This window comes from Leucobacter holotrichiae, from assembly GCF_055791005.1.
Map to the genome: position 1 here is coordinate 1 of NZ_JBVUAC010000004.1, position 230686 is coordinate 230686.

Here is a 230686-nt window from a genome sequence, read left to right on the forward strand (position 1 = left end):
GATACCGTTCTCGAGCTCAGCGCCTGACCCCATCACCACGAAGGACCAACCGTTACACCACCACCCGGGACTTGACCCACGGGGAGCTCGATATGCGTACCCCGATCGAGGTCGAGCAGGCCTACTATGCTGAGGCCGAGGAACTTCTGTCACCGACAGGTTGACAGGAAAACCGGTCGGAACTCAAACCAGGCCAATTCATATAGCTCCAGGTGAGGCCCCAGTGGAAAAGTTCTGGTCTAAACCTGGAATTTGACACCGGACGCCCTTCCAGGGCCCTTAAAACGTATGGGCCCTGAGATTTCATGATTGGGCCCACGAAGGGTGTTTCACGAAATGTGAGGCCCCGAGTTCACGAAATACAGAAGCGGGTCGGATTTCTACGGAGATCCGGCCCGCTTCGTCGTCTGCGGCGGTGCTGCGGGGTTCGGGGGCTGCGGGTTCCCGGTTCCGGGAAGCGGCGGGATCCCGGCTCGGGATCGCCCTCTCCGTGCACCTCACCACGGCGCACCTCCGCGCACCGATCGGCGCTGCAGCACCTCTTTCCGCGCTATCGGGGTGCTTGAAGCTCGATCGGTGCATCAGGTCGATAGGCCGACCTCCCCGAACGGTCTACGGTGGGAGGTGCGCCATGAAATCTACTGACCGGGGGATCGAAGCAGATGCGTACCACTGCCGTTTCACGTGCGAAGGCTCGGACCGCCGCGATCGCGGTTCCCGCTCTCCTGCTGCTGGGCATCGGGTTGACCGCCTGCGGTGATGCGCCGGGAGCAGAGCCGACACCGACTGCGAAGCCGACGGAACAGGCAGAGCAGGCAGCCGCCGCCACGGAGGTCATCGAGCTCGCCCCGTTCACCGAGGACGGAGAGCTCGCCGAGGGCTGGAGCCTCGACGAGTCGGCGCTCACCGGCGGTGGATCCGTCTCCGCAGAGTTCTGCGATACCTCCGAGCACGGCGCGGGTGAGAACACGGTCTCCTGCGGACCGACCGCCGACGCGACCTCCGCCTGCTGGCTCACCGAGCGTTCGACACAGATCGCCTGCCTGGACGAAGCCGCACCGGAGGAGCAGACGCTCCGGCTGATCCCGTTGAGCGGCCCGGCGCCGACCGGGACCGCGGCGGCCGAGGAGCCGATCCCGCTGTGGCTCGAACTCGAAGACGGGTCGGTGTTCGTCTCGGTGAACGGCGGTGCGTTCTCACCCCCGGAGGGCTACCTGGTGGCGTACACGCGCGTGTCCGGCCCCGGGGACGATTTCGAGGAGGTCGTCGTGCCCGACGACGACTCCGCACCCGTGATTGACAAGAGCGAGGATCAGTGGAGCGTCACCGTCGGCGTCGACGGCGAAGAGGGCGTGGAGACCCGCCAGGTGGAGCGCGCCTGGCTGCTCGCCGGCCGCACCGCCCCTGAGCCGGACGCGAGCGGCGTCGAGATCGTGAACGGCGACTGGTGCGATGCGCCGCAGAGCCAGAACGGCGACGGCTGCCTCACCATCGCGCTGCCGAACTACACGATCCACGCCACCGGGCAGACCTGGCCCTTCGTGCACGTCACCGACCCGAATCCTGACGGCACGATCGGTCTCGACGTGGAGGGGGCACCGTTCGGGATCTACTACCCGGCCGGGGTCCCGATCCCCGCCGAGATGCTGATGGGCACCGCCGACATGCCCGACCAGGAGCGCATCTACAGCGGCCAGAGCGGCACGATGCTGATCCGCGGCTGAACCCGTCGGAACGGCCGGTGATGACCATGAGGGGCTCACCTTGCGCGGTATCGGGCCGCTCCCGTGGCGGTTCTCCGCTCCATCCCAGCTGTTCACCGAGATCCACCGGAGGCTCGCCCCGTGACGAAGTGTTCCGGGCGATCGGTCCTGCTCATCCCGGTTCCGAAGCCGCGGATCGTCTGCCTAAGCTGGCGGGGTAGGAGCCGGGGAGAGGGGTGCGCCGATGAGTCAGGATCAGCTTTCGCTGTTCGAGGCGGACGACTCTGCGCGTCCGCTCGCGGATCGGCTGCGGCCGGGCACCTTGGATGAGGTCGTCGGGCAGGAGCACCTGCTCGGCGAGGAGGGGCCGATCGGGCGTATGGTCGCCGAGCAGCGGCTCGTATCGATGATCCTGTGGGGGCCGCCCGGGTGCGGGAAGACCACGATCGCCAGACTCCTCGCCGAGCGCACGAACCTCGTCTTCGAGTCCGTGTCTGCGACGTTCTCCGGCGTTGCCGACCTGCGCAAGGTGTTCGGCGCGGCCCAGAAGCGACGCGAGATCGGGCAGGGCACGCTGCTGTTCGTCGACGAGATCCACCGCTTCAACCGCGCTCAGCAGGATTCATTCCTGCCGTATGTCGAGGACGGCACGATCGTGCTGGTCGGGGCGACGACCGAGAACCCGAGCTTCGAACTCAACGGGGCGCTGCTCTCACGCTGCCAGGTGTTCGTGCTCAGGCGGCTCGACGATGACGCTCTCGGCACGCTCATCGATCGGGCGGAGCGCGCGATAGGGCGGCCTCTGCCGCTCGAGGCGGAAGCACGGCACGCGCTGATGGCGATGGCCGACGGTGACGGACGTTACTTGCTCAACCTCGTCGAGCAGTTGCAGACGGTGCACGAAACGCTCGACGTAGCGGGCCTCGCTCGGCTGGTGCAGCAGCGCGCCCCGCTCTACGACAAGTCGCAGGAGGGGCACTACAATCTCATCTCGGCGCTGCACAAGTCGATGCGGGGCTCGGATCCCGATGCCGCTCTGTACTGGCTGGCGCGCATGCTCGATGGCGGCGAGGATCCCCTTTACATCGTCCGTCGCCTTGTCAGGTTCGCGAACGAGGACATCGCCATCGCGGATCCCCAGGCCGTGCACCAGGCGCTCGCTGCGTGGGACGTGTATGAGCGTCTCGGTTCGCCCGAAGGGGAGCTCGCGATCGCGCAAGCCGTCGTCTATCTCGCGACCGCACCGAAGTCGATCAGCGTGTACCGGGGCTTCAACGCGGCGCGGAAGCTCGCGAAGCGGACCGGATCCCTCATGCCCCCGCCGCACATCTTGAACGCTCCCACGAAGCTCATGAAGAACCTCGGCTACGGGAAGGGCTACCAGTACGATCCCGACACCGAGGACGGCTTCTCCGGCGCCGATTACTTCCCCGAAAGCATGGAGCGCGAATGCCTCTACCGCCCGACGGGCAACGGCTACGAGCAGTGGGTCGGCGAGCAGGTCGCCGAGTGGGATCGGCTGCGGAGACGGAAGCGGGATCGGCGCGCAGGCGCCGAGGGCGGAGAATGACGAACCCGAGCTCCGTCGATCAGGGCACGGGCGCGAGCGGCGCCACCCGCTCGGTGTGCACGTCGTTGATGTGCCTTCGCAGCGTCTCGGCGAACCGCGCGGGGTCGGCGGCCTGCAGGGCATCGACGAGTTCCCGGTGCTCATCGAGGATGAGCTGGCACTGCTCGAGCAGCTTCGGGCCCAGCTTGAACAGCATGTAGCGCTGTCGGTCGGCGAGCCGGTCGCTGAGTTCGAGCAGCACCTGGTTGCCGCAGACCTCCACGAACGAGCGGTGGAACGCCGTGGTCAGGTCGACGAAGCCGCGCACGTCTCGCGCCTCGAGCGCGGTCTGCTGCTCGGTGATCTGCTGGGCGAGCTTCTCGGCGAGGGCCTCGATCTGGGAGCTGTCCGCCCGCTGCACCGCGGCTGATTCCAGGATGTAGCGGGTGTCGGAGAGGTCAGAGATGGCGCGATCGCTGAGCCCCTTCACGAGAGCGCCGCGCTTCGGGTAGATCGTGATCCACTGCTCGTCCTGAAGCCTGACCAGCGCCGAGCGGATGGGAGTGCGGCTCATCGAGAGCTCCGCGGCGAGGCCGGACTCGCCGAGCATCTCCCCGGTCTCGTAGCGCCCCTCGATGATTCCGTCGCGGATGTGCTCGTAGGCGCGGATGGCGGCGGATCCCTGTTCTTGCATCATGCTGCGGGCACCTCGTTCGGTCGGGGCGGGCGTGGGTACAACTAGTATCCATGTTGGATCGGCTAAAGATTGCTGAGCGATTGCCCATCAACTGTGGGATTCCGCTTGTATCCTAGATGGATGGCTGCTCCATCCTCCTCGACTGTCTCCCTGCAGAAGTACCGTCGCTTGAGGGTCGCCACCCTTCTGCTCCTGGCGGTGTCCGTGTTCCTGGGCATCGCTCTGTTCGCCCAGTCGACCGAGCAGGGCCCGGGGGCGTCGGGCGCGCCCGCCGAGACCTCGGCGCCGTCAGCGGAGCAGAGCGGGCCGGACGAGGCGAGCTACGTGCGCGCCGATCCTGAGGATCCGATGGCGCTCGGCGACCCGGATGCGCCGGTCGTGCTCAGCGAGTGGACGGATATGCGCTGCCCCTTCTGCGCCGTGTTCAATCGGGATACGCTGCCGGCGATCGTCGAGGAGTACGTCGACTCCGGGAAGGTGCGCATCGAGATCAACGACGTCGCCTACTTCGGCGACGAGTCGGCCGATGCCGCGATCGCCGCCCGCGCCGCCGGCAACCAGGGCGGGTACGCCGAGTATCTGGAGGTGCTCTACGCGGCCGCACCGGAGGAGGGCCACCCGGACATGCCGCGTGAGAAGCTGATCGGCTTCGCGAAGACGGCGGGGATCGCGGATCTCGCGCAGTTCGAGAGGGATCTCGACGATCCCGAGCTGCGGCGGGCCGTCGAGGCGAGCACGGCGCAGGCGCAGCAGCTGGGGGTCAGCGGAGTGCCGTTCTTCGTCGCCGATGGGCAGGCCTTGTCAGGAGCACAGCCGGTCGAGGCCTTCCGCGAGTTCCTCGACGGGGCGCTCGCCGACGCGCAGAAGTAGCGAGACCTCGTGAACATCGGTCTGCTCGGTGCGCTGCTCGGCGGCGTGCTCACGCTGCTGAGTCCCTGCTCGGTGATGCTGCTGCCGGCGTTCTTCTCGTACGCGTTCACCACGCCTCGGCAGGTCGTCTCACGTACCGGCGTCTTCTATCTCGGCCTCATCACAACGCTGGTGCCGCTCGGCATGCTCGCGGGCACCCTCGGCGCGTTCATCAACGCGCACCGCTTCGTGTTCGTCACGGTCGCCTCGATCGTGGTGATCGTGCTCGGCGCGATCATGCTGCTGAACCTGCCGTTCCTCCGCCTGCGCGGTGCTTCCGGGCTCGACGGCACCTCCGGATTGTCGGTGTACGCGCTCGGCACGGTCTACGGGCTCGCCGGCGTCTGCGCGGGGCCGCTGCTCGGCGCCGTGCTCACCTACGCGGCGATGGGCGGTAACGCGGTCTACGGCGGCCTCGTGCTGCTGGTCTTCGCCGCGGGGATGGCGCTGCCACTGCTGATCCTCGCGCTGCTCTGGGGCAGGATCCCGGCGGTGAAGAAGCTGGTGCGGCCGCGGGAGATCAGGATCGGGCCGTGGCGCAACACCTGGACGGGGGTGATCGGCGGTGCGCTGACCATCGCGATCGGCGTCTTCCTGCTGGTCACCAGAGGCACGACCTCGCTCGGCGGGGTGCTCGGCGCCACCGACCAGGCGCGACTCGAGGCATCGGTGCTCGGGGCGACGGGGAGTGTCTCGGACCTGTGGGTGCTGCTCGGGGCTGTGGTCGTCAGCGGGGCGGCATTGATACTCGTCCGCTTCGGCAAGCGGCGCGCGTAGCGATCGGCGCGGGATCCGGTTCAATGGATATATGCCCGTATCTCTCGTCCTGCTCGCGGATACCCACCTGCCGAAGCGCGCGAAGGCGTTGCCCGACCCCGTGTGGGATGCGGTCGAGGCAGCCGACGTCGTCATCCATGCGGGCGACTGGGTGGACGAGGCGACCCTCGACGCGCTCGAGCAGCGCTCGCGCCGACTGATCGCCGTCTTCGGCAACAATGACGGTCCTGGGCTGCGGGCGCGACTGCCCGAGATCGCGACCGCGGAGATCGAGGGGATCCGCCTCGCCGTCGTGCACGAGACCGGTGCCGCGCAGGGGCGCGAGAAGCGCATGGATGAGCGGTTCGCGGAGTTCGACGTGCTCGTGTTCGGGCACAGCCACATCCCGTGGGACACGACGACGCCGAGCGGGCTGCGGCTGCTCAACCCGGGCTCCCCGACTGATCGGCGCCGGCAGCCGGTCTGCACCTTCATGACCGCCATTGCGGATGCGGGAGCGCTCCGAGACGTCGAACTCGTGCCGGTCGTGCGCACCTGAGGGCCGTATCAGACGGGTTTGCGCGAGTTATCCACAGATTCTCGGAATCCGTCTCCCGGCCCCGCCGCCCTGCCTACACTGAGTGCATCGCATCGCATCGCATCGCATCCGATCGCATCGCGCCGATCGCCGAGAGGGGTTCCATCGTGGTCGCAGTCATCACCACCATCGTCAGCGCTGCCACGCTGCTCGGAGCGCTCGCGGCGGGGTTCGGGTGGATGATCACGCACTTCGACCGGCGACTCGATCGGGTGGAGACGGGGCTCGGGGATCGGATCGATCGAATGGGTGAGCGACTGTCGTCGCGGCTTGACCGGGTGGGTAAGCGCGTCGGCGGTGTTGCAGGTGAGGTGACCGATCTGAAGGTCGCCGTCGCCCGCTTGGAGGGCCCCTCGCGGCCGCCTCTGCAACTGACGCGCTAGCCGCATCCCTGAAGAGGCTCGCGGGGGCGATACAGGATTCGTACCTCGAGCGGTTCGCGCACTGCCACGGCTGCGGCCCCGCCAATCCGCACGGCATGCGGTTCAGGAGCTATCTCGAGGGCGATGAGGCCATGCTCAGGTTCACACCTCCGCCGGAGTACAGTGCCCAGGCATGTCTACGGCGGGCTGCTCGTCTCGTTGCTGGATTGCCACGGGGCGGCGGCGGCCTCCGGCTTCGCGCATCGCGCGCGGAGGCGCGAAGTGGGCGACGGGGGCGAACCGCTGCGCTTCGTCACGGGCACTCTCACGGTGGTGTACCGGCGGCCGACGCCGATGGGCGTCGAACTGCCCGCTCTGGGCCAGCATCAGAACTCCGGTGATTCGCACGAGGCCGGTAAGCATCAGCCTTCAGCCCCCGTTTCCCGTGAATCGCCGGAGTCATGACAACGAACCTCATGCAGGGCCACACCGGTGGGAATCACGTGTGGGTTCGTGTGTTCCTGTCGGTCCCGCCGATGTAGACCTCTCGCACCGTTGTAGACCTCTCGCACCGTGCGAGAGGTCTACAACGGTGCCGAAGGTCTACAGTGGCGCAGACTTACAGCGACGAGCGGGATCTGATGGCAGCGCAGCCGGCCGCTCGGCATCCGGAACCGAGCCTGCTCCTGTGCTTCTCAATGAGTTCTTATGCTTCGAAGCGGCGGATGATAAACAGGATCAGCGGGACGAGTACGACCATCGCGAGGATCGAGAGCGTCGCGAAGCTGCTGACCGCGAGCAGCGGACCGGCCGCGAAGGCAGCGACCGCGCCGCACAGGTTCGCGAGCGCGTCCACACCACCCTGCGACGAGGCTCGTACCTCCGCCGAGACGGTCGACGCGAACAGGGCGGATCCGGCGACGTTGACGAACGACCACCCGATCCCGAGCAGGATCAGCGAGGCGATGATCCAGCCGGTCTCGTCGGCCCAGACGGCGCCGAATACCAGCGACAGCAGGAAGACCCCGATGCCGGCCCAGATCGAGAAGCGGTGCCCATAGCGGTCGGTGATCCAGCCGACGACGGGGGCGAGTGCGTACATGCCGAGGATGTGCAGGCTGATCGTGATGCCGACGAGGTTCACCGTGCCGCCCTGATGCACCATGTGCACGGGTGTCATCGTCATGATCGAGACCATGACGATCTGCGCGGTGAGGATCGCGATGACGGCGATCCGCGCCGGCCGGTTCGTGCGGATCTCTGCGAAGATCGGCGCGAAACGGCCGCCCTTGCGCTTCGCGACAGGGCCTTGAGCGTCGCCGTTCGCCTCGTTGAACAGGAGCAGGGGATCGGGGCGCAGGATCAGGAATACGACGAGCCCGGCGAGAGCGAGGCAAATACCCGCGATGAGGAAGGCGCTCGCGTACACGGTCAGTCCGGTCGCATCCCCGATGATGGCGCCCGGCGCTCCCAGATTCGGGCCCAGCACGGATCCGATGGTGCCCACCCAGACGATGAGGGCGAGAGATCGGGCCTTGCGCCTCGGCTCGGCGAGATCGGTGGCGGCGAAGCGCGATTGCAGGCTGACGGCTGATCCCGAGCCGATGAGCAGCAGGCCGATGAACAGGGGCACCACCAGATCCCACTGCGCCGCGGGGACGAGGACCACCGCGCCCGCGGCGGCGATCCACCAGCCGGTGGCGAGCGCGAATCGGCGGCCTCTGCGCGCGGCCAGGTTGCCGAGCGGCAGGCCGAGCAGGGCGGCGCCGAGGGTGCTCGCGGTGCGGGCGAGGCCGGCCCAGGCCTCGTTCTGCGTGACCTCACCCGCCAGCAGCACGCCGATCGAGGGGGCCACGCCGACGCCGACCGTGCCGACGATCTGGGAGATCACGAGCACGATCATCGTGCGCCGCTGCACGCGGGCGAGGCGGGCGTCGTGGTCGGTGGCCCGAGGGGGAGTGGCGGTGGAGGGTTCCATGAGTGCTTTCTCTGCGCCGGTGCAGCGCATGTGGAATCGAACGTCATCAAGGGGCGAGAAGCCGCGAGACCCATCTAGGATACAAGAAGAATCCCAGGGGAGAAGAGCGCTGAATGCCGTGCGCGACGCGGTGCCGCCCCCGCCCGCTCAGCGGGGCTTCGGCACCAGCATCTCTGTCAGCTGCGGGTCGTCGTCGCCCCAGGGCGCGATCCCCAGGCGTCGGGCCGCTTCCGGGGGAGCGCCGTGCAGGGCCTCGTATGCGGCGAGCGACTCGGGGCTGTCGTGCGTCACTCGGAGATACTTGCCCGACCAGCCGTCGAGCTCGCCGCGGTGGATCGCGAGCACCAGCTCGGTCGTGCGCTCGACCGGGGTGAACTCGGTGCGGTTCGCGTGCAGCTGCATCGACGTGCTCATCGCGGTCTTCACCGTGCCGGGCGAAACCGCGAAGCTGCGGAGACCGAGTGCGAAGCCGGCCTCGTGCAGGTGGCCGACGTTGCGGATCATGGCGGCCTTGCTCGAGGTGTAGGCCGAGGCCTTCGCCCAGTCCCGGGCGCCGGCGCCGGAGACCAGTTCGACCACCCGGCCTCCGCCCTGCTCGAGCATCAGAGGGATGGTCGCCCGGGAAACATGGAACGAGCCGATGAGGTTCGTCTCGATCACCTCTCGCCACTCGTGCGCGTCGGCCTGCCACAGCGGCACCTCGGTGTCGATGCGCCCGGCGTTGTTCACGAGCAGGCTGATCGGTGCGTTCAGCTCGGCGGTCAGCTCCGCGACCGCCGCCTGCACGGCCGCATCATCGGTCACGTCGACCGAGCGATGCGCCGCGCGGCCTCCTGCCTCGACGATCTCATCCGCGACCCGTGCGAGGCCCTCACCGCCTCGGGCGATCAACCCGACCGCGACGCCGCTCGCAGCGAGTGTTCGCGCGATCGCCTCGCCGATTCCACGGGACGCACCGGTGATGATTGCCGCAGTCGTTCGGGTCATGCTGCCAGCCTAGCGACGGTGCTGGTGGGGTGAGGAGTGCCCGGATGCTGATGTCCGCGCGGTGTCGACGGTGTCGCCGACCCCGCACGGAACCGGCTGAATCGGGATAGTGTTCTCTCACGGTCTGTCTCCACATGCCTCGCCCGTGGCGGGGAATGCCCGAGAGCGGCCGCCTGACGAGCGCGATCCTGCCAGGAGGTGCGATGCCTGAGCGGCACGAGCGTCGGCGACGCCGGCACCGCATTCGTGCCGCGCTCGCCGCAGCGATGTGCGCGCTCGTGTTGCTCACCGGGTGCATGACGGGCGACGGCGTTGCGAGCGCGTTCAGGCAGGAGTTCTCGGCCGATCCTGCGATCGAGAGCCTCGACCTCTCCAGCGCCGACAACATGCCGTTCACCGGTGGCGTCGGCGGCACGGTGATCCTGCGCGACGGGGCGAGCGACGAGCAAGTGCGCGACGTCTCAGGGCGCATCGTCGAGTTCGCCGCAGGAGAGGCCGACCGCCGCGGGGAGGCGCGGGTCCGTATCGATATCGAGGTCGGTGAATGGCGGATCCCGGTGCTCACCGAGACTGAGACGAACGAGGCGGTCCTCGATCTCGCGCTCGCGCAGCGAGCCGATGCCGCATCGGTCTCGGGGGACATCGGATCGCAGGATCACCGCAGTGACGTCACCCACGTCGCGCTGCACGCGGTGGACGCGCCGAGCGCCTTCGCCCTCTTCGGGGAGACCGCGGGCCGCTTCTCGGAGAGGGGGCTGGAGCCCGCCATCACGGTCGCAGCCGAGTCGGCGTCGGAGGGGTCGGTGGAACTGTCGGGTCGGCCGGGTCCGTGGCTGGAGCGGGCGCAACACGCGTACGACGGGCTGCGAGCGGAGGTCGCTCTGACGTCGTTCCGCGCGGAGCAGGACGCGTTCACCGTCACGGTCGGCAGCGAGCGGGACGCCCCGGAGGCGGCATCGATCGCGCGCGCTGCGCTCGGGGTGCCGGGCATCGAGGTGTTTGTGGAAAGCAACATCGTCACGCTCTTCCCGGGTGCGACCGGCGACACCGTCAGGTCGATCCTCGCCGACATGGGCGACGAGCGCATGGAGACCATCGATACCGTGTGGACCGACGACCGCACGGCGGCCTTCCACCTGAAATCGGTGGTCGATGCCGAGGAACTCGCGGGGGTGCTGGCCGAGGATCCGCGCGCCGCGATGCTCGAGACGATCACAGTGTCGAGCGGTCGGCCCGATGAGCCGACGCTCGAACTGGAGGAGACGCCCTCGCGCCTGGCCGACTCGATGCGTCCGATGGCGGATCTGCTCGCCCGGGACGGAGTGGAGGCCGTGCGCCGGTCAGCCGGATACTCGATCGAACTCGTGGTGGCCGACGATGTCGCCGATGACGATCTCGGGGCGTACGCGCCGGGTGTGAAGGATCTCGCGGAGCCCGGTGAACGGCTCTGCGTCGAACAGGGCGATGGTGCCTTCTGTCTGGTCGCAGCGCCGAGGATCGACGCTGACGACGCCGGGCCTCGAGCCGCGAAGCAGGGAAGGGCCTTCATCGAGAGCTGGAACAGCGCCCCCTGAGCGCGGCGGAGCGACGAGACGTGTGAGAACTCGTGCGCGCCACTGCGTGGCGAGGGGGAGGCGGCCCGGATCGGCGTTGCGGGACGGCCCCGCCCCGGGGCCCCGCGAACGCCGATCCGGTCGGCCGAATCGCTCAACCGGTTTGCTCAGAGGATCCGCTCAGCCGCGAATGCTCGCTCAGCAGCCGTGCGAGCATTCGCGGCTGCTCACCGCTCGGCTCCTTCGACCCCGGCCGCGGCGCGCTTCCGCTTCCAAGCCATGAACGCGAGCAGTCCCCCGGCTGCGCCGAGAAGCGACGCCGCGGTACCGGCGAGGGGCAGCAGCCCCTCTCCGCCGGTCATCGCGAGCGGAGTCTCGTGCTGTTCCCGCTGCTTCGAGCCCTCCTTCGGAGCATCCTCCTGCGAAGTCTCCCTCGGTTGTTCCGCGGCGGGCTCAGGGGTCGGCGCGGTCTTCTCGGTCACCTCACCGGGAACTGGATCGATCCCCGGTACTTGCAGGGTGGCGATGTTGTGCACCTCGCCGGCCTTCTCATCGGCCTCGGTGATGATGTGCTCGAAGTCGCCGATGCATGAGACCTGTTCTCCTGCCGGAAGCGGTTCGGCGAGGCACTCCTGCCCCTCGAGTCCGAGGAGCTCGTCGGCGAGCATGATGGACTCCTCGGTCGTGTTGCCGGTGTTCTTCGCGGTGATGCCGTAGACGATCGTGTCGCCGGCGTTGCCGCGCGCGCCGTCCTGGTTGGTGTCCTGCACCTCGGCGACGGTCTTGATCGTCTCGAGGCCGGGCTTCACCACCGGCACCGAGGCGTCGGCAGCGCACACCGAGCCCGTCGTGTCGCCGGCGAAGCAGGTGTTCACGCCCGTGTTGGTGGCCTCGTTCCTCAGGAGCTCCGCGCTCTTCTCCGTGACCCTCACCTCCACCGTGCGGGTGGAGGTCTCGCCGCCGGCGAGGTCGACCGCGGGCCACACGATCCGGCGTCCGTCCGCCCGTGCCAGGTCGGAGACCGACACCACCTCCACGCCGTCGGGCAGAATGTCGGTCGTCACGACGCCGATCGCCGCCCGCGAGGCCTCCTCATTCGTCGTCACGATCTCATAGCTGGCCGTGTCGCCGGCCATGAGGCGTGACGTGTCCGAGGTCACCTCCTTGGTGATGCTCGTACGCGCGGGGCGGAGCACTCCGTCGGCGGCCCCGTCGAGCTTCGCCGACCGGATCGTCGACCGATACACGCTGTCGCGATTCGCATCGGTGTTCTCGGGGAGGTTGTTGAAGGTGTCCACGGGCGTATCGCCCATCGCTTCCACCTTGTGGGCGAAGTGATACTGAGCAGACGGCTTGCCCACGACGTAGCCGGCGGAGAGACGAACGCCGACGGCGCCCTCGGGCACTTGCACCCCGGCAGGGAGCGTGAGCACGACGCGCTTGCTGCTCACCCGCTTCGCGACCGCGGTGCCGGTCACGCCCGGGGCAGCGGTGCTCATGAGGAGGCCTGCGGAGTCGATGAAGCGGTAGCTCCACCGATAGTCGGCGTTCACCACGGCATCGCGCTCACGCGATTCGACCGTGAACTTCACGGTCCCCGGGTCGAGCGGTCCCTTGGCCCTGCCCTGCGGGGAATACTGCACCATCGCGGTCACGCTGATCTCATTGCCCGAGGCGATTCCGGTGCTCAGCAGCATCCCGGTCGCGTTGGGGAGCTGCTGCTGCATCGTGTGCGAGCTTCCCGGGCCGAGCAGCTGCCCGTTCGGGGCGATGAGGTTCAGCACCTGCGAGTTTACGGCTTCGAAGAGGTGTTCGCCGCGCACGGTCACGGTGAACGTGCCCGTCACGTCCTGCAGACGGTCCACACCGTCCGCGAGCGAGACCGTCAAGCGCGAGGCGGTCGCCGACGCGGTGGCGATCAGCGTGCCGTCTGGTGTGCGGATCTCGAGATCCTTGAAGCTGCGGAACGCGAACCCGTTGTCGAGGCCGAGCTCGATCGTCTCTCCCGCTCTTGCGGCCGCCGGAACCCTCAGCGCGCCGCCGACGATGATGACGCCCTCGGTGACGTGCAGTTCGCCGTCCGGGGTGAGGTTCTGCTCGGATGCGGTGATATCGGTGAAGATCCGCGCGAAATCTCTCACTACGGGTGCCGCTTCGGGTGCCGCTTCGGGTGTCGCTGCGGGTGCGGATTCGAGCGCTGGTTCGGGCACCGCTGAGGGCGCCGTGGGAGGGGCGGTAATCGATGGGTGGGGCGCTGCCGGAGCGTCCGCGACGGCGTGCGCGGTCGTGGGGGCGAGCCACATGACCGCGAGCACTGAGAGCGTGCCCGCAGCGGCCTGCCGCCCGAACGCTCTGCGTTTCATCTGCTGGTCGAAGGTATTCATGAAGAGGGTCATCCCTTGGTCGTTGATCGGCCCGGCGATCGCCGGTCACCCCATCCTGAGGGGGTGGAAGACCCGAGAATCGGCGAAACAGTAGATCAGTGGATAAGTCGCGCGGGTGCATGAAAAGCCCGTGATTGTGAGCGAAGTTCGAGGAGACAAGCCCTCCACCGCGTCCGCAACATCGAGTCGGCCTGAAAATGTCGAGACGGCCCACGATTCGCGTGAATTGCAGGCTGCCTCGACAGGAAGGGGCCGTCTCGGCGGGAAGGGGCGGCCTCGGCAGGAAGGGGCTGCCTCGGCGGGAAGGGGCTGCCTCGCCAGAAAGGGACTGTCTCGACCGCGACCGGCGCCCCTACCGCCCCCCGCAACCGGCGCCCCTACCGCGGAGACAGCCACCGGCGTACGGTGGAGGTATGGTCGCGAAGCCGAGATCGGGACTCGCCGCCGTGATCCTCGGGGCCTCACTGGCCCTCGGGATCCCGCTGGTGCTGATGGGCTGCGCCGCTCCCGCTGAGGGGCCGACCGAGGATCCCGCCCCCACAGGCTCCATCGAGTCGACGGAACCGTCTGAGAGCACGCCGCCGAAGACGACAGCACCGCAGCCCGACCCCACCGAGCCCCCGGTCGCGATCCCGGGCTGCGAGGACCTGGCCCCCCTCGAGACGGTCCGCGAGCAGTTTCCGGGCGCGCCCGATATCGAGACGTTCCACGACTCGCAGGAGATCCAGGACAAGGCGAGGGAGCTCGCCTTCGGTCCCGCTGCCATCGCAGCGCTCGACGGGGCCGAGCAGATGCGGCACTGCGCATGGGGCATCCCCGCGAGCGACGGCATCAGCCGACTGTACGTCGCCGAGCTGACCGCCGACGCGCGCGATGCCCTGATCGCGGAGCTCGACAGCTCGGTGTTCGTGCGGTCGGAGGAGGAGGGCTGGATCCGCTACTCCGACTTCTCCGAGGGAGGGGTCGCCCCGATGCACCGCAGCTACTTCTTCAAGGATCGCATCTGGATCGCCGAGATATCGAGTGCTCCCGAGCCCACGCTCGCTCGCGAGGCGCTACGGCACTTCTGACGGAGCCTCTCCCGCGGCGCCTCTCCTGCAGCCCACCCTCCGGCCGTACCTCCGCTCAGCGCAGGATCGCGCTCGCCGCAGCCCTCGCCACCACGGTGTCGCGGGCCGCGATGACCGCCGACGCGGCCTCGCGGCACTGCTCGAGGGTCACCGTCCTCAGCTGCGCGGCGACAGCGGGGATCGCACGCGCCGACATCGACAGGCTCGTCGCGCCGGCGCCGACGAGCACGGCCGCGAGCAGAGGGTCGGCCGCTGCCTCGCCGCACACGCCCACGCCGCCGCCGACCGCGGCCCCCGCGGCTCCGGCCCGCGCAATGAGCTCGATCACAGCCGGCTGCCACGGGTCGCCCAGCGCTGCGAGCGAGCCCAGCAGCCGGTCCGCGGCCATCGTGTACTGGGTGAGATCATTGGTGCCGAGGCTCACGAAGTCGATCACCTCGAAGAGGCGGTCGGCGAGCAGCGCGGCCGAGGGGGTCTCGATCATCACGCCGACGCGCTCGAGGCCTCGGGCGCGCGCCCGCTCGGCGAAGTCCTCCGCTTCCGCGACGGTGGCCACCATGGGCGCCATCACCGCGACCTCGGCTCGCTCCTGCTCGGCGGCGGCAGCGATCGCTTCGAGCTGGCGATCGAGCAGCTCGGGCACGACCCACGAGGTGCGCAGGCCCCGTACTCCGAGCGCGGGGTTCTCCTCCTCGCCGGTCGGCACGAACGCGAGCGGTTTGTCGGAGCCGGCATCGAGCGTGCGCACCACGACCCGCTTGCCGGGGAAGGCCGCGAACACGCCGCGGTAGGCCGCGATCTGCTCATCCACGCTCGGCTCCTCGGTGCGGCCCAGGAAGCAGAACTCGGTGCGGAAGAGGCCCACGCCCTCCGCGTTCGCCCGGGCGCCCTCCTCGGCGTCGGCGGCCTTGCCGACGTTCGCGAGCAGGGGCACGCGGTGGCCGTCGGAGGTGCGGCCCTCCCCGTCGAACGGAGCGATCTCGGCGCGCTCGGCAAGGGAGGCGGTGAGCTCGGGCGAGGGATCCCACACGAGTTCTCCCGTCGAACCGTCGACGAGCAGGGTGTCGCCCTGCGGGTCGCTCCAGGCGTCGCGGGCCGCGACGACGGCGGGGATGCCGTGCCCGCGCGCGAGGATCGCGGTGTGCGAGGTGGGGCCACCCTCCTCGGTGACGAGCGCGAGGCAGAGCTCGGGATCGAGCACCGCCGTGTCCGCGGGGGCGAGATCGTGGGCGACGAGCACGTAGGGATCGTCGGTGTCGGGGAGTCCCGGCTGCTGCTGGCCGGTGAGCGCGGCCACGATGCGGGCGCGCACGTCGGAGATGTCGGCGGCGCGCTCGGCCGTGCGCCCCCCGGCGGCGCGGAGGGCCTCGGCGGCGGCGCTGAAGGCGTCCCAGACGGCTCGTGCGGCCGGGGATCCGGATCGGATCCGCTCGCGGGCCGCCTCCCTGAGATCCTCGTCCGTGGCGATCGCGGCCCCCGCCTCGAGGATCGCGCGCCCCTCCTCGCCCGCGCGCTCGGCGCGCTTCCGCAGTGCGGCTGCGACGGCGTCGGCGGACTCCGCGACTCGCGCGGCTTCGTGCTGCCGGTCCGCGGCGGCGGTCGCCGGGCCCTCGGGCGGCTCGGCCACCGGACCGGGCATGAGCACCACGCGCCCCGCGACGCGGCCGGCGCTCACGCCGATCGGCGCTCCGCCGGGGGCTGTCCCGCCTGCGGTGCGGTGTGCAGCGCGGCCGTCGGTGCGGCCTGCAGGGCGCGGGGGAGCGGCAGTGGCGGGGGCATCGGAGGCGGCGGGAGGTGCGGGATCGGGCGTTGCCGCATCGACTGATCCGGGATCGCCTGTTCCGGCACCACCAGGGGCGGGATCCGTCGGCTCGCCGAACCCGTCGGCGAAGAGGGCGGTGAGCTCGTCGAGCAGCGCCCGCGCGTCGGCGCCCTCGGCGGTGAGCCGCAGGGTCTCGCCCTGGCTGACGCCGAGCGCGAGAAGCGCGGTAGGCCCGCTCACGCGCACCGGATCCGATCCCGGTCGGGCGACCCGCAGCAGCGCGTCGCGGCCCGCGAGTGCACCGATCACGAGCGCCGCGGGGCGCGCGTGCAGGCCGTCGCGGTTCAGCACCTCGACCTCCGCCTCGACCCTCTTCTCCTCGGCGCCTGCGAGGGTCCCCGTTGCGCCCCCGCTATCGGCCGGGGCGTGTCCGGAACCCGGATCCGCGTCCTCCTCGACCAGGTGCGAGCTCTTCGCCGCGAGCGCGCCCCGTGCCTCGGCCTCGACGGCATCGAGCGACGCCCCCGAGGCCGCGGTCACGACCGCCGCCAGCAGCCCTTCCACGATCGGCGCGCTCGTGAGGCGCACGGGGGCCTCACCGACGTCGGCGAACTCGAGCGCCATCTCGGCGCTGAGCACGGCCGATCCGAGGTCCATGAGCACGAGCACGCCCCCGCCCTCGGCAGCGGCCTCGCCGATCGCCTCGGCCACGCGCATCGCATCGGTGCCGGTGCCGCCGTCGGCGGTGCCGGCCGCGAGCACGACCCGCGGAGGATCCGACGGGGTCATCTCGAGCGCCAGCGCGACCGCTGCCTCCGCGAGCGGCGCGCTGTGCGAGACGACGACGATTCCGACGCGATTCGTCATGCTGGACCTCCGATGGGTGTTCCGATGGTGGCCGAGATACGGATCTCGCACGCGGATAACTGCGACGGCCTGCGAAATTCGTATCTCGGAGATGGATGACGCGCGGGCAACCCGGCGCGGGGTGGAAGCGCGGGCAAGCCGGCGCGGGATGGAAGCGCGGGCAACGAGGCGCGGGTGACGGCGAGGTGGCGAGGCAGGTACCGCAGATCGCCGACGGGCCGCTCAGGCCGCCGCGGCCAGAGCCTCGAAGAGCAGCGCGGTCGACGCGCTGCCCGGGTCGATGTGCCCTGCCGACCGGTCGCCGAGGTAGCTCGCCCTGCCCTTGCGCGCGACGAGCGGCTCGGTGGCGTCGCGTCCCTCGGCGGCCGCCGCGCTCGCCGCCTTCAGCGCGTCTGCGAGCGATCCGGATCCCGCCGCCGCGTCGTAGGCGTCGAGCGCGGGGAGCAGGGCGTCGATCATGGTCTTGTCGCCAGGCTCGGCCTTGCCGCGCTGCAGGATTCCCTCGTAGCCCGCCCGCAGCGCCGCGCCCAGGCCCGCGGCGTCCAGCTCCGTGACGGCGCCGGCTTTCGCTCCCATGCGCAGGAAGAAGGTGCCGTAGAGGGGTCCGCTCGCGCCGCCGACCGACGAGACGAGCGTCATGCCCGTCGTCTTGAGCAGGGCGTCGACGGTGGCCGCGGGATCCTGCCCGATCTTCTCGACCACGGCACCCATGCCGCGAGCCATATTGGCGCCGTGATCGGCGTCGCCGATCGCGGAGTCGAGTTCGGTGAGATACTCGCGCTGCTCGGCGGCCCGCTCGGCGAAGCCGGTGAGCCAGCGGGTGAGGGCGTCGATGGTGATGGTGTCGGTCATGATGCCTTTCGGTGGTGCGAGCGGTCGGAGAACGGAGTGTCGGGGCGCGGATCGCGAATGGCGGCCGCGACCTGGATCAGGATCCGGTCCCGTGTCGAGACGCGGCCCGCGGCCGGCTCTACGCCAGCCAGCGCAGCCCGGGCGTGCGCACCGGCGCATCCCAGAGGCGCAGGATCTCGTCGTCGGCCGAGAGCAGCGTGACCGAGCAGCCGGCCATGTCGAGAGAGGTGATGTAGTCGCCCACGAGGGTGCGGGCCACGGTCACGCCGGCACGGTCGAGCAGCTCGGCCACCTCGCCGTACATGAGGTGCAGCTCGCTGAGCGGGGTGCCGCCCATGCCGTTGAGCATCACGATGACGGGCTCGCCGGTGAAGTCGCGGTCGGCGAGGATCGGCTCGACCAGCTGCGCCGCGATCTCGGACGCGGGGGCGAGCGGCACGCGCTTGCGCCCGGGCTCGCCGTGGATGCCGACGCCCATCTCGATCTCGTTCTCGGGGAGGTCGAAGGTCGGCTTGCCCGCCGCGGGTACGGTGCAACTGGTGAGCGCCATGCCCATCGACCGCCCCCGCTCGTTGAGTTTCTCGGCGAGAGCGGTGACCGCTGCGAGATCCTGCCCCTCCTCGGCCGCCGCCCCCACGATCTTCTCCATGAGCACGGTCAGCCCTACGCCGCGGCGACCGGCGGTGTACAGCGAATCCTGCACCGCGACGTCGTCGGCGACGATCACCGTCGCGACCTCCACCCCGGTCTCGGCAGCGGCGATCTCCGCGGCCATCTCGAAGTTCATCACGTCGCCCGTGTAGTTCTTCACGATGTGCAGCACTCCCGCGCCGCGGTCCGCGCCCTTCGTCGCCGCGACCACCTGGTCGGGAGTGGGGGAGGTGAACATCTCGCCCGCGCAGGCCGCATCGAGCATGCCGAGGCCCACGAAGCCGCCGTGCAGGGGCTCGTGGCCCGATCCGCCGCCCGAGAGCAGTGCGACCTTGCCCTGCTCCTTCGGCTCGCTGCGATAGATCACGCGGTTCTCGTGGTCGACGGCGAGTTCCGGGTGAGCCCGGTCCAGGCCCCTGAGCGCGTCGGCGAGCACATCCGCCGGATCATTGATGAGCTTCTTCATGACTGCGACCTCCACGTCGGGTTCGAGCTGATCGCGGCGGATGCTGCGAGCGTCCGTGAACGTCTCGCGCGCGGGGTTCCGTCGACACTGCCGATACTCGTGGATACGGCGGGGCCTGTCAATGGCGGGGCCGGCCGGGGCTCCCGACGCGAGCCGGGTGAAATCGGGCGCGAAGCCGCCGGTTCGGCTTCCGCGAGGTGCCGCGACCCGATACAAATGTCGAAGGGCCGTGCGGCCTGACGAGAGGACACGAACATGGCCGGATCCGGCGCTCTGCACATCACCGGGCGCTTCGTGCGCACCGACCTCGCCTGCATCGCGGAGGAGCCGGGAGCCGCGGCCGATCCCGCATCCGCCCCCGAGGCCATGCTCGTCGAGAACGGCCGCATCACGGCGGTCGGATCGCGCGACGAGGTTCCCGCGCCCGTCGGCGCCCGTCGTATCGACCTCGGCGAGGGGTGGGCGGTCCCGGGCCTCATCGAGCCCCATGGTCACCCCTCCGAGGCCGCCCAGCTGCTCGGCGACGGCGTGATCGACATCAGGCCCGTCACGCTCGGCAGCGCCGATGCGGTGTGGAGCAGCATCAGGGCTGCGCTCGCCGCCGGCCCCGCGCGGGTGCTCGCCAACGGCTGGGATCCGCTGCTGCAGCGCGGCCTCACCCCGCCCGATCGTGCAGAACTCGACGCGGTCGCGGGCGACACCCCGCTCGTCATCGTGCACAACTCGCTGCACTCCGCCTACTTCAACACGGCCGCGGCGCGCGAGGCGGGCATCGACCGCGGCACTCCCGACCCGGCGGGTGCTTCGTTCGGTCGCGACGCGGCGGGCGAACTGAGTGGCGTCGCCTACGAGGCCGCTGCGGTGATGAGGATCGCCGGCCCGGTCATGGCCGCCGCCCGGGCGCGGCTTCCGCAGCGCATGGCCGAGCACCTCGCCGACGTGCGTCGGCGAGGCATCACCACCGTCGCAGACCTCACCTGGACCTCCGAGCTCGGCCCGCTCTACGCCGGGCTGCGCGAGGCCGGCAGCCTGCCCGTGCGGGTGCGCGGCTACGAGATGTCGCGCCCCGGTGCGACCGCGACCGCCCCGCTCGAGAACGGCGACGCCTGGGTGCGGCAGACCGGCATCAAGGTGTGGAGCGACGGATCGCCGTGGGTGGGCAACATCGCCACCTCCTTCCCGTACCTCGACAACCCCGTCACCCGCGGCATCGGACTCGAGCCCGGCCACATCGGGCGGGCGAACTACACGACCGAGCAGCTCATCGAGATCGGATCGCAGTACGCGGGCGACGGGTGGCAGCTCGCGTGCCACTCGCACGGCGATGTCGCCATCGACAGTACGCTCGACGCCTACGAGGAACTGATCCGTCGGCTCGAACTGCGCGACCACCGCTTCCGCGTGGAGCACTGCGGGCTCATGACCCCGGCCCAGTTCCGCCGCGCGGCCTCGCTCGGCGTGACGGTCAGCCTCTTCGTCGACCACATCACCTATTGGGGCGACGTGCTGGTCGACGACCTGTTCGGGGAACGCGGATCGGCCTGGGCCGACGCGGGGGCGGCTTTCGCGGCGGGGCACCGCGCCACCTTCCACAACGACGGCACGGTGACGCCGTACGAGCCGCTGCGCAACATGGCCGTGGCGGAGACCCGCATCTCGCGCACGGGCAGACGCCTCGGCGGGGGCACGGGCGTGACCCGCCTCGACGCCCTGCGCGCCCACACCTCGAACGCCGCCTGGCAGCTGCGCAGCGAGCACGAGATCGGCGCGCTCGCGCCCGGGCTGCGCGCCGACTTCGCGGTGCTCGACGTGGATCCGCGCACGGCCGATCCAGAAGCGCTCGCCGAAGCCCGAGTGCTCGCGACAGCGGTCGACGGCCATCTGGGGTAGCGGCCGTCGGATCGCTAGAGCAGGCCGATCTGCCGCGCCCGTCCCAGCGCGTCGGCGCGGGACGACACCCGCAGCTTGCGGTAGATGCTGCGCGTCTGCGACTTGATCGTGTTCACGGAGACGTGGAGGGCATTCGCGATCTCCTCGTTCGACGCCTGGGTCGCCAATTCGAGGAGCACCAGCGTCTCCCGCTTGGAGAGCTTCTCGAAGGTTTCCGCCTCGGTCTCGAACGGCGTGCCGACGGGCTCGATCCAGATCTCCTCGGGCACGAGTGTGCGCAGCACCCGCAGATCCACCGCGGGCACCCACGAGAGCGGCAGCCGGTTGCGGGTGCGATCGAGGGTGTACAAGGCTTGCTCCACGAGCGTGCCCGCGTACCCGGCCTCGCCGAGCCTGGCGTGCGCCGCAGCGCTCAGCAGCAGGTGCTGAGCCTGATGCGAGGGGAAGAGATCGTGGGTGCGGATCCTGTCGAGCAGCGCGGCGGCCTCCTGCGGCTGCGCCGAGAGCAGCGCGAGTCGAGCCCGCGCGAGCAGGGTGACGGGAGCCTCGCCGCGATGGGTCAGCACGGTGCGGGCGCGCGGCAGATCCCCGGCCGCCATCAGCAGATCGGCGTGCAGCGTGCGCAGCTCCTCGGCCCAGCCCGAGCTCAGTGGGAACGAGCTCAGGGAATCGCGGGTCGCCTCCAGCTCTTCGAGACCCCGCGCGGCCTCGCCGCTGAGCAGCCTCACGACCCCTCGCGTCCAGGTGATCGTGGACCACTGCTCGAACTCCTCGAGCCGCTTCGCGACCGGCTGCAGAGTCTCGAGCGCCGTGCCGCCGTCTCCGCGGTTCAGAGCGGTGAGCGCGCTCGAGAGATGCCATCCGACGGCGTAGAGCGACCCCTCCCAGCACTTCCAAGGTGATGTGCAGACCATCGCGATCTCGCGCTCGGCGCCCACCATGTCGCCGGTGTAGGCGCGGGTGAACGAGAGTATCGAGTGCGTGTGGAACGGGCGGCCGGGGTGCGGATCCCCCTCCATCCCCTGAGCGAGTTCGAGCACGCGTGGGATCCGGTGGGCGAGCAGCGCCGTGATCACCAGCTGCAGGGTGCCGGCGTAGAGCCAGGGCTCGGCCGAGAGGTCCTTCGCCCTCGCGACGAGCCGTACGAATTCCTCGCCGGCGCGTGCGGCCTCGTCGTAGTTGCGGCTCACCCGCATGCCACCGAATCTGGCCAGCGCTGCGAACAGCTCTTCGGCGCTGCCCGCGGGGATCGGCCGTCGTGAGAGTTCGGTGAGGCCGATGCGCAGGAGCTGCCGGATGTGCTGAGTGGGAACGATCGCGCTCTCGCTGAGCGCGATCGAGAGGGCTAGCGGCAGTTCGCCGTTGCGCTGGAGACGCTCGGTGGGAAGCGGGTTCAGCAGCGCGATGAGCTCTGCCGAGCGGAACTGGCTGAGCTCGGAGAAGTAGCGCGCGAAGTGGGGGAAGACCAGGCCGTCCATTTCCCCTTCGATGAGCATCCCGAGCGTCTCGATGGGGTCTGCGAGGTCGCGCAGATGCTCGTAGGCGATGCGGCGCACCTCGGTGACGCGTTCGGCACCCAGCTCCTGCACCGCCCGTTGCCTGAGGGCCGAGATGATGAGGGCGTGCATGAGGAAGACGGGCCGGCCGCGGCGGATCGCGACGCGTCCGAGCCCCCGATCCTCCAGGGCCTCGACTAGCCTCCAACCCTGGTCAGTGGGGTCTAACCGGCGTGCGAGGGGCTCGTCGATCTCGGGGCACAGGGAGATGGCGAGTGCAAGCGCTTCCTTCGCAGGGTCGTCGAAGCGCGGCGTGAAATCGGTGAGCACCGATGCGATGCCGCGCTCGACCTCGTCGAGCTCGGGCCTGCGGGAGCCGTCAGCCGAGAGCCCCTCCATCACCGAGAGCGAGAGCCGCACGGCGAGGGAGTGGCCGCGGGTCATGCGCTCGAGCACCGTGAGTTCGCCCTTCGTGGCCGGATACGGCAGGGCGGAGGCGAGCTGCGCGAGTTCGTCGCTCGTGAACGCGAGCTCTGCGGAATCGATGACGGTGGTGTCGATGGCGGTCGAGGTCAGCGGCGCCTCGAACCGTGTGCGGTGTCTGGTCGAGGCGATGATGCGCAGCGGTGACGCGATGCGCATGAGGGAGACGAGCTGATCCTGCAGCGCATCCTCGGCCAGGTGGAGATCATCGAGCACGAGCACCACCTGGGATTCGGTGCGCAGCACCGTCGAGGCCAGTACGGCGGGAGCGTCATCGGGGGAGATGAAGCCGCTGAGGTAGCCGTCGAAGATGCGCTGAAACACCTCCGGGGCCGCGGCTCTGAGTGCTGCGAAGGTGCGCAGCCAGAAGCCGCGGGCGTCGATGATGCCCTCGTCGAGCGTCACCCAGGCGACCGCGGTATCGCGGTGCTCTCGAGCCCATCGCGCGATGAGCGCCGTCTTGCCCGCGCCTCCCTCGGCGTGCACCACCACGACGCGGCCGCCGTTCTCGATCTGCGAGAGCAGTCGCTCCCGTCGCAGTTGACCCGGGACATCGACCGGTACTGCAGCATCGGGTCGGGGGTCGCCAAGCACAGCGTGATTCCCTTTCGCGCCAGGGTATCTGAGGCGAAGCGCCCCCGCGCTTCGACCTCTGGACACCGCTCACTTCCTGTCGGCTCCCCCGATAGACAGCTTAACCCGAATGTTACATCAGTGTTTTATCGTCGGGTCCCGCGGAAAGACGCGGCGGAGATGAGCGCTCCAGCCCGGCTCTGGAGCCGCCTAGAGACCCTGTGATCCGCTCGATACATCGGGGCAGTACACTCGGATCGAGTTCGAACGCCGGGCACCCCTCGGCCATCCGTCATTTGGAGGAATCGATGAAGATTCGCTATGCAGTTCCCGCCATCGCCGCGGCTGCTCTGCTCACGCTCACGGGCTGCGTCAACAACGCCGAGTCTGAGGGCGGTGGTCAAGGCGGGGGAAGTACCTCGGCCCCGGCAGACATCGCCCCCGACCAGGCGGCCGTCGATCTGCTGCCCGACGAGCTCAAGGACTCGGGCGTGTTGCGCATCGGCACCGACGCCGAGTACCCGCCGAACGAGTACAAGGACGCCGACGGCAACCCCACCGGATGGGGCGTCGAGCTCGCGGAGGCCGTCTCGGCCAAGCTCGGCCTCGATCCCGAGTGGGAGATCCTCGGCTTCGACAGCATCATCCCGCGTATCCAGGAGGGGGCCCTCGACATGGGCTCGTCGTCCTTCACCGACACCCTCGAGCGTCAGAAGTCCGTCGACTTCGTCAACTTCCTGAACGCGGGCACGCAGTGGGCGGCGCCCGTCGGGTCGGACGTGAACCCCGATGACGCCTGCGGGTTGACGATCGCGGTGCAGGCCACGACCGTGCAGGACACCGAGGAGCTGCCGGCGAAGTCGAAGGCCTGCACGGACGCGGGCAAGGACGCGATCGAGATCCTGCGCTTCGACGGCCAGCCCGAGGCGACGCAGGCCGTGGTCGACGGCCGCGCCGACGCCTTCTCGGCCGACCTGCCGGTGACCGGCGACGCGGTGGCCAAGCTCTCGGATCAGCTCGAGACCGTCGGCGACGTCTTCGACGCGGCGCCATACGGCTTCGCGACGCAGAAGGACAGCGACACCACGAAGGCCGTGCAGGCCGCGCTGCAGTCGCTCATCGACGACGGCACGTACCTCGAGATCCTGACCGACGCGGGCATCGAAGCGGGCGCGCTGACCGAGGCCACGATCAACGCCGGCTCCGCCTGATCCTCGTCATGAACATGCAGAATTCCGACGGTTCCGTCTCCGGGGGGACCCGCGTGACGGAACCCGAGCAGATCCAGGCGATACGCCTGAGGCACCCGTGGCGCAGCGTGTTCGCGGTGGTGCTCGTGCTGATCGCTGCGCTGTTCCTGTACGACACCGCGTTCAACCGACCCGTCTACAACTGGGCCGAGGTCGGCAAGTACCTCTTCGACGAGCGCATCGTCATCGGTGCCGGGTACACGCTGCAGCTCACCGTCTACTCGATGATCATCGCCATCGTGCTCGGTGTCGCGATGGCGGTCATGCGCCAGTCGCCGAATCCCGTCGTGAGGTCCGTCGCGTGGGTGTACCTGTGGCTGTTCCGCGGCACCCCGGTGTACGTGCAGCTCACGTTCTGGGGTCTCATGCCGGTCATCTACAAGACGATCGAGCTCGGGATCCCCTTCACCGAGGCCGTCACCTCGTTCACGACGAAGGATCTGCTGAACTACTTCACGCTGGCAGTGATCGGCCTCGCGCTCAACGAGGCGGCGTACATGGCCGAGATCGTACGCGCCGGGCTGCTCTCGGTCGACAAGGGGCAGGACGAGGCCGCGACCGCACTCGGGCTCGGCTGGTGGCACACCATGAGCCGTGTGGTGCTGCCGCAAGCGATGCGCGTGATCATCCCGCCGACCGGCAACGAGGTCATCTCGATGCTGAAGACCACCTCGCTCGTCACGGCCGTGCCCTTCACGCTCGACCTGTACGGCCGCGCCAAGGACATCTCGGCCGTGACCTACCAGCCGGTGCCCATGCTCATCGTGGCGTCCATCTGGTACCTCGCGGTGACGTCGATCCTGATGGTGGGCCAGTACTACCTCGAGCGGCACTTCGCGAAGGGTGTCGCCCAGCGACCCGACGTGATGAAGCCGACGGTCGAGACCGCGGCGATCGGCGTCGTGGGTGAGACCGGAGGCCGGGACGGCGCCGACGCGAAACCCACGTACCCGAGTGCGGGCGGCGGCGAGAACATCGTGCCTCCGCACAATCGTCCAGGAGGTGGCGCATGAGCGCGCACGCGACCGGTACGCCCATGGTGAAGGCGGAGGCCGTCTCGAAGTCGTACGGCTCGAACCTCGTGCTGAAGTCCATCTCCCTGGAGGTGCAGCGCGGCGAGGTACTGTGCCTCGTGGGGCCGTCGGGATCGGGCAAGTCGACGTTCCTCAGGTGCATCAATCACCTCGAGACCGTCAACGCGGGCCGGCTCTCGGTCGACGGCGAACTCGTCGGGTACCGCCAGAAGGGCGACAAGCTCTACGAGATGCACCCGCGCGAGGCCGCGGAGCAGCGCCGCGACATCGGCATGGTGTTCCAGCGCTTCAACCTCTTCCCGCACCTGACCGCGCTCGAGAACGTGATGCTGGCGCCGACCCTGCTGAAGAAGGGCGGCAAGACCGCGCTCAAGGCACGAGCGATGGAGCTGCTGGCCCGCGTGGGTCTCGCCGAGAGACACGATTACTACCCGGCGCACCTATCGGGCGGCCAGCAGCAGCGGGTAGCGATCGCTCGCGCGCTGGCCATGGAGCCGAAGCTGATGCTCTTCGACGAGCCGACCTCGGCGCTCGACCCCGAGCTCGTGGGTGAGGTGCTCGACGTGATGAAGGGGCTCGCCGAGAGCGGGATGACCATGATCGTGGTGACCCACGAGATGGGCTTCGCCCGCGAGGTCGCCGACCAGCTCGTCTTCATGGACGGCGGCGTGGTCGTGGAGTCGGGCGATCCCGTCGAGGTGCTCAGCAACCCGCAGCGGGAGCGCACGAAGGCGTTCCTCTCGAAGGTGCTGTAGGGGGACGCCGCCCTTCGTCGGCCCTTCGCGCGCAGATCTGCCGTCGAGCACACGGATTCCGGCGTTTCCATGTGTTCGACGGCAGATCTGTGCGCCGGGGTGAGGCGTGCTCGGGCGCTGCTGGCACCCAGTGCTGGCTCACGCGTGCGCTGCTGGCGCCCCAGAGCTGGGGAGCTGCAGCGCATTCAGTGCGCTTTTGGCCAACTCCTGATGCGCCCGGCGCTAATCCTCGCGGCCTCTCCCGCACCAGACTCTCTTCCAAGGATGTCGTCCCGGACGAGGGGCAGAGGAGGAGAGGAGTGCCATGCCGGAAATCGGAACAGATCGGAATCGAGCGACCGTGTTCACGGATACGCAGGTCGTCACGATGGATCCGAGCGACTCGGTGCACGAGTCGCTCGTGATGCGCGACGGGCGAGTGGTGGCCACAGGCTCCGAGGATGAGATGCGCAGCCTCGCGGGCTCCGACGCGGAGCGGGTCTCCCTCGACGGACGCACCATCATGCCGGGCATCGTCGACACCCACCCGCACCTGCTGAGCTGGGCGGCGTTCAAGCACTCGGTCGTCGACCTGTTCGACTGCCGTGACTGGAATGACATCGTGGAGCGGATCCGCGAGGCTGCGGCGAAGACGCCGAAGGGGGAGTGGATCCGGTGCTCGCCCATCGGCGAGCCCCACTACTTCCTGCGCCGCTCATGGCGGGACCTCTCCGAGGGTGAACTGCCGACGCGAGAGATCCTCGACTCCGCAGCTCCGGATCACCCGGTGTGGATCCAGGCGTGGGCCCCGGTGAACCCGAACACGACGGTGTTCAACACCCGCGGGCTCTGGAACATCCAGGTCTCCCGCAACACCCCCGACCAGGTGGGGCGGGTGTTCATCGAGAAGGACGCAGCCGGAGAACCGACGGGCCGTTTCTCAGGTGCCGTGAACAACTACTACAACAATGAGCCCTGGTGGGACTCCGTACTCGCTCGGATTGCCTTGATCACAGGCGAGGATTTCGTGGAGGGCGTCATCGAGGGCATGCGAGCAGCCAACTCCTTCGGGGTGACCAGCATCTTCGAGGGGCACATGATGGACTTCGGCACGATCGACGTGTACCGGATGCACCGGGCTGCGGGATCCCTCACCCTCCGCGTGCTGTGCACCCCCGACGGCGAACCGCACGGTCTCGCAGACTCGGTTGCGCTGAGCGAGGACGAACTGCTCGAGCGGCTTGCCAAGCTCTACGACCTGCAGGAGCTCACCGACGACTACTTCAGAGTGGAGGGCCTCCTTGCGACCCGCGGCGGTCCACTCGGCCCTGGGCCGCAGATCTTCGATCGCAACTACCGGAACGCCTACGGCGCATGGACGAACGGTCTCGAGTGGCTGCCCGAATGGAAGGGCCAGCTGATGATCGACTTCGCGGCCGAACGCAAGATGCGTCTCAACGTGATCTCGGTGGCGGATCGCGAGCACGACACGACGCTGCGCCAGATCCTCGAGGCCGAGAAGAAATACGGATCCACCGCAGATCAGAACTATATTCTGCAGCATGCCTACACGCTCAGTGAGGAGCACGGTCGCAGATTCCGGGATCAGGGCTTCGACATCACCACTTCGATGTCCTTCTCCTACTTCAAACAGCAGACCTACTGGGAGCGCATGGGGTCGAAGGTGCTGCGCGACCTGATTCCGCTGCGCCGAGAGATCGACCTCGGCTTCGACGTGGCGTGCGGATCAGACTGGGGGCCCGAGAACATCTGGGAGCACATGGCTTTCGGTGAGACCCACGAGGGCGTCTTCGGCACCTCCAACGCGGGGCCGGCTCAGAACATCTCGCGGCTCGAATCGATCGCCACCTGGACGCGCAACGGCGCCAAGGTGATGCGGTGGAAGGGAATCGGATCGCTGCAGGCGGGCTCTCATGCGGATCTCATCGTGGTGGATCGGGATCCCTTGACCTGCAGCAACGAACAGCTCAAGGAGACGCAGGTCGACCTCACGCTTCTCGGCGGGCGTACGGTGCACAGCAATGGCACTGTGTCTGCGGGGTGAGGCGCCGCAGGCTCGCCTCAGCCGGTGGGACTCCGAGCTCTATCGCCCCTGGCGGGCCCGCGCCCGCCACTGTGAGGGGCTCTCACCGAAGGCTCGACGGAATGAACGGGAGAAAGCCGCCTGGTCGGTGAGGCCCCACGAGCTCGCGATGACGCCGATACCGCGGTGTTCCTGAGCCGGGTCCCCCAGGTCTTCCCGTACGCGAGAAAGACGGCGCTCGCGAACCCACGCGGCCATCGAGGCGCCGTAGTGCTGAAAGATCGCCTGCGCGTAGCGCAGGGACACGTGGTTCGAGCGGGCCACGGACGCGGGAGTCAGCTCGGGGTCGCCGAGGTTCTCCGAGATGTGATCGGTGAGGCGGCGGAACAGTGCCAGTGAAGGCTGGTCCTGCTGGGGAACGGTCGCGTCGATCTCTGCGATGAGCCGGGTCGAGACCACCTCGACGAGGTTTCGCATGGCTCGGTGCCCGAATGGGCCGCGCAGGGCCTCCTCATCGTGGGCCAGTGCCTCGACGAACCCGGTGAGGCACTGGCCGAAGGGGCCATCGGCGCGGATCGGCGAAGCGGCGAGGCGCTGCATCGACCGGGGCGGGGCGTCGATGAGCGCCTGGGGCAGGATCAGCATGTACACCTCGAAGTCGCCCGGATGCAGCCAGGAGTAAGGGGTGCCGGAGCGGGCGATGGTGAGGTCGCCGGGGCTGAGCACGGCGTGCGAATCACCCTGCTGGAACTCGCTGCGCCCGGCGAGCTGGAAGACCATGACGTAGTTCGGTTCGGCAGTGTGCCTGATGTGCTCCGCGGTGCGCTTGACCGCGTGCTTGCGGGTCGACGCCCTGATGCGGTGCGTACTGACCCGGTCGAGAACGGTGCGCGAGAGGCTGGCCGTGAACGACCGGTCGGCGGTCGGCATGCCGATGTGGTGAAACTCGGGCTTCGAACCCCAGATGAGGTTCTGCCAGGACCGGATGTCTTCGGCGGTGCCGTTGATCTCGTCGAATAGCAGCTCGGGCACAGTGTCACCTCCGTGTGAAGCAGACCCGCTGATCCGGCAATCCTAGAGGGAAGCGCAATGGAAGGTTTGGCCTGGAGCGCACGGATCTGCCGTCAAGCACACGGATTCCGGCGTATCCATGTGCTCGACGGCAGATCTGTGTACCGGGGCACGCGAAAGATCGAGTGAGCGCTCCGGAGGCCCGGAGGCCTTACGAGTTGACGCCGAGATCCCGTTTGATCTTGGTGGTCGATACACCCTCGGTGCGGTCGAGGTAGACGACCTCGCAGTAGGGGCGCAGGATCTCGAAGCGCTCGTCGCCCTCCCAGTCGCCGCCCATCACGACCGCATCGATCTCGTACTTCTGCACGTCGCGGATCTTCTGGTCCCACGACTCCTCGGGAATGACGAGGTCGACGTAGCGCACGGCCTCGAGCATGTTCTTGCGGGTCTCGAAGTCGTGGTAGGTCTTCTTGCCCTTGCCCGCGTTGAACTCCTCGGTCGAGGCCGCCACCACGAGGTAGTCGCCGAGATCGCGCGCCCGCTTGAGGAGTCGGATGTGCCCCCAGTGCAGGAGGTCGAAGGTGCCGTAGGTCAGGATACGCTTCATTTTTCTATCCTAAGCCGCATCGCCCGCGTACCCTGGAGGAAAGGGCGGCTCGCCGGGCGGCCCGGAGACGAGGGAGGTCACGATGCAGAACGACAAGGATCGACGCGTTCCGGATCACGAGTCGGATCCCGCCCGCAACGATGAGCTCGGCCACGAGTGGACCGACGAGGGCGGCGCCTCGCACCTCGGCCCGGCCACCCACATCGAGTCGGGGCACGCGCACTCAGACGAAGAGGAGTGACGGCCTCTGCCGGCGCCCCGCGGCGACGAGGTGTCCCGCGCCTGTGCGCACGATGTGACCTCGCCTGAGCCGGGCATCGGCGGCGGCCCGCGGCCTTCGCGCCCTGCGAGGCCGGCCGCGGTTTATCCGCGCGCCGACGCCCTCGACGCCGTCACGCCGAACCCGAGTTCGCACGCGGCCGCCAGCATGAGCAGCGCGAGGATCGCCGACCACTCGAGGCCCGCCTGCGAGAGCAGGCCGAGCAGCAGGGGGCCGGCGGCGGCGAAGGCGTAGCCGATGCCCTGGCTGACGGCCGAGAAACTCGCGGTCTGCGCGGCACTCGGGGCCGTGAACACGATGAGCGCGATCCCGAGCCCGAATGCCGCGCTCTGCGCGATCCCGAGCACCGCGACCATCACCGGCGCGAGCGGGAGCGGCCCGAACGCGAGCCCGGCGAGGCCGATCGCCGAGAGGATCGCGACCCCGGTGATCAGTCCGGTGCGCAGGCGCGGGCGCGAGGCAAGCGTCGGCGCGAGGAGCGAAGCCGGGAGGCCGGCCACGCTCAGGCCGACGGCGAGGATCAGGATCCCGGCGGCGACCCCCTGGCGACGGTCAGGGGCGGTGCGGCGGTCGGCCGAAGCGGGCTGTTCGAGTCGTCGAGTCATCGGCAAGCGACCGGGCGGCCGTCACGGAGGACTCGCAGGGGTGCGGGCCGATCCGCGACGAGTTGCGCCACGCTCTCGGCTGCGAACTCGAGGCGGGTGCCGCTCTCCCGGGTCCACTCGGCGATCTCGGGCAGCCCCAGCATCTCCCCGCCGTCGATCGACGCGATGCGGAAAGCCCGCTCGAGCTCGGCATCGGTCAGCGCTCCGGTGCGGTAGGCGAGCAGGTGCGCTCGGTCGACCATGCTCCCGGTGCCGAAGGGGCTCCAGGCGTCGCGCACCCCGTCGGACCCGGCGACGACGCGCACCCCGTGCTGCTCCAGCAGGTCGAGGTCGGGCACCGGATCGGGGCCGAGAGCGCAGGTCGCGATCCAGATGCCCGCCTCTGCGACGAGATTGAGCGTCTCCTGGAGGGAGGGGAGCGTCGTATCGCACAGGGCGAAGGCGTGTCCGATGGTGACGCGGCCCTGCCTGCCGCCCGCGAGAGTGCGGCGGGCGATCTCGCGGATCTGCGCCAGCCCGTCCTCGCCGCCGTCGTGCAGGTGGATGTCGAGGTCGCGCCCCGCACGATCCGCGAGACCGAAGACGGCGTCGAGGTGACCGTGGAGGTCTCCCTCGATCCCGCCGGGATCGATCCCGCCCACGAGATCCGCCCCCGAATCGAGCGCGGCGGCCATCGCCTCGAGCGTGCCCGGATTCGTGAGGAGACCGAACTGCGGGAACGCCACGATCTGCACGGTCAGGTCGGGCAGCCGCTCGGCGGCGGCCCGCACCCCCTCGACATTCCCCGTGCCGAGCTCCGACGACACGTCGACGTGCGCGCGCATAGCGAGCGTGCCCTGCTCGAGCGCGCGCGAGAGCAGCGCGTGGGCGCGGTCCTCGACGCTCGTCTCGTACCCTGCCTGCGTCGCGCGATCGTTCTCGATCAGCGCGGAGAGCGTCGCGGCCGGTCGCCGCGAGATCCACGGGAGACCCCAGGAGCTCTTGTCGGGGTGGATGTGCCCGTCGACGAACCCGGGGGTGCGCAGCACCGGCGAGGAGGGTGTTTCGGGCATGGAGGAGCCTTTCGTCGAGCTGAACAGTACCGCTAATGGAGGGCCGTTGGCGACTGCCGACGGGCGACGCGACGCTCTGCGGGCCGCTCATTCGCGGGGTGCGGCCGCCCTCCGTTCTCGTCCGGTCCTTCGGGCTAGCTTGGTGCAGCATCTCTCTGGCGGAGGGCGCTCAACTGCGCCCAGGCGATGAGCAGGGAGCGGTGGTCGCCATCGGGGATACCGAGCCGCTCTCGCACCTTGCGGATGCGGTAGCGGACCGTCTGCTCGTGTACCTGGAGACGGGCGGCGGCCCGGGAGAAGCTGCACGCCTCTTCCAGCCAGCACTGAAGGGTCTCCACGAGAGGAGAGATCGCGGAGTCGGACTCGAGCAGCTGGCGCACCGCCGGCAGGATCAGCCTGTTGTCGAGCTCGAGCTGCGAGAGGCAGGCGGTGAAGAAGAGCTGCGGGCGCAGCCGGGGCACTGTCCCGATGCGCTCGCCGGCGGCAGCGGCGAGCGAGGCGAGGCGCCGGGCCTCGTCGTTGGCGTCGGGCAGACCAGTGGCCAACGGGTGGGGGTCGCTGAGACCGATGGTGAGATTGTCGCGCGTCGTCTCATCGACCTCGGAGATCGCCGAGATCACCCACTCCCGCACGGTTTCAACCTGAGCAGTGGGGCAGAGCGCGGTGATCTCACCGCCGTCGGAGATCAGCACGAGATCGGGCACGTAGGTCGCCAGATACCGGCCGAGCGCGGTCCGGGCCTCCGCGGCGTGCACCGATGAACTCTGCGTATGCGCCACCGCACAATAGAGCAGTACGCCCTCGCTCGTGCCTGTGGGATCCACGGTCTCCCGGTCCCCGGGCTGTGCGGCACCGGTGAGCATCCTCCTGACAGCGGACTCGCGTCGCGCGCCCTCGCGCATGCTCGACTGCCACTCACCGAGCATCGCGTCGGCGGCGAGATTCGCGGCCTGCAGCAGTACTTGCTCCTGCTCCGACGACAGCGGATGGCGATCGGGGTCCTCACCGTTAGGATCGAGCACCCAGATTGTTCCGAGCGGGATCGCTCCGGCGCGGATCGCGATGGCCGCGCGGGGGAGGAAAGACCGGTAGCGTTCGAAGCGGACGATCCCGTCGGCGGCCAGAACCTCCCTGTAGCGGCGCTCATTGACGGGTGCATCCCCCGCGCGACGGAAGAGGATGCCGGTGGTGCGCAACTCATCGATGGCTTGATCGAGCACCGAAGAGTGGGCCAGGATATCCCGTTGGTGGTTCTCGATCGCGACCGAGCCGCCGAAGGCTCGGGCGACCGTGTTGGCGATCGCGAACAGCTTGTCTCCAGTCGAAGGCGCGAGAGCGAGGGAGCGAGCGTTCTCTCCCAGCAGTCTCGTGATCAGGGAATCGAACTCGCGCCAGTTCACCTCCGGTGCGAGGACGACGGCGATGAGACCTGCCTCGCGCACGAGGTGCTCGAACAGAGCAGAGGCCGAACCCTCCCGAGGCACCTCGACGCCACTCTTAAAGGCGACTCCGACACATCCTTTCTGGGCTGCGGCTCGCAGGGCTCGGAGCAGTTCCTCGGGGCGCATGGCATCAGCGGAGACGATGCTCAGCAGGGTTCCCTCCCCGCCGGCCTCGCCGCTGCGGGCGTCGTAGATCTCGAGCGCCTGGATGAGGGGATCGTCGGTGCCGGCGGGCGCGTCGACCTGCACGAGGTCGCTTCCGAGGTGCTGCTCGAGGGCGCTGAGCCGCACTCCGAAGCGCGGTTGCCATGCCGCATCCCGGGAGGGGGTGCCGCCACCCCCAGGCGAGCGGACCTTGGAATCTGATAATCGCATGATCAAAATTTATCGGATCCGACAAAATATAGCGATGATTCGCCTCATAGCCTGGTGAGCGTTCCCAGTTCCCGTTCGACGACGAAGACGTGGAGGTCGCCGCGATGACGCCGCACACCCTGCCAGCGCACCTTGCACGGGTGCTCCCGATCCACAGCTCCGTCGGGCGGGACGGCGAGCTCGTCGTCGGAGGCTGCTCGGTCCCGGAGCTGGCCCGAGAGTTCGGCACACCCCTCTACGCGATCGACGAGCAGGGGCTGCGCGATATGATGCGCCGGTACCAGGAAGGGCTGTCGAGCCGGTGGGCGCGTTCCCGCGTCTGCTTCGCCTCGAAGTCCCTGCCCTGCGTCGCGGCCTACGCCGTCGCCCAGCAGGAGGGCCTGCTCGTCGACGTGGTGGGCGAGGGAGAGCTGCGGCTAGCGCTCGCGGCAGGCGTCGAACCCGGCCGTCTCGTGCTGCACGGCAACGCCAAGAGTCGTGCAGAGCTTCAGCTCGCCAAGAACGTCGGCGTGGGACTCGTCGTAGTGGACAATCTCACCGACGTCGAAGTGCTGAGCGAGCTCGAGGGCGGGGTTCAGGACGTGCTGATCCGAGTGCTGCCCGAAATCGATGCGAACACCCACCCGTCGATCGCCACAGGAGGCCGGGGATCGAAGTTCGGCCTCACCGTCGTGCAGACGCGGGACATGGTCGAGTGGTTGCAGGATCACCCTCGCATCCGCTTGCGGGGCGTGCACGTGCATATCGGCTCGCAGATCCTCGAGACGGAACCATTCGCCGAGGCGCTGAAGATCATCGCGGATCTCGGAGACTTCGATATCTACAACGTCGGGGGTGGTCTCGGCGTGAACTACTCCGAGGAGGACGATGCTCCGACGGTCGAGGAGTATCTGGACGCTATCGTCGCTGCCGCACGCGAGGCGCTTCCCGCAACGGCCGAGCTGCTCATCGAACCGGGAAGATCTCTGGTCGCGCGCAGCGGCGTGACCCTCTACGGTGTGCGCAACGTGAAGCACTCCAACAGCACGTTCGTCGCAGTCGACGGTGGTATGTCGGATCAGATGAATATCGCGCTCACCGATGAGCGATTCACGGCGGTGATCGCGGAACGGGCGGCCGAAGCCCCCGATACGATCGCTCAGGTGGTCGGACGCCAGTGCGAGTCGGGCGACCTGCTCGTCGATCGCGCGCCGCTACCGGCGCCATGTCGCGGAGACACCGTCGCGATCGCGGGCACCGGTGCCTACGGCTTCACCTTCGTGAACAACTACAACGGAGCCCTGCACCCCCCGATGGTGTTCTGCCTGAAAGGGAACGCCAGCCTGGTGGTGCGCGGCCAGAGCTACGAAGAACTGATCGCGGCCCACGAGCCTGCTCTCGAATGGAGGAGACTGCGGAGCAGCACGAGCGATTCCGGAAAAGGGGACTTGAGAAACCCTCGCCACAGCACCCTCGAGTAACTCACGGCGAGACATGGATGTCTCGCGTAACGAAAGGAACGAAAACATGAGAATGACACGGATCACTCGCGCTCTGACTATTCTGGCCGCTGGGGCTCTCGTCCTCACGGCGTGCAGCGGTGACGGGGGCGACGCCACCTCAAGCGATACCACCGGGGCGGACGGGGCTGAGGTCGTACCGGGCGGCCTGCCGCTCACCGCGACTGCGCAGTTCGACGTCGACACGGATGAGGCGGCTGCAGAACTGTTGCCTGACGACGTGATCGATCGCGGGGCGATCCGCATCGCCATGGGTGTGCCGTACCCGCCATTCGTCGAATACAACGACAACGACGAACTCGTCGGGGTTGATGTGGATATGGCGATCGCGCTCAGCCAGGCGCTCGACATCGACGTCGAGGTCAATCATCAGCCGTTCGAATCGGTGATCCCGTCGTTGCAGTCCGATCGCCACGATCTGATCATGATGGGCATGAACGACTCCAAGGAGCGTCAGCAGACCTTGAACTTCATCGAGGAGATCAGGGCGGGCTTCGCCATCGTCGTGGCCAAGGGCAACCCCGAGGGCATCAACACCCTCACCGATCTCTGCGGCCACAGCGCTTCGACGCAGAAGTCGACGCTGCAAGCCGAGCTGCTGCAGGAGCTGTCGGAGCAGTGCATCGCAGACGGCAAGGGCGGTATCGATGTGCAGGCGCTGCCCGTGGCGCAGGACTCGCAGACGGCACTGCGCGCGGGGCGCGCGCAGGCCTACATCGTGGATGCGCCGGTCGCCGCCTTCACCGCCGCGACAGCGGGTGATGGCGAGCACTTCGAGATGATCGAGGATCCGCAGAACCCGCAGGGTTTCAATCCTGTCTACAGCGGATTCGGCCTGCTGAAGGAGCGGACCGAACTCACGGACGCGCTGCAGGCGGCGATGCAGAGTCTCATGGACGAGGGGGTCTATCAGACCATCCTCGATGAGCACGGCCTGGGCTCGCTCGCGCTCGACGAGGCGCTCGTGAACGCGGCCGATGAGTAAGAAGACGAGTAAGGAAAGCACATGGCACCCCCTGCACCGAGCAGAGAGTTCGACAACGCGGTACGGCCGCTGCGGCGCCCCGGACGGTGGATCGGTGCCGCGTTCCTCATAGTCCTGCTGGTGGCGTTCGTGCAGGCGATCGCCACCAACAAGAACATCGATTTTCCCACCATCGGCGAGTTCCTCTTCAATCCCAGGATCCTGTCGGGCGTGCAGCTCACCCTCGTGATCACTGTGATCTCGATGACGTGCGCCGCGCTGCTCGCCGTCATCATCGCCGCGATGCGCATGTCGGGCAATCCGGTGCTCGTGGCGTTCGCGGCGGTCTACGTCTGGGCCTTCCGAGGAACCCCGCTCCTCGTGCAGATCGTGATCTGGGGATACTTCGGCCTGATCTTCGACAAGATCACGATCGGCATTCCCTTCACCGACATCGTCTTCTTCCAGGCCGATACGAATACGCTCATCACCGCACTGGTCGCCGGCATCATCGCGCTCACGCTCAATGAGGCGGCCTATTCGTCGGAGATCGTGAGATCGGGCATGCTCTCGGTCGATGAGGGGCAGAGAGAGGCCGCGGCGTCACTGGGCATGAGCCCCGCCTACTGTTTCCTGAAGATCCTGCTGCCCCAGGCGATGCGCGTGATCATCCCGCCGATGGGCAATCAGCTCATCTCGATGATCAAGAATACGTCGCTGCTCTCGCTGATCGCGGTGCTCGAGCTCTACACGCAGGCGACGCAGATCTCGGCCCAGAATCTGCGTCAGGTCGAGCTGCTCATCGTCGTGAGCATCTGGTATCTCGCGATCGTCTCCCTCCTGTCGGTTCCGCAGCACTATCTCGAGCGGCACTTCGGTCGGGGGAGTACGAAGAACCAGCCGCAGACTCTCCTGCAGAAAGCGCGCGAGTACACCGGGAGCATTCAGGTGCAGCGCGAGCACAAGCGCAAGCGAAAGGCCCAGAACCATGTCTGATCCGCTGTTTCCGCCCGGCCCCGCCGATGCGACGGAAGTCGGAGCCCCGCGCTCGACGAGCGCGCTCGACGACACCGCGCTCGTGCAGCTGCGCGGCGTGCGCAAACGCTTCGGCAACCTCGAAGTGTTGAAGGGCATCGACATGGATGTGCGGCACGGGGAGGTGACGTGTCTTCTCGGTCCCTCGGGGTCCGGCAAGTCGACGCTGTTGCGCTGCATCAACCACCTCGAGACCATCAACGGCGGCCGCATCATCGTCGACGGCGACCTCGTCGGGTATCGGGAGCGGCACGGCGAACTGCACGAGCTGCACCCGCGTGACGTCGCGAAGCAGCGTCGGAAGATCGGTATGGTGTTTCAGAGGTTCAACCTGTTCCCGCACAAGACCGCTCTCGAGAACATCATGGAGGCTCCGATCGGTGTGGCGAGGCGGCCACGCAGCGAGGTACGCTCCGAGGCGCTCGCCCTGCTCGACCAGGTCGGCTTGCAGGAGTGGGCGAATCACTACCCGGCCCAGCTGTCGGGCGGGCAGCAGCAGCGCGTAGCGATCGCGCGAGCGCTCGCGATGAAGCCCAAGATCATGCTGTTCGACGAGCCGACCTCCGCGCTCGACCCCGAGCTCGTCGGTGACGTACTTGCCGTGATGCGGGATCTCGCCCGCAACGGCACCACCATGGTGGTCGTCACCCACGAGATCGGGTTCGCGCGGAGCGCTGCGGACACCGTGGTGTTCATGGACGAGGGTGTCGTGGAGGAGTCCGGCTCGCCCGAGCAAGTGTTCGACGACCCGCGTAGCGGGAGAACGCAAGCCTTCTTGAGGAGCGTGCTGTAGGGGAGCGGGTGGCGAGGGCGCCGTATGCTGAGGGCATGAGCGAGTACCGGCACGTGGTGCGCAAGTGGGTCAAGCCCGAGGATCTCAACCAGCACGGAGCGCTGTTCGGCGGGCGCCTGCTGCAGTGGCTCGACGAGGAGGCCGCGATCGTCGCCGTGACGCAGCTCGGCACCATCGACGTCGTGACCCGCCACATGTCGGCCATCGACTTCTCTGCCCGGGCCGACCGCGGCGACCTGCTCGAGCTCGAGTACCGCGTCGAGGCCTTCGGGCGCACGTCGATCACGCTGAGCTGCCGGGTCGAGAACGCGGTGACCGGCCAGGAGGTGCTGACGCTGGATCGCATCGTGTTTGTCGCGGTCGATGCCGACGGGAGCGCGGTCGCCCATGGACGCACCGAGACGACCGAGGGCACGGAACGGTTGCGGGAGCCGACCGTCGTGTGACGCGCGAAAAGGAGGAGCGATGTCTCGTGTGCTGATCGCGTGCGACAAGTTCAAGGGTTCCGCGACTGCTGCTGAGGTGGCCTCCGCACTCGGGCGGGGCATTCTTTCGGAGCAGCCCGAGGCGGTCGTCGACGAGTTGCCGGTGGCGGACGGGGGAGACGGGACGGTCGACGCTGCGCTCGCCTCTTCAACTTTCGAGGAGCGCCGTTGCGCGGTGACCGGTCCGTACGGTGAGGGCCGTGAGGCTCGTTTCGCCTTCGATTCCGAGGCGCGCACCGCGGTGATCGAAACGGCAGAGGCCTGCGGGTTACGACTGGTCGATCCCGAGGCGCTGCGCTCCCGTTCCCTCGATGCCGTCTCTGCGACGAGCGCGGGTGTCGGTGAGCTGATCGTTGCTGCGCTCGACTCGGGAGCCCGCCGCATCGTGCTCGGCCTGGGCGGCAGCGCCACCTCCGACGGCGGTTCGGGCATGCTGGCAGCGCTCGGCGCGCGCATCCGCGATGCCACTGGTGCCCCGGTGGGGCCGGGCGGATCCGGTGCCGCACTCGCCGCGAGCATCGACACCGCGGCACTCGATCCGCGCCTGCGCGACACCGAGATCCTCATCGCCTCAGACGTCACCAACCCGCTGTGCGGCCCCGACGGTGCCGCGGGCGTCTACGGCCCGCAGAAGGGTGTGCCGCCCGCGCGCATCGTCGAGCTCGACGCCGGTCTCGCACGCTTCGGAGCGCTCGTCGAGCGCTCGCTCGACACCGCTCCCGGTGCCTGGACCGAGCACCCCGGGGCCGGCGCGGCGGGCGGGCTCGGGTTCGCGGCGCTCGCGGTGCTCGGCGGCAAGATGCGCCCCGGCATCGACCTCGTGCTCGACCTGCTGCACTTCGACAGGGCCGTTGCCGGCGCGGATCTCGTCATCACAGGAGAGGGGCGCCTCGACACGCAGACCCTCAGCGGCAAGGCTCCGGCAGGCGTCGCCGCCCGCGCGCAGGGCACCCCCGTGGTGATCGTGTGCGGATCCAGCGCCCTCCCGCGCGAGCGGGCGCTCGCGGCGGGCTTCCGCGAAGTGTTCGAGCTGGTCGGGATCGAGCCCGACGTCGATCGATGCATACAGGCCCCTGTGACCGTGCTCGAGCGCGTCGGACGCATGATCGGCGCGCGTCTTCCCGAGCTCGTTTCTCCGGGCGGCTGACCTCAGGGGCCACCGCTCATCCGGCCGGCGCCAGATCGTAGGTGATCCAGGGTGTTTGCTGCGCGAGCCGGTCGTAGAGACTGCGCGCGGTCGTGTTGCTCTCGTGGGTGATCCAGCGCACCACGGAGACTCCCTCGTCGCGCGCGATCTCGGCCAGGCGATGCAGGATCGCGGATCCGGCTCCCGTGCCCCGCGCCTCGGGTGCGGTGAAGAGATCATCGAGGTAGATGCCCTGCTCGCCGATGACGGGTCGCGCGAAGCTGCGGAAGTGCCCGATCCCGACCACCCTGCCGTGGACCTCGGCGACGAGCCCGCGAGTGCCGTGGGCCGGGTCCATGAGCCAGCCCCACACGGTGTCGATCACCGCCGGATCGTGATCCTTCTCGTAGAAGTCGCGGTACCCGCGGAAGAGCACGGCCCACGCCTCTCGATCGCCCTCGGCGACCGGACGCACGACCACCGCGTGGCCGTCCCCGCTCACGACAGCTTCTCCACCTCGACGAAGACCACGTCGCTCTCGGCACCGCGGTTCTCGATGCGGTGCTCCGCCCCCGACGGGCGCGTGTAGCTGCGGCCCGCGACCAGCTCGGCGACGATCTCGCTGCCGTCGGCGTTCGTGACGTGCATCGTATCGGTCACGAGCGGCACCACCACGTACTCGTACTCGTGCCTGTGCATCGGGATCGCCCCGCCCGGTTCGATGGTCCACTTCGTGACGCGGAAGTGCTCGTTCTCGAGCTGTACTTCGCTGTGCGATCCGCTGCTCATGATCCTCCTCGATGCGTGACGGGCCCGGTCGGCGCCTTCCCTCCCAGCATAGGCCGGGTGGGCTCTTCCCGGTCCCGTCGTGGAGTTCGAATCCGGCGCGCGGGAACGGGGGCCTTCAGCGGGCGGGGGCTTCGGGGATTCGGCCCCCTTGCAGCTCGGCCCGGCGGCCGATGATCTCGGGGTACAGCGCGAGGATGAGATTCGCCAGCGCGAATGGCGACCCCAGCGACTCGCCGATCGCCTCCTCGAGGCGCCCGATGCGGTAGCGCACGGTGTTGGGGTGCAGGAAGAGCGCCTCTGCTGTGTCGGCGACGTTCTGGCCGGCCGCGAGATAGGTGGTGAGGGTGTCGCGCAGCTGTTGCGAGCCGAGCGATGCGAGGGTGCGGTCGATCCGTTCCTGAAGCTGCCGCGGATCGACGTGCGAGAGCAGCCAGGTGGAGAGGTCGATGCGATCGATCAGCACGGGGCCGAGCTCCTGCGGGATCTCGGCCGCCGCCGCCCACTGCCGCGCGATGCCGAGCGCCGTCTCCGCCTCGCGGACGCACTCGGGGAGGTTCGAGAGGGATGACGACGGCGCCGAGGAGCCGGTGAGGAACTGGTGCGAGACGGCGGCGAGCCACTTCTCGCTGGCCGTCGAGGCGGGCAGGATCGCGGCGACGGTGGCGGGCGCGTCCATGTCGACGCGGCGCAGCATGATGAGCAGCGGCAGATCGTCGGAGCGCGCTCGGGAGAGCAGCTGGTCGATGTGCGTCTCCGACGCGGAGGACTCGTCGAGCGGGGCGAGCTCGATGGCTCGCACGCTCGCGTAGGTCGGGAAGCGGAACTGGGCGAGTCGGCTCCAGAAGCGGTGCTCGCGCGCCGGCAGGACCCCGTCGTGGAGTGCTGCGATGAGCTGCTCGTTGTCGCGGCGGTCCCGCTGGGTGGCGCCGTACCGGATGCCGTGCACAGCCCCGAGCAGGCGCTCCGAGGTGTCGAGCAGCAGCTCTCCGATCTGATCCAGGGTCTCGGGCCCGCGGCTGGCGATCGCGATCACGTGCACGCCGTCGCGCAGAGCGACCCGTCGCGTTCGCACGTGCCAGCGGCCGATCTCGATGCTGAGCTCGCGCTGGTTGGTGGCGGACACCTCGTTCCAGATGAGCTGCACGGGGGCCTCGCCCGTGCTCGCGACCACGGAGCCCTCGAAGTCGTAGATGATCGCGGTGCCGTGGCAGAGCGTGCTCATGCGGGAGGCGAGCGAGCGCACGGGGTCGGTCGAGGAGACGGCGGAGAGCAGGGCGTGGGTGAGGTCGAGGGTGGTGCGGAGGCGGTGGAGCTCGGTGTCGGCGTGCGAATCGGGGTGCATGCGGATCATCCCTCTCTTCGGCGGGTGCGCTCGTGCTGACCGCACTGATCCGGTCGATCCCGCTCGCTCATTGTGCGAAGGGGAGGTTTGCGGCGTGCGGAAACGACAATTTTTGTGAATTTTACAATGGACACGCTGCAAACCTTCGCATTCTCCAGTGACCCTCGACGAGATGCGCACGAAGGTTGAGGCATCCGGAAGTCAACGATGAATCCAGGAGGACTCATGAGCAGTATTCGCGTCGCGGTAGACGTGGGAGGCACATTCACCGACGTCTGCATCTTCGATGACGACACCCAGCGGATGCGGGTGACGAAGGTGCCATCGACACCGGCGGATCCCATGATCGCGGTGATGAACGGCGTGGATCGGGGCGAGATCGATCTGAACGAGGTCGCGCTCTTCTCGCACGGCACCACGGTTGCCACCAACGCACTCATCACACGGAACTTTCCCGCCGCCGCCCTCGTCACCACGCGCGGCTTCCGCGACGTGCTCGAGATCCGCGACGGCACCAAGGACGACCTCTGGGACGCCTACAACGACGTCTCCGAGCCCTACATCCGCCGCCGTGACCGCTTCGAGGTGAGCGAGCGCATCGACTACCACGGCAACACGATCACCCCTCTCGACGAGGCGGAGGCCCGTCGGCTGGCCGAGCTGCTGCAGCGCCGCGGCGTGAAGACGATCGCGGTCTGCTTCCTCAACTCCTACGCGAACGCCGCGCACGAGACCCGTATGCGCGAGATCCTCGAGGAGGTCATCCCCGACGCCACGGTCTCGACCTCGGCCGAGGTGCTGCCCGAGATCTTCGAATACCCGCGGTTCAACACCGCCGTCGCCAATGCCGTGCTGGCCCCGCTCGTGTCGGGTTACGTGAACCGCCTCGCGGGCCGGCTGCGCGACGGCGGCTACCGCGGTGACCTACTGCTGCTCCACTCGGGCGGCGGATCGATGACGCCGCGGCTCGTCGAGAAGTTCCCGGTCCGGCTCGCCGCATCCGGGATCGCGGCAGGCGCCATCTCCGCCAAGCACATCGCCCAGCAGTGCGGCTACGACAACGCGGTGAGCCTCGACATGGGCGGCACCTCCACCGACATCGCCCTCGTCGCCGACGGCGAACTGCGCGTCTCGCAGGAGTGGCAGGTCGAGTACGGTCACCCCATCATCTTCCCCTCCATCGAGGTGCTCACCATCGGCGCCGGCGGCGGATCCCTCGCCCACATCGACATCGCCGGCTCGCTGCGCAACGGCCCGCAGTCGGCGGGGGCGGACCCCGGGCCGGCCTGCTACGGCACCGGGGGAGACCAGCCCACCAACACCGACGCGAACGTCGTGCTTGGCAGGCTCGGCACATCGCTCGCCGGCGGCGTGAAAGAGCTCGACCGTTCGCTCTCCGAGGAGGCGATCCGCCGCGTCATCGCCGAGCCCCTCGGCATGGGGGTCGAGGAGGCCGCTCAGGCCATCGTCTCGGTCGCGAACGCCAACATGGCCGACGCCGTGCGTCTCGTCTCGATCCGCCGCGGCTACGACCCGCGCGACTTCGCACTGCTGGCCTTCGGCGGTGCCGGCGCTCTGCACGGTGCCGACGTCGCGCGCGAGCTCGGGATCCCGACCGTCGTGGTACCGCCGAACCCCGGGGTCACCTCGGCCATGGGCTGCCTGCTCGTCGACATCCAGCACGACTTCGCGCAGATGTACACCGGCCTCGCATCCGGTGCCGACGAGGACGGCATCGAGCAGGCGTTCATCACCCTCGAGACCGAGGCCACCGCCCGCCTGCGTCACGAGGGCGTCGCGGAGGAGAACGCGGTCCTGCAGCGTAAGATCTCGATGCGCTACCAGGGGCAGTGGCGCTCGCTCCAGGTGCCCATGGGGTCCGGCCCCGGCGCGCTCGAGCAGGCGGTCCGAACCTTCCACGAGCAGTACGAGCGCGAGTTCGCGTTCCGTCAGGACGACGCCCCCGTCGAGGTGTACCAACTGCATCTCGGGGCCGTCGGCAAGATCCCGAAGCCCTCGTTCCGCCCGGCGGATCCCGTGCCGCAGGCGCCCGGGGAGCCCGCCGAGCGCCGCCGCGTCTACTTCGGCGTCACCGGCTGGCTCGACACCCCGGTCTACGACCGCGACGCGCTCGCCGCAGGCACAGCCTTCGAAGGCCCCGCGATCATCAACCAGCTCGACTCGACCACGGTCGTGCCCCCATACACTCGCGCCGAGATCGACGAGTGGCTCAACATCCGTATCCACCTGGAGGAGATCCACTGATGAGTGACACCACCGCGCTCGCCCCGGCAATCGGGCGGCAGACCGAACTCGACCCGGTGACGTTCGAGGTGCTCAAGAACGCCTTCGCCACCAGCGTCGACCTCATGAGCGAGCAGATCCTGCGGACCTGCTACTCCTTCGTCATCTACTCCCGGGACTTCTCGTCGGCGCTGTGCGACGCCAGCGGCAACACCGTCATGCAGGGCTCCGGCGACATCGCGGTGCACGTCGGCACGCTCCACTTCCAGGCCAAGGCCGTCATCGAGGAGTTCGGCGACGATATCCACCCCGGTGACGTCTTCGCCATCAACGACCCGTACCGGGGCGGCACCCACTTCAACGATGTCTCGTTCGTGCGACCCGTCTTCTCCGAGGGGCGCATCATCGCCTTCGCGCAGAACAAGGGGCACTGGGCCGACATCGGCGGCAAGGTGCCCGGCTCGTTCGACGTCTCGGCGTCCGAGCACTTCGGCGAGGGGCTGCGCATCACCCCGATCCGGGTCTGGTCGAAGGGTGTCTTCCTGCACGACGTGGCTCAGCTGCTCGTCGCGAACACCCGGGCGCCGGAGCAGGCGCTCGGCGACCTGCACGCCCAGTCCGAGGCGACGGCTGTCTGTGAGCGCGAGGTGCTGCGGCTCGTGGACCGATACGGCACCGCGACCGTGGAGCTGGCGATGCAGGAGACGCAGGACTACGTCGAGCGCACGGTGCGCCGCCGTCTCGCCGATCTGCCGCAGGGCACCTGGGAGACGGTCGACTACCTCGACCTCGACCCCGGCAAACCCGAGGGCCTCGTGCCCGTCAAGATCCGCATGACGCTCGACGGCGAGGGCATCCACTACAACCTCGTGGGCAGCGCGGACGTGGTCGACACGTTCCTCAATTCGGGCTATGGCACGACGTTCTCGGCCATCTACGCGGGCACCAAGACCTTCTTCCCCGACGTGCCGCTCAACTCCGGCTTCTACGCCGCGGTGACGGCCGACATCGGCCCCGAGGGCACGGTGGTGAACGCCGGCTGGCCGTATGCCGTGACGGGCTTCTGCTCGGGACCGTACGAGAAGCTCATGAACGGCATCTTCGAGATCTGGTCGCAGCTCATGCCCGAGCGGGCCATGGCCTGCGCCTTCAATCTCGAGTACCTGCTCGTCGGTGGTCGCGACGCTCGCAGCGAGAGCAAGCCGTACTTCATGTGGTACGACTGGATGGCCGGCGGCTGGGGCGGCCGCTCGTCGAAGGACGGCTCCAGCGCGACCGCGCCCGTGTTCGGCGTCGGCCTCGCGGTGCAGGCGTGCGAGGGGCAGGAGCGGCTCACTCCCGTGCTCACCACCATGCACCGGATCGGCACCGACTCGGGAGGGCCGGGCCGCTTCCGCGGCGGCTGCGGTGTGGAGAAGGGCGGCACGCTCACCGATGCCGACGCCTCGGTGATGAGCTACTGCTGCGATCGCGCCCGCTCGATCACCTGGGGGATCGAGGGTGGTCTGCCCTCGATCCCGCATGGCGTGTGGCTCAACCGCGGCACCGAGAACGAGCGCTTCCTCGGGTCGATCTTCTCCTCGGTCCCGGTGCAGCCGGGTGACACCTTCTACCGGCCCTCGGCGGGCGGCGGCGGCTTCGGCGACCCGCTCGAGCGGACGCCGGAGGAGGTGCTCGAGGACGTCATCGACGATTACGTCTCGGTCGAGCGGGCGGCCGAGGACTACGGCGTGGTCATCGTGCCGATCGATCCCGAGCTCGACCGCTACGAGATCGACCGCGAGGCCACGCTCACCAAGCGTGCCTGGATCCGGCAGAACCGCTCGGCCTGGCTCGAATCCGATCCGCACGAGGTCGCCGAGCGCTACCGCGCGGGCGAACTCGACCTGCTCGACGTGATCCGACGGCACGGCGTCATCCTCGACTGGGGGACCGGTGAGCTGTTCGAGGAGACGACGCGACAGCACCGCGAGCAGATGATCCGCCGTTCCGCGGAGCGCTGGAGCTGATTTCGCGGAGGTTCTCCGGGTGATCGCCCGGACGCCGGGGCGAGGTGGGCCTCGCCCCGGCCCCGCCGGCCCGCACGGGGCGGAGCTGGTCCGACCGGTGCTGACGACGATGCGGTCCGGCTGAGCAGGTTTATGCATACGACAGAGAAGTCGCTGCTTTTTCCGGCTCTTGCACAGTACTGATCAGCGGCATCCTGACAAAAAATGAGATGTCGGCGCGCTCGACCGCCGCACCGACCCGGCTTCGCAACGGTTCAGGCCGAGGCGGATTCTCCCCTTTCCGCTGTCGTACCCGGGCTCGCGCCTCCGCGCGAGTCCGACCGATCGGCAGCCCACCCGAGATACCAATGGAGGTATGATCGTGACCCTCAATCTGACCGGGAGCAACGACGACGTCGAAGCGACCGACGCCCTCGCGCGAGCAGGCGACGATGAAGACCAGATGAGCCGCGGATCGCTCGCGATGGCCTGGTACGGCGTCGCCAGCGCATTCTTCTTCGTCTACATCGGCGCGGCCATGGCCGCGGCCTACGGCACCGTGAACGCCATCATCGGCATCGTGCTGACCATCCTCTGCTACGGCGCCATCAACGCCGTGCTGTCGCGCTACGCCATCAACAACCGCACCACGGTGGCGCAGTTCTCGCGCACCATCCTCGGAACCGCCGGCTCCTCGATCGCGACGATCATCTTCGCGCTCGTCGCGATCTACTACGCCGTCTTCGAGGGGTCGATCGTGGCCTACGCCTTCATGGCCGCCTTCGGCGGTGAGATGTGGATGTGGAGCCTGATCGTCGTCGTCTACTCGACGCCCCTCATCATCGGCGGCGTCCGCCGCTTCCTCGACAAGCTGAACGGCTGGTTGATGCCGCTCTACTTCTTCGGGCTCGTCGCCGCGGTCATCTGGGCCGGCGCCGTCTACGGGTTCGGAGACGCCTGGCTCACCCACGCCCCCGAGGTGCCGCTGCCGTTCGCGCAGGGAGGACCCGGGTGGCTCGCGACCTTCGCCGGCTACATGGGCGTGTGGATCATGATGATGTTCACCATGGACTACGCCGCGCTGGGCAAGCGCAAGGACGTGAAGTTCCACCAGCGCTTCACCTTCGGTCCGCTGTTCTACGTGCTCGCCTACGGCTTCTCGGCCTTCGTCGGCATCTTCCTCACCTTCACCATCCCCGGCCTCGAGGTCTCCGAGACCGGTATCGCCGGGGGCATGGTGTCGCTCATGGGCATCCTCGGCCTCATCGTGATCATCGCCTCGCAGACCCGCATCAACACGGCGAACTACTATCTCGGCGCCGCGAACCTCAAGGCCTTCGGCGAGCGGGTGCTGCGGCTCCGCCTGCCGAACATCGTGTGGGTGATCGTGTCATCGCTGATCATCTTCCTGCTGATGCTGCTGCCCATCGTGCAGTACCTGCTGCTCGCGCTCGCCTGGCAGGGCGTGCTCGTGACGGCCTGGGTGGCGATCGCCCTGACGCACGTGCTCCTCGACCGCGGGCGCAACCAGGAGCACTCGGCGATCGACGACAAGCACTACCGCGCTTTCAACAGCAACGGTCTGATCGCCTGGACGATCGCGACCGTCATCGGCCTCGTCATGCTGCAGCTCGGGTCGATCGCCCCCGGGCTCGCGGGCGTCGGCTCCACCTGGGGTCCGATCCTCACCGCGGTGTCCGCCGGAGTGATCTACGCCGTCTTCTGGAAGACGCACCCGACCAGCCGCACCGGCCTCATCAGAGTGGTCGCCCAGCGGTAGCGTATTCACTCGCGATGACCAGTCGGCCCGGGCTCGCTTCGGCGAGCCCGGGCCGCGGTCGCGCGGGAGGGGGGATCGTGCGGATCAGTAGGGTTCGAGCTCGACGAGGCGCAGAGCCATGAGGCAGGTGGCCTTGCCGTCGAGTGTGTCGAGGGAGATGCCCAGGATCTGCTCCATCCGGCGCAGCCGGTAGCCGAGCGAGTTGCGATGGATGAACAGCTCCTCGCATGTGCGGGAGGGCTGCGCGTCGTTGCGCAGCCAAGCGCGCAGCGTGGGCAGCAGCTCGGTGCTGCGCTGCTCGTCGTGCTCGATGAGCGGCGCCAGGAATCGGTGGGCGGATTCGCGGGCCCCGCGTCCCGCCGCGGCCGCGACCACGGCGCTCAGCCCGAGGGTCGGCGCGACGACCGGTTTCTCGGCGTGCCGCACGAGGTCGAGGGCGTGCACCAGAGAGATGCGGAGTTCATCGATGGTGTGCGCGGGATCACGGAACACGAGCGGCAGATCCGATCGCACGTCGAGCAGATGCGCCCTGGCCTCGGTGATCCCGTCCCGGGGGAACTGCATGAGCGCGATGAGCCGATCGTCGATCTCGGCCACCCGCACGTCGTGGAAGGCGTCGTGCAGAGCGAGGCGGAGCTGCCAGGTCGCGGCGGCGTGCTCGCCGCCGAGGTCCGCGACGAGGAGCGCCGTGTCGGCGCCGCGGCTGAGCCCGAGTTCATGGAACGCTCCGGCGACGTCGTTGCGGGTCGCCTCCGACCATGACACGCAGCGGTTGACAAAGCGCAGCATATCCCGCTGGCTGCTCGCGTCGACGGTGATCGAGCGGTTGAGCTGCATGGCGAGGATCGAGGTGACCGGCGCGAGCAGCGGTTCGAACTCGCTCGAGGGGCGGAGGAGGCGCACCGCGAGCTGGCATGGATCGCGCAGCCCCATCGGCAGGGCGAGATTGAAGACGTCGGGCTGCGCGTTGCGGGAGGGACCGACGCGCCAGGTCGCGGTGGCCGGATACTGCGCGATGATCGAGCCGAAGGCGTCGTAGACGGCGACCGGCAGCTCGAGCACGGAGTGGATCGCGGCGAGCAGTGTCGAGATCTCGGCGCCCTGGCCCGCGAGCCTGGCGCACTCGTCGGCGAGGCGCCACCCCCGATCGGTGAGGGCGATGCGCTCAGCCTGCAGCATGTACTCGACGTGCTGGTTGATCTTGAACAGCGGCACTGTGGTCGGCACCTCGAGCAGGGGCACGTCGTGGCGCGCGCACGCCTCGATGAGCCCCTTCGGCAGCTCGCGATGGGCGACGCCCACCGCGAAGGCGAGCGCCGAGACCGGCACGCGGGTGAGGCGTTCCACGTACCCGTCCCAGATGCTCGGTTCGGTGAAGTTCATGCCGATGCCCGACGTGAGCACGAGCACGTTCGGCTCGAGATAGGGAGTGGGATCGAGATGCTCCGCGGGAGCGCACCGGGCGATCTCGCGGCCGAGGCGCTTCATGCTCGACGGAGTCTCGAGCCGCAGTTGGAGCGACTGCTCCGCGAGGAGGTCGGTGACGCGCATGCGAGGCCTTTCGCGTATGCACAAATCTGGTGAGAAGCTTCTTGCATTTGCATAATAACGCTCGTGTGCCGCTCCGCGTAGCTTTGTGGCCATGACAGCACAACGTAGTGATGCGATCTCAGTCAACTCCGATATGGGCGAGGCTTTCGGCCTCCACACGTTCGGCAACGACCCAGAGCTGATGAAGCTCATCGACGTGGCGAATGTGGCCTGCGGCTTCCACTCCGGAGATCCGGGCGCCATGGAGACCACCGTCGCACTCGCCCATGAGCGCGGCGTGCGCGTCGGCGCGCACCCGGGGCTGCCCGATCTGGTGGGCTTCGGCCGCCGTGAGATGAAGCTGACCCAGCAGGAAGTCGAGGACCTCGTCCGCTACCAGGTCGGCGCTCTCAGCGGCTTCCTCAAGAAGTACGACCTGCCCCTCAACCACATCAAGCCGCACGGCTCCCTCTACGGCATGCTCGCCCGAGACGAGGAACTGATGCTCGGCGCCGTGCAGGTGGCTCGGGACTACGGTGTGCCGGTCTTCGGCATCGCCGGTTCCGCCCACCAGCGCGTCGCGGAGCGGGAGGGCGTGGATTTCGTCGGTGAGCTCTACGTCGATCTCGACTACAACTCCGAGGGCGGCCTCATCATCCTGCGTCAGCCGCACGCGACCGATCCCGCCAAGGCGGCCGAGAAGGCCCGCCGCGCCCTCGACGACGGCGTCATGGTCGCGGTCGATGGAACCGAGCTGCCCATCGAGTTCGGCAGTATCTGCGTGCACTCCGACACCCCCAACGCCGTCGAGGTCACCGCCGCGGTGCGCGCGGTCGTCGACCGCTGAGCGATCCACATCTCCACATCCCCTCAACCCCTATCTCGAGAGCGAACAACACACATGAGCACACAGGTCATCGCACCGATTCCCGGCATCTTCTATCGCCGCCCCGCGCCCGACAAGGCGCCATTCGTCGAGGTCGGAGACACCGTCGAGGTCGGGCAGACCATCGGAGTCATCGAGATCATGAAGCAGTTCACCGAGGTGCGCTCCGAGGTCGCCGGGGCCATCCAGTCGTTCGAGGTCGACGACAACGGGATGGTCGGCCCCGGAGACGTCATAGCCACGATCGAATAGCCCCTCCGGGATTACCAGGACGCAAAGGAGCGCCATAGTGAAGAAACTGCTGATCGCCAATCGAGGCGAAATCGCGGTGCGCGTCATTCGCGCCGCCCGCGAGATGGGCATCGCCACCGTGGCGGTGGTGAGCGAGGCCGACCGAGGTTCGAACGCGGAGCGCCTCGCCGACGAGTCGGTGGTCATCGGCCCCGCACCGGCCGGCCTGAGCTATCTCAATCACGACGCCGTGCTCGCCGCGGCGGCCGAGACGGGAGCCGACGCGATACACCCCGGCTACGGCTTCCTCTCGGAGAACGCCGACTTCGCCCGCAAGGTCATCGACGCGGGCCTCACCTGGGTGGGCCCCGACCCCGACACCATCGTGCTGATGGGCGACAAGTCGCGCGCTCGTCAGGCCGCGATCGAGGCGGGCGTCCCCGTGCTCGCGGGCTCTGAGGGAGTGCTCGACGTCTCCGGCGACATCGAGGCCATCGCCGACGGCATCGGCTACCCGCTCGTGGTGAAGGCCTCGGCCGGCGGCGGCGGACGCGGCATCCGCCGCATCAACTCGCGCGAGGAGGTGCGCGGCACCGTCGAGGTCGCGCAGGCCGAGGCGCAGGCGGCGTTCAACTCGAACGAGGTCTACTTCGAGCGCTTCGTCACACGCGCCCGTCACGTCGAGGTGCAGGTCTTCGGCGACGGCGAGACCTGGGTGCACCTGGGAGATCGCGACTGCTCGATGCAGCGCCGCCAGCAGAAGGTCATCGAGGAGGCGCCCGCACCGGGCCTGCCCGACGAGCTGCGGCAGCGGATGCGTGACACCTCGGTCGAGCTCGCGCGCCAGTCGAACTACACCGGCGCCGGCACCGTCGAGTTCTTGTACGACCCGGATCGCCAGGAGATCGCCTTCATCGAGATGAACACGCGTCTGCAGGTCGAGCACCCGATCAGCGAGGCCATCACCGGAATCGACCTCGTGCGGGAGCAGCTGCGCGTCGCCTCGGGTGAGAAGCTCGGCTACACGCAGCAGGACATCGAGTTCGACGGCCACGCCTTCGAGTTCCGCATCAACGCGGAAGACCCCGACAACAGCTTCATGCCGAGCCCCGGGCGTATCGAAACCCTCGAGCTCTCGGGCGGGCCCGGCGTGCGGGCGGACTTCGGCTTCTCGACCGGCCAGACCGTTATGCCCTTCTACGACTCGCTGCTCGGCAAGCTCATCGTGTGGGACACGGATCGCGAGCGGGCGCTCGCCCGCGCCGCGCGAGCGCTCGAGGAGGTCGAGATCGCGGGAATCAAGAGCACCGTGCCGCTCATGCGGCGCCTCGTCGCACTCGAGGACTTCTCGGCGGCGCAGCATTACACCACCTATATCGAGTCAGTCCCCGGCCTGTTGGGAGAATCAGCATGACCCTGCCCGACCACGCACGCTACACCTGGGGCGGTGACGAGTTTCTGCTCGTCGAGATCGCTCCGGACATGTCGCTCGAGGCGAACTTCGTCTCGAACTCGATCGCGATGGACCTCGAGCAGCGCGCGCTGCCCGGCATCGTCGACATCTGCCCGGCGAACGCCTCGCTGCTGATCCGCTTCGATCCCGACGAACTCGCGCACACCGAACTCGAACGGACGGTGCGCGAGCTCGAAGCCGAGGTGCGCAAGGCCTCCGGCGGCCTGCTCGAGACCCGCATCGTCGAGGTGCCCGTATGGTACGACGATCCCTACACCCGCGAGACCGGGCAGCGCTTCCGCGAGGGCTACCACCAGGACCCGAGCGGCACGGACCTCGACTACGCGGCGGCGGTGAACGGCCTCGCCGACGCGCAGGAGTTCATCCGCCGCCACCACGAGCGGCCCTGGCTGGTCTCGATGGTGGGCTTCGTGGCGGGCCTCCCGTTCCTCTTCCAGCTCGCGCCGCAGGAGGAGCAACTGGAGGTGCCGAAGTACCTGAGTCCCCGTACCGACACCCCGCCCCTCACCGTCGGCATCGGCGGCTGCTTCACCGCGCACTACTCGGTGCGCGGCGCCGGGGGCTACCAGATGCTCGGCATCGCCCCCGCCCCGATCTACGACCCCGAGCAGAAGCTCGCCGATTTCGCCGACTTCTCGGTGCTGTTCAAGACGGGCGACATCGTGAAGTACCGTCCCATCGACGAGGCCGAGTACCGCGAGATCCAGGCGCAGGTCGAGGCCGGCACCTACCGCTACAAACAGGCTCCCGTTACCTTCTCGCTCTCCGAGGCCCTCGCCGATCTCGAAGGCCACAACCGCTCACTTCTGGAGGCTCTCGATGTCGCTTGAGATCATCACCCCCGGCCTCGCGACCACGGTGCAGGATCGCGGGCGCTTCGGCTACTATCGATTCGGCTTCCCCCAGGGCGGCTCGATGGACCAGTACTCCGCCGCGCTCGCCAACCGCCTCGTCGGAAACACGCGGGACGATGCCGTGCTGGAGTGCACCTACCTCGGGCCCAAGCTCAGCACCGATGCGCCCGCCGTGGTCGCGGTGACGGGCGCGCCCGTCGACGTGCTGATCAACGGCGAGCCCGCCGAGCAGAACGCCCGCCTCGAACTGCGGGCCGGCGACGAGCTCTCCTTCGGAGTCATCCGCGGCGGCACCAAGTTCTTCATCTCCGTCGCGGGAGGGATCGACGTGCCCGTGGCGCTCGGCTCGCGTTCGACGTACCCGATCGGCAGGATCGGCGGGGTGGAGGGCCGCGCGCTCGCCGCCGGCGACACGCTGCCGGTGGGCACCGCGCACGAGGAGACGCTGCCCCGCCTCGACCGCGTGCCCGACGACCTGCTGCCGAGCTACGAGAAGGAGATGGAGGTGCGCGTCATGATGGGCCTCTACGATCACAAGCTCACCGAGCAGGGGCTGCGCAACCTCACAGAGGCGGAGTGGACCCTGACGCCGGTCGCAGACCGCATGGGCCTGCGGTTCGACGGCCCCGGCGTCGCCTGGAAGGACGAGCCCCAGCCGTTCGGCGCCGGTCAGGATCCGTCGAACATCACTGACGCAGGGTACCCCGTGGGCTCGATCCAGATCCCCGGCGGCACGCAGCCGATCGTGCTCCACTACGACGCTGTCTCCGGGGGCGGTTACGCGCAGGCCTGCACGGTCATCAGCGCGGACATGGATCTCTTCGCCCGCATGTCGCCGGGCACGAAGGTGCGCTTCGTGCCGGTCTCGATGGAGGAGGCGCTCGAGGCCCGCGCGGAGCGCCGTGCCCGCCTTGATCGCGTCTGGTCGTAGGAAGGAACCCCATGCCACTCGTCACCGTCAAGATGTTCGAGCACCGTCTGCAGCAGGACCCGCAGCTCGCCGAACGCCTCGCCCTCGCGATCGACGAAGTCGTCGCGCAGCACTGCACCGGCGCCGACGGGAAGCGGCCCGATACCTGGGTCACCGTCGAGGGCGTGCCGCGTGAGCAGTGGACGTTCAACGGCGAGACCCGCTGAGTCGAGACCGTCGCCCCGGGATGCGTCGTCTTCGGGATGTTCGGGGTGTTGCCGGCGGGCGGAGAAGGGTGTGAAGAGCTCAGCATAGGTGGCAGCTTCGCCGCGGGCGCGGCTAGTGTGGGCGGATGAGCGATCGATCGATGGGCGGGCTGCCGACGCGCATTCTCATCGCGGAGTTCGACTCCGTCGCTCAAGCCGCACGTTACGCCGAGAACGGGGCGGAGGCGGCCACCGCCGATCTCACGGGGATGCTGCGCATCGGCCGGCTCGTCGCCGAGACCGTGCTCGTGACCGATGCGATGCTGCTCGACGGCGAGTACTTCATGAGGCTCGGCCCCGAGGGTGTGCTGCGCGAGCTGGGCGCCGGTGACGGGAGGTTCCCGCTCACCGTCACCGGGCCCGCTGAGACGCTCGCGGCCGGGCTGGAGTTCCGCAGGCGCAACGCCGGCTTCGCGTGGTCCCTCATCGGCGTGAACCGCGGCGAGGCGGTGCCGTCCGCGGTCGAGGCCCGCTGGGAGGACTGGCTGGGGTTCGTGGATCGCGGGCTCATCCGATACGAGCAGCAGCCCCCGGGATTCACCATGCCCGCGTTCGGGGAGCTGCCGCCGCTCTCCGCGGGCGGCGAGGCGGCGCAGACCGGGCAGACGGCACCGGCGGCACGGCCTGGGCAGCCTGGGTCGGCACAGGCTGCGGGGCTCGCCTCCTCGCTACGCAACGTCGTGAGGCGCAGCGAGGCGTTCGAGATCATCGAGAAGGCCGGCTTGCATCCCCGGGATCAGGATCGCCTGCGCGCGTGGTGGAACGCGAGGTATCTCCGGGCGATCGCCGACCAGGCGGGGGCCGACTGGTTGAGCTTCGAGGCCGCCGGCCCGCTGCAGCATTCCGTCCGCAGGAGCGATCGGCGGATCCGCCTCCCCAGGCGCTTGCTCGAGTGGGCCCGGGAGGCCAACCCCGCGAGCATCGCCCTCGCCTGGGACACCACGTCGAAGCAGCGCGAGCGATTGCGCCGCAGGTCGAGCTGGGCGTCGATGCGGGATCTCGCATACCAGGCGACGCAGATCGCGTCGGCGCGCACCCGCAGAGGGGTGCTGCGCGATTCCGTGCTGCGGCTCCTCGTGGCGGCGGTCGCGGTCGTGCTCGCGGTGCCGGGGTTCGAGGCGGTCGCGCTCGAGAACCCGCTCACCTGGATCGTGTTCGCCGGCGTCATCGTGACGACCGTGCCCTTCGACTCGCTGCTCGCGCTCGCGGGCCTGCTCGTGCCCGATCCGCGGGCGGAGCTCATCCTGCATCGGAGAGGAATGGCGTCATGAACGATGGAGCCGAGTTCGCACCCGTCTACGAGGCCGGGGAGGGGCTGCCGGTGCGCTTGGAGGCCGCCCCCCGCGAGGACCCCAGCGGACGACCGTATCTGCACCACCGCCTGGTGGTCGCCGATGGCCGACCGGGCGCCGTGGTCGTCGCGGTGCGATCGAGGGAGCACGAGGGCACGCTCGAGGTGCTGCTCGTGCGCAGTCGACGCCACGCCGTGGGGCAGGAGCTGTGGGAGCTGCCTCGCGGGTCGGGGGAGCCCGAGGACGCGGTGGATCGGGATCGCCCCGCCGATCCTGATCCGGTTCGCGGTTCGGATCCGGATCCTCATCGCGCCGCCGATCCTGCCGCCGATCCCGCGTCCGGTCCCGTCGACGCCGCGGGTCTCCGCGCCGGCCTGCGCGCCGGCCTCCGCGAGCTCGCCGAGGAGACAGGATTCACCGCTGCCCGCTCCGAGCTGCTGGGCAGCTACGTGGTCGACTCCACGGTGTTCCCGCAGCGGGTCTGCGCCGTGCTGTGCGAGATCGACGCCTCGCGAGAACCGGGCGACGTCGACGGCGAAGTCGAGGAGTCGCGCTGGTTCAGCCGCGACGAGGTCGTCGGGATGATCCGCTCGGGAGCGATCGCCGACGCGCACTCGCTGTCGGCCCTCCTGCTGTGGATCCTCCCCGGCATCCCTCCCCGGTCCTGACCCGGCCGGTCGCCATCCCGGAATCGGGGCCCCTGCGGCACCTTCAGGGCTCCGGAGACGCGGCAAGCGCCCCCGATTTCACCTCGAAGCGACGCGAAATGCGCCATGATGAGGGTGTGTGCCTCATCATGGCGCCCGACTGACTGTAAGGAGTTCCCATGACTTCGCCCGAAACCAAGCTGCTCCACCGCGCCGGCGACGGCGTCCGCACCGCTTTCGGCGTGGGCGGGCTCATCGCGATCGTGCTCGGCCTGCTCATCATCTTCTTCCCCGGCAAGACCGGCGCCGTCGCCATGCAGATCATCGCAGCGGTGATGGCCGCCTATGCGCTGGTGGTCGGTGTGGTCTACATCGGGTCCTCGATCTTCAGCCGAGCACTCGGGGGCTGGGCGCGCACCGGCCACATCCTGCTCGGCGTGCTGTACGTCATCGGCGGCATCGTGATGATGGTGAACCTGGGCGCCGCTGCCGCGGTGCTCGCCGTCTTCCTCTCGGTCACCGTCGGGGTGCTGTGGCTGCTCGAGGGCGTCATGGCGTTCACCGTGGTGGGGCAGAGCGGTAACAAGGCCTGGACCGTCATCTACGGCATCATCAGTGTGCTCGCCGGCCTCACGCTCGTGTTCTCGCCGCTGCTCGGTGCGGTCACGCTGTGGCTGCTGCTCGGCATCTCCATGCTGGCGATGGGCATCGTGCAGGTGGTGCGCGCGTTCAAGATCGGCTCCGCGGCGTAGGGGCTGGCGGTCGCAGCGCGCAGGCAGCTGTGGATGGCAGCTGCGTTCCCGCGTGTCAGCGCATCTGCTCGAGCTGAGCGGCGGTGACCGGGTCATCGCCGCTCGCCAGCGCGACGTACTTGCGGAGCACGACGAGCGATGCGCCCGCCTTGTCGAACTCGGCGGCTACGAATCGGTCGGTGCTGATGAGCGCGAGCGCCTCTCGCGCCGGCATGATGGCGCCCTTGATCTCGCTCCGGCGTTCCGCCGGGGCGACCGCGCGCAGCTCGGCCATCGAGGTGAAGAGCGGCAGCACCAGCTGGCCCTTGGTCGAGCGGATGGTGCGCACCCGCGGGCCCTTCTTCTTCGATGAGGTGCCCGTCACGTCGGCCACGAGATAGCCCTCGCGCAACGAGTTCAGGAACGCCGCGAGGTGCTCGTAATCAGGCTGCTCCTGCAGCGCCCGCAGCGCGGCGCGCACGGCCTCGTTCGCGTAGTCGGGGTGCACCTCGTCAGGGATCAGAGCCTCCGCCGCTTCCGCCGTACCGTTTGCGCTTGGATCTGCGTCGGCGTCCGGTGCGGGCTGCTGCGGGTTCTCGGCCATGCCTCTACCCTATCGGCGGCTTTTGCCGCCCCTTCACTCCTCGCCGACGCCCCGAGCCGCGAGCGCCTCGCCCGTCGACTGCGCGTGCGCGACGGTCCGCAGCGCGAAGGGCACGAGCAGCGCGCGCACGCTGCGCTCGAGACCCCGGGCCTGGGCCGCCGCGCGGGTCTCCCGAGCGATGCCGAGGATGTTCGGGATCGCGGTGATGACGAGCGAGACCGCGAGTGCGACGCGATCCGGGTCCACCCGCAGCGGGCGGAGCGGTTCGAGCGCCCGAGCGACGGTGTCGAGCATGTCGGCGACGGCCGTGCTCGCGGTCACGGCGCTCGCGGCGAGGATCAGGGCGAGCAGATCGCCCACCACCTCGAACCCGCGCGGCCAGCCGTGCAGCAGCCAGTCGGGTGAGCGCAGCACGGTCGTGAAGGGCTCCGAGGTCGCGGTCGAGACCTCGTTCACCGTCGCGAAGAGGAACAGCGGGATCGCGATGAACGCGAAACCCCGGGCGACGCGCCACAGGTGCCGCCCGCGCAGACCCGAGAGGACGGCGAGCGCGACGGCGATCCCGAGCCACACCGCGGTGATCGGCACGCCGCGCGTCCACGTCACCGCGACCGCGAAGCAGACGAGTCCCACCAGCTTCGCCCCCGAGGGCAGCCGGTGCAGCGGCCCGCGCCGGGGCAGGTAGGCGCCGAGCGGCGACCAGCCGCTCATGCGACGCTCGCCCGGTAGTGCGCGACGGCTTCGGCCGGGGCGCCGTCGAAGACGACGCGTCCGCCGGAAACGACGAGCGTGCGGTCGGCGCGCTGCGCGAGGTCGAGGTCGTGGGTGACGACCACCACCTGCTGCGGCAGCGACATGAGCAGCTCGCCGATGAGGCGGCTGTTGCGCAGGTCGAGCAGGGTCGTGGGCTCGTCGGCGACGAGGATCGCCGGGTCGGTCGCCAGTACCGCTGCGATCGCGAGCAGCTGCTTCTGACCCCCGGACAGGGTGTGCACGCTGCGCTCGGCGAGGTGCGCGATCCCGAACCGTTCGAGCACGGCGAGTGCCGCGGCTGTGCGCTCGCGTTTGGCGCGGTGAGTGCGGCGCAGCGAGAGCGCCACGTCTTCGATGGCCGTGGGCATGATGAGTTGCGCCGAGGGGTCGGTGAAGACGAACCCGACCGCGCGTCGCACGGCGGGGCCGTCGTGTCGGGTGTCGAGCGGGTGTGCTGCGGCATCGGCGCCCGGGGAGCCGGCGCCCGCGGAGCCGTCGCCCGGGGAGCTTGAGACGCCGGAGACGCCGTACCCCGGCGCGATCAGCACCTCGCCCGAGGTGGGCTCGACCAGCCCGTTGAGCAGCCGGGCGAGGGTCGACTTGCCGGATCCGTTGCCTCCGACGATCGAGATGCGCCGTTCTCGCAGCACGAGCGAGGTCGGCTGCAGGATGGTCGTCTCACCCTCGGACGTGGGCGCGGTAACGGCGGCGCTGCGGAGTTCGATCACTCGGAAGATCCTATGGGGGTCGGAGCGGCAGCCGAAGGGGCGGGGCCCGGCTCAGCGTCGCACGGGCAGCAGCGCGGGGAAGGCGCGGTGCACCGCGGTCGCCACGATTGCGGCGAGTAGGGCCTTGACGAGGTCGAGCGGTAGAAACGCCACGTCGACGATCGCGGCCTGGCCGATGGACATGCCGCCGCGCCAGGCGAGCCCCGCGATACCGAGTGCGTGATTGACCGCAACCCCGACGACGGTCGCGAGGAGGAGCGCCAGCGTGGTCCCTAGAGCGCCCCTGCGCGGGATCCGTGCCGCGATGAGGCCCGCCGCCGCGGCGGCGAACGGGAAGGAGACGAGATAGCCCATGGTCGGGCCCGCGAACGGGGCGAGCCCCGCGCTGCCTCCCGCGAACACCGGGAGGCCGATCGCCCCGACCGCGAGGTAGAGCAGCGCCGCGAAGAAGCCGCGCCGCGCGCCGAGCACCGCGCCGGTCAGCACGATCGCGAAGGTCTGCAGCGTGAAGGGCACAGGGCCGAGCGAGATCGCGGGCAGGATCGCGCACACGGCGATGAGGGCCGCGAAGGTGGCGATGAGGGCGAGGTCGGTCGCGGGGTTACGACGCTGCCTCGAATGCGCGCGGGGGTCGGTCGGGGTCGGTGCTGCGGGGGTCGCGGCGGCCGCGGGGGCCGAGTCTGTCGGGGCTGCCGAAGCGGTCGTGCCCGTTGCGCCGGCAGCATTCGTCGGGGATGCGGCCGCAGCGGAGTCGGCGGGGGAGCGGTCGGTCATGATGTCTCCGTGAGGTCGAAGTAGTGGTGGCGATGCAGGCGGCAGCCCGGGTTGAACGGGGCGGAGCATGAGGGGCAGGCCTCGGCCCGCAAGTAGTCGTCGATGCGCATCGCGGTGCGGCAGACCCCGCAGAGCACGGCATGGCGGTTGCCGTCGGCGGTGCTCCAGCGCTCGGTCGGGTGCCCCGCGGTTTCCTCGTGGCACGCGAAGCAGGGGTAGAACTCCTCGCAGCACTTGAACTGCAGCGCGACGACGTCGAGCGGGCCGTGATAGTGCGCGCACCGGGTCTCGGCATCGACCACGCGACCGAGCACCCGGGGTGCCGATGTGCGCGTGGGCGTGGTCATGCGTGTCTCCCTGGTCGAGGCGGTCGGTGATTCTCGGTTACCTGAACAGTGTTCTGGTGAACGGTGTTCAGGTTAGCGCTAGACTGGCCCGATGCGCAACACCCTCGCCGACGTGGTCGCCGCCGGGATGCGCGTGCTCGACGCCCAGGGGCTCGAGGGCTGCTCGATGCGCCGCGTCGCCGCCGAGCTCGGCGTGCAGCCGAGCGCGCTCTACCACCACGTGCCCGACAAGCAGACGCTGCTCGCGCTCATGGCCGACGAGATCGTCGCGCCGGTGTCGCGGGGGCAGGCTGTCGCGCAGGTCAGCGCTGTTGCGTCGGCCGAGACCGTCGGGCGAGTCGAGGTCACTGCACCGGTCGAGGCGGGAGGCATCGTCGACGGCGCCGCCGGCGCTCCTGCCGGTGGGACCGGCGCGGATCCGCGGTCCTTCTGCGTCGCCCTGCGCGAGGCCATGCTCGCCGTGCGCGACGGGGCCGACGTCGTGGCGACGGCGGCGGCCTTCAGGCTCGGAGCCTCGGGGATCGAGCGCAGGCTCGGCGCCCTCGTCGGGGCCGATGGCGCGCGCACGCTGCTGCTCTACACCTTCGGGCACGCGCAGTCGACGCAGACCCACCGGCAGGCCGCGGCGTTCGGGGCGCTGGTCGATCCCGCCGCGCTGCCCGGGAGGGGTGTGGAAGAGGCGTCGGATCCCGACCTGGACCTGGACGCCTCGTTCGGCCGAGGTCTCGACATCATCCTGCGGGGCTTGGACACCCCTCGCTGAACTGCGATCGCAGGCAACCGGCATGCAGCGCTTACCGGGTATATGGCGTCGAGAGGCGGATTTCGCATGCAGGATCCGCGATTCTCGTGCGAAACCCGCCACTCGAGCGGGGGTGCGGCTGGGGCGGGGAGCTGGGCGGGCCCACGCGGCGCAGCGACGGGTGCGTTAGAACAGCGTGTTCTTGTCCTCCATGCCGCGCATCGCGTCGTAGTCGAGCACGAGGCAGCGGATCCCGCGGTCCTCGGCGAGCGTGCGTGCCTGCGGCTTGATCTCCTGCGCCGCGAAGACGCCGTGCACCGGGGCGAGCTTCGGGTCGCGGTTCATGAGTTCGAGGTAGCGGGTGAGCTGCTCGACGCCATCGATGCCGCCGCGCCGCTTGATCTCGATCGCCACCGATGCACCCGACGCGTCGCGGGCGAGGATGTCGACCGGGCCGATCGCGGTCATGTACTCGCGACGCACGAGCGTGTGGCCCTCGCCGACGAGCTCGATCTGGTCGGCGAGCAGTTCCTGCAGGTGCGCCTCGACGCCGTCCTTGATGAGCCCCGGATCGACGCCGAGGTCGTGCGACGAGTCGTGGAACACCTCGAACACCGACACGACGAGCTTGTCGGCGGTCTTCTTGTGGGTGACCTGCCAGGCCTCGACGATGCCGGCCTCGCGCTGATCCTCGTCGAGTTCGAGCGTGGCGAGCGTGCAGGGCGGGCTCATCCAGTTGAGCGGCTTGTACGAGCCGCCGTCGCTGTGCACGAGGATCGAGCCGTCGTTCTTGAGCATGAGCACTCGCTTGGCCCGGGGCAGGTGGGCCGAGAGCCGCCCTGCATAGTCGATGGAGCAGTCTGCAACAACGATTCGCACTCGCGGTAGTTTAGCCGCTCCGTCGGGGAGCGGGGTTGGGCATCTCGGGCGAACGCGGATCAGCGGCGCGACCGCGCGGCCGACGCAGCGAACAACACGTACACCGCGAACGGCAGCAGCGCCCAGAACGCGACGAGCAGCCCGATGTGCTCGCCGAGGAAGCCGAACGCCATCGGCCCCACGAGCATCGACCCGTACCCGAGCGCCGACACCGCGGCCACGTCTCGAGCCGCGGTCTCGGCGCGGTCGGCTGCCGCCGAGATCGCGATCGGCCAGCCGAGACTGGTGCCGACACCCCAGGCGAGCACGCCGATGACGGCCCCCGCGGTGCCGGGCACGAGGATCGTCATCGCGATTCCCGCCGCCGCGATCACGGCCGACACGCGCAGCACGCCGACCCGCCCGAAGCGGGTGATGAGCCACGACCCGGCGATCCGCACCGCCATGACCGCGGCGAAGAACACGCTCAGCATCGTGGAGCCCAGCTGGTTGCTGAACTCCCTGCCGTCGACGAGGGCGAGCGGCAGCCAGTCGCTCGGAGTGCCCTCGAAGAGGCCGAACGAGAGCGTGATCAGGCCGATGAGGAAGATGCGCGGGTCGCGCCACGGGCTGTAGGGGCGGGCGGATCCGGGGGTCTTCGATGACGACTCGCGCGGGGCGCCGTCGCCGGACCACTGGATCGGGATGGATCCGGTCACGGGGGTGAACGCCGGCTGCTGCCCGGCGGCGGACTCGATGATCGGGATCGAGCCCGTGACGGGATACCGCTCCTCGCGCTCAGGGGGACGCTGTGCCGCGGAGGCGGATCCCGAGTCGCCGGTGCCCGCGCCGGCGCCCTCGGCCGTGGCCCGCGCCGTCGCCTCGTCGCGAGGCAGATAGCGCAGCAGAGAGAGCAGCACCGCGGCGCTCACGATCATTACCGCGGCGAAGTGCATGGGCACGGGCACGCCGAGCGCCTCGGCGAGCCCGCCGATGCCGGTCGCGGCGACCGCGCCCAGGCTGTAGCCCGCGTGCATGAGCGGCATGCGGGGCCGCCCGAACGCCGCCTCCGCATTGGCGCCGCTGACGTTCATGGCGACATCGCAGATGCTGAACGCGAAGCCGTACGCGAAGAGCACCGCGAGCCCCACCGGGATCGCGCCGCTCAGGATGATCGCGGCGGCACTCGGCAGCAGGATCGTGGTCGCAACGGTTCCGCAGAGGAGCGTGCGACGCGGCCCGAAGCGCTGCACCGTCCGCCCCGACAGCATGAGCCCGGCTAGGCTGCCGACGGCGAGGCACAGGCCGTAGATGCTCATCTCGACGGCGGAGGCGCCGAGGTGATCGCGCACGGCCGGCAGGCGGCTCAGCCAGGTGCCGAAGCCCAGGCCCACCACGAGGAAGACGATGGGGATCGTACGCACCCAGCGCACCACCGCGGCCCGTTCGAAGGGCACCGAAGCTGTCACCCCTCGAGTCTATGAGGCGCACCGAAGCAGGCGCGACCCCCGCGCGAGGCGGGTTCGGGGCGGATCAGGCTCCGAGGCGCACCCAGCGGTCGCCGCGCGCCCTGATCCCGAGCGTCGCCGCCCGCGCCAGCATGAACACGAGCGTGAATCCGGCCGTGAGTGCGACGAGCGCGGCCGTGCCGCTCGGCACGAGCGTCGTGAGCAGCCACAGCGCGGGCAGGTACACGGCGAGGTTCACGAGGCTCGTCCACGCGAGGTAGCGCGCGTCGCCCGCGCCCATGAGCACACCGTCGAGTACGAAGACGAAGCCGCCGAGGGGCAGCGAGATCCCGAGGACCAGCAGAGCGGGGGGCAGGATCGCGAGCACCTGCTCATCGCTCGTGAAGATGCGCCCCACGACGGGGCTCGTGACGGCGAGCAGTACCCCGATCACCGCGCCGCACGCCACACCCCAGAAGAGGGTGCGCCGCACGACGAGCCGAGCGCGCGCGGCGTCGCGCGCTCCCAGAGCGTCGCCGATGAGCGCCTGCGCCGCGATGGCGAGCGCGTCGAGGGCGAACGCCGCCGTGGAGAAGATCGTGAACACCACCTGGTAGCCGGCCGTGGCGGTCGTGCCGTGGCTGGTCGCTGCGAAGACCGTGACGAGCAGCGCGGCCCGCAGCCCGACGGTGCGGATGAAGAGCCAGCCACCGCTGCGACCCGCGTGGGCGAGGCCGTCGCGATGCGGCAGGAATCCCGCCCCCGCGCGGCGAGCGTGCCGGGTGATGACGGCCACGTAGACCGCGACCATGCCCCACTGCGCCACCACCGTTCCCCAGGCGCTGCCCGCGATGCCGAAGCCGAGACCGTAGATGAACCACCAGTTGAGCAGCGCGTTCGCGGCGAAGCCGACGGTGGCGACCGCGAGAGGCGTCTTCGTGTCTTGCAGTCCGCGCAGCAGGCCGCTCGCGGCGAAGACGACGAGCATGGCCGGGATGCCGAGGCACGAGATCGTGAGGTAGGCGAGGGCCTGCTGGGCGGTGTCGTGTTCCACGTGGAACAGTGCGACGAGGGGGTCGCTCGCGAGCCACAGCACCGCGCCCACCGCGATCCCGATGCCGAGTGCGAGCCACAGACCGTCGATGCCCGCCTGCACCGCGCCGCGCAGGTCGCCGGCCCCGCGTCGCCGCGCCACCAGAGGTGTCGTGGAGTAGGCGAGGAAGATCATGAGGCCGACCGCGGTCTGCAGGATCGCCGCGGCGACCGCGAGGCCCGCCAGGGGAGCGGCACCGAGGTGCCCGATGAGGGCGGAGTCGACCACGATGAAGAGCGGCTCCGCGATGAGGGCGCCGAGCGCGGGCACGGCGAGGTGCGCGATGCTGCGATCGATGAGCCTGCTGCTTTCGCTCATCGTTCCAAGGTATCGGTTCGGGCGGGCTCAGGCTTGGCTTGCTGCCCTTGCACGGCCCGCCCCTCGCGCTCCCGCCCCTCGCGCACCGATCTACCGTAGAGCACCCCGTTTTCGCCGATTCGGGGTGCTCGAAGGTGGAATGGTGGCGAAGGGCCTGCGCTCCAGGATCGCGGGCGCGATTCTCAGAAGAGGTTTGCGAGCATTATTGCCCCGAGAATGCCTGCTTTGAGCACTTGTCAGTAATTCTGAAGCCATATATGTCTGTCATCTGCCCTAAACTGCAACTATGGACCTGTCGATGTTCGGGAACTCGATGCCGGGATCGTTGGTGCCGATCTACGGGACGGATCCGCAGCTCGGCGAGTGGCGGCACTCCGCCTTCCTGCCCGAGCCGCTCGGCGTCGAGACGCCGAGCCTGTCACCCGAAACGTATCTGGTGGTCATGAATGCACGGGCAGCTCTGGGAGCGCTCGATGCGACAGCGCGCCAGCTTCCGAATCCGACGCTCTTCCGCGTGCCGGCGCTTCGACGTGAAGCTCAGAGCACCTCGGCGTTGGAAGGCACCTATGCTCCGCTGGCCGAGGTGCTCACCGCGGATGAAGACGCCCCGTCGACACCGGAGCTTCTCGAAGTGCTGAACTATGTCTCGATGGCGAACCACGGGTTCTCGAAGATCGCCGCGGGCCAGTCGATCTCCGTGACTCTGCTGGGCGAACTGCACGGCCTGTTGATGCGCGGCACTCCGCTTCAGGAGGGCTCAGGCCGGGTGCGCGAGCGGCAAGTGGTAGTCGGCCGCCGCGCCGGCGCCGATCCCTTCGGGTTTCCCGTGCATGCGGCGCGGTTCGTCCCGCCTCCGCCGTCTCTGGAGCTGGAGATGCGCGTGCGCGACCTGACCGACTGGATGCGGGAGGATCGCACCGACAGGATCGACCCAGTGGTAGCGGCGGCCATGGCGCACTATCAGTTCGAGACCCTCCATCCGTTCCACGACGGCAACGGGAGGATCGGGCGATATCTCGTGGTGCTGCACCTCCAAGCCCAGGGGGTGCTGAGCGAGCCGACCCTCACGGTCTCTCCCTGGTTCGAAGCACGACGCCCCGACTATTACGACCGTCTGCTGGCGGTGAGCACCGCGGGTGATTGGGACGGCTTCGTGCGCTTCTTCGCGCAGGGGATACGGGTTGCAGCCGACACCACGAGGATGCAGATGCTCGCCCTGGTGCGGGTGCAGGAGCGGCTCGATCGGCAGCTCCAAGACTCGGCATTGCGGGCGAGAAGCGCGCATGCTCTCATCGAGTACGCAGTGGCCAATCCCTCGTTCACGGTGCGCAGGGCCGCCGAAGGGATCGATCTGTCGTACAGCCGGACGAACACGCTCATCGGCCAGCTCGTCGATCTCGGAGTGCTCAGGATGCTCCCTTCGGAAAGCGGGTACCAGCGGCGCTTCTACGCGCCCAGCGTGCTGAACGTGCTGATCCAGAGCGAGGCGGCGTAGTCACTCCGCCCCCGACCCTCGCGCACCGATCTACCGTAGAGCACCCCGTTTTCGCCGATTCGGGGTGCTCGAAGGTGGAATGGTGGCGCAGGGCCTGCGTTCCAGGATCGCGGGCGCGACACACTCTAGGCTGGTCCCATGACCAATGCTGCGCACACCTCCGGTATCGACCTCGCCGAACTCGATCCTGCGGTGAGGCCGCAGGACGACCTTTTCCGCCACGTCAACGGCCAATGGATCGAGCGCACCGAGATCCCGTCGGATAAGGCGCGCTACGGTTCGTTCGCGGTGCTCGCCGAGAACGCGGAGGAGGCGGTGCGCGACATCATCACGACCACCGAGGCTCCCGCGCCGGGGTTGATCGAGGGCAGCGCGGATCGCGAGGCCGACAAGGTCGCCGCGCTCTACGCGAGCTTCATGGACACCGAGCGTGCGGATCGCCTCGGCGCGGCCCCCATCGAGGGCGACATCGCCCGCGCCCGAGCGGTGGCCTCGATCCCCGAGCTGATCGCCCTCGTCGCCGAGCTCGAGCGGCAGGGCGTCGGCGGCTTCTACAGCATGTTCGTCGACAACGACCCCGGCGATCCCTCGCGCTACATCGTCTTCGTGATGCAGGGCGGTCTCGGCCTGCCCGACGAGTCGTACTACCGCGAGGACCAGTTCGCCGAGATCCGCGACCAGTACCGCACCCACATCGCCCGCATGCTCGAGCTCGCGGAGGTCGCCGAGGGCGCGGAGGCCGAGCGGTTCGCCGGGCTCGCGTACGACCTCGAGCGCCGCATCGCCGCGTCTCACTGGGACAAGGTCGCGAGCCGCGACATCCAGAAGCTCTACAATCTGCGCACCCTCGAGGGCCTGCAGGAGATCACCCCGCGGCTCGACTGGAACGCCTACCTCGCCGCGATGGGGGCGTCGGAGGCGGCGTTCGCCGAGGTCGTGGCGGCACAGCCGGAGGCGCTCGCGGGGCTCGCCGAGCTGCTGGTCGAGGATGAGCTCGAGGCGTGGCGGGCCTGGTTGCTGTGGTCGATCGTGCGAGGATCGGCGGCCCTGCTCTCGCAGCAGATCTCGCGGGCGAACTTCGACTTCTACGGCACCGCGCTCACGGGCGCGCCCGAGCAGCGCGAGCGCTGGCGCCGCGGCGTCTCGTTCGTGGAGGGCGCGATGGGCGAGGCCGTAGGGCGCCTCTATGTCGAGCAGCACTTCGACGAGAACTCGAAGGCGGCCATGGATGAGCTGGTGGGGCACCTCATCGAGGCCTACCGCGAGTCCATCGAGAAGCTCGAGTGGATGGGCCCCGAGACCCGTCGGCGCGCCCTCGACAAGCTCGACCGGTTCACCCCCAAGATCGGGTACCCGGTGAAGTGGCGCGACTACTCCGCGCTCGCCGTCGACGCGGGCGACCTGCTCGGCAACTCGCGCCGCGTGGCCGAGTTCGAGTTCGCGCGCGAGCTGGGCAAGGTCGGCAAGCCCATCGACCGCGACGAGTGGTTCATGACGCCGCAGACGGTCAACGCCTACTACAACCCCGGCTTCAACGAGATCGTGTTTCCCGCCGCCATCCTGCAGCCGCCGTTCTTCGACGCGTCGTGGGATGCGGCGACCAACTTCGGCGCGATCGGCGCGGTGATCGGGCACGAGATCGGTCACGGATTCGACGACCAGGGCTCGCGCTACGACGGCGACGGGCGGCTGACCGACTGGTGGACGGAGGCGGATCGCACGGCGTTCGAGCAGCTGACGGGCGCGCTCATCGGCCAGTACAACGGGCTCTCGCCCGAGGGCGCCGACGGCCAGACGGTCAACGGCGAGCTGACGATCGGCGAGAACATCGGCGACCTGTCGGGTCTCGAGATCGCCTGGAAGGCGTACCTGCGTTCGCTCGACGGCGCCGAGCCGCCCGTCGTCGACGGGCTGACGGGAGCCGAGCGCTTCTTTCTGGCCTGGGCGCAGGCCTGGCGGCAGAAGTCGCGGCCCGAGGAGACGGTGCGCCTGCTCACCATCGACCCCCACTCGCCCAACGAGTTCCGCTGCAACCAGATCGTGCGCAATCTCGCCCCGTTCCACGAGGCCTTCGGCACGCAGCCGGGTGACGGGCTCTGGCTCGATCCCGAGCAGCGCGTCTCGATCTGGTAGCGGCGGCGCAGCCGATCCCGCTCCCGCGCGCCCGAAGTTGACGGGCGCGCGGGAGCGGAGGAGACTCTGAGCACGCGCGGGCGCAACGGTGCGTCCGGGCATCGATCCCTCGACACAGGGTGGTGTTGATATATGGCAGACACGGTCACGGGCACGGTCCCCGCCCCTCCGGTCACGCGGGTGATCATGATCGCCGCGGCGGCCGCGATGGGTGGATTCCTCTTCGGCTTCGACACGGCGGTGATCAACGGGGCGGTCGGCGCCGTCGGCGAGTGGAGCGGCGCGGGATCCGTGCTGCTGGGCTTCTCGGTCGCGAGCGCACTGATCGCCTGCGCCATCGGAGCCTGGTTCGCGGGGCCGATCGCGGCCCGGTTCGGCCGCATCAGGGTGATGCAGGTCGCAGCGGTCATCTTCTTCCTGTCGGCGCTCGGCAGCGGGCTCGCCTGGGAGATCTGGTCGCTCACGGCCTTCCGCTTCATCGGCGGGTTCGGAGTGGGCGCCGCGAGCGTCATCGCCCCCGCCTACATCGCCGAGGTGTCGCCCGCGAGGGTGCGCGGGCGTCTGGGCTCGCTCCAGCAGCTCGCGATCGTGATCGGTATCTTCGTCTCGCTGCTCAGCAACTACGCGCTGGCTCAGGCGGCCGGCGGCGCGGGCGAGGTTCTCTGGTTCGGGCTCGAGGCCTGGCGATGGATGTTCATGGCGGAGTGCCTGCCCGCCGTCGTGTACGGCGTACTGGCATATCTGATCCCGGAGTCCCCGCGGTTCCTGGTGAGCAAGGGGCGGGAGGAGGAGGCCGAGCGGATCCTCGGGCACTACGTCGGCGGCACGCCGACCGAGACGATCCGCGCGATCCGGTCGACTCTGGACTTCGAGGCGACGCAGTCGATCTCGGTGATCCGCGGGCCGCGTTTCGGTCTCGCACCGATCGTGTGGATCGGGATCGTGCTCTGCGCCCTGCAGCAGCTGGTCGGCATCAATGTGATCTTCTACTACTCGACGATGCTGTGGCAGGCGGTGGGCTTCGACGAATCCGACGCGCTGCTGACGGGGGTGATCACCGCGGTCGTCAACATCGCGACCACGGTGATCGCGATCCTGCTCGTCGACCGGATCGGCCGCAAACCGCTGCTCATGATCGGCTCGATCGGCATGGCGCTCACGCTCGGCACGATGGCGTTCATCTTCGGCACCGCGCCGACCGAGACGGTCGGCGGTGCGGTGCAGCCGATCCTCTCCGATACGGCCGGGGTGGTCGCGGTGCTGGCCGCGAACCTCTACGTGGTGTTCTTCGGCATGAGCTGGGGGCCGGTCGTGTGGGTACTGCTCGGCGAGATGTTCAACAACCGCATCCGCGCCTACGCGATCTCGGTGGCGGCGGCCGCTCAGTGGATCGCGAACTTCGTCGTATCGCTCACCTTCCCGTCGCTCGCGCAGGCCGGGCTCGGCGTGGCTTACGGCCTGTATGCGACGATGGCAGTGCTCTCCCTCTTCTTCTTGTGGAAGTTCATCAGGGAGACCCGCGGTCGCGAACTGGAGGCGATGGAGTGAGCACAGCATTCGGATTGGACATCGGCGGCACCGGCATCAAGGGAGGCATCGTCGATCTCGGCACCGGCGAGTTGCTGAGCGAGCGGGTGCGCTTCGATACCCCGCAGCCCGCGACCGTCGTGGGCGTGCTCGACACCGCAGCCGCCGTCGTCGCCGCGACCGGCTGGGAGGGGCCGGTCGGCTGCGCCTTCCCCGGCATCGTGAAGGGCGGCGTCGTCGGCTCCGCGGCGAACATCGACGACGAGTGGTTGGGCGAGAACCTGGAATCACGGCTGGCTGAGCGCCTCGGTGCTCCGGCGCGATCGCTCAACGACGCCGACGCCGCGGGGCTCGCCGAGATGCGGCTGGGCGCGGGGCGAGGTCGGGCCGGCGTCGTGATGATGCTGACGCTGGGGACCGGGATCGGATCCGCGCTCTTCATCGACGGCCGTCTCGTGCCGAACACCGAGCTCGGGCACCTGGAGCTCGACGGGCCGAACGTCGAGTCGCGTACCTCGGCCGCCGCCCGTAAGCGTGAGGGGCTCAGCTACGAGGAGTGGGGCGCGCGTCTGCAGCGCTACTTCTCGCATGTCGAGGCGCTGTTCTCGCCGGACCTCTTCATCGTGGGCGGCGGGATCAGCCGGAAGGCCGATCGGTTCCTGCCGTTGATCTCGGTGCGCGCGCCGGTGATCCCGGCGCACTTCCGTCAGAACTCCGGGATCGTGGGTGCCGCGCTGCACAGCGTCGAATAGGCGTCGGGCGCGATTCGGGTCGGTCGGGCCTTCCCGCCGGCGCAGACCTCCGCCGCGGGCGTAGACCTCCATTGCCGTGAGGTCTGCGTCCGTGCCGGAGGTCCGCACCGGACTCCGGGATCGGGAGGGTACGGGTTACTGTCCGGCTCCCTGACCGGTGTAGAAGCCGTAGGTCGCGTCTGCGCCGCGCGCCGCGACCTCGGGATCCGCACCGGCTGCGACGTGCGCCGCACCCCAGCCGTCGGCGGCCGCGCGGTAGAAGGAGCGGCCCTCATCGGTGAACGCCCAGGCCTCTGCCTCGGAGGGCGACAGGGAGCCCTCCACGGAGCCGAGGTGCAGCGAGAGACCCAGCAGGCCGCCGTCCCAGCCCACGCCCGTGGCGCCGGGGCCGAAAGTGTCCCACATCTCCGCCGGCACGTCGGCGGTCTTCGCGACGTGCTCGAGCTCGAAGCGGGTGCGCTCGGCCCCCTGCTCGCTCAGGCGCACCGTGACCCACGTGACGCCGCCGCCGAACTCCCACGTGATGCGGTACTCGGCGCGGCCGTCGTGCGGAGGCGTGCACTCCAGCACCTCGCCGCCAGCGTTGCCCTGCAGCTGATAGCGCCCGCCGACGCGCAGGTCGCCGGTGATCGGCATGAACCAGCGGGCGATCCGCTCCGGGCTGGTCGCGGCGTCCCATACGTCGGCGATGCCGGCGGGGTACTCCTGGGCGAGGGCCTGCACGCGTGCGGGTTCGCCGTCGATCTCTTCGTCGCGGAGAGTGCGGGTGACCGCCTCGATCTGCGTATGTACATCGACCATGTTCATTCCTTACTGTCGCTGTTGCCGTTATCGCTGTCTTCGCTGCTGTCGTCGCGCGAGGGGTCTGCGGTGCGTGCAGCGGCGTCGCCGCGCGGGGGAGGGCTCGCGGCGGCTCGCTCGGACGCGAGCCGCCGCTCCCGCTTGCCGCGCGCGAGCTCGGTGCCGAGCGCGGCGAACGGGCCCCGCCAGAAGCGTTCGAACGGCGTCAGCCACTCGCCCGCCTGCTGCAGCCCCTGCGGATCGACCGCGTAGAGGCGGCGGGTGCCCTCTGCGCGCACGGAGGCGAAGCCGTGCTCCCGCAGCACGCGGAGGTGCTGCGATACGGCGGGCTGGCTGATCCCGAACTCACGCGAGATGACCGCCGCGATGCCGCCCGCACTCGCCTCACCGTCGGCGATGAGTTCGAGGATTCTCCGTCGGACGGGGTCGCCGAGAATGTCGAGCGCGTGCATACCCCCATTCTTCACCCTGGGCTTATATAAGTCAAACCTGAAATTTAAACTCGCTTCCGGCCGCCGTGAGCCGCCTACCGCTCCATCGGATCGAGGGGGGAGTGCGGCGCGGCAATCGTGTGCGGAGTGCGGTGGCGGAGCGGGGGAAACGCGCGTTGCGGAGCGCGGCGCGAGCGGCGGGAAACGCGGGCGTCGAGGCGGCGGGGCGCGGGAAACGCGCGCGGGTCAGGCGTGCTCGGCGCAGGCGGCGTCGGGGTGCGTCGCGCAGGCGACGAAGCGGGCGCGGCAGCTCGGATCCGCGCAGTTCGCCAGGCGGTGCGTCGGGGCCTCGCAGACGGTGCAGCGGCCCAGCACTGCCGCTCCGGGAGCGAAATCCAGCGACTCGCGCCCGTCGAAGACGGCGAGCGACCCCTCCCAGAGGCCGCCGTTGCCGAAGGCTTCGCCGTAGCGCACGATGCCGCCGTCGACCTGGTAGACCTCCTCGAAACCGCGCTCCCGCATCGCGGCCGAGAGGATCTCGCAGCGGATGCCTCCCGTGCAGTAGGTCACGACCGGTCGGTCCTTGATGTCGTCGTAGGCGCCGCTCTCGATCTGCGCGATGAAGTCGTGGGTCGTATCGACCTCGGGCACGATCGCGCCCTTGAATCGGCCGATCTGGGCTTCCCAGGCGTTGCGCCCGTCGAAGAACACGACATCATCGCCCCGCTCGGCCACCAGCTCGTTCACGGCCTCCGGCGAGAGGTGCGTGCCGCCGCCCACCACGCCGTCATCGTCGACGCGCAACTCGTCGGGGATCCCGAAGGCCACCAGCTCGTCGCGCACCTTCACGCTCAACTTCGGGAAATCGGCGATGCGACGCCACGGGGCCGCGCGATCGACGCCGTGGAGCGTCTCGGGGCGCTCGGGCACGAAGCCGGTTCCGTCGCTCCACTTGGCCTCGAGGCGGGCGAACGGGCCGTACTCGCGGGTGCGGCGGAGGTAGCGCTTGCACGCGTCGAGCTCTCCGCCCACGGTGCCGTTGATGCCGTGCTTCGAGATGATGATCCGGCCCCTCAGTCCCAGCGACTCGCAGAGCTCGCGCTGCCACAGTCGAACGGCGTCGGGGTCGGCCACCGGCGCGAAGACGTAGTACAGCAGGATCTTGGGCTCGCTCACCCATCCATGTTAGAGGTCGCGGGTCCACCTTTATGATGAGACCATGTCAGACGCCGCCGCACAGACTCCGCTCTCCCGCATCCCGGGCAGTCGTCCCGCTGCCACCCCGACCGATCACGCTCGCATGCACTCGGTCTCCGACGAGACCCGCGGCATCGTGGACCTCGTGCTCGATTATTCCCGACGTCGTATATTGGCAACGGACACGCCGCTCGATCACGCCTCGTCGCCCGCTGAGCTGCGGCGGCTCGCCGGCACCACGATCAGCGAGGAGGGGCTCGGCAGCAGCCGCGCGCTCTCCGTCTTCGAGCATATCCTCGCTCCGGCATGCATCACGACGGATCATCCCCAGTACCTCTCGTTCATCCCCTCGGCCCCTTCGAAGGCGGCGATCGCCTTCGATCTCGTGGTCTCGGCGAGCGCGCTCTACGGCGGCTCGTGGATGGAGGGCTCGGGCGCCGTGTACGCCGAGAACGAGGTGCTGCGCTGGCTCGCCTCGGAGTTCGGGCTGCCCGAGGGGGCGGGCGGCGTCTTCGTGCAGGGCGGCACGATCGGCAACCTCTCCGCGCTCGTGACCGCGCGCGACCACGCCCGCCGCACGCGGGAGGCGGCAGACCTCGCCCGCCGGCCCGAGGGTGGGTGGGCCGTGGTGTGCAGCGCCGAAGCGCACTCGTCGGTGAAGTCGGCCGCCGAGATCATGGACGTCGACGTCATCGCGGTGCCGGGAGGCGACACGGGATCGCTGTCGGCCGACGCGGTGCGCGCCGCGCTCGAGGAGCACGGCGAACGGGTGTTCGCGGTGGTGGCGACCGGCGGCTCGACCAACTTCGGCATCGTCGACGACATCGCGGGTGTTGCGGCGCTCAAGGACGAGTTCGATTTCTGGTTGCACATCGACGGCGCCTACGGGCTCACCGCGATGCTCTCCCCGCTGGGGCGCCCGCACTTCGTCGGCGTGGAGCGCGCCGACTCGGTGATCGTCGACCCGCACAAGTGGCTGTTCGCGCCCTACGACGTGTGCGCGCTCATCTATCGGGATCCCGAGCTGGGGCGCCTGGCTCACACGCAGCACGCGGAGTACCTCGACGTGCTCACCGAGCGCGCCGCCTACGACCCCTCCGACTACGCGATCCAGCTCACTCGGCGCCCGCGCGGCCTGCCGCTGTGGTTCTCGCTGGCCACCTACGGGGCGGCAACGTACCGCGACGCCGTGACGCACTCGCTGACGCTCGCCCGCGAGATCGCCGACGAGATCAAGCGGCGGCCCGGCTTCTCCCTGGTGCGGGAACCGCAGCTCTCCGTCGTGGTGTTCGAGCGCGACGGCTGGGAGAAGGCCGATTATGAGCGATGGTCGGATGCGCTGCTCGAGGATCAGCAGGCATTCGTCGTGCCGAGCTCGCACGCGGGCCGCACCAACGCCCGCTTCGCGATCGTGAACCCGCTCACCACCTTCGAGCAGCTCTCGGCGATCCTCGACACGATGGAGTAGTCCGGGCTCCTCGGGCTTTCTGGCTTCGCGGGTTTCTCCTCCTTCTCGGGCCCGGGCTTCTCCGGCGAGCTTCAGGGAGGAGATCCTGATCGGAGCGGGCCGATCCGTGCAGATCCACCCGCTTGGATCACGATCTCCTCATCGGGGCCCGGGCATTCTTTCCCCAAGTGGCTTGACCTTGACGTAACGTCAACCTCTAGCGTGAGTTTCGAGCCGGGAGAGTCCCGGCCGATACCCCGGAGGCGAAGCATGGAGTACTCGATCCAGCAGATCGCCCGAGCAGCGGGCACGACCTCGCGCACCCTGCGTCACTACGACAGCATCGGGCTCGTGAGGCCGAGTCGCATCGGCGGCAACGGCTACCGGTACTACGACGACCGCGCGCTCGTGCGGTTGCAGCGAGTGCTGCTGCTGCGCGGGCTCGGCCTCGGGCTCGACGCCATCGGCGAGGTGCTCGCGGCCCAGGACGCCCAGGCGAGGGGCGGGGAGCACCCCGCTGTCGCCGAGGCACGCATCCTCGACACGCACCTCGAGCTTCTGAGAAGCGAGCGGAATCGGATCGAGGCGCAGATCGGCTCGGTCGAGCGCACCATCGCGGCGCTCCGCCGCGCGGGCGATCCGAGCGCGACGCCTTCCGGGAGCGAACGAGAAGAGGAGGACCTCATGTCCGAGAACATGTTCGACGGTTTCGACCACACGCAGTACCGCGAGGAGGTGGAGCAGCGCTGGGGCGCCGACGCGTACGCGCGGAGCGACGCCTGGTGGCGCGGTCTCGGTGAGCAGGGGCGGGCCGAGTGGCAGGCGCGGATGGAGCGGCTGAGCCGCGACTGGACCGAGGCGGCGCGCAGCGGCGCGGATCCCGAGTCCGCAGAAGCGCAGGATCTCGCCCGCCGCCACGTCGAGTGGCTGCGGGGGATCCCCGGAACGCCGGCGACCGTGCCCGGCGGAGACCTCGCCGGCTACGTGCTCAATCTGGGTGAGATGTACGTCGCCGACGAGCGCTTCGCCGCGAACTACGGCGGGTTCGAGGGCGCCGGCTTCGTGCGGGATGCGCTGCGCATCTACGTGGAGCGCGAGCTGTAGGGCTCCGGCTACGCCCCATCGACAAGCTCATGGGACGGGGCGCTCCCTGAGCCCTTCGAAGGGAACGAGCCCGTCGAAGGGAACGGGCCCGCTTACGCCCCGGCGTGGCTGACTCGCGCGTCTTCCGCCGCGCGCACGTCGTCGATGCGCTGCTGCTGCTCGGGGGTGCGCACGAGCGGGGGGACGACCTCGTGCTGGTCGTTGACGATGACCACGTCGTGGTCGACGTGATCGACCATGGCGTGCACGGTGTCGATGAAGTCACGGCGGCGGATCGCGTCGAGCACGCGGGCGTGGTCGCGCTCCATCTCGACGCCGGTGGCCACGTTGGCGAGTCGCCCGCGGTGCTCGGGCGTGCGCAGCTGGTCGTTGATGCCGGCGTAGAGCGAGGCCAGCAGTCGGTTCTTGGCGGAGTCGAAGATGAGGCGGTGGAACTTGCTGTCGAACGCCGAGTTCTCCGAGCCGTCGGCCAGGCCGAGCACGGGGCAGCGGGTGCAGCCCACCTCTTCGGCGGCGGCCTGCTCGAGCGCGGCGAGATCCTCGTCCGTGCGGTGCAGTGCGGCCTGCTGCGCGGCCTCGATCTCGAGCGCGCGTCGGTAGCTGAGGATCTCCTCGAGCGTGAAGTCGTTGAGGAACTCGTTGAGCAGGGTGCTGGTCGGCGTGGAGGAGCGCACGAAGGTGCCCCGGCCGGGCAGCGTCTCGAGCATGCCCATGCTGGCGAGCGAGCGCACGGCTTCGCGCACGGTCGAGCGGCCCACGCCCGTCTGCTCGGAGAGCTCGGGTTCGATCGGGATCCGGCTGCCGACCGGCCATTCGCCCGTGGTGATCTTGCGGCGCAGGTAGGCGAGGGTCGCACGGGCTCGTTCAGAACCTGTGGTGCTTGCCATGCTTCGCCTCGCTTCGCTGCTGTGGATCCGGGGTTCCGCCAAGTATATCGGCGTCGCCGGAGCGGAGCCGGGGCTGCACGACGGTCCCGGCAGCTCTAGGCTGAGCTGAGAAGCCGGGTGAGCGCTGCGGTTCCCTCGCGGCGAGGCGGGCGCCCGGCCACTACCCAGGAAGGCTGAAGCGATGACGCAGAAGAATCCGAGTCGAGGCATGATCGATCCGTACGCGGGGATGCGCGAGGTGCCGGGCTTCACGCTGGTGAGCTCCGACATCCAAGACGGCGAGCCGCTGCCCGCCGAGCTGTACGTGGAGCAGGCTGGAGGATCGAACCGGTCGCCGCAGCTCAGCTGGTCGGGGTTCCCGGCCGAGACGAAGAGCTTCGCGGTGACCTGCTTCGATCCCGACGCTCCGACCGGCTCGGGGTTCTGGCACTGGGCGGTCGCCAATATCCCGGCGACCGTGACCGAGCTGCCGGCGGGAGCGGGCTCGCTCGGCAGTGCTCTGCTGCCCAAGGGTGCGCTCACGATGCCCAACGAGAAGCGGGATCCCGCGTTCACGGGCGCCGCCCCGCCGGAAGGCACCGGAGTGCACCACTACTGGTTCGTGGTGCACGCGCTCGACGTCGATCACATCGACGTCGACCCGCAGGCCACGCCGGCGGTGATGGGCTTCATGATGCGCGACGCCGTCATCGCCCGGGCGATCATCGTCGCCACCGGGGAGTACGGCCAAGCCGCGTAGCGCGGGATCCCGAGGTCCTTGCGCGGATCCTGCGACTCCGCGACGCGGTGGCGTCGCCGTGGAATACCCGCGAACGCTTCGCGTCCGCTTCGAAGCATTCCATGCACGCAGGACGACGGGGAAGCCCCCGCGGACGGCCCCCTGAAACACGCTCGTTCCGCTTGGCAAGTCGGGGTTCATCTGCAACACTGGCACAGTCGGCTGCGACGCCGACTGCTTCGATTTCACAACGGATCGTCCGGCACGTACCTGCCGGTGAAACGAGAGGAAAACTCAATGGCGAGAGTCGTGTACGACGACGTGACCCTGCAGTACCCGGGCACCGAGCGCCCCGCGGTCACGAATCTGAATCTGGACATCGAGGACGGTGAGTTCCTGGTCCTCGTCGGCCCCTCCGGCTGCGGCAAGTCGACTGCGCTGCGCATGCTCGCGGGCCTCGAGGAGGTGACCGAGGGGCGGATCCTCATCGATGAGCAGGATGTGACGGAGGTCTCTCCGAAAGACCGCGACATCGCGATGGTGTTCCAGAACTACGCCCTGTACCCGCACATGTCGGTGGCCGAGAACATGGGCTTCGCGCTGAAGATCGCGGGCGTGCCCAAGGAGGAGCGGCGCAAGCGCGTCGAGGAGGTCGCCCAGCAGCTCGACCTGACCGAGTACCTCGACCGCAAGCCCAAGGCGCTCTCGGGCGGCCAGCGGCAGCGCGTTGCGATGGGGCGCGCGATCGTGCGGGCACCGAAGGTGTTCCTCATGGACGAGCCGCTGTCGAACCTCGATGCGAAGCTGCGCGTGCAGACGCGATCCCGCATCGCCACGTTGCAGCGCAGGCTCGGCGTCACCACTGTCTACGTGACCCACGATCAGACCGAGGCGCTCACGATGGGGGATCGCATCGCCGTCATGAAGCTCGGCGTGCTGCAGCAGGTGGGCTCGCCGCGCGAGCTGCTCGACCACCCCGTGAACACCTTCGTGGCGGGGTTCATCGGCAGTCCGGCCATGAACCTGTTCACCGCGGAGCTGAACGAGCAGGGCCTCGTGCTCGGCACCTCGGTGCTGCCGGTGGCCGACGATGTGCGAGCGGCGATCGGCGGCGGCCGGGTGACCGTGGGGGTGCGGCCGGAGGATCTCATCGTGGGCGGACCGGACGAGCCGGGCATTGCGGTGAAGACCGCGCTGATCGAGGAGCTCGGGGCCGACGGGTACCTCTTCGGCGAGGCGGAGATCGCAGGTGAGAGCGTGACGCTGGTCGTGCGCGTGGACGGTCGGGATCACGCCGAACCGGGCGACCTGATCACGATCGCGCCCCACCCCGATCGTGTGCACCTCTTCGAGTTCGAGAGCGGCCAGCGGATCGGGACGCTGAGCGCACGCCGCCTGGCGGCGTAGCGCCGGGCGGGTCAGGCGAGGTACGGCGCGTACTGCTCGGCGAGCCAGCCCGGGACGGGGAGGACTCGCTGCGGGAACCCGCCGAGGTGCAGGCAGGTGCGGGTCGCGGATCGCGTCGCTGCTCCGAGGGCGTCGGCGATCCCGGCGCCCTCGAGGTGCGCCGCGACGAATGCCGCGATGAAGCTGTCGCCCGCTCCGCAGGTGTCGACCGGCGTGATGCGCTCGGCCCGGGTGTCGAAGAACTCGCCGGAGTGCAGCGCGAGGCTGCCATCGGCGCCGCGCATCACGACGCCGACGGCGGCACCCGCCGCGACGAGTGCGCCGGCGGCCGCGCGGGCCTCGGCCGCATCGCCGTCGCACGAGGTGAACGCGATCTCGACGCCGGCGAGCGAACCCTGGTCTCCGTTCGGTCGGCCCAGCAGGTCGACGCTCACGCGACGTCCGGCCTCGACGAGCCGCTGCGGGATCGCCGCCTGCGGCGCGGTCCCGGTCACGTGGCACCAGGCCGATCCCGTCGTCGCCGCCACGAGGCCGGGCGGATCCCAGGAGGGACCCACGCCGAGATCCTCGTGCAAGAACTCTCGATCCCGATCCCGCAATCGGATCAGCGTGACGCCGGTGCGCCCGGGCAGCGGCGTGATCTCCTCGGGGCGCAGCCCGGCTTCGACCGCGGCTCCCCGCACGATCTCCGCGGCGGCATCGGTGCCGACGGCGCCGAGATAGCGCGCGCCACGGCCCGCCGCCCGCCACTGGGCGGCGACGTTGAGCGCGCTGCCGCCCACTGTGACGCGGTCCTGCTCGACGTACACATCGAGGCAGTTATCGCCGATCGCGATGAGGGGAGAGGATGTGCTCATGGGGTGCTCCGAGGTTCGGGATCCACCAGTCCAGTCTAGAAGTCGCCCTTCTTGTAGTAGCGGCGCGTGGTGAGGTCGTGGTCGCGCGCTCGCTCGAGGTGCGAGCTGAGGCGTTCGAGCACCGCCGCGAACACGATCGGCGACACGAGGGCGCGCACGCGGGGCGTGAGGCCGGCGAGCTCGAACTCGGCGGCGTCGAGCACGCGCAGCTTGCGGGTGACGGTGGTCGCGAAGCGCTCGACGCGGTCGGTCAGCGGCCGCTGCTCGTCCTCGCCCTTGAACAGGAAGACGCTCGTATCCTCCTCGAGCAGCTCGAGGGTGCCGTGGAAGAAATCCGAGGCGTGCACGGGGCGCGTCCAGATCCACTGCATCTCCTCGAGAATGCACATGCCGTAGTAGGCGGCCTCGTACCAGGAGCCGCCCGCCGAGGTCATGATGTGGTGCTGCTCGTCCTTGATCTCGTCGGCGAGGGCCTCGGCGCGCGGTTCGAACTGCTGCTTGGCCGCGACGAGCAGCTCGGGCAGGGTCCGCAGCTGCGATACCACCTCGTCGTAGTCGTCGATCTCGTCGCGCACGTCCATGATGGCGAGCGCGAGCAGCAGCGACTGCAGGTAGAAGTTCTCGCTCGAGGTGGGATCGGCGCAGTCGTTCGCGAAGTTGACGTCGGCGAGCCTCGCGATGGGAGTGTCGGCCTTGGCGGTGAGGCTGAGGATCGTGGCGCCCCGCTGCTTCGCGAACTCGATCGCGGTGATCGCCTCCTTGGTGGTGCCCGACACGGACGGGAAGACGGCGATCGACCCGGGGCCGAGGTGCGCACTTCCGCTGTTCACGATCTCGGCGCTCATCTCGATGTGCACGGGGAAGGTCGAGCGGGTCTGCAGCAGGCGGGCAGCGGGCAGCATCAGGAAGTTCACGCCGCCCGCGCCCATGAAGAAGACGTTCTTCGCGCCGTCGTCGAGCAGCTTGCCGACGGCCTTGCGGATGGGGGCTGCGAGCGCCACGGCGCCGCCCTGCACGGAGAGGTAGTGGGTGGGATCGAAGTTCAGCATCGTTGCTCCTGTCCGTCATTGGATCATGTTGTCGGACAAGAATAACAGTTGTCCGGTCATTTGGGGAAGCTGCTATGGTCGCCGATGAGGCGTGGGTTTTCGAAGACCGTCCTGAGGGGGCTTGATGAAGAGTGGCGCGGACGTGATGGGCGGATCCGGCAGCGCGGTGGATCGCGTGTACGACCGTGTGCTGCAGCTCATCCAGCAGCTCGGCCTGCGCGCCGGCGACCGGCTGCACACCGAGGCGGAGTTGTCGGACCTCTTCGGCGTCTCCCGCTCGACAGTGCGGGAAGCGCTGCGGAGGCTCGAGCAGGAGGGGGTTCTCCTCGCGGTGCAGGGGCAGGGCCGCTTCATCTCCGCAGTGGCCTCGCTGAGCCCCGAGCGCCCCATGAGCAAGTACGAGAGCATCACCGAGATGCTGACCGCGCGCGGGTACGCGGTGACCAGCGCGGTGCTCGACGTGGCTGAGGGCACGGCCAGCGCAGCCGAGGCGGCAGCACTGGAGGTGGAGGAGGGGGATCCCGTGATCCGCCTCCTCAGGATCCGCTTCGGTGATGACCGTCCCCTCGTGGTGAGCGAGAACACCGTTCCCCGCGATCTGCTCCCCGGCCCCCTCGAGTACCGCGACTGGGGCGGATCGCTTACCGCTGCGCTCGCCGCGCACGGTCATCACGTGCGCTCCTCGCTCGCGACCATCTCCGCGACCTCGCTGCCCGAGGAGTGGGCCGAGCGGCATCGGCTCCAGGGTCTGGGCCCGTGGCTGCTGGTGACCGAGGTCGGGCTCACGAAGGAGGGCCGCCGGGTGCTCTACGCCCGCGATTACCATCGCGGCGACGAGATCTCCTTCAGTGTGCTGCGTCAGCGGTAGCGTGAGCGGACTGCTCGATCAGGGTCCGCGCTCAGTGAGCACGCTTGACGAGCCGCATCGGTGAGCCGGTTCGTCATAGTTCCGGTGATTCGCGGGAGAGCGGGCGTTAGAGGATGATACTCGCCGGGCTCGTGCGAATCGCCGGAGTTTCAGCGGGGCGGGGCAGGCATTGCTCAGCGCGGGGCCGCTACCGACGCTCGCTCGACCAGGCGCGCGGGCAGTTCGAGCTGCGTGTATTCGCCGTGCCCACTGCTCTCGCTGTCTTCGCCGTCGGCGTCCTCGCCGTCGATGCGCCTCAGCAGCAGCTCCGCGGCCCGGCGCCCGAGCTCGAGCATGGGCTGCTCGACCATTGTCAGCGGCGGTTCCATCACCGCGGCCCATGAGCTGTCGTCGAAGCCGATCACAGACGCCCGCGACGGGATGGGCACCCCGCCGTCGCGCAGGGCGTGCAGTGTGCCCGTGAGCGCGTCGGTCTCGGTGCAGAAGAACGCGCTGGGCGGGGTGTCGAGCGCGAGCATGCGGGTGACCTCGTCGTACGCGTGCGACTCGGTCTTCTCACCCACCGAGACCAGCTCGGGGTCAAGGGGTAGCCCCGAATCGTCGAGGGCGTCGAGATAGCCCATGAGGCGCTCGCCGTCGCTCCAGAGATTGCGCGCGGCCGCGTCCACCAGGTCGCGACGGAACCTGGGACGCTCGACCATGGGCGGGCCCCAGACGAAGCCGATGCGTGTGTGCCCGGCCGCGACCAGCTGCTCGGTGGCGGCGCGTGCTGCCGCGCGGTTGTCGATGACCACGGCGTCGAGCTCGACTCCCGGGATCAACCGGTCGAGCAGCACGAGCGGGATGCCCTGGTCGCGCGCCAACTGCAGATGCGCGGTCGAAGCGGCGTCGCAGGCGGCGGAGGAGAGGATGATGCCGTCGACCCGCTTGTCGACCAGCACGTTGACTGCCGCGATCTCGTCCTCGAGATGCTCGTAGGTGCTGATGACGAGCGCGTCGAAGCCCCGGGCGCTCGCGACCTCGGATACGCCGCGCACCACGCCGCCGAAGAACGGGTTGGAGATATCGGCCACGACCACCCCGAGGGTGTGGCTGATGCCGGTGGAGACGCTGCGCGCCAGCTGGTTGGCCCGGTAGCCCAGTCCCTCAGCGGCGGCGAGCACGCGGAGACGCGCCTCGGTGCTGACGTAGCCGTACCCCCCGAGTGTTCTCGCTGCGGTTGCGCGGCCGACGCCTGCGGCTGCCGCGACCTCGGAGATCGTGGGGGAGGACGATCGCGCTTTGCCCAATGCTTCCTCCTCGGTGGAGTACCCAGTCTAGGAGGTCGCGCCGGTGGGGGTGCGGCCCGCCTCTTCCGCGCTATCGGGCGCGGCCGCAGCGACGGGCGTCTTCCGGCCGTGGTCGAACGCGGCCTCGACCAGGCACTGATCCCGCGACGCCTCGGCTCCGGCGCGGAGCGCGAGGCGCAGCTCCTCAGCGGTGGGCTGGCGATCCCTCGACCAGCCGGCGTCGAGCAGGTGCACGATGAATCCCGCCAGGAACGCGTCGCCGCAGCCCATGGTGTCGACCATGGTCGCCGGATCCTCGAGGAGTAGGGCGCTGCCCGTGACGACCCGCGTTCCGTCGGCCACGATCGCCCCGTCGGTACCACGCGTCGCGAGGGCGAGCGACGCGCCGTGCACGACGAGGGATTCGAGGATCGCGTGGGTCTCGGGCTCGCTCTGCTCGGAGCATGAGATCAGCGCGAGGTCGATGTGGGGGGCGACCCGGGCGAAGTACTCCTCGGTGCGGTACTCGGGCTCGGAGGAGAAGTCGAAGCTGACGAGCGGGCCCAGCCGCGCCAGGCGGGGCAGCTCGGGGAGGATGCCGGAGTAGACGCTCGTGTGCACGAGGTCGAACTCTGCGGCGTACTCCAGTCGGCCGTCGTCGAGGTCGATGGGCTCGCGCACGGTGACTCCGCCGCCGTTCCAGCCCAGGAAGGTGCGGTCGCCGTCGACCACGTGCAACCGCGAGACGCCCGACTCGCCCTCGCGCGCGAGTGAGCGGTGCAGATCGACCCCCTCCTCCGCGATCGAATTGCGCAGGAACTCGCCCTCCGCGTCGTCTCCGAAGACCCCCAGGTAACCCGATTCCGCACCCAGCCGGCGGGCGTAGACGGCGACGTTCACCGCGTTGCCGCCCGGGTAGTCGATGCCGCGATCGACGAAGCGGTCGATGATGTTGTCGCCCAGACCGAGAATCTTCACGGAGTCACCTCTTCATTGTGGATCGACGCGCGGCTCGCCGGAGCCGACGGGAAGGGGCGGATCGGTCGATCCGCCCCGCTCGGTGTTCCGATGGCGGCGTCCGCGGGCCCGTGCGCGCACGGCGCCGGGGCCCGCGAGCCGGCGCGGAACGCCGGTCAGTTGGATCAGTAATCCATCACGCGGTAGTAGCGACGCAGATCGAGGGAGTGGTCGCGCACCCGCTCGAGGTGCTTGCTCACGCGCCCCATGACGGCGTCGAGCACGATCGGGGCGATGAGCGCCCGGTTCTCGGGGCTGAACCCTTTGAGTTCGTAGTTGCGCGTATCGAACACGTTCACGTCCTTCGAGATGCGCTTCGCGAACGCCTCGGCGCGGTCGGTGAGGGGGCGGGTCTCGTCTTCGCCCTGGAAGATGATGACCGACGTATCCTCCTCGAGCAGCTCGAGCGAGCCGTGGAAGAACTCGGCGGAGTTGACGCGGGTGGTGCGCAACCACTGCATCTCTTCGAGGATGCACATCGAGTAGAGGTAGGTGAAGCCCCAGAGCGGACCGCCGCCGATGAGGAAGTGGTAGTCGGTGTCCTTGTGAGCCTCCGCGAAGGCGGAGGCCTGCTCCTCCGCGGCCTTCGCCGCGTCGATCACGGCGTCGGGCAGAGCCGTCAGCTCGTCCGCGAGCGACTCGTATCCGGGGAATTCGCCGCGCATGTTCATGATTCGGCCGACGAGCAGCAGCAGCTGCGGGTCGAAGGGCCACGTCTTGGGAGCCGAGCTGAGCGTGTGGTCGACCTTCTGCGCGATGGGCGACTCGGGTACGCCGGTGAAGGAGACCGTGGTGGCGCCCTGCGACTTCACGTAGTCGATGGCGAGCAGCACGTCTTCGGTGGTGCCCGAGACGGACATGAACACGGCGAGCGTGCTCTCGCCGAGCCAGGCGTCGCCCGACTCGATGAGCTCGCGCGAGATGACCGCGCGAATGGGGAGCTTCGAGAAGCGCCTGGCGAGATACTCGTAGGGCCACGCCTGCGCGTAGGTGCCGCCCGAGCCCACGAGCAGTACGTTGTCGATTCCGCGCTCGAGCAACTGGTCGACCAGCTCCTCGATCTGCGGGCGCAGTGCGACTGCGCTGGAGAGTTGTTCGCGAATCTGGGTTTCGTCGAAGCCGAGCATCGTTGATCCTTTCGTGCCGAGATCCTGCCCGATCTGGTACCGGTATCAGGTTCGAATATCGTGGCACAGCTGGCGGGGCGCGTCAATGTCGACTACGCACGCGCCCCTCGAGGGTGCCCATTCTGCTTCGAAGTTGCGCTAAATACCGCCATATTCGGTCACAAGTGGGTGATATTCCAGATTGCCGCTTGCGCAGCGCGCCCGCATGGGTGACAATTCAATGCAAGTCGGTGGTACCGGTATCAGATCCGAGATGCCGGGCCGCCCGCTCGACGCCGCATTTCACGACCGGTCGCCCGGCCGTGCTGAAGCGGCGCTCTCAACGAGGAGGGGCATACACATGCAACGGAAGAAGACCACTCTGGCGGTACTGGCGGTCGGAGCCGCCCTCATGCTGAGCGCGTGCGCGGGCGGGGGCAACAGCGGCGCGGAGGCAGACGTGACTGCCGAACCCGAGTTCTCCGGCAAGCTCAGCATTCTCACGAAGTTCGCCGGTGAACCGCTCGGCCCCTACTTCGAGGACCTCGCTGCGGCCTATCAGGAAGAGCACCCCGACGTCGAATTCGAACTGATCCAGGAGACGGATCAGTCGGTCAAGGACAAGACGAAGACCCTGACGGCGTCGGGCGCGCTCCCCGACATCTACTTCACCTGGACCGGCACCTGGGCTCAGAACTTCGTCGACGGCGGCCTGGCCGCCGACCTCAGCGAAGTCATCGCGCCGGGCACCGAGTGGGGCGATACCTTCGGCGAAGCCTCGCTCGACGCCTTCAAGTACGACGGCAAGTACTACGGCATCCCGCTCTACAACAACGGCAAGTTCATGGGGTACAACAAAGACGCCTTCGCCGCGGCCGGCATCGAAGTGCCCACCACCTTCGAGGGGCTCATCGACAGCTGCGGCCCGCTGCGCGACGCCGGTTACGAGCCCATCGCCTTCGGCAACAAGGACGGCTGGCCGGGTCTGCACTACCTGCAGCAGCTGTTCGCCTACAACGTGCCGAGCGGCACCCTCAACGCCGACTTCGATCCCGAGACCGCCAAGTGGGACGACCCGGGCTACGTGAAGTCGCTCGAGGAATTCGAGCAGCTCGTGACCGAGTGCACCGACTCCGGCAAGGGCACCAACGGCGTGCTCTACACGACCGCGCAGGAGGCGCTTGCCGGCGGCCGCGCGGCGATGTACTACCAGGAGATCCTCGAGTTCGACCAGCTCACCTCCGGCGACACCCTCACCCCTGAGAACTTCGGCATCTTCAAGCTGCCGGTGCCCGAGGGGGCGAATGGCGATCCCGACGCGATCGAGGGCTCGCCCGAGGGCTACCTCATCAACAACAAGTCGCCCCGCGCCGCGCTCGCCGTCGACTTCATGAAGTTCGTCACCAACCCCGAGAACGCGAAGACGCTCTCCTCGCCGCCCTACGGCCAGCCGAGCACCGTGATCGATGCGGTCACCGAGGAGACCTCGAGTGCCGCCGTCTACGACGGCATCACCCAGGTCAACGAGGCGTCCCAGATCGTGGTCTGGCTCGACACGGTGACGGTTCCCGAGGTCGCCGACGCGTGGCTCGCGGGCGGCGAGGCGCTGATCAGCGGCGACTCCTCGCCCGAGCAGATCCTCGAGAGCGTCCAGAAGGCGAACGAGAGCGCTCGCTGACCACGCGCCGCGGGGCCGGAGCGCGAAGTCCGCGCCACGGCCGCGCAGCGCACGTCGACGCAGTACCGAGGGAAGCAACATGCACTCACGCCTCACCAGCGCCAGGGGACTCCTCTGGCTCGCCCCGGCGATCCTGATCCTGATCGGATTCGTCTACGTTCCGCTGATCCAGAACTTCGGCTTCGCGGCCTCCGAGTGGGATATCTACTCGGGCACGAACGAGTTCGTCGGTGCGAAGAACTTCGAGCGCCTGCTCGACGATCCGGTCTTCTGGCGATCGCTCGGCAACAACCTGCTCTACGCGCTCGTATCGATCGTATTCCAGGTCGGTGTGGCGCTCGTGATCGCGGCCCTCGTCGAGAGCGTGCGCAGCAGGCGCACCCGCAACGCGCTGCGCACCATCTACTTCATCCCGTCGGCCATCTCTATCACCGTTTCCGGTCTGCTGTTCTACTTCATCTACGAGCCGAACATCGGCATGCTCAACAGCTTCCTCGACTCCATCGGCCTGCACGCCCTCGCGCAGCCCTGGCTCGGTCAGGAGAGCACGGCGATGATGGGCATCATCGCGATGAGCCAGTGGCAGGGCTTCGGGTACTCGGCGCTGCTCTTCACGGTGGCGATCCAGCGCATCCCCTCCGAGCTCTACGAAGCGGCGCAGCTCGACGGCATCGGAGGCGTGCGCCGCTTCTTCACCATCACGGTGCCGCTGGTGCGCGAGATGTCGGGTCTGATGATGATCGTGACCATCTCGGGTGCGTTCCAGGTCTTCAACGAGGTCATGGTGATGACCACGGGAGGCCCCAACAACTCCACGCAGGTGCTCGGCACCTGGCTGTACCGCAACGGTTTCGTGCGCAACGACTTCGGCTACGCGGCGGCGATCGCCGTGGTCATCTTCGTGCTGTCGCTCGCGATCGGCCTGCTGCAGCTGTGGTACACGAGGAAGCGGAGGGTCGAGGTATGAGTACTGAAACCGCAGTGCTGCTGGCGGTGCCGCCCGGGCGGTCGCGCATCGGCAAGCTGGGATTCCTGGGGATCATCGGGCGGATCCTGGTCTGGTCGTTGCTCATCGGGCTCGTCGTGATCGTGCTCTACCCCCTGCTCTGGATGGTGTTCAACGGTTTCAAGACGAACACCGAGCTGTTCGGCAACCCGTTCGCCATGCCGCAGCAGTGGAGCTGGGAGAACTACGTCAAGGCGTGGAACCGGGGCGTGAGCAACTACCTGATGACGAGCGTGCTCGTCACGATCACCTCGACCATCACCACCGTGTTCGTGAGCGCGTGGGCGGCGTACGGTCTCACCCGCGTGCGCATTCCCTTCAACGGCGTCTGGACGGGGATCGTCCTCGGCGGCCTCATGCTCGCCCCGACCGTCGCGCTCGTGCCGCTGGTGAAGATGTTCCAGGCGATGGGGCTCTACAACACGTTCTGGGCGCTCATGATCCTCTACACCGCGTTCAGAATCCCCTTCACCACCTTCCTCATCCGCTCGTACATGGTCGACCTGCCGAGCGAGGTGGACGAGGCCGCGCAGATCGACGGTGCGAGCCGGTGGACGACGTTCTGGCGGATCATCCTGCCCATGTGCCGGCCGATCCTCGTCTCCACGGTGCTGCTGCACGTGCTGTTCGCGTGGAACGAGTACCTCTTCGCGATGGTCTTCACGAGCGGCACCGGGGTGCAGCCGCTGCCCGTCGGCCTCACGAGCCTGATGAGCAAGCACGGCACCGACTATCCGGTGGTGTTCGCCGGCATGGTCATCGCGGCGGTGCCCGTGATCGTGCTGTTCCTGGCCTGCCAGCGGTACTTCGTCAAGGGCCTCGCCGACGGCGTGGGCAAGTAAGGGGCGCGTGATGCTCTCACTCGCGCAGATCAGCGGATCCAACTTCTCCTACCAGCACCGGACGCTCGCCGAGTGCTTCGACGACCTCGCCGAGCTCGGCCGCACGGGCGTGGAGCTGTGGGGGATCGCTCCGCAGCTTCACGTGCCGTGGCTGAGCGATGCCGAGGCGCGGGCGGTGCGGAGGGAGGCTGCGGCGCGGGGCCTCGAGATCGTCTGCTTCACACCCGAGCAGGTGATGTACCCCGTGAACATCGCCTCGCCCGACAGCCGACTGCGCGCCGAGAGCATCGCGATGTTCCGGCGGGCCGCGGAGCTCGCGGTGGAGTTCGGGGCTCCGAAGCTCTTCCTCACGCCGGGCCGCGGGTTCGAGAGCGAGCCTGAGGCGGTGGCCTGGCGGCGGTCGGTCGACGCGCTGGGTGAGATCGTGGAGTACGCGGATCGGCTGGGCCTCGAGTGCCTGCTCGAGCCGCTGCAGCGCGTGGAGTCGAATCTCGTCAACACGGCCGCCGACGCGGCGCGTGCGCTCGACGACGTCGGGGCGCGGAACCTCGGCGTGGCGCTCGACACGGTCGCCATGGCGGTGGCGGGCGACGACGTCGACGGCTACTTCGAGCTGCTCGGCGAGCGCGTGCGCCACGTGCACCTCATCGATGGCGCCCCGGCGGGGCACCTCGCCTGGGGCGACGGGGAGCTGCCGCTCGAGACGATCCTCTCGGCGCTGGCTCGGCACGGGTACGAGGGGTGGATGACGGTCGAGCTGTTCGGCGACGGATCCTACGCGTTCGACCCCCGGCCCGCGCTCGAGCGCTCGCTCGGAGCGGTCGAGCGGGCGCTGGCGGTCTGAGGGCGGGCGGGCGCCGCGCTCGCCCGCCTCGCCGCCGCGCTCGGCTGCTCGGCCCCGCCGCCGAGATGACGCGTGCGGCCCCTCCCGCAGTGGGAAGGGGCTGCACGCGTCATATCGACGGGGTGTTCGTCGGATCAGTGCCCGAAGGTGCCCGTAAGCCGGGCCCGGCCGAGCGTGTGCCCGAACATCTGGAATCCGAGGAATGCGGGTGACGCGAGGTCATCGAGTTCGAGCTTCTCGACGTCGAGGGCGTGCACGACGAACATGTAGCGGTGGTCGCCGTGCCCGGGGGGCGGGGCGGCGCCGACGAACCCTCGCACGCCGCCGTCGTTGCGCAGCAGCGACGCGGCCTCGGGGAGCCCGGAGCGATCCTCGACGGTGATCGCGCCCTCTGCGAGCTCCGTGACGGAGAGCGGGATGTTGTAGGCGGCCAAGTGCCAGAAGCCGCTGGCCGTGGGGGCGTCGGGATCGAAGCAGGTCAGTGCGAAGCTCTTGGTGCCCTCGGGGAACCCCGACCAGCTCAGCTGGGGCGAGGCGTCTCCGCCGCCCGTGCCCACCATGCCCGACACCTGGGGCAGCGGCAGGCGCTCCCCGTCGGCGAAGCTGGTGGAGTCGAGTGCGAACGAGGGCACTTCGGGGAGTGCCGCATAGGGATCGTGTGTCACGGTGTTCCTTTCTGTGGTGGTGTGCGAGGGATCGGCTCTCAGGCCGCCCACCCGCCGTCGACCGTCACTACCGAGCCTGTCATATACGAACTGGCGTCGCTCAGCAGGAACGAGGCGACGGAGGCGATCTCCTCCGACGTGCCGGGGCGGCCGGCGGGGATCTCGGTTCTCATGCGGGCCGCGTGGGCGTTGTCGGCCCATCCGGCTTCCGTCATGGGGGTGAGGATCGAGCCCGGAGCGATGGCGTTCACGCGCACGCCCGCCGGGGCCAGCTCGCGCGCGGCGGAGCGGGTGAGCACGTTGATGGCGGCCTTGGAGGCGTTGTAGGCGAGCTGGTGCTCGGGGAGGCGCTCGACCACGGCCGATGAGAGGGTCACGACCGAGAGCGGCGCGGGCTCGCCGCCCGGCTGCCGTGGTCGGCGGGCGGCCCAGCGCAGCGCGAGGAAGGTGCCGGTGGCATTCGTATCGAGCACGCGCCGGAACGATTCCACTCCGGTGTCGGCGAGCGGACTGCGCTCGCGGATACCCGCGGCGTGCACCAGCCCGGTGACCCCGTCGTGTGCGAGTCCCTCCCAGGCGACCTCATCGGTGACGTCGAACGGGAGTATTCCCGGCGCCGCGCTGCGGCTCAGGCGGATCACGCGGGCTCCCTCGGAGGCGAGGCGATCAGCGATCGCGAGGCCGATCCCCGATCCGGCGCCGGTGACGATGACGGTCTGCGGCGCGTCAGACATGCTGGGCCTCCTGCTCGGAGGGGGCGGCCCGGCGCGTCGAGGTCTCGCGGGCGGCGACGGCGACGATCGCGTAGATCACGAGAGAGACGGCGACGGCGAGCACGATGGGTGGCAGGCCTGGGACGGTCACGAGGCCTGTGAGGCCCAGGAGCCCGGTGAGAGCGCCGCCGACCATCGAGGTGAGAGAGGCCCAGCGCCCTCCGAAGCGGGTGAAGAGCCCGAAGATGAAGGAGACGAACACGCCGGAGCCGTACATCGTGAAGGCCATGGTGAGCACCTGGATGATGCCGGGCACCAGCAGTGAGAATCCGAGTGCGAGCAGTCCAAGCGCCACGGTGAGGATGCGGGACCAGCGCAGCTGCCGCTTCGGGTCGTCGCGCACGCTCTTGATGCGGAGCAGGAAGTCGTTGGAGATGTTGCTGACCGCTGCGAGGAGCAGTGCGTCGGCGGTCGAGACCACGGCCGAGATGATCGCGGCGACCAGGATGCCCGCCGCCCACACGGGCAGCACGTTGCTGATGAGGGCCGGCATCACCCCGACGGTGGGATCGAGATCGGGGAAGAGCACGCGCGCGGCCATGCCGGCGAGGGCCGGTACGACGGCGAAGAGCGCCGTGAGCGCCCCCGCGATGCCGGCGCCCGCGGCTGCGGAGCGGGCCGATTTCGCCGAGAAGACCCGCTGCATCACGTCCTGTCCGACGAGCTTGTGGACGACGACGGGGAGCGCGGCTCCGAGGAAGAACGACCAGCCCTGATTCAGCGGGTTGAACGGCTGTGAGACACCCGCGGTCGCGAAGGTCTCGGCGATCGTCGTGAAGCCGCCCGCTGCGCCGACGGCGATGACCGTCACGATGACGAGTCCCGCCACGATGACGACGAACTGGATCGCGTCGGTGATGGCGACGCCCCACATGCCCGAGAGGACGGTGAAGGCGATGATCAGCACGATGCCCACGATCGCGCCCCAGGTGTGGGTGAGGCCGAGCGCGGTGAGCGACGAGGCGGCGGCGCCGACCTGCCCGGCGAGGATGCCGGTGAGCGCCAGGATCGAGAGGGCGGAGGCGAGCAGGCGGACCGGGCGGCTCGTGAAGCGGTGCTCGAGGAACTCGGGAACGGTGACGAAGGATCCTGCTCGAACCCGCTTCGCCACGAAGAGCGCGAGGAATACGAGGCCGACGAAGATGCCGACGGCGAACGATATGGCCGCGAAGCCCACCGAGTAGGCGTCCTGGCTGGTGCCGAGCACGAAGGCGCCGCCGAAGTTCGTGGCGAGGAGCATGATCGCGATGAGGCCCGCGCCCATCTTGCGGCCGGCGAGCAGGTAGTCGGTGTCGTCCTTGACCCGCTTCCGAAGCCAGGCCGCGATGAGGAACATCACCACCAGGTAGGCGATGATCATCAGGGTAATGCCGAGATTCATGCTGTCTCCTAAACGTCCATCGAACGCCTCTCTGCGTTCAATACGCACACCAAGTTACATATCTGCTTATCAAAATGCAAGCATAGGCGGCTTCTGTTTGAAATTTCGGAAAGCGTGAGGTGGCTATGCCATTAGAATGTCGGTGTATGGGGTCCGGGTGCGGATCGAAGCAGTGGGGAGCAATCGTGGGACGTGAGGCGAGTCAGGTGATCGACGACCTGGACCGGCGGGTGCTCCGTGCGCTCCGGGACGATCCGCGCGCCACGCTCGGGGAGATGGCCGAGGCCGTCGGCGTCTCGCGCACGACCTTCAAGGCCCGGCTCGATCGGCTCTGGGACAGCGGGATCATCATCGGGCATGAGACGCAGCTCGACCTCGCCTCGATGGGCTTCGAAGTGCAGGCCTGGGTGCAGCTCAACGTGCAGCAGGGCGAGATCGATCTGATCCGGGACCATCTCGCTCGCATGCCCCAGGTGATCGAGGCGTTCGCCACCACCGGGAGTGCGGACGTGCAGTGCCGCGTCGTCGCGCGCAGCACGCAGCACCTGCAGGAGGTGCTGCTCGCCATCTCCGAGTGCCCGGCCGTGACCCGCACCAAGAGCTCGGTGATCCTCTCGAGCCTGGTGAGCCACCGGAAGGTGCAGGCGCTCGACCTGCTCGACCTCTGAAGACCTCCTACTCCACCGCGGCCTGCACGAGGGGCAGTGTGCGCCCCTCGAAGTGGGTGCCGAGCGCGAGCCGGGAGGACACCCGCGCGACCCCTGGCGTGTGCGAGATGAGGTCGAGCACGCGCTGCAGATCCTGAGTGGAGCGGGCGACCACCGAGGTGGTCATGTCGGTATCGCCCGTGGCCGTGTGCAGATCGAGCAGTTCGGGGATCCTCGCCAGCCCCTCGGCCACCTTCTGGTGCCCCACCGACTGATGGATGAGCAGCGAGCAGAACGCGCGGATCGGATACCCGAGGGCTGCCGGATCGATGTGCGGCGCCATCGAGGAGATCACGCCGGAGCGGCGCAGCCGGTCGAGGCGGCCCTGCGCGGTGGCTCGTGCGACCCCGAGCCGGCGGGCGCACTCGACCACCGAGATACCCGCCTCCTCGCTGATGAGGGTGATGAGTCGTGCGTCGAGCTGGTCGATGGGCATGCATCCTCCTTGATGTGGGCAATATGTATAACGGATTCGGGATCCTGCTATACGTAATGAGCATACTGCCGACGGAATCCACTGCCGTTTGACCGCTCCCGGAAGGCTCTCTAGAGTGGCGCGGGTCAACTGCCCCACGAAGAGAGAGCGTCGAAGATGACCTTCCAGTACCAGGCGAGTACCGACCACCGTTTCCGTCCCGGGCTCGAGCGCATCGCCGCCTACCGGGCGGGCAAGCCAGCGCCTGCCGGACCGGGCGGCCGCAGTATCAAGCTCTCGTCGAACGAGAACCCCTACCCCCCGCTGACGTCGGTGACCGAGCACCTCGCCGAGGCGCTCCCCGCATCGCTCGCCCGCTATCCGAGCATCGCGGCACCCGAGATCACGTCGGCGCTGGCCGAGCGCTTCGAGGTCGAATCCGACAACATCGTGCTCGGCGCGGGTTCGGTCGAGGTCGCCGCGCAGCTGATCCACGCGTTGGCCGGGCCGGGCGACGAGGTCGTGTTCGCCTGGCGGTCGTTCGAGGCCTATCCGATCCTCACGCGGGTGGCGGGTGCGGTGCCGGTGGAGGTGCCGCTCGACGCCGACGCACGGCACGACCTCCCCGCCATGGCCGCGGCCGTCACCGAGCGCACGGGCATCGTCTTCGTCTGCAACCCGAACAACCCGACGGGCACGGTGGTCAGCCGGGCCGAACTCGAGGCATTCTTGGCGGCGGTGCCAGAGCGGGTGCTCGTGGTGATCGACGAGGCGTATGTGCATTTCGACCGGGATCCCGAATCTCCCAGCGGCATCGAGTTCTTCCGTCGCTACCCGAACGTGGCCGTGCTGCACACGTTCTCGAAGGCTTACGGACTCGCGGGTCTGCGCATCGGCTACGCCATCGCCCGCCCGGAGGTCGCGGAGGCGCTGCGCAAGGTCGCGCTGCCGTTCGGGGTCTCGCGCCTGGCGCAGGAGGCGGCGGTGCTGTCCCTCGCCGCCGAGGCCGAGCTCGACGAGCGCATCGACGACCTGGTGCGCGAGCGGGCGCGGCTGTTCGAGGGACTGGGTGCGGCGGGACTCGAGCCGGTGCCGTCGCAGGCGAACTTCGTGTGGCTGCCGGCGGGGGAGGAGAGCGTGCGGATCGCCGAGGCGCTCGAACGGCAGGGCGTCTCCGTCCGCTGCTTCCCGGGCGAAGGGGTGCGCGTGACCGTGGGCCTGCCCGAGGAGAACGACGCCGTGCTCGGCGCACTCTCGCCCCTGAATTAGTCAATATGTATAGCTGATCGCTGATTCTGCTGCCTCAAGTGTCCTATCTGTCTAGAGAGGAGTTGGCAGCTTGTAGTTCGGATTCCGGCTGAATTAGCATCACATGCAACAGCGACGGTGCTGTGCTCCAGCACCGTGTTGTCAGCTTTCGCCCGGTGCAATCCCGCCCGGGTGCTCCACCAGTTTCACTCGAGTTGAGGAACACCATGGCAATCATCCGAAACCGTCGCCTCGCGATCGCCGTCGCGGGCGTCGCCACCGCGGCCCTCGCACTGAGCGCGTGCTCGAGCACCGGCGATGAAGCCGGCGGCAACGAAGGAGGCGGCGAGAAGCTCACCGTCGGCATCAGCCAGTTCGTGCAGGCCCCGCCGCTCGACGCCGCCGTCGAGGGCTTCAAGCAGGCCTTCGCAGACGCCGGCTACGTCGAGGGTGAGTCCGTCGAGTTCAAGGAGCAGAACGCGAACGGCGAGGTGCCGACCGCTACGACCATCGCGCAGACGTTCGCCGGGGATGAGCTCGATCTCGTGCTGGCCGTCGCCACGCCATCGGCCCAGGCGGCCATGCAGAACATCGCCGACGTGCCGGTCGTGTTCACCGCCGTCACCGACCCTGTCGTCGCCGACATCGTCGAATCCGAGGATGAACCCGGCAGCAACGTGACAGGCACGAGCGACATGAACCCCGTCGCCGAGCAGATCGCGCTCATCAAGGAGATCGACCCCGACGCGAAGAAGATCGGCACGGTCTACAGCTCGGGCGAGGTGAACTCGGAGGTGCAGGTGAAGCTGGCCCGCGAGGCGGCGAAGGACGAGGGCCTGGAACTCGTCGAGCAGACCGTCACCAACGCGGGCGAGCTCAAGCAGGCCACCGAGGCGCTCGGCGACGTCGACGCCATCTACACGCCCAGCGACAACCTGGTGGTCTCGGGCCTCGGCTCGATCGTGTCGGTCGCCGAGGAGCGGGGCATCCTGGTGGTCGGCGCCGACGCGCAGCACGTCGAGGGCGGCGCGGTCGCCACGCTCGGCATCGACTACGAGAAGCTCGGCCACCAGACGGGCGAGATGGCCGTTCGCATCCTGCAGGACGGCGAGGACCCCGCGACGATGCCCGTCGAGACGCAGAGCGAGTTCGAGCTCACCATCAATCCCGCGGCAGCCGAACGACTGGGCTACGAGCTTCCGCAGGAGCTCGTCGACCGCGCCGTGAACGTCGTAGAGTGATCCCATGATCGGTGCGATTGAACTCGGACTCCTGTACGGGGTCATGGCCCTCGGCGTGTACCTCACGTTCCGCGTGCTGAACTTCCCCGACCTCACCGTCGACGGCAGCCTCACCACCGGTGCCGCGGTCGCCGCGGCACTCATTACGGCAGGGCAGAACCCCGTCGTGGCGACCCTCGCGGGTACGGCGGCCGGTGTGGTCGCGGGTGTCATCACGGGCCTGCTGCACACGAAGGGCAAGATCGACGGTCTGCTCGCGGGCATCCTGACGATGATCGCGCTGTGGTCGATCAACCTGCGCATCATGGGGAAGGCGAATACTCCGCTCTTGCGGGAGGACACGCTGATGACGCCGCTGCGCGACGCCGGCTGGATCGGCAAGACGTGGATCGCCGTGGCGATCTTCGCGGTGCTGGTGTTCGTGCTGAAGCTCGTGGTCGACTGGTTCCTATCGACCGACCTGGGCCTCGCGATCCAGGCGACCGGCAACAACGAGCAGATGATCCGCAGCTTCGGCGTCAACACCGACGGCATGAAGATCCTGACGCTCGCGATCTCGAACGGCCTCGTCGCGCTCGCCGGCGCGCTCGTCGCCCAGTACCAGGGATTCGCCGACATCAGCATGGGCATCGGCGTGATTCTGATCGGCCTCGCCTCGGTCATCCTGGGGCAAGCGGTGCTCGGCCAGCGCAACATCTTTCTGGCCAGCCTCGCGGTGCTCGTCGGCTCGATCCTCTATCGCCTCATCATCTTCTTCGCGCTGTCGGTCGGTCTCAACCCGAATGACATGCGCGCTATTACTGCGATCCTCGTGGTGCTCGCGCTGCTGCTGCCGCGTTGGGGGTTCTTGACGAAGGTGCCGTCGCTCAGGGATCGCGGTAATCGCAGACCGGGGGCGAAGGATCCGGATCCGGCGCCCGAGCCGGTGGCGTCCGCGACGACCGGGGTGACCGTGTCCGAGGCGGGGAGGTAGAACGCCATGCTGAATATCGATTGCATTTCGAAGACGTTCTTCGCGGGCACGATCAACGAGCGCAAGGCGCTGGTCGATCTGAGTCTGACTCTGGACGAGGGCGACTTCGTGACCATCATCGGTTCGAATGGTGCCGGCAAGTCGACGCTGCTGAACACGGTCGCGGGTCGCTACACGGTCGACACGGGGTCGTTGACCGTGGACGGCAAGCCGGTGACGAAGCTCAAGGAGTATCAGCGGGCTCGGTATGTGGGGCGTGTGTTCCAGGATCCGATGGCGGGCACCGCCCCGGATCTCACGATCGAGCAGAACCTGTCGCTCGCGCTGCAGCGGGGTAAAGCGCGGGGGCTCGGTCTGGGGGTGACGAAGGCGCGTAAGGAGCGCTTCGTGGAGGAGCTGAAGTCGCTCGAGCTCGGTCTCGAGAACCGGCTCACGGCGAAGGTGGGTCTGCTCTCGGGCGGGCAGCGTCAGGCGCTGTCGTTGCTGATGGCGGGTTTCACGCAGCCGCGGATCCTGCTGCTCGACGAGCACACGGCGGCGCTCGATCCGCAGCGGGCGGCGCTGGTGACCGATCTCACGGAGCGGATCGTGGCCCAGGGCGGGCTGACCACGTTGATGGTGACGCACAACATGGAGCAGGCGCTGAAGCTGGGCAACCGGCTGATCATGATGCACGAGGGCCGGATCGTGTTCCAGGCGACCGAGGCCGAGAAGCGGGAGCTGACGGTGCCGCTGCTGCTCGCGGAGTTCGCGAAGATCAAGGGCGCCAGCTTCGACGACCGCGCACTGCTCGCCTGACGGGGTCTCTGGGGAGGGGCGGATCCGGGCCGTGAACGCGACCGTGATCCTCCCCTCCCCAGACAACGTGTCGATCACGAAACCGCGCGAGGTTTGCGCGAATGGGGGCGGCGCGGTCTACGATGCTGGAATCGGCGTTCTTCCGCGCCGATCTCTCAGATCGCCGCGGCGCTGTCCCGGCGGGTAGACCTGCGAAGGATCGATACACATGCGTCAGACCTCGTTCCGCCGTGCGCTCGCCGCAGCGAGCCTCACCGCCGTCGCCGCGCTCACGCTCGGCGCCTGCTCCGGCTCGTCCGCGCCCTCCGACACCACGGGAGGTGGTGAGGGCGAGCTCGAGAAGGTGAACATCGGGATCAGCCAGCTGCTGCAGCACCCCGCGCTCGATGCGGCCACCGAAGGCTTCAAGCAGGCCTTCATCGACGCGGGATACGTCGAGGGCGAGACGGTCGAGTTCGACCTGCAGAACGCCAACGGCGAGCAGGTCACCGCCGTGTCGATCGCGCAGGGCTTCGCCTCCTCGGACGCCGACCTCGTGCTCGCGGTCGCCACCCCCGCCGCGCAGGCTGCGGCTCAGGCCATCGTCGACAAGCCCGTGCTCTTCACCGCGGTCACCGACGCGGTGACCGCCGACCTCGTCGACTCGAACGCGAAGCCCGGCGGCAACGTCACCGGCACCAGCGACGCCGTGCCGAGCGATGCTCTGCAGTCGCAGTTCGAGCTCCTCAAGGAGCTCGCCCCCGACGCCGCCAAGGTGGGTATCGTCTACTCCTCGGGCGAGGTCAACTCCGAGGTGCAGGTCGAGGCCGCTGAGAAGGTCGCCGCCGGTCTCGACCTCGAGATCGTGACGAAGACCGTCACCACCGCGAGCGACATCCCGCAGGCGACCGATGCTCTCGGCGACGTCGACGCCATCTACGTGCCCACCGACAACCTGGTGGTGGGCGGCATCTCGTCGCTCGTGCAGGTCGCCGAGGAGAAGCAGATCCCCGTGATCGGCGCCGAATCCGGCACCGTCGAGGGCGGCGCGATCGCCACGCTCGGCATCGACTACGTCGCGCTCGGGCGCCAGACGGGCGAGATGGCGCTCCGCATCCTGCAGAAGGGTGAGGACCCCGCAGAGATGCCCGTCGAGTTCGCGACCGAACTGGCGTACGTCGTCAACCCGGGCGCCGCGGAGCGCATGGGCGTCGAGATCCCGCAGGAGATCCTCGACCAGGCGGAGACCGTCGGGGAGTAACCGCGCTCGCGCTGGCGGGTGTTTGCGCGCCCGTCGCCGACGTGGGCGCCTGCGCCCGTCGCCGTCCGCCCGTGCGTGCATCCGCCGACCCGCCGCTGCAGACCTCTCGCACCGTTGTAGATCTCTCGCACGGTGCCGGAGGTCTGCAACGGTGCGAGAGGTCTACAGCGGCGCCGAAGGTCTGCAACGGTGCTTCGGCGATCACCGCGTGCGCTCCCGACGTTTGTCAGAGGTGCCCCATACAGTGGGCACATGGCAGCAGATTCTTTCGAAGTCGAGGCCGCGTGGCAGGTGGTGGCCGACGGGGCCGAGGCGCGCGTCGATGAGTGGATCGGCGCGCTGCTCGAGCGCGGTGTCGAGCATCAGCGCGGCTTCCTGCGCGAGATGCGGCGTGAGCCCGAGAGCTTCGAGTTCACACGACGGCTGCTCGAACTGCTCGCGAGCACGGAAGACGTGTTCGCTTCGGCTGCGGCGTTGCGCGAAGTCGCGCAGGAGGTGCCGCAGTCGCTGCCCGCGCGGGATCGCCTGGCCGTGCGCGCCGGGGGAGCGACTTCGCTCGGGTTCCCCTGGGCGATTCTGCCGATGGCGAGGAAGCGCTTGCGCGACCGTGTGGCCGACCTGGTGCTCGCGGCGAAGCTCCCGGTCGGCGGCGCTTCATCCGGGCCGGCACGCCTGAGCCGCCTGACGGAAGCGGTACGACGCCTCGGGGAGGCGGGTGTGACGGCGGTCGTCACGCCGCTCGGGGAGGCGGTGCACGGGCCGGCCGGCGTCGAGGCCGAGGTCGCGAGGCTCGTCGCGCTCTGCGCCGTGCCGACGGTCGGGCACCTCGTGATCGATCCGGCGCGCCTCGCGCCCGGCGGCTCCGACTGGACGGCCGAAGACGACGTGTGCCGGGTCGTGCGGTCTCTTCGCCCCGTGCTCGATGCGGCGGCGGAGCACGGCACCACCGTGCACCTCGAGCCGCGAAGCGTGCGCTGGGCCCGGGTGCTGCCCGAGATCGTGGTGCGAGCCTTCGCGGATGCGGCCCTCGATCCCGTGCGGGTCGGCGTGAGGATCATGGCCGAGCTGCCTGAGTCGCGCGAGCACTACGACCGTCTCAGCAGGTGGGCTCAGCAGCGGGCCGCCGACGGCGGAGCCGCCGTCGAGGCCGTGATCGGTGTGGCGGGGGTGGCGAGCGCCGAGCGCATCGCGTCGATCGAGAGCGGGCTCGCGGTGCCCGTGCTCGAGGATCGCGAGGAGGTGACCGCTCAGCTGCTGCGCCTCATCGAACTCGCACTGCACCCGGCCAGGGCGGCCGTGCTGCGTCCCGTCGTCGCGACGGAGGATCTGTTTGTGCTGAGCGGCACCATCGAGCTGGCTGAGCGCCTGGGGTCCGCCGGGTTGTTCTCGCTGCAGCTTCGCAGCGGGTTCGCTCCGGGGCTCGCGGAGGTGCTCTCCGCCGGGGGCGCGGAGGTGCGGATGTCGCTCCCCGTGGTCGCGCCTCGCGAGTTCGCCGGGGCCGTCGACATGCTGGTCGGGTTCGCCGCGGAGGCGGCCGATCCCGAGTCCGTCATCGCCCGTTTCGACGCGCTTCTGGACGAGGGGCGCGGGGCGGCCGACGCGGATCCCGAGGCTTCTCCGGATCCCGCGCCCTCCCCGGATCCCGACTCTGCCCCTGAGATGAGCCCCGACCGCGTCTCAGAACCCGCGTCCGGAGAGGCGCTTCCGGTGAGAGCCGTGGAGCGGGCTGCGTTCCGGGCGGCCTCTGCACGGGCGGCCGATCCCGCGCCCGCCTCCCACCGCACCCAGCTGCGTGCCCGAGAGTGGGATCCGAGCGAGCGCGACAGCGCGCTGTTCTACCGCGCGCCCGACGAGCCCGCCCGGTTCGACACGGGCGGCCTGACGGCTGCGGTGCTCGGCCTCACGCGCGGTTCGACGGGGGAGGTGCGCCTCGAATCGCTCACGCCGCCCCGCCCGATCCCGGTCGTCTCGGAGTCGGGCTTCGCAGGTGAGCCGGCCACCGACGCCAGCCTTTCCGCCAACCGCGACTGGGTGCGCGAGCTGCTCGTCCGCGCTGCCGCCGACGTGCGCGAGGGTGCACGGGGGTGCCAGCGCGCGGATGCCGCGGGTTCTGCGGAGGCGGACACGGGATCGGGCGGCGCTGCCGCGACCTCCGGCGCTGCCGCCTCCTCAGAGCCTGCTGCGTCCGCTGTACCTGGGGCACCCGCTGAAGCGGTCGAGCGGGCCGCCGGGCAGACCTGGAGCGGCCAGCCGGCCCGCACGCGGGCGTCGAGGCTGCGTCGCGCAGCGCTGGCCGTCGTCGCGGCGCGAGATCGGCTGCTGCAGTCGCTCGCGGTCGACACCGGTGCCCCGGCGGGGGAGCTCGACACCGAGGTGAGCGACATCGTCGACGCCGCGCGCTACTACGGGCAGCTCACCGAGGGGCTCGCCGCCGTGCGGGGCGCGACGTTCGTCTCGGAGGGAATGGCACTGGTCGTCGCTGACGCGCGCACGCCGTTCGCGACGCAGGCCGAGGCCGTGCTCGCGGCACTCGGGGCCGGCAGCAGCGTGCTGTGGATGGTGCCGCAGCGTTTCAGACGCTCGGCCTCCGTGCTGCTCGAGGAGTGGGAGATCGGCGGCATCACGCCGGGCTCGGTGAGGATAGTGCCCGCGCCCGAGCAGGGCGGGGTGCTGGATTTCGCGGTGAGCTCTGAGATCGACCGAGCGATCGTGCTCGGCGACCGCGCTGCGGCCCGCGAGATCGCGAGGCGGCGGCCCGAACTGCAGATCGAGGGCCGCTTCCACGCGCGGGGCAGCGTGCTCGTGGCCCCGTCGGCCGACCTCGACGGGGCAGTCGAAGACCTGGTGGCCTCGGCGTTCTACGCGGCCGGCGCTCATCCTCGCGCGGCGAGCATTGCGATCCTGCTGGGCAGTGTGGCTCGATCGCGCAGATTCCGCGACGGCCTTGCAGACGCGGTGCGCGCGCTGCGGGTCGGCGACACGGCGCAGCCTCGGGGCGCCGACTCCCTCAGCTTCGACGTGGGCCCGCTGGTAGAGCCGCCGGGAGAAGGGGCTCTGCGGGCGCTGACCGAGCTGGAGCGGGGCGAGGAATGGCTCGTGCAGCCCCGGCAGCTCGACGACGAGGGGCTGCTGTGGAGCCCCGGTGTGCGGCTCGGAGTCTCGTCCGCTTCCTCGTTCTGGGATGACGCCCATGGGGTGCCCGTGCTCGGGATCGCGCATGCGCACTCGTTCGAGGAGGCTCTGCGATTGCAGAACGCCGGCGGCGGCGCTGTGGCCGGGGTGCAGTCGAACGACGCCGACGAGATTCTGACCTGGCTCGGAGCCGTCGAGGCCGCCTCGCTGGCGATCAACCGACCGACCACCGTGGCGCGCATCGAGCGGCATCCCGGCGGGGTCTGGAACCGTGCGGCCATGGGCCTGCCGGCGCTGAGCGGCGGGCCGAACAGGCTGCTGCCACTCGGCGCCTGGCAGCTGCGGGAGGGAACGCGCAGCGAAACGCTCCACCTGCGCGGGCTCGAACCCGAGGTGCGGCTGCTCATCGAGGCGGCCCAGTCGGTGCTCGCCTACGAGGAGTTCGACGAGGTGCGCCGCGCCGCGCTCGCCGACGCGCTCGCGTGGCGAACGTCGTTCGGCGTGGAGCACGACACGGTCGGCCTCGGTATCGAGCGCAACGTGATTCGGTATCTGCCCGTCACAGCTCAGCTGCGGCTCGCGGAGGGCGGCAGTGTGGCCCTCCTGGTGCGAGTGCTTGCCGCGGCGCTGCTGGTGCGGGCGCCGATCTCGGTCTCCACGGGCGAGGTACTACCGACGGCCGTGACCGCGTTCCTCGAGCGGCAAGGGATTGAGGTATCCCTCGAGCGAGACGACGACTGGGTGGAGAGGCTCGCCGTCTCCGGTCCCGTCGGCGCCGATGGGACGGCTGCGGATCGAGTGCGACTCATCGGAGGCGATGCGGTGCGCGCGGCCGAGTGGATGGGAGGGCTGGATCGCGTCGCGCTGTGGGCGCAACCCGTCACGATGGCGGGACCCGTCGAACTGCTCACGCTGCTGCGCGAGCAGGCGGTCTCGGCGCGGGCTCACCGTCATGGGCTGGCGGTTCCGGTGCCCGGCCTCGACGAGTTGATCGACGAGTAGGGGCGGTGGAACGGGGCTCGGCGTCAGCCGATCCGCATGGGCACGCGGCGTGTGCGAAACGCGGCAGCGTTTCGTAGCCGTGTGAAAGCGCTGTACACGACAGCGAGAGTTGAGTTCGGCGTCAGCCGATCCGCATGGGCACGCGGCGTGTGCGGAACGCGGCAGCGTTTCGTAGCCGTGTGAAAGCGCTGTACACGACAGCGAGAGTTGAGTTCGGCGTCAGCCGATCCGCATGGGCACGCGGCGTGTGCGGAACGCGGCAGCGTTTCGTAGCCGTGTGAAAGCGCTGTACACGACAGCGAGAGTTGAGTTCGGCGTCAGCCGATCCGCATGGGGAGATGGGGGATCCCGTCTTCGAGGAACTCGTCGCCGCACTGCACGAAGCCGAAACCGCCGTACCATTCGGCGAGGTGGGACTGGGCGTGGATGAGGATCGCGCGCCCCGCGCAGGCTTCGATCGCGGCGCGCAGCAACGCGGCGGCGATGCCGCGTCCGCGCCAGTCCGGCGCGGTGACGACGCGGCCGATGCTCATGAGCCCCGCCTCTTGAGCGTGCTCGTCCAGGATGCGCACGGTCGCCGCGACTTCGCCCTCGCCGGTTTCGGCCCACAACTGCTTCGATCCCGGCTCGAGGTCGCGCCCGTCGAGGTCGAGGTAGACGCAGTCCTGCTCGACCACGAAGACCTCCTGCCGCAGGCGTGCGATGCGGTAGAAGGCCGTGGTCGGGATGTCGTCGATGCGATCGGCGGTGTGCAGGGTGAGCTCTTGGGGGATTGCGGGCATGCTCCGATCCTGCCATGCCTCGCCCCTGAACCTGTCGGAGGGCGAACCCCTTCGAGATACGGATCTTGCATCCTCGATCGTGAACCGGCATGCGAGATCCGTATCTCGGCGCCCTCCAGCCTGCGCCGCCGCGCCGATTTCCGTTCGGGCTCATGAGCCGCTAAAGTGGTCTCTTGGTCGTGTTCGCGCGGCTGACGGCGGGTTACCCGAGCGGCCAAAGGGGGCTGACTGTAAATCAGCTGGCACTGCCTACGGGGGTTCGAATCCCTCACCCGCCACCGAGAAAAAGCCCGGTCAGATCGCAGATCTGACCGGGCTTCCGTGTGTGCGACCCTTGTGGGTCGCCTACTTCTCATCGAGATGACGCGTGTTGCCCCTGGGGCCGAGGGCCACGGGCCGCACGCGTCACCTCGGCGCGTTTGCGCGAACGAGGAGCGCCGAAGGCCGAGCGCCGCATGCAGAAGGTCCGGTCGGGAGCGGATCCCGACCGGACCTTCTGACGACTCAGCGCGAGCATGCGCGCGCGTCGAACCGTGAACTCAGTCGCGCAGGTCGTCCTTGATGTCGTTGCGCGCCTTCGTGGCGTCGCGCTCGGCCTCCGCCTTCTTGACCTCGGCTTCGGCCTTCTTCACGTCGGCGTCGGCCTTGACCTCGTCGAGCTTGTCCTTGGCCTTGTCCACGCCGTCCTCGACCGCGCGGCTGACCTTCTTCGCCGCGGCTCCTGCGGTTTCTTTCGCGTCCTCAAGAAATCCCATGACCGGTTCTCCCTTCAGCTAGGTGTACTCGGTCAGTTGGTTCGTGACACGCGGCTGATCGGGGGTTGGCCTCCGCAAGCGGTGTGGGGACGAGTGTAGTTGTAGTGATCGAGCCAGGGCTGTAGAGCGTCGGTGCGGTCTTGGTTCCAGGCGAATGATTGTCGGTAGGCCCATCCTTCTTGGAGCGTCCGGTTGAAGCGCTCGGCCTTGCCGTTCTGCCAGGGCGAGTGCGGCCGCGTCAGGATGTGCTTTGCGCCGAGCGCGGTCAGGGCGGCCTGGAAGTCTCGGGAGAGTCGGTAGTTCATCGCGTTGTCGGTCATGACCTCACGGATGCGGATGCCGTGCGTGCGGAAGAACGCGGCCGCGTCGGAGAGGAAGCTGGCGCAGGTGGCGCCCTTCTCGTCCGGGAGCACGCGTGCATAGGCGAGGCGGGAGTGATCATCGATCGCGACATGCACGAGATCCATGCCCAACTTCTTCGACTTCACACGCCCACGATTGTGATCGATCGCATCGGGGCCGTCCACGCGCCAGCCCCCGCCGTCGGGGATCCGGCCGAGCTTCTTCACATCGATGTGGATGAGATCTCCCGGGGCATCGCGCTCGTAGCGGTGGTTCGTGCGGCGAGATGCCCGGATCCTGACCCCGGTGACCGGGTCGAGCTGGTGCAACGGCGGGAGCCCGGCGCTCGCAATGATTCGTGACACGGTCGTGGGGCCGACGCCGGTTCTCCTGGCGATCTCATCGCGTCCGACCCGTTCGTCTACCCGGATCTGCAGAACGAGCTCCGCGATCTGAACCGCGGTTCTGCCGGGCGAACGGTGGGGTCGCGAGGAGCGATCATGCAAGCCGGAGAAGCCCTGGCGGCGGTAACGGGTGAGCCAGCGATGAGCACACTGCCGGGAGATACCCATTTCCTTCGCAACATGCGCGACCGGGCGTCCTGAGAGCACCCGCCGGATCAGGATGCGTCTGCCCGCGGGAGTGAGTTTGGCGTTACGGTGGGACACGAGAAGGCCTCCTCGATTGAGTGACGTTAGACACCACTCATGATGGAGGCCTTCTCCCTATCTGTCAGTCACCAACGTCCCAACCGAGTACAGCTAGGTCTCCACACTTGCGAATGAAGCTGTGCGCGAGATGTGCGCGGCGATCCGGCGTCGACGGGCGACGGAGCCGCAGGCGAAGAAGCGGCGAAACGGGCGGGTACAAGGCCGGAACGCGCTCAGCGCGTCGGTCAGGCCGGAGCGAAACGGTGACGCAGCTCGGCGGCCCGGCGAATGTCGCCCTCGATCGCGGCCTGCTGCTCGGGGTTCATCGAACCGTTCTTCTTGGCGTCATCGAGTTTCTCGAGGCCGGCCTGCACTTCGGCGTCCAATCCGTCCACGACGAGCTTCTGAATGCTTCCGGGAAGCCGCTCAAAATATGAGGTGTCCATAGCTATTACCGTATAACGAAGTGTCGCTGAGCGCTGCAGCAAGATACGTCGGAGGGCTGCGGAACCCGCCCGGACGAGCGCCCGACGCTACACTCGATCGTATGAGTGACCTCGTCGTCTCCCTGTCCTTCGAAGACCCGCTGCGGGAGCACCTGCGTTCTGCGCCGGGCGTCGAGCTGGTGGATTGGGATCTCAAAACTCCCGCTCCGCGTCCATATTTCGACATCGTCGTGCCGCCGTACTGGGGAGGCGCCGAGTGTCTCGCCGCGCTTGCCGACGTCGAGACCCGGCTGGTGCAGTGGCAGTCGATCGGGTACGACGGGGTGCCGCGGTATCTGCCGGCAGGGACTCCGTTCGCGAACGCCGCTTCCGTGCACGAGACCTCCACCGCTGAGCTGGCGGTGACGCTCGCGCTGGCATCGCAGCGGGGCATTCCCGGTTTCGTGCGGTCGGGCGATGCGGCTCGGTGGGATCCGATCGGTCTGCCGAGCCTGGCCGATCGGCGGGTGCTGCTCGTGGGATACGGCGGGGTGTCGAAGGCGGTCGAGGCGCGCCTGTCGGGGTTCGAGGTGCACCTCACGCGTCTGGCCCGCTCGGCGCGTCAGGAGCGCAACCTCGCGGGTGAGACGGTCGAGGTGCACGGCTTCGAGGATCTGCATCGATGCCTCGCGGAGGCCGAGGTGGTGATCCTCGCGGTGCCGTTCACCGCGGAGACGCGCGGATTGATCGATGCGGCGGCACTCGCGGCGATGCCGGACGACGCCCTCCTCGTGAACGTGGCACGCGGGCCGGTGGTCGACACGGATGCGCTCGTGGCTGAACTGCAGCAGGGCCGGCTGCGCGCAGCTCTCGACGTGACCGATCCCGAGCCGCTCCCCGAGGACCATCCGCTGTGGAAGTGCCCCGGCACCCTCATCACTCCCCACGTGGGAGGGGATTCGAGCGCGATGCAGCCCCGTGTCGCGGCTCTGCTGGATCGTCAGATCGCGCATCTGCGGGTGGGGGAGTCTCCGGAGAACCTCGTCGACCTGCATTGAGCGGCACCGTGGGCGGTGACGCCCGGGGCATGCGGATGCTGAGGGCGTAGGATGGACGGATGTGCCGGGCCTTGCCCGCACCTTCCCAAGATCCCCGCTTGCCCCTTGGAGTGAACTAGAACATGGCTGAGCAGTCCCGCCTCGATAAGGTCATCGCCCTCGCCCGCCACCGCGGCTTCGTCTTCCAAGCGGGTGAGATCTACGGCGGTTCGCGCTCCGCATGGGACTACGGCCCCCTCGGCACCGCGCTGAAGGAGAACATCAAGCGCCAGTGGTGGAAGACCATGGTGCAGAAGCGCGATGACGTGGTGGGCATCGACTCGAGCGTCATCCTGCCGAAGCAGGTGTGGGAGGCCTCGGGCCACGTCGAGGTGTTCAGTGATCCTCTCGTCGAGTGCCTGAGCTGCCACAAGCGCCAGCGCGAGGACCACCTCATCGAGGCGTTCGAGGAGAAGAAGGGCCGCGCGCCCGAGGGCGGCCTGGCCGAGATCGTCTGCTCCAACTGCGGCACTCGCGGTCAGTGGACCGAGCCGCGCGCCTTCTCGGGCCTGCTCAAGACCTACCTCGGTCCCGTCGACGACGAGTCGGGTTTGCACTACCTGCGCCCCGAGACCGCTCAGGGCATCTTCGTGAACTTCGCGAACGTGCTGCAGGCCGCGCGCATGAAGCCCCCGTTCGGCATCGGTCAGATCGGCAAGAGCTTCCGCAACGAGATCACGCCGGGTAACTTCATCTTCCGCACCCGCGAGTTCGAGCAGATGGAGATGGAGTTCTTCGTCGAGCCGGGCACCGACGAGGAGTGGCAGGAGTACTGGATGAACGAGCGCATGCGCTGGTACTCCGACCTGGGCATCTCCGCCGACAACCTGCGCTTCTACGAGCACCCGCAGGAGAAGCTGTCTCACTACTCGAAGCGCACCGCGGACATCGAGTACCGCTTCGGTTTCCAGGGCAGTGAGTGGGGTGAGCTCGAGGGCATCGCGAACCGCACTGATTTCGACCTGTCGACGCACTCGAAGCACTCGGGTAAGGACCTCAACTTCTTCGACCAGACGAAGAACGAGCGGTACACGCCTTACGTGATCGAGCCGGCCGCGGGGCTCACCCGCTCGCTCATGGCGTTCCTCGTCGACGCGTACCGCGAGGAGGAGGTTCCGAACGCGAAGGGCGGCACCGATAAGCGCACGCTGCTCGCGCTCGATCCCCGCCTCGCGCCTGTGAAGGCCGCGGTGCTGCCGCTCAGCCGCAATGAGAAGCTGTCGCCGCTCGCGCGCGAGATCGCGGCCGACCTGCGAGACGACTGGAACATCGACTTCGACGATTCGGGTGCGATCGGTCGTCGTTACCGCCGCCAGGATGAGATCGGCACGCCGTTCTGCGTCACCGTCGATTTCGATTCGCTCGACGACAACGCGGTGACGGTGCGCGAGCGCGACACGATGCAGCAGGAGCGCGTCCCGCTCTCCGAGTTGCACGGCTACCTCGCCGCGCGTCTGAGGGGCGCGTGAATCAAAACCGAAGCGAAGCTTCGGTTTATTCACGCGGCGCTGCACACGGCAGCGCTCTTGTGTGACCCGGTGCGCGGCGCTGCACACGGCAGTGCTGGCGTGCGACCCTGGGCGCGCGCTGCCGCTACAGCCCGGCGCGGTAGCGCAGGCGTGCGGCTCTGGGCGCGGCGAGGGCTTCTCGTCGCGGTCGGGAGGCCGGATCACCGGCTCTCCTGAGAATGTCAGAGGTATGGGGAAGGATTCTGTAGCAACAGGATCCTGCCCCGAACTGCGCCCCAGTCCGAGGCGAGAGTAAGGAGACCCCGATGACCGTCCCTGAGCATCCCGAGCAGCAGCCCGCTGCCCCCCAGCCCGCGGCTGCGCCGCAGCAGTGGGCGTGGGCCTCGCCTGCGCCGGTCATGCAGACGGTGGAGACGGAGCCGCTGGAGTATCACCGCCTGCTGCGGGGCGTGGCGAACTACCGGTGGTGGAAGCCGTTGCTGCTCCTGCTGCTTTCGGGGACCTACTTCGGTGTCTTCACAGTGATCCTCGCGTTCGTGTTCGCACCGCTGCTGCTGATGGGCGACCCCGACTACCTGAACGATCTGGCCGCGGGTAACGCCGAGTTGCTGGACACGCAGAGGCCGCTGTCGGTGCTGATGGGCATGCTGTCGATCATCGTGATGCTGCCCTCGGTGATCCTGGCGATGCTTTCGCTGGGCATGCGGCCGGTGGGGCGGATCTGGTCGGTCGCCGGACGGATGCGCTGGGGGATGCTGCTGCGGTTGAGCGGCGCGGCGGTGCTGGCGTTGATCGCGATGACCCTGGTGGGCATGGTTGCGGATCTCGGTCTGCTCGCGCTCACGGATCCCGGGGCGCTGTCCGAGCCGCCGGCCGCTCAGGATCGGGAGTTCAGCGTGAACGCGGCGCTCATCTCGCTCGTGCTCGTCATCGTGCTCGTGCCTCTTCAGGCCGCGACCGAGGAGGTCGTGTTCCGGGGCCTGTTCATGCAGGTACTGGGATCCTGGCTGCGCAGTCCTTGGTTCGGCATCCTGATCCCCTCGCTCGCATTCGCCATGGCGCATATATACGACTTCTGGGGGCTCGCCTCGGTGGGGCTGCTCGGCGTCGTCGCGGCATGGTTGACCTGGCGCACCGGCGGTCTGGAAGCGGCGATCGCCATTCACATCGTCAACAACTTCGTCGGCTTCGGCTTCATGGTCGCAGGTGTGGGTGGTGAGACCGCTCAGACCGCCGACGGCGGGAGCGCGGGCGGCCTCGTCGGTCAGGTCGTCGGGCTCGGCGTGTTCGTCTGGCTGACGCTCAAGATCTTCCGTCGAGGCGGTTACGGTCGCACGCGCATCGATCTGGTGCAGATCGCCGTGCCATCCGCGCCGCAGTCGACGGGTCCGACAATCGAGGAGCAGCAGCGTGATTGATGTCTACGTGATCGGCAAGGGGCTGCCTGAACTGGCCGCCGCACTCGAACTCGCCGAGGTCGGCCTCTCGGTGCGCGTCGGTGACTGGAGCTTGGAGGGCTCCGATCCGACTGTCGCACGAACTCATGAGGAGCGTGTCGGCGGATCCTCCACCGCGTTGCCGGATCCGGAGGGGTCGCTGCGGGAGTTCCTCGCCCACGCCGCCGCTCCCGTTGCAGAGGGCGGCTTGCCGCACGACGAGCTGCGACCCCAGACCGTGTCTCCGAGCCCGGTGCTGCTGCGCAGCGCGAAGGGTGGTTGGGCTCCGCAGCCGACGCCGGCGGCGATGGGGGTTCCCGCGGTGCCGATCTCGTCGCAGGCGATCGCGCTTTTGGGCAGCCGCGCCGCCGCTCGTGCCTATCTCGATCGAGTGAAGCCTGTGCTCACGATCGGCAAAGCCCACTCTTTCGGTGAGTTGGTGCGCCGCCGCCTGGGGTCGACCGTCGTGGAGCGACTGGTCGACCCGTTCGTGCGCGAGCGGTTCGGGGTGGCGACCGACGATGTCGAGGTGGCGGTGGCGGTTCCCGGCCTCAACGAGGCACTGACGAGGGCCGGCTCCCTATCGGGTGCCGTGCTCGCAAACGCCGACCGTGATGTTGCACGTGAAACCGGCGTGGTCCCCGCGGGCGGCTGGTCAGCGGGCCTCGATGAGCTGGGGCGGCGGCTCGGACTGTACAGCGCGGAGACATCGGAGGCTCCCGTGGTCGCGGTGCAGCGCGGCGGTGAGGAGCTCTGGATCGTGGAGGAGGCGGGCGGCGCGACCTTCGAAGCCCGATCCATCATTGCTGGGATCGGAGCCTCGTCGACCCGAGAAGCGCTCTCTACTCTCGAGCCGGCCGCTGCCGCCGCCGCTGCCGCCACTGGCACCGCGGCTGCGGCCGACGCACAGCCGTACTTCCTGCGCGAGCTGCTTCCGCAGCGGTGGCGGATCGAGGCGAATGCGGCTGTCGTGGCCGAGACCGATGCCCCCATCGGGGAGATCGCCGGCGGCGCGGCGCTGTGCGCCGTCGAGTTGGCCGATGGGGCCCACTGGGCCGTGCGGATCGAACCGGCTGGAGACGGAGCCTTCGCGGCTCACCTCAGCGGGCCGGTGTTCGACATGGGTCCTGACCTCGGCGGAGTGCCGAGCGAGGCGCAGCTGACGCGAACCGTTTCCGAGGCCCTCGCGGAGATCGGGCTGCGGCCGGCCGGGGAGATCGGCACGGTTCTGCGTGCGGCGCCGCACGCCTCGATCGACGAGCGAGACGCGGTCGAGGCCCGGTTGGCGACTGCTCGTGAGCATGCACACGGGTGGTTGGTGGTGGGGGAAGCCCTGCACGGCGGTGCAGTCGCGAGCGCGGTGGTTGACGCGAGAACGCAGGCGGTGCGACTGCGTCGGCGACTGGCCGGCATCGCGGATTGATCGTCGAAACGCGCAAATCTTACAGAAATCGGGAGTCCATGACTACCGCGGCATTCGAAACGACATGCATCTCTCCGCGGCAGGTAGGCTAGCTGCAGGCTATTAGAACGCCAACGGCGGGGAGGCAATGATGAAGGGCAAGATCGCATTCGTTCTCGGCGCGGCAGTCGGCTATGTGCTGGGCAGTCGGGCCGGCCGTGAGCGTTATGAGCAGATCAAGAACGGCGCGCAGACGCTCTGGCACACGGCTCCTGTGCAGCGCGGGGTCGGTGCGGTGCGCGACGTCGCGCAGACCCGCGTCGATGATCTCAAGGCGTCGGCCGTCCGGGCGGGCAAGAACGCGATGGCGGCGTTCCTGCACGACGATGGCACTGACAAGAATGCGGACGGCGCCGCACGGAGGGGCGCGTCCTCCCACACGGCCAAGCCCGCGTCGGGCAGCGGCTCGCGGAGCGAGAGCGCGAGTGCCACGACCGCGAAGCAGAGCAGCGGCTCCTCTTCTGCGAATCAGGGGGATTCGAGTGCTGCCTCGAACGCCGGCGGTGACGCATGAGTCGCAGGAAAGACCAAGCCGGCACTTTCGAGCTGCTGACGCGTCTGCCGCAGCAGATCGTCTCGCTCGCGAAGATCGAGTACGAGAACGCCAAGCGTGAGATCGTCTCGAAGGCGAAGAAGGCGGGTATCGGCGCCGGCGCGATCGTCATTGCGCTCTTCTTCCTGTTCTTCATGCTCGAAGCGCTCGTGATCGCGGCGATCGCCGCTCTGGCTCTCGTGTGGCCGTGGTGGCTCGCCGCGCTCGTCGTGGCTGCGGCGCTGCTCGTGCTCGCCGCACTTGCGATCCTCGCGGGCATTGCGCTCATCAAGCGTGGCAACCCCGTCCCCGAGGAAACCCTGGAGCGCGTCGGAGACGATATCTCGGCGATCGGAGAGGTGCGGATCAATGCCGAGACCCCGACATCGCGCCCCTCGGGTTCGCAGATGCCGCGCGTCGGCGAGGAAGGGAACTGGCGATGAACGTGCACGAGAAGCAGCGGGGCGTGGCCGAGGCAGCGCAGGCGCGCGCAGAACTCTACGAGACGCTCGCGCTCCTGAAGGACCGCCTCAACTACGCTCAGCGCGTCGACGACGCCATCGACGATTTCAAACACCGTGCGGCCGAGCAGAAGCAGCGCAACCCGCTCGCCTTCGCGGCCGGCGTGGCCGGCGCCGCCGCCATCGTCGGTCTGGGCGTCTGGACCGTGACCAGTGCCGTGATCAAGCGTTTCCAGTAGCATCTGCGGCTCGGATCGCAGGTCACATTTGAGTTTCGTTCCTCGGGCCGTCGGGCCTCGTTTTGCTTCCTGAGTAAACGCGGAGTAAGAATAGGACAGATGGTTTTCCATCGCCGCCATACTGAGGGTTTATTCGCAACTGATCGTATGGCTTTTGTATTGGTGTCGAGTGAGTGGGGTGTATGTCGGTAGAGGCGAAACCGCTCAGCGGCCTGCGGGTGCTCGTTCCGAGGGGCGGGACCTGGGGAGACCTTGTCTCCAAGGCGCTGCGTGAGCAGGGAGCCCACACGGTGATCGCGCCGCTCGTCGACTTCGCTCACACGCGTGAAGAAGAGAAGCTGGTCCAAGCGCTCAAGACCCTCGAAGAGGGCGGCTTCGACTGGATGACGGCCACCAGCTCAACAGTGGCCGACGTGCTGCAGCACCACAATGCGGTGATCCCCCCGGAGACCAAGATCGCGGTCGTCGGCGAGGCCACCGCCGTCGCCTTCCGTGACGCGGGCTATCACATCACGCGTACGCCCCAGCGCGAGAACAGCACCCACGCGCTGCTCGAGGAGTGGTCGGAGATCGATACCGACGAGGTGCTCCGAGTGCTCACACTTCGCTCCGATGTCGCTATCCCGGTGCTCACCCAGGGGCTCATCGAACGCGGTCACGATGTCACGCAGGTGCTCGCCTTCCGCACGGTCGGGGTGCCGGCCTCGGTGCACATCCGCGAGGACATCGAATCCGGACGCATCAACGCGATACTCGTGGCTTCGGCCAGGATCGCCGAAGAGGTCGCCGCCCAGTTCCCCGAGATTCCGAAGAGCACCATCGTGCCCTGCGTGGGCGTGAACACCATCGAGACCGCAGCGGCCCTCGGCCTGCCGTCGGAGGCGGATGATCCGTCGCATCCGCTCTACGAGAAGAAACGCGCTCTGATCGAAAGCGTCGAGTCGGTGATCGAGCAGAGCGACATGCTCGACTGAACGCCCGGAAGACTGAACGGCGGAGGCGGTTCTCCCATCGGAGAACCGCCTCCGCCGTTGTCATCGGGCGACGGGCCTCAGTCGCGCACGATCACGATCTCCTCGAGATCGAAACGGGTGCGCGGAGCGAGTTCGCGCTCGCGCAGCACCTCGGACAGCTGCTCGGGAGTGCCGATCGCGCCGATCGCGGTGATCGAGACCGGCACCAGGCGCTCGTCGAGGTCGAACGCGGTGCGGATCGCCTCCCGGTCGAAGCCGCCCATCTGGTGCGTGTAGTAGCCGTCGGCGTGCGCCTGCACCGTGAAGTGGGCGACGGCCTGGCCGAGGTCGTACTCGGCCCAGGGGCGGGGCTTGCCCTCGGCATCGGTGGTCTCGGCGATGTTGACGACGAGCGCCGCGGCCTTGACCGCCCATTCGCGGTTGAAGCCGACGAGCGTGCTCTCGATGCGGGCGTAGGTCTCGCTGCCGCGGCGGGCGACGATGAAGCGCCACGGCTGCGTATTGTTCGCGCTCGGCGCCCAGCGAGCCGCCTCGAACACGCTGCGCAGTGCACCCTCGGGGAAGGCGTGCTCGGCATCGAAGGCGCGGGGGCTCCAACGGCCGGCGAGGGCGTCGAGAACGGGGGCGGTGGTCTGGGCGATGCGCGAACTCAAGTGAGGCTCCTTTAGGGGGTGATACGGCGGAGCCTCGGCGAAGACCCCGCATTCCGCCTCACCACAACGCGCGTTCCTCGACCTTTATTCCGTACCGCGAGCCTCTTCGCGTTCTCGGCTGCCGCACCCGACCCGGCGCGGATTCCGCATTGAGGATCGCGGGCGTCACGGCGTCGCGGGGTCGTGGCATCCGGGATCGCCTCAAGAACCGAGCAGCCAGGCGATGAGCGCGATCACGGGCAGCGACGCGAACGTCGTGAGGAACACGGTGTCGCGGGTCGCGGTCTCGGCGCGTCGATAGGTTGCGGCGTAGTTGTAGACGTTCTGCGCGGTCGGCAGCGCGGCGATCGTGGTCGCGACGAACACCTCGTGCGAGTCGAGCCCGAAGGCCGTTGCCAGGAGCCAGGCGACGAGCGGCATGAGCAGCACCTTCAGCCCGCTGGCGGCGAATACCGCTGCCCGGCCGGTGCCCGGCTGCAGTGCTCGCTGCCCGCGCAGCGAGATCCCGAAGCTCAGCAGAACCATCGGGATGGCCGCGGCCCCCAGCATGTCGAGCGGCGCCATGATCAGCTGCGGGATCGACCAGCCCAGGAGCGCCACCACGAGGCCCGCGATCGATCCGATGATGATGGGGTTCGAGATCGCGCGACCCAGGGCGACCAGGAACCCGCGCTGGTTGCCTCGCGTGCTCTCGAGGATGGCGAGGACCGCCGGTGCGAACACCACGAGCTGCACCAGGAGCAGCGGGGCCACGTACGCGGCGTCACCGAGAATGTAGACGGCGACCGGCAGCCCGAGGTTGTTCGAGTTGACGTAGCCCGAGCACGTGGCACCGAGCGTGGTGCTCGCCAGGTCCCGCTTGAACCAGAGGCGCGACGCGGTGACGAAGACGGCGGCCACGATGATCGCGGCCGCGCTCGTCACGAGGATCACGGGTGAGAGCATCACCGACGGATCACTTTGGCTCAGCACCGTGAACAGCAACGCCGGGGTGGCGACGTAGAACGCCACGTTGTTGAGCACGCGCCGCTGATCCCCCTCGACCACGCGGAAGAGAGCGGTCAGATAGCCGGCTCCGATCACCCCGAGGATCAGCGCGAAACCCTGCAGCACCCCCAGCATCTAGTGGCCCCGGAACGCCTCGGCCAGCCACCACGCTCCGCCGTCGGAGGCGATGCGGGCGTCGAGCACGAGCGGTCCCGTCGGACCCGACTCGAGCCACCGTCGCACGGCTTCGAGATCGCCGGGTTCCCGCACCGTCGCGCCCTGCGCCCCGAAACCGCGGGCGATGCTCGCGATGTCGACGTGGGGAAAGGTGACTGCGCCCAGGTCCGGGGCGACGAAGTCCGGGTCGTCGCTCACTCCGAAGTGGTGGACCTCGGCTCCGTATGCGTCGTCGTTGTAGACCACGACGACCAGGGGCAGCTCGAGCCGCACCGCGGTCTCGAGCTCGGCGATACCCATGAGCAGGCCGCCGTCGCCCGTGCCGAGCACCGGCAGCCGGTCGGGCCGCGCGAGCGCAGCGCCGATCGCGGTGGAAAGGCCCAGCCCGATCGACTGGAAGGCCTGCGTGAAGCAGAAGCCGAACTCGTCGGGCACGTCGAGGTAGGCCGACGGGTAGCCCATGAAGTTGCCCGAGTCGACCGAGACGATGCGCTCGGCCGGGAGCAGGCCGTTCAGCTCCCGGCTGAGCACTCGCGGGTCGATGAGGGCGTCGGGAGCGCTGCCCGCGGAGACGCCGAGGTCGGGCGGATCGAGCGGCACATCGCTCCAGCGGCTCTCGGCCGCGATGCGAGCCGCGACCTCGGGGGTGCGGTAGCGGGGTTCGGGATCGCGGCCGAACCGCGTGAGCTCTTCGAGCACCGCGGTGGCGGTGGACGCCGCGTCGCCCAGCACGCCGAGGTCGATCGGACGCTGCGCCCCGAGCGCCGACGCCTCGAGGTCGATCTGCGCGACCCGGGTATCCGGGCCGATCAGGCGCCCGTGTCGCATGGTCCACATGTTGAGCGCGCACCCCACGCCGATGACGAGGTCGGCCCGCGAGATCAGCTCGGCGGAGAGGGGCGACGAGAAGCCGCCCGAGATGCCCAGGTCGAACGGGTCGCCCGCGAACAGCCCCTTCGCCACAGCCGACGTGGCGAGCAGCGCGCCGGCCGCCGAGGCGAGGGCCCGCAGTTCAGGGCCGGCGCCGCGCGCGCCGCGTCCGGCGACGATGACCGGTCGCTCCGAGGTGGAGATCAGACGGGTGAGCGCCGTCACTGCGTCGGCGTCGGCCCGCGGAGGTACGGGTCTCGGCGGCGGGATGAGCGTGTCGACGGCGCGCAGCGCATCGGCGGGCGCCGGCTGCGCCTGCACGTCGAGGGGCAGGTTCAGCACCACGGTGCGCCGTTCGTCGCGCGCCGCGCGGAAGGCCCGCACCACGTCGACGAGTGCGCTCGCCGCGGAGTGCACCCGGTGCGAGTCGGCGAGCACCGAGCGCGCGAGCCCCGGCTGATCCATCGAGAAGTTCGAACCGACCGAGGCCCCCGAGGCCTCGGCCGCCAGTACGATCACAGGGGTGCGGCTTTTCGCGGCCTCGCCGATCCCGGTCGCCGCATTGGTGAGGCCGCAGCCCTGATGCACCGAGACCAGCGCGACCGTGCCCGACATGCGCGCGAACGCGTCGGCCATGGTGGCTGCGCCGCCCTCGTGCCTCGTGGCGGTGAACGGCACACCCGCCTCGCGCAGCGCGTTGGTCACCGCGAAGTTGCCGGAACCGACCACTCCGAAGCAACGCCCCGCGCCCAGTCGCGCGAGTGCCCGGCCGACGAGGTCGGCGACGGTGAGGCGGGAGGATGGGAGATCGGCGCCGGCGGGCTCGGATCCTGCCGCGTCGGATCCTGCAGCGTCGGGTCCTGCCGCGTCGGATCTTGCCGCGTCGGGTGCTGCCGCGTCTGATGCCGCCGCGTCAGGCGCATCCGGCTCCGGTGCTGCGGGCCGCATCAAGCCTCCACGAGGGCGTACACGCGGGCGGGGCTGCCCGTGCCGCCCACGATGGGCAGCGGCGCGACCACGATCGCGGCGCCCTTCGACGGCAGCAGCGACAGGTTCTGCAGCGAGGTGATGCCGTACTTGTCGGCGCCGAGCAGGTGGTAGTGCACGGGGAACGGCGGATCGAGCTCGGCGCCGCGACCCGCGTCGATGCCGACGGTCTCGACGCCGACGCCCGAGATCTCGGGGCGCCCGGCCAGCCACGCGGCGCACTCGGCCGTGAATCCCGGCGTGTGAGAGCCCGTTTCGTCGGCGTTCAGGAACGCCTCCTGCGAATCGGAGAAGCGATCCCACCCCGTGCGCAGCAGCAGCCAGGTGCCGTGTTCGAACGCGCCGTGCTCGGCCTCCCACGCCTCGATGTGGTGCACGTCGAGCAGGAAGTCGTTGTCGGCCTGGGCCTCGGCTGAGAAGTCGAGCACGGCGGCGGGCCCGAACAGGCGGGCGGGAGGGATCTCGGAGACGTCGTGCCCGTCGCGGCCGCTGATCCAGTGGATCGGCGCGTCGATGTGGGTGCCGATGTGCTCACCGGTGTGGATGTTCGCGTGCTTCCAGAACGGGCCGGGTTCGTCGTACGCGCTCACCGTCTCAAGCGAGAAGTCGATGAGGTTCGCGAAGGGCTCGGGCAGGCGCAGCGTGGGCGTCGAGGCCTGCAGCTTGTTCGTGAGATCGACCACTCGCAGTGATCCCGAGCCGATGGCGCCGAGCAGTTCTGGAATAAGGGACATGGATCCTCCTCGTCGAGGCACCGTGGTGCGAGTGAGCGGTTGAGCGAGTGCCACTCCAGGCTATCGCGCACCGCCGACATCCAGCGCGGCCGCGGCCTCCTCCGCGACGACGGCCGAGAGTCGGTCGAGCACGGGGGAGCGCAGGTTCCACCTCTGCCAGTAGAGGGGCAGTTCGAACGGGGTCCCCGCCGTCAGCTCGACCAGGCGCCCCTCCGCGAGAGCGTCGGCGCACTGCAGGTGGGGCAGCATGCCCCAGCCCAACCCGAGTTCGACCGCGAGCGCGAACTCGGCCGAGGACGGCACGAAATGGCGCGGCGGATCGATGGCGACCCGGGTGACGCGCTCGATGAAGCGCTGCTGGAACATGTCGCGCCGGTCGAACTCGACGACCGGCGCGGCCTCGAGCGCGGCCGCCGTGACGCCGTGCGGGAAATGCTCGGCGACGAATTCCGGTGACGCCACCGCCCGATACCGGTCGACGCCGATGCGGCTCGACGTGCACCCGGGCACCGCCTCGGCGGTCGCCGTGAGCGCTGCCATGACCTCGCCGCTGCGCAGCCGCTCGGTCGATACGGTCTCGTCGGCGCGCAGCACCTCGAACCTCGCGCCCGTCTCGCGGGCCGCGCGCACCAGTGCGGGGACGAACCAGGTCGCCAGCGAATCGGCGTTGACGACGACCGGGATCAGCGTGCCGCCCGCGGGCCCCGCGCCCAGCTCGACCGCGACGTCGTCGAGCACGCGCGCCACCTGCCGTGCAGCCCGGAGCACGGCGGCTCCCGCCTCCGTCGTCTCGACCGGGCGGGATCGGCGCAGCAGCACCGATCCGACGCGCTGCTCCATCGCGCGTACGCGCTGACTCACGGCGGAGGGTGTGATGTGCAGGCGTCTTGCCGCGCCCTCGAAACTGCCCTCGTCTGCGATGGCCGCGAAGGTCGCGAGATGCTCGACCGGCAGGTCCACGGTGCCCCCTCCCTGCTGCGGCGTCCGACCCGCCGTCACAGCTTCGGATCTCACCGTTCTTTCGGATCCTTCCACGGGGATCCGGCCCGAAATACGGGTGAGCTCCGAAGTACGGGACGACTCGCGGATCCGGATCACCCCACTGTCTGAAGCACTGCTTATGCTCCTTCAGAAACTGTAGCGCTCCTGAAGTGGCGCGTGGAAGCCCCGCGCCCGTAACGTCGACTGCGTGATCCTCTCCCTCCTCGTCGGCGCCGGCAGCGGCCTCTCCCTCATCGTCGCGATCGGCGCCCAGAACGCGTTCGTGCTGCGCCAGGGGATCCGCCGCGAGCACGTGCTGCCGGTCGTGCTCATCTGCGGGCTCACCGACGCGGTGCTCGAGACTCTCGGAGTGGCCGGCATCGGCCTCGTGATCGAGCGGGCGCCGATCCTGCTCGGGATCGTGCGCTGGGGCGGAGTCGTGTTCCTGCTCTGGTACGCGTGGTCGGCGGCGCGCAGGGCTATGCGGCCCGAGGCGCTCGTCGCGGACGACGGAGATGCGGGATCGCGAGCGGGCAGCCTGAGGCGCACGGTCCTCGCCTGTCTCGCGATCACCTACCTCAACCCGCACGTCTACCTCGACACGATGGTGCTCATGGGGTCCATCGGCAACGCGCAGGGCGACCCCGCCCGCTGGTGGTTCGTAGCGGGCGGCGCGCTCGCGAGCATCGTGTGGTTCTTCGTGCTCGGGTACGGGGCGCGGGCGCTCACCCGCTTCTTCGCGACGCCGCGGTCATGGCAGGTGCTCGACTGGATCGTGGCCGTGATCATGCTGGTCATCGCGGCCAGGCTCGTCTTCGGCGGGGTGGGAGTGTAAGGAGCGTCTACGCGTATCCTCGCGCACCGATCGGCGTAGCAGCACCTTATCTCGCGTGAAGAAGGTGCTCGGAGGTCGATCGGTGCGGTTAGGATGCAGGGGAGGCGAGGGGGCGAGGGGTGGGGCGGGAGCGCCGCGATCCGATCCGCCTCCTCAGCCCTCCGCGAGCGCGGCGAGCAGCGCGTCGACGTCCTCGGGGCGCGTGTCGAACGCGCACATGAGCCGGTAGAGCCCCGGCTCCGTGGGCCACGCGCCGAAGGCGAAACCGGACTGCAACCGCTCGGCCGTCTCGGCCGGCAGGGCGGCGAAGACCGCGTTCGACTCGACGGGGTACGCGACCCGCATCCCCGGCGTCGAGCCCGCGGCCGAGAGCTCCTCGATTCCAGCGGCGAGGCGCGCCGCCATCGCGTTCGCGTGGCTCGCCGAGCGCAGCCACAGATCCCCCTCGTAGAGCGCGAGCAGCTGCGCCGAGACGAAGCGCATCTTCGAGGCCAGCTGCAGGTTCATCTTGCGCAGATAGCGGAGGCCCGGGGCGGATCCGGGCCGCAGCACCACGACGGCTTCGGCGCCGATCAGCCCGTTCTTCGTTCCGCCCAGGCTCAGCAGGTCGACGCCCGCGTCGGTCGTCAGCTCGCGCAGCGTGAGCCCCAGGCTCGCCGCCGCGTTGCCGAGCCGCGAACCGTCGAGGTGCAGCAGCATGCCGTGCTCGTGGGCCTGATCGGCGAGCGCCCGGATCTCGTCGGGCGCGTAGCAGGTGCCCAGCTCGGTCGCCTGAGTGATCGAGACCGCTAGCGGCTCGGCCCGGTGCTCATTACCCCAGCCCCACGCTTCGCGCTCCACCAGCTCGGGGGTGAGCTTGCCGTCGGGAGCCTCGACCGGCAGCAGCTTGATCCCGCCCGTCTTCTCGGGGGCGCCCGTCTCGTCGGTGTTGATGTGCGCCGCAGCCGCGCAGATCACCGCGCCCCACCGCGGTAGCGCGGCCTGCAAGGCGAGCACGTTTGCGCCTGTGCCGCTCAGCACCGGGAACGCCTCGGCGTCGTCGCCGAAGAGCCGGCGGGCGAGGTCTTGGAAGCGCGCGGTCCAGGGGTCGCCGCCGTACGCGGGCGCGTGGCCGGCGTTGGCCGACACGATCGCGTCGATCACCTCGGGGTGGGCGCCCGCCCAGTTGTCCGAGGCGAAGGAGATGACGGGGGTGCTGGTATCGGCGGTCACCGCTTCAGCTTATGCCCTGGGGCACTCCTGGTGCCCCCGTACCCAGCCCGCGCTCCGCCCGCACTCCCTGCCCGAGCCCGCCCCTCGCGAGCCGTCCCGTTTTTTGCGAGCCGTCCCATGATTCGCGCACATTCCGGGCCGGCTCGATACGAATGGGCAGTCTCGCGGGGGAGGGCAAGGGGAGGGAGGGGGAGGGGGAGCGGGAGCGGGTCCGCCCGTCGGCATCCACCGATCGGTGGATGCGCCGCCCCGCGAAGATCCCTCCACCGGTCGCTGCCCGAACCCGGCCTCCCGCTCCAGACTGGCAGTATGAATCAGCATCTGAACCGAGAGCGCTCATCCGAGGCGATCAGGGTGCGCGGGCTCGCGAAGCGGTATCGGGAGCAGACCGTGCTCGCGGGCATCGACCTCGACATCGCCGCGGGCGAGACCTACGCTCTGCTGGGACCGAACGGCGCCGGCAAGAGCACCACCATCGAGATCCTCGAGGGGATCAGGCGCCCCGACTCGGGCGAGGTCAGCGTGCTGGGCGAGGAGCCGCTGAGCGCGCCCCGGTCGTGGCGGTCGAGGATCGGCATCGTCGCGCAGAACACGGGCGATCTCGGCCCGTACACGCCCCGCGAGCTCGTCGCGCACTTCGGCGCGCTCTACCCCGCCCCGCGCGGCACCGACGAGGTGCTCGAACTGGTCGGGCTTACAGAGCACGCCGGCAAGCGCGCGACGAAGCTCTCGGGCGGGCAGCAGCGGCGGCTCGATGTGGCGCTCGGGATCGTCGGGCGGCCCGAGCTGCTGTTCCTCGATGAGCCGACCACCGGCTTCGACCCCGAGGCGCGGCGCCGATTCTGGGACATGCTCGCGGGCCTTACGGGCGAGGGCACCGCGATCCTGCTCACCACCCACTACCTCGATGAGGCGGCGCACCTCGCCGACCGCGTCGGGGTGCTGTCGGGAGGGCGGATCGTGGCCGAGGCCCCTCCCGCCGAACTCGGCGGTGCGGGGGCGCGCGTGCCCGAAGTGGTGTGGCGCGACGCGTCCGGGGTCCGGCGCCGGGAGCGCACCGAGGCGCCGGGTCGGCTCGTCGCGCAGCTCTGCGAGGAGGCCGCGGCGGCGGGGTTGCCGGGCTGGGAGCCCGCCGACCTCGAGGTGCGGCGACCGTCGCTCGAGCAGATCTATCTGGGGCTCATCGAGCACTCCCAGCGCGATGCGGGTGAGGAGCCGCCGGGAGATCGGAGCGACCGGCCGCAGCACCCCGGGCATGAGCGCCCGAGCACCCGACCTCAGGGCAAGACCCCAGTGACCACGAACGGAGCGGAACGATGACCATCCCAGCAACCGCCCCCGCCGACGCAGTGTCGCGCGCGATGGGCGATCCGCGATCCCCCCGCCGCTCCGGAGCCCCCGGCGTGCTGCGGGCCGGCCTCGCGTCGATCTCGCTCGAGCTGCGCGCCTATTACCGCGCGCCGGACACCGTCTTCTTCACCTTCCTCTTCCCCATCATGATGCTGGGCATCTTCGGCGTCGCCTTCGAGTCGATGGGGGAGATCGCGCCCGGAGTCACGATGGCCGCGTACTATCTGCCCGGCATGGTCGCGGCCGGTGTGCTGCTCACCGGCGTGCAGAACCTCGCGGTGGACATCGCGCGCGAGAAGGGCGAGGGATGGCTGCGGCGGCTCGGAGGCACACCCATCTCGCCGGTGTCGTACTTCATCGGCAAGGCCGGCATGATCCTGCTCACCTCGCTTGCGCAGCTCGCGCTGCTGCTCGCCTTCGCGGCGCTCGTGCTGGGCGTCGAGCTGCCCTCGGAGCCGGGGCTGTGGCTGCGTTTCGCATGGCTGTTCCTGCTCGGGATCGCGACCATGACGCTGCTCGGGATCGCACTTTCGGCGGTGCCGCGCTCGTCGCGCAGCGCGACCGCCGTGGTGCTGCCCATCGTGCTGCTGCTGCAGTTCATCTCGGGCGTGTACCTGCAGTTCACGATGCTGCCGGAGTGGCTGCAGAACGTCGCATCGGTGTTCCCGCTGAAGTGGCTCGCGCAGGGGATGCGCTCGGTGTTCCTGCCCGAGAGCTTCGCTGCGATGGAGCCCTCGGGGAGCTGGGATCTGGGCCTTGTCGCCCTGCTGCTCGCGGCGTGGCTCGCGGTGGGTCTGGTGCTCAGCCTCCTCACCTTCAAGTGGCAGCGGCGCACGTGAGCCCGGGGCGGTCGGTTCCGGCTCCGCAGGATCTCGCGGCGGCCATGAGTGTCACCGGGGCATGAGTGTCGCAGGGGCATGAGAAGGTGAATCCATGAACACGCAGCGCGAGCAGACGACCGCCGAGAGGCCCGCGGGCTCCGTCGTGCTGTGGTGGGACCTCGGCGTCGCGATGATGCTCGCCGTGCTGGTGCTGATGGTGCAGTTCCTGGTGCACGACCCCTCCCCGCTGTGGGCGGGCGATATGCAGGTGGCGGCGCGCCGGGGCCTGCTGCTGGCGCCGCTCGCCGGGTTCGCCGTTCTGTATTGCGCCGTCGGGCGCACGGCGCTGCGGCGGGCGATGCTCGACGAGGTGGTCGGCGCTCCGGGCACGGTGTTCCGGTGGCTGCTGCTCGTGGCGATCGGCTGGGCGGTCTTCACGGAGCCGATGTTCGCGTTGCTGCAGGCGCTCGCGTATCCGATGGTGTGGACCCTGGTCGCCCGCTACCGCGACGCGGTGCTGTGGAGCGCCGGCGTCGCGGTGACCGTGGGCGCGTCGATGTTCGCGGGGATCGCGGTCGTGAGCCCCGGAGCGGGGCTGCTCAGCGCGATGTTCTCGGGCCCGCTGTCGTTCGTGTTCGCGGTCGTGATGGGCACGTGGATCACGCGGATCTTCGCTCAGGGCGAGCGATACCGCGAGTTGGCGGAGCGCCTGCGCGCTTCGCAGGCGGAGGTCGCCGAGCTGTCGCAGGAGGCGGGTGCGTCGGCTGAGCGAGAGCGGTTGTCGCGCGAGCTGCACGACACGCTGACGCAGACGCTGGCCGGCCTCGTGATGCTGAGCGAGCAGGCGGATCGCGCGCTCGCCGCGGGAGACACAGCTCGGGCGCGGGATCGCCTCGCCCGTGTCGACTCGGCGGCCCGGGAGGCGGTGGGCGAGGCCCGCGCCCTGGTCGCGACCACGCAGCCGCTCGGCGACGGCGGACTCGAGGCTGCGATCTCGCGTGTGGTGGGCCGACTGCGGGCCGACGCCGGCCTCGACGTGGAGTGCGAACTCGAGCCCGTGCAGCTGGATCGAGAGCGGCAGGTCGTGCTGCTGCGCGCGGCGCAGGAGGGGCTGGCGAACGCGCGCAGGCATGCGCATGCGTCGAGGGTTCGGGTGCGTCTCGAGGCGCAGCCGGGAGGCGGCGCACTGCTGTGCGTGGACGACGACGGTGTGGGGCCGCCGGGTGCGGCGGCTTCGGCCGGCGAGGACGGTCTCGCCGAAGCGCAGAGATTCCAGGCGGCCAGAGGTTCGGCGACCGCCGGGTTCGGGCTCAGCGGCCTCGCCGATCGGGTTCGCGGGGTGGGCGGCGCGGTCGCGTTCGGGGAGTCGCCGCTCGGCGGCGCGCGCCTCGAGGTGCGGATCGACGCCGGGGCCGAGGTGCAGCGCGGGGAACAGGGCGCAATCCGGCCCGGGGCGCGGGATGAGGCGCGGCACGGTATGCAGGACGAGGCTCAGCAGAGAGGCGGGGCATCATGATCCGAGTGATGGTGGTCGACGACCACCCCATCGTGCGTGCGGGCATCGTGGGGTTGCTCGATACCGAGCCCGACTTCGAGGTGGTCGCGGAGGCCTCGTCGGGTGAGGAAGCGTTGGAGCTCATAGGCGAGGCCCAGCCCGACGTCGTGCTCATGGACCTGCGCATGCCGGGCATGGGCGGGGTCGAGGCGACCCGGTTGATCGCGGAGCATCGCGGTTCCGCAGCCGGTCGGAGGTCTTCCGATGGCGGCGGGTCGGCGGACGGTCCCGCGGCCTCCGATGGCGATGGATCGGCGGGTGGGCGCGGATGCGCAGCCGGTCGTCCGGTGCGGGTGCTCGTGTTCACGACCTACGAGGACGACGATCAGATTCTCGCGGCGATCGAGGCGGGCGCCGGAGGGTACCTCGTGAAGGCTGCTCCCGCGGAGGAGCTGGCGGCGGGTGTGCGCGCGGTGGCCGCCGGGCAGACGGTGCTCGCCCCCTCGGTCGCGTCGGCTCTGGCGCTCGCCGCCCGCGGGACCGCGCGCGAGCGGGATGGAGGAGAGCCGGACGAGGGAGGGGCGTCCGAGGCCGCCGGCTCGGGCGGCGACGCCTCGCCGCGCCTGACGGCTCGGGAAGCCGAGATCCTCGCGCTCGTGGCCGAAGGCCTGAGCAACCCTGCGATCGCGCAGCGCCTGTTCATCGGGGAGTCGACCGTGAAGACGCACCTGCTGCACGTCTTCGAGAAGCTCGGAGTCTCCGACCGTACCCGCGCGGTGATCCGCGCCATGGAGCTCGGGATGATCTGAGAGTGCCTGTGGATAATTACAGCGATGTAATTCACCCCTGTGGAAAGCTGGGAGGCGCGTGATTCCGCGGTAGAACGGGTCTCGGGGTAGGCCCGCTGCGAATCCGGGTGCCCTGTTCCCCACAGCGCACACCCCTACCTGTGGATAATTACAGCGATGTAGTTCGCTGGGGTTGTTGCAAGGTCGTAATCCTGCCCGCCGCCGACGTAGACCTCTCGCACAGCTGTAGACCTCCCGGACCGCTCGGGAGATCTACAACTGTGCGAGAGGTCTACAGCGGTGAACGGATCCTGCGACTCCTCCGGCGCGCAGGGGGGCGGAGCCGCGGGGCGGCGGGAGTGCGGTTAGGCCTACGCCTCGAGCTGCACCCGGCGCGGTGGGTTCGCTCCGGCGACCGAGACCGCGATCGCCGCCGCGTGGGCGGCGCGGTCCAGCACCTCGGGCAGTGCTGCGATCACGTCGGTGAGGCCGCGCTCGAGCAGGCTCGATGCGAGGCTCGCCATGAACGAGTCCCCGGCGCTGATCGTGTCGACCACCTCGACCGCTCGCGCCGGCACACGCACATTGCCCGCCGAGGACGATGCCAGCGCCCCCTCGCCCCCGAGCGTGATCACGGCGACGCTCGGCCCGAGCCGCCGCACTCGCTCGGCGATCTCCTCGAGGGGGAAGGTCGGGTAGAGCCATTCGGCGTCCTCGTCGCTGAGCTTCACGAGGTCGGCCGTCGCGGCCGCGCGCTCGAATCGGCGCAGCGCCTCGGCGTGACCGCCGAGCAGCGAGGGCCGGATGTTCGGGTCGAGCGTGATAAGGGCGGAACCCGCGAGACTCTCGAGGAGTTCGAGCACCTGCGATCCGCCCGGTTCCAGGAAGAGCGCGATCGATCCCGTGTGCACGAGGGCCACGGGGCCGGGATCGCACGGTTGCAACCGCCAGTCGATGTCGAAGGTGTATTCCGCGCTGCCGTCGGCCGAGATCCGGGCGCGCGCCGTCGAGGTGGGACCGTCGCCCCGGCTCTGCTCGAGCAGTTCGACCCCTTCTCGCCCGAGTGCGTCCGCGATCCGGCGGCCGTGCGCGTCGAGGCCGAGCCGTGTGAGCAGCCGAACGGGGTGCTCCAGGCGGGCGAGGCCGATGGCGACGTTGGCGGGGCTGCCGCCGACGTGCTCTTCGACGGCGTCGTCGTGTCGCACGATGTCGATGAGTGCTTCGCCGACTACGAGAGCCGCGGGCCCGCAGGGCGTTCGATCCGTCATTCCGCGACCTCGGAGATGATCAGGCGCCGGATCGTCACGCTGCCGCTGCCGCTGCCGCTGCCGCTGCCGCTGCCGCTGCCGCTGCCGCCGCCGCTGGTGACCCGCATGACCGGCGCCCGCAGCACGCCGACGAGGTCGGTCAGCACCCGTGCCCCGCCCTCGGCGTAGATCTCCACCGAGCTCTCGTCGAGCCACAGGGTGAGGCTGAGCTCGGAATCCGCCGCGACTGGCATCCGCTGCACGCTCGCGAACCCCTCGGGGAAGCCTGCGGAGGATCCGCGGCGGTCGCAGCTGAGCTGCTGCGCCGCGACGTCGTAGGAGATCTCGAGCACGCGATCCTCGTCCCCCTCCAGGCGGATCGAGAAACCCGCAGCATCGTGGAGGGCGACAGCGAGCTCGACGCGCTGCCCGGCCGGAGTCGGGATCGAGACGGGAGTCGACACCTCGAGATCTTCGAAGCGGGCGACCTCGCGCACTGCGGGTGCGACCGGGGTCTGGCGCAGCTGCGAGCGACCGTCGCCGGCCACGAGCGACAGCCGGCGCGGCAGTGTGAACCGTCCGCGCGCGGGGCGCTCCGGGTCGAACGGGAAGACGCGCGCGTAGTCCCAGTTGCTCATCCAGGCGATCAGGGTGCGGCGATCCTCGGGCAGCCCGGCGAAACTCACGCCGGCGTAGCAGTCGCGACCGTAGTCGAGCCAGTCGAGTGCGCGCATGCCGGTCTCGTCGTCGGGCAGGGCCGCGGGGAAGCGCTCGTGCGGGGTGAATACCCGGCCGTCGAAATCGCCGACGAAGTACTGCGTGCCCGAGCCGCCGGCGATCCCGCCCGGATTGAGGCTCACGAGCAGCACCCAGCGGGTCTCGTCCGTGCCCTCGATTCGCAGCGGGAACAGGTCCGGGCACTCCCAGACCCCTCCGACCGCGCCTTGCGGGCCGAACGACGACAGGTGCGTCCACGTCAGCAGGTCGTCCGAGCGGTAGAACAGCACCTGGCGATCCTCGGCCTCCACGGCCAGCATCACCCAGTACGACTCCTCGTGGCCCTCCCAGCGGATCACCTTCGGGTCGCGGAAGTGCGCCGAGGTCCGATCCAGCACGGGGTTGCCCGCATACTTGGTCCACGTCATGCCGTCGTCCAGGCTGAACGCGAGGGACTGCGCCTCGTGGTCGCGATCCCTCGCCTCCGAGGTGTAGATCGCGATGAGCGCGGGATCCGCGACCGTGCCGAGTCCGGAGGTGTTCTCGGCGTCGACGACGATCGAACCCGAGAAGATCTCCTCGGCCTCATCGAACTCGATCGCGACCGGGTGCTCCTCCCAGTGGATCAGGTCGGCGCTCGACGCGTGCCCCCAGCTCATATTGCGGTGGTCGATGCCGATCGGATTGTGCTGGAAGTAGAGGTGGTAGCGGCCCTTGTGGAAGACCAAGCCGTTCGGATCGTTCGTCCAGTTGCGACGGGGAGCGAAGTGCAGGCTGTTCATGTCTCCGGCTTCTGGATCGGGTGTTCGGAAGGGCGAGCCGACGTCCACTGCACGCGAAGAGACCCCCGCCGGCGTGCGCTTGAGCGCGGCGCGGGCGGGAGTCTCCGTCGCGGTGCTGAGGCTCACGCTATTGTTGCACCGTCTTGATGACCCCGGTCACGCCCGAGCGACCGGCGCGGATGAACGGATCACCCTCGACGTCCTGATCGTCCTTCTTCAGCGCGAAGAAGGCCCAGATGCCCGCGCACGCGACCACGCCGGCGATCACGAAGAACGTGGGCTGGAACCCGAGCACGTCACGGATGTACCCGAAGGGGATCGCGAAGATCGTATTGCCCAGCTGGGCCGAGACCTCGAAACCGACCAGGTACAGCGTGGCTGAGAGCGCAGCGTTGAAGTGCAGGGTGAGGTAGCGGAAGATGCCGAGGATGAACAGGGGCACCTCGATGGCGTGGAACATCTTCACGATCGACACGATGATCGGGTCCGTGAAGACGGCCGAGCCGAGGATGCGCAGGCACATGACGGAGACGCCGAGGAGCAGGATGTTGCGCACGCCGACCCGCCTCATGAGGATCGGGACGAGCATCATGCAGCCCGCCTCGGCGAACACCTGCACCGAGTTCAGCACGCCGTAGGTGTGGATGCCGACGTCCTCGTTCTCGAACAGGCCGGCGTAGAAGTTCGGGAACATCTGGTTGTCGTAGAGGTTGTAGAAGGTCCAGCTGAAGATCACGAAACCGATGACCACCCACAGATTCTTCATCTTCAGCACGGACGCCATCTCCCGCAGGCCCGGTGTCGACGGGTGCGACACGTGGCCGGGCGCGAGGGGCACGTGGTCGGTCTTCCAGAAGATCTGCACGAGCAGGCAGATGATGCCCAGGGCCGAGCCGAGGAAGAAGTTGATCGCAGGGTTGATCGTGAAGATGAAGCCGGTGAAGAGCGCGGCGATGCCGTAGCCGAGCGAGCCCCAGCCGCGGGCCTGCCCGTACTCGAAGCCGTAGGTGCGGCTCATGCGCTCCGAGAACGCCTCGAGCAGGCCGACCGCTGCGGTGTAGCCGAACGGCAGGAAGATCGCGCCGGCCGCGACGCCGGCGTAGAACGTGCCCTCGTTCTGCAGCAGCGGCTGGTAGACGAACAGTACGAACGGCGCGAGGCTCGCCATCACGGCCGACGACAGGATGACCAGGTGCCGCCTGAGGCTCAGGCGATCCTGCACCATGCCGTAGAGGAACATGACGGCGATCGTCGTGAGCGAGTTGACCGAGTAGACGGTGCCGATCTGCCCGCCGCTCAGGCCGAGGCCCTTGTCGAGCCAGACCGCGAAGAACGACCACCAGATGCCCCAGCCGGCGAAGAACACGAACAGCGTTGTCGAGCTCTGCAGATAGGCGCCGTTCCTGAACAGGCGCGTGTTGATTGCCACGGTGTGGACCTCCGTCGGTCTCCGGTCCGATCCGGGCGACCCTGCTCGGGTGGGACGTGCAAAATCGGGTTGTTTCGGTGCTAAAAGGATTTAGCATGGGAAAAGTAGCACACCGGTGCGCGGGCGGTCAATGTTTTCGCGGGCGTGCTGTCCGAGGGGGCGACCCGTCATCCGGCCCCCAAGCGGGCTCGCTCCGCGCATCGGCCCCCGGTATCGTGGTGGCAGCGCCGGTATCTTGGAGGCAGCGCCGCACCGGGCGCGCATCGGAGTGAGGAGAAGCCGTGGCCGAAGCCTCGTCCCGCCGCCCCACACTCGCCGATGTCGCGCGCCGGGCGGAGATGTCTCCGGCCGCCGTCAGTCTGATCCTGAACGATCGCCCCGGCTCCCGCCTCTCCGCCGAGGCGGTCGAGCGGGTTCGCGCAGCCGCCGCCGAACTGGGCTATCGGCCCAACCCGGCGGCCCAGAGCCTGAGGCTGGGGAAGACCCGCACGATCGGGTTCGTCTCCGATCAGGTGACGCTCACGCGCTACGCCTCCGCCATGATCGGGGGCGTGCTCGAGGCTGCGCGCGCCCACGGCCGTACGGTGCTCATGAGCGAGACCGGTCGGGGCGGCGGGCTGTCGGAGGCCGTCGAGGAGATGGTGAATCGCCGAGTCGACGGCCTGCTCATCGGGCTCATGGCCGCCCGGGTCATCGAGGTGCCGCCGACGCCGGGGCAGCTGCCGATCGTGCTGGTCAACGGGGCTTCCCCCGACGGTCGCCCCTGCGTGCTGCCGGCCGAGCGCCTGGCGGGGAAGGCGGTGGCCCGCTATCTCGTGGCGCGGGGGCATCGCCGGATCGGCATCGTGGGCGATCTCCCCGGGGAGATGACCGCGCTCACCGCTTCCGCGACGATCCGCGACCGCTTCGCCGGTATCACCTCCGCGCTCGCGGGAGAGGGGATCGAGCCGGCCCGGGTCGACATTCCCGGGTGGTCGCCGGAAGTCGGGTACGAGTACGGCGGGCGCCTGCTCGACGAGCGCCCCGAACTGACGGCGGTCATCGCGGGCAACGACAACGTGGCGTTCGGCATCTACCAGGCTGCGGCCGAACGGGGGCTGCGCATCCCCGACGACCTCTCGATCGTCTCCTTCGACGACGAGGAGCTCGCCGCGTACCTCAGGCCGGGGCTCACGACCGCTCGCCTGCCCTATGAGGAGATGGGCCGGCTGGGCGTCGAGATGCTGCTCGGCGATCGGCGCGCCGAGAGCGTGCGGCTGCCGATGCCTCTCATCGAGCGCGGTTCGGTGCGAGCGCTCTAGCTGCGCTGCGGCGTTCCTGGGCGCGCCGCGCCCCTGCGCTCGCCCCCCTCGCCTCCCCTGGGGGGGTGCTGGGCGCTGTCGATACTCGAGGGTTGACAATCGCCGCCGCGGCTCGTAGGTTCATTAGTGAAGTAATGAACCAGGGAAGCGCGGTGAGGATCCCGAATCCACCACCGCACCGCAGAGAACGGAGGCGCCGGTGTTCGACGACACGCGCCCGATCTTCCAGCAGCTCGCCGATCGCATCGCCGACGACGTGCTGCGGGGGGTCTACGGCGAGGAGGAGCAGGTGCCCTCCACCAACGAGCTCGCCGCGCACCTGCGCATCAACCCGGCCACCGCGGGCAAGGGGCTGAACCTGCTCGTCGAGCGCGGTGTGCTCTACAAGCGCCGCGGCATCGGCATGTTCGTCGCCCCCGGCGCCAGGTCCCTCATCGCGGGCGAACGCCAGCAGGCGTTCGTGCAGCGATTCATCGTGCCGCTGCTCGCCGAGGCCCGCAATCTCGGCCTCGACGCCCGCGATGTCGTCGGGCTCATCGAGCAGCAGGCCGCCGGTCCGCAGGCGGGCCCGGAGGCCGCCCAGCCGCAAGCCGGGCTGCGAACAGAGCAGCAAATCGAGCCGCAAGTCGTCGCGCATCCCGCGGCGCAGCAAGCGAAGGAAGAACAATGACCGCACCAGCCATCCAGACGCGCGGCCTCACCCGCCGCTACCGGGGCGCGACCGCGCTCGAAGACGTCACCCTCGACATCGAACCCGGCGTCATCACGGGCCTGCTCGGGCGCAACGGCGCCGGCAAGACGACGCTCATGTCGCTCATCACGGCACAGGATCGCCCCAGCGCCGGCACCGTCAGCGTGAACGGCCGCGCTCCCTTCGAGCACGCCGACATCATCGAGCAGATGTGCTTCGTGCGCGACAACCAGCGCTACCCCGACGACTACAAGCTGAAGCACGCCGTGCGGGCGGCGGCGATCTTCTACCCCAACTGGTCGCAGGAAGTCGCCGACCGGCTGATCGACCTGTTCCGCATCCCGACGAAGCCCGTTGTGAAGAAGTTCTCGCGCGGCCAGCTCTCGGCGCTCGGCATCGTGCTCGGTCTCGCCTCGCGCTCGCCCATCACCTTCTTCGACGAGCCCTACCTGGGCCTCGACGCCACCGCCCGCAGCATCTTCTACGACGAGCTGCTGCGCGACTACTCCGCGCATCCGCGCACCATCATCCTCTCGACGCACCTCATCGATGAGATGGACCGCCTGCTCGAGCGCGTCATCGTGCTCGACCAGGGGCGCGTGGTGCGGCACGCCGACGTCGACGAGCTACGCGGCGGGGCCTATCAGGTGGCCGGCAAGGCCGCCGCGGTGGAGGAGTTCGCTCGGGATCGCCGAGCCCTGTCCCGCCGCACCATCGGCGGCCTCGGCACCGCAGTCATCGAGGGTGTGCTCGGAGACGCGGATCGCGGCGCGGCCGCAGCCGACGGCCTCGAGATCACGCCGGTCTCGCTGCAGGACCTCGTCGCCGCCTACGGGCTCGGAGACCTCGCGGACGCCGAAACAGGGGCCGATCCCGAACTCGCCACCGTCTCGCCGCTCACCGGAAGGAGCGCATCATGAACCGCATCGTCAAGGTGACCAGGCTGCACCTCAACAAGCTGGGCACCTATGCCATGACGCCGCCGCTGATCCTCGCCATCGTGATGGTGGTGTCGATCGTCATCCAGCTCGCGATCCAGCGAGCCGGCAGCCTCGACGTGCACTCGGCCGAGTACATCGCGAGTGCCCGCTACAACTCGTCGGTGCTCTGGTCGCTGCCCGGCTTCCTCGTCTACTACGGCGTGCAGGCCGTGGCCACGACCTATCCCTTCGGGCTCGCGCTCGGGGCGACGCGCCGCAACTTCATTCTGGGTACGGTGCTCGCGAACGCGGTGCAGTCGCTGTACGTAGCGGTGCTGCTGCTCGTGCTGCTCGGGGTGGAGCTCGTGACGAACCACTGGTTCCTGGGCATCTACGTGCTCGACACCTACGTGCTCGGCGAGGGCAACCCCGCCATCCTCTTCGGTGCGGCGTTCGTCGGCACGCTGTTCTTCCTCACCATCGGCGGGGTGTTCGGGGCGGTGTGGGTGCGCTTCGGACCGAAGGGGCCGCTCATCATGGGTCTCGCCCTCGGTCTCGTTCTCGCTCTGACGCTGCTCGCGATCGCGCCGCGACTCGGAGAGATCTTCGCGGGCCTGAGCTTCGGGTGGGTCGGCCTCGTCTCGGTCGTGATCATGCTGGTCGCGCTCATCGGCACCTGGTTCGCGATGCGCCGCGCGTCGGTGCGGTAGCCGCCCCGGGCCGGCCCCCAGCGGCATCTTCCCCAGACGATCAACGCGGAGTCCCGAATGGCTGCTTCCCGGATTCCGGAAGCAGCCATTCGGGACTCCGCGTTTCCGCGTGCACCGCGCTCACCGAACCGCCCGACTCAGTGGATCTTCCGGTCCTTGCCCTCGGGCGTGATCAAGACCGCGAGCGCCGCGAGCACGAGCACCGCGATCCAGAAGACCGCCACGGGCCAGGTGGCCGACATCCCGATGACGAGGCTCGTCGCGATGATCGGCGAGAAGCCCGCGCCGAGCGTCGACGCCGTCTGATAGGCGGCGGAGGCCCCCGTGAAGCGGAGCTGCGTCGGGAACTGCTCCGCGACGAACGCTGCCATCGGACCGTAGACGATGCCCTGCACGAATCCGTTGCCGAGGATGATCGCGACCGCGAATCCCCAGACCGTGCCGGTCTGCAGCAGGGAGATGATGGGGAAGGCGAGCACCACGCCGAGGGCGCAGCCCGCGATGATGACGGTGCGGCGGCCGAGCCTGTCGCTGAGCCTGGCCGCGAAGATCGCGATGACGACGGTCGTGACCGCGCCGACGGCCTTCCAGTTCAGCACCCCGGTCGGATCGGCGCCGGCGGCGACGGATTCCGAGACGCCCCACACGGTCATGAGTCCCTGCGTGGCGGTGAACGCGAGCACGGCCACGAGCGCGACGAGCACGGTGCGCCAGTGATGACGCAGCACGTCGACGATGGGTGCGCGCTTCTTCGCGCCCTCCTCCTCGAGCTTCTGGAACATCGGGGTCTCCGCGACGCGGAGGCGGATGACGAGCCCGACGACGAGCAGCACCACGCTCAGCAGGAAGGGCACGCGCCAGCCCCAGGTGAGGAACTGGTCCTCCGGCAGGTTGGAGAAGAGGCCGAGCATGAGGGTCGCCAGGACGGCGCCGACCGGTCCTCCGGCGTTCGCGAGCCCTGCGGCGAGCCCCCTGCTCTTCTTCGGCGCGTGCTCCAGCGCGATGAGCACGGCACCTCCCCACTCGCCGCCGACGGAGACGCCCTGCACGATGCGCAGGAGCACCAGGATGACGGGAGCGGCGATGCCGATCGTCGCCGTCGACGGGAGCAGGCCCATGATGATCGAGGCGATGCCCATCATGAGCATCGAGAGGATCAGCACGTTCTTGCGCCCGTACTTGTCGCCGAAGTGGCCGAAGACGATACCGCCGAGCGGGCGGGCGAGGTAGCCGACGGCGAAGGTCGCGAACGATGCGAGCACGTCGAATCCCGGGGGCAGGTTCGAGAAGAACACCTTGCCGAAGACGATGCTCGCCGCGGTGGCGTAGAGGATGAAATCGTAGAACTCGATCATCGAGCCCATGAAGCTCGAGGCGATGACGCGACGCATGTCCTTCGTCGTCATCGAGATCTGCGTGCCGTCGCTGTTGGTGGTCGACGAAGCCGCGGTCGGCTGTTCGAGGGCGGGGTCCGAGGATGGGGGAGTCATCTTTGACTTCTTTCGTGTGCGGGCGTTCAGATGGGGGAGGTGGTTCGGGCGAACTCGATGACGTCGAGATCGTTCGGGATCAGCACGTCGACGGCTGCGTGCGCCGCGGTGCGGCGCCAGGCCTCGATGGGCAGGTGGCCGGGAACGAGGTGGTGGATCGCGAGCCGGCGGGCACCCGCCTCGAGCGCGATGTCGGCCGCCTCCGCGACGGAGGTGTGCGACTTGTAGTGGTGATCCTTCGAGGCCTGACCGGTGCTGTCGGCGCTGCCGCCGTACAGTTCCTCGACCCATTCGAAGCTGATGGCCTCGTGCAGCAGCAGGTCCACGTTCTCGGCGAGGCGCGCCATGTTGGCGGTCTTCGCGGTATCCCCTGAGATCGCGACCGATCCCTCATCGGTGGTGAAGCGGTACGCGAAGGCCGGGGCGATGGGCGGGTGCTCCACGAGGATCGCGTCGACGCGCACACGATCATCCTCGAACACGGTGAACGGCGCCATATCGGGCGTCATGTTGTCGTTGGGGTGGTATCCGATGCCCTCGGGGATCTCGATGTCCTGAGCCCGGAACAGATCGAGGGGGGACGGGCGAAGGGCGTCGAGCACCCGATCGTTGAGGTCGGTCGCGTGAGCCTCCATGAGGAGGCGGAACATATCCGCGGTGCCAGGCGTTGGAAGGGAAGGGGAGACCGGTTCGACCGGACCGGCGGCTCGGGGGGAGACCGGGGGAAGCATGCCGCGGTTCCCGGGGCCGATGATCGGCACCGGGGTGCGCTCGCGGGTGAAGCCGAACATGCCGAAGAGTGCGAGGTTGACGAGGTCGGTCGTGTGGTCGGAGTGGAGATGGGTGAGGAAGACGCCGCCGAGCGAATCCATCTCGAGACCCGCTCGGGTGAACTGGCGCCCTGCACCGACGCCGACATCGACGAGGTAGCTGCGGTCCCCGATGACGACCGCTGTCGAGATGCCGAAGCGCGACTCCGCGGTGAGCGGCGTCCACCAGCGGGGCCCGCCAGCCGTGCCGAGGGTGACGATCTTGGGGGTTGAGGACACGAGGCTGCTCCTTCGGAACCGGACGTGAGGTTGAGAACTCTTCAAGTGTGGGCAGGAAGCGACCTTATGTAAAATGAATAAAATTAATCCATATATCAGGTTTTGTTTATGAATACGGCCACCCTTCGTCAGCTCGAGTACTTCGTAGCGGCAGCGGACACCGGCACCGTGAGCGCGGCTGCGCTGCGGTGCTCGGCCTCCCAGGCAGCGGTGTCGACTGCGCTCAACGAACTCGAGCGGGGTCTCGGTATTCAGCTGTTCGTACGGCGAACGGCGAAGGGTGTGCGCCTCACGAAGAGCGGGGATCGCGCGCTGCCCATCGCCCGCCGCATGCTCAGCGACGCGCGAGAGCTCGGACTCCTCGCCGCGGCGGAGGCGAGCGAGGCTGCCGGGCCGCTGCGGGTCGCCTGCACGAGCGCGCTGTCGCCCCGGGTGCTGCCCGCGCTCGCCGAGGCCTTCCGAACGGAGCATCCTCTCGTCGATCTCGATCTGGTGGACGGGCTCGCCTTCGACGTGGAGCGCATGGTGCTGAGGGGCGAGGCCGACGCATGTCTGCTCTACCGCCGCCAACTCGAGTCGGATCTCGATTCGAGGACCGTGCGCGAGGTGGTGCCCTACGCAGTACTCGCGGCGGACCACCCGTTGGCAGGCAGGGACCGCGTCGCCCTGCAGGATCTCGCGAGCGAACCGCTGCTGCTGGTGAACCCGGAGGGATCGCGCGGTGTGATCGAGCGACTGCTCGAGGAGGCCGACGTCTCCCCGAAGCGGGGCTGGGCGTTCTCGAACCCCGAGACCGTTCGTGCGATGGTCGCCCGAGGGCTCGGATACTCGGTGTTCAGCGGCCGTCCGATCTCCCTGGAGAGCTTCGACGGCGGCCGCGTCGCCTACGTGCCGCTCGCCGATCCGATCGCCCCGAACGAGGTGGTGCTCGCGACGCCCAGGGGGCAGCGGATGACCGCGAGGCTGCAGGCGCTGCAGGACCTGCTGATGAAAGACTCGGTGCTCGAAGCACTCGGGTGAGGGTGGGGTAGTGCGGCAGTGCAGGATCCCGCAGCCCCGGCCCAGGCTCGCATCCTCCCCTGACGACCAGCGCGGAGTCCCGAATGGCTGCTTCCCCGATTCCGGAAGCAGCCATTCGGGACTCCGCGTTTCCGCGCGCACCGCAGGGTGGGCGCGGGCGCCTCGACCCTTACCCCGTCTCCCCGGCGGCCTTCGCCTCCAGCAGCGCCCGCTCGCGCGCGTTGCCCGTGAGCGCGGCCGCCTCGGCGAAGGCCTCGCGAGCGAGCCGTTCGCGGCCAGAGCGGCGCAGGAGGTCCGCGCGCATCGCCGGCAGCAGGTGGTAGCCCCGCAGCTCACCGGAGGCCTCGAGCCGCTCCAGGATCGGCAGCGCCGCCTCAGGCCCCGCGGCCATCGCCACCGCTCCGGCGCGGTTCAGCTCGACCACGGGCGACGGGGCGATACGGCCGAGCGCCTCGTAGAGCACCACGATGCGCTCCCAGTCGGTGTCGTCGATGGACGGGGCGACCGCGTGGCACTCGGCGATCGAGGCCTGCAACGCGTAGGGGCCGCGCCCCCGTCCGAGCACGTCGATGCGCTCGAGGGCGGCCCGGCCCCGCGCGATCGCGTCGCGATCCCAGCGGGTGCGATCCTGCCGGTCCAGCTGCACCGGCTCGCCGCTCGCGGTCACCCTGGCCGGGAAGCGCGCCGCAGTCAGCTCCATCAGCGCGAGCAGGCCCAGCGCCTCCGGCTCCCGCGGCACGAGCCCCACCAGCACCCGAGCCAACCGGATCGCCTCGCGGGCCAGCTCCGGGCGCATCCACTCGTCTCCCGAGCTCGCGGTGTGCCCCTCGTTGAATATGAGGTAGAGCACGCTCAGCACGCCGGTGAGCCGCTCGGGGAACTCCGCGCGATCCGGAACCTCGAACGGCACCCGCGCCGCCGCGAGCGTCTTCTTCGCCCGCACGATGCGCTGCTGAACGGTTGCGGTCGGCACGAGGAACGCCCGCGCGATCTCCTCGCTGCCGAGCCCGCCGACGACGCGCAGGGTGAGGGCGACGCGGGCCTGCTGCGAGAGCACGGGGTGGCAGGCGACGAAGACGAGGCCGAGCACCTCGTCGTCGATGCGATCCGGATTCCACGGCGCGTCGCCGCTGGCACCGAGATCCCGCTCCTGCTCCAGATCCCGCATCATCGCGGCGATCCGCGCGTCGTAGCGCTCGGCGCGACGCCAGTGATCCACTGCCCTGCGCTTCGCGACCGCGGTGAGCCAGGCCGCCGGGTTGCGGGGCACCCCGGAGTCGGGCCACTGCGCGAGCGCGTCGGCCAGCGCCTCCTGCGCCAGGTCCTCGGCCAGGCCGAAATCACCGACGGCGCGCGTGAGGGTCGCGACGATCCGCGCGGACTCGATGCGCCAGACCGCGGCGACCGCGCGCCGGGCGGGGGCGGGATCCCGAATCCTGTCCGCTCCCCGCTCCGCGCCGCTGCCCTCCACGGCCATGCCGCCCTACTGCTCGCCCTGAGCCTTCGCCTCGGCCTCGGCGATCCACTCCTTCTCCTTCTGCACCCACTCGTTGTCCTCGGGGAAGTCCTCGACGCCGTGGATGCGGCGCACCTCGAGCTTGCTCCCCGGACCGAGCGGGCAGCGCTTGGCCCACTCCGCAGCCTCCTCGCGCGAAGACACGTCGAGGATCCAGAAGCCGTTGAACAGCTCCTTCGTCTCGCCGTAGGGGCCGTCGGTGACGAGGGGCGGATCGGCCGAGAAGTCGACCACGAAGCCCTCCTCGGGCGGGGTGAGCCCGTCGCCGCCGGCCATGACGCCGGCCTTCACGAGCGACTCGTTGTAGCGGCCCATGGACTCGAGCATCTCCTCGAGCGGGATGTTCTGGGACGCCTCGAGGGCCTCGTCCGTCGCGCGCATGATGAGCATGTACTTCATGATGTTCTCCATTCGATTCGAGGGCTGTTTCGACCCTGTCACTGAAGACGTCGAATGGGAACAGCCGAGATCGACACGCGCCGGAAACTTTCTCGAAAATGTCCTGAGTCTTGTCCGGGGTGCTCGTGTCGCTCCGGGCCCGAGCCGACTTCCTCGCCCAATGCGAACGCGGAGTCCGATTCTGCTGCATTCCGGTGAGGGGAAGCCGCAGAATCGGACTCCGCGTTGGGAGCAGGCCGGGTTGGGTCGGGTCGGGCCGATGCGGGGGCGAGAGTCGGCGCAGCGGGTTACTGCCGGGCGGCGGGCTCCGGATCCCGGATCTCGTCAGCCGAGAGCCCCTCGGAGGCGCCCGTCCGCGCCGACTCGGGGGCCTGCGCCGTTTCGCCGGCCTCGTCGTCGTTGAACGCGACGCCCTGGCGCGGCGCGTTGTAGAGGCCGGTGTCGAGGATGCCCTCGCGCTTCGCCACGATCGTGGGCACGAGCGCCTGGCCCGCGACGTTGACCGCGGTGCGGCCCATGTCGATGATCGGATCGACGGCGAGCAGCAGGCCGACGCCCTCGAGGGGCAGTCCCAGCGTCGACAGCGTCAGGGTCAGCATGACGGTCGCTCCGGTGGTGCCGGCGGTCGCCGCCGAGCCCACGACCGAGACGATCACGATGAGCAGGTACTGCACGAGCGTGAGGTCGATGCCGAAGAACTGCGCGATGAAGATGGCGGCGACGGCGGGGTAGATCGCGGCGCAGCCGTCCATCTTGGTCGTGGCGCCGAGGGGCACCGCGAACGAGGCGTAGCCGCGGGGCACGCCGAGGTTGCGCTCGGTGACGCGCTGCGTGAGGGGCAGGGTGCCGATCGAGGAGCGGCTCACGAAGCCGAGCTGCACCGCGGGCCAGACCCCCGAGAAGTACTGCTTCACCGAGAGGCCGTGGGTCTTGACGAGGATCGGGTACACCACGAACAGCACCAGGGCGAGGCCCAGGTAGAGCACCGCGACGAACCAGGTGAGCGATCCCATCTTGTCCCAGCCGTACTCGGCGACGGCGTTGCCGATGAGGCCGACGGTGCCGATCGGGGCGATGCGGATGATCCACCACAGCACCTTCTGGATGATCGAGAGCGCGGACTCGGTCAGCCGGATGAAGGGTTCGGCCTTCTCGCCGACCTTGAGCGCGGCGATGCCGACGGCGGCCGAGATCACGATGATCTGCAGTACGTTGAAGCTGGCCGATCCGGTGAATGCGCCGGTCTCGGCGTCGACGCTGCCGCTCACGCCCAGGCCGAGGAAGTTCGCGGGTACGAGGCCGGTGAGGAAATTCCACCACGTGCCCACCGTGTAGGGGTCCTCGGGCTTGAGCTCGGACTGCGAAGCGGTGGTGCCGGGCTGGAAGACCACGCCGAGCACGATGCCGATGGAGACTGCGATGAGCGCGGTGATCGCGAACCAGAGCAGGGTCTGGCCGGCGAGGCGGGCCGCGTTCGTGACCTGGCGGAGGCCGACGATGCTCGACACGATCGCGGTGAAGATGAGCGGCACGACCGCGGCGCGCAGCAGCGAGACGTAGCTGCTGCCGATCGTGGCGAGGGTGGCGTGGAGGCCGTTCTTGTTGTCCTCGGCGTCTGCGCCGAGCGACATGGCGATGCCGCCGAGCACGAGGCCGAGCACGAGGCCGGCGAGGATCTGCCAGCCGAAGGAGGTCATCCACTTGGGGAGGCGCCGCCGCGTTTCGGGGGCGGCCGTTGTTGTCGACACGACGAGGTGTTCCTTTCGCTGGGTGAGCGCGGGATCGGCGGGGCGGATCCGCGGAGTGCATGCGGGCGTGAAGCCCGGGCCGCAGATGAGTGTAGCAATCTATTCGAGAGAGTTATTCCACGTATTGCGAAACATTGCATATGTCGTCCTGCTGGGCGGTCGCGTCGAGGCCCGGTATCCTGGTGCCTATGGCAGATTCTTCGTTTGACGTGGTGAGCAAGATCGACTCGATGGAGGTCGAGAATGCGGTCAACCAGGCCCGCAAGGAGGTCGAGCAGCGCTACGACTTCAAGGGCGTTGGCGCAGACGTGACGCTCTCGGGCGAGAGCATCCAGATCAAGGCGAACACCGAGGAGCGCGCGAACGCGGTGCTCGACGTGCTGCAGTCGAAGTTCATCAAGCGGGGGCTCTCGCTGAAGGCGCTCGACAGCGGCGAGCCCTACGCGAGCGGCAAGGAGTACCGCATCGACTGCAAGCTCAAGGAGGGCATCGATCAGCCCACCGCGAAGAAGCTGAACAAGCTGATCCGCGACGAGGGCCCGAAGAGCGTCAAGTCGCAGATCCAGGGCGACGAGCTGCGGGTCAGCTCGAAGAGCCGCGACGACCTTCAGGCGACCATGGCGCTCCTCAAGGGCGCCGACGTGGATGTCGCGCTGCAGTTCGTCAACTTCCGCTGAGTTCTCGAAAGGCGCAACGTGATCGGCGAGAATCTGCTCGGCCCCGAGCCGACCCTCTTGAGCGAGGATCCCGCGGCGGCGGCCGCGTCGCAGCCGGGCGCGGATCCCGAATCCGTCGTGCGCGACCACCCCGAGTCGCCGCTCGCGTGGGTGATCCTCGCCGACCGCGCCGATGCGGCCGGTGACGAGATCGAGGCCTACGCCTTCGCGCGCGTCGGTTACCACCGCGGCCTCGACGCGCTCCGCAAGGCTGGCTGGCGCGGCGCCGGTCCGGTGCCGTGGTCGCACGAGCCCAATCGCGGTGTGCTGCGCGCGCTCTACGCGCTCCGCCGGGCCGCCGGCCGCATCGGCGAGCAGGGTGAGGTCGAGCGACTCACCGAGTTCCTGAACGGCGCCGACCCCGGGGCGATCGCCGCGATCGAGGGGTGATGACCCGCGCCGGGTAGACTGGGCCGGTAACTGACCAGTTGTAAGGAAGGGGCTGAGATGCCCGCTGTACTGATCACCGGTGCCCAGTGGGGCGACGAGGGGAAGGGGCGCGCGACCGATCTGCTCGGCAGTCGCGTCGAATACGTCGTCAAGTTCAACGGCGGCAACAACGCCGGCCACACCGTCGTCGTCGGCGACGAGAAGTACGCGCTGCACCTGCTCCCATCGGGCATCCTGACTCCCGGCGTCGTGCCGGTGATCGGTAACGGCGTGGTGATCGACCTCGGCGTGCTGAAGCAGGAGCTCGACGCGCTCAGCAGCCGCGGTGTCGACGTGTCGAAGCTGAAGGTGAGCGCGAACGCGCACGTCATCACCGCCTACCACCGCACCCTCGACAAGGTCACCGAGCGCTTCCTCGGCAAGCGCCAGATCGGCACGACGGGGCGCGGGATCGGCCCGGCCTACGCCGACAAGATCAACCGCGTCGGCATCCGCATCCAGGATCTCTTCGACGAGAGCATCCTCCGCCAGAAGGTGGAGGCGGCGCTCGAGTTCAAGAACCAGGTGCTCGTCAAGATCTACAACCGACGCGCCATCGAGGCCGACGAGGTGATCGCGGACCTGCTGAGCTTCCGCGAGATGCTCGAGCCGATGGTGTGCGATACCGGCCTGCTGCTGCACGAGGCCATGCAGGCCGACAAGACCGTGCTGTTCGAGGCCGGCCAGGCGACCATGCTCGACATCGACCACGGCACCTACCCGTTCGTGACCTCCTCGAACGCGACGGCCGGCGGCGCGAGCACCGGATCGGGGCTGCCGCCCCACCAGCTCGATCGCGTCATCTCGGTCGTCAAGGCCTACACGACCCGCGTCGGTGCCGGGCCGTTCCCCACGGAGCTCTTCGACGAGTTCGGAGAGCACCTGGCGAGCGTCGGCCACGAGTACGGCACGACCACGGGGCGCCCGCGCCGGTGCGGCTGGTACGACGCGCCCATCGCGCGCTACGCCGCTCGCATCAACGGCGTGACCGACTTCGTGCTCACCAAGCTCGACGTGCTCTCGGGGCTCGAGACCATTCCCGTCTGCGTGGCCTACGACGTGAACGGAGTGCGCCACGACGAGATGCCCGTCAATCAGAGCGATTTCCATCACGCGAAGCCGATCTACGAGGAGTTCCCCGGCTGGGCCGAGGACATCTCGGGGGCGCGTCGCTTCGAGGACCTGCCGAAGAACGCACAGGAGTACATCCTCGCCCTCGAGGCGATGAGCGGATCGCGCATCTCCGCGATCGGGGTGGGTCCCGAGCGCGAGCAGGTCGTGGTGCGCCACGATCTGCTCGACTGAGTGCGACAGGTGCGACACCCCTCCGTGCTGAGTGACGATTTGGAGACACCCATGAGCGATCCGACCCCGCGGGCCCAGCTCGAGCAGTTGCGCGCCAGCATCGACAACATCGACGCCGCGCTCGTGCACATGCTGGCCGAGCGCTTCCGCTGCACGCAAGAGGTCGGCCATCTGAAGGCAGCCCACGACATGCCCCCCTCGGACCCGGCCCGCGAGGCGCGCCAGATCGCGCGGCTGCGCTCGCTCGCCGAGGAGGCCAACCTCGACCCCGAGTTCGCCGAGAAATGGTTCAACTTCGTCGTCGCCGAGGTGATCCACCACCACACGCAGATCGCCGAGGACACGGAGTAGCGGCCCGCGCCTGCACTGCGCCGAAGATCCGGCGTATCCCGAATCGGATCGCGAGTGCTGGTTCGGGATACGCCGGATCTTCGGCGTTGAGCAGAAGTCGTGGCTCGAGACACTCGTGCTTGCGATTCATTCGAACATATGTTCGAATGAATCCATGAGATGGAGCGGACAGCGCCGAGACGCGACCGCCGAGGAGGCCCTCCCCGGGCTCGAGCTCGGCGAAGTCGCCGCTGTGCCCGGGCACCTGCGCACGGTGCGCGCCCCTGAGTTCGCCGGCCTCGTCTTCCACGAGGTGATCGCGAAGAGCGCGCTGAACAAGGTGCCGGGCCAGTCGTCGATGCCGTTCTCCTGGACCATCAATCCCTACCGCGGGTGCTCGCACGCGTGCGTTTATTGTTTCGCCCGCGGTTCCCATCGCTACCTCGAGTTCGACGCCGGGCGCGACTTCGACTCGCAGGTCGTGGTGAAGGTCAACGTGGCCGAGGTGCTCGGGCGCGAACTCACGAGGCCCTCTTGGGCACGGGAACGGGTGGCACTCGGCACCAACACGGACCCCTATCAGCGCGCCGAGGGGCGCTATCGCCTGATGCCGGGAATCATCGAGACGCTCGCCCGCAGCGGCACGCCGATGTCGATCCTCACCAAGGGCACGCTGCTACGGCGGGACCTCCCTGCGCTCGCCGAGGCCAGGCAGCGGGTCCCCGTCGCGCTCGCGATGTCGATCGCGGTCGGCGATCCTGAACTGCAGCAGTCGATCGAACCGGGCACCCCCACCACCCGCGCCCGGCTCGACACGGTCGCCGCGGCGCGCGAGGCGGGCTTCGAGGTGGACGTCTTCCTGATGCCGGTCCTGCCGCACCTCACCGATTCGCCGGCGCAGCTCGGCGCGCTCCTGCAGGACATCCGCGACGCCGGGGCGCGCTCGGTGCTCTACGGCGCGCTCCACCTCAGGTCGCACGTGAAGCCCTGGTTCTTCGCCTGGCTCGAACGGGAGTATCCGGAGCTCCTGCCCGAGTATCGGAGGCTCTACCCGGGCAGCGCGAGTCGCGCCCCGCAGGCGTACCGCATGGAACTGGCGGCGCGGATCCGCCCGTTGATCCGGCGCTTCGGTCTCGAGCGCGAGAGGCGCAGCACAGCTGAGGAGCTCGGCCGCGAGGCTGCTCGCCGACCCGTCGAATTCGCGGCCCTCGACACCCCGGGTGCACCCGCGCCTACGCTCTTCTAGCCGCCCGAGCGACGCTGATCGCCGCGAGCACTCGGCGGCGCAGCGCGTCGCCCCGCTCGGCGAAGCCGCGCTGCCTGCGCACGTACTCGCGCTTGCCCTCTGACGTCTCGATCGCGATCGGCGTGAGCGGTGAACCGTCGGCGCCGAAGAAGCCGGTCACGTCGTACGGCGAGGCCTGCATGTCGACCTCGCGGATATCGCGCGCGAGCTCGAAGCAGTCGAGCAGCAGCTCGCCGGGGATGATCGGGCCGAGTTTGGCGGCCCACTTGTAGACGTCCATGCCCGCGTGCAGGCAGCCAGACTGCTCCAACTCGGGCTGCGTCTCGCGCGTCGGTTGCAGCGCGTTGAGCGGCGCCGCCGAGGGAGTGAAGAACCGGAAGGCGTCGAAGTGCGTGCAGCCGATGGGGTGGCCCTCGACGACACGGTCGGTGGCCTCGTGCCCGATGCGCAGCGGGAGGGACGTGTGCCGCAGCTGCTCGGGGGTCATGCGGTAGACCATCGCCCACTCGTGGAGGCCGAAGCATCCGAAGCGGGGCGCGTGGTCGAGGGTGCGGCGCAGCAGATCGTCGACGTAGTCGACGGTGCCGCCGCGTCGCGCGAAGAAGGCGTCGAGGTCGATGGTCGCGTCGCGCTCGCCGTGAACGCGGTAGTACTTCCACGACGCGCGATCCGCCGCCCCCTCGAGCACACCGGCACCCGGGTGCCAGCGCCGCAGTTCGCTCGGCTTCACCGAGTAGTAGGTCCAGAGGAAGTCTTCGATCGGATGCTTCTCGCCCCGCTGCTTGCGCTCGCGATGCGCCGCGGTGAGAGCGTCGGCCCGGCGCTGGTGGTCGGCCTCGCGGAGTCGCCAGGCGGCTTCGGTGAGCATCACCCGCCGAGTGTACCCGCTCGACCGGTTTGATTCTCCGGGCAGGCTGGAGAGACGGTCTCTGCGAAGTGGGACTCGACGGGGATCGATCGCACTGCTTACAATCAAGCGGGGGCGGATCGTCGGAATCCGTGGGTGACGAGTGGGTTATCGCCACGAGCGTGTGCTTTGGCGTGCGGAAAGGGGCAGCGCTTGTCTGAGAGGCGGGACGCTGCGGCGCAACGCGATGAAGCTCCGTTGATCGGGCGCCGAGCCACTGACCGAACGCCGCTCGCCCGCGTGGTCGGTGAGATCGACTATGCATATACGCACGGCCGGTACGCTCGAGCGAGGGAGCTCCTCGAGCGCAATTTGATTGCCAGTTGGTTCGGGCTTGCTCCGGAGCGCTTCGCGGAGATCGTCAGCGATCTCTCGCGGCGCGATGAGCCTCCCGGCGCCTTGCTGCAGATCCTCGCGCTGATGTTGTCGAAGAGGAGCGGCGACGATGACGGATCCCGCGATGCGGTTCCTGAGCGCTCCCTCGATGCCGATGCCGATGCCGATGCCGCAGTCGTCGAGATGGGCGGAGCACTGGGGATGGATTCCCGCCTGATCGAGCAATTGCGCCGTTCGGGTGATGAGCAGGGCGTACCGGTAACGAGCCTCGTGCAATTGCTGCACATGTTCACACTGAGGCTCGAGGGCCGACCGAAGCAAGCCTTGCGCGTGATCGGGACACTCGAACAGCACCTGGGAAGCATGGAGACGGTGCTCGACCGCAGTCGTGGCTGGACTCTGTTCATCGCGGTGCAGCACGGCATCACGGCTATGCTGGCCGGCGATCTTTCCGCGGCGCTCGCGAGCTTCGCACGTGCTCGGGTGCAGCGGTACGCTCCGGAACACGGCTTCCTCGTGCGAGACGCGTGTCTGAAATCCGCGATCATCGAGGTGCTCTACGGAGATGCCGATCGCGCTCGGGCCCTGCTTGTCGAAGCCGAGGACGTTATCCGTACTGAGAGCTGGGTCGAGGCGGCGAACGATGCGGCTCAGCGGTTGGTCGAAGCCTTCGTGCTGTCGGAGACCCCGGATGACGCTCTTGGCCTGCTCGACCGTGTGCCGATGCGAGACTTCGGCGAGCTCTGGTCCTTCTACATCGTGGCCGTGCAGCAACTCCTCGTCGACGCAGGGCGCGTCGAGGAAGGCGACGCTCGATTCGTGCTGTTCGATACCCTCGCGCTGCCGCGAGTGCTGGGCGAGGGGTTCAACGGCAGTGCGTTGGCGCTATGCCGATACGCAAACGCGCTCGCGTCGGGCAATCTCGAGGAGGCCAGAGGGAGCCTTGCCGAGGCCGACGGCGATCTGGTGGTGACGAGGCTTGCGATAGCGGTGCAGGATCTGCTGTCCGGTCGTCCTCGTGAAGCGCAGCAGCGCGTTGCAGGACTGCGGCAAGAGACACGGGGGTTGCGCATGCTGGATGTGTACCGCCTCTCGGTGCTCGCCGGCAGTCATCTCGCCCTCGGCGAGGAAGAGGAATGCGCCGAGGTTCTGGGGTTCGTTCTCCGCTTACCGGGCGGACCGAGGCCTCGCGAACTCGCGGCGTTCACGAGTGAGGTACGTGCGTTCGCCGAGGCCCGTTTCGCAGCCTGGCCCTCGTTACCCGGATGGGCGGAACGGTTCTCGTTCGACATGCGGTCGGTACTCACGGAGCGGGAACTGGAGATACTGGGAGAGTTGGCGGCGGGACGGTCGCGTGAGCAGATAGCGCAGACGGGCTTCATCTCGATGAATACGCTCAAGACGCATCTGCGCTCGCTGTATCGCAAGCTCGGTGTGCGCTCACGCACCGGTGCTGTGCTCGAGGGAGAGCGCCGGGGCCTGCTCTGAGGCGTTGCTACATCGGCGCCGCCCTCCCACCTAGGATCTCACCCCCGATCTCACCCTTTTGCACGGGCGCAGGATGATTTTCCTGCCTAGCGTGGGAATCCGGGCTTCGTGCCCAGAATCATTGCGCCTGCGGGAAGGGGCGCCGGGTGGGGGAGTGATCGGGGCACATGGGACAGTCGCGCGTGCAGGGAACTACGAAGAAGTGGTTGGCGGGTATTGCGGCGGGGTCGCTGCTCGCCGGCTCGTTCGTCGCGGTGGGTATCGGTACCCAGATGGCGCAGGCCGCCGTGGCGGCCCCGACGGTGACCGTCGAACAGCAGGATCCTCCGCTCATCGCGGGCGAAGACGTCACAGTCGATATCGGCGTTGCCAATGATGACGAGTCCACGAGCGACGGCTACAACCTCGGTCTCGGCGTGCTCGTACCGGGCGGCGTCACCTTCGTCGGCGCCGGCGAATCGTTCGGCCAGCCGAAGCGCGTCTACCAGGCGGGCGAGACCGTGCCGAGCCAGGGTGCGAGTTGCGAGGCCGTCGGCCTCACCAGCGCTGGAGCCGGTGCCCCCTGTACGGTGCCAGAAGGATCGCAGTACCTCGTCTTCCCCAACATCTCGGATCTTCCCGCCGGGGCTTCGAACCGCGGTTCCCTCACCCTCCGCCCTGACGCCGGCGCGTTCCCGGTCGGTTCGAACCTCGACATCCGCGTCTTCGCGTTCACGAGCGACGACGAACGCTTCCTGCCCAGCTTCCCCGGCAGCGGCGGCAGCGGCGGCCCCGCAGCGACCTCGCAGCCCGGCATCGGCGAGGCGGGCCTGCGAGTCGGAGCCGCGCGCATCGAGAAGAGCGAGCCCAGCCCCGAGAACGAGCTGCTGCGCGGCGTGCACGACAACACCACGACCTATACGCTGCGCGTATGGCACACGGGTGAGGGCGACATCGATGACCTGGTCGTCACCGATTTCCTGCCGGCCGGCCTCGAGTACCTCGGGCTGGGCGGCGCCGACAACACGAGCAACGCGAACGGCACACAGGGCGGTCCCGGGGAGTATCCGGGCAAGGGCGCGATGAACGCCCCGGCCCCGCACGACAGCTTCTACGCCGACGCCGACCGCCCCGCCGATCACGAGCTCGCGCGCAACGCGGCGCTCGCCGGGGCCGAGCGCGTCGAGACGCTCGTGCCGACGGCTGACGACATCGCGGCCTTCCCCGGCCTCGACAGCGGCAGGGTCTACACGAAGGTCACCTGGAACATCGGCCGGCTGGCCGCGGCCGGCCTCGTCGACTACAGCATCGTCGACCCCCACGCGCAGAGCTACCCGGACGCCGCGGGCCGGCCGGGTTTCTTCGAGATCCGATACCGCGCAGCGGTGCCGCTGTTCGAGAACACACTCGACTTCGGCGGTGAGACTCCCTCGCCCGAGGGCGGCCTGCAGGGATCGAACCTCGACAACAACCGCGGCGCCTCCACTCGCCAGGGTCAGGCGATGCCCGACCCCGAGGGTGCAGCGCAGGCGCAGACCAACGTCGCGGGCGTCAGCGGTGTTTACACAGGCGAGGTGGCCTCGTCCGAAGACGCGCGGGTTCGCGACACGACCGAGCACACCGTGACCGCGATGGACGTGCGCGTGCTGAAAACGGTCGACGACGCCGAGTTCACCCAGGGCGGTCTCGCGCGGTACCGGCTCGACATCGCGACGAGCGAGTACACGGGTGCCGAGCTCGGCGGGCCGGGTGACAGCGGTGCAGACGTCCGCCCCAACCGTCTCACCGACGATCTCGGCGACGGCATCTGCCCGGCGATCCCCGCCGGAGCGGTCACGCCGGGCGACGGCTACCCGCGCCTGCTCATCGGCGATCCCCGTCCGGGTGGCACCGTCGTGAGCGACGAGATGAGCCCCGAGGCGTGGAGCCGGGCGCTGCTCGACGCCGGCGTCGGCGCCGACTGCGCCTACCCCTCGGAGCGCGCAGACACGACGCTCGAGGGGGCGACGCTCAGCGGCATCGCCTTCGACCCGGCCACCGGCCACTTCTTCCTCGACCTGTACATCGAACCGCTCGGGGCCGGCACCGGCAACGGGCACGACGGCGGTTCGGCCGGGCACGAGGTCGTGTACACGGCAGTCCAGAACGCGCTCTACGCGCAGCACGAGAACGAGTACGCGAACGCGCCGGGCGCGACCACCTCGGGCGACACCGTGCGCAACACGGTCGACATCACCGCCACCACCGCCGCGATCGACGAGCTGAGCGGCGTCACCTCGGCAGGTGACCCCGGCAACGGCATTGCGCCGGCCGATGCCGACGGCGAGTACCGTGCGGAAGACGACTCGCACGCTACGCTCAAGGCGCCCCTCAGCGGGCTCTCGAAGCAGGTGCTGCCGCGCGGTGCCGAGATTCCCGGCGGCGACATCACCGCCGTGCCCGCTGACGCTTGGGAACCCGAGGAGGCGTCCGAGCCCTTCGCCGTGGGCGACGATGTGTGGTGGCGCATCACCGTCACCCCGCCGGCCGGTGCAGACGTGCGCGCGCCGAAGCTCAACGACTTCCTGCCCCAGGGCACGGAGTTCGACCCCGCCCTCGACGGTGAGGGGCGCTTCACCGACATCGCCTACCGAGTCAGCAGCGAGACCGCTCTCGGCAACTGCTCGCCGAGCGGCGACGACTGGCTCGACGAGTTCGTGCCGAACCCCGCTTTCGACGAAGACGCCCGGTCGCTGACCTGGGATCTCGGCAGCGCCGACTGCGGAGTCGTCGATACCGCCGGCCACCGCTTCTTCCCGAAGAACACGCAGATCGACATCTTCATCAAGGTGCGGGTCGTCGACGTCGCGGCGTTCGATGAGGTCGACCTGTCGCAGAATCTGGCCAAGTACCAGCAGCGCAACGTCGACGGTGAGATCTTCTTCCTGCGCGACGACGCTGCCATTCACCTCGACACCGGCGCCCGCCTCGCGAAGGGCCTCGAGACTCTCGACGGCGAGCCGGCCGCGGGCAACGCGGTGAACAGCAACGTCGACGGCGGCGAGGCCGTGCAGGGCGACGAGGTGCGCTTCCGCATCGACGTCACCGCTCCGAGCACCACGACGCAGGGGTACCGGGTCTACGATGCGCTGCCGGAGGGCATCCGGGCCGCCGACCTGAAGGGCTACGTCCAGGCGAGCGGCGAGTTCGAGTCGTCCGCGCAGCTGTGGCAGGGCACCGCGGTCGGCAGCGCGGCAGCGCACACCGCCGTGGTCTACGACTGGGATGATCTGCCGCAGGAGATCAAGGTGGATCCCTTCTACGAGGGCCGATCCATCGTCGTCTGGGAGATCTCGGAGTCCATTCCCGGCAGTACGGAGGCGAGCGAGACCGAGGCCGCCGTGCAGCGCGGCTTCACCCTCGGGTACACCGTTGTCACGCCGGACGGCGTCGCCGGCGGCGACGCCGCGCAGCTCGCCCAGCGCTACGAGAACACCGCCTCGATCAGCAGTTTCGCCGTCGAGAACAACGGCGGCGGCGTCTCGCGCATCGTGCCGACGCTCGGCGACGAGAGCGGTGCGGCGCACGGCGGTGCGGGAGACGGCGGCAGTTCGCGGCCAGTGTCGGGCCACACTCCGGGCGACGGTGAATTCGGCATCTCCGCCGACCTCGCGACCGATCCCTCGCACTTCTCGCTGCCCGACCCGCGGCCGACGAAGACCCTGCTCTCGACGCAGATCGCGCCCCCCGGTACCGCCCCGGTGAGCGATCCGCACAACCCCGCGAGCGCCATCGTGCAGGGCGAGATCGCGACCTTCGAGTACACCATCACGCTGCCCGCCAAGACGACCGTCAAGAACTTCAGACTCTCGGACGGCGGTCTGTTCGGCTACGGTGCGAACTGGGGTCGGAGTCTCGCGTACGAGTTCGTCGACGGCAGCGCGCAGTTCTTCGGGCCCGATGACACGGATGCCGACCCCGGCACCTGCGACGAAGGCTCGCTCGCCGGCTTCACCTGCGCGCAGAGCGACGGCGACGAGCACGGCGTGCTCAGCAGCGCCGAGTACACGACCGGTGACGCGGACGAGACATTCCGCGTGCGCGTCTCGGCCTGGGTGACCGACCGCGATGCCTCGAACCCGAGTCGCACACCCGACCTCGCGAACCCGACGCAGCTGCGCAACACGGCCACCTTCGGCTACGACGATCCGAATACGCCGGACGCTCGCATCGAGCACGACGCGAGCGCCGAGGTGCGGTACATCGAGCCCCGGCCGACCATCGTGAAGACCCAGAACGCCCGGGGCGAGGTCGCGATCGGCGACGAGGTCGACTACACGCTGACCGTCGGCGCGACGGCGAACCGCCCGAAGAGCTACGACAACGTCGTGGTCGACGAGGTGCCCGAGGGGCTCGAGGTCGTTCCCGACAGCTTCACGGTCGCAGGCAGTGCGGCCGAGTACGTCGTGGCGGAGGCGCCGCACACCGGCCCGTTCTCGCCGAACACCGTGGTCGTCGAGCAGAGCGTGCTCGACGGCGAGGGCGGCACCATCACCTGGAGCGCGGAGGCCTTCACGCAGCTCGATGAGCTGCCCGCTCCCGTCGCACCCGGCACGGTCGCGCTCGGCTACACGGCCGTCATCAGCCCCAGCGCCGGTGCGGGCCGCGAGTTCCCGAACACCGCACGCGTCACCGGACAGACGCTGCCGGCAGACCTCGATGACGACGCGACCAACCGACGCGGCGATCGCGTCGCCGCAGACGAGACGACGGTGCGCGCCACCACCGCCGATATCGCCAAGGGTGTGCGCGTCTCGGGCGACGTCGACTACGACCCCGCGGCCGTCGCGGCTCCCATCGGCGAGACGGTGCAGTACGAGGTGCGGGTCGATCTCTTCCCGAACATCAACTACTACGACATCGAGGTTCGCGATGCGCTGCCGGCGGGCGTCGAGCTCGACGCCGACTCGGTGCGCGTGCATCAGATCACCGGCACCGGGGACCCCGTCGATGTAACGGATGACTGGAACCGTGCGGCAGCCGGTCAGACCAGCACCTGGAGCTACGGTCAGAACGATGGCGACATCGCCTCGAACGCCGATCCGCGCACGCTGATCTTCAGCTACGACGTGCTGCTCGCGCACGACGGCGTCGCGGCGAACGTCGGCGAGCTGCCGAACACCGCCGGCCTCACCTGGCGCCCGGCACCCGGCGCCGACCCTGTGACCCCGCTGACGGACGACGCGCGCGTCGACGTGCTCGACCCGGTGCTGGCCATCGAGAAGAAGATCGACTTCGCGGCCGAGACCGCGATCGATGAAGACGCGATCAGCCTGAACCCCGACGGCGGCTTCAGCTATGAGATCACCGTGCGCAACAGCGGCGTCGAGGCGCGGAACCTCACCGCGGCGCACAACGTCACGGTGACCGACCGGGTGCCCGAGGGTGTGCAAGTCGATATCGACTCCATCGCGCCGACCCCGGCCGCGGTCGACGGTGACATCGCGAACGGCTCGGGTGGGACGATCACCTGGCAGATCGCCGGCCCGCTGCACCCGGCCGCTCAGGCCGGCGACGACCGGCCGAACGCCGCCGTCCTCGGCTACGACGCGAGCTTCGTCGACGCCGAGGCGCTGACGACCGAAGCGCTCGTGAACTACGCGAACGTCACCCACTTCGAGTCCTTCGCCGATGGCGGCCGCGAATACGATCCGTCCCTCGACGGCGACGACCGCATTCGCGACGACGCGCGTGTCGCACCGGTGTTCCCGTTCGTCGAGCTCGAGAAGACCGTCGGCGACGCGAACCCCGACGGGCTCGCGACGGTCGGCACCCCCTTCCAGTGGCAGCTGACGCTCACCAATACGGGGGCAGGATCGGCGCAGACCGTCGACGTCACCGACGTCCTGCCGCGGAACTGGGTCTATGACGAGCACAGCGCGCAGGTGAAGATCGGCGCGGCAGCCACTCGGCACATCGAGCCGAGGACCGACGCGGAGGCGGGCAGGCAGACGCTGCTCTGGAGTCTCGGCGAAGACACCGACGGTTTCGAGCTGCTGCCCGGCACGAACGCGACCGGTGACGAGGCGGCCCGCACCGTCACGATCACCTTCACGGCGACCCCGCAGGAGGGCGCGGTCGACGACGCCGGCACGGGCGCCGAGGCGAATCCGCACACCAACCAGCTGCGGGCCGTGACCACCGATACGACCGGCAGCACGGAGAACGCGGACGGCGCCTTCACCGGCGACGACGATCAGGCCGACGCGCACATCGCCGAGGCCGACCTGAGGCTCGTGAAGAGCGCTATCGGCGGCACGAGCAACGGACTCTACGGCCTGGACGACGGCAGCTGGGTCGCGGGGGCCGCGGTCGGCGCCGACTACGCGCAGCCGCAGTGGGAGATCGTCGTCACGAACCACGGTCCCGACGCGAGCGAGGGCTGGTTCGCCTTCGAGGACGCCCAGAAGCTGCCGACCGGGGTCACGGTCAGCGGCTGGACGGCGAGCTACCACGACGGCGACACGGTCGTGCCGCTCACCGACCTCGAGGTCACCGGCGGCAGCGGCGCGAGCGGTGCCTTCGAGTTCCGCGTCGGTGAGAACATCACGCTCTCGGCAGACGGAGGCGACTACATCCGCATCGTCGGCGATGTGAACATTCCTGCGACGGTGGCCGACGGATCCTCGTTCGAGAACACCGCCTCGGTGCTCGGCGAGACCTTCGAGCGCCCGGCTAAGACCGAGCCGAGCAGCGAGAACCCGAACAGCGACGATGCCGAGAAGACCTCGAGCGCCGCCGCCGATCTGCAGATCGTGAAGACCGTGAACACGGCGGAGGCCGACCTCGGTGCCGGCAAGCCGATCTCGTGGGGCATCGAGGTCATGAACCTCGGCCCCTCGGGCTCGCTGAGCGGCGCAGATGCAGCCATCACCGTGACCGACGAGGTGCCCGCCGGTATCTTCGACGTGGCCGACCCCTCGGTCGCCGGCATCTGGACGGCGCAGCTGAACGGCGCGGCCTGGCCCGAGGGCGAGCTCGCGACGGCGGGCGACACGATCACCTGGATCTACCAGGGCGCAGCCATCGCGGTGGGCGCCTCGCCCGCGACGATCACGCTGACCGGCACGATCGATCCCGATTGGGCGGCCGGTGCCGAACTGCTGAACACCGCAGGGGTGACTCCGGGCGACACCACCGATCCCGAGGACGAGAACAACACCTCCACGCCGCCGGCGGTGACGCCTTCGGCCGATACCGTCATCGACGTCACCAAGACGCGCGCGGTGTACGACGAGGCGAGCGGCGAGTGGGTCGCGGCGACCGAGGCGCCCGTGCCGGGCGAGCACGTCAGCTACCTCGTCGAGGTCTCGAACCTCGGTCCGGCGACGGCGCGCGGTGTGACCGTGACCGACGCGCTCCCCGAGTACCTGAGCTTCGTCTCGATCGAGGACGTCGTCGGTGTCTGGCAGCGCGAGACCACCGACGCCGCAGATGAGCAGCTCTTCTCCCTGACCGACCCGGCGCCGCTCCCGAGCCCCGTCGGGCTGCCGGCCGATGACACTTCGAACCGGGCCTCGTTCGTGATAACGACGCTGCTCGACTCGGACTTCGTGCTCGACGAGGACAGCGCGGTGGTCAACCGGGTCGTGGCCGACGCCGACAACGCCGACCCCGACGACGACACCAGCACGTCGACCGACGTCGAGCGCCGCGCGGCGCTCGAGATCGAGAAGACGCACCTCGGAGATGCCGTCGCAGGCTCGCAGCTCGACTACGAGCTCAGCGTCGTCAACCGCGGCCCCTCGGCCTCGCGCGGCCCGATCACGGTGACCGACGCGCTGCCGACGCACCTCTCGTACGCTGCCGACTCGTCGCAGATCAGCTTCGACGGCGGTGCGACCTGGGCGCCCATCGCCGCGACCCCGGCGGCTCCCGGCGACGAGCCGGGCACGCTGAGCTGGGTGGTCGGCACCGCTGAAGAGACCTTCACGGTGCCCGTCGGTGACGGTTTCGTCATCAGGCTCACCGTCGACGTCGCCTCCGACGCGCCGAACGGCGCGTACCTGAACACGGCAACGGTCGGCGGTCCCGACGGCCCGGATGACTCGACCACCGACGAGGTCGACCTCGAGCGCGAGGCGAACATGACCTTCGCGAAGAAGGTCTACGATGCCGAGACCGGCGCCTGGGTCGACTCGGCCGAGGCCGTCGCAGGCGAGCAGGCGACCTTCCGTCTGTTCATCGAGAACGAGGGTCCCTCGGCGAACCCCGCCTTCATCGCCGACACGCTGCCCGAGCACCTCACGCTCGCCTCGGTGACGCCGGAGGCCGGCAGCGCGTGGGTCTGCCCGAGCGACGGCAACCAGGCCGGCGCGAGCGCCGTGAACTGCAGCGCCTCGCTGCTGCCGGTGGGCGAGAGCTTCATCGACATCGTCGTGGACATCGCGCCCGAGGCGCTCGCGGACGGCGGCAACGTCTCCGCGACCCTCACCAACGACGCGCTGCTCACCTGGGTCGACCGCCGCACGAGCGATCCCGACGAGCCGCACGAGCTGCCCGACAGCGCCGATGTCGTCGTGGGCGCGAAGGCCGACCTCGGCATCGCGAAGACGGCGCTCGACCCGGCCGACGGCGAGGCGACCGAGGTCGCCGTCGCTGGCACCCCGCTGTGGTACCAGCTCGTCGTGCGCAACGACGGCCCGAGCGACGCCGTCGGGCCGCTGGTCGTGCACGACACCCTGCCCGAGGGCATGACCTTCGCGGGACTGGTCGGCGCCAGCGGCTGGCAGGCCGCGGTCGACGTCGATAACCCGCAGCGCGTGACCTTCACGCGCGACGCGGGGCTCGCGAGCGGCGACAGCGCGCCCGAGATCCGCTTCGCCGTCGATATCGACGCGACGGTGGATCACGGCGCCCCTCTGACGAACACCGCCGACATCGACGAGGAGACCCTCGACACGAACGGCGATCCCACCACCGACCCCGCGGAGGCGCCCGACAGCGACACCGCCGAGCTGCGCGTCGACCGAGAGGTCGAGGTCTCGATCGAGAAGAGCCACGTCACGGCGAAGCCGAACGACGAGTTCGAGGTCGGCGACAGAGCGACCTTCACCCTCGACGTCGCGAACGACGGCCCCTCGGTCGTCACGGGCGTCACCGTGACAGACACGTTGCCGGCCGGTCTCGACTTCGTCGAGCTGGCAGGCGACGGCTGGTCGCTCGTGAGCGCCGAGCCGGGCGACCACGGGCGGGTCGTCGTGGTCGCCGAGTACACCGGCATGCTGCCTGCGGCCCCGGCCGACGGCTCGCACGCCCCGCAGCTCACGATCACCGCGCTGGTGACCGACGGCATCGGCGACGCTGTCGAGGTCGTGAACGACGCGTGCGTCGCCACGACGGAGACGAATACGAACGCCGAGCCCTGCGACGACGACGTGATCACCACCGTGCCGCTCGCCGACCTGGCCATCGAGAAGTCGGTGACCACGGCGGCCGAGGCGATCACCGCGGGCGAAGAGCTCTCCTGGCGGCTCGACGTGCGCAACCTCGGACCCTCCGACTCGCTGAGCACCGAGGAGAGCCCGATCACGATCACCGATGTCCTGCCGGCCGGTGTGCACGGCGTGACCGACCCCTCGACCGAGGAGTGGGCCGCCACCGCGACCCGCGACGGCAAGCCGATCGAGTTCCCGGCGCGTGCCGGCGACACGATCACCTGGACTTTCCAGGGCGAGCGCATCGCGGCGAACCCCGACGAGGCGGCGGACCCCGCCTTCAGCATCGCGCTGACGGGCGTGATCGACGCCGCTTGGGTCGACGACGAGATCCTGAACCGTGTCGAGATCGTTCCCGGCGCCACCCGCGACCGCGATCCGTCGAACAACGACAGCGAGGTTCCCGTCGCACCGGGCGACTACACCTCGCTGCGCATCGACAAGACGCGCGTCGTGCAGGTCGATGGCGAATGGGTCGTCGCGGCCGAGCAGCAACCGGTGCCGCCGTTCGTTCCGGGCGACGACATCAGCTACCGCATCACCGTCGTCAATGACGGCCCGGCCGACGCGCGCGAGGTCGCGGTGGTCGACGAGGTGCCCGAGGGGCTCTCGTACCTCGGGCACGAGAGCATCGGTGAGCGCGTGTGGCAGCACGGGGTCGGCGGCACGACGAGCGTCGGCGGCAGCGACGGCTGGGACACCTTCGCGCTCGTCGGCTCGCAGGAGGTCGGCCCGGAGGCCGCGCTGCAGTTCGTCGTCACCTACGCGACCGACGCGGCGATGCAGCACGACGAGAGCGATCCTCTCATCAACTGGGCCGAGGTGACCGCGGAGAACTGGGTGGGCGGCTTCGATCGGGATGACGACGACGCGACCTCCAACCGCAGCGCCGACCTCTCGATCGAGAAGTCGCACACGGCGCCCGCCGTCGGCGAGGCCGTCGTGGCCGGTGAGACGGTGGAGTACCGTCTGCGCGTCGCGAACCACGGGCCGAGCGTCTCCGATCAGCCGATCGTCGTCTCCGACACCCTGCCGACCGGCTTCGGCTACGTCGAGGGCACGGCGCGCGTCTCGGTCGACGGTGCGGAAGCCATCGCAGTCGAGCCCGCGCTCGACGGGCAGAGGCTCGTCTGGGGCGACATCACCGGCAGCGTCGACCTCGCGGTCGGCGGCACCGTGGAGATCGCCTTCACCGCGCTGGTCGACGCGGGTCATGAGCCGGCGGAGGACGTGCTGAACATCGCCGTCGTCGACGGCCCGAACGACAACGACATCACGAACGATCGGGACGTCGATCCGGTCGACGTGACCGGCGTCGCCGACCTCACGATCGGCAAGACGGCCACCACTCCCGCCGAGGCCATCACTGCCGGTGAGCCGGTGACTTGGCGGCTCACGCCCCGCAATGCCGGTCCCTCGACCTCGTGGAGCTCGCCTGATAGCCCGATCACGGTGACGGACACCTTGCCCCCGGGCATTGCCGGCCTGATCGAGGACCCGTCGAACGACCTCTGGGCGGCGACGACGTCGAACCCCGGCGGTTGGAGTCACGCGACCGCCGGCGACACGATCACCTTCACATACCGCGGCGACCGTTTCCTCGTGGGCGCTGAACCGGATATCGAGATCACAGCTCTCATCGACCCCGCGTGGGAGGGCGGCGCCATCACGAATGTCGCTGTCGTGTCCCCGGGTGAGACGACCGACCCCGAAGATCCGAACGAGGACACCAGTACTGTGACCCCGGGCGACCGCACGGTGCTCGACATCGCTAAGAATCGGGTCGTGCTCGTCGACGGCGAGTGGGTGCTCGCGAACTCGATCGCGCCCCCGGCGCCTCCGATCACGCCCGGCACCGACGTCAGCTACCGCATCGACGTCATCAATGAGGGGCCGGCGATCGCACGTGATGTACGGGTCGTCGATCCGATTCCAGCCGGCCTCAGCGACCCTCGGGTGACGAATATCGGCTCCGGTGAGTGGGTCGCCGAGACGACCGCGTGCGAGGAGGGCATCGCTGAGGCGGCCGGGTACCCGGCGGGTGACTGCCTGATCGCGGCTCTCGAAGAGGACCTCGGTGTCGGGAAGAGCGAAGCGGCGTCGTTCATCGTGACGTTCACCACCGCGCCCGAACTCGATCCCGATGCGGAGTTGGTCAACTGGGCGCAGGCCCGAGCCGACAACGTGCCGGAGGACGAGCGGCCGGATGACAGCGACAATTCGCACCAGCAAGCGAGCGCCGATCTGTCGATCGTGAAGACGGCCGACGCCGCGCAGGTGCAGGCCGGTGACACCGTCGGCTACCGGCTCGTCGTGACGAACGAGGGGCCGAGCAGCGCGCACGGACCGATCACCGTCACCGACGCGCTCCCGCTGGGCATGAGTTACGTTCCCGGAAGCGCGCAGGTGCAGGTCGCCGACGGTGAGAGCGCCGGGATCGAGCCAGAGCTCGGCTCGGCCGGCGGGGCGCAGCGCCTCACCTGGACGCCGGTAGCCGAGGGGCAGAGCCTTGAGCCCGGTGAAACGATCGTTCTGGTGCTCGATGCTGTGACGGCCGCGGATCGTTTCGCGCCCGATGGTCTGCGCAACATCGCTACCGTCACGACTGACGATGACAGCAACCCGTTGAACGACGAGTCCGATGCGACGGTCGTGGTGGATCCCGTCGTCACGCTTGCCGTGACGAAGACCGCCGTGGGCGAGTTCAAGGTGGGCGAGATCGGCACGTACCGGATCGAGGTCGAGAACCGCGGCCCCACGGCCGACCCCGGCCCCATCACCGTGACCGACGAACTGCCCGACGGGCTCACCTTCCATGCTTCACCCGATGAGCACGTCTCGGTCGATGGCAGCACGGTCACCTGGGTGCTGCCGGGCGGCCTGCAGGTCGACGAGAGGATCGAGCTGACCCTTGAGGTCGCTGTGGGGCGGGCCGCTTACCCCGCCGTGACGAACACTGCGGTGCTCGACTCTGATTCCGCGCTGACGGACGATTCGAGGATCAGCGATGAAGCCACTGTCTCGGTCGTTCAGGCGGATCCCCGCGATCCTCTCGCGATCACCGGTGGCGACATCCTCGCCTTCGCAGCGCTGGCCGCTCTCCTGCTGCTGCTCGGCGGTGCCGGTGCGTTGTTGGCGGAGCGGCGGCGGGCAAGGGCCGCGGCTGAAGAGACCGGTGCGGGTGTGACCGGGTAGTGTTCGGGCCGCGCCTCGGGGGCGGGTGCTGCATACGGGATCGGTGAATCCCCGAGCTGCATCCGCCTCTCGGCGACGGTGTAGAGGCTTCAGCGGCGGCGTATGCGGACGCACCGCGTCGCCGCGCCCTACTCCGCGGAGTCCCGGCCGCGCAGCCGGTCGATCTCGCGGCGCTCCCGCTTCGTGGGGCGCCCCGCGCCCCGATCCCGAACCACCATCGCCGGGCGCTCGACACGCGGCGGGGGCGGCGGCGTCAGATCCTCGAAGTGCTTCGCTGCCTCCGCCGCGCTGCCCCTGCGCACGGGCAGGCCGGTGACGCGGTATATGCGGTCGAAACCGTGGAGCCGCACGCGCACCACGTCGCCGATGCGCACCGGCTGAGACGCCTTCGCGGGAGCATCGTTGACGCGCACGTGGCCCGCGCGGCACGCCGCAGTGGCCTGGCTGCGGGTCTTCGCGAGACGCACGCCCCACACCCAGGTGTCCGCACGCACGCTCTCGCCCATACGCACGATCGTAGCGGGCGCGGCGACACCCTGCGGGCTGCGAGGATGGAAGGCATGGAGACGGAGTACGAGACCATCGCCGCCCCCGTCGACGCGGAGCTGGAGATCTCGCGCTCGCGGTTCCTCACCCGACTCGAGCGGGTGGAGACCGAGTCGGCGGCGCGGGAGGTGATCGCCCGGGTTCGCGGCGAGCACCCGAGGGCGCGGCACCACTGCTCGGCGTTCGTGCTCGGCGCGGACGGCCGGGTGCAGCGCTCCAACGACGACGGCGAACCGAGCGGCACGGCCGGCGCCCCGATGCTCGACGCTCTCGTCTCGGCCGGCCTGAGCGACACGGTGGCCGTGGTCACGCGCTACTTCGGCGGGGTGCTGCTCGGCGCCGGCGGGCTCACGCGCGCCTATCGGGCGGCGGTCGCGGAGGCCGTGCTGGGGGCGGTGCGGGTGCGGCGCGGCCTGCGGCGCGAGGTGCTGGTCACGACGGCCTACGACCTAGCTCCGCAGATCGAGTCCGAGGCACGACGACGCGGGTTCGGGATCGGCGCCGCCGAGTACAGCGATCGTGTCGCGCAGCGCTACCTCGTCGCCGAGAGCGAGGTCGCGGCGCTGACCGCGCTCGCCGCGGAGGTCAGTGCGGGGGCCGCCGAGGTGCGACCGGGCAAGGCGGGATACGTCGATCTGCCGGCCTGACCCTGCGCGCCGCCGGGCGAAACGTATGAAGCCCCCGGCTACCTGGGGGACAGGTCCGGGGGCTCGCCCCTCCCAGAGGATATGGACACCGGAGGGAGGGATGGCGTCTTCCCGGGGGGAACTGGGTCGAGCGCCAGTACCGATGCTAGAAGCGCAGTTTTCGCACAGGTGGCGAAAGCATCGAACTTCACCCGTACTTTCACCCTTTCTGTGCGAAGGGGCCGATCCGGAGCCCCCCTGGCAGCCCCTCCCGAGAACGTCAGAGGCGCGCGATACCCTTTGGGGGTGGAATTCTGGACAGAGATCGTCGGTCAACCGGAGGCGGTGCGAACGCTGCAGCATGCTGCCGATCCTGCGGCCTCGGCACCCCCGGCGCACGCCTGGCTCATCACCGGGCCTCCGGGATCCGGCCGCTCGAACCTGGCGTTCCGCTTCGCGGCCGCGCTCATCGCGCGCAACGAGGCCGAGCGCGACGCGGTCTTCGAGCAGGTGCGCGCCCGCACCCACCCCGATCTCGGCGTGCTCACCACCCAGAAGCTGCTGATCGACATCAGGGCCGCGCGCGAGATCGTCACCACGGCGCATTACGCACCCGCTGAGGGCCGGTTCCGGGTGATCGTCATCGAAGACGCGGATCGCATGCCCGAGCGCACCTCGAACGTGCTGCTGAAGGCCCTCGAAGAGCCGCCCGAGCGAACCATCTGGGTGCTCTGCGCCCCCAGCGAGGCGGACCTGCTGCCCACGATCCGATCGCGCACCCGCTCGCTGCGCCTGGTCACCCCGAGCCCGGAAGACATCGCGCGTCTGCTGCACGAGCGCGACGGCATCGACGCCGAAGCGGCCGAGCGGGCAGCCCGCCTCGCTCAGAGCCACATCGGCATGGCCCGTCGCCTGGCGAGCGATCCCGAATCGCTGGCGCGCCGCGAGCGATCCATCGCCGTGGCGCTCTCGGTCGAGACGCTGGGCGACGCCATGCGCGCCGCGGCTTCTCTGGTGAAGGTGGCGGAGGCCGACGCGGCGGCGCTCACCGAGCAGCTCGACGCGCGGGAACGCGAAGAGGCCCTGCGCAGTCTCGGCCTCGCCCCGGGCGCGGCGATCCCGCCCCAGATGCGCGCGCAGGTGCGAGCGCTCGAGGAGGATCAGAAGCGTCGTGCGACCCGCAGCCTGCGCGACGGCATCGACCGCATCCTCACCGACCTGCTGTCGCTCTACCGCGACGTGCTGCTCGTGTCGCTGGAGGCCGATCCCGAACTCGTCAACCGTGAGCAGCGGCCGCGCATCGAGGACCTCGCCGAGCGGTGGTCGCCGGAGCGGGCTCTGGCGATGGTGACGGCGGTGGAGTCGGCGCGGCAGCGGCTGGCGCGGGGCATCACGCCGGGTCTGGTGCTCGAGGCGCTGTTCGCGGCGATCGTGTCGCCGCAGCTCGCCGAGTCCCTCGGGGCGGCGGCATGACCGGCGCGCGCAGGGCGATGCGCGCTGTTGCGGCGACCGCTCTGGCCGCCGCGCTGGTGATGCTCACGGCGTGCGCGCCGATCCTCTCGCTGTTCGACGGGGAAACGGGGAAGCGGCAGAGCTACGAACTGCCCGAGCGGCCCACGGGCGGGGTCGAGGCGTTCGGGGCGCAGCAGCCGATCTGGACCCCGTGCGGCGACGGCATGGAGTGCGCCGATGTCTACGCCCCGCTCGACTGGGGCGACGTGAGCGGCGAGACGATCACCCTGCGCCTCGTGAAGCACCCCGCGACCGGCGGCGACCGCATCGGCACGCTCTTCGTGAACCCGGGCGGCCCCGGCGCTTCCGGCGCAGAGTACGTGGGCGAGAGCCTCGAGTACGCCGTGCCCGCCGAGATCCAGCGCTCGTACGACGTGATCGGGTGGGATCCGCGGGGCGTCGGCAACTCCACACCCGTGCGCTGCCTCGACTCCGCGGGAATGGACGACTATCTGTTCGGAGCGGACGAGAACCGCGACCTCGAGCGAGGCAGCGACGCGTGGATCGACGCCGCGCTCAGTGAGGCTCGCGCATTCGGCGAGGCCTGCGAGGAGCGCACGGGCGCCCTGCTCGGGCACGTGAGCACGGAGGACACCGTGCGCGACCTCGACATGCTGCGCGCGATCGTCGGCGACGACCGGCTGCACTATCTCGGCCTCTCGTACGGCACCTACATCGGTGCGCGATACGCCGATGCGTTCCCCGAGCGAGTGGGGCGTCTCGTGCTCGACGGGGCGATGGATCCGACGAGCAAGGTCACCGACGTGGTGCGCGAGCAGACCCGAGGCTTCGAGCTCGCGCTGCGGGCGTACGTCGCCGATTGCCTGCAGCGCAGGGACTGCCCGTTCACCGGAACCGTCGACGAGGCGATGGCTGCGATCGGCGAGCAGCTCGACCGGGTCGACTCGGAGCCCCTCACCGGGTCCGACGGCCGCACGCTCAGCGCAGGCACCATGCTCACCGCGATCATCACCCCGCTGTACTCGCAGAGCAACTGGGGCTACCTCGACCAGCTCTTCGCCTCGGTGTCGAAGGGAGACGCCGACGTGGCCCTCTCGCTCGCCGATTTCTACTACGACCGGGTCGACGGCGAGTACGTCGGCAACTCCACCGAAGCGTTCTCGGCCATCAACTGCCTCGACTATCCCAGCGGTGAGCTCGACCGTGAGCGCATGCGCGCGGAGGCCGCCGAGCTCGACCGGATCGCGCCCACGATCGGTCGTTTCCAGGGCTTCGGAGATGTGTCGTGCGCCGAGTGGCCGGTGGCCGGTGCATCGGACCGGGAGCCGGTGGTCGCGGCGGGCGCCGATCCGATCCTCGTGGTCGGTACTACCGGCGATCCCGCCACCCCGTACCGCTGGGCAGAGTCGCTCGCGCAGCAGCTCGAGAGCGGCGTGCTGCTCACCTACGAGGGGGAGGGGCACACCGCCTACGGACAGAGCGATTGCATCGACGAGGTGATCGACGACTACCTGCTCACGGGCGCCGTGCCCGAGAGCGACCCGCGCTGCTCGTAGCGAGGTCGGAGCCGGGAGGGGGCGGGGAAGCGCGGAGTGAGCGCCGGGGCGGGGGGCGGCCATCGCTCGTCGGTGAGCCGCCGAAGATGAATCGAGGCGCCTCTTTGTGGTAAAGTTGGCGCTCGTGTGCGGAAGAGATTCTGCGCCGCGCCGCCTTAGCTCAGGGGTAGAGCAGTTCCCTCGTAAAGAACAGGTCGTCGGTTCAAATCCGACAGGCGGCTCGAAGGAAACCGGGGTCGATCAGCTGGAAACAGCTGATCGGCCCCGGTTTTTCGTTTCTGCGGATGTCTCGAGGCGGGATCCTCGGCCCTCTCCCCCTTTTCGTCCCCACACTCTCGGACCTCCCTCCCCCGCCGAGATGACCCATGCTGCCACTGGGCCTCGAGCAGAGGGGCACGCCGCGTCATCTCGATAGCGCAAGGAGGGGAGAGTCGGGCCAAGGTCGACCGTTTGGTTGACGTGCCCAGGTTTCGGCGTGGCGTTCCCGCACCTCGTCGGGCGGTCTCCGGCGAACGAGGTCGCCCCCTCCGCGTACTCTGGACGAGTGAACGAACGTGCCGCCGCCCCCGCTTCCGCCGCCGCGACGCCCGCTGATTCTGCCGCCGCGCGGCCCGCTGCCGCGCAGCCCGCTCCGAAGCGCCGCATCGCGTACTGGGACAACGCGCGCTTCCTGCTGATCGTGCTCGTCGTGATCGGCCACGTGATCTCCACGGTGCGCACCGATTCGTCGCTCGGTTTCGCCCTCTACTCGTTCATCTACCTGTTCCACATGCCGGCGATGATCCTGCTCTCCGGCCTCTTCTCGAAGCCCGAGGCGTCGCCGAAGGCGGTCGCCTCGACCGTGCAGCTGCTGGCGACCTGGCTGCTGTGGGAGGGTGTCTGGGCAGTGATCCGCGCTGTCGTCGAGGGGCGCGCGCCCGGATCCGGATTCCTCGTCAATCCGTCCTGGACACTCTGGTTTCTCGTGACGCTGGTGACCATGCGCATCCTGCTGCCCTACATCGCCAGGCTGCGGCACCCGCTGCTGTTCTCGATCGGGCTCGCGCTCGCCTCGGGGCTGCTGCCCGCCGTCGGCACGGCGTTCTCGGCCTCGCGCACGATGGTGTTCATGCCGTTCTTCGTGGCGGGATGGCTGATCCGCGAGCGCGGGTGGCTCGACGGGCAGTGGTTCACGCGGCCGGCGCGGGCGGCCCGGATCGGGGCGTGGGCGCTGCTCGGGACGGTCGGGATCGTGTTCGCGGTCGCGGCGCACCTGCAGGATTTCTGGCGCATCGACCGGTGGCTCACCTGGCGCGACGATTACCTCACCGCTTTCGAGCGGGGGCCCATCGGCGACTGGCAGCCGACTGAGTGGGTGTCGGCCTCACTCGGCGGTATCGTGGTCACGGCGCTGCTGCTGGCGATGGCCGCCGCACTCACGCTCGCCGTGCTCATCGTGGCTCCGCGGCGTCAGAGCATCATCACCGTCTGGGGTGCGCGCACGCTGTACGTGTATCTGCTGCACGGACCCGTCGTCTGGGTGCTGCGGGAGACGGGCGTCATCGAAGCGGTGGCTGCGTGGGGGGTCGTCGGCGTGCTGCTGCTCACGGCGATCGCGATCGCGATCGCCCTGCTGCTCTCGATGACGTGGATCACGCGGGTCTTCCGGGTGATCATCGAGCCGCGGGTCGACTGGATGCTGCGGCGGGGCTGAGCGGAGGCGCGGTTTGCGGCGAGCGAGCGCTCTGCGTGGGGTGGCAGGACCGCGCCCCGAAGGGCAAAAGAGAATAAAAGAAAATGAAAGCAAAATTTTCTTTATGCTAGATTGTGCGTATGGTCATCCGTTCTCGCGCCCCGAGCGTGGAAGAACTGCATCGAAGAGTCGATGAGCGCCCCGGGCGCTTCGCAGAGCTGCTGCTCTCGCCGCCTCTCGACGACTCGCGATACTGGCACTGGGATCAGCTTCGGCACCGTCCCGCTCCGGAGGGGCTCACGCACGAGGAGTGGTGGCTGAAGCTGAAGATTCAGCGCTCGGCGCAGATGCGCACGGTGCCGTTGCAACGGAAAGACGGCCGCTTCTTCTCCTTCGTGATGAGCGATGAAGTGCTGCAGCTTTCGGATGAGATCGCCAGAAGAGCGGGTGGCAATGTGCTCGGGGGTGGAGACGCTCTGACTCGTGGTGGACGCGATGGGTTTATCGTCCGATCGCTCGTCGAAGAGTCGGTTACCTCCAGCCAGCTGGAAGGAGCGTCGACCAGTAGGCGTGCTGCCGTCGAGATGATCGATTCGGGGCGTGATCCTGTCGATGTGTCGGAGCTGATGATCCTTAACAACTACCTCGCGATGAAGCGGGCCTCGGCGCGATCGAGCGAGCCGTTGTCGCCCGAGTGGGTGCTCGAACTCCACGCCGAACTCACCGCCGGCACCCTCGACGATCAGGGTCAGGCCGGTCGTCTCGAGCGGGTCGGCGAGCAGCGGGTTCAGGTGTGGCGCGGGCAGCATCTGGTTCATACTCCGCCCCCGGCGGAAGAGTTGCCGCACCGGCTGCAGCAACTCTGCGCATTCGCCAACGGAAGCGTCACGGATTCCCCGTACATTCCTCCAGTGGTTCGCGCGACGATCACGCACTTCATGTTCGGATATGATCACTACTTCGCAGACGGCAACGGGCGCACCGCGAGGCTGGCCTTCTACTGGTCGATGCTGCACAACGGGTATTGGCTCGCGGAATACCTCGCCATTTCGAAGGTGCTCAGGGAGGCGCCGGGTCAGTACGGCGACAGCTATGAGTACAGCGAGGACGATGACGGGGACCTCACCTACTTCATCCTGCATCAGCTGCGGGTGATCGTTCGGGCACTCGATGAACTGGACGCCTATCTCGAGATGCGCCGTTCGGAGGCGAGACGCGTGCGACTTGCCCTGCAGGAGGTTGCGGAGGGCTTCAACTCCCGCCAGGCGAGTCTCATCGAGTGGCTCTCGCGAGAGGGCGTCGTCACGGTGACTGCTGCCGATGTCTCCAGGCGTTACGGTGTGACGATGCCGACCGCTCGCGCGGATCTTGCGCACCTCGAGGATGCGGGCCTGCTACGACGGGGGCAAGCGAAGAAGCCGGTCATCTGGCGTACAGTGCCCGGGCTGTCCGAACGCATCGGGTTGGTCGGTCCGCGCGAGTCCTGAAGGGCCTGCTCCTCAGGATCTGCCTACGGTTCGCGCCGCTCCTGGAAAGGGGGGAGCGGCTCGGGCAGGGCCGGTCGGGCTCAGCCCTCGGCCGACACGAGCAGCTGGTGCTTCGCGAGTTCGCGGTAGAGCGGTGTCGACTCGAGCAGTTCGGCGTGGGTGCCCTCGCCGACCACCCGCCCCTCGTCGATCACGATGATCTTGTCGGAGTCGACGACCGTCGAGAGCCGGTGCGCGATTACAACCAGGGTGCGGCCCGTCGCCACGGAGTCGAGGGCGTCGCGCATCAGGCGCTCGTTGACGCCGTCGAGGCTCGCCGTCGACTCGTCGAGCAGCAGGATGGGAGGTGCCGTGAGCAGTGCACGCGCGATGGCGAGGCGCTGCTTCTCGCCGCCGGAGAGCATGATGCCGTTCTCGCCCACCTGCTGATCGAGCGCTGCGGCGAGCTGCGCGTCGGAGAGTGATGCTCGAGCGGTTTCGCTGGAAATGTCGGTGGTTGCTGCGAGGCTCATGTCATCGACATCAGAAGCGGTGTTCGCCTCGGAGGAGCCTCCGGGGACGCGAGAAGGGAGTGCGGCGGTGCCCGATGAACGTGCGGCCGAGCGGTCGAGGAGCCCCCCGAGGTTGACGGCGCGCAGCACGCGCTCGCAGGCCGCGTCCGACGCGTCGGGCGAGGCGAGGCGGAGATTGTCGCGGAGGGATCCCGCGAGGATCGGGGCGTCCTGCTCGACATAGCCCAGCTGGGCCCGCACCTCGGCGCGGTCGAGGGTGCGCAGGTCGGCGCCGTAGAGCGAAACGGCCCCCTGATCGGGGTCGTAGAAGCGCTCGATCAGTCCGAGCACCGTCGATTTGCCCGCGCCGGAGGGGCCGACGAGCGCGACGCGCGATCCTCGGGGCACCTCGAAGCTCACACCGTGCAGCACCGGGGTCTCGACGATCTCGGCCGGCGCTGCCTCGAGATCACGGCGCCCTCCGCGCCCGCCGAGCACCAGCTGGCGTGCGTCGGCGCGGATCGGGGCAGCCGAGCGGTAGGTGAAGTGCACGTCGGAGAAGCGGATCGCCGCCGCGTAGTCGAGCCTGGCACCCTCGAGCGGCACCGTGCGTCCGAGAGGTGACAGCTGCGCGTCGTGCTCGGTCTCGGTCGGCAGCTCCGAGATCTCCTGGATGCGACCGAGGGCGCCGAGCGCCTGGTTCACGGCGGCGATCGCGCCGAGCGCCTGCCCCAGCGGCATCACCATGAGGAACAGGAAGATGATGAACGTGACGAGCTGCGCGATGGTGACGGCGCCCGTCGCTACGCGGTAGCCGCCGAGCCCGAGCACCACGAGGAAGGAGAGCTGCATCGCCAGGAACGACACCGGCACGATGAGTGCCGAGATCTTCGCGACCTTGACGCCGAGCACGTAGGCCTCATCGGCGTCGCGCTCGGTGGCGCGCTGCTCGCGCTCGGTGGCTCCCGCCGCACGGATCGTGCGGATCGACGAGATGGTGCGATCCACCTGCGCGGCGAGGTCGCCCACCTTCTCCTGGGCTTTCGCGACCGCCGGGCGGATCCGGCTCGAGACGAGCACCACCACGACGAGGGCGAGGAGGATCACGCCGAAGGTGATCCCGAACAGCAGCGGATCGATGACCAGCATGCCGATCAGCGCCCCCACGAACACCAGCATTCCGCTGATCGCCTCGACGAGGCCCTGGGTGAGCACGGCGCGCAGCAGCGTGGTGTCGCTGCCGACGCGGGAGACGAGGTCGCCCGTGCGACGCCGGTCGAACTGGGAGATCGGCAGGTGCAGGATCCTCGCGATGAGCCTGCGCCGGCTCATGAGCACGACGCCCTCGCCCATGCGCTGCAGCACGTAGTGCTGCAGGCCACCGAGCACGGCGCCCACGATCACCACCCCCGTGAGTACGACGAGCAGCCAGCCGAGCGCCCGACCGGCCTCGACGCGGGTGATCACCTGGCCCAGCAGCACGGGCTGCACGAGCGACGCCACCGCGCTCGCGAGGCCCAGGGCGAGTGCGAGGCCGAGCAGCCCTCGCTGCTCGAAGAGATACGGGATCAGCTGCCGCAGAGACGCCCGGGGGCCGCGAGGAGCGGTCCGCGGTGCGCGCCCCCTGCGTCGTGACCTCGGGGCGTCGGTCGCGGTCTCATCAGATGTGCCAGCCACGGCCTCTACTGTAGGGCAGTGCGGCTGGCAAAGCGCCGTCGCGCGGGCCCGCTGTCGAAACTGACGCTTTCAGCGAGACTGACTGTTTCAGGGCTTCTGAAACAGTCGGTCTCGGTGCACGGCGCCAATAGGCTGGGGACGAAGCACGAGTGAGCAGAGCCGGAGGGGCCCGATGACGCAGTGGATCGACGCGATGTTCGTGCGAGGTGGCACGAGCAAGGGCGTCATGTTCGACGCAGCCGCGCTGCCGGGCGGTCTCGCGCTGCCGGACGCCCTCGACCCGCTGGAACGCGTGCAGCGCGATCGTGTGCTGTGCGCCGCGCTCGGTTCGCCCGATCCCTACGGCAGGCAGCTCGACGGCATGGGCGGTGGGCTCTCGTCGCTCTCGAAGGCGATGATCGTCGCGGCGTCCGAGCGCCCCGGCGTCGATCTCGACTACACCTTCGCGCAGGTCGACATCGGCGAGGCGAGGGTCGACTACTCGGGCAACTGCGGCAACCTCTCTTCGGCGGTGGTGCCGTTTGCGCTCGCCGCGGGCCTCGTCTCCCGGTCAGACGGCGTGCAGCGGTTCACGCTGCACAATCTGAACACCGCGAAGACCGTCGTGGCGGAGGTGCGGGTCGTGGACGGCGCGGCGGCGACCGTGGGCGATCTCGCCGTTCCCGGAGTCGCGGGGAGCGGATCGCCGATCCACCTCGTCTACCCCGACCCCGGCGGCAGCCGCAGCGCGGGCCTGCTGCCGAGCGGCGCTCCCGTCGAGCAGCTGCGCGTGGGCGATCGCGCGTTCACGGCCTCGATCGTCGACGCCGCGATCCCCCTCGTGGTGGTTCCCGCGGCCGAGTACGGACTCACCGCCGCCGAGCAGCCCGACGCGCTCGACGCCGACGCCGAGCTGGGAGCGCTGCTCGAGCAGGTGCGGCGCCGGGGCGCCGTGCGCGCGGGGCTCTGCGAGGATCCGGAGTCGGCGCCGCTCGCGGTGCCGAAGATCGTGCTCGTCGGCCCCGGGGCGGAATCGACGTTGATCGATGGCACCGTGCTGCCCGCGGCCGATGCCGACGTGCTGGTGCGCCCCTTCTCGATGGGGCAGGCGCACCGGGCGGTGCCCGGCACGGCCGCGATGTGCCTGGCGGCCGCCGCGCGGATCGCCGGCAGTGTGGTCGCGGACGCGCTCGGCGGCGGGGGAGCGCCTGCTCCTGAGCCGGGGCATACCTCGGAGGTGCGCCTGGCCACCGCCTCGGGTGTGGTCAGGGCCTCCGCGACGAGCGACGAAACGGGCGGGATCGCCGCGACCGCGCTCGCCCGCACCGCTCGCCTGCTGATGCGCGGGCAGATCGCGATCCAAGTCTGATCAGCCCGCCCGCAGCGCCCGCCTCAGAGCGCCGTCGCCGCGATGGTGCGCGTGGAGATCGCGAGGTGCAGGGCCGCCTCGGCCGCTTCCTTGCCCTTCGACTCGGGTGCGCCGGGGCGGCCCGAGCGGTCGAGCGCCTGCTGCTCGTCATCGGTGGTCAGCACGCCGAAGCCCACGGGGCGGCGCGCGTCGAGCTGCACCCGCGTCAGCCCGTCGGTGACGGCGTTGCAGACGTAATCGAAGTGCGGGGTTCCTCCTCGGATGATCACCCCGAGGCACACGGCGGCATCGAAGTCACCGCCGCCCTCCTTCACGGGGGCCAGGGCCGTCTGCGCGGCGAGCGGCAGCTCGAACGCGCCGGCCACTCGGAACAGGGAGTGCTCGGCTCCGGCAGCGGCCACGGACTGCTGCGCTCCCTCGATCAATGACGACATGACCTCGTCGTGCCAGCTGCCCGCGATGATCGCGATGCGCAGCCCGCTCGCGTCGACGGTGAGATCGGGGGCTCCTGCTCCACTCATGGGATGCTCCTTACGGTCTGGGTGTGGTGTGGTGTTCCCTTCGACAGTCTCAGGGAACGAGTGTGATCGGGGTTAGTCGCCGTGCACGTCCGCGGGCAGTTCGTGGCCCATGCGGTCGCGCTTCGTCGCGAGGTAGCCCATGTTCTGCTCCGTGACGCCCACCACGAGCGGCACGCGTTCCGAGACCGTGATGCCGTGGGCCTCGAGCTGATGCACCTTGTCGGGGTTGTTGGTGAGCAGACGCACCCGCTCGACCCCGAGCTCGGCGAGGATCTCGGCGGCCGCGGTGTAGTCGCGGTCGTCGGCCGGCAGTCCGAGTTGCAGGTTGGCGTCGAGGGTGTCGCGTCCCTGCTCCTGCAGCTGGTATGCGCGCAGCTTGTTGGCGAGGCCGATGCCCCGGCCCTCCTGCCCGCGAAGGTATACGACGATGCCGCCGCGCTCCTGGATGAGGTCGAGGGCGGCGTCGAGCTGGGGACCGCACTCGCACTTGAGCGAGCCGAACGCCTCGCCGGTGATGCACTCCGAATGCACGCGCACGAGGGCCTCGTCACCGGGCGCGGAACCGTCGGGGCCGGCCGCGATGAGCGCGAGATGGTCGATGCCCAGGCGCCGGTCGCGGTACGCGCGGGTCTGGAACTCGCCGTGCTCGGTCGGCAGCAGCGTCTCGGCGCGCAGGCTCACGCTGCGGTGCTGCGGCTGCTCGGCCGGCGCGTTCTCGGGTTCATGCTCGTTGAGGTATGCGATGAGCTGCTCGATGGTGATGACGGGGATGCTCTCGCGCTCGCCCAGCTGGATCAGCTCGGGCAGGCGCATCATCTCGCCGTCGTCGGCCACGATCTCGCCGATCACCGCGACGGGCCTGAGCCCGGCGAGGCGCATGAGCTCGACGCCGGCCTCGGTGTGGCCGTCACGGGCTCGAACGCCGCCGTCGACGGCGCGCAGCGGCAAGATGTGGCCGGGGCGGCGCACGTCGCCGGGGGCCGCGTTCGGATTGGCGAGGGCGCGCAGTGTGGTCGCGCGGTCACTCGCGCTGATGCCGGTGGTTACGCCGTAGCTCGCGTCCACGGTCACCGTGTAGGCGGTGGTGCGCAGGTCCTCGTTGCGCTCGACCATGATCGGAAGCTCGATCTGGTCGGCGATCTCGTTGGTCATCGGCGCGCACAGCAGCCCCGAGGAGTGGTGCACCGTCCACGCGATCCACTCGGGGGTCGCGAGCTCGGCCGACAGGATCACGTCGCCCTCGTTCTCGCGATCCTCGTTGTCCGCGACGATCACGGGCCGCCCCGCCCTGATCGCGGCGACCGCGTCTTCGATGCTGCTGATGCCTGGGGTGCTGGTCATTGCTGGATTCCTTCGGTCGTCGGGAAGAAGTTGCGCATGCGCGCCAGATGGCGGGCGAGGATGTCGGTCTCGACGTTGACCCGGTCACCGGGGGCGAGCGCGCCGAGTGTGGTCGCGGTGAGCGTCTCGGGGATCAGCGAGACCTCGAACCACTGATCGTTCCCGTCGTCGCCGGGCGCGGGCGGATCCGAGATCGCCGAGACGGTGAGCGAGACGCCGGAGAGCGTGACCGAGCCCTTGTCGACGAGCAGCGGGGCGAGTTCGGGGGAGAGCGTGAACCGCAGGGTTCTCCAAGCCTCGTGGGGGGTGACGGAGAGCAGCGTGGCGGTGCCGTCGACGTGCCCCTGCACGATGTGGCCGCCGAGCCGGGTGTCGGCGCGCATCGCTCGTTCGAGGTTCACCGCGCTGCCCGGGGCGAGCTCGCCGAGCGTCGACATGCGGATCGACTGCTGCATCACGTCGGCGGCGAACGCGCCGCGACCGTCATCGGTCGAGCTCTGCTCGACCACGGTGAGGCACACGCCCGACACGCAGATCGAGGCGCCGTGGGTGGCGTCGCTCGTGACCACGGGGCCGGCGATCGTGAGGCGGATCGAGTCGTCGATCGGTTCCACGGCGACGATCTCGCCGATCTCCTCTATGAGTCCGGTGAACACGTCTGGTTCTCCTTTGCTGGGGTGGGGCGCTGCTCGGGATCGGAGGGCGCGAGTGCGGCCTTGATCAGCAGGTCTGCGCCGAGTTGGACGGTGCGCGAGATGCGCAGCCGCCTGATGCCGTCGATGCCCGTGATGCCGATGTCGCCGAGTGCGAGCCTCGGGCCGCCGAGCAGGGCGGGGGCGAGGTAGATCAGCACCTCGTCGACGAGGTCTGCGGCGAGGAGCGCACTTGCGACGGCGGGGCCGCCCTCGACGAAAAGGCGACGGACGCCCCGCTCGTGCAGCGTCGCGAGGTCTGCGGCGAGGTCGTCGCCCGTGAGGCGCAGCGGCTCCGTGAGGCCGTGCGCGGCGAGGGCCGGGTGCTGCATCACCAGAGCGCCCTCCGGAACGGGGCGGTGACCGAGCACGACCGGGATCGGTTGCTCGTCGGCGGGCACCAGCAGGCCACCGTGCTCGGCGCGGGAGGTCAGGGCGGGGTCGTCGGCGATGAGCGTGCCGGTGCCGACGAGGATCGCGTCGGCCTCCGCGCGCCGCCGGTGCACGTCGGCTCGGGCATCCACGCCGGTGATCCATCGGCTCGAGCCGTCGGCTGCCGCGGCGCGCCCGTCGAGCGTCTGCGCCCACTTCACCGTGACGTGCGGTCGAGGGACCTGCGGTCCCGCAGCGGTGCTGAGCGGGGCGGCGGATCCGGATCCCGATCCCTCCACCGCGGCTCCCTGCCGGGCCAGCCATGGCCCGAGCACCGCGCGCGCCTCGCCGGGCAGCACGCCGCCGCGCACTTCGACGCCCGCCGCGCGCAGTCGGGCAGCGCCGCCCGAAGAGGCATCGCCCGGATCGCCCAGCGCGTAAGCGACCGAGCCGACCCCGGCCTCGATCAGCGCGAGCGCGCAGGGACCCGTGCGGCCCGTGTGGTTGCAGGGCTCGAGGGTCACGACCGCGGTGAGCTCGCCGGCCCTGTCCCGCCACTCGGCGGGCAGCGCGGCGAGCGCGGCAGTCTCGGCGTGCGAGGTCCCCGCGCCGAGGTGCCAGCCCTCCGCCACGATGCGGCCGGAAGGATCGAGCAGCACGCAGCCGACCTGCGGATTCGGATCGTCGGCCGGTCCGCGGCGGGAGACGGCGAGGGCGCGGCGCATCCCGTCTTCGAGGAGCACCTGCTCGAGCATCCCGATCCCCTGTTCCATCCGTGAGCCGGATCCGGGGTGCTGAGGACTGCTCCGCGTAGCGCGGCACTCAGCGTTCCTCTCATCCGGACTAGACCGGCGGCGAACCGCCGTGCCATCACCGTCGGTATCGGAATTCCACCGATTCGGCCTCGCGGAAGCGAGGTTCGCGGACTATCACCGCCGGTTCGGATTCTCACCGACCCCGGAACACATCGTCCACTGTACTCCCACGCGGTCTGGTATGTACAGCACGATGACGCGATGTGACGGCTGCGAGGGCCGCCTACTCGAGCATCTGCGCGAGCAGATCACCCCTGGTGATCACGTTGAGCACGAGCGCGATGATGAGCGCGTTGAAGAAGAAAGCGAGAGTGGTGTGCCACACGATCGTCCAGCGCATGCGCGTGGAGCGCACCTGCACGTCCGAGACGGCGAAGGTGGTTGCATTGGTGAAGGCGAGATAGACGAAGTCGACGAGCCGCGGCACCTCGGTCGCCGGGAAGGAGAGGGGCGGATCGGCCTCGCGGTGATAGCGCGAGAAGTAGATGCGGGCGTATCCCCAGTTGAACATCGCCCACGAGAGCAGCATCGTCCAGATCGCGCTCAGCTCTGAGACGGGCTCCTCCACGCCCAGACCGAGATCCGAGATGAGATCCACTGCGACGGTGAGACCGAGAGCGCTCGTTCCGAAAGTGACGGCGGTCGACAGGGCGCGGGCGATCGGGTGGCCCACCAGTACGCGCGTGGCGCGCGGGTCGGGCACGTCGAGGCGCACGAGCATGTTGAGGGTGAGGATCGTCGCCCCCAGGTACACGGTGGCCAGTACGCACCACACCAGACGCAGCAGGATCTCGACGTCCGGGTCATCGGACCCCCAGACGACCCGGGCGGCGATCCAGATCAGCAGCAGCTGCATCACGGCGCTGAGGATCTCCCCGCCGACGCTGAGCACGGCGCCGACGCCGGTGCGGGCGGAACGGAGGGTGGGCATGATCCAACTGTAGGGGGTGGTGCGCCGGATCAGGCGGGCTTGCCAGCCGCCGCGGCCGAGGCGACGAGATCGCGCAGCGACGCATCGGGCAGATAGGCGCGGGTGAGGGCGACGCCGATGCGAGGCAGGTCTCCCTCGTCGCGGTAGAGCAGGTGGAGCGACTCGTGGCGCGGGTTGAACTTCTGCTTGAAGCGGTGCAGCGATTTGAAGCCGTACAGCGGCTCGATGAGGCCGCCGATCTGCTCGAGCACCTGGTCCACCGGCCCCGCCTCGGCGTCCTCCGGCCGTACGAGCGGCGCACCCGACAGCGACACGAACTCATACCCTTGGTCTGAGAAATGCTGCGCCGAGGCTGCGATCAGAAACTCCATCACGGGGCCGAATCCGCCGTCGCGCCGGCGCATGAGGTCGAGGGTCCACCCGGCGACGCGGGTTTCGCCGGACTGCGGATCGGCCGGGCCGTGCACCGGCAGCCACGAGGTGACGCCGTGCACGTTGCCCTCCGCGTCGACGGCGATGCCGACGAGCGCCTCCGGATCCAACGCCTCATCGACCGTGCCCAGGGTGAACCGCATCTCCGGCAAGCCCTTGTCGCCCGTCCACTGCTCTGAGATCGCGCGCACCTGGGCGAGCACGTTCCAGGGCTCATCGGCCAGGCGCACCATGCGGAACACGATGCCCTCGCGCGCCGCCCGGTTCATCGCCGTGCGCACGGCCCCCCAGGCCTTCCCCTTGAACTCGAGGCCGGCGAGATCCACGATCGTGTCCTCTGCCACGATCACCGAACGCCACCCGTCGGGCCGCGCCTCGGCGGTCGCAGCGCTCGCCGAGAACACGCATGGCACCAGACCCGCGTGTTGCGTAGCCCGCTCGAAGTCGCGGAGCGCAGCGCCCTCGTCGCCGGCCGGCACGATGGGGTCGCCCAGCATGATCGCCACGCCCGCGTGCGACTGGTAGGCGATGGCGCCCTCGTCTCCTGCCGCGATGCGGCGGTTGCCGTCCCAGGTGGTCATCCACGAGATCGTGCCACCACCGCAGCGCCGCAGGCGCTCCACGAGCTGCTCTCGGGTGAGCGGTTCGGCGGCGAGGGACCGGCGCGACGCGCGCACCCGCACGCGGAACGCTCCCTGCGCGAGCACGAGCAGCACCACGAGCCCCAGCCAGAAGACCGCCGGGGCGAGCACCAGGCCGATCACCTCCGCCGCAGAGTCGAGCACCCCCGCCTCGACGATCAGCGGCAGCAGCGACAGCATGACGACCGCGGTCGCGATGTTGAAGATGCCGAGCACGAGCGCCGTGATCCACGCCAGACGGTACCCCTGGCGGATGCCGTTCGCGATCAGCGCGATCACCACGACGTCGATGGCCACGTCGGTGAGCGACGAGACCGGATCGTTCGCGCCCAGGGGGCCGTCGTAGGGCACCATCAGGTCGAGCACCTGGATCGCGCCGATCGCGATCAGCAACGAGAGGGCGATGAGCCGCCACTCCCGCTGGCTCGGCCGCCCGGCAGGTCGCCGGAACGCGGGCAGCCATCCGCTCGCTGCGAGGGCCGCGACCATCGAGACTGCGTGCTCGAGGTCGTGCAGCTGTCCCAGGTAGAGCACCGAGATCCCGGTCCAAAGGCCCACACCGATGCGGGCGCGCAGCCGCCACGGCGCCGGCAGCGTGGCGATCGCGAAGACGAGCGCGGTGAGCGCTCCGCACGACGGCCCCACGTCATAGGCCTCCGAGAGCCGCACCGCCCACGGCCAACCGCTGGTCGAGGCCAGGGCGAGGATCCCCGCCGCACCCAGCACGCCGACCACGTGCCCCCCGACGAACAGACCGATCGTGCGCAGTGATCCGAAGCGCCACTCGGCCCAGCCGAGGCCTCCGACCACCAGCGGCAGCAGGGTGAGCAACACGAGCGGACGGTCGACGAAGAACGGCGAGGTCGCGATCGTCCACCAGCGGCCCTCGGCGAACGCGGGGAGACCCGTGGCCATGCGCTCGTACCAGGGCTGCTCTAATGCGGGGGAGAGGAGCGTGCCGGTAGCGGCGGCGATCACCAGCAGCGCGAGCGTGAATGCGATGGTGAACGGGGTGTGTCGGACCGCGTGGCGGACTCGCACCCCGCGCCCCCGCGCGGGCGCGGGCTCGGGCGGTTCCGAGTGAGGCTGAGCGGCTCCGTCGTCGGTCATGGACACAGTCTAATCTTTGCGGCGCGCAGCTGAGAGCGAGCGAACGGTTCGCATGCCCGGTGCGGGAGTAGCCTGGAGGGAGAACGCCTATCCGACGCCCTGAACCGAGATGGTCGATGACCGCGGCCAGAATGGATGGAGAAGCGATGCGCGCAGTGACCTACGTGAAGAACGACACGGTCGAGATCTGGGATAAGCCGGTACCCGAGATCGCCCCCGATGAGGTGCTGCTCAAGGTCGGCGGAGCCGGGCTCTGCCACTCCGACATCGCCATCATCAACTTCGGCGACGACAATCCTCTGATCGGCAGCACCCTCGGCCACGAGGTCGCCGGCACCGTCGAGAAGCTGGGCTCGGACGTCGCCGGGTGGAAGGAGGGCGATGCCGCACTCGTCGCGCTCGTGCTGTCGTGCGGGCAGTGCCGCGAGTGCCTGGCCGGCCGCGACAACCAGTGCGAGGTCGTGTCGCCGCGCGACTCGCTCGCACCGCTCTCGCCCGGCATCGGCAGTCCCGGCGGCATGGCCGACTACATCGCGGTGAAGGCCCACCACCTCGACCCCATCGGGGACCTCGATCCTGTGGCCGCGGCCCCGCTCGCCGACGCCGCGCTCACCCCGATGCACGCCATCAACACGGCGCGCGACCGTCTCGACGGCGACGCCACGGTCGTGACCATCGGCCTCGGCGGCCTCGGGCACATGGCGCTCCAGATCCTCGCCGCCACCACCGGAGCCCGTATCATCGCCCTCGACACCGACGAGCAGAAGCTGGCCTTCGCCCGCGAGCACGGGGCGGATCTCGCCATTAAGAGCGACGGCGACGCTGCGGCGCGCATCCTCGAGGAGACCCGGGGCGTCGGCGCCGACGTGGTGTTCGACTTCGTCGGGGTGCAGCCGACCGTCGATCTCGCGCTTGCAGTGGTGCGAAACGGAGGAGCGATCCGCTTCGTCGGCCTCGGCGGGAGCTCGTTCGAGTACATCGCGAACAGCGGCACTCTGCCGTGGGGCGTCAACATCGAGCGCGCCTACGGCGGTACCCGCTCGGACATGCGCCAGGCCGTCGCGCTCGCCCGCGCGGGCAAGATCGGCGTCGAGGTCGTGCGCTACTCGCTCGACGACGCCGTGCAGGCGTTCGACGACCTGCACCACGGCAGGATCCAGGGGCGCGCGGTGCTCGTGCCGTAGCCAGGCTCGGCCTCTTCGGAAAGTACCCCTCAAGATACGGATTTCGCAGCTTTGACCGCGGTCAGAGCTGCGAAATCCGTATCTCGGCGGGTATGGGCTGGCCCCGGTGCCCCGGTGCCCCGGTGCCCCGGAGCGCTAGCGGATCAGGCCGACCCGCTCGTAGACGAGATCGAGGGTGCGGTTCGCGACCTCGTTCGCGCGCTCGGCGGCCCCCGCGAGCAGCCGGTCGAGCTCGGCCGGATCCGCCAGCAGCTCCTCAGTGCGGTTGCGCACCGGGGCGAGGCTCTCCTCGACGACCTCGACGAGAGCCTTCTTGAGGTCGCCGTAGCCGCGGCCCGCGTACTCGTCGACGATCGAATCGATCGACCGGCCCGACAGCACCGAGTAGATCGTGAGCAGGTTCGAGACGCCCGGCTTCGCCTCGCGGTCGAAGCGGACCTCGCCGTCGGCGTCGGTGACCGCGCGCATGATCTTCTTCTTCGTGACGTTCGCGGGATCCAGCACCTTGACGAGGCCGGCCTCGGACTCCGCCGACTTCGACATCTTCGCGGTGGGCTCCTGCAGATCGTAGATCTTGGCGTTGACCTTCGGGATCTGGGCCTCGGGCACGACGAAGGTCTCGCCGAAGCGCGAGTTGAAGCGCGCAGCGAGGTCGCGCGTCAGCTCGACGTGCTGGCGCTGATCCTCACCCACGGGCACGCTCTCGGCCTGGTACAGCAGGATGTCGGCGGCCATGAGTACGGGGTAGGTGAAGAGCCCGACAGAGGTCGCATCGGATCCGTAGCGCTGCGACTTGTCCTTGAACTGCGTCATGCGTCCGGCCTCGCCGAAGCCCGTGATGGTGTTGAGCACCCAAGCCAGTTCCGCGTGCGCGGACACCTGGGACTGCACGAAGAGCGTCGACTTCTCGGGGTCGATGCCGGCCGCGATGTACTGGGCGGCGGTGCGACGGGTGCGCGCGACGAGCTCGTTCGGATCCTGCGGCACAGTGATGGAGTGCAGGTTGACGACGCAGAAGAAGGCGTCGTAGTCCTCCTGCATCTGCGTCCACTGGCTGAGCGCGCCGATGTAGTTGCCGAGCTGCAGCGAGTCGCTCGACGGCTGCATGCCCGAGAACAGGACGGGCTTCGCGGATGGACTGGTGGTTTCGGTCATGGTGTGGCTTTCCTTGCCTTACAAACGAGAACGGAGTCGTCGACTACCGGGAGAACGAAAGGGAGGATCGGAGGCGGGGCGTTTTCGCTCAGCCTGGACGGGGCTGGCGGGAGCAGTGGGGAGCGATCCGATTTCCACCGCTATCCATCCGCGGCCGGCGCTTCGCGCTGGCCGCTCCCGCCAGACCCGCCAAGCGAAGGAAGACGGATCCTCCCCGCTGCGGATGGATGAGCGGCGCGAGACGCATTCGCCCCCGCTCTTGACTAGATGCGGTAGTCGGCGATGACGGGCGCGTGATCCGACCATCGGGTGTCGTACGAGGGATAACGGTCGACCCGGTAGTCGGCGACGCGCTCGCCGAGGGCGGGGGTGACGACGTGGTAGTCAATGCGCCAGCCCGTGTCGTTGTCGAAGGCCTGGCCACGGTTGGACCACCAGCTGTAGGGGCCGTCGACCTCGCCCGCCCAGCGGCGCCCGACGTCGATCCAGCCGAAGCCCGGGCCCTCGGTGCCGTCGACGCCGACGACGGTCTCACCGCGCGGTCCGAAGAAGCGGTCGAAGTAGGCGCGTTCGCGGGGCAGGAAGCCGGATCGCTTCACGTTGCCCTTCCAATTCTTGATGTCGAGCTCGCGGTGCCCCACATTGAAGTCGCCCACGATGGCGACGTGCTCGCGCTCGTCGGCGAGCTCGTTCATGCGCACCCCCATCGCGTCGAGGAACGCCCACTTGGCCTCCTGGCGAGGCGTGTCGACCTCGCCGGAGTGGGTGTAGTTGCTGATGACGGTGAGCTCGGAGTCGCCGAATGTGAAGTCGGCCTCGAGCCAGCGGCCCGACGACTGCACGCTCTCCTGCGCGTCGAGGGCGCCGAGACCGACGCGGTGCGTGAGCGCGGGGGTGCGGCTCAGGATGGCGACGCCCGCGCGCCCCTTGATCTGGCAGGGGTCGTGGAGCACGTGCCAGCCCCCGTCGTCGGCTGCGGCGATCAGCTTGGCGATGTCGGCGTCGGCGGCGCGCACCTCCTGCAGTGCGACGATGTCGGCTCCGCTCGCTTCGAGCCAGTCGCTCATGCCCTTGCGGAAGGCGGCACGGATGCCGTTCACGTTGACGGATGCGACGCGCAGAAACTCTGACATGCCTGCCAGTCTAACTTTCTCTGCGGCCTTCCGCTGCTGCGCCGCCGCTCCCCGGGGCTAGAACACCATGGGGCGGTCGTACTCGTCTTCGAAGGTGCCGCCGAGCAGATCCACGTCGATGTCGCAGACGACCGGCACGTGGTCGCTGGGGGCGTCACCCTTGCGCTCGTCGCGCTCGATCGAGGCGCCGGTGACGGCGTCGGCGAAGGTGCGGGAGCCCATGATGAAGTCGATCCGCATGCCCTGGTTCTTCGGGAAGCGGCCGGCCTTGTAGTCCCAGAAGGTGTAGCCCTCGGGCACGATCGGGCGCACGACATCGTCGAGGTAGGGGGCGAAGGCGGCGAAGGCCGCGCGCTCCTCGGGTGAGATGTGCGTCGACTGGCCAGGTATGAACGAGGGGTCACCCATGTCGCTGTCGAGCGGGGCGATGTTCCAGTCGCCCATGAGCGCGAGGGGCAGATCGGGATCCTCGTCGAGCCATGCCTCCGTCGAGCCTCGCAGCGCCTCGAGCCAGCCGAGCTTGTAGTCGAGGTGAGGATCGCCGAGTGCGCGCCCGTTGGGCACGTAGAGGCTCCACAGGCGCAGGTCGCCGACGGTGACTCCGAGTGCACGAGCCTCAAGCGGCAGCCCGTTGGGGCCGACTCCCTGAGTCTCCTCCTGCCCCTTCACGGGTTTGCCGAAGCCGGGCATCCCCTGGAAGGACCGCGCGACGTCGGTCATCTCGTGCCGGCTCGCGAAGGCGACGCCGTTCCACTGGTTGAGTCCGTGGATCTCGAGCTGGTAGCCGGCCTGCTCGAACGCCTCGACCGGGAACTGGTCGGGGCGGCACTTGATCTCCTGCATGGCGAGAACGTCGATATCCTCGCGTACGAGCCAGTCGACCACTCGGCCGAATCGGGTGCGGATCGAGTTGACGTTCCAGGTGGCGATGCGCATATCGGCGGGCTCCTACGGCGTTGAGATCATGCGATGGTCGGGGGGCGAACCCCGCAGGTACCAGCCTACGGAGTCCGAGCGTTCGGGGCACAGCCGGACCACCTGCGGCCTCGGGCGGTCTGCGCGATGCGGGTGCTCCGTTTCTCCCTGCGGAGGCCTCTAAGGTTGACGGGTGCAGAGAACTCGGGGCCGGGAGACGCGGCGTTCCGTCTTGATCGGGATCGCCGTGATATCCGGGGCGGTGGTGCTCGGCGGATTGACCAGCCTGGGGCAGGCCTACCTCCCGGAGTGGCTCTCCTCGTTCAGCAACTCGGCGGGCGGTTGGACCGTGCTCGCGTTCCTGCTCGTCTGGCTCAGCAGGGTGCGCCCTCTGCTCGGCGCGGTGCTCGGTACCGCCGCCTTCCTGGGGCTCAACGAGGGGTACGGTTTGGTCTCCGCGTGGAGGGGTTTCTTCTACGCCGCGCCGTTCACCTCGATGTGGACGGCGGTCGGGGTCGTCGCGGGGCCGCTGCTCGGAGTCTCCGCCTCGGTCGCGCGGCACGGGAGGCCGCTGTGGCGAGTACTGGCGGTTACGCCCCTGTGCGCGGTGCTGCTCGGGGAAGGGATCTGGGCGCTCGTCGCCCTCACCGATACGACGAGTCCGGTCTACTGGGCGGCGGAGATCGTACTGAGCGTTCTGATCATCGTGTTCGCACTCTGGCGCGGCGGGCTGCCGCTGCGCCAGAACCTCGTCGTCCTTGTCGTGTGGTTGGCGGGCTCCGGCCTCTACGTGGCCGGCTGGAGCCTGCTCGATGCCCTGATGGGTGCGGGGTGATGACACGGGGCCGGGTGCTGGCCCCGGGGGCCGTGGCCGATGTCGGAAGTCTGGGAGGATCCCCGCCGTATTCCAAGGGCGTCCCCAGTCGTTTCGGGTACTTTTGAAGGCTCACGACTACCGAGCGCGCCCGAAAGCGGTGCGCTCGACGAAGACGGGAATGTGCATGGCCAAGAATCACGCTGCAGACGTCGAGCGCTCGACTTTCGTGCGCCACGGGAAGCTGCGCCGCTCCAACGGATGGGCGAACGCTCTGCGCATCTTCCTCACGGCTGCGCTCGTGGTCGGACTCAGCGGCGTCGCCACCGTGGCCTACGCCGTGTGGGGACTGGTGCAAGACGTGCGCACCGTCGACCTGGGCAATGAGGGTGACATGGTGGGCGTCGGCAATCAGTCGATCGACGGCGCGCTGACGGTGCTGCTCGTTGGGTCGGACACCCGTGAGGGTCAGGCCTACCAGGACGGCGAGGAGGGCGAGCTCAACGACGTCAACCTCATGCTCCACGTCTCGGCCGACCACAAGAACGCCACGGTCGTCAGCTTCCCGCGCGACATGATGCTGCCGTTCCCCAGCTGCCCCGGGCCGAACGGCGAAGAGGGCTACTACCCGGCGATGAGCGAGCAGCAGCTCAACAGCGCGATGATGTACGGCGGGCTGCCCTGCGTGGCGCGCACCATCTCCGAGCTCACCGGCATGGACATCCCGAACGCCAGCCTCATCACCTTCGACGGCGTGATCGGCGTCTCGAACGCCATCGGCGGCGTCGACGTGTGCCTGGCGCAGCCGATCGTCGATCCGAACACCGATCTCGACCTTCCCGCCGGTGAGGTGACGCTGCAGGGCTGGGACGCGCTGCAGTTCCTGCGCACCCGCCACGGTGTCGGCGACGGCGGCGACACGAGCCGTATCAGCAACCAGCAGGTGTTCATGTCGGCCCTGGTGCGCAAGCTGCGCAGCGCCGAGACCCTGTCGGACCCCGTCAAGGTCTACGGCCTGGCGAAGGCCGGCGTCGACAACATGACCCTGTCGAGCAGCATGGCGAGTGTGCAGTTCATGCAGCAGGTCGCGGGCACGGTCAAAGACATCGACCTCGAACGCATCAACTTCGTCCAGTACCCCACCCTTCCGCACCCCTACGAGGAGGGTCGACTCACACCCGATCGCGAGAGCGGCGATGCGCTGTTCGAGGTCATCAAGAGCGGCCAGCCCTTCGAGGTCGGCAGCACGGGGGCCGGCGCGGTTTCCCCCGACGACCCCGCGGCGACCGACCCCGAGAATCCCGCTGAGACTCCGACCGAGACCGACCCCGTGACGGGGCTTCCGATCGACCCGGCGACCGGCCTGCCGATCGACCCCACCACCGGTTGGCCGATCGACCCGGAGACGGGATGGCCCATCGACCCGGCGACCGGTTTGGCGACCGATCCCGCCACGATCACTCCCGCTCCTCCCGCCGACGACGGCACGGTCAAGCTCCCCGACAACATCACGGGGCAGTCGGCCAGCAAGGAGACCTGCTCGAGCGGCCGCACGGCCCTGTAGCGGCTTCGGAATCGAGGCGGGGCACCGCGACACGCGCGATGGCCCGGAGACCCCGCCTCGATTTTTCATTTGCTCGAAAGTAGTGATATTCTCTAACGGTTGTCATCGCGAGATGACTTCGCCCCGATAGCTCAGTGGTAGAGCACTTCCATGGTAAGGAAGGGGTCGCCAGTTCAATCCTGGCTCGGGGCTCTGACCCTCTGGCCCGCCTCGTGCGGGCCAGTTTGGCTGAGTAGCTCAGCTGGTTAGAGCGCACGACTCATAATCGTGAGGTCGCGGGATCGAGCCCCGCCTCAGCTACAGAGGGTCGCTGGGAATCCCCCGTCGCGGAAGCGGCGGGGGATTCTTGGTTTCGGGGCGCGGGTGCGGGCCTACCGGCAGAAACGCAGCCCCGCTCGCGGCTCCGGCCGACCCTATGGGATCTGCCGAAGATAGGACGGTTCCAGCCGTATCGGCCCTATACTCGGCAGATCCCATATCTGGGGGACAAGCTCGGACTCGGCAGACCCCGGGGCGGATCCCGGTTGCGGCTCCCCTCATGCAGGAGATGGGGAAGCTGGCCCGGGAGGCCAGGGAAGCAGGGCCCGGGAGGCCAGGGAACCTGGGGCCGCGAAATCCGAAAACCAGGGGCCGGAAGGCCCGGAAACCGTGCATATACGGAAGCGGGGCCCCGACCCGAAGGTCGGAGCCCCGCTCCTGGGTTGCTTCACGAGCTAGCTCGTGAAGCGTCCCTCGTTACTGCTCGTGAGCTTACGCCTCGGAGCGCTTCTGGCGGCGAGCCATCAGCACGACTACCGCGCAGCCCAGGAGGAGCATGCCGGCGGCCGTCAGGCCGAAGGGGAGCATCGAGACGTTGCTGCCCGTGTTGGCCAGGTCGTCGCCGTTGCTGCCGCCGTTGGCGCCGTCAGCGCCGGCGTTGCTGTTGTCGCCACCGGTGGTGCCGTTGCCGCCGTTGTCGGCGTTACCCTCGCTGTCGGCGTTGCCGCCGGTGCCCTGGTTGTCGGCATTGCCCTCGCTGTCGGCGTTGGTGCCATTGTTGTCAGCGTTGCCCTCGCTGCCGGTACCGGTCTGCTCCTCCTCGACGGTGAAGCTCACGGTAGCAGGCTCGGAGTCGAGACCGTTGACGGTCTGGATCGCCGACAGCTCGTAGCTGCCCGCGGCCAGTGCGCCGCCGAACTCGACGCCCCAGGCGCCGTCCTCGTCGACCTCAGCCGTGAAGGCCACGCCGTCGACGTTCACGGTGACGGTCGCGCCGGGGGTGCCGGTGCCCGCAACGCCGCTGGGGCCCTCGCCTGCGGCGAAGGTCTGGCCGTCGGTGATCGAGGTGATCACCGGAGCCTCGGGAGCCTTCGGGGCGTCCTTGACGGTGAAGGAGGCGCTGGTCGGCTCCGAGGTGACGCCCTGAGCGGTCTGCGTCGCGCGAACGGTGTACTCGCCCGCGTTCAGGTTCGCCTCGACGGTCCAGGTGCCGTCCTCGGCCACGGTGGCCGAACCCTGGACGGCGCCGGTGAGATCGACGGTCGCGCCGGCGAGGCCGGTGCCGGAGATCGCGGTCACGGGGCCGGTGACGGTCGAGCCGTCGGCGGGATCGGTGATGGCCGGAGCCTCCACGACGATCTCCTTGGGAGCCGCCTCACCCGTGAGGGTGTAGTTGCCGAGGCTGCCGTAGTTGCTGAAGCCGCCGGCCTTGGTGCCGGTCGTGTTCGAGTTGTCGCCGAAGCCGACGCCCTCGACCTTCAGGTAGTAGGTGCCGGCCTTGACGTTGTCAGCGGTGACCGAAGCGCCGAGGCCCTTCGCGGCTGCCTCGGAGGTGCGCTCGGGCGCGCCTGCGTCCTCGGCGACCACGGTGCCCTCTACATTGGTGAGGGTGAGCTTCGCGTTCAGGTTCGCGGAGATGTCGGCGACCTCGACGGTTGCGGTGACCTTGCCGCCCTCGGTGGTGAGAGCGAACTGGTCGACGTCGCCGGTGCTGCCGATGACGCCCTTGGCGCTGAAGGTGCCCTCGGAGTTGTCGAGCGCGGTGGCGTTGGCCGCCTCGTCAGCGTGGTCGTCGCCCGCGAACTCGGCGCGGTCGGTGAAGGTCCAGTGGCTGGTGAGGATCTCGCCGGAGCCGTCGCACTCGTTCTGGGCGTTCGGCACCTGGTACTTGTCGCCCGGCTTCGGGTCGCTCGGGTCCGAGCCCTCGAAGGGGCAGACCGGGCCGTCGTAGATGGTGCCGTCGGGCAGGGTGAGGTACAGGAAGTACGTCGCTGCGGCCGAGCGGTCGGTGATGACGCTCAGGTCGTCCTCGTCGTTCGTGGCGCCGGCGTAGTCGCCGTTGGACCACTGGGTGACCGGAACCTCGTAGCCGGCGCCCATGATCGGACCCCACAGGCCCTCGACGGGAGCGTAGTACTCCTCGGAGCCGTGGCCGTCGTGCTCGAGGCCGAAGTTGTGGCCGGACTCGTGCGAGGCGATCTCGGCGACGCTCTTCGCGGTCGCGTCTGCGCCGCCCGCGCCCTCGGTGAAGACGAGCGCGCCGCGGAGGAAGTCGGATCCGGCGCCGCCGCCCCAGGCGATGCCGCCGGTGCCGTACGCCTCGTCGAGCACGTCGGTGTAGGAGTCGGTGACGATGACGTGCGAGCCGTAGGCGTTGTCATCCTCGGAAGTCTTGAAGAGCGCGTCCTCACCGGGGTTCGTGGTGGTGACGTTCACGTTGAACGGTGCGTAGTCCTCGGCGACGGACGCCCAGACGCGAGCCTGGAATGCGGCATCGGCCTTCGCGGCCGGTGCGAAGGTGAGGGTCTCCTCGCCCTGCAGTTCGTTCCAGTTGGTGCCCTCGAGGGTCTCGCCGTCGAAGTCGAGGTAGACCGTGACCGGAGCGCCGGGACGCGAGCCGTCTGCCGGGTTGCCCGGAACCTTGGCCTCTGCCGGTGCGTCGAACTCGTTGCCGCTGGGGGCGGTGACGTCATCGATGTGGGCGACGAAGCCCTTATCGGAGACGACGATCTCCCGTGCGGACTCGAGCTGCTGAACGTCTGCCGAAGAGACACCCATCTGTGCAGCCGCGAGCTCGTACTTGTCGCCGGCGGCAAGCGAGGTGACCTCGTCCTGCGCCGCCTGCGACTCGGTGGTTTCTGTCGGTGCGGGAGCCTCTTCCGCTACCGCAAGCGCGGGGCTTGCGAAGAACAGGCTGCCGAAACCGATCGTTGCTGCTGCGCCGAGCGCGAGCGGACGACGTTTCGTCACTAGATAATCTCCCAGGTTTTGGTTGTTACTACCGGCCCCGGAAAAACGATGCGGACGCTCGCGTGTTCCTAGTTGCGGTCGCCCGAAGTCCCCCGGAACCCCGACCAACGTAACCTGGATGCCCGCTGAATGCAAGGCTGTTATCTCATTATGGTAACTATTTCCCCTCCGATCAGGGGTAGAGCAGGAAGCCGTTCTTCGACACCTTTGCGCTGTGGTCGCGCAGCAGCAGCTCTTTCAGCTCCTCGACGGTCTTGCCGTTGCGCTCCGCGACGACCTCTATATCGTCTCCGAGCGCATCGATCGCCTCCTGGCCGCCCATGGCCTTCGGCAGGACCTGTCCCGACTGCGATTTCAGGCCGCCTTCGATGTTGCTGCTCGCGGCGTTCGCGCCGCTGTCGCTGCCGCTCGCGCCGCTGTCGGACGAGCCGGATGCGGACGAGGCATCTGAGCCGTTCGAGCTGTCGGAACCGCTCGAGGCATCCGAGGCGCCGGAGGCTCCCGGATCCGCCGCCTGCTCGGTCTCAGCGCCCGCGCCGACGGGCTCGCTCGTGTTTCCGTTCCTATTCATCTGCATCACTCCAAAGACGACTGCGATCGCGATCAGGACGGCGAGGGCTACCAGGGCGATCAGCAGACCCCCGCGGCGTCCTGGTGTGCTCGTGTTCTCAATCATTGTTGCCCCCTCCGCACAGCGTCCGGTGCTGCCAAGGTAGTGAAGCGATATGAGAATTCGCGGCAAATCGAGCGGCGATCCGCTGATTCGCCCGGCTGAAGAGTCTCAGCCGAAGAGCCGGCCCGGGTGCGTCAGCCGCCAGAGCAGGTCGGGCTCCTCGAACGATTCGCCGACGAGTACCGGCACCTCGAGCTCGCCATCAGGGGACTCGATACGTACCGCACCCGCAGTGCGCCCCGCCTCTCCGGCCCGTACCGGAGAGAGCTCGGCGATCCTGCTCGCCTTCTCACCGGGCAGCAGCACGACGCTCTTGTCGGCCGATGCGACGAGCGGCACCCGCCGACCGTCGACGGTGACCGCGCTTCCGATGCGTTCCCCCTCGGCGATGACCTCGAGGTCCTGCGGCGCCGCGTCGAGTGCGGTGAGCGCCCCGATCGACGACGTGATGCGTCCCTGCGGGGTCTCCCGCCCCAGGACGACCGAGAGCTTCACCACCGGCCGTTCGCCGGCCACCGCCCCCTGCGCGGCGGCCAGATTGTAGCCGGCGACGTCCGTTCGGCCGGTCTTGGCTCCTCGCACGTCGGGGATCCTGCTGAACAGCGGGTTCGTGCTTTCGACGACGCCGATGCCCCACGGGAGTTCGGCCCGAGGGGTGGCGATGAGCTCGGCGAGGACCGGCTGCTGCAGCGCGAGTCGCACTATCCGCAGCACGTCGGCGGGCGATGCGACGTTCGCCTCGTCCATCCCCGAGGGCTCGGCCAGCACGAGCGATGTGATGCCGTGCCGCTGCTTCCAGTCGTCGACCGCCGCCACGAAGGCATCGTTGTCGCCGAAGACGGAGTACGCGTATGCCGAGGCGAAATCGTTCGCGGAGGGGAGGATCGCGAGCGTCAGCATCTGCTTGACGGTGACCTCGGTGCCCACGGGGATCGGGAAGGCCACGCCGTCTAAGGCGAGGTAGTCGTCCTGACGCTGCCGGTCGGCCTCCGTCCACACGTGTACGGGCCCGTCGCCCTCGATGGGCTGCCGCTCGAGCGCGACGAGCGCGGTCACCAGCTTCGTGATGCTCGCGATGGGCATCGCCTCGTCGGTGTTCGCCCACACCTGCTCGCCGTCGAGCCAGCCGACAGCGGTCGCGTCGTTGCCGGATCCGCTGCCCTCCGAGCCGACCCCGATCGCCCCGGCGCGGACGGCGGCCAGGGCGGGGGCCTCATCGGCCGTCACGGTGCGTTCGGCCCCGCCCTCGTACTCGAGAGTCGGTGCGGGCAGCGGTGCGAGAGCGCAGGCCGCGGTGTAGCCGCCCGCCGAGAGCAGCACGATGCCGGCGATCGTCGCGGCGATGACCCGCGCGCGCCGGGAGCTGCGGGAGCGGTGGGGACCGCGAGGGGATCTGTCGGGCTCGGGGCTGGGATCGGGATCGGTGCTGGTCACCCTTTCAGCGTAGAGGCCGCGCCGGTCGGCACGAGCCGCGAGGCGGTCGCAGCCCGAAATGCACAGCGAAAGCGCGTCGGGATGTGCTGACGGATCGAGTGCGCCCCGTTGCGATCCGGCAGAATGGCCGTGACGGATCGCGGCGCTGCGCCTCGAACCGGCACCGAACACCGCACTCGAGGAGGCCTCCCGTGACCGCAGCTCGCACCCCTCTCATCGCCGGATACGCGCGAACGCCGTTCACCCGGTTCACCGGGCAGCTCGCCGCTCAGCCGGCGACCGTGCTGGGGGCGCACGCCGTGCGCGCCGCGCTGGCGCGGGCGGGGGTCGAGTCGGATCAGGTCGACATCGTGGTCGCGGGGCAGGTGCTCCAGGCCGGTGCAGGCCAGAACCCGGCGCGGCAAACGGCCGCAGGGGCGGGGATCCCGCTCGACGTGCCCGCGATCACGCTGAACGCGGTGTGCCTGTCGGGCACCGAGGCGGTATCGCAGGCGGTGCGCCTGATCGCCGCGGGCGAGGCAGAGGTCGTGGTCGCGGTCGGCCAGGAGTCGATGTCGCTCGCCCCGCACGTGATCCCGCTGCGGGCGGGCACGAAGTACGGCCCCGCGCAGATGATCGACACCGCCGATCACGATGGCCTGACTGACGCGTTCGACCAGGTCGCGATGGGCGCGCTGACCGAGGACGGCAACCGTCCGTTGGGGCTGACGCGCGAGGAGCAGGATGCCTTCGCGGCGGAGTCGCATCGCAGGGCAGCCGAGTCGGGCGAGTTCTTCGCGGGCGAGATCGAGCCGTTCACCGTGCGCTCCCGGCGGGGCGATAATGTGGTCGCCGCCGACGACGGCATCCGCGCCGAGACCACGGCCGAGGGGCTCGCCCGGCTGCGGCGGGCGTTCGCGAAGGACGGCACGATCACCGCGGGCAACGCGTCGCAGATCACCGACGGAGCGGCCGCGATCGTGCTGGTGAGCGCCGCTGCGGCCGAGCGCCTCGGGGTGAAGCCGCTGGCGCGGGTCGAGGCGACCGCGTTCGTGGCGGGCCCCGATACGCACCTGCACTCGCAGCCCGCGCGCGCGATCTCGGCTGCGCTCGCGAAGCTCGAGGGGGTCGCGGCGGGGGATCTCTCGGCCGTCGAGATCAATGAGGCTTTCGCCGCGGTCGGGGTGCAATCGGCGCGTGAGCTCGGCCTGGACCCGGCGATCGTGAACCGGCACGGCGGGGCCATCGCGCTCGGCCACCCGATCGGGGCGTCGGGTGCACGGATCGTGGGCACGCTCGCGCGGCAGCTCGCAGAGCTCGGCTCAGGGGCGCTCGGCGCCGTCGGGATCTGCGGCGGAGGCGGGCAGGGGTCCGCGGTGGTGCTCCGGGCCGTGTAGGGCCGGCGGCGGTATCGGGCCCGGGAGGGGACGCCATGGGCGAGGGGGTGCTGGATCGGGTGCTCGCCGTGCTCGGCTGCTTCAGCGAGGAAGAACCGGAGCTCGGGTCAGCCGACCTCACCGCGCGCACCGGCCTCGCTCCCTCGACGCTGCACCGGCTGCTCGCCGTGCTGCTCGAGCGCGGCCTCCTCGTGCGGATGCCCGCCCATCGCTACGCCGTGGGAGCGCGGTTGCTGGAGCTGGGCGAACTCTCGCCCCTTGCGCTGCGCCTGCGAGAGCGGGCGATCCCGCATCTCATGAGGCTCTACGAGGTGACGGGCGAGAACGTGCATCTCGGAGTGCTCGACGGCGAGCCGGAGGACGCGCGGGTGCTGTACGTGGGTCGAGTGACCGGCCGCCGCTCGATCCCGACGGTGAGCCGTTCGGGCGGGCGCGGACCCCTGCATGCGACGGGGGTGGGCAAGGCCCTGCTGGCGACTCGCGACGAGACCTGGCTGGCGCGCTTCTTCGCGACGCCGCTGCAGCGGGAGACGACGCGCACGATCGTCGATGAGGCCCGTTTGCGCGAGGATCTGGGCGAGACGCGTGCACGGGGCTACGCCCGCACGCGCGAGGAGATGACCCTCGGCAACATCTCGGTGGCGGCCGCCCTCCCTCCAGTACCGGGGCTGCCACCGATCGCGCTCGGCGTCGTGGTGCACATCGACCGCGCCGATGAGCGGTTGCTCGCGCGCATGGTGCAGCAGGCAGCTCGAGACGTCGTCGCGGAGGTGCGTGAGGAGTAGCGCGCGGGCGGGACGGATCCGCGCCCCCGGGACTCTCACTCAGTGGGAGTCCCGTCCGGGAATGTCGGCGGTGCCTGTCACCCTGGGGTGACCCCGTTCCTCGAAGGAGAGCACGATGACAGAAGCGCAGAGCGCATCCGCGGCCCCCGAGTCGCTACTGGCGGCTCCGGATCAGGCGTCGCAGGCGCAGATCGACCGTGAGACCGCCGAGCTGCACGCCGAGTACGACCGCCGGGAGGCGGCCGGCGAGCGGTTTCCCCGGACCATCCTCGACTTCCCGCCCTACCGGTCGAGTGTGCTCCGGGCTCCGACCAAGGATCCGAAGCACACCGACCCCGAGGCGATCGAGCTGTGGTCCCCCGCGTTCGGCCAGCGCGACGTGAGGGCGATCGAGGCGGACCTCACGCTCAACGGCGGGCCGGGGGAGCCCCAGGGCGAGCGCATCACAGTCGAGGGGCGCCTGCTCGACTCATGGGGGCGCCCCGTGCGCGACCAGCTGATCGAGGTGTGGCAGGCGAACGCGGGTGGCCGCTATATCCACAAGCGGGATCAGCACCCGGCGCCCATCGACCCCAACTTCACCGGTGCAGGCCGCATGATCACGGGTCCGAACGGCGAGTACAAGTTCACCACCATCAAGCCGGGCCCATACCCCTGGCGCAACCACCTGAACGCCTGGCGCCCGGCGCACATCCACTTCTCGGTGTTCGGCCGCTCGTTCACGCAGCGCATCGTCACGCAGATGTACTTCCCCGGAGATCCGCTCTTCGCGCTCGACCCCATTTACAACACCATCCGCAACCAGAAAGACCGCGACCGGCTCGTCGGTGTTTACGATCACGACCTCACGGTGCCCGAGTTCTCGATGGGCTACCGCTTCGACATCGTGGTCGACGGTCCCGACCAGACCTGGTTCGAGAACTCCACCTGGTTCGACGAGGAGGACGAACACTGATGAACACTGCGACGGCGGGCGGATCCGCGCCCACGGCACCGCGCTCCGGGGTTCCGACGAGAACCCACGCACCCACACCGGGCCAGACGGTGGGACCCTTCTTCGCCTTCGGCACCGACTTCGAGAAGAAGCACGAGATCGTCTTCCCGCACTCTCCCGGTGCGATCGTGCTGAGCGGGCGTGTGCTCGACGGCGCGGGCAACGCCGTGCCCGACTCGATCGTCGAGATCTGGCAGGCCGATTCGGACGGCAGCGTGCCGAGGGCCAGGGGCACGCTCTCGCGCGACGGCCACACCTTCACCGGTTTCGGCCGGGCGTTCACCGACGATGACGGCCACTTCGAATTCTGGACTCGCGAGCCGGGCTCGGTGAACGGTGAGGCCCCCTTCTTCGCCGTGATCGTCTACGCCCGCGGCCTGCCCGACAAGCTGCACACGCGCCTGTACCTGCCGGACGACGAGCGGGCGCTCGCGCAGGATCCGCTGCTCTCCTCGCTCGGCGAGGAGGACCGCGCTACGCTCATTCTTGAGCGGACGCCCGACGGATGGTTGCAGAAGGACATCCGGCTGCAGGGCGAGAAGGAGACGGTCTTCCTTGCATTCTGACGCGCACGACGGCGACACCGCGGTCGATGCCGGGCTGCTCTCGCCGATCACCGTCGACCACGATCGGCTCGTGTCGGACGCCGCGTTCGCCGCGTGCCTCGTCACGGCCGAGGCTGCGCTTGCGCGCGCTTGGGCCGAGGTCGGGATCGCTCCGGTCGCGGCCGCCGATGCGATCGCGGAAGCGCTGCTGCCCGCGGAAGCCGCCAATCCGCAGGACCGCGACGAGGGCGCGGAGGGGTTGAGCGCGGTCGTCGATGTCGCCGCGCTGACCCGGGAGGCCGTGGCCGGCGGCAACCCCGTGATCCCGCTGGTGGGGATGCTGCGCGGTCTCGTGCCCGAGCACGCTCGGGTCTGGGTGCACCGTGGGGCGACGAGTCAGGACATCATGGACACGGCGCTCATGCTGATGTCCGTGGACGCAGGCGTGCAGGTGCTGACGGACCTCGCCGAGATCGTCGATACGCTCTCGGCCTTCGCCCGGGAGCACCGCGACGAGACCGCGGCGGCCCGCACGTTGACCCAGCACGCCGTTCCCACCACCGTGGGCCTGCGCGCGGCGAACTGGGCCAGGGGGGTGGAACGTGCGGCGATACGGCTCGACGAGATCCTCGTCGAGCTGCCGGCTCAGCTCGGGGGAGCCGGCGGAACGCTCGCGTCGTTCGCGCAGCTCGGCGGGGAACGCGCGGCCCAGGCTCTGCCCGGTGTCTTCGCCGAGCTGCTGGGGCTCGCGACGCCCGATGCCCCCTGGCACACGCAGCGCTGGCCGATCACAGAGCTCGGTGACGCGCTCGTGCAGGCTATCGACGCGCTCGGCAAACTCGCCGCCGACGTCGCGACACTCAGCCGCACCGAGATCGGAGAGCTCGCAGAGGGAACGGGGGGCGGATCCTCGGCCATGCCCCAGAAGCGCAACCCCACCGGCTCCGTGCTGATCCGCTCCGCCGCGATCCGCGCCCCCCAGCTCGGGGCGACCCTGCACGCCGCAGCCGCGCTCGCCGCCGACGAGCGGCCGGACGGCGCCTGGCACGCCGAATGGCAGACGCTCCGGGAGCTGCTGCGCCTCGCGCTCGGCGCCGCGGCCCACGCGGGGACCCTCGTGCGGGGGCTGCGAGTCGACCGAGAAGCCGTGCGGCGCAACCTCGGAATCACCCGTGGTCTGATCCTCGCCGAACGGTTGAACCTCGAACTGGCCCCCCTCATCGGAGCCGACCGCGTGAAGCGGATCGTCGCCGAGGCGGGTTCGGGCGGGAGTCTCGAGGCTCTGATCCGCGCCGAACCCGGGCTCGGCGACATCGACGTCGCGGCACTGCTCGACCCCGCCGACTACACCGGTCTCGCTGCGCAGCTCGTCGACGAGCTCGCAGACGACGACCCCGAACCCGCCGCCGAGGAGACCCCATGACGCAGCCCCCGATCCGGCTCACCGAACCCGTCGGCCCCGACGGAGCGCCCCTCGTGGTGCTCGGGCACTCGCTCGGCACCGGCACTCTCATCTGGGAGGAGGTCGTGCCCGCGCTCGCGGCGGAGTACCGCGTCACGATGCTCACGCTACCCGGCCACGAGGGCAGCCCGGTCGCCGAGCAGCCGTTCACGCTCGCCGAGCTGGCCGACACCGTCGCCGCAGCGGCGGGCGAACTCGGCGACGGCCGCTTCTTCTACGCCGGCGTCTCGATCGGCGGCGCGCTCGGCCTCGAACTCGCGCTGCGCCACCCCGAGCGGATGCGCGGTGCAGCCATCATCGCGTCCGGCGCCGAACTCGGCTCGGCCGAGCACTGGCGCGCCCGAGCCGCCCTGGTGCGGGAGCAGTCGCCCGCCTCGCTCGTCTCCGCCTCTTCGAAGGCGTGGTTCGCAGAGGAGGCGTTCACGCAGCAGCCCGTGATGGTCGGTCGCATCCTGAGGGTGCTGCAGGAGACGCCGGCCGAGGGCTACGCCCGCTGCGCGGAGGCGCTCGCGAGCTACGATCTGCGCGACCGGTTGGGTCGCATCGAGGTGCCGCTGCTCGCCCTCTGGGGTGAGGCCGACACGGTCGGCACCGAGGAGCGGCAGGACGAGATCGTGACCCGGGCTCAGCGCGCGCGCAAACAGATGATCCCGGGGGCGGCCCACCAGCCGCCCGCCGAGAAGCCGGAGGCCACGGCGGCGGCGCTGCTCGAGTTCTTCGGGAGCCTCCGATGAGCCGCTCGCTCGGCCCGGATGCGTCGGACGAGACGCGCTATACGGAGGGGATGACGGTTCGCCGGGAGGTGCTGGGCGACGCCCACGTCGACCGCGCGATCGCGCGGACCACCGAGTTCACCGCCGACTTCCAGGACTACATCACCCGCACCGCGTGGGGTGACGTCTGGTCGCGGCCTGGGCTCGGGCGACGCGAGCGTTCGGTGGCCGTGCTGACGGCGATGATGGCGCTCGGGCACCACGAGGAGTTCGAGATGCACGTGCGCGCCGCCCGCACCAACGGACTCACGGTCGACGAGATCAAAGAGGTGATCCTGCAGGCCGGGGTCTACTGCGGCGTGCCGGTCGCGAACACGGCGATGAGGCTCGCGCAGGGCGTGCTCGAAGAGCTGAGGGACCTGTAGGGAGCCGCGACGGAGCGACCTCGTCGGGGGAGCGGCCCCGGTGGGCCCAGGAGTCGCGGAGCAGCACCAGAGGGGCCCTGGGGTGCTCGTGCGCGACGGCGAGGCCGCCGACTCCTATCGGGAGGCCCGGTCCCTGAGCCCGGCCGTCGCGGCGGCGAAGGCCTCCAGCCAGGCGTCGAGGGCGGGCTCGAGATCGTGAGAGACGGTACTGAGCCCGCTGAGCAGTTCTGGCCTGAGCGGGGCTGGTGAAGCGGGACTGAACTGCTCGATGAGGAAAGATATCGCTGTATCGATGAGGTCGGCGACTGCGGGATGCTCGGTTCGAGCTCTCGAAAGCGTATCTGCGACCTCGTCGGGCTGGGAGCTCAGCATGAGCAGGCCTACATCCACCGAGTCCTTGGGGCGGAGGCGATGAGGGCGACGCTCGAAGTCGGCGAGGCGATCCATCAGCTTGTGCGCCTTGGCGGTCAGCAGCGCCGCGTGGCCGGCCACGTGAACCGAGGCGCGAAGCGGATTCGGGTCGATGGGTAACGTGTCGAGGATCATCTCACTGCGATCGAAGAGCGCGAGTTCGATGCCGGAGGCTCTCGTCGCCGCATTGCGCTGACCCGTGATGCTCGCTGACCTGCGTCCTCTGCCGGCGAAGATCTCGGGAACCAGGAGGTCGATGGTGGTGCGGGTCAGCTGCGGAATGTGCGCTTCGCCTGCATACCCGTAGATGCCGGGTCGGTCGGGATGCGCTCGTTCGAGGCCGGCGCTCTGCATGAGATCGATGATCCTCGGGTCAGGGCCGACGAACGCGGGATCAATCGCCAGGTCTGCATCGGCCGTCGACTCGAATATGTACCCCTCGAACAGTCCCTCAGCGCGGGCGTACACCGCGTGCGAGCCGATGACGGTGAGTGACTCGTGGAACGGCTGCAACTCGGCGACGGTCTCGATGAGTAGGCGCCTCGAGCGGGCGGTGGGGTCGAGGTGCGGTATCGGCGAACTGAGTGACGAGACGCGGTTGAACGAGCCGGGAGGAGGATTGGAGGCGGTCTCATTCATGCTGCTTCCTTCAGCCCGGAACCGGCGCGCATCTCGAGAAGCGCGAGCGCGACATCCGCCTGTCGGCCAGGGCTCGCGATGGCGTCCATGATCGCCCACTCCTCGGATACGTAGCGCACGCCGTTCACGATTTCTGTCAGCTCCAGGATGTCACCGGTCATCGGCAGAACGATGGTTCCTCGATTGCCGCCTCCGGGGGCAGCCCAGGGAAGCTCTCGGACCGGATCGAGGTAGAGGATCGGACGGAAGGAGGGCTCTTGAGAGCAGGCTTCGAGCCCGGAAATCGCACAGGGACTGCCCGTCGACACACTCCACTCCCAGACCTCGGCGAGGGTCGCGTCGACCGTGCGCACACCCGGTCGCTGCAGCACCGGTGCCGTCTGCGCTGCGACGCGCAGCCGGTCGAAGACCTGCTTCTCGGGGATCTCCCCCCGCTGGAGCGCCCTGGCCGTCTCCAGCATGAGGCGATCGTCGGGCTCGTCGTGCAGCTCGCTCGACAGGGTGAAGCCGATGGAATTGAGGATCGAGGACATCGTGTCGAAGGAGGGGGAGACCCGACCCTTCTCGATGCGCGAGATGGTGGATCTGGGAACGCCGGCGACGCGCGCGAGCTCAGCGACGTTCAACCGCCGGAGCATACGCGCGCGCTTGAGGAGTTCGGCCGCAGTGTTCACGCATCTATTCTCGGCGACTGGTTGCATATTTGCAACGCGTAGCAAATATGCGTCTGAGAATAGCGTCGGAAGTGTGAACCTCGCGGACCCCGGCACGGGCAGCAGGCTTAGTGACCCCGGGCCCCGCTGACAGATCTACCCATTCACGATGCGAGCCTCGATGAGCACCGGCCCCTCGGCTCGGAGCGCATGGCGGTAGGCCCGCTCGAACTCCTCGCGAGAGTCGGCGAGGCACGCCGGCACCCCGTAACCCTCCGCGATCTTCACGAAGTCGATGCCGCCGAGATCGAGGCCGGGCACGTCGGGCACCCCCATGCGCTGGGCGAAGCCCGCGAGCGCGCCGTACCCCGAGTTGTTCACGATCACGAAGATCGTGCGGGTGCCGCGCTGCGCCGCGGTGTAGAGCGCGGTGATGCCGTAGTTGGCGGATCCGTCGCCGACCGTCGCGACCACGGTCGCGTCCGGCTGCCCCAGGGCGAAGCCCACGGCGGCCGGGAGGCCGAAGCCGAGCCCGCCCGATGCCGGGAAGTGATATCGATTCGGCTGCGAGATGTCGATGCGCTCCAGGTAGTCAAGGTCGAGGGTGGTGGTCTCGTTCACGTAGACGACGTCGTCGCGCACGTTCGCGTTGAGCACCTCGAGGATCTCGGTGCCGGTCATCCCCTGCTCAGAGGTGCGGGCGGGCGGCAGGGTGCGAGCCGGGCGGCGCGTGCCTCGATCCCGCACCCGATCGGCCAGCACTCGAACAGCCGATCCGGCGTCGCCGACCACCGCGCGCCCGAAGGGAGCGCGCGCCGCTTCCGAGGGATCCTGCGTGATCTGCCACAGCTCCGTGCCTTCGGGGAGGTAGCTGCCGGGCTCCCAGCGGTGGTAGCGGAAGACAGGGGCGCCGGCGACGAGCACCGCATCGTGCCCGGAGAGCCGCTCGTGCACCGAGCGGATGCCGGGGACCAGCACACCGGCAAAGTTCGGGTGCGTGGTCGGGAACACGCCGCGGGTCGGTGAGGGAGCGACGTAGACGGACGCGTCGGTGTGCTCCGCTAGCCGGATCAGCGCCGACCAGACCCGCGGATCAATCGCGGCCGCGGCATCGATCTGAGGGCCGACCACCAGCGCGGGTCGCTCTGCGGCGTCGAGTACCGAGGCGAGCTCGTCGGCGAGCACATCGGGCAGCTCGCCGACGTGCTGCACGGAGCGCTGCAGCAGGAGGGCGTCGTCGGGGTGCGCCGGTTGCGCCCAGTCGTCGAGCGGCACCGAGATGTAGACCGGCCCTCGGGGCTCGGACGTCGCCTCGAAGATGGCCTGCGAGAGTGCGCGGGGCACGTCGGATGCCGCGAGGGGCTCGTGGGAGAACTTGGTGAGCGGGCGGGTGAGCGCTCCTGCGTCGATGTTGGCGAGCATCGACTCCTGCCCCACGGTCTCGCGCACCTGCTGGCCGGCCAGGATCACGAGCGGCACGTTACCGTAGCGGGCGTTCGTGAGCGCGCCCATGGCGTTGCCGCTGCCCGACGCGGCATGCAGGTTGACGAGCACGGGTTCGCCCGTGGCGCGCGAGTACCCCTCGGCCATGCCCACGACCACCTGTTCGTGCAGGCCGAGCACGAAGTCGAAGTCGTCACCCAGCCCGGCGAGGAAGGGGAGCTCGTTCGAACCGGGGTTGCCGAAGACCACCGTCAGGCCGCGGCTGCGCAGAAGTTGCGCGGTGGACTGGAGGACGTCGGGCTGCTTCATGGTGGTACCGCCTTCGAGGATGACAGGTGCGCGGCCGAAGCCTTTGCACGCTTCTTTCGGTCAAGCACCTTTGCGGTGCTCTTCACAGCTCGCGGCCCGTGGAGTAGGGTCGCGGCACATCGAACACCGCCAGCACAGGCGCGAGCGTCGCGCCGCGAATCACGATGGGAGCCAATGATGGCAACGTCAGCACAGCAGCCCGTATGGCATGAGCGCCTCTACTCCGACGACTGGAGCGCAGGATCCGGGGGTGTGACCGAGGTGCCGGCGCCCGGCTCGGGCGCCGCGCTCGGGTCGATCGCCCTGGCGACCCCGGCTGACCTCGACGGGGCGGTGGTCTCCGCGACCGCGGCGCAGCGCGAGTGGGCGCGGAGGCCCTACTCGGAGCGGGCGGCGGTCATGCTGCGAGCCGCGCAGCTGCTCGGGGAGCACCCGGAACGCTTGACCGATCTGCTGGTGCCCGAGAGCGGGTCGGGGCAGGGCAAGGCGGGATTCGAGGCCGGCCTCGTGGTGAGCGAGCTGCAGGAGGCGGCGGCGCTCGCGTCGCACCCCTACGGCGAGATGCTGCGCAGCGTGAAGAACCGCACCTCGCTGGCACGCCGAGTGCCGCTCGGCGTGGTCGGCGTGATCTCTCCCTTCAACTTCCCCGCGATCCTCGCCATGCGCTCGGTCGCGCCGGCACTGGCGCTCGGCAACGCGGTGATCCTGAAACCCGATCCCCGCACCTCGAGCTCGGCGGCAACAACGCGATGCTGGTCCTGCCCGACGCCGACGTGGAAGCCGCGGCCTCCGTGGGCGCCTGGGGATCGTTCCTGCACCAGGGCCAGATCTGCATGACGACAGGCAGGCACCTCGTGCACCGCTCGATGGCAGAGGAGTACATCGCGGTGCTGGCCGAGAAGGCGCGCAGCATCCCGGTCGGCGACCCGCGCGACGGCCTGCCGCTCGGTCCGATCATCGACGAGGGGCAGCGCGACCGCGTGCACTCCTGGGTGAGCAGCGCGGTCGAGCACGGCGCGGCGGTCGTCACGGGCGGCGAGTACGACGGGCTCTACTACCGCCCGACGGTGCTCGAGGGCGTCGCCCCCGACAATCCGGCGTGGACGGGGGAGATCTTCGGGCCGGTGGCGCCCGTGCACGTGTACGACGACGTCGACGAGGCGATCGACATCATCAACGCCTCGGAGTACGGCCTCTCGGTCTCGATCATCACCTCCGACGCGTACGGCGCCTACCTGCTGGCCGACCGCATCGAGTCGGGAGCCGTGCACATCAACGACGCGACCGTCGACGACGAGGCGGTGGCCCCGTTCGGCGGGATCAAGGCCTCGGGGGCGGGCGGTCGCTTCGGTGGTCCGCAGGCGAATCTCGACACCTTCACGAGCACGCAGTGGGTCACGATGCAGCACGAGCCGGAGCGCTACCCGTTCTGAGGCGCCTCGGAAGCGGCCGCTGCTCCCGCGCGTGTGCTCCGCACTCCGACTGCTGCTAGGTTTGCGCCCGTGGGAAGGGGGCGCGGTGCAGGCGATGGATCGAGCGGGGCGTGAGGATCCTGCCGGGCGTGCGGCAGGCGAGGATCGCGGCCAGGATAGAACCGGCGGCAACCGCGCCGCAGCCATCGCCGGATCCGCGGTGCGCAGTCTCGTCGCTCTGCCCCCGAGTCCGGCACCCCGCTTCTGGATCGCAGTGCGCGCTGCGCTCTCGATCGGCCTGCCCTTCGGGCTGCTCACACTGCTCGGTCACGAGGACATCGGTCTGCAGACGGCGGCCGGAGCGTTCGTAGCCCTGTTCTTCGCGGGCGCCGGCGCGGCTGAGCGTGCGAAGGCGCTGCCCCTCGTGGGCGCCGGACTGCTCGCCTGCGCCGGGCTCGGCGCAGCGTTCTCGCCCTGGCCGTGGCTGCTGGCCGTGGGACTCGTGGGTGTGGCGGTGGGAGCGAGTGCGCTCTCGTTCGCCTTCCGGGTGGGCCCGCCCGGCCCGGTCTTCTTCGTGCTGAGCTACGGGCTCTCTGCGAACGTGACCGGCGTGGTCGACGGCGAGAGGATCACCGACCCCTGGGTGTTCCTCGCCGCCGTGACGGCCGGTTCGCTCTGCTCGTACCTGCTCGCGCTCACACCGCTGCTGCGCCGAGCGGAGCGGGTGCGGCCGGCGCGACGGCTCCGCGAGCTGCTGCCCGGCCCGTGGGTGGGTGTCGGTGAGCGCGAGCTGATCCTGCGCATCGCGATCGTGGCCGTGCTCGGGGCGCTGGCGAGCATGCTGCTGCTCGATCCGTACCGGGCCTACTGGACGGTCACGGCCGGTGTCGCCGTAGTGGGCCTCACGCCGTCCCGCGGGATCGCGCTCACGCGCGGCCTGCACCGCACCGTCGGCACCCTGCTGGGAGCGGTGCTCGCGGTCGCTCTCGCGCCGCTCAGCACGATCCCCCTGGCGCTTGTGGTGCTGCTGATGCTGCTGCAGTTCGCTATCGAGTTCGTCGTGGTGCGCAACTACGCGCTCGCGCTGATCTTCATCACCCCGCTCGTGCTGCTCATCACCGCCGCTGCGACCGGAACCGTGGACGTCGTGGGAGCCGCCTGGGAGCGCGTGCTCGATACCGCGGTGGGGTCGGCGCTCGCGATCCTCACAGGGATACTGCACCGCCCCGCGTCAGCGCAGCCCGATCGCTCTGCAGCGTCGCCGACCGTGTCGCAGTAAGACCTCAGCCGCGACGCGGGCCGTCGAGCACGAAGCGCTCGCGGCCGACGAGAAAGCCCAGCACGAGCTGCACGACCATGATCCCGATCACGAGGGCGAGTGGGAGACCCCATCCGCCGCTGACCTCGTGAGCGAGACCGAACGCCGCCGGGCCGGCTGCGGCGATGAGATAGCCGACCGCTTGCGCCATGCCGGACAGCGCGGTCGCCGCGATCTGATTCCGGGCCCGCACCGCCATGAACAGCAGGGACACGCTGAGCGAGGCGCCGGATCCGAGCCCGCCGATGACGATCCACGGCAGCTCGGATCCCGGGATCAGCACGACGCACGCGAAGGAGCCGCTGATCGCGAGGGGCAGGAACATGGCGAGCCAGCGTTTCATGGGTCCGCGATAGAGGAACGGCAGCAGCAGGGATCCGCCGATCGACACGAACTGGTAGAGCATCACGTCGATGCCGGCGGCGACGGCCGAGCGCCCGCCGGAGATCTCGATGGGGGCGAGCCAGGTGGCGATCATGTAGAAGGTCATCGACTGCAGGCCCATGTAGAGGGCGACGGTCCAGGCTACGGGATCCCGCCAGATGCGGCGCGCGGCTCCATGCCCCGGGGGAGGTGGGGTGGGGATAGGCGCGGTCGATGTCGTCGCCGCTGCCGCCGCTGCCACCGAGTCGGCGCGGCGCGCGCGGGAGGCGAGGATCCAGACCGCGAGCGCGGGCGGGATCAGGGCTCCCGTGCAGAGGAGCGCGATCCGCCACCCCTCCCCGCCGTCCCCGGGGAACGCCTGCGCGATGGGCACCACCACCCCCGCGGAGACCGCGCCCAGCCCGCCGAGCAGCGCGGTGTAGACGCCCATGACGAGCGGGATCCGCGATCCGAAATCCCGTCGGATCACCGCGGGCAGCAGCACGTTGCCCACCGCGAGGGCCGCACCGATGAGCGCGGTGCCGAGCCAGAGGCTCAACGGGGTGCCGGGCAGGGAGCGCCAGACCGTGCCGATCCCGAGCGCGACGAGCGACCAGCCCACCGCGCGTTCGACCCCCAGTCGCAGGCTGAGGGTGTGCGCCAGGGGCGAGACGAGGCCCCAGGCGATGAGCGGCACCGATGCGAGGCCGCCGAGCGCGGCGGGGGTGACTCCCTCGTGGGCGGCGATCTCCTCGAGCAGCGGCCCGACCCCGGTGATCGTCATGCGCATGTTCACGGCGACGAGGCAGACCGCGATGAACATCAGTGTCCAGGGGCGGCGCGACCGGGGAAGGGCGGTCGGCATGCTCACTATCCGAACCTTATCGCAGACCGCTCCGCCCGGCGGCCGAAGCTCGGGCGTCTACGCCGATTCGACCGGCACGTAGTCCACGTCGTAACCGAAGTAGCGAGGCCCCACCAGGGCGAGGCCCTGCTCGGTGCGCCAGCGGGGGTCGCAGGGGAGGCCGATCACGGTGACCCGGAACCCGTAGCGGAGCGCCTCGGTGGTGATGGGCTCACCGGTGTCGGCGTCGAGCACGCAGATGAGATCGGGCACCGTCGCGATGAGGCGGCCGTCGCGGACGGCCACCAGGTTCTCGTTCTGGAACTCCAGCTGCAAGCGCGAGCCCTCGTCGTCGCCGAAGCCCTCGATCGTCGAGCTGCCCCGCACGAAACCGCCCGAAGTGCTGCGCTGCGTGTCGGTCACCTTGCCGCGCAGCAGCACGCGCCCGCTGAAGCGCTCCGTCACGGTCACCGCGGGGTCCCCGTGCGCGGCGCGGGTCTCGCGGATGAGGCGGCCGATGTCGCGTGCCAGGGTGACGGTGCGCGGCACCTGCGCCGTCTTGGTCTGGGCGCCGGAGTGCGGGTAGAGCGCGATCGGCGCCCCGCAGCCCATCTCGACCGTCGACACCCGCGCAAGGCGTTCGGCCCACACGTTGTCCGCGGCCTCGAGCAGCACGACGTTGCCCTTGTCGTCGGCGAGCGCCATCGGGGAGGCCGAGATGCCCTCGAGCGAGAACGACACCATCTGCAGTTCGGGGAAGGCCCGTCCCATGCCGTCGGCGTCGATGAGGGGCAGGCCCGTCTGCGCCGCGACCTGGATGGGCGTCATCGAGTTCAGGCCGCCGGCCTCGAAGAACGCGATGTGGGTCACGGGGCGCCCGATCCGACGCGAGATCGCCTCGACCGCCCGCGGCAGTTCATCGCCCGCCGGCGGCCGCTCCACGATCACCGTGGGAGCGCCCATGATCGCGACGGGCAGTACGAGGGCGTCGTCGGGAACATCGGTCGGCTCGACGAGTGGCACGGGACCGTGCTGCTCGATGGCGTGCTTCGCGAGCAGGGAGCCCAGGAACGGATCCCCGCCTCCGCCCGCGCCGAGGATGGCCGCCCCGCGCGCGATGTCGTCGATGTCTTCGAGGCGGATCGCGCTCAACCGCTCGTTCCCCCGCGTCGTCTGCGCCCCGCTCATCGGACTCCTCCCAGCGCCAGTTCTCCCACGGCCTTCACGCGCACGCGCGTGACTCCGCCGGGCAGGTAGGAGATCGGGATCTCGTCGATGTCCACGACCTCGACCGTTCGCGGGTCGGCGCCCGCGGCGACCGCCTGCTCGATCGCCTCGGCCTTCGCCTCCTCGAGGGCGTGCTCCCGCGACTCGCGCTCGAGCACGAACATGCGATCGACCTCGCCGCCGACCTGTGCGATGGCCGCGCCGATCGCGTTCGCGACCGAGGCGTGCTCGCCCGGGCGCACGATCGTGTCGAAGCCCGGGATGTCGCCGGACAGGAGCACGCTGCCGCCGCCGACGAGCACCACCGGAGTGTCGGCGGCCGAGGTGCGCATCGTGTCGGCGAGGGCGCCGATCCGTTCGGCGATCGACCGCATCGCGGTTTGCACCAGCGCGGGATCGAGGTGGCGCACCGCCGAGCGGTCTCCGATGTCGGCCGCACCGGCGGCGACGGCGACGTCGGTGGCCGTGAGGGTCTCACCCCCGAACACGAGCGCCTCAGAGGGGAGGCGGTAGCCGACGCTCTCCGGTCCCACCTGTGCACTCGTTCCATCGAGTGTCACGAGGCTGCCGCCACCGATCCCGACGGAGACCACGTCGGGCATGCGGAAGTTGGTGCGCACTCCCGCGATGTCCACCGCGGTCGTGGCCTGTCTGGGGAACCCCGCCACGACGGCTCCCACATCCGCGGTGGTGCCTCCGATGTCGACGACGACGCAGTCGTCGAGCCCCGAGAGCAGCGCAGCGCCCCGCATGGAGTTCGTCGGCCCCGCCGCAAAGGTGGCCACGGGATAGCGGCGCACGTATTCCCGGTCCATCAGGGTGCCGTCGTTCTGCGAGAGATACAGCGGTGCGTCGATGCCGAGAAAGCGCAGCGCCTCGCCGATCGCGTCGACCGTGCGGTCGGCGACAGGGAGCAGTGCGGCGTTGATGATGGTGGCGTTCTCGCGCTCGACGAGGCCGATGCGCCCGATCTCGTGCGACAGCGAGACCTGCAGGTCGGGTAGCTCCGCGCGCAGGATCTCGGCCGCCCGCTGCTCGAGATCGGCATTCACCGGCGAGAAGATCGAGGTGACGGCCGCGGACTCGATGCCGTCGCGCCCGAGCTGCTCGGCGACCCGCTTCAGCTCATCGGGATCCAGCGGTGAGATCTCGCGACCGTCGTACTCGTAGCCGCCATGACACAGGAAGCGGTACCCGCCGAGCGCCGCGGAGAGTCTCTGCGGCCAGCCCGTCATCGGCGGCACGCCGGCGCTCGCGGGCAGACCGAGCCGCACGGCCGCGGTGCGGGCGAGACCGCGACCCTGCACGACCGCGTTCGTGAAGTGCGTCGTGCCGACGGAGACGGCCTCGATCCGCTCCGACGCTTCGGAGAGCACCGAGCGCAGCGCGGCCGTGATCCCCTCCGTCACGTCTCCGGTGGTCGGCTGCTTGGCCGACGCGACGAGCCGGCGCCCGTCCATCAGCACCGAATCGGTATTGGTGCCGCCTACGTCGATTCCGATGTGCATGGATCTAGTGTCCCATTCAGTTCAAGTCGGCGTCCGTCGCCCGCATCAGGATCGGGCCGATGCGTCAGACCTCAGCCTTGCGCGGTGCGCGCGGCTTGCCCGCGAGCCCCAGCTTGCCGAGCACGAGGTAGACCGCGAACGCGATCACCAGGGAGTTGATGCTCGGCACGCCGAAAGTGACGAACTTCCCCACCAGGTACCCGATGGCCCAGGCGATGAGGCCCGCCGGAACCCAGTTCACGACCGCGTCGGGCAGCGCCCCGCGCTCGCGCGACTCGTCGAGTTCGGGCCGCCAGGTCTTGAGCACGTAGTAGTCGGCCACGATGATCGCCGCGATCGGCGGGAAGAGGATCCCGAGCTCCGTGAGGAAGCCCTGGAACTGGTTGGCGAAGCCGAAAGCCGAGAGGATCGAGCCCAGCGCACCGAGCACCACCGCGACGGTCGCGCGGTTCACGCGGCGGCGGAAGAAGACCTCGACGGCGTTCGCGATACCCAGTGAGGACGGGTAGAGATTCCAGTCGTTCACCTTCAGAATCGAGGCGACGAGCACGATGACGCCCAGCAGGCCCGAGGACGACTGGATGATCGCGACCACCTGGCCGGCGCTGTCCTCGGTGGCGACCTTCACCGCGTGCGCGAGCAGCACGCCGATCACACCGACGACGTACTCCCCGAGGGTCACGCCGATCACGGTCTGCAGCACGACGTCACGGCGATTGCGGTTGAAGCGCGCCATGTCGGGGGTGAAGATCGCGCCGACGATGAAGCCGCCGGCGACGATCGTGGTGCCCACGGCCAGAGAGATCGGCGCGCCGGGCGGCGGCGAGCTGACGAGCGCCGAAAGGGAGTGCTTCGACACCTCGACGGCGAAGGCCCACACGGTGACGATCAGGAACGCCGGTACGGTGATGTAGGCGACCCACTTCATGAAGTTGAAGCCTCGGGCGGTGATGATCGTGACGAGCGCGCCACCCACGAGGCACCAGGCCCAGAGCGGCACCTGAGGGACGATCGAGAACAGGCCCTGCGCGAACACCTCGTTCTGCACTGCGAACCAGCCCGTGAGGCTCACCGCCATCGCGACGCCCACGAGGGCCGACCCCTTGGCTCCGAACCCGGTCCACCGAGCGAGCACCGAGGTCGAGAGTCCCTCGCGCATGCCGGCGATGCCCAGGAAGATGGTGACCACCTCGAGCAGCACCGAGCCGATGGTGATCGCGAGGATCGCGCTCCAGAAGTCCATGCCCATGCCGATCATCGCGGCCAGGAAGAAGTTGCCGAGGGCCGAGAGCTGCCCGAACCGCTGCACGGCGACCGTGACCCACGAGTAGCGGGCGGATCGGGGCACCCTCGTGAGCGAGTAGTCGTCGCGGCCGAGGGCGGACGTGGAGTCGCCGCTCCGCGCATCCGCTCCGCCGGAGGAGTTCACCGGATCTGTGCTCATCGATTCTCCTGTTCGCCATCGCCGGCTCGTGCATCGCGCTGCGGTTCTGCGTGTCGCCCGAGGAACGGCCGACGGTCGATTCTGACATGCTCCGAGCCCGGTGAGAAGCAGGTTGCCGAATGTGACGGGGACGGCTTGCGGTTCGCGTGGTGGGCGTAGCATGGGGAACCATGACGGATACGGAGCGCGCTGAGGATCGGGACGCCTGGATCGAGTGGGTCGAGGGCCGCGAGCGGGCGGTTGCCGGACCGATCGGCAACCTCGCCCTCGTTGCGTTCCAGCCGATCGGAGAGGCACCCGCCGATCTGCAGGGGTTCCCGGCGCAGGTCTGGCGCGAGCCTGGCGAGGCCGGCGCGCGGGTGCGGCCGACCGGGCAGGGGCTTGAGCTCGCCACTGAACCCGACGGCTGGGAGCCCGTGAGCGAGGAGACCTTCGTCGCGCGGCTCGGCGCCGAGGGGCTGCCGTTGCTGCGGGCGGGCGGGCGAACCGCAGATGTCTTCAGCCTCGATGGTAGCGACTACGAGATCCGCCTCTATGACGAGGCCTCGCCCAAGCTCGCCGCGTTCTCCGGTATCTCCGTCTACGATTACGATCCGGCATGGCGCGTGAGCGCCCGGCTCGAGGCGTACGATGCGAACTCCCAGGTGCCGTGGGAGTTTACGCGTTCCACCGATACGGGGCATACGAAGACCGTGCCCGGGGTGATCGTCGCCGAGATCGCGGGCCGGGTCTACGAGCTCACGGCATTCGCCGACGGCGGCCAACTCGTGCTGGTGTTCGCCGACGAGACGAGCGGCCGCGAGTCGTACGCGCCCGGCCGCTTCCTGCGATTCGATCCTCCAGCGAACGACAGCGGCGAGCTGGTGCTCGACTTCAACCGCGCCTTCATCCCGCCCTGCGGGTTCAGCGACTTCTACAGCTGCCCCATCCCTCCGGCGCAGAACCGGATCTTCGCGCCCGTGCGTGCGGGTGAGCAGCGGGTGCTCTGGCGCGACTGACGGGCGCCGCCCGCTCCCCGCTCGCGGGGCAGCATGGGGCCCGGGGTTCCCCCGGGTCGTTCTTCGGGGTACGCTTGTTTCGTCTAACGAACGAGAGTTCGCAGAGCGAAATAATGAGAGCCGGGACGCCGGCTTCTCGCGGCGACCGAGGAGGAGCGAATGATCGACAAAAGAGTCGGATCTGTCGTGGAAGCCGTGTCCGGCATCCACGACGGCGCGACCGTGATGATCGGGGGCTTCGGTCGCGCGGGGCAGCCCGTCGAGCTCATCGACGCGCTCATCGAACAGGGTGCCTCAGACCTCACGATCGTCAACAACAACGCCGGCAACGGTGATGTGGGGCTCGCGGCACTGCTCGCGAAGCGCCGGGTGAAGAAGATCATCTGCTCGTTCCCCAGGCAGAGCGACTCCTGGGTGTTCGACGGACTGTACCGCGAGGGCGCGATCGAGCTCGAACTCGTGCCGCAGGGCAACCTCGCCGAACGCATCCGAGCCGCGGGTGCCGGCGTCGGCGCGTTCTTCACCCCCACCGGCGTGGGCACGCAACTCGCCGAGGGCAAGGAGACGCGCGAGATCGACGGTCGCCTCTACGCCCTCGAGTACCCGATACGCGCCGACTTCGCGCTGATCAGCGCGCGTCGGGCTGACCGCTGGGGCAACCTCGTCTACCGCGAGACCGCCCGCAACTTCGGGCCGATCATGGCGACCGCTGCGGCGACGACCATCGCGCAGGTCGACGAGTTCGTCGAGCTCGGCGGCATCGATCCCGAGACCGTCGTCACCCCCGGCATCTTCGTCGACCGCGTCGTCGCGGTGGGGGAGCGGCGCTGGCTGCGCGACGGGGAGTTCGTCGGCGGGGTGGACTTGGAGGGGAACCCGATTTCAAGCGGACGCGAAGCGTTCGCCGAATCGGGTTCGGCCGCCACAGCGGCCCCCGGTGAGAAGACGAAGGAGGCGGCACGATGACCACAAGGATCACCCGGCAGGAGCTCGCGGCGCGGATCGCCGCCGACATCCCCGAGGGTTCGATCGTGAACCTCGGGATCGGGGCGCCCACCCTGGTCGCGAACTATCTCCCCGAGGACGAGGAGATCATCCTGCACACCGAGAACGGGATGCTCGGCATGGGGCCGGCTCCCGAGGAGGGGCGGATCGACCCCGACCTCATCAACGCGGGCAAGCAGGCGGTCACCGCGCTCGCCGGCGCCGCGTACTTCCATCACGCCGACTCCTTCGGGATGATGCGCGGCGGTCACCTCGATGTCTGCGTGCTCGGCGCCTTCCAGGTGGCGGAGAACGGCGATCTGGCGAACTGGTCGACGGGCGCGCCGGGCGCGATCCCGGCCGTCGGCGGAGCGATGGATCTCGCGATGGGCGCGAAGGACGTCTATGTGATGACCGACCTGCTCACCAAGCAGGGGGAGTCGAAGCTCGTGGCCGGGTGCTCCTACCCCCTCACGGGCGTCGGCTGCGTGTCCCGGGTCTACACCGACCACGCGGTGTTCGACGTCACGGCCGACGGTTTCGCGGTGCGCGAGCTGTTCGGCGACAACACCGTCGAGGGGCTGCGGGAGCTGACCGGCCTCGCACTCGCCGACGCGACCGATCGAGAGGATCACGCAGCATGACCGCTACCTATATATATGACGCGGTGCGCACCCCCTTCGGGCGCGCAGCCGGCGCGCTCTCGGGGATCCGCCCCGACGACCTCGCCGCGGTCGTGATGCGCGCGACGGTCGAGCGCACGGGGATCGACCCGGCGCGGATCGCCGACGTGATCTTCGGCGACGCGAACCAGGCGGGTGAGGACAATCGCAACGTGGCCCGCTTCGGGGCGCTGCTCGCGGGCTTCCCGACCTCCGTGACGGGCGTGACCGTGAACCGGCTCTGCGCCTCGTCGGTCGAGGCCGTGATCCAGGGTTCGCGCGCGATCGAGTCGGGTGACGCCGAGCTCGTGCTCGCGGGCGGGGTCGAGTCGATGAGCCGTGCACCTTTCGTGGTCGAGAAGTCGGCGAAGCCGTGGCCCGCGGTCGGCAACCAGACCATGTGGAATACCTCGATCGGCTGGCGCATGATCAACCGGGCGCTGCCGAAGCACTGGACCATCTCGAACGGCGAATCCGCCGAGAAGATCGCCCGCGAGTGGGGGATCGACCGGGAGGCTCAGGACGAGTTCGCCGTGCGCTCGCACCGCCTCGCCGCCGAGGCGTGGGCAGCGGGCAGGTACGACGCCGAGATCGTGCAGGTGCCGGGCGCGGAGCTCGCGCGCGACGAGGGGATCCGCGATGGGAGCACGGTCGAGAAGCTCGCGGGGCTCAAGGCGCTGTTCGCGCCTCCCGGCGAGGGCACGGTGACCGCGGGCAACTCGTCGTCGATCAACGACGGCGCCTCGGCGGTGCTGCTCGGCGCCGAGGGGGCGCTCGACGCGGAGCCGCTGGCTCGGGTGGCCGGCCGCGCCGCGCACGGTGTGGATCCCGACGACTTCCCCATCGCGCCCATCGAGGCGGCGAACAAGGCGCTCGCGCGCGCCGGCAAATCCTGGGCCGACGTCGACTTCGTCGAGCTGAACGAGGCGTTCTCGTCGCAGTCGCTCGCGTGTCTCAAGGGCTGGCCCGAGCTCGACCCCGAGAAGCTGAACATCCACGGTGGCGCGATCGCGATCGGTCACCCCCTCGGGGCATCGGGCGGGCGGATCATCGGCCACGCCGCGCACGAGCTCGCTCGGCGGGGAGGCGGAGTCGCGGTCGCCGCGATCTGCATCGGCGTGGGCCAGGGGCTCGCCGTCGTGCTGGAGCGCTAGGGTGTGGATCCGGGCTCGAAACTGAACATGCTCCGCGCGTAGCGTGGATGATCCGGGCCTCATGACCGCCCTGCTGACCCGTATGCTCGTCCAGGAGGAGTGATGGAAGAACCGCAGAGCGCCGACTTCGTGCAGTCGCTGGCCCGCGGGCTCGCGGTGATCCGCGTGTTCGACGCCGACCACCCGCAGCTGAGCCTCAGCGAGGTGGCGCGCCGCGCCGAGATCCCGGCGGCGGCGGCGCGGCGCTTCCTCCGCACTCTCGAGAGCCTCGGCTACGTGCGCGCCGACGGCCGCTCGTTCTCGCTCACTCCGCGCGTGCTCGAGCTCGGCTTCAGCTACCTCTCGGCGCTGTCCCTGCCCGAGGTCGTGCAGCCCCACCTCGAGCGGCTGTCGCGCGAGGTCGACGAGTCGGCATCGGCCGCGGTGCTTTCGGGCCCCGATATCGTCTATGTCGCGCGGGTGCCCACCCGCCGCATCATGACGGTCGGGATCACGATCGGCACCTCCTTCCCGGCGTACGCGACGAGCATGGGCCGGGTGCTGCTGGCCGCGCTGCCGGAGGCGGAGCGGGGCGCTGTGCTCGCGGCGGCGGAACCGCGGGCGCTGACCGAGCGCACGATCACCGATTCCGACGCGCTCGCCGCCGAGCTGGATCGTATCGCGGAGCAGGGCTGGGCGCTCGTCGACGGCGAACTCGAGGCCGGGCTGCGCTCGCTCGCGGCTCCGGTGCGCGGGCGGGACGGGCGGGTGATCGCAGCGGTCAACGTCTCGATGAGCGCGACGCGGCATCCCGTCGAGTACGTGCGCGAGCACCACTTGCCGCGGCTGCTCGAAGCGGCGGCGGCGATCGACGCCGATCTGCGGCTACTGTAGAGGGCTGCACCGCTCGAGCTGGAATAACGGCTCGGAGAGTGGCACGAAGCGGGAGCACGCCTGCAGCGCTCGACGAGGGCAAGAGAGTCAGGGGAGCGTCTCCTGCAGCGGCCAGCCGGTGTAGGCCTCGGCCAGGTAGCGCTTGCCGGCCTCGCTCTCGACCACACTGCGCAGCTCTCCGATCTGGCGCAGCCGGTCGAAGTCGTCGGCTCCGGGCTGCAGGTGCAGCATGCTCGTCATCCACCATGAGAAGTGCTGCGCCTTCCAGATGCGCTTCTGGGCGGTGTCGGCGTAGGCGTCGATCCCGCGCTCGTCGTCCTCGAGCAGCAGCCGCCGCAGGGCCTCGCCCAGCAGCACCACGTCGGCGACCGCGAGGTTCATGCCTTTCGCACCGGTCGGGGGCACGGTGTGCGCGGCGTCGCCGACGAGAGCGGCGCGGCCACGGCGCAGCTCGTGCACGACGAAGCTGCGGAAGCGCAGCACGTCGCGCTGGAAGATCGGTCCCTGCGCGAGTTCGTGCCCGGGCGTGCGTGCCTGCAGCGTGTCCCAGATCTCGGCCTCGCTCATCGCGTCCGGGTCGGCCTCGGGGTCGCACTGGAAGTACATGCGCTGCACCGAGGGGCTGCGCTGGCTGATGAGTGCGAACCCCTCGGGAGAATTGCTGTAGATGAGCTCCTCGGAGCTCGGCGGCGCCTCGCACAGGATCCCGAACCACGCGAACGGGTACTCGCGGAAGTAGCTCGCCGCCCTCGGGCCCGCCACGGCGGGTCGTACCGCGCTGCGCGAGCCGTCGGCGCCCACCACGAAGTCGGCCGTGATCTCGAAGCGCGCTCCGGAGGCGTCGGTACCCGCGACGCTCGGGTCGAGGTCGTCGACGCCGTCGACGGCCTCGACCTTGGCACCGAAGCGGATGTCCTGGCCGGCCGCGAGGCGAGCGGCGATGAGATCGGCGAGCACCTCGTGCTGCGGGTACAGCCACACGCCCCGCCCGACGAGATCGGCGAAGTCGATGCGGTGGGCCTCGCCCGAGAAGTGCAGCTCGATGCCCTCGTGCCGCTGCCCCACGGTGTGCACGCGGCTGCCCGGGATCTGCTCGAGCAGTTCGACGGTGCCCTGCTCCAGGATGCCCGCACGGATGGTCTGCTCGATCTCCTCGCGGCTGCGGGAGTCGAAGATGATCGACTCGATGCCTGCTTCGGCGAGCAGGTGCGAGAGGAGCAGGCCCGCGGGGCCGGCTCCCACGATGGTGACTCGGGTACGAGCTTCGATCATCGGTGTCTCCTTCGACGCGGTGGGGTGCTGCAGACAGTGTGCTGCAGGCTGATGATCTGTGCTCCCAGATTCCCATTGAACGGGAAAGTACGAGGAGTCTTGGTCAGGGGCGGCCCGCACGCAGCTCGGCCTCGATCCGCCCAGCCGCCCTGACTGCCCGCGAGACGAAGGACGTGCCGACCGACACGCTCGGGATCCGGATCGCGGTCTCGGCCCCGCGGTAGCGTCGCGCAGGTGTAGACCTCCCGCACCGAAGTAGACCTCCTGCACCGTGCGAGAGATCTGCTTTGGTGCGGGAAGTCTACATTCGCGGCGCAGAGCCGTCAGTGCCGACCGCCGGGTGCCCGCCTCAGTAGAGGCAGCGCACGCGCACCGAGAGGCAGGTGGGGCAGCCCTCGAGCTTCTCGTACTCCGAGATCGCGACCTCGGTGACGTCGTAGCCGAGATCCCGCAGCATCTCCGCGGTGCGGGGTGCCGAGGCCGAGATGAGCAGCTCGGAGTCGCTGAGGCAGACCACCGCGGTGCCGTGCGGCTCGGGCACGGGCAGGAACGCCGGGAAGATGCCCGGGTTGTCGACGAAGTCGGGGTAGCCGATCACGGTGCCGTCGGGGAGCGCGGTCACCGCGGTCTTGAGGTGCAGCACCTTGGTGACGGGAACGGCCACGACGCTGCCGCCGAGCGGGGCCAGGATGCGGCGCAGCTGCGCGATGCCCTCGGCGTTCGTGCGGCCGCCACGGCCGACGTAAACGGTGTCGCCGACCTTCAGCACGTCGCCGCCGTCGAGGGTGCCGGGGGCCTGGATCTCGACGACGGGGCACCCGAGCGCCTCGAGCGCGCGGCGGGTGCCGGCGGTCTCGGGCTTGCGGCTGTCGGCGCCCGGGCGGGAGATCACGGCGACGTTGCGGAACATCACGACCGTATCCTCGATGAACACGGAGTCGGGGCAGTCGTCGGCCGGGTCGACCTCGATCGTCTCCCACCCGTGCGACTGCAGTGCGGCGACGTAGCCGCGCCACTGCTCGCGTGCGGCGTCGAGGTCGACCGCGACCTTCTCGATGTGGTCGACGATCCCGTCGTCGAGCAGGCTGCTGGGCTGGCGCACGAGGGCGATCTTCGACATGGTGAGGGGCTCCCGGATCGTTGGGCTGGTTGCCGTACCAGCTTAGAGGTCGCGCGAGCGGGTGCGCGTACCGCGGCACTCCGGCGGCTCCGCAGCGGTCGGGAGGCGACGCTGTCGCCGAGCCTCCCGGAACGTCGAGCGCAGCGGTCGAGAATGTCGGTGGTCCTCATTAGGCTGGTCCTCGATATCGGTTACGATGCATCTCTTGCAGAACGGGGCGCCGAAGCTCATGGACAGCACGAATCTCACGACGGGGCTCCGCGACGCGCTCGAGGGGGTCGATCGACCGCTGAGGCCGGGCGTCGAACTGCTGGTCGGCCAGGTCGATGCGGAGGATCTGCGGGAGCGCGAGCCCCGCGACGTCGTGGGTGCGGCCCTCTCGATGCGCATGCTTGCGGGGCGGCGCGATCGCGGCGAGACCCTGGTCTCGGTGTTCACGCCCACGCTCGCCGAGCAGGGCTGGACCTCGCGTCGCACGATCGTCGACATCTGCACCGATGACTCGCCCTTCCTCGTCGACTCGGTCATCGCGGCGATCGCCCGTCAGGGCCTCACCGTCCATCTGCTGACACATCCGGTGCTCTCGGTGCGGCGCGATGACGGGGGCGAACTGCTCGAGATCGACGCCCACGGCGGGGACCTCGAGTCGTGGATCCATCTCGAGGTCGATCGCGTTCCCACGGAGGAGGGACGCGCCGAGCTCGAGGATCGGGTGCGCGGCGTGCTGCACGATGTGCACGCCGCCGTGAACGACTGGCAGGCTATGCGGCGCGCGTGCCTCGACGTGGTCACCGACCTTCGTACCGCGGCGCCGTCCACCGTCGACCGGGCGGAGATCGCCTCGGCGGTCGAGTTCCTGAACTGGCTGGCGGAAGACAACTTCACGTTCCTGGGGTACCGCGAGCAAGCGCTCGAGGTCGGGGAAGACGGCGAGGACGTGCTCCGGGCGCTGCCGCACACGGGCCTCGGCATTCTGAGGAAGACGAAGACGCCGATCGCGAGGCTGCGGCCCGAGGCGCAGCGCACGGCTCGCGAGCCTCGGCTGCTCACGATCACGAAGGCCAACTCCCGGGCCACGGTGCACCGCGACACCTACCTCGACTCCATCGGCGTGCGCACCTTCGACCGCGACGGCAACGTGACGGGCGAGCGTCGCTTCCTCGGCATGTTCACCTCTGTCGCCTACGCCTCCTCCGTGCTGACGCTGCCGATCGTGGCGAAGAAGGTGCGCGCCGTGCTCGATGCTTCAGGCTTCGCGCCGAACTCGCACTCGGGCAAGGACCTGCTCCAGGTGCTCGAGCAGTACCCGCGCGACGAGCTGTTCCAGGACTCACCGGAGCACCTGCTGGCCGTCGCCGGCGAGGTGAGCCGCTTGCGAGAGCGGCGGCGCGCCCGCATCTTCCTGCGGCGCGACGAGTTCGGCAGGTTCGTCTCCGCGCTCGTGTTCCTGCCCCGGGATCGTTACAACACGACCGTGCGGTTGCGGATCGAGGCTCTGCTGCGCGAAGCCTTCGGCGCCGACCAGATGGACCACGCCACGCGCGTCGGCGACTCGCCTCTGGCGCAGCTGCACTTCGTGGTGCGGGTGCCGAAGGGCGAGGCCGTGCCCGAGGTCTCGGAGGCCGAGCTGCAGTCCAAGCTCGAAACCGCGATCCGCAGCTGGGATCAGGCGTTCGTGGATGCGCTGCACGAGCGCAACGACGAGACGCGAGCGGCGGAGCTGCTCAGCCGCTACGGCAACGCCTTCCCCGAGTCGTACAAGGTGTATGTGCCGCCGCACGAGGCGCTGGGCGATGTTGCTCTGCTCGAGAGCCTGGAGGCGGGAGCCGAGTTCGCGGTGCACCTCTACACGCCCGAGGACGAGGATCCATCCCGTCGTTACCTCACCCTCGTCTCCCGCACGCCCTACCCGCTGACGCGCGTGCTGCCGTTCCTCACCGACCTCGGCGTCGACGTCGCCGACGAGCGCCCGAATACCATTCTGCTGCCGAGCGGTACCCGCTACATCTCCGACTTCGGCCTAGTCGTCGCCGACGAGAAGCTGTGGGGCGATGCCGACTGGGGAGCCGAGTTCACGGATGCGTTCGAGGCGGCCTGGACGGGGAACGCCGAGAGCGATCGATTGAACGCGCTGGTGCTGCTCGCGGGTCTGAACTGGCGCAGGATCGTGATCCTGCGCGCCATCAGCATGTACCTGCGGCAGATCGGCTCCGCCTTCTCGGTCGAGTACATCGAGCAGGCGCTGATCGCGAACCCCGGCATCGCCGCCGGTCTCGTGCGGCTCTTCGAGCTGCGCTTCGACCCCGAGATCCAGGGCGACCGGGAGGCGCAGTCGGCGGAACAGGCCGCTGCACTCCAACTCGACCTCGAGGGCGTGTCCAGCCTCGACCACGACCGGATCCTGCGCTCGATCATCGGGGTGATCGAGGCGACCTGGCGCACCAACTTCTACCAGCGGGACGCCGAGGGGCGCCCGAAGCCGTGGGTATCGATGAAACTCGACTGCGCCCGTGTGCCCGGCCTGCCGAAGCCGCACCCCATGGCGGAGATCTGGGTGTATTCCCCGGAGGTCGAGGGTGTGCACCTGCGCTTCGGCAAGGTGGCTCGCGGCGGTCTGCGCTGGAGCGACCGGCGCGAGGACTTCCGCACCGAGGTGCTGGGCCTCGTAAAAGCCCAGATGGTGAAGAACGCCGTGATCGTGCCGACGGGCTCGAAGGGCGGATTCGTGGCGAAGCGCTTGCCGTCGCCGAGCGATCGCGCCGCGTGGCTCGAGGGCGGCAAGTCGGCGTACCGCACCTTCATCCGCGGTCTGCTCGACATCACCGACAACCGCGACGGGTCGGAGGTGCGGCATCCCGAGCGGGTGGTGCGCCATGACGGCGACGATCCCTATCTCGTGGTCGCGGCCGACAAGGGCACGGCGTCCTTCTCCGACATCGCCAACGGCATCTCGGCCGAGTACGGCTTCTGGCTCGACGACGCCTTCGCATCGGGCGGCTCGGCGGGCTACGACCACAAGGGCATGGGCATCACGGCACGCGGGGCGTGGGAATCGGTGAAGCGGCACTTCCGCGAGATGGGCCACGACACCCAGGCCGAGGAGTTCACCGTCGTCGGCGTGGGCGACATGTCTGGGGACGTGTTCGGGAACGGCATGCTGCGCTCCGAGTGCATCCGTCTCGTGGCGGCGTTCGATCACCGGCATGTCTTCGTGGATCCCTCACCCGATGCGGCGACGTCGTTCGCCGAGCGTGCGCGACTGTTCGAACTGCCCGGCTCCTCGTGGGACGACTACGATCGCGCGCTCATCTCCGAGGGCGGCGGCGTGTTCCCGCTCTCCGCGAAGTCGATCTCCGTGAGCCCGCAGATGGCCGAGGCGCTCGGGCTCGAGGCCGGCGTTACCTCGCTCACGCCCGCTGAGCTCAAGCGGGCCGTGCTGCTCGCCCCGGTCGATCTGCTCTGGAACGGAGGCATCGGCACGTATGTGAAGGCGAGTTCCGAGACCGACGCCGAGATCGGTGACCGAGGCAACGATGCGATCCGCGTGAACGGCTCCGAGCTGCGCGTGCGCGTGGTCGGCGAGGGCGGCAACCTCGGCGTGAGCCAGCGCGGCCGCATCGAGGCCGCGCTCGCGGGGGTGCGCATCAACACCGACGCGATCGACAACTCCGCCGGTGTGGGCACCTCCGATCGCGAGGTGAACATCAAGATCCTGCTCGGTGCTGTGGAGCGCGACGGCCGCCTCGATCGCGAGGCGCGCAACGAACTGCTGCACTCGATGACCGACGAGGTCGCGGTGCAGGTGCTGCGCGACAACTACGAGCAGAACGTGCTGCTCGGCAACTCTCGCGAGAACGCAGTCGAGATGCTTCCCTCGCACGAGCGGCTGATGAAGTGGCTCGAGGGTCGAGACGAATTGGATCGGGAGTTGGAGTTCCTGCCGAGTACGAGCGAGATCCAGACCCGCCTCGCCGAACGGCGGGGCCTTACCCGCCCGGAGTTCGCGGTGCTGGTCGCCTACGCCAAGCTGGCGCTCAAGTCCGACCTCGCAGCGACGCGGATGGCCGACGACCCGTGGTTCGCCCGCACCCTCGCCGACTACTTCCCGGGTCCCATCCGAGAGCGCTACGGAGATGATCTCGCCGCCCACCCGCTGCGCTCGGAGATCGTGGTCAACTCGGTGGTCAACTCGATGGTGAACCGCGGCGGCATCACGTTCGCCTACCGGGCCGCAGACGAGACGGGGGCGTCGAGCGAGCAGATCGCCCGCGCCTACGTGGTGGCTCGTGAGGTGTTCGACCTGCGCGACTTCGTGGTGGCCGTCGAGGCGACCGACAACGCGGTGAGCACCGCGGTGCAGACCGATCTCTATCTCACGTTCCGCAGGCTGCTCGATCGGGCGACGCGCTGGTTCGTGCAGCATCGCGTCGAGAGCATCGACATCGGTGCCGAGATCGAACTGTTCGCCGGGCCCGTCGTGCGGCTCTCCGAGATGCTCGGCGAGCTGTTGCGCGGAGACGAGCTGCTGCGGTTCGAGGCCCGCGTCGACGAACTCGAGCGGGCGGGGGTGCCGAGCAACCTCGCTCGGCGCGGCGCCGGCCTGCTCGCTTCTCTGCCTCTGCTCGACATCGTGGAGCAGTCGCGTCTGCGAGGCTGGAGCCTCGACGAGGTGACCGCGGTGTACTTCGACCTTTCATCTCGGATGCACTTCGACGAGTTGCTGAGCGGGGTGACGGCTCTGCCGCAGGACGACCGCTGGGGGTCGATGGCGCGCGCCGCGATGCGTGATGATCTTTACGCGGTGATGATCGCACTCACCGCGTCCGTGCTCGAGCAGACGGAGCCGGGGGATGCGGCCCTGCGGATCGACACCTGGCTCGAACAGGGTGCGGTGTCGAGCAGGCGGGTGCTCGAGGAAGCGCTCGATGCGGTGCGCTCCGACGTCGATGCAGGCCTTGCGACCCTGTCGGTCGCGCTGCGACGTTTGCGCTCGCTCGTGCGGTGAACCGGACGGGCTGAGGGGCTGTGATGCGCGGGATCTTCGAGCGGGAGGGCGCGGAGTTCGGCCGGGGAATCGGATTCTTCGACGCGATCTACGGCTTCGCGATCACCCTGCTGGTGGCGAACATCGACCTGCCGGCGGCTTCGGCCTGGCGCGAGCCAGCCGAGCTGCTCGACCACGGGCTCGGCACGCAGCTGCTCGGCTTCTTCATCAGCTTCGTGGTGATCGCGATCTTCTGGCGTCACAACACGCTGCTGCTGGCGCGCTTCATCGGGATCGACGGCCCTGTCGTCACCGCGAACCTCGTCACGGCGGGGCTCATCGTGCTTCTGCCGTTCACCACGCAGGGCATCAGTGATCCCGAGATCTCCGAGTACCCGCTGCCCACCGCGCTGTACGCCGTGAACGTGGCGCTGGCGATGGCCTCGCAGTGGGCGATGCACGAGATCGGGCGGGTCCGGGGTCTGCTGGTGGAGCGGGCGAGCCCGGCGCTGCTGCGAGCCTCGCGCATCGACGTGCTCGCACAGATGGGAGTGTTCGCCGTCTCGGTGCCGATCGCCTTCCTCGCCGGGTCGACGTGGGCGCAGTTGAGCTGGCTGCTGATGATTCCCGTGGGCAGGATCACGGGCAAGCGGAAGGTGAGGGTCGCGGAGCGGGAGCATTCGCCCGGAGTATCGGACACCTGAGCAGGAGAAGAATCCTGGCGCAAATCGGAGTGCTGCGATAAACTTGAGTCATCATCACTCAAGTTTGTGGCCTCCCTGCTCGGGTCGCCGCAGTCTGCTGAACGAGAAAGGACCCCAGATGCAGGCAAACTGGCAGCCCGCCCAGGGCGAAGAGGGGCAGAGCGCCCTCGAGCAGTTCGGCGTCAACCTCACGGAAGTCGCCCGCTCGGGCAAGCTCGACCCCGTCATCGGTCGCGATAGCGAGATCCGGCGAGTGAGCCAGGTGCTCACTCGGCGCACCAAGAACAACCCGGTGCTGATCGGTGAGCCCGGCGTCGGCAAGACGGCCGTCGTCGAGGGTCTCGCTCAGCGCATCGTCGCCGGTGACGTCGCCGAGTCGCTCAAGGACAAGGAGCTGATCTCCCTCGATATCTCGGCGCTCATCGCCGGTGCGAAGTACCGCGGCGAGTTCGAGGAGCGCATGAAGGCGGTGCTCGCCGAGATCAAGGACTCCGACGGCAAGATCATCACCTTCATCGACGAGCTGCACACCCTCATGGGAGCTGGCGGCGGCGAGTCGTCGGTCGCGGCGTCGCAGATGCTGAAGCCCATGCTCGCCCGCGGCGAGCTGCGGCTCATCGGCGCGACCACGCTCGACGAGTACCGCGAGTACATCGAGAAGGATGCGGCGCTCGAGCGGCGCTTCCAGCAGGTGTACGTGGGTGAACCGAGTGTCGAAGACACGGTCGCGATCCTGCGCGGCCTCAAGGAGCGCTACGAGGCGCACCACAAGGTGACCATCGCCGATTCGGCTCTGGTCGCCGCCGCGAGCCTATCGAACCGGTACATCACGGCGCGGCAGCTGCCCGACAAGGCGATCGACCTGATCGACGAGGCCGCGAGCCGCCTCCGCATGGAGATCGACTCGGCTCCGATCGAGATCGACGAACTGCGCCGCGCGGTCGACCGGCTGAAGCTCGAGGAACTCGCGCTCAAGAAGGAGAAGGACGAGGCCTCGAAGGAGCGTCTGGCGAAGCTGCGCGAAGACCTCGCCGAGAAGCAGCGCGAGCTTGACGGCCTCGAGGCGCGCTGGGAGCGCGAGCGCGCCACGCTGAACCGCGTCGGCTCCCTCAGGGAGAAGCTCGACCAGCTCAATATGCAGGCGCAGGTCGCTCAGCGCGAGGGCAACCTCGAGAAGGCGTCGAAGCTGCTCTACGGCGAGATCCCCGTGATCCAGAAGCAACTCGCCGAGGCCGAACAGGCCGAGATGGCGGGAGAGATCGACGGCGAGCCGCGTATGGTGAACGACCAGGTGACCGACGAGGACATCGCCGGTGTGGTCGCTGCTTGGACCGGCATCCCGGTCGGCCGCCTGCTGCAGGGCGAGACCGAGAAGCTGCTCGCGCTCGAGAGCGAACTCGGCAAGCGGCTCATCGGCCAGGGGGACGCGGTGCGTGCGGTCGCTGATGCGGTGCGTCGCACGCGGGCCGGGATCGCGGATCCCAATCGACCAACCGGTTCGTTCCTGTTCCTCGGGCCCACCGGCGTCGGCAAGACGGAGCTCGCGAAGGCACTCGCCGAGTTCCTCTTCGACGATGAGCACGCCATGGTCCGCATCGACATGAGCGAGTACGGCGAGAAGCACTCCGTGTCGCGGCTCGTCGGCGCCCCTCCCGGATATATCGGCTACGAGCAGGGCGGTCAGCTGACCGAGGCCGTGCGCCGGCGGCCCTACTCGGTCGTGCTGCTCGATGAGGTCGAGAAGGCGCACCCCGAGGTGTTCGATGTGCTGCTGCAGGTGCTCGACGACGGTCGGCTCACCGACGGTCAGGGCCGAACGGTCGACTTCCGCAACGTGATCCTGATCCTCACCTCGAATCTCGGCTCGCAGTATCTGATCGACCCCGATCTGCCGTGGAGCGAGAAGGAGTTCGGAGTGCGCGAGACGGTGCGCCGCGCGTTCAAGCCCGAGTTCATCAACCGGCTCGATGAGATGGTCATCTTCCGGCCGCTCTCGGAAGACGATCTGGCGCAGATCGTAGATCTGGCGGTGGACCGTCTGCAGGACCGGCTGGCGGATCGCCGGCTCACCCTCGGCGTCACGCCCGAGGCGCGCTCGTGGCTGGCATCGCGCGGCTACGATCCGATCTACGGTGCGCGTCCGCTGCGGCGGCTCATGCAGCACGAGATCGACGACCGGCTCGCGCGAGCGATCCTCTCCGGATCCGTGCGCGACGGCGACGCCGTGCGGGTGGACGTGGCGCCCGACGGCGAGTCGCTCGCACTGGAGAGCGCAGGGTCGGTGCCGTCGAACGGCGGTGCCGGCGGTGCCGGCGGCGCTGGCGATGACGACGTCATCGAGGCCGAGTTGCTGGACGACTGAGCGCTGGGCGGTGCCGTTCAATGAGGAGATCGCGGTCTATGCGGTGGTTTTCGGGGGCGACCCACCGCATAGACCGCGATCTCCTCATTGGTGCGGAAACGGGTGCTGATGCTCGGAGGGTCGGGCGGTCGGCCCCGCGCGCCCGGGCTGCCGCCAGTCCCGTCGCTGCCGTTTCTCTGTATCGGGGTCACTTCCGTGCGTGTCGCCGCGGGGGGACACGGCCGAAACTGACCCATCTGCGGGCGCGCCTCAGTATCCGAGGCGCGCCCGCAGGTCGTTGAGACGCTGAGACGATCGCAGAGCCTTGTCCGGTCCGACGGCGGAGACGGCCTGCACGAGCACATCGCCGACGAGGATCCCCGAGAGCCCTTCGGCGGTGAGGCCGGTCGGGGTGTGCGGGGCGACGAGCGCCGAGGTGACGCGCGGAGCGAGTTGGTCGAGCAATTCGTCGGTGACGAGCAGCACGCTCGCGCCGACGAGTTGCGCGTGATCGAGCAGCGCTTCGATGTCGCTCGTCACGCGACCCGGCGCGAAGATGACCAGGAGGTCGCGTGCCCCGAGGCTCATCACCTCGTCTGCGAGTTTGAAGCCGTCGGTCGTGAGGCGGCGGGTCGGCACGCCGATCCTGCGCAGCCGCAGCGCGAGGTGCTCGGCGGCGATGCCCGAAGCGCCGAGGCCGTAGCAGTAGACCGTGTCAGCGTGAACGATCAGGTTGACGGCGACCGAATAGCGCGCGTCATCGTTGGCGCGTCTGCCGAGCTCGATGAGTTCCGAAGCCTCGGCCCAGATCTCGCGCTGGATCTGCTGCAGATCCTGCCCCACATGCTCCAGGCGCTGCCGCAGCCTGACATCGGGAGCGACGCTCGAGCTGAACGGGGCGGCGACTTCCTGCTTGAGCTCCGAGAGGCCCGAGTAGCCGAGGGTCTGCAGCGTGCGCACCACGGACGCGTTCGAGGTGCGGCTCTGCGCTCCGAGCTCCGCCGCGCTGGCGTAGAGCAGACGCTCCGCCGACATGTCGGTCAACACCCGGCAGACCGCCCGCTCCGACTTCGACAGCTCCTCCCAGTGCTCGGAGATACGGGCACGCAGGGCGGCGAGAGCGCCATTTTCTGTATCGCTTGTTACAAACGGTTCCATTGATGTATCATCTCGTACTAAAGGGCGGGGATCCGTAACGGATGTTCCACTCATCATTCTCCGCCGGCCGGAGAATCGCAAGCCGCACCACGGCATCGTCGTGACAAGACGGTGCAGGCAACCAGGACAGGGAGGTCTCCATGGGGGATGCAGGAAGCATCCGCGTGCTCGAGGTCAGCGGACCACCGCGCGAGCGCGGTCGCCAGTACGGCGAAGGAGCCGGCGACCTCATCGCGCTCGCTATCGACTATTACGCAGAGGCGCTCACCGCGCAGACCGGCCTGAGCTGGCGTGAGATCACCGACTCGGTTGCGCAGTGGCTGCCGATCTCGGAGCAGCTCGCGCCCCACCTCGTCGAGGAGATGCGCGGTATCGCCGAGGGGTCGGGCGCTTCGTTCGCCGAGATCCTCACCCTCAACGTGCGCGGCGAGTTCGTCTACAACCACCAGGCTGCAAGCCCCGCCACCGTCCCACCGCCCGCCGAGGAGCAGGAGGAGGAACGCGACGCGGTCGACGGCTGCACCTCGTTCTTCCTCACCGGCGCGGCGAGCGGCACCGGGCACACGCTCGTGGGGCAGAACTGGGACTGGCGCACGCTCACCGCCGACACGACCCTGGTGCTGCGCGTGGTGCAGGATCCGCTGCCCACGGTCATCATGCAGCTCGAGGCCGGCCAGGTCGGCCGGCACGGGGCGAACTCCGCCGGCATCGCCCTCAACGCGAACGGCCTGGGCGGAAGTTTCGGCAACGAGATCGGCCTGCCTCAAACGCTGATCCGCAGACTCGTGCTCGACCACGGTGACCTCGCATCGGCACTGAAGACCCTCGTCAAGACGCGTCCGCACATCGCGAGCAACGCGCTGCTCGCGCATCGCAGCGGGTTCGGCATCGACCTCGAGACGACCCCGCAGGGCGTCGACTGGATCTACCCCGACGAACAGGGGATGATCGCTCATACGAATCACTTCCAGGCCTCCGTTCCGCCTCAGCTCGCCGGCCGCTACCGGCCCGTGTCGGCCGACTCCCTCCTGCGACTGCCGCGAGTGCGAGCGGGCCTCGCCCGCGTGGCCGAGGCGCGCGACGAAGCCCAGAGCTTCCGACTGGTGCGGGCCGCGATGTCAGACCACCTCGGGCACCCGGAGGGCGTCTGCACCCACCCCAATCCCGGCTCGCCGCGCCTGAAGCGGTGGTCGACGCTGCTGTCGAGCTGCGTCGACCTCACCAGCGGCGAGTATCGCATCGCACCCGGCTTCCCCTGCGAGACCGAGTACGAGGTGCTGCCCTGGAACCTGTACGACGGGCCCGGGTCGCCCGAATGAGATGAACGAACAACGACGTTTGAACACCCACGCTGACAAGGAGGCGTTTTCAATGAAGAAGCAATCCCGCGGTGCTCGCATCGCACTGGGCGCGGCGACCGTCGCCGCGCTCGCGCTCACCGGCTGTTCGAATGCGGGGGAGGGCGGATCGGGCGGAGACGTCGTCGAGCTCGACGCGCCCTTCGCCGCGCAGACCCCCGCTGCGGCCGGTCCCGTCGAATCGGTGACCTGGATGCTCGGTTCGGAGCCCACGACCATGGACGCCGACATCGATGCGACCACCGCCGATGACACCGTGCTGGCCAACACCTGCGATCGTCTCATGCAGGTGCAGCCCGACCTCACGCTGGGCCAGGGCATCGCCTCGGACGCCGAGTGGATCGACGACACCCACGTGGTCTTCACCATCAGGCAGGACGCCGTCTTCCACGACGGCAGCCCGGTCTCCACGGCCGATGTGCTCTGGAGCATGCAGCGTCACGCGGCCGAGGGCGCCGCGGAGTCCGATGAGTATCAGAACGTCGTCTCCATCGAGCAGACGGGCGAGGACCAGATCACCGTCACCACCACCCAACCCGACGCGATCTTCCTGCAGGCGATGGCGGGCGACGGAGGCATCGTGTGGAACCCCCGGGTGATCGAGGCCGAGGGCGACGGCTTCGGCGGACCCGGATCCGCCTCGGCCTGCAGCGGCCCGTACCAGATCGAGTCGTGGGAGCCCGGTTCGCAGCTCACGATCGCCAAGTTCGAGGACTATTGGAACCCCGATGTCGACGCCCTCGCCGAGCGGGTGGTGTTCCGATGGGCAGAGGAGTCGGCGATCGCGAACAGTCTGACCGCGGGCGAGGCCCAGGGTGCATACCTCGAGAACGCGGGGGCGGCGGTGGCCTTCAACGGCAGCGCCGATGTCTCGGTGTTCCAGGGCCCCTCGACGAACGCCTGGGTGCTCGAGGCGACCGACCGAGGGGCGCTCACCGACGTTCGACTGCGCAAGGCGCTATCGCTCGCGCTCGATCGCGAGGGCATCGCCGGAGCCGCGTTCAGCGGCCTCGCCGAGCCGTGGAAGGCCCCGGTCGGATCCGGCGCCTGGGGCTACGAGGTCGAGGCCTTCGAGCAGGCCTTCGACGAGCTCGAGGGGGCGCCGGCCAAGCCGTCCGAGGACGATCTCGCCGAGGCGAAGGCGCTCGTCGAGGAGACGGGAAAGCCGAGCGAGAACCTCGTCGTCGCCTCCAACGGATCCTCCACGCACAATGTGATCGCGAATGCCCTCGTGGCCGCCGCCAAATCGATCGGTCTCGAAGCCGAGATCCTCGTGGTGCCGCAGGCCCAGTACGGCGACTTCTACTCCGATGCCGAACTGCGCGGCAAGGCCGACCTGTGGCCCGACGAGTACTACATCTCGAAGAACGACCCGCTCGGCTTCTACAAGAACGGCAAGTCCGACGCGAGCGTCAATTTCGGCATCCTGGCAGACCCCGAGTACGACGCCCTCGTCGAGCAGGGGTACGCGGCCACGGACGATGCCGAGCGCGCGGAGATCACGATCGAACTGCAGCGCCGCTGGGCCGAGAACGCCGTCTGGATCCCCGTGGTCGCAACACCGTCGACGCTCGTGATGTCGAACGAGGTTACCGGGGTGCCCTCCTCCGCCGCGTACATCTACTACCCGTGGGCGGCCGATCTGGGCAGCGCGAAGGGCTGATCCTCCATGTCCAACGCGATCCGCAGGCTCGGCGGCATGCTGCTCACGCTCGTCGTCGCATCCTTCATCATCTTCGCGGCGATGTTCGCCGCGCCGGGCGACCCGGTCACCTTCCTCATCGGAAACCCGGAGAACATCACCCCGGAGCGGGTCGCGAGCGTCCGAGCCCAGTACCACCTGGACGAGCCCATGCTCGCCCAGTACTGGCACTGGGCCTCGGGCGCACTCACGGGCGACTTCGGGCAGTCGTTCCAGTACCACCAGCCGGTGAGCGCGATCCTCGCGGCGCGGATCCCGGTCACCCTCTCGCTCGTGGGCTACGCGGCGGTGCTGCTGGCCGTGTTCGGGATCGGCCTGGGCGTGCTCGCAGCGGTGCGTCGCGGCCGCCCGACCGACACCGCGATCGTGGGCGGAACCACGCTCGCCGCGAGCGTTCCCTCTTTCGTGCTGGGCATCGCCCTGGTGGCGCTGTTCGCCGTGCAACTGCGGTGGTTCCCCGTCGCCGGAGCCGGCAGCGGCGGGCTGGAGCGCCTCCACGCCCTCACGCTCCCGGCACTGACCCTCGCGATCACTGCGCTCGCCATCGTCAGTCGGGTGACCCGGCAGTCGATGATCGAGCAGTTCTCATCCGAGCACGTGGAGGCCGCGCGGGCGACCGGTCTCGCCGAGCGCTTCATCGTGCGGGATCACGTGCTGCGCGGTTCCTGGGGGCCCATCATCACGATGGTCGCCCTCGTGATCGCGAGCATGATCGCCGGCACGGTGGCCGTGGAGACGGTGTTCGGCATCTCGGGTGTCGGCTCGCTGCTCGTCGACGCCATCAACACGCACGACTTCCCGGTGGTGCAGGCCGTGCTGCTGTTCATGGTCGTCGCCTACATGATCGTCACGACGGCGGTGGATCTATTGCTGCCGGTGCTCGATCCCCGTATCAATCGAAGGGCGGTGTCGGCATGACCGCGCTGATCCCGCCGCGCCTGCGCACCAAGCGCCGCAACGGCCCGGCACTCGGGTATTGGATCTCACTGGGGTTCCTGGCGCTCGTGGTGATCGCCGCCGTGTTCGGGCGGCTCATCGCGCCCCACGCGGCCGACGAGGTCGACTTCGCCGCGGTCTGGGGCGGGCCGAGCGGTGCTCACCCGCTGGGCACCGATCAGCTGGGCCGCGACCTCCTGTCGCGCCTGCTCATCGGGGCGGGGGAGACGCTGATCGGCCCCGTGCTGCTGCTTCTGCTGGCGACCGTGCTCGGCGTCGCCATCGGCGTGGTCGCGGCATGGCGCGGCGGCTGGGTCGACACGCTGCTGGCGCGCATCACCGACGTGATGTTCGCGTTTCCCGGCCTGCTCTTCGTGGTGCTGGTGATCGCGGTGTTCGGCAAGGGCCCGGTCACCGCTGTCGTCGCCCTCGCTCTCGCCTATGCCCCCGTCATCGCCAAGTACACGCGCAGCCTCGCCCTGAGCGAGATGTCGCGGCCCTACATCGACGCGTACCGGGTGCAGGGCATGGGAGGCGCTGCGATCTGTCTCAGGGGAGTGGTGCCGAACCTGCTGCCGCCCCTCGTCGGATACCTCGTGGTGCTCTTCGGGGAGGCGCTCATGAGCCTGGCGACTCTGAGCTTCCTCGGGTTCGGCGCGCAACCGCCCAGCTCGGAGTGGGGCCTCATGGTGCAGGAGGGTCAGGCGGGCATCGTGCAGGGGCACTTCCTGCCGACACTGGTACCCGGAGCCGCGATCGCGCTCGTGGTGATCGCCGTGAACATCGTCGGGGTGCGCGTCGCCGACCGGCTGCTTGCGAAGGGATGAGCCATGCTCCTGGACATCGATGATCTGCATCTGAGCTTCGTCGGAGGCGACGAACCGGCCCATATCCTGCGGGGGATCGATCTCACCGTCGCCCCCGGCGAGCTCATCGGGCTCGTGGGTGAGTCGGGATCGGGCAAATCGACCTCCGTGCGTGCCGCTCTGCGCCTCTACGGCGACGAGGCCGAGATCCGCGGCAGTATCCGCGTCGACGGCACGGAGATGGTGGGAGCCGATCCCGCCGTCTGCCGCCGCGTGCGCGCGAACTCCGTGGCGCTCGTGCAGCAGGATCCGCGCGCCGCGCTGAACCCGGTTCGCCGCATCGGCGACTCGCTCGCCGAGCGGCTCGTGCGGGTGCACGGCATTCGACGCAGCGCCGCCGACGAGAGGATCCTCGAACTGCTCACCGAGGTGGGACTCACCCAGCCCGAGCGCCGCATGCGGCAGTACCCCCATGAGATGTCGGGCGGCATGCTGCAGCGGGTGGTCATCGCGGCCGCACTCAGCACCGATCCGAAGCTGATCCTCGCCGATGAGGCGACGAGCGCGCTCGACGTCACCACGCAGGCCGAGATCATCGCCATCTTCCAGCGTCAGATCCGCGAACGAGGGCTCGGCATGCTCTTCATCACCCACGACCTGCACCTCGCCGGAGCGATCTGCGACCGCATCCATGTGCTGCGCCAGGGAGAGATCGTGGAGACGCTGGAGCGTCCGGATCTCTTCGCCGGTGCGGAGCACCCCTACACGCGCTCGCTCATCGAGTCGGCGCCGGCACTCGAACGGAGGAGGCGATCATGAGTCTCGTCGAAGTCACCGGACTGCACCGGGTATTCCGCATGGGCAGAGGCGCCGAGGATGTCACTGCGGTGAACCGGGTCGACTTCTCCATCGAACCGGGCGAATCGCTGGGGCTCGTGGGGGAGTCGGGATCGGGCAAGTCGACGATCGCCCGCATCCTCGTCGGCCTCGAGCGCGCCGATGCCGGCGAGGCGAGGATCGACGGCGTCGACTGCCTGCGACCCCCTCGGGGTCGCAGTGCTCGACTGGCGCGGGCGCGGGCCGCGCAGATGGTGTTCCAGGATCCCAATAGTACGCTCGACCGTCGCCTCACCGTGGGGGAGACGCTGCAGCGCGCCCAGCTGCTGCACGGGCTCGCGGCGAACCGGGCCGAGGCCCGCGCGGGCGCCCTGCGGCTGCTCGACCGGGTGCGGCTCACGGAGCGCCACGCCGATGCGAAACCCCACGAGCTCTCTGGCGGGCAACGGCAGCGCGTAGCGATCGCGAGGGCGCTCGCCGTCGAACCCAAACTCGTCGTACTGGACGAAGCCGTGTCCGCACTCGATGTGTCGGTGCAGGCGCAGGTGCTCGACCTGCTCACCGAGATCCAGCGCGAGTCCGGCGTCGGATACCTCTTCGTCAGCCACGATCTCGCCGTGATCCAAGAGCTGTGCCGGCGTACGCTCGTGCTGTTCCGAGGGGCCGTCGTCGAGCAGGGAGAGACCTCGCAGGTGCTCGAGGCGCCCGCGCACCCCTACACGCGGCTGCTGGTCGCTTCGACGCCGGGCCCCGGGTGGGATCCCGAGCGGGTGGTGCAGGCGCGCCTGAGTTTCACGCAGCGGATGTCGGTCGTCGCCGAGGAGTGACACTGGTCCCGAGCCTGTCAGATGGGGCCGAGCGCGCGGTAGCGTGGTGCCATGAGAACCTTCGCCATGCCGGGAACCGAGCTGACCGTCTCCAACGTTGTGCTCGGGCTCATGCGGATCCTGAACAAGACCGACGAGCAGGTGCGCGCGCTCGTGAGCGCCGCGCGCGACGCGGGCATCAACTTCCTCGATCACGCCGACATCTACGGCGACAGCGTGTACGGCTGCGAGCGCCGCTTCGCCGAGGCGCTGCGGCTGGCGCCCTCGGCACCGACTACCTCGACATCCTGCTGCTGCACCGCCCCGACGCCCTCGTCGAACCGGAGGAGGTCGCGCGAGCGTTCGACGAGCTCGAAGCCGCCGGCAAGGTGCGCGCGTTCGGCGTCTCGAACCACACGCCCCGGCAGATCGACCTGCTGCGCAAGTACGTCCGCCAGCCGCTCGTCGCGAACCAGCTGCAGCTCTCCATCACCCACGCGCCGATGATCGCGCAGGGCCTCGCCGCGAACATGCAGGGGCTCGAGCAGTCGGTGACGCGCGACGACGGCGTGCTCGACTACTGCCGCCTGCACGACATCACGGTGCAGGCCTGGTCGCCGTTCCAGGCGGGCTTCTTCGACGGGCCCTTTCTCGGTTCCGAGCGCTTCCCCGAGCTGAACGCTGCGATCGACCGCCTCGCGGCGCAGTACGACGTGCCGGCCGAAGCGATCGCGGTCGCGTGGATCACGCGCCACCCCGCCCGCATGCAGGTCGTGCTCGGCACGA

General features: G+C 69.3%; 193 protein-coding genes, 4 tRNA genes, 1 pseudogene and 1 riboswitch (1 of these 199 cut by a window edge). Of the genes and pseudogenes, 117 read left to right on the forward strand and 81 right to left on the reverse strand.

Going from position 1 to position 230686, the window contains the following annotated elements; all coding sequences use genetic code 11:
* Positions 1–662 precede the first annotated feature (662 nt).
* Together AC0KXF_RS06630 and AC0KXF_RS06635 are read left to right on the forward strand one after the other, a co-directional pair.
* Positions 663–1724 carry a hypothetical protein gene (locus tag AC0KXF_RS06630; RefSeq protein WP_473108419.1) on the forward strand — a complete coding sequence of 354 codons (1062 nt, stop codon included), beginning with the start codon at positions 663–665 and terminating at the stop codon, positions 1722–1724.
* Positions 1725–1947: 223 nt separating this feature from the next.
* A complete protein-coding gene (locus AC0KXF_RS06635; RefSeq protein ID WP_473108420.1) occupies positions 1948–3273 on the forward strand; it encodes a replication-associated recombination protein A in 1326 nt (441 codons plus the stop codon).
* 19 nt (positions 3274–3292) lie between these two features.
* On the opposite strand, the gene AC0KXF_RS06640 is transcribed toward AC0KXF_RS06635, so the two are convergent.
* Positions 3293–3949 (reverse strand): GntR family transcriptional regulator, encoded by a 657-nt coding sequence (locus AC0KXF_RS06640; protein ID WP_473108421.1) that lies wholly within the window; start codon positions 3947–3949, stop codon positions 3293–3295.
* A 120-nt stretch (positions 3950–4069) separates the two neighbouring features.
* Between AC0KXF_RS06640 and AC0KXF_RS06645 the strand changes: the two genes are divergently transcribed.
* The 5 genes from AC0KXF_RS06645 (at position 4070) to AC0KXF_RS06665 (ending at position 7039) form a co-directional block, all read left to right on the forward strand.
* On the forward strand, positions 4070–4819 hold the full coding sequence (locus AC0KXF_RS06645) for a DsbA family protein (protein ID WP_473108422.1): 750 nt from the start codon (positions 4070–4072) through the stop codon (positions 4817–4819).
* Between the two features lie 9 nt (positions 4820–4828).
* Positions 4829–5635: a cytochrome c biogenesis CcdA family protein gene (locus tag AC0KXF_RS06650; RefSeq protein ID WP_473108423.1), complete on the forward strand. Its 807-nt coding sequence runs from the start codon at positions 4829–4831 to the stop codon at positions 5633–5635.
* 31 nt (positions 5636–5666) lie between these two features.
* On the forward strand, positions 5667–6173 hold the full coding sequence (locus tag AC0KXF_RS06655) for a metallophosphoesterase family protein (RefSeq protein ID WP_473108424.1): 507 nt from the start codon (positions 5667–5669) through the stop codon (positions 6171–6173).
* A gap of 146 nt (positions 6174–6319) precedes the next feature.
* Complete coding sequence (locus AC0KXF_RS06660; RefSeq protein ID WP_473108425.1) at positions 6320–6595, forward strand: hypothetical protein; 276 nt, start codon at positions 6320–6322, stop codon at positions 6593–6595.
* A 162-nt stretch (positions 6596–6757) separates the two neighbouring features.
* Positions 6758–7039 carry a hypothetical protein gene (locus AC0KXF_RS06665; protein ID WP_473108426.1) on the forward strand — a complete coding sequence of 94 codons (282 nt, stop codon included), beginning with the start codon at positions 6758–6760 and terminating at the stop codon, positions 7037–7039.
* A 241-nt stretch (positions 7040–7280) separates the two neighbouring features.
* Here the strand turns inward: AC0KXF_RS06665 and AC0KXF_RS06670 are convergent, their stop codons facing one another.
* Together AC0KXF_RS06670 and AC0KXF_RS06675 are read right to left on the reverse strand one after the other, a co-directional pair.
* Positions 7281–8552, reverse strand: coding sequence for an MFS transporter (locus AC0KXF_RS06670; RefSeq protein WP_473108427.1), 1272 nt, complete (start codon positions 8550–8552; stop codon positions 7281–7283).
* A 147-nt stretch (positions 8553–8699) separates the two neighbouring features.
* Positions 8700–9539, reverse strand: coding sequence for an SDR family oxidoreductase (locus tag AC0KXF_RS06675; protein WP_473108428.1), 840 nt, complete (start codon positions 9537–9539; stop codon positions 8700–8702).
* A 203-nt stretch (positions 9540–9742) separates the two neighbouring features.
* Between AC0KXF_RS06675 and AC0KXF_RS06680 the strand changes: the two genes are divergently transcribed.
* Positions 9743–11113: a hypothetical protein gene (locus AC0KXF_RS06680; RefSeq protein WP_473108429.1), complete on the forward strand. Its 1371-nt coding sequence runs from the start codon at positions 9743–9745 to the stop codon at positions 11111–11113.
* 206 nt (positions 11114–11319) lie between these two features.
* Here the strand turns inward: AC0KXF_RS06680 and AC0KXF_RS06685 are convergent, their stop codons facing one another.
* Positions 11320–13476 carry a DUF7507 domain-containing protein gene (locus AC0KXF_RS06685; RefSeq protein WP_473108430.1) on the reverse strand — a complete coding sequence of 719 codons (2157 nt, stop codon included), beginning with the start codon at positions 13474–13476 and terminating at the stop codon, positions 11320–11322.
* Between the two features lie 413 nt (positions 13477–13889).
* Between AC0KXF_RS06685 and AC0KXF_RS06690 the strand changes: the two genes are divergently transcribed.
* A complete protein-coding gene (locus AC0KXF_RS06690) occupies positions 13890–14546 on the forward strand; it encodes a hypothetical protein (protein ID WP_473108431.1) in 657 nt (218 codons plus the stop codon).
* A 55-nt stretch (positions 14547–14601) separates the two neighbouring features.
* Here AC0KXF_RS06690 and ptsP read toward each other — a convergent pair whose 3' ends face one another.
* The 3 genes from ptsP to dhaK all read right to left on the reverse strand — a co-directional run bounded on the left by ptsP (position 14602) and on the right by dhaK (position 19144).
* The gene (ptsP, locus tag AC0KXF_RS06695; RefSeq protein WP_473108432.1) at positions 14602–17175 is read right to left on the reverse strand and encodes a phosphoenolpyruvate--protein phosphotransferase; all 2574 of its coding nucleotides are present in this window, start codon (positions 17173–17175) and stop codon (positions 14602–14604) included.
* Between the two features lie 222 nt (positions 17176–17397).
* A complete protein-coding gene (gene dhaL, locus AC0KXF_RS06700; protein ID WP_473108433.1) occupies positions 17398–18027 on the reverse strand; it encodes a dihydroxyacetone kinase subunit DhaL in 630 nt (209 codons plus the stop codon).
* 118 nt (positions 18028–18145) lie between these two features.
* Positions 18146–19144, reverse strand: coding sequence for a dihydroxyacetone kinase subunit DhaK (gene dhaK, locus AC0KXF_RS06705; protein ID WP_473108434.1), 999 nt, complete (start codon positions 19142–19144; stop codon positions 18146–18148).
* A 255-nt stretch (positions 19145–19399) separates the two neighbouring features.
* Here dhaK and AC0KXF_RS06710 point away from each other — a divergent pair, with 255 nt between their 5' ends.
* Positions 19400–21034, forward strand: coding sequence for an amidohydrolase (locus AC0KXF_RS06710; RefSeq protein WP_473108435.1), 1635 nt, complete (start codon positions 19400–19402; stop codon positions 21032–21034).
* Positions 21035–21048: 14 nt separating this feature from the next.
* Here the strand turns inward: AC0KXF_RS06710 and AC0KXF_RS06715 are convergent, their stop codons facing one another.
* Positions 21049–23607 carry a LuxR C-terminal-related transcriptional regulator gene (locus AC0KXF_RS06715; RefSeq protein ID WP_473108436.1) on the reverse strand — a complete coding sequence of 853 codons (2559 nt, stop codon included), beginning with the start codon at positions 23605–23607 and terminating at the stop codon, positions 21049–21051.
* Between the two features lie 287 nt (positions 23608–23894).
* On the opposite strand from AC0KXF_RS06715, the gene AC0KXF_RS06720 reads away from it, so the two are divergent.
* The 4 genes from AC0KXF_RS06720 (at position 23895) to AC0KXF_RS06735 (ending at position 28669) form a co-directional block, all read left to right on the forward strand.
* Positions 23895–24797, forward strand: coding sequence for an ABC transporter substrate-binding protein (locus AC0KXF_RS06720; protein WP_223042769.1), 903 nt, complete (start codon positions 23895–23897; stop codon positions 24795–24797).
* Positions 24798–24811: 14 nt separating this feature from the next.
* Positions 24812–25849, forward strand: coding sequence for an amino acid ABC transporter permease (locus tag AC0KXF_RS06725; protein WP_473108627.1), 1038 nt, complete (start codon positions 24812–24814; stop codon positions 25847–25849).
* Positions 25846–26625 carry an amino acid ABC transporter ATP-binding protein gene (locus tag AC0KXF_RS06730; protein WP_305069207.1) on the forward strand — a complete coding sequence of 260 codons (780 nt, stop codon included), beginning with the start codon at positions 25846–25848 and terminating at the stop codon, positions 26623–26625. The genes AC0KXF_RS06725 and AC0KXF_RS06730 overlap by 4 nt, the downstream gene beginning before the upstream one ends.
* Positions 26626–26929: 304 nt before the next feature.
* Entirely contained in the window at positions 26930–28669 is a 1740-nt protein-coding gene (locus tag AC0KXF_RS06735) for an amidohydrolase (RefSeq protein WP_473108437.1), read from the forward strand.
* A gap of 39 nt (positions 28670–28708) precedes the next feature.
* On the opposite strand, the gene AC0KXF_RS06740 is transcribed toward AC0KXF_RS06735, so the two are convergent.
* Together AC0KXF_RS06740 and tagD are read right to left on the reverse strand one after the other, a co-directional pair.
* Positions 28709–29680, reverse strand: a complete 972-nt coding sequence (locus AC0KXF_RS06740) for an AraC-like ligand-binding domain-containing protein (RefSeq protein ID WP_473108438.1) — start codon at positions 29678–29680, stop codon at positions 28709–28711.
* Positions 29681–29870: 190 nt separating this feature from the next.
* Positions 29871–30269, reverse strand: coding sequence for a glycerol-3-phosphate cytidylyltransferase (gene tagD / locus AC0KXF_RS06745; RefSeq protein WP_223042771.1), 399 nt, complete (start codon positions 30267–30269; stop codon positions 29871–29873).
* Between the two features lie 82 nt (positions 30270–30351).
* Here tagD and AC0KXF_RS06750 point away from each other — a divergent pair, with 82 nt between their 5' ends.
* On the forward strand, positions 30352–30510 hold the full coding sequence (locus AC0KXF_RS06750) for a hypothetical protein (RefSeq protein ID WP_473108439.1): 159 nt from the start codon (positions 30352–30354) through the stop codon (positions 30508–30510).
* A gap of 122 nt (positions 30511–30632) precedes the next feature.
* Here the strand turns inward: AC0KXF_RS06750 and AC0KXF_RS06755 are convergent, their stop codons facing one another.
* The 3 genes from AC0KXF_RS06755 to AC0KXF_RS06765 all read right to left on the reverse strand — a co-directional run bounded on the left by AC0KXF_RS06755 (position 30633) and on the right by AC0KXF_RS06765 (position 34023).
* Positions 30633–31154, reverse strand: a complete 522-nt coding sequence (locus AC0KXF_RS06755; protein ID WP_473108440.1) for a hypothetical protein — start codon at positions 31152–31154, stop codon at positions 30633–30635.
* On the reverse strand, positions 31151–32206 hold the full coding sequence (locus AC0KXF_RS06760; protein WP_473108441.1) for an amidohydrolase family protein: 1056 nt from the start codon (positions 32204–32206) through the stop codon (positions 31151–31153). Before AC0KXF_RS06760 ends, AC0KXF_RS06755 begins: the two co-directional genes overlap by 4 nt.
* Before the next feature lie 134 nt (positions 32207–32340).
* Complete coding sequence (locus AC0KXF_RS06765) at positions 32341–34023, reverse strand: PucR family transcriptional regulator (RefSeq protein WP_473108442.1); 1683 nt, start codon at positions 34021–34023, stop codon at positions 32341–32343.
* A gap of 104 nt (positions 34024–34127) precedes the next feature.
* Here AC0KXF_RS06765 and lysA point away from each other — a divergent pair, with 104 nt between their 5' ends.
* From lysA to AC0KXF_RS06795, 6 genes are read left to right on the forward strand one after another with little or no spacing between them, the layout of a single operon-like run.
* A complete protein-coding gene (gene lysA / locus AC0KXF_RS06770; protein WP_473108443.1) occupies positions 34128–35483 on the forward strand; it encodes a diaminopimelate decarboxylase in 1356 nt (451 codons plus the stop codon).
* 46 nt (positions 35484–35529) lie between these two features.
* Entirely contained in the window at positions 35530–36507 is a 978-nt protein-coding gene (locus AC0KXF_RS06775; protein ID WP_473108444.1) for an ABC transporter substrate-binding protein, read from the forward strand.
* A gap of 21 nt (positions 36508–36528) precedes the next feature.
* A complete protein-coding gene (locus AC0KXF_RS06780; protein ID WP_473108445.1) occupies positions 36529–37482 on the forward strand; it encodes an amino acid ABC transporter permease in 954 nt (317 codons plus the stop codon).
* Entirely contained in the window at positions 37475–38314 is an 840-nt protein-coding gene (locus tag AC0KXF_RS06785) for an amino acid ABC transporter ATP-binding protein (RefSeq protein WP_473108446.1), read from the forward strand. Before AC0KXF_RS06780 ends, AC0KXF_RS06785 begins: the two co-directional genes overlap by 8 nt.
* A gap of 35 nt (positions 38315–38349) precedes the next feature.
* Complete coding sequence (locus AC0KXF_RS06790; RefSeq protein WP_473108447.1) at positions 38350–38760, forward strand: acyl-CoA thioesterase; 411 nt, start codon at positions 38350–38352, stop codon at positions 38758–38760.
* A gap of 19 nt (positions 38761–38779) precedes the next feature.
* On the forward strand, positions 38780–39946 hold the full coding sequence (locus AC0KXF_RS06795) for a glycerate kinase (protein ID WP_473108448.1): 1167 nt from the start codon (positions 38780–38782) through the stop codon (positions 39944–39946).
* A 16-nt stretch (positions 39947–39962) separates the two neighbouring features.
* Here the strand turns inward: AC0KXF_RS06795 and AC0KXF_RS06800 are convergent, their stop codons facing one another.
* The 3 genes from AC0KXF_RS06800 to AC0KXF_RS06810 form a co-directional block, all read right to left on the reverse strand.
* The gene (locus AC0KXF_RS06800) at positions 39963–40427 is read right to left on the reverse strand and encodes a GNAT family N-acetyltransferase (protein ID WP_473108449.1); all 465 of its coding nucleotides are present in this window, start codon (positions 40425–40427) and stop codon (positions 39963–39965) included.
* Complete coding sequence (locus AC0KXF_RS06805; RefSeq protein WP_473108450.1) at positions 40424–40714, reverse strand: cupin domain-containing protein; 291 nt, start codon at positions 40712–40714, stop codon at positions 40424–40426. Before AC0KXF_RS06805 ends, AC0KXF_RS06800 begins: the two co-directional genes overlap by 4 nt.
* A 115-nt stretch (positions 40715–40829) precedes the next feature.
* Positions 40830–42056, reverse strand: coding sequence for a PucR family transcriptional regulator (locus tag AC0KXF_RS06810; RefSeq protein ID WP_473108451.1), 1227 nt, complete (start codon positions 42054–42056; stop codon positions 40830–40832).
* A 225-nt stretch (positions 42057–42281) separates the two neighbouring features.
* Here AC0KXF_RS06810 and AC0KXF_RS06815 point away from each other — a divergent pair, with 225 nt between their 5' ends.
* The 3 genes from AC0KXF_RS06815 to AC0KXF_RS06825 all read left to right on the forward strand — a co-directional run bounded on the left by AC0KXF_RS06815 (position 42282) and on the right by AC0KXF_RS06825 (position 48068).
* A complete protein-coding gene (locus AC0KXF_RS06815; RefSeq protein WP_473108452.1) occupies positions 42282–44321 on the forward strand; it encodes a hydantoinase/oxoprolinase family protein in 2040 nt (679 codons plus the stop codon).
* Positions 44321–46309 carry a hydantoinase B/oxoprolinase family protein gene (locus AC0KXF_RS06820; RefSeq protein WP_473108453.1) on the forward strand — a complete coding sequence of 663 codons (1989 nt, stop codon included), beginning with the start codon at positions 44321–44323 and terminating at the stop codon, positions 46307–46309. The genes AC0KXF_RS06815 and AC0KXF_RS06820 overlap by 1 nt, the downstream gene beginning before the upstream one ends.
* A gap of 355 nt (positions 46310–46664) precedes the next feature.
* Positions 46665–48068 (forward strand): purine-cytosine permease family protein, encoded by a 1404-nt coding sequence (locus AC0KXF_RS06825; protein WP_473108454.1) that lies wholly within the window; start codon positions 46665–46667, stop codon positions 48066–48068.
* Between the two features lie 84 nt (positions 48069–48152).
* On the opposite strand, the gene AC0KXF_RS06830 is transcribed toward AC0KXF_RS06825, so the two are convergent.
* Entirely contained in the window at positions 48153–49619 is a 1467-nt protein-coding gene (locus AC0KXF_RS06830; protein WP_473108455.1) for a PucR family transcriptional regulator, read from the reverse strand.
* Between the two features lie 91 nt (positions 49620–49710).
* On the opposite strand from AC0KXF_RS06830, the gene pxpA reads away from it, so the two are divergent.
* From pxpA to AC0KXF_RS06875, 9 genes are all read left to right on the forward strand, one after another.
* On the forward strand, positions 49711–50445 hold the full coding sequence (gene pxpA / locus AC0KXF_RS06835; RefSeq protein WP_473108456.1) for a 5-oxoprolinase subunit PxpA: 735 nt from the start codon (positions 49711–49713) through the stop codon (positions 50443–50445).
* Positions 50446–50499: 54 nt separating this feature from the next.
* Positions 50500–50736 carry an acetyl-CoA carboxylase gene (locus AC0KXF_RS06840; protein WP_473108457.1) on the forward strand — a complete coding sequence of 79 codons (237 nt, stop codon included), beginning with the start codon at positions 50500–50502 and terminating at the stop codon, positions 50734–50736.
* 37 nt (positions 50737–50773) lie between these two features.
* Positions 50774–52129: an acetyl-CoA carboxylase biotin carboxylase subunit gene (locus AC0KXF_RS06845; RefSeq protein WP_473108458.1), complete on the forward strand. Its 1356-nt coding sequence runs from the start codon at positions 50774–50776 to the stop codon at positions 52127–52129.
* Positions 52126–53019 (forward strand): 5-oxoprolinase subunit B family protein, encoded by an 894-nt coding sequence (locus tag AC0KXF_RS06850; RefSeq protein ID WP_473108459.1) that lies wholly within the window; start codon positions 52126–52128, stop codon positions 53017–53019. Before AC0KXF_RS06845 ends, AC0KXF_RS06850 begins: the two co-directional genes overlap by 4 nt.
* Entirely contained in the window at positions 53009–53974 is a 966-nt protein-coding gene (locus AC0KXF_RS06855) for a 5-oxoprolinase subunit C family protein (RefSeq protein ID WP_473108460.1), read from the forward strand. Before AC0KXF_RS06850 ends, AC0KXF_RS06855 begins: the two co-directional genes overlap by 11 nt.
* Before the next feature lie 11 nt (positions 53975–53985).
* Positions 53986–54180, forward strand: coding sequence for a tautomerase family protein (locus AC0KXF_RS06860; RefSeq protein WP_473108461.1), 195 nt, complete (start codon positions 53986–53988; stop codon positions 54178–54180).
* 125 nt (positions 54181–54305) lie between these two features.
* Positions 54306–55490, forward strand: coding sequence for a hypothetical protein (locus AC0KXF_RS06865; RefSeq protein ID WP_473108462.1), 1185 nt, complete (start codon positions 54306–54308; stop codon positions 55488–55490).
* On the forward strand, positions 55487–56179 hold the full coding sequence (locus AC0KXF_RS06870) for an NUDIX hydrolase (protein ID WP_473108463.1): 693 nt from the start codon (positions 55487–55489) through the stop codon (positions 56177–56179). The genes AC0KXF_RS06865 and AC0KXF_RS06870 overlap by 4 nt, the downstream gene beginning before the upstream one ends.
* 158 nt (positions 56180–56337) lie before the next feature.
* Positions 56338–56910 (forward strand): HdeD family acid-resistance protein, encoded by a 573-nt coding sequence (locus tag AC0KXF_RS06875; protein WP_223042794.1) that lies wholly within the window; start codon positions 56338–56340, stop codon positions 56908–56910.
* A 55-nt stretch (positions 56911–56965) separates the two neighbouring features.
* Here the strand turns inward: AC0KXF_RS06875 and AC0KXF_RS06880 are convergent, their stop codons facing one another.
* The 5 genes from AC0KXF_RS06880 to AC0KXF_RS06900 are packed head-to-tail and all read right to left on the reverse strand — an operon-like array spanning position 56966 to position 60095.
* Positions 56966–57493, reverse strand: a complete 528-nt coding sequence (locus tag AC0KXF_RS06880; RefSeq protein ID WP_473108464.1) for an SseB family protein — start codon at positions 57491–57493, stop codon at positions 56966–56968.
* A gap of 33 nt (positions 57494–57526) precedes the next feature.
* Positions 57527–58204 (reverse strand): energy-coupling factor transporter transmembrane component T family protein, encoded by a 678-nt coding sequence (locus tag AC0KXF_RS06885; protein WP_473108465.1) that lies wholly within the window; start codon positions 58202–58204, stop codon positions 57527–57529.
* A complete protein-coding gene (locus AC0KXF_RS06890; protein ID WP_473108466.1) occupies positions 58201–58974 on the reverse strand; it encodes an energy-coupling factor ABC transporter ATP-binding protein in 774 nt (257 codons plus the stop codon). Before AC0KXF_RS06890 ends, AC0KXF_RS06885 begins: the two co-directional genes overlap by 4 nt.
* Before the next feature lie 51 nt (positions 58975–59025).
* Entirely contained in the window at positions 59026–59748 is a 723-nt protein-coding gene (locus AC0KXF_RS06895; RefSeq protein ID WP_473108467.1) for a biotin transporter BioY, read from the reverse strand.
* Positions 59745–60095: a CHY zinc finger protein gene (locus AC0KXF_RS06900; protein WP_473108468.1), complete on the reverse strand. Its 351-nt coding sequence runs from the start codon at positions 60093–60095 to the stop codon at positions 59745–59747. Before AC0KXF_RS06900 ends, AC0KXF_RS06895 begins: the two co-directional genes overlap by 4 nt.
* Positions 60096–60186: 91 nt before the next feature.
* On the opposite strand from AC0KXF_RS06900, the gene AC0KXF_RS06905 reads away from it, so the two are divergent.
* Positions 60187–60858 carry a TetR family transcriptional regulator gene (locus AC0KXF_RS06905; RefSeq protein WP_473108469.1) on the forward strand — a complete coding sequence of 224 codons (672 nt, stop codon included), beginning with the start codon at positions 60187–60189 and terminating at the stop codon, positions 60856–60858.
* A gap of 165 nt (positions 60859–61023) precedes the next feature.
* On the opposite strand, the gene nucS is transcribed toward AC0KXF_RS06905, so the two are convergent.
* The 3 genes from nucS to AC0KXF_RS06920 all read right to left on the reverse strand — a co-directional run bounded on the left by nucS (position 61024) and on the right by AC0KXF_RS06920 (position 64554).
* The gene (gene nucS / locus AC0KXF_RS06910; RefSeq protein WP_473108470.1) at positions 61024–61716 is read right to left on the reverse strand and encodes an endonuclease NucS; all 693 of its coding nucleotides are present in this window, start codon (positions 61714–61716) and stop codon (positions 61024–61026) included.
* A gap of 59 nt (positions 61717–61775) precedes the next feature.
* A complete protein-coding gene (locus AC0KXF_RS06915; protein WP_473108471.1) occupies positions 61776–63164 on the reverse strand; it encodes an MFS transporter in 1389 nt (462 codons plus the stop codon).
* A gap of 64 nt (positions 63165–63228) precedes the next feature.
* Positions 63229–64554, reverse strand: coding sequence for an MATE family efflux transporter (locus AC0KXF_RS06920; protein WP_473108472.1), 1326 nt, complete (start codon positions 64552–64554; stop codon positions 63229–63231).
* A 286-nt stretch (positions 64555–64840) separates the two neighbouring features.
* On the opposite strand from AC0KXF_RS06920, the gene AC0KXF_RS06925 reads away from it, so the two are divergent.
* The 4 genes from AC0KXF_RS06925 to ppgK all read left to right on the forward strand — a co-directional run bounded on the left by AC0KXF_RS06925 (position 64841) and on the right by ppgK (position 70461).
* The gene (locus AC0KXF_RS06925) at positions 64841–66049 is read left to right on the forward strand and encodes a Fic family protein (protein WP_473108473.1); all 1209 of its coding nucleotides are present in this window, start codon (positions 64841–64843) and stop codon (positions 66047–66049) included.
* Positions 66050–66187: 138 nt separating this feature from the next.
* Complete coding sequence (locus tag AC0KXF_RS06930; protein ID WP_473108474.1) at positions 66188–68182, forward strand: M13 family metallopeptidase; 1995 nt, start codon at positions 66188–66190, stop codon at positions 68180–68182.
* 132 nt (positions 68183–68314) lie between these two features.
* Entirely contained in the window at positions 68315–69730 is a 1416-nt protein-coding gene (locus tag AC0KXF_RS06935) for a sugar porter family MFS transporter (RefSeq protein WP_473108475.1), read from the forward strand.
* Positions 69727–70461: a polyphosphate--glucose phosphotransferase gene (gene ppgK / locus AC0KXF_RS06940; protein ID WP_473108476.1), complete on the forward strand. Its 735-nt coding sequence runs from the start codon at positions 69727–69729 to the stop codon at positions 70459–70461. Before AC0KXF_RS06935 ends, ppgK begins: the two co-directional genes overlap by 4 nt.
* Positions 70462–70596: 135 nt before the next feature.
* Here the strand turns inward: ppgK and AC0KXF_RS06945 are convergent, their stop codons facing one another.
* The 3 genes from AC0KXF_RS06945 to AC0KXF_RS06955 all read right to left on the reverse strand — a co-directional run bounded on the left by AC0KXF_RS06945 (position 70597) and on the right by AC0KXF_RS06955 (position 72869).
* Entirely contained in the window at positions 70597–71262 is a 666-nt protein-coding gene (locus AC0KXF_RS06945; RefSeq protein ID WP_473108477.1) for an SRPBCC domain-containing protein, read from the reverse strand.
* A 2-nt stretch (positions 71263–71264) separates the two neighbouring features.
* On the reverse strand, positions 71265–71714 hold the full coding sequence (locus AC0KXF_RS06950) for an ArsR/SmtB family transcription factor (RefSeq protein WP_473108478.1): 450 nt from the start codon (positions 71712–71714) through the stop codon (positions 71265–71267).
* 225 nt (positions 71715–71939) lie between these two features.
* Positions 71940–72869: a tRNA uridine(34) hydroxylase gene (locus AC0KXF_RS06955; protein ID WP_473108479.1), complete on the reverse strand. Its 930-nt coding sequence runs from the start codon at positions 72867–72869 to the stop codon at positions 71940–71942.
* 124 nt (positions 72870–72993) lie between these two features.
* Here AC0KXF_RS06955 and AC0KXF_RS06960 point away from each other — a divergent pair, with 124 nt between their 5' ends.
* Together AC0KXF_RS06960 and AC0KXF_RS06965 are read left to right on the forward strand one after the other, a co-directional pair.
* Positions 72994–74358, forward strand: coding sequence for a pyridoxal phosphate-dependent decarboxylase family protein (locus AC0KXF_RS06960; protein WP_473108628.1), 1365 nt, complete (start codon positions 72994–72996; stop codon positions 74356–74358).
* 249 nt (positions 74359–74607) lie between these two features.
* Entirely contained in the window at positions 74608–75441 is an 834-nt protein-coding gene (locus AC0KXF_RS06965; RefSeq protein WP_473108480.1) for a MerR family transcriptional regulator, read from the forward strand.
* Between the two features lie 92 nt (positions 75442–75533).
* Here the strand turns inward: AC0KXF_RS06965 and AC0KXF_RS06970 are convergent, their stop codons facing one another.
* Entirely contained in the window at positions 75534–76328 is a 795-nt protein-coding gene (locus AC0KXF_RS06970) for a FadR/GntR family transcriptional regulator (protein WP_473108481.1), read from the reverse strand.
* 181 nt (positions 76329–76509) lie between these two features.
* On the opposite strand from AC0KXF_RS06970, the gene AC0KXF_RS06975 reads away from it, so the two are divergent.
* Entirely contained in the window at positions 76510–77067 is a 558-nt protein-coding gene (locus tag AC0KXF_RS06975; RefSeq protein WP_473108482.1) for a YbhB/YbcL family Raf kinase inhibitor-like protein, read from the forward strand.
* 276 nt (positions 77068–77343) lie between these two features.
* On the forward strand, positions 77344–78453 hold the full coding sequence (locus AC0KXF_RS06980; protein ID WP_473108483.1) for an ABC transporter ATP-binding protein: 1110 nt from the start codon (positions 77344–77346) through the stop codon (positions 78451–78453).
* An 11-nt stretch (positions 78454–78464) separates the two neighbouring features.
* On the opposite strand, the gene AC0KXF_RS06985 is transcribed toward AC0KXF_RS06980, so the two are convergent.
* Complete coding sequence (locus AC0KXF_RS06985; RefSeq protein WP_473108484.1) at positions 78465–79310, reverse strand: PfkB family carbohydrate kinase; 846 nt, start codon at positions 79308–79310, stop codon at positions 78465–78467.
* Between the two features lie 35 nt (positions 79311–79345).
* Positions 79346–80359, reverse strand: coding sequence for an SIS domain-containing protein (locus AC0KXF_RS06990; protein WP_473108485.1), 1014 nt, complete (start codon positions 80357–80359; stop codon positions 79346–79348).
* A gap of 124 nt (positions 80360–80483) precedes the next feature.
* On the opposite strand from AC0KXF_RS06990, the gene AC0KXF_RS06995 reads away from it, so the two are divergent.
* Positions 80484–81227 carry a GntR family transcriptional regulator gene (locus tag AC0KXF_RS06995; RefSeq protein ID WP_473108486.1) on the forward strand — a complete coding sequence of 248 codons (744 nt, stop codon included), beginning with the start codon at positions 80484–80486 and terminating at the stop codon, positions 81225–81227.
* Positions 81228–81400: 173 nt separating this feature from the next.
* Here the strand turns inward: AC0KXF_RS06995 and AC0KXF_RS07000 are convergent, their stop codons facing one another.
* The 3 genes from AC0KXF_RS07000 to AC0KXF_RS07010 all read right to left on the reverse strand — a co-directional run bounded on the left by AC0KXF_RS07000 (position 81401) and on the right by AC0KXF_RS07010 (position 84639).
* Positions 81401–82516 (reverse strand): LacI family DNA-binding transcriptional regulator, encoded by a 1116-nt coding sequence (locus tag AC0KXF_RS07000; RefSeq protein WP_473108487.1) that lies wholly within the window; start codon positions 82514–82516, stop codon positions 81401–81403.
* Positions 82517–82543: 27 nt separating this feature from the next.
* A complete protein-coding gene (locus tag AC0KXF_RS07005; protein WP_473108488.1) occupies positions 82544–83473 on the reverse strand; it encodes a PfkB family carbohydrate kinase in 930 nt (309 codons plus the stop codon).
* A gap of 164 nt (positions 83474–83637) precedes the next feature.
* Positions 83638–84639: an SIS domain-containing protein gene (locus tag AC0KXF_RS07010; protein ID WP_473108489.1), complete on the reverse strand. Its 1002-nt coding sequence runs from the start codon at positions 84637–84639 to the stop codon at positions 83638–83640.
* 340 nt (positions 84640–84979) lie between these two features.
* Here AC0KXF_RS07010 and AC0KXF_RS07015 point away from each other — a divergent pair, with 340 nt between their 5' ends.
* The 4 genes from AC0KXF_RS07015 to AC0KXF_RS07030 all read left to right on the forward strand — a co-directional run bounded on the left by AC0KXF_RS07015 (position 84980) and on the right by AC0KXF_RS07030 (position 88988).
* Entirely contained in the window at positions 84980–86296 is a 1317-nt protein-coding gene (locus AC0KXF_RS07015; RefSeq protein WP_473108490.1) for an ABC transporter substrate-binding protein, read from the forward strand.
* Between the two features lie 79 nt (positions 86297–86375).
* Positions 86376–87263: a carbohydrate ABC transporter permease gene (locus AC0KXF_RS07020; RefSeq protein ID WP_473108491.1), complete on the forward strand. Its 888-nt coding sequence runs from the start codon at positions 86376–86378 to the stop codon at positions 87261–87263.
* Positions 87260–88144, forward strand: a complete 885-nt coding sequence (locus tag AC0KXF_RS07025; RefSeq protein ID WP_473108492.1) for a carbohydrate ABC transporter permease — start codon at positions 87260–87262, stop codon at positions 88142–88144. Before AC0KXF_RS07020 ends, AC0KXF_RS07025 begins: the two co-directional genes overlap by 4 nt.
* 10 nt (positions 88145–88154) lie before the next feature.
* Positions 88155–88988: a sugar phosphate isomerase/epimerase family protein gene (locus tag AC0KXF_RS07030; RefSeq protein WP_473108493.1), complete on the forward strand. Its 834-nt coding sequence runs from the start codon at positions 88155–88157 to the stop codon at positions 88986–88988.
* Between the two features lie 134 nt (positions 88989–89122).
* On the opposite strand, the gene AC0KXF_RS07035 is transcribed toward AC0KXF_RS07030, so the two are convergent.
* Genes AC0KXF_RS07035 through AC0KXF_RS07045 form a run of 3 tightly spaced genes read right to left on the reverse strand, consistent with a single transcriptional unit; the run spans position 89123 to position 91807 of the window.
* On the reverse strand, positions 89123–89653 hold the full coding sequence (locus tag AC0KXF_RS07035) for a YbhB/YbcL family Raf kinase inhibitor-like protein (protein ID WP_473108494.1): 531 nt from the start codon (positions 89651–89653) through the stop codon (positions 89123–89125).
* A gap of 38 nt (positions 89654–89691) precedes the next feature.
* The gene (locus AC0KXF_RS07040; RefSeq protein ID WP_473108495.1) at positions 89692–90387 is read right to left on the reverse strand and encodes an SDR family NAD(P)-dependent oxidoreductase; all 696 of its coding nucleotides are present in this window, start codon (positions 90385–90387) and stop codon (positions 89692–89694) included.
* Positions 90380–91807: a sodium:solute symporter family protein gene (locus AC0KXF_RS07045; RefSeq protein WP_473108496.1), complete on the reverse strand. Its 1428-nt coding sequence runs from the start codon at positions 91805–91807 to the stop codon at positions 90380–90382. The genes AC0KXF_RS07040 and AC0KXF_RS07045 overlap by 8 nt, the downstream gene beginning before the upstream one ends.
* A 206-nt stretch (positions 91808–92013) precedes the next feature.
* Here AC0KXF_RS07045 and AC0KXF_RS07050 point away from each other — a divergent pair, with 206 nt between their 5' ends.
* Positions 92014–92475: an Lrp/AsnC family transcriptional regulator gene (locus tag AC0KXF_RS07050; protein ID WP_473108497.1), complete on the forward strand. Its 462-nt coding sequence runs from the start codon at positions 92014–92016 to the stop codon at positions 92473–92475.
* A gap of 7 nt (positions 92476–92482) precedes the next feature.
* Here the strand turns inward: AC0KXF_RS07050 and AC0KXF_RS07055 are convergent, their stop codons facing one another.
* Positions 92483–92950: an Lrp/AsnC family transcriptional regulator gene (locus AC0KXF_RS07055; RefSeq protein ID WP_473108498.1), complete on the reverse strand. Its 468-nt coding sequence runs from the start codon at positions 92948–92950 to the stop codon at positions 92483–92485.
* Between the two features lie 156 nt (positions 92951–93106).
* Here AC0KXF_RS07055 and hisC point away from each other — a divergent pair, with 156 nt between their 5' ends.
* From hisC to AC0KXF_RS07085, 6 genes are all read left to right on the forward strand, one after another.
* Positions 93107–94198, forward strand: coding sequence for a histidinol-phosphate transaminase (hisC, locus tag AC0KXF_RS07060; RefSeq protein ID WP_473108499.1), 1092 nt, complete (start codon positions 93107–93109; stop codon positions 94196–94198).
* Between the two features lie 206 nt (positions 94199–94404).
* Entirely contained in the window at positions 94405–95418 is a 1014-nt protein-coding gene (locus AC0KXF_RS07065) for an ABC transporter substrate-binding protein (protein WP_473108500.1), read from the forward strand.
* Between the two features lie 4 nt (positions 95419–95422).
* A complete protein-coding gene (locus AC0KXF_RS07070; protein ID WP_473108501.1) occupies positions 95423–96391 on the forward strand; it encodes an ABC transporter permease in 969 nt (322 codons plus the stop codon).
* A 6-nt stretch (positions 96392–96397) separates the two neighbouring features.
* On the forward strand, positions 96398–97189 hold the full coding sequence (locus AC0KXF_RS07075) for an ABC transporter ATP-binding protein (RefSeq protein WP_473108502.1): 792 nt from the start codon (positions 96398–96400) through the stop codon (positions 97187–97189).
* A 208-nt stretch (positions 97190–97397) separates the two neighbouring features.
* On the forward strand, positions 97398–98429 hold the full coding sequence (locus tag AC0KXF_RS07080; protein ID WP_473108503.1) for an ABC transporter substrate-binding protein: 1032 nt from the start codon (positions 97398–97400) through the stop codon (positions 98427–98429).
* A gap of 252 nt (positions 98430–98681) precedes the next feature.
* Positions 98682–102563, forward strand: coding sequence for a proline dehydrogenase family protein (locus tag AC0KXF_RS07085; RefSeq protein WP_473108504.1), 3882 nt, complete (start codon positions 98682–98684; stop codon positions 102561–102563).
* A gap of 317 nt (positions 102564–102880) precedes the next feature.
* Here AC0KXF_RS07085 and AC0KXF_RS07090 read toward each other — a convergent pair whose 3' ends face one another.
* Complete coding sequence (locus AC0KXF_RS07090; RefSeq protein WP_473108505.1) at positions 102881–103345, reverse strand: GNAT family N-acetyltransferase; 465 nt, start codon at positions 103343–103345, stop codon at positions 102881–102883.
* Between the two features lie 196 nt (positions 103346–103541).
* Here AC0KXF_RS07090 and AC0KXF_RS07095 point away from each other — a divergent pair.
* Positions 103542–103623, forward strand: a tRNA-Tyr gene (locus tag AC0KXF_RS07095).
* 261 nt (positions 103624–103884) lie between these two features.
* On the opposite strand, the gene AC0KXF_RS07100 is transcribed toward AC0KXF_RS07095, so the two are convergent.
* The 3 genes from AC0KXF_RS07100 to AC0KXF_RS07110 all read right to left on the reverse strand — a co-directional run bounded on the left by AC0KXF_RS07100 (position 103885) and on the right by AC0KXF_RS07110 (position 105538).
* The gene (locus tag AC0KXF_RS07100) at positions 103885–104100 is read right to left on the reverse strand and encodes a hypothetical protein (RefSeq protein WP_223042833.1); all 216 of its coding nucleotides are present in this window, start codon (positions 104098–104100) and stop codon (positions 103885–103887) included.
* Between the two features lie 32 nt (positions 104101–104132).
* The gene (locus AC0KXF_RS07105; protein ID WP_473108506.1) at positions 104133–105110 is read right to left on the reverse strand and encodes an IS481 family transposase; all 978 of its coding nucleotides are present in this window, start codon (positions 105108–105110) and stop codon (positions 104133–104135) included.
* A gap of 227 nt (positions 105111–105337) precedes the next feature.
* Positions 105338–105538 carry a hypothetical protein gene (locus tag AC0KXF_RS07110; protein ID WP_473108507.1) on the reverse strand — a complete coding sequence of 67 codons (201 nt, stop codon included), beginning with the start codon at positions 105536–105538 and terminating at the stop codon, positions 105338–105340.
* Between the two features lie 101 nt (positions 105539–105639).
* Between AC0KXF_RS07110 and AC0KXF_RS07115 the strand changes: the two genes are divergently transcribed.
* From AC0KXF_RS07115 to AC0KXF_RS07150, 8 genes are all read left to right on the forward strand, one after another.
* A complete protein-coding gene (locus AC0KXF_RS07115) occupies positions 105640–106575 on the forward strand; it encodes a 2-hydroxyacid dehydrogenase (protein ID WP_473108508.1) in 936 nt (311 codons plus the stop codon).
* A gap of 122 nt (positions 106576–106697) precedes the next feature.
* Positions 106698–108083, forward strand: coding sequence for a glycine--tRNA ligase (locus tag AC0KXF_RS07120; protein WP_473108509.1), 1386 nt, complete (start codon positions 106698–106700; stop codon positions 108081–108083).
* Positions 108084–108388: 305 nt separating this feature from the next.
* Positions 108389–109501 (forward strand): lysostaphin resistance A-like protein, encoded by a 1113-nt coding sequence (locus AC0KXF_RS07125; protein ID WP_473108510.1) that lies wholly within the window; start codon positions 108389–108391, stop codon positions 109499–109501.
* Entirely contained in the window at positions 109494–110942 is a 1449-nt protein-coding gene (locus tag AC0KXF_RS07130) for a hypothetical protein (protein ID WP_473108511.1), read from the forward strand. Before AC0KXF_RS07125 ends, AC0KXF_RS07130 begins: the two co-directional genes overlap by 8 nt.
* A 130-nt stretch (positions 110943–111072) precedes the next feature.
* Positions 111073–111495 carry a YtxH domain-containing protein gene (locus tag AC0KXF_RS07135; protein ID WP_473108512.1) on the forward strand — a complete coding sequence of 141 codons (423 nt, stop codon included), beginning with the start codon at positions 111073–111075 and terminating at the stop codon, positions 111493–111495.
* Positions 111492–111956, forward strand: coding sequence for a phage holin family protein (locus AC0KXF_RS07140; RefSeq protein WP_223042840.1), 465 nt, complete (start codon positions 111492–111494; stop codon positions 111954–111956). The genes AC0KXF_RS07135 and AC0KXF_RS07140 overlap by 4 nt, the downstream gene beginning before the upstream one ends.
* Positions 111953–112213, forward strand: a complete 261-nt coding sequence (locus AC0KXF_RS07145) for a DUF3618 domain-containing protein (RefSeq protein ID WP_473108513.1) — start codon at positions 111953–111955, stop codon at positions 112211–112213. The genes AC0KXF_RS07140 and AC0KXF_RS07145 overlap by 4 nt, the downstream gene beginning before the upstream one ends.
* Before the next feature lie 182 nt (positions 112214–112395).
* Complete coding sequence (locus AC0KXF_RS07150) at positions 112396–113187, forward strand: uroporphyrinogen-III synthase (protein ID WP_223042842.1); 792 nt, start codon at positions 112396–112398, stop codon at positions 113185–113187.
* Between the two features lie 77 nt (positions 113188–113264).
* Here the strand turns inward: AC0KXF_RS07150 and AC0KXF_RS07155 are convergent, their stop codons facing one another.
* The 5 genes from AC0KXF_RS07155 to AC0KXF_RS07175 form a co-directional block, all read right to left on the reverse strand.
* Complete coding sequence (locus tag AC0KXF_RS07155) at positions 113265–113840, reverse strand: nitroreductase family protein (protein WP_473108514.1); 576 nt, start codon at positions 113838–113840, stop codon at positions 113265–113267.
* 201 nt (positions 113841–114041) lie between these two features.
* Positions 114042–114962, reverse strand: a complete 921-nt coding sequence (locus tag AC0KXF_RS07160) for an AEC family transporter (protein ID WP_473108515.1) — start codon at positions 114960–114962, stop codon at positions 114042–114044.
* On the reverse strand, positions 114963–116822 hold the full coding sequence (locus AC0KXF_RS07165; protein WP_473108516.1) for a thiamine pyrophosphate-binding protein: 1860 nt from the start codon (positions 116820–116822) through the stop codon (positions 114963–114965). It abuts the gene before it with no gap.
* Positions 116822–117595, reverse strand: coding sequence for a cyclase family protein (locus tag AC0KXF_RS07170; RefSeq protein ID WP_473108517.1), 774 nt, complete (start codon positions 117593–117595; stop codon positions 116822–116824). Before AC0KXF_RS07170 ends, AC0KXF_RS07165 begins: the two co-directional genes overlap by 1 nt.
* Positions 117596–117655: 60 nt before the next feature.
* Positions 117656–118609, reverse strand: coding sequence for a LysR family transcriptional regulator ArgP (locus AC0KXF_RS07175; RefSeq protein WP_473108518.1), 954 nt, complete (start codon positions 118607–118609; stop codon positions 117656–117658).
* A 175-nt stretch (positions 118610–118784) separates the two neighbouring features.
* Here AC0KXF_RS07175 and AC0KXF_RS07180 point away from each other — a divergent pair, with 175 nt between their 5' ends.
* Positions 118785–119411 carry a LysE/ArgO family amino acid transporter gene (locus tag AC0KXF_RS07180; protein WP_473108519.1) on the forward strand — a complete coding sequence of 209 codons (627 nt, stop codon included), beginning with the start codon at positions 118785–118787 and terminating at the stop codon, positions 119409–119411.
* Positions 119412–119564: 153 nt separating this feature from the next.
* Here AC0KXF_RS07180 and AC0KXF_RS07185 read toward each other — a convergent pair whose 3' ends face one another.
* A complete protein-coding gene (locus tag AC0KXF_RS07185) occupies positions 119565–120623 on the reverse strand; it encodes a threonine aldolase family protein (protein ID WP_473108520.1) in 1059 nt (352 codons plus the stop codon).
* Between the two features lie 309 nt (positions 120624–120932).
* On the opposite strand from AC0KXF_RS07185, the gene AC0KXF_RS07190 reads away from it, so the two are divergent.
* The 4 genes from AC0KXF_RS07190 to AC0KXF_RS07205 all read left to right on the forward strand — a co-directional run bounded on the left by AC0KXF_RS07190 (position 120933) and on the right by AC0KXF_RS07205 (position 125098).
* Positions 120933–121943, forward strand: coding sequence for an ABC transporter ATP-binding protein (locus tag AC0KXF_RS07190; RefSeq protein WP_473108521.1), 1011 nt, complete (start codon positions 120933–120935; stop codon positions 121941–121943).
* Positions 121944–121984: 41 nt separating this feature from the next.
* Entirely contained in the window at positions 121985–122812 is an 828-nt protein-coding gene (locus AC0KXF_RS07195; RefSeq protein WP_473108629.1) for an ABC transporter permease, read from the forward strand.
* 94 nt (positions 122813–122906) lie between these two features.
* A complete protein-coding gene (locus AC0KXF_RS07200) occupies positions 122907–124310 on the forward strand; it encodes a sensor histidine kinase (RefSeq protein ID WP_473108522.1) in 1404 nt (467 codons plus the stop codon).
* Entirely contained in the window at positions 124307–125098 is a 792-nt protein-coding gene (locus tag AC0KXF_RS07205) for a response regulator (RefSeq protein WP_473108523.1), read from the forward strand. Before AC0KXF_RS07200 ends, AC0KXF_RS07205 begins: the two co-directional genes overlap by 4 nt.
* A gap of 350 nt (positions 125099–125448) precedes the next feature.
* Here the strand turns inward: AC0KXF_RS07205 and AC0KXF_RS07210 are convergent, their stop codons facing one another.
* Genes AC0KXF_RS07210 through AC0KXF_RS07220 form a run of 3 tightly spaced genes read right to left on the reverse strand, consistent with a single transcriptional unit; the run spans position 125449 to position 129252 of the window.
* Positions 125449–126345, reverse strand: coding sequence for a carbohydrate kinase family protein (locus AC0KXF_RS07210; protein WP_473108524.1), 897 nt, complete (start codon positions 126343–126345; stop codon positions 125449–125451).
* Positions 126342–127949, reverse strand: a complete 1608-nt coding sequence (locus AC0KXF_RS07215) for a glycoside hydrolase family 32 protein (protein WP_473108525.1) — start codon at positions 127947–127949, stop codon at positions 126342–126344. Before AC0KXF_RS07215 ends, AC0KXF_RS07210 begins: the two co-directional genes overlap by 4 nt.
* 1 nt (position 127950) lies before the next feature.
* Complete coding sequence (locus AC0KXF_RS07220; protein ID WP_473108526.1) at positions 127951–129252, reverse strand: oligosaccharide MFS transporter; 1302 nt, start codon at positions 129250–129252, stop codon at positions 127951–127953.
* A 281-nt stretch (positions 129253–129533) separates the two neighbouring features.
* On the opposite strand from AC0KXF_RS07220, the gene AC0KXF_RS07225 reads away from it, so the two are divergent.
* The 4 genes from AC0KXF_RS07225 (at position 129534) to AC0KXF_RS07240 (ending at position 132874) form a co-directional block, all read left to right on the forward strand.
* On the forward strand, positions 129534–130553 hold the full coding sequence (locus tag AC0KXF_RS07225) for a LacI family DNA-binding transcriptional regulator (protein ID WP_473108527.1): 1020 nt from the start codon (positions 129534–129536) through the stop codon (positions 130551–130553).
* Positions 130554–130752: 199 nt separating this feature from the next.
* Positions 130753–131223, forward strand: coding sequence for a GntR family transcriptional regulator (locus AC0KXF_RS07230; RefSeq protein ID WP_473108528.1), 471 nt, complete (start codon positions 130753–130755; stop codon positions 131221–131223).
* Positions 131220–132164: an ABC transporter ATP-binding protein gene (locus AC0KXF_RS07235; RefSeq protein ID WP_473108529.1), complete on the forward strand. Its 945-nt coding sequence runs from the start codon at positions 131220–131222 to the stop codon at positions 132162–132164. Before AC0KXF_RS07230 ends, AC0KXF_RS07235 begins: the two co-directional genes overlap by 4 nt.
* Positions 132161–132874, forward strand: a complete 714-nt coding sequence (locus AC0KXF_RS07240) for a hypothetical protein (RefSeq protein WP_473108530.1) — start codon at positions 132161–132163, stop codon at positions 132872–132874. The genes AC0KXF_RS07235 and AC0KXF_RS07240 overlap by 4 nt, the downstream gene beginning before the upstream one ends.
* A 137-nt stretch (positions 132875–133011) precedes the next feature.
* Here AC0KXF_RS07240 and AC0KXF_RS07245 read toward each other — a convergent pair whose 3' ends face one another.
* Both AC0KXF_RS07245 and AC0KXF_RS07250 read right to left on the reverse strand, forming a co-directional pair.
* Positions 133012–134364 (reverse strand): MFS transporter, encoded by a 1353-nt coding sequence (locus AC0KXF_RS07245; protein WP_473108531.1) that lies wholly within the window; start codon positions 134362–134364, stop codon positions 133012–133014.
* A gap of 26 nt (positions 134365–134390) precedes the next feature.
* A complete protein-coding gene (locus AC0KXF_RS07250; protein WP_473108532.1) occupies positions 134391–135413 on the reverse strand; it encodes an MBL fold metallo-hydrolase in 1023 nt (340 codons plus the stop codon).
* Between the two features lie 108 nt (positions 135414–135521).
* Between AC0KXF_RS07250 and AC0KXF_RS07255 the strand changes: the two genes are divergently transcribed.
* Positions 135522–136433 (forward strand): LysR family transcriptional regulator, encoded by a 912-nt coding sequence (locus AC0KXF_RS07255; protein WP_473108533.1) that lies wholly within the window; start codon positions 135522–135524, stop codon positions 136431–136433.
* A 169-nt stretch (positions 136434–136602) separates the two neighbouring features.
* Here the strand turns inward: AC0KXF_RS07255 and AC0KXF_RS07260 are convergent, their stop codons facing one another.
* The 3 genes from AC0KXF_RS07260 to AC0KXF_RS07270 all read right to left on the reverse strand — a co-directional run bounded on the left by AC0KXF_RS07260 (position 136603) and on the right by AC0KXF_RS07270 (position 140045).
* On the reverse strand, positions 136603–137910 hold the full coding sequence (locus AC0KXF_RS07260; protein ID WP_473108534.1) for an RNA polymerase sigma factor: 1308 nt from the start codon (positions 137908–137910) through the stop codon (positions 136603–136605).
* 6 nt (positions 137911–137916) lie between these two features.
* Entirely contained in the window at positions 137917–138348 is a 432-nt protein-coding gene (locus AC0KXF_RS07265; RefSeq protein WP_473108630.1) for a YciI family protein, read from the reverse strand.
* A 287-nt stretch (positions 138349–138635) separates the two neighbouring features.
* On the reverse strand, positions 138636–140045 hold the full coding sequence (locus tag AC0KXF_RS07270) for a dicarboxylate/amino acid:cation symporter (protein WP_473108631.1): 1410 nt from the start codon (positions 140043–140045) through the stop codon (positions 138636–138638).
* A 239-nt stretch (positions 140046–140284) separates the two neighbouring features.
* Between AC0KXF_RS07270 and AC0KXF_RS07275 the strand changes: the two genes are divergently transcribed.
* From AC0KXF_RS07275 to AC0KXF_RS07295, 5 genes are all read left to right on the forward strand, one after another.
* Positions 140285–140773, forward strand: a complete 489-nt coding sequence (locus AC0KXF_RS07275) for a YajQ family cyclic di-GMP-binding protein (protein WP_223042866.1) — start codon at positions 140285–140287, stop codon at positions 140771–140773.
* 18 nt (positions 140774–140791) lie between these two features.
* A complete protein-coding gene (locus tag AC0KXF_RS07280; protein ID WP_473108535.1) occupies positions 140792–141202 on the forward strand; it encodes a DUF3151 domain-containing protein in 411 nt (136 codons plus the stop codon).
* A gap of 57 nt (positions 141203–141259) precedes the next feature.
* A complete protein-coding gene (locus tag AC0KXF_RS07285; protein WP_473108536.1) occupies positions 141260–142546 on the forward strand; it encodes an adenylosuccinate synthase in 1287 nt (428 codons plus the stop codon).
* A gap of 51 nt (positions 142547–142597) precedes the next feature.
* Positions 142598–142897: a chorismate mutase gene (locus AC0KXF_RS07290; RefSeq protein WP_473108537.1), complete on the forward strand. Its 300-nt coding sequence runs from the start codon at positions 142598–142600 to the stop codon at positions 142895–142897.
* 154 nt (positions 142898–143051) lie between these two features.
* Positions 143052–144122: an Rv2578c family radical SAM protein gene (locus AC0KXF_RS07295; RefSeq protein ID WP_473108538.1), complete on the forward strand. Its 1071-nt coding sequence runs from the start codon at positions 143052–143054 to the stop codon at positions 144120–144122.
* Here the strand turns inward: AC0KXF_RS07295 and AC0KXF_RS07300 are convergent.
* Positions 144109–144990: a 3-methyladenine DNA glycosylase gene (locus AC0KXF_RS07300; protein ID WP_473108632.1), complete on the reverse strand. Its 882-nt coding sequence runs from the start codon at positions 144988–144990 to the stop codon at positions 144109–144111. The genes AC0KXF_RS07295 and AC0KXF_RS07300 overlap by 14 nt on opposite strands.
* 279 nt (positions 144991–145269) lie before the next feature.
* Between AC0KXF_RS07300 and AC0KXF_RS07305 the strand changes: the two genes are divergently transcribed.
* The gene (locus AC0KXF_RS07305; protein WP_473108539.1) at positions 145270–146853 is read left to right on the forward strand and encodes a helix-turn-helix transcriptional regulator; all 1584 of its coding nucleotides are present in this window, start codon (positions 145270–145272) and stop codon (positions 146851–146853) included.
* A gap of 167 nt (positions 146854–147020) precedes the next feature.
* Positions 147021–159503 (forward strand): isopeptide-forming domain-containing fimbrial protein, encoded by a 12483-nt coding sequence (locus AC0KXF_RS07310; protein ID WP_473108540.1) that lies wholly within the window; start codon positions 147021–147023, stop codon positions 159501–159503.
* A 128-nt stretch (positions 159504–159631) separates the two neighbouring features.
* On the opposite strand, the gene AC0KXF_RS07315 is transcribed toward AC0KXF_RS07310, so the two are convergent.
* Positions 159632–160009, reverse strand: coding sequence for an RNA-binding S4 domain-containing protein (locus tag AC0KXF_RS07315; RefSeq protein WP_473108541.1), 378 nt, complete (start codon positions 160007–160009; stop codon positions 159632–159634).
* 54 nt (positions 160010–160063) lie between these two features.
* Between AC0KXF_RS07315 and AC0KXF_RS07320 the strand changes: the two genes are divergently transcribed.
* From AC0KXF_RS07320 to AC0KXF_RS07345, 6 genes are all read left to right on the forward strand, one after another.
* Positions 160064–160696: a YigZ family protein gene (locus tag AC0KXF_RS07320; RefSeq protein WP_473108542.1), complete on the forward strand. Its 633-nt coding sequence runs from the start codon at positions 160064–160066 to the stop codon at positions 160694–160696.
* A 285-nt stretch (positions 160697–160981) separates the two neighbouring features.
* Positions 160982–162148, forward strand: a complete 1167-nt coding sequence (locus tag AC0KXF_RS07325; protein WP_473108543.1) for a DNA polymerase III subunit delta' — start codon at positions 160982–160984, stop codon at positions 162146–162148.
* Complete coding sequence (locus AC0KXF_RS07330) at positions 162145–163704, forward strand: alpha/beta hydrolase (RefSeq protein ID WP_473108544.1); 1560 nt, start codon at positions 162145–162147, stop codon at positions 163702–163704. The genes AC0KXF_RS07325 and AC0KXF_RS07330 overlap by 4 nt, the downstream gene beginning before the upstream one ends.
* Before the next feature lie 149 nt (positions 163705–163853).
* Positions 163854–163925, forward strand: a tRNA-Thr gene (locus AC0KXF_RS07335).
* Positions 163926–164248: 323 nt separating this feature from the next.
* The gene (locus tag AC0KXF_RS07340) at positions 164249–165397 is read left to right on the forward strand and encodes an acyltransferase family protein (RefSeq protein ID WP_473108545.1); all 1149 of its coding nucleotides are present in this window, start codon (positions 164249–164251) and stop codon (positions 165395–165397) included.
* A gap of 119 nt (positions 165398–165516) precedes the next feature.
* A complete protein-coding gene (locus AC0KXF_RS07345) occupies positions 165517–166863 on the forward strand; it encodes a Fic family protein (RefSeq protein WP_473108546.1) in 1347 nt (448 codons plus the stop codon).
* A gap of 80 nt (positions 166864–166943) precedes the next feature.
* Here AC0KXF_RS07345 and AC0KXF_RS07350 read toward each other — a convergent pair whose 3' ends face one another.
* Positions 166944–169031 (reverse strand): ABC transporter ATP-binding protein, encoded by a 2088-nt coding sequence (locus AC0KXF_RS07350; protein WP_473108547.1) that lies wholly within the window; start codon positions 169029–169031, stop codon positions 166944–166946.
* 172 nt (positions 169032–169203) lie between these two features.
* Between AC0KXF_RS07350 and AC0KXF_RS07355 the strand changes: the two genes are divergently transcribed.
* On the forward strand, positions 169204–170379 hold the full coding sequence (locus AC0KXF_RS07355) for a PrpF domain-containing protein (protein WP_473108548.1): 1176 nt from the start codon (positions 169204–169206) through the stop codon (positions 170377–170379).
* 23 nt (positions 170380–170402) lie between these two features.
* On the opposite strand, the gene ribH is transcribed toward AC0KXF_RS07355, so the two are convergent.
* The 6 genes from ribH to AC0KXF_RS07385 form a co-directional block, all read right to left on the reverse strand.
* Positions 170403–170900 carry a 6,7-dimethyl-8-ribityllumazine synthase gene (ribH, locus tag AC0KXF_RS07360; protein WP_473108549.1) on the reverse strand — a complete coding sequence of 166 codons (498 nt, stop codon included), beginning with the start codon at positions 170898–170900 and terminating at the stop codon, positions 170403–170405.
* A 72-nt stretch (positions 170901–170972) separates the two neighbouring features.
* A complete protein-coding gene (ribA, locus tag AC0KXF_RS07365; protein ID WP_473108550.1) occupies positions 170973–172241 on the reverse strand; it encodes a GTP cyclohydrolase II in 1269 nt (422 codons plus the stop codon).
* The gene (locus AC0KXF_RS07370; protein WP_473108551.1) at positions 172238–172897 is read right to left on the reverse strand and encodes a riboflavin synthase; all 660 of its coding nucleotides are present in this window, start codon (positions 172895–172897) and stop codon (positions 172238–172240) included. The genes ribA and AC0KXF_RS07370 overlap by 4 nt, the downstream gene beginning before the upstream one ends.
* The gene (locus tag AC0KXF_RS07375; RefSeq protein WP_473108552.1) at positions 172879–174078 is read right to left on the reverse strand and encodes a bifunctional diaminohydroxyphosphoribosylaminopyrimidine deaminase/5-amino-6-(5-phosphoribosylamino)uracil reductase RibD; all 1200 of its coding nucleotides are present in this window, start codon (positions 174076–174078) and stop codon (positions 172879–172881) included. The genes AC0KXF_RS07370 and AC0KXF_RS07375 overlap by 19 nt, the downstream gene beginning before the upstream one ends.
* Before the next feature lie 49 nt (positions 174079–174127).
* Positions 174128–174274, reverse strand: a riboswitch (FMN riboswitch).
* A gap of 69 nt (positions 174275–174343) precedes the next feature.
* Positions 174344–175051, reverse strand: coding sequence for a DUF1345 domain-containing protein (locus tag AC0KXF_RS07380; protein WP_473108553.1), 708 nt, complete (start codon positions 175049–175051; stop codon positions 174344–174346).
* A 29-nt stretch (positions 175052–175080) separates the two neighbouring features.
* Complete coding sequence (locus tag AC0KXF_RS07385; RefSeq protein WP_473108554.1) at positions 175081–177234, reverse strand: bifunctional lysylphosphatidylglycerol flippase/synthetase MprF; 2154 nt, start codon at positions 177232–177234, stop codon at positions 175081–175083.
* 146 nt (positions 177235–177380) lie between these two features.
* Here AC0KXF_RS07385 and AC0KXF_RS07390 point away from each other — a divergent pair, with 146 nt between their 5' ends.
* Positions 177381–178418, forward strand: a complete 1038-nt coding sequence (locus tag AC0KXF_RS07390; RefSeq protein ID WP_473108555.1) for a zinc-binding dehydrogenase — start codon at positions 177381–177383, stop codon at positions 178416–178418.
* Positions 178419–178553: 135 nt separating this feature from the next.
* Here the strand turns inward: AC0KXF_RS07390 and trpS are convergent, their stop codons facing one another.
* From trpS to AC0KXF_RS07405, 3 genes are all read right to left on the reverse strand, one after another.
* Positions 178554–179573, reverse strand: coding sequence for a tryptophan--tRNA ligase (trpS, locus tag AC0KXF_RS07395; protein WP_473108556.1), 1020 nt, complete (start codon positions 179571–179573; stop codon positions 178554–178556).
* 263 nt (positions 179574–179836) lie between these two features.
* Positions 179837–180706 carry an exodeoxyribonuclease III gene (locus tag AC0KXF_RS07400; RefSeq protein ID WP_473108557.1) on the reverse strand — a complete coding sequence of 290 codons (870 nt, stop codon included), beginning with the start codon at positions 180704–180706 and terminating at the stop codon, positions 179837–179839.
* Between the two features lie 57 nt (positions 180707–180763).
* Positions 180764–181642 (reverse strand): exodeoxyribonuclease III, encoded by an 879-nt coding sequence (locus tag AC0KXF_RS07405; protein ID WP_473108558.1) that lies wholly within the window; start codon positions 181640–181642, stop codon positions 180764–180766.
* Between the two features lie 172 nt (positions 181643–181814).
* On the opposite strand from AC0KXF_RS07405, the gene AC0KXF_RS07410 reads away from it, so the two are divergent.
* The 4 genes from AC0KXF_RS07410 (at position 181815) to AC0KXF_RS07425 (ending at position 184299) form a co-directional block, all read left to right on the forward strand.
* Positions 181815–182456: a DUF6518 family protein gene (locus AC0KXF_RS07410; RefSeq protein WP_473108559.1), complete on the forward strand. Its 642-nt coding sequence runs from the start codon at positions 181815–181817 to the stop codon at positions 182454–182456.
* A 166-nt stretch (positions 182457–182622) separates the two neighbouring features.
* Positions 182623–183999, forward strand: coding sequence for an LCP family protein (locus AC0KXF_RS07415; protein WP_473108560.1), 1377 nt, complete (start codon positions 182623–182625; stop codon positions 183997–183999).
* Between the two features lie 120 nt (positions 184000–184119).
* Positions 184120–184191: transfer RNA gene (locus AC0KXF_RS07420), tRNA-Thr, on the forward strand.
* A gap of 34 nt (positions 184192–184225) precedes the next feature.
* Positions 184226–184299: transfer RNA gene (locus AC0KXF_RS07425), tRNA-Met, on the forward strand.
* Between the two features lie 450 nt (positions 184300–184749).
* On the opposite strand, the gene AC0KXF_RS07430 is transcribed toward AC0KXF_RS07425, so the two are convergent.
* The 3 genes from AC0KXF_RS07430 to AC0KXF_RS07440 form a co-directional block, all read right to left on the reverse strand.
* Positions 184750–187227 (reverse strand): MSCRAMM family protein, encoded by a 2478-nt coding sequence (locus tag AC0KXF_RS07430; RefSeq protein WP_473108561.1) that lies wholly within the window; start codon positions 187225–187227, stop codon positions 184750–184752.
* A 172-nt stretch (positions 187228–187399) separates the two neighbouring features.
* Entirely contained in the window at positions 187400–187903 is a 504-nt protein-coding gene (locus AC0KXF_RS07435; RefSeq protein ID WP_473108562.1) for a hypothetical protein, read from the reverse strand.
* 105 nt (positions 187904–188008) lie between these two features.
* Positions 188009–189334 (reverse strand): D-alanyl-D-alanine carboxypeptidase family protein, encoded by a 1326-nt coding sequence (locus AC0KXF_RS07440; RefSeq protein WP_473108563.1) that lies wholly within the window; start codon positions 189332–189334, stop codon positions 188009–188011.
* A 191-nt stretch (positions 189335–189525) separates the two neighbouring features.
* On the opposite strand from AC0KXF_RS07440, the gene AC0KXF_RS07445 reads away from it, so the two are divergent.
* The 7 genes from AC0KXF_RS07445 (at position 189526) to pcaC (ending at position 195634) form a co-directional block, all read left to right on the forward strand.
* Entirely contained in the window at positions 189526–190710 is a 1185-nt protein-coding gene (locus AC0KXF_RS07445) for an acetyl-CoA C-acyltransferase (protein WP_473108564.1), read from the forward strand.
* 35 nt (positions 190711–190745) lie between these two features.
* Complete coding sequence (locus AC0KXF_RS07450; RefSeq protein ID WP_473108565.1) at positions 190746–191495, forward strand: IclR family transcriptional regulator; 750 nt, start codon at positions 190746–190748, stop codon at positions 191493–191495.
* Positions 191496–191610: 115 nt separating this feature from the next.
* Entirely contained in the window at positions 191611–192450 is an 840-nt protein-coding gene (gene pcaH, locus AC0KXF_RS07455; protein WP_473108566.1) for a protocatechuate 3,4-dioxygenase subunit beta, read from the forward strand.
* Positions 192450–193055, forward strand: a complete 606-nt coding sequence (pcaG, locus tag AC0KXF_RS07460; protein ID WP_473108567.1) for a protocatechuate 3,4-dioxygenase subunit alpha — start codon at positions 192450–192452, stop codon at positions 193053–193055. The genes pcaH and pcaG overlap by 1 nt, the downstream gene beginning before the upstream one ends.
* Positions 193045–194457: a lyase family protein gene (locus tag AC0KXF_RS07465; RefSeq protein WP_473108568.1), complete on the forward strand. Its 1413-nt coding sequence runs from the start codon at positions 193045–193047 to the stop codon at positions 194455–194457. The genes pcaG and AC0KXF_RS07465 overlap by 11 nt, the downstream gene beginning before the upstream one ends.
* A complete protein-coding gene (locus AC0KXF_RS07470) occupies positions 194454–195230 on the forward strand; it encodes an alpha/beta fold hydrolase (RefSeq protein WP_473108569.1) in 777 nt (258 codons plus the stop codon). The genes AC0KXF_RS07465 and AC0KXF_RS07470 overlap by 4 nt, the downstream gene beginning before the upstream one ends.
* Positions 195227–195634 carry a 4-carboxymuconolactone decarboxylase gene (gene pcaC, locus AC0KXF_RS07475; RefSeq protein WP_473108570.1) on the forward strand — a complete coding sequence of 136 codons (408 nt, stop codon included), beginning with the start codon at positions 195227–195229 and terminating at the stop codon, positions 195632–195634. Before AC0KXF_RS07470 ends, pcaC begins: the two co-directional genes overlap by 4 nt.
* Positions 195635–195748: 114 nt before the next feature.
* On the opposite strand, the gene AC0KXF_RS07480 is transcribed toward pcaC, so the two are convergent.
* The 3 genes from AC0KXF_RS07480 to mdlC form a co-directional block, all read right to left on the reverse strand.
* On the reverse strand, positions 195749–196684 hold the full coding sequence (locus AC0KXF_RS07480; protein ID WP_473108571.1) for a hypothetical protein: 936 nt from the start codon (positions 196682–196684) through the stop codon (positions 195749–195751).
* Positions 196681–197358, reverse strand: coding sequence for a helix-turn-helix domain-containing protein (locus AC0KXF_RS07485; protein WP_473108572.1), 678 nt, complete (start codon positions 197356–197358; stop codon positions 196681–196683). The genes AC0KXF_RS07480 and AC0KXF_RS07485 overlap by 4 nt, the downstream gene beginning before the upstream one ends.
* A gap of 135 nt (positions 197359–197493) precedes the next feature.
* On the reverse strand, positions 197494–199089 hold the full coding sequence (gene mdlC, locus AC0KXF_RS07490) for a benzoylformate decarboxylase (RefSeq protein WP_473108573.1): 1596 nt from the start codon (positions 199087–199089) through the stop codon (positions 197494–197496).
* A gap of 177 nt (positions 199090–199266) precedes the next feature.
* On the opposite strand from mdlC, the gene AC0KXF_RS07495 reads away from it, so the two are divergent.
* The 3 genes from AC0KXF_RS07495 (at position 199267) to AC0KXF_RS07505 (ending at position 201780) form a co-directional block, all read left to right on the forward strand.
* Entirely contained in the window at positions 199267–199926 is a 660-nt protein-coding gene (locus AC0KXF_RS07495; protein WP_473108574.1) for an aldehyde dehydrogenase family protein, read from the forward strand.
* Positions 199839–200522, forward strand: coding sequence for an aldehyde dehydrogenase family protein (locus tag AC0KXF_RS07500; protein WP_473108575.1), 684 nt, complete (start codon positions 199839–199841; stop codon positions 200520–200522). Before AC0KXF_RS07495 ends, AC0KXF_RS07500 begins: the two co-directional genes overlap by 88 nt.
* 94 nt (positions 200523–200616) lie before the next feature.
* The gene (locus AC0KXF_RS07505) at positions 200617–201780 is read left to right on the forward strand and encodes an FUSC family protein (protein ID WP_473108633.1); all 1164 of its coding nucleotides are present in this window, start codon (positions 200617–200619) and stop codon (positions 201778–201780) included.
* Between the two features lie 4 nt (positions 201781–201784).
* Here AC0KXF_RS07505 and AC0KXF_RS07510 read toward each other — a convergent pair whose 3' ends face one another.
* The 4 genes from AC0KXF_RS07510 to AC0KXF_RS07525 form a co-directional block, all read right to left on the reverse strand.
* Complete coding sequence (locus AC0KXF_RS07510) at positions 201785–203047, reverse strand: MFS transporter (protein ID WP_473108634.1); 1263 nt, start codon at positions 203045–203047, stop codon at positions 201785–201787.
* Between the two features lie 57 nt (positions 203048–203104).
* Positions 203105–204214, reverse strand: coding sequence for a DUF917 domain-containing protein (locus AC0KXF_RS07515; protein ID WP_473108576.1), 1110 nt, complete (start codon positions 204212–204214; stop codon positions 203105–203107).
* Positions 204211–205761, reverse strand: coding sequence for a hydantoinase/oxoprolinase N-terminal domain-containing protein (locus AC0KXF_RS07520; RefSeq protein ID WP_473108577.1), 1551 nt, complete (start codon positions 205759–205761; stop codon positions 204211–204213). Before AC0KXF_RS07520 ends, AC0KXF_RS07515 begins: the two co-directional genes overlap by 4 nt.
* A 64-nt stretch (positions 205762–205825) precedes the next feature.
* Complete coding sequence (locus AC0KXF_RS07525) at positions 205826–207205, reverse strand: purine-cytosine permease family protein (RefSeq protein ID WP_473108578.1); 1380 nt, start codon at positions 207203–207205, stop codon at positions 205826–205828.
* Between the two features lie 170 nt (positions 207206–207375).
* Between AC0KXF_RS07525 and AC0KXF_RS07530 the strand changes: the two genes are divergently transcribed.
* The 5 genes from AC0KXF_RS07530 to AC0KXF_RS07550 all read left to right on the forward strand — a co-directional run bounded on the left by AC0KXF_RS07530 (position 207376) and on the right by AC0KXF_RS07550 (position 211876).
* A complete protein-coding gene (locus AC0KXF_RS07530; RefSeq protein ID WP_473108579.1) occupies positions 207376–208203 on the forward strand; it encodes a DUF1684 domain-containing protein in 828 nt (275 codons plus the stop codon).
* A 159-nt stretch (positions 208204–208362) separates the two neighbouring features.
* Entirely contained in the window at positions 208363–209169 is an 807-nt protein-coding gene (locus AC0KXF_RS07535) for a 3-oxoacid CoA-transferase subunit A (protein ID WP_473108580.1), read from the forward strand.
* On the forward strand, positions 209166–209831 hold the full coding sequence (locus AC0KXF_RS07540; protein WP_473108581.1) for a 3-oxoacid CoA-transferase subunit B: 666 nt from the start codon (positions 209166–209168) through the stop codon (positions 209829–209831). The genes AC0KXF_RS07535 and AC0KXF_RS07540 overlap by 4 nt, the downstream gene beginning before the upstream one ends.
* The gene (locus AC0KXF_RS07545; protein WP_473108582.1) at positions 209828–211003 is read left to right on the forward strand and encodes a thiolase family protein; all 1176 of its coding nucleotides are present in this window, start codon (positions 209828–209830) and stop codon (positions 211001–211003) included. Before AC0KXF_RS07540 ends, AC0KXF_RS07545 begins: the two co-directional genes overlap by 4 nt.
* Positions 211004–211105: 102 nt before the next feature.
* Positions 211106–211876, forward strand: a complete 771-nt coding sequence (locus tag AC0KXF_RS07550) for an IclR family transcriptional regulator domain-containing protein (protein ID WP_473108583.1) — start codon at positions 211106–211108, stop codon at positions 211874–211876.
* An 87-nt stretch (positions 211877–211963) separates the two neighbouring features.
* Here the strand turns inward: AC0KXF_RS07550 and AC0KXF_RS07555 are convergent, their stop codons facing one another.
* Both AC0KXF_RS07555 and ddaH read right to left on the reverse strand, forming a co-directional pair.
* Positions 211964–213148: a 4-hydroxybenzoate 3-monooxygenase gene (locus tag AC0KXF_RS07555; protein WP_473108584.1), complete on the reverse strand. Its 1185-nt coding sequence runs from the start codon at positions 213146–213148 to the stop codon at positions 211964–211966.
* Positions 213149–213497: 349 nt separating this feature from the next.
* Positions 213498–214268, reverse strand: a complete 771-nt coding sequence (gene ddaH, locus AC0KXF_RS07560) for a dimethylargininase (protein WP_473108585.1) — start codon at positions 214266–214268, stop codon at positions 213498–213500.
* A gap of 229 nt (positions 214269–214497) precedes the next feature.
* On the opposite strand from ddaH, the gene AC0KXF_RS07565 reads away from it, so the two are divergent.
* The 3 genes from AC0KXF_RS07565 to AC0KXF_RS07575 all read left to right on the forward strand — a co-directional run bounded on the left by AC0KXF_RS07565 (position 214498) and on the right by AC0KXF_RS07575 (position 222318).
* On the forward strand, positions 214498–219273 hold the full coding sequence (locus tag AC0KXF_RS07565) for an NAD-glutamate dehydrogenase (protein ID WP_473108635.1): 4776 nt from the start codon (positions 214498–214500) through the stop codon (positions 219271–219273).
* 23 nt (positions 219274–219296) lie between these two features.
* Complete coding sequence (locus tag AC0KXF_RS07570; RefSeq protein ID WP_473108586.1) at positions 219297–219956, forward strand: TMEM175 family protein; 660 nt, start codon at positions 219297–219299, stop codon at positions 219954–219956.
* Positions 219957–220074: 118 nt separating this feature from the next.
* Positions 220075–222318 (forward strand): ATP-dependent Clp protease ATP-binding subunit, encoded by a 2244-nt coding sequence (locus AC0KXF_RS07575; RefSeq protein ID WP_473108587.1) that lies wholly within the window; start codon positions 220075–220077, stop codon positions 222316–222318.
* Positions 222319–222567: 249 nt separating this feature from the next.
* Here AC0KXF_RS07575 and AC0KXF_RS07580 read toward each other — a convergent pair whose 3' ends face one another.
* Positions 222568–223455: a MurR/RpiR family transcriptional regulator gene (locus AC0KXF_RS07580; protein ID WP_473108588.1), complete on the reverse strand. Its 888-nt coding sequence runs from the start codon at positions 223453–223455 to the stop codon at positions 222568–222570.
* 140 nt (positions 223456–223595) lie between these two features.
* Between AC0KXF_RS07580 and AC0KXF_RS07585 the strand changes: the two genes are divergently transcribed.
* The 7 genes and pseudogenes from AC0KXF_RS07585 to AC0KXF_RS07615 form a co-directional block, all read left to right on the forward strand.
* The gene (locus tag AC0KXF_RS07585; RefSeq protein ID WP_473108589.1) at positions 223596–224774 is read left to right on the forward strand and encodes a C45 family autoproteolytic acyltransferase/hydolase; all 1179 of its coding nucleotides are present in this window, start codon (positions 223596–223598) and stop codon (positions 224772–224774) included.
* Positions 224775–224826: 52 nt separating this feature from the next.
* Complete coding sequence (locus AC0KXF_RS07590) at positions 224827–226476, forward strand: ABC transporter substrate-binding protein (RefSeq protein WP_473108590.1); 1650 nt, start codon at positions 224827–224829, stop codon at positions 226474–226476.
* Positions 226477–226482: 6 nt separating this feature from the next.
* A complete protein-coding gene (locus AC0KXF_RS07595; protein WP_473108591.1) occupies positions 226483–227433 on the forward strand; it encodes an ABC transporter permease in 951 nt (316 codons plus the stop codon).
* Entirely contained in the window at positions 227430–228278 is an 849-nt protein-coding gene (locus AC0KXF_RS07600; protein ID WP_473108592.1) for an ABC transporter permease, read from the forward strand. The genes AC0KXF_RS07595 and AC0KXF_RS07600 overlap by 4 nt, the downstream gene beginning before the upstream one ends.
* Before the next feature lie 3 nt (positions 228279–228281).
* A complete protein-coding gene (locus tag AC0KXF_RS07605) occupies positions 228282–229076 on the forward strand; it encodes an ABC transporter ATP-binding protein (protein ID WP_473108593.1) in 795 nt (264 codons plus the stop codon).
* Positions 229073–229921, forward strand: coding sequence for an ABC transporter ATP-binding protein (locus AC0KXF_RS07610; RefSeq protein WP_473108594.1), 849 nt, complete (start codon positions 229073–229075; stop codon positions 229919–229921). The genes AC0KXF_RS07605 and AC0KXF_RS07610 overlap by 4 nt, the downstream gene beginning before the upstream one ends.
* A gap of 111 nt (positions 229922–230032) precedes the next feature.
* Positions 230033–230686 (forward strand): annotated as a pseudogene (locus tag AC0KXF_RS07615) (aldo/keto reductase); it runs 104 nt beyond the window's last position.

Excerpts from the sequence above, each read along its gene's own strand:
- AC0KXF_RS06630 (WP_473108419.1), top strand. The coding sequence starts at position 663 with ATGCGTACCACTGCCGTTTCACGTGCGAAGGCTCGGACCGCCGCGATC.
- AC0KXF_RS06635 (WP_473108420.1), top strand. The coding sequence starts at position 1,948 with ATGAGTCAGGATCAGCTTTCGCTGTTCGAGGCGGACGACTCTGCGCGT.
- AC0KXF_RS06640 (WP_473108421.1), bottom strand. The coding sequence starts at position 3,949 with ATGATGCAAGAACAGGGATCCGCCGCCATCCGCGCCTACGAGCACATC.
- AC0KXF_RS06645 (WP_473108422.1), top strand. The coding sequence starts at position 4,070 with ATGGCTGCTCCATCCTCCTCGACTGTCTCCCTGCAGAAGTACCGTCGC.
- AC0KXF_RS06655 (WP_473108424.1), top strand. The coding sequence starts at position 5,667 with ATGCCCGTATCTCTCGTCCTGCTCGCGGATACCCACCTGCCGAAGCGC.
- AC0KXF_RS06670 (WP_473108427.1), bottom strand. The coding sequence starts at position 8,552 with ATGGAACCCTCCACCGCCACTCCCCCTCGGGCCACCGACCACGACGCC.
- AC0KXF_RS06675 (WP_473108428.1), bottom strand. The coding sequence starts at position 9,539 with ATGACCCGAACGACTGCGGCAATCATCACCGGTGCGTCCCGTGGAATC.
- AC0KXF_RS06680 (WP_473108429.1), top strand. The coding sequence starts at position 9,743 with ATGCCTGAGCGGCACGAGCGTCGGCGACGCCGGCACCGCATTCGTGCC.
- AC0KXF_RS06685 (WP_473108430.1), bottom strand. The coding sequence starts at position 13,476 with ATGAATACCTTCGACCAGCAGATGAAACGCAGAGCGTTCGGGCGGCAG.
- AC0KXF_RS06690 (WP_473108431.1), top strand. The coding sequence starts at position 13,890 with ATGGTCGCGAAGCCGAGATCGGGACTCGCCGCCGTGATCCTCGGGGCC.
- ptsP (WP_473108432.1), bottom strand. The coding sequence starts at position 17,175 with ATGACGAATCGCGTCGGAATCGTCGTCGTCTCGCACAGCGCGCCGCTC.
- dhaL (WP_473108433.1), bottom strand. The coding sequence starts at position 18,027 with ATGACCGACACCATCACCATCGACGCCCTCACCCGCTGGCTCACCGGC.
- dhaK (WP_473108434.1), bottom strand. The coding sequence starts at position 19,144 with ATGAAGAAGCTCATCAATGATCCGGCGGATGTGCTCGCCGACGCGCTC.
- AC0KXF_RS06710 (WP_473108435.1), top strand. The coding sequence starts at position 19,400 with ATGGCCGGATCCGGCGCTCTGCACATCACCGGGCGCTTCGTGCGCACC.
- AC0KXF_RS06720 (WP_223042769.1), top strand. The coding sequence starts at position 23,895 with ATGAAGATTCGCTATGCAGTTCCCGCCATCGCCGCGGCTGCTCTGCTC.
- AC0KXF_RS06725 (WP_473108627.1), top strand. The coding sequence starts at position 24,812 with ATGCAGAATTCCGACGGTTCCGTCTCCGGGGGGACCCGCGTGACGGAA.
- AC0KXF_RS06730 (WP_305069207.1), top strand. The coding sequence starts at position 25,846 with ATGAGCGCGCACGCGACCGGTACGCCCATGGTGAAGGCGGAGGCCGTC.
- AC0KXF_RS06735 (WP_473108437.1), top strand. The coding sequence starts at position 26,930 with ATGCCGGAAATCGGAACAGATCGGAATCGAGCGACCGTGTTCACGGAT.
- tagD (WP_223042771.1), bottom strand. The coding sequence starts at position 30,269 with ATGAAGCGTATCCTGACCTACGGCACCTTCGACCTCCTGCACTGGGGG.
- AC0KXF_RS06750 (WP_473108439.1), top strand. The coding sequence starts at position 30,352 with ATGCAGAACGACAAGGATCGACGCGTTCCGGATCACGAGTCGGATCCC.
- AC0KXF_RS06755 (WP_473108440.1), bottom strand. The coding sequence starts at position 31,154 with ATGACTCGACGACTCGAACAGCCCGCTTCGGCCGACCGCCGCACCGCC.
- AC0KXF_RS06760 (WP_473108441.1), bottom strand. The coding sequence starts at position 32,206 with ATGCCCGAAACACCCTCCTCGCCGGTGCTGCGCACCCCCGGGTTCGTC.
- AC0KXF_RS06765 (WP_473108442.1), bottom strand. The coding sequence starts at position 34,023 with ATGCGATTATCAGATTCCAAGGTCCGCTCGCCTGGGGGTGGCGGCACC.
- lysA (WP_473108443.1), top strand. The coding sequence starts at position 34,128 with ATGACGCCGCACACCCTGCCAGCGCACCTTGCACGGGTGCTCCCGATC.
- AC0KXF_RS06775 (WP_473108444.1), top strand. The coding sequence starts at position 35,530 with ATGAGAATGACACGGATCACTCGCGCTCTGACTATTCTGGCCGCTGGG.
- AC0KXF_RS06780 (WP_473108445.1), top strand. The coding sequence starts at position 36,529 with ATGGCACCCCCTGCACCGAGCAGAGAGTTCGACAACGCGGTACGGCCG.
- AC0KXF_RS06785 (WP_473108446.1), top strand. The coding sequence starts at position 37,475 with ATGTCTGATCCGCTGTTTCCGCCCGGCCCCGCCGATGCGACGGAAGTC.
- AC0KXF_RS06790 (WP_473108447.1), top strand. The coding sequence starts at position 38,350 with ATGAGCGAGTACCGGCACGTGGTGCGCAAGTGGGTCAAGCCCGAGGAT.
- AC0KXF_RS06795 (WP_473108448.1), top strand. The coding sequence starts at position 38,780 with ATGTCTCGTGTGCTGATCGCGTGCGACAAGTTCAAGGGTTCCGCGACT.
- AC0KXF_RS06805 (WP_473108450.1), bottom strand. The coding sequence starts at position 40,714 with ATGAGCAGCGGATCGCACAGCGAAGTACAGCTCGAGAACGAGCACTTC.
- AC0KXF_RS06810 (WP_473108451.1), bottom strand. The coding sequence starts at position 42,056 with ATGCACCCCGATTCGCACGCCGACACCGAGCTCCACCGCCTCCGCACC.
- AC0KXF_RS06815 (WP_473108452.1), top strand. The coding sequence starts at position 42,282 with ATGAGCAGTATTCGCGTCGCGGTAGACGTGGGAGGCACATTCACCGAC.
- AC0KXF_RS06820 (WP_473108453.1), top strand. The coding sequence starts at position 44,321 with ATGAGTGACACCACCGCGCTCGCCCCGGCAATCGGGCGGCAGACCGAA.
- AC0KXF_RS06825 (WP_473108454.1), top strand. The coding sequence starts at position 46,665 with ATGATCGTGACCCTCAATCTGACCGGGAGCAACGACGACGTCGAAGCG.
- AC0KXF_RS06830 (WP_473108455.1), bottom strand. The coding sequence starts at position 49,619 with ATGCGCGTCACCGACCTCCTCGCGGAGCAGTCGCTCCAACTGCGGCTC.
- pxpA (WP_473108456.1), top strand. The coding sequence starts at position 49,711 with ATGACAGCACAACGTAGTGATGCGATCTCAGTCAACTCCGATATGGGC.
- AC0KXF_RS06840 (WP_473108457.1), top strand. The coding sequence starts at position 50,500 with ATGAGCACACAGGTCATCGCACCGATTCCCGGCATCTTCTATCGCCGC.
- AC0KXF_RS06850 (WP_473108459.1), top strand. The coding sequence starts at position 52,126 with ATGACCCTGCCCGACCACGCACGCTACACCTGGGGCGGTGACGAGTTT.
- AC0KXF_RS06855 (WP_473108460.1), top strand. The coding sequence starts at position 53,009 with ATGTCGCTTGAGATCATCACCCCCGGCCTCGCGACCACGGTGCAGGAT.
- AC0KXF_RS06860 (WP_473108461.1), top strand. The coding sequence starts at position 53,986 with ATGCCACTCGTCACCGTCAAGATGTTCGAGCACCGTCTGCAGCAGGAC.
- AC0KXF_RS06865 (WP_473108462.1), top strand. The coding sequence starts at position 54,306 with ATGAGCGATCGATCGATGGGCGGGCTGCCGACGCGCATTCTCATCGCG.
- AC0KXF_RS06870 (WP_473108463.1), top strand. The coding sequence starts at position 55,487 with ATGAACGATGGAGCCGAGTTCGCACCCGTCTACGAGGCCGGGGAGGGG.
- AC0KXF_RS06875 (WP_223042794.1), top strand. The coding sequence starts at position 56,338 with ATGACTTCGCCCGAAACCAAGCTGCTCCACCGCGCCGGCGACGGCGTC.
- AC0KXF_RS06880 (WP_473108464.1), bottom strand. The coding sequence starts at position 57,493 with ATGGCCGAGAACCCGCAGCAGCCCGCACCGGACGCCGACGCAGATCCA.
- AC0KXF_RS06885 (WP_473108465.1), bottom strand. The coding sequence starts at position 58,204 with ATGAGCGGCTGGTCGCCGCTCGGCGCCTACCTGCCCCGGCGCGGGCCG.
- AC0KXF_RS06895 (WP_473108467.1), bottom strand. The coding sequence starts at position 59,748 with ATGACCGACCGCTCCCCCGCCGACTCCGCTGCGGCCGCATCCCCGACG.
- AC0KXF_RS06900 (WP_473108468.1), bottom strand. The coding sequence starts at position 60,095 with ATGACCACGCCCACGCGCACATCGGCACCCCGGGTGCTCGGTCGCGTG.
- AC0KXF_RS06905 (WP_473108469.1), top strand. The coding sequence starts at position 60,187 with ATGCGCAACACCCTCGCCGACGTGGTCGCCGCCGGGATGCGCGTGCTC.
- AC0KXF_RS06920 (WP_473108472.1), bottom strand. The coding sequence starts at position 64,554 with ATGAGCGAAAGCAGCAGGCTCATCGATCGCAGCATCGCGCACCTCGCC.
- AC0KXF_RS06925 (WP_473108473.1), top strand. The coding sequence starts at position 64,841 with ATGGACCTGTCGATGTTCGGGAACTCGATGCCGGGATCGTTGGTGCCG.
- AC0KXF_RS06930 (WP_473108474.1), top strand. The coding sequence starts at position 66,188 with ATGACCAATGCTGCGCACACCTCCGGTATCGACCTCGCCGAACTCGAT.
- AC0KXF_RS06935 (WP_473108475.1), top strand. The coding sequence starts at position 68,315 with ATGGCAGACACGGTCACGGGCACGGTCCCCGCCCCTCCGGTCACGCGG.
- AC0KXF_RS06945 (WP_473108477.1), bottom strand. The coding sequence starts at position 71,262 with ATGGTCGATGTACATACGCAGATCGAGGCGGTCACCCGCACTCTCCGC.
- AC0KXF_RS06950 (WP_473108478.1), bottom strand. The coding sequence starts at position 71,714 with ATGCACGCGCTCGACATTCTCGGCGACCCCGTCCGACGGAGAATCCTC.
- AC0KXF_RS06960 (WP_473108628.1), top strand. The coding sequence starts at position 72,994 with ATGCACTCGGTCTCCGACGAGACCCGCGGCATCGTGGACCTCGTGCTC.
- AC0KXF_RS06965 (WP_473108480.1), top strand. The coding sequence starts at position 74,608 with ATGGAGTACTCGATCCAGCAGATCGCCCGAGCAGCGGGCACGACCTCG.
- AC0KXF_RS06970 (WP_473108481.1), bottom strand. The coding sequence starts at position 76,328 with ATGGCAAGCACCACAGGTTCTGAACGAGCCCGTGCGACCCTCGCCTAC.
- AC0KXF_RS06975 (WP_473108482.1), top strand. The coding sequence starts at position 76,510 with ATGACGCAGAAGAATCCGAGTCGAGGCATGATCGATCCGTACGCGGGG.
- AC0KXF_RS06980 (WP_473108483.1), top strand. The coding sequence starts at position 77,344 with ATGGCGAGAGTCGTGTACGACGACGTGACCCTGCAGTACCCGGGCACC.
- AC0KXF_RS06985 (WP_473108484.1), bottom strand. The coding sequence starts at position 79,310 with ATGAGCACATCCTCTCCCCTCATCGCGATCGGCGATAACTGCCTCGAT.
- AC0KXF_RS06990 (WP_473108485.1), bottom strand. The coding sequence starts at position 80,359 with ATGCTGAACTTCGATCCCACCCACTACCTCTCCGTGCAGGGCGGCGCC.
- AC0KXF_RS06995 (WP_473108486.1), top strand. The coding sequence starts at position 80,484 with ATGAAGAGTGGCGCGGACGTGATGGGCGGATCCGGCAGCGCGGTGGAT.
- AC0KXF_RS07010 (WP_473108489.1), bottom strand. The coding sequence starts at position 84,639 with ATGCTCGGCTTCGACGAAACCCAGATTCGCGAACAACTCTCCAGCGCA.
- AC0KXF_RS07015 (WP_473108490.1), top strand. The coding sequence starts at position 84,980 with ATGCAACGGAAGAAGACCACTCTGGCGGTACTGGCGGTCGGAGCCGCC.
- AC0KXF_RS07020 (WP_473108491.1), top strand. The coding sequence starts at position 86,376 with ATGCACTCACGCCTCACCAGCGCCAGGGGACTCCTCTGGCTCGCCCCG.
- AC0KXF_RS07025 (WP_473108492.1), top strand. The coding sequence starts at position 87,260 with ATGAGTACTGAAACCGCAGTGCTGCTGGCGGTGCCGCCCGGGCGGTCG.
- AC0KXF_RS07030 (WP_473108493.1), top strand. The coding sequence starts at position 88,155 with ATGCTCTCACTCGCGCAGATCAGCGGATCCAACTTCTCCTACCAGCAC.
- AC0KXF_RS07040 (WP_473108495.1), bottom strand. The coding sequence starts at position 90,387 with ATGTCTGACGCGCCGCAGACCGTCATCGTCACCGGCGCCGGATCGGGG.
- AC0KXF_RS07045 (WP_473108496.1), bottom strand. The coding sequence starts at position 91,807 with ATGAATCTCGGCATTACCCTGATGATCATCGCCTACCTGGTGGTGATG.
- AC0KXF_RS07055 (WP_473108498.1), bottom strand. The coding sequence starts at position 92,950 with ATGCCCATCGACCAGCTCGACGCACGACTCATCACCCTCATCAGCGAG.
- hisC (WP_473108499.1), top strand. The coding sequence starts at position 93,107 with ATGACCTTCCAGTACCAGGCGAGTACCGACCACCGTTTCCGTCCCGGG.
- AC0KXF_RS07065 (WP_473108500.1), top strand. The coding sequence starts at position 94,405 with ATGGCAATCATCCGAAACCGTCGCCTCGCGATCGCCGTCGCGGGCGTC.
- AC0KXF_RS07070 (WP_473108501.1), top strand. The coding sequence starts at position 95,423 with ATGATCGGTGCGATTGAACTCGGACTCCTGTACGGGGTCATGGCCCTC.
- AC0KXF_RS07075 (WP_473108502.1), top strand. The coding sequence starts at position 96,398 with ATGCTGAATATCGATTGCATTTCGAAGACGTTCTTCGCGGGCACGATC.
- AC0KXF_RS07080 (WP_473108503.1), top strand. The coding sequence starts at position 97,398 with ATGCGTCAGACCTCGTTCCGCCGTGCGCTCGCCGCAGCGAGCCTCACC.
- AC0KXF_RS07085 (WP_473108504.1), top strand. The coding sequence starts at position 98,682 with ATGGCAGCAGATTCTTTCGAAGTCGAGGCCGCGTGGCAGGTGGTGGCC.
- AC0KXF_RS07090 (WP_473108505.1), bottom strand. The coding sequence starts at position 103,345 with ATGCCCGCAATCCCCCAAGAGCTCACCCTGCACACCGCCGATCGCATC.
- AC0KXF_RS07100 (WP_223042833.1), bottom strand. The coding sequence starts at position 104,100 with ATGGGATTTCTTGAGGACGCGAAAGAAACCGCAGGAGCCGCGGCGAAG.
- AC0KXF_RS07110 (WP_473108507.1), bottom strand. The coding sequence starts at position 105,538 with ATGGACACCTCATATTTTGAGCGGCTTCCCGGAAGCATTCAGAAGCTC.
- AC0KXF_RS07115 (WP_473108508.1), top strand. The coding sequence starts at position 105,640 with ATGAGTGACCTCGTCGTCTCCCTGTCCTTCGAAGACCCGCTGCGGGAG.
- AC0KXF_RS07120 (WP_473108509.1), top strand. The coding sequence starts at position 106,698 with ATGGCTGAGCAGTCCCGCCTCGATAAGGTCATCGCCCTCGCCCGCCAC.
- AC0KXF_RS07125 (WP_473108510.1), top strand. The coding sequence starts at position 108,389 with ATGACCGTCCCTGAGCATCCCGAGCAGCAGCCCGCTGCCCCCCAGCCC.
- AC0KXF_RS07135 (WP_473108512.1), top strand. The coding sequence starts at position 111,073 with ATGAAGGGCAAGATCGCATTCGTTCTCGGCGCGGCAGTCGGCTATGTG.
- AC0KXF_RS07140 (WP_223042840.1), top strand. The coding sequence starts at position 111,492 with ATGAGTCGCAGGAAAGACCAAGCCGGCACTTTCGAGCTGCTGACGCGT.
- AC0KXF_RS07145 (WP_473108513.1), top strand. The coding sequence starts at position 111,953 with ATGAACGTGCACGAGAAGCAGCGGGGCGTGGCCGAGGCAGCGCAGGCG.
- AC0KXF_RS07150 (WP_223042842.1), top strand. The coding sequence starts at position 112,396 with ATGTCGGTAGAGGCGAAACCGCTCAGCGGCCTGCGGGTGCTCGTTCCG.
- AC0KXF_RS07160 (WP_473108515.1), bottom strand. The coding sequence starts at position 114,962 with ATGCTGGGGGTGCTGCAGGGTTTCGCGCTGATCCTCGGGGTGATCGGA.
- AC0KXF_RS07165 (WP_473108516.1), bottom strand. The coding sequence starts at position 116,822 with ATGCGGCCCGCAGCACCGGAGCCGGATGCGCCTGACGCGGCGGCATCA.
- AC0KXF_RS07170 (WP_473108517.1), bottom strand. The coding sequence starts at position 117,595 with ATGTCCCTTATTCCAGAACTGCTCGGCGCCATCGGCTCGGGATCACTG.
- AC0KXF_RS07190 (WP_473108521.1), top strand. The coding sequence starts at position 120,933 with ATGAATCAGCATCTGAACCGAGAGCGCTCATCCGAGGCGATCAGGGTG.
- AC0KXF_RS07195 (WP_473108629.1), top strand. The coding sequence starts at position 121,985 with ATGGGCGATCCGCGATCCCCCCGCCGCTCCGGAGCCCCCGGCGTGCTG.
- AC0KXF_RS07200 (WP_473108522.1), top strand. The coding sequence starts at position 122,907 with ATGAACACGCAGCGCGAGCAGACGACCGCCGAGAGGCCCGCGGGCTCC.
- AC0KXF_RS07205 (WP_473108523.1), top strand. The coding sequence starts at position 124,307 with ATGATCCGAGTGATGGTGGTCGACGACCACCCCATCGTGCGTGCGGGC.
- AC0KXF_RS07210 (WP_473108524.1), bottom strand. The coding sequence starts at position 126,345 with ATGACGGATCGAACGCCCTGCGGGCCCGCGGCTCTCGTAGTCGGCGAA.
- AC0KXF_RS07235 (WP_473108529.1), top strand. The coding sequence starts at position 131,220 with ATGACCGCACCAGCCATCCAGACGCGCGGCCTCACCCGCCGCTACCGG.
- AC0KXF_RS07240 (WP_473108530.1), top strand. The coding sequence starts at position 132,161 with ATGAACCGCATCGTCAAGGTGACCAGGCTGCACCTCAACAAGCTGGGC.
- AC0KXF_RS07245 (WP_473108531.1), bottom strand. The coding sequence starts at position 134,364 with ATGACTCCCCCATCCTCGGACCCCGCCCTCGAACAGCCGACCGCGGCT.
- AC0KXF_RS07255 (WP_473108533.1), top strand. The coding sequence starts at position 135,522 with ATGAATACGGCCACCCTTCGTCAGCTCGAGTACTTCGTAGCGGCAGCG.
- AC0KXF_RS07260 (WP_473108534.1), bottom strand. The coding sequence starts at position 137,910 with ATGGCCGTGGAGGGCAGCGGCGCGGAGCGGGGAGCGGACAGGATTCGG.
- AC0KXF_RS07265 (WP_473108630.1), bottom strand. The coding sequence starts at position 138,348 with ATGAAGTACATGCTCATCATGCGCGCGACGGACGAGGCCCTCGAGGCG.
- AC0KXF_RS07270 (WP_473108631.1), bottom strand. The coding sequence starts at position 140,045 with ATGACCTCCTTCGGCTGGCAGATCCTCGCCGGCCTCGTGCTCGGCCTC.
- AC0KXF_RS07275 (WP_223042866.1), top strand. The coding sequence starts at position 140,285 with ATGGCAGATTCTTCGTTTGACGTGGTGAGCAAGATCGACTCGATGGAG.
- AC0KXF_RS07285 (WP_473108536.1), top strand. The coding sequence starts at position 141,260 with ATGCCCGCTGTACTGATCACCGGTGCCCAGTGGGGCGACGAGGGGAAG.
- AC0KXF_RS07290 (WP_473108537.1), top strand. The coding sequence starts at position 142,598 with ATGAGCGATCCGACCCCGCGGGCCCAGCTCGAGCAGTTGCGCGCCAGC.
- AC0KXF_RS07295 (WP_473108538.1), top strand. The coding sequence starts at position 143,052 with ATGAGATGGAGCGGACAGCGCCGAGACGCGACCGCCGAGGAGGCCCTC.
- AC0KXF_RS07300 (WP_473108632.1), bottom strand. The coding sequence starts at position 144,990 with ATGCTCACCGAAGCCGCCTGGCGACTCCGCGAGGCCGACCACCAGCGC.
- AC0KXF_RS07310 (WP_473108540.1), top strand. The coding sequence starts at position 147,021 with ATGGGACAGTCGCGCGTGCAGGGAACTACGAAGAAGTGGTTGGCGGGT.
- AC0KXF_RS07315 (WP_473108541.1), bottom strand. The coding sequence starts at position 160,009 with ATGGGCGAGAGCGTGCGTGCGGACACCTGGGTGTGGGGCGTGCGTCTC.
- AC0KXF_RS07320 (WP_473108542.1), top strand. The coding sequence starts at position 160,064 with ATGGAGACGGAGTACGAGACCATCGCCGCCCCCGTCGACGCGGAGCTG.
- AC0KXF_RS07330 (WP_473108544.1), top strand. The coding sequence starts at position 162,145 with ATGACCGGCGCGCGCAGGGCGATGCGCGCTGTTGCGGCGACCGCTCTG.
- AC0KXF_RS07345 (WP_473108546.1), top strand. The coding sequence starts at position 165,517 with ATGGTCATCCGTTCTCGCGCCCCGAGCGTGGAAGAACTGCATCGAAGA.
- AC0KXF_RS07355 (WP_473108548.1), top strand. The coding sequence starts at position 169,204 with ATGACGCAGTGGATCGACGCGATGTTCGTGCGAGGTGGCACGAGCAAG.
- ribH (WP_473108549.1), bottom strand. The coding sequence starts at position 170,900 with ATGAGTGGAGCAGGAGCCCCCGATCTCACCGTCGACGCGAGCGGGCTG.
- ribA (WP_473108550.1), bottom strand. The coding sequence starts at position 172,241 with ATGACCAGCACCCCAGGCATCAGCAGCATCGAAGACGCGGTCGCCGCG.
- AC0KXF_RS07375 (WP_473108552.1), bottom strand. The coding sequence starts at position 174,078 with ATGGAACAGGGGATCGGGATGCTCGAGCAGGTGCTCCTCGAAGACGGG.
- AC0KXF_RS07380 (WP_473108553.1), bottom strand. The coding sequence starts at position 175,051 with ATGCCCACCCTCCGTTCCGCCCGCACCGGCGTCGGCGCCGTGCTCAGC.
- AC0KXF_RS07385 (WP_473108554.1), bottom strand. The coding sequence starts at position 177,234 with ATGACCGACGACGGAGCCGCTCAGCCTCACTCGGAACCGCCCGAGCCC.
- AC0KXF_RS07390 (WP_473108555.1), top strand. The coding sequence starts at position 177,381 with ATGCGCGCAGTGACCTACGTGAAGAACGACACGGTCGAGATCTGGGAT.
- trpS (WP_473108556.1), bottom strand. The coding sequence starts at position 179,573 with ATGACCGAAACCACCAGTCCATCCGCGAAGCCCGTCCTGTTCTCGGGC.
- AC0KXF_RS07400 (WP_473108557.1), bottom strand. The coding sequence starts at position 180,706 with ATGTCAGAGTTTCTGCGCGTCGCATCCGTCAACGTGAACGGCATCCGT.
- AC0KXF_RS07405 (WP_473108558.1), bottom strand. The coding sequence starts at position 181,642 with ATGCGCATCGCCACCTGGAACGTCAACTCGATCCGCACCCGATTCGGC.
- AC0KXF_RS07415 (WP_473108560.1), top strand. The coding sequence starts at position 182,623 with ATGGCCAAGAATCACGCTGCAGACGTCGAGCGCTCGACTTTCGTGCGC.
- AC0KXF_RS07435 (WP_473108562.1), bottom strand. The coding sequence starts at position 187,903 with ATGATTGAGAACACGAGCACACCAGGACGCCGCGGGGGTCTGCTGATC.
- AC0KXF_RS07450 (WP_473108565.1), top strand. The coding sequence starts at position 190,746 with ATGGGCGAGGGGGTGCTGGATCGGGTGCTCGCCGTGCTCGGCTGCTTC.
- pcaH (WP_473108566.1), top strand. The coding sequence starts at position 191,611 with ATGACAGAAGCGCAGAGCGCATCCGCGGCCCCCGAGTCGCTACTGGCG.
- pcaG (WP_473108567.1), top strand. The coding sequence starts at position 192,450 with ATGAACACTGCGACGGCGGGCGGATCCGCGCCCACGGCACCGCGCTCC.
- AC0KXF_RS07470 (WP_473108569.1), top strand. The coding sequence starts at position 194,454 with ATGACGCAGCCCCCGATCCGGCTCACCGAACCCGTCGGCCCCGACGGA.
- pcaC (WP_473108570.1), top strand. The coding sequence starts at position 195,227 with ATGAGCCGCTCGCTCGGCCCGGATGCGTCGGACGAGACGCGCTATACG.
- AC0KXF_RS07480 (WP_473108571.1), bottom strand. The coding sequence starts at position 196,684 with ATGAATGAGACCGCCTCCAATCCTCCTCCCGGCTCGTTCAACCGCGTC.
- mdlC (WP_473108573.1), bottom strand. The coding sequence starts at position 199,089 with ATGAAGCAGCCCGACGTCCTCCAGTCCACCGCGCAACTTCTGCGCAGC.
- AC0KXF_RS07495 (WP_473108574.1), top strand. The coding sequence starts at position 199,267 with ATGGCAACGTCAGCACAGCAGCCCGTATGGCATGAGCGCCTCTACTCC.
- AC0KXF_RS07500 (WP_473108575.1), top strand. The coding sequence starts at position 199,839 with ATGCTGGTCCTGCCCGACGCCGACGTGGAAGCCGCGGCCTCCGTGGGC.
- AC0KXF_RS07505 (WP_473108633.1), top strand. The coding sequence starts at position 200,617 with ATGGATCGAGCGGGGCGTGAGGATCCTGCCGGGCGTGCGGCAGGCGAG.
- AC0KXF_RS07510 (WP_473108634.1), bottom strand. The coding sequence starts at position 203,047 with ATGCCGACCGCCCTTCCCCGGTCGCGCCGCCCCTGGACACTGATGTTC.
- AC0KXF_RS07515 (WP_473108576.1), bottom strand. The coding sequence starts at position 204,214 with ATGAGCGGGGCGCAGACGACGCGGGGGAACGAGCGGTTGAGCGCGATC.
- AC0KXF_RS07520 (WP_473108577.1), bottom strand. The coding sequence starts at position 205,761 with ATGCACATCGGAATCGACGTAGGCGGCACCAATACCGATTCGGTGCTG.
- AC0KXF_RS07525 (WP_473108578.1), bottom strand. The coding sequence starts at position 207,205 with ATGAGCACAGATCCGGTGAACTCCTCCGGCGGAGCGGATGCGCGGAGC.
- AC0KXF_RS07530 (WP_473108579.1), top strand. The coding sequence starts at position 207,376 with ATGACGGATACGGAGCGCGCTGAGGATCGGGACGCCTGGATCGAGTGG.
- AC0KXF_RS07535 (WP_473108580.1), top strand. The coding sequence starts at position 208,363 with ATGATCGACAAAAGAGTCGGATCTGTCGTGGAAGCCGTGTCCGGCATC.
- AC0KXF_RS07540 (WP_473108581.1), top strand. The coding sequence starts at position 209,166 with ATGACCACAAGGATCACCCGGCAGGAGCTCGCGGCGCGGATCGCCGCC.
- AC0KXF_RS07545 (WP_473108582.1), top strand. The coding sequence starts at position 209,828 with ATGACCGCTACCTATATATATGACGCGGTGCGCACCCCCTTCGGGCGC.
- AC0KXF_RS07550 (WP_473108583.1), top strand. The coding sequence starts at position 211,106 with ATGGAAGAACCGCAGAGCGCCGACTTCGTGCAGTCGCTGGCCCGCGGG.
- AC0KXF_RS07555 (WP_473108584.1), bottom strand. The coding sequence starts at position 213,148 with ATGATCGAAGCTCGTACCCGAGTCACCATCGTGGGAGCCGGCCCCGCG.
- ddaH (WP_473108585.1), bottom strand. The coding sequence starts at position 214,268 with ATGTCGAAGATCGCCCTCGTGCGCCAGCCCAGCAGCCTGCTCGACGAC.
- AC0KXF_RS07565 (WP_473108635.1), top strand. The coding sequence starts at position 214,498 with ATGGACAGCACGAATCTCACGACGGGGCTCCGCGACGCGCTCGAGGGG.
- AC0KXF_RS07570 (WP_473108586.1), top strand. The coding sequence starts at position 219,297 with ATGCGCGGGATCTTCGAGCGGGAGGGCGCGGAGTTCGGCCGGGGAATC.
- AC0KXF_RS07575 (WP_473108587.1), top strand. The coding sequence starts at position 220,075 with ATGCAGGCAAACTGGCAGCCCGCCCAGGGCGAAGAGGGGCAGAGCGCC.
- AC0KXF_RS07580 (WP_473108588.1), bottom strand. The coding sequence starts at position 223,455 with ATGGAACCGTTTGTAACAAGCGATACAGAAAATGGCGCTCTCGCCGCC.
- AC0KXF_RS07585 (WP_473108589.1), top strand. The coding sequence starts at position 223,596 with ATGGGGGATGCAGGAAGCATCCGCGTGCTCGAGGTCAGCGGACCACCG.
- AC0KXF_RS07590 (WP_473108590.1), top strand. The coding sequence starts at position 224,827 with ATGAAGAAGCAATCCCGCGGTGCTCGCATCGCACTGGGCGCGGCGACC.
- AC0KXF_RS07595 (WP_473108591.1), top strand. The coding sequence starts at position 226,483 with ATGTCCAACGCGATCCGCAGGCTCGGCGGCATGCTGCTCACGCTCGTC.
- AC0KXF_RS07600 (WP_473108592.1), top strand. The coding sequence starts at position 227,430 with ATGACCGCGCTGATCCCGCCGCGCCTGCGCACCAAGCGCCGCAACGGC.
- AC0KXF_RS07605 (WP_473108593.1), top strand. The coding sequence starts at position 228,282 with ATGCTCCTGGACATCGATGATCTGCATCTGAGCTTCGTCGGAGGCGAC.
- AC0KXF_RS07610 (WP_473108594.1), top strand. The coding sequence starts at position 229,073 with ATGAGTCTCGTCGAAGTCACCGGACTGCACCGGGTATTCCGCATGGGC.